Consider the following 225,334-nt stretch of genomic DNA (forward strand, 5'->3'; position numbering starts at 1 on the left):
CCGCAGCGTAACACCCGCTCCGGCGTGGTGCTGCCGACCTTGACCGAGGACGAGCGTTCCGCGCGCGCCAATGCGCTTGCCGACGCCCGGCAGCGCGATGTCGAGGAACGCCGCCAGGCCGAAGAGGAAGCCAAGCGCCGCGCCATCCGCGAGGCTGCCGAGAAGACGGAGCGCGAAGCCGCCGAGGCCCGCCGCAAGGCGGAAGAGGAGCGCCACCGCCACGAGGAAGAGGCCAAGCGCAAGGCCGAGGTTGAGGCCAAGCGCCGCTTCGGCGAGGGCGAGGCCAAGCCCGGCGCGGCACCAGCCGCAGCTCCGGCCCGGCCCGCCGCAGCCGCACCTGCGTCTTCTGCGCCGGCAGCCCGGACACCGGCAGGCCGCCCTGCGACCACGACGACCACGCGTACCCCTGCCTCCGCGCCGAGGCCCCCGGCGGTTGCCGCCGAGGCGGACGAAGACGAAGCTCCGCGCATGGTGCGCCGCCCCGGCGGTGCCGTGCGTCCGGTCGCCGCGCCGAAAACGACCCATAAACCCGCTCCGCAGAAGGAGCGCGGCCGCCTCACCTTGACCACCGCGCTCAGCGCCGACGACGTGCGCGAGCGCTCGATCGCCTCGTTCCGCCGCCGTACCCAGCGTCTGAAGGGGCACGCGTCCAACGAGCCGAAGGAAAAGCTGATCCGCGAAGTCATTATCCCGGAAGCCATCGCGATTCAGGAACTCGCCAACCGGATGTCGGAGCGCGCAGTCGACGTCATCCGCATGCTGATGAAGCAGGGCGCGATGCACAAGATCACCGACGTGATCGACGCCGACACCGCGCAGCTGATCGCCGAGGAGCTCGGCCACAGCGTCAAGCGCGTCGCTGCCTCCGACGTCGAGGAAGGCCTGTTCGACGTTGTCGACGATTCCAGCGACACCGAGCCGCGTTCGCCCGTGGTCACGGTCATGGGCCACGTCGACCACGGCAAGACCTCGCTGCTCGATGCGTTGCGCCACGCCAACGTGGTGTCCGGCGAAGCCGGCGGCATCACCCAGCATATCGGCGCCTATCAGGTGACTTCGCCGGAAAGCGGCAAGAAGATCACCTTCATCGATACGCCCGGCCACGCCGCGTTCACCGCGATGCGCGCCCGCGGCGCCAAGGTCACCGACATCGTCGTGCTGGTGGTCGCCGCCGATGACGGCGTGATGCCGCAGACGATCGAGGCGATCAACCACGCCAAGGCGGCCAAGGTGCCGATGATCGTGGCGATCAACAAGATCGACAAGCCCGATGCACGGCCCGAGCGCGTCCGCACCGAGTTGCTGCAATATGAAGTGCAGGTCGAATCGCTCGGCGGCGACGTCGTCGACGTCGAGGTCTCGGCCAAGAACAAGACCAATCTCGACCGTCTGCTCGAGATGATCGCGCTGCAGGCCGAAATCCTCGACCTGAAGACCAATTCGGAGCGTCCGGCGGAAGGCACCGTGATCGAAGCCAAGCTCGATCGCGGCCGTGGTCCGGTCGCAACCGTGCTGGTGCAGCGCGGCACGCTGCGCATCGGCGACATCATCGTGGCCGGCGCCGAAATGGGCCGCGTCCGCGCACTGATCTCCGACCAGGGCGAGAATCTCGACGAGGCCGGGCCGTCCGTGCCGGTCGAGGTGCTCGGCTTCAACGGGCCGCCGGAAGCCGGCGACCGTCTCGCCGTTGTCGAGAACGAAGCCCGCGCCCGCCAGGTCACGAGCTATCGCGCGCACCAGAAGCGCGAGAATGCGGCGGCCTCGATCTCCGGCATGCGCGGCTCGCTCGAGCAGATGATGTCGCAGCTCAAGACCGCGGGCCGCAAGGAGTTCCCGCTGATCGTCAAGGCCGACGTGCAGGGCTCGCTGGAAGCGATCCTGGGCTCGCTGGAAAAGCTCGGCACCGACGAAGTCGCCGCCCGCATCCTGCATGCCGGCGTCGGCGGCATCTCGGAGTCCGACGTCACGCTGGCGGAAGGCTTCAACGCCGCGATCATCGGCTTCTCGGTCCGCGCCAACAAGGAAGCGGCGGCCGCGGCCAAGCGCAACGGCATCGAGATCCGCTACTACAACATCATCTACGACCTCGTGGATGACATCAAAAAGGCGATGTCCGGCCTGCTCGCGCCCACGCTGCGCGAAACCATGCTGGGCAACGCGCAGATCCTGGAAGTGTTCAACATTTCCAAGGTCGGCAAGGTCGCAGGTTGCCGCGTCACCGACGGCACCGTGGAACGCGGCGCCAATGTGCGCCTGATCCGCGACAACGTCGTGGTGCACGAAGGCAAACTGTCGACGCTGAAGCGCTTCAAGGATGAAGTGAAGGAAGTGGTCGCCGGCCAGGAATGTGGCATGGCGTTCGAGAACTACGGCGACATGCGTGTCGGCGACGTGATCGAATGTTACCGCGTCGAGACGATCCAGCGCTCTCTGTAAGTCCAAATCTTACGAAGCGCAGATCTTACTAAGCGTTGGGTCCATTTAACTGAAAATGCGACGACGTGGCCGGACTTTAGTCCGGCCACCCGCGCATTGTCTGATTGAAAGCAAAGCTAAGACATTGATGCCCGCGGCCACGGCCTGCGGGCGCGACGGTTTTGGAAGAAGGTCATGCCCCGTCAAAAGAAGAGTTCCAGCCCCGGCGGCTCACAACGTCAACTGCGCGTCGGCGAAACGGTTCGCCATGCGGTTGCCGAGATTCTGTCGCAGGGTGAGGTTCACGATCCCGATCTCGAAGGCCACATCATCACCGTTCCCGAGGTGCGAATGTCGCCGGATCTGAAGCTCGCGACGATCTACGTGATGCCGCTCGGCGGCCGCGACACCGACACGGTGATCGCCGCGCTCGAGCGCAACAAGAAGTTCCTGCGCGGCGAGATCGCGCATCGCGTCAACCTGAAATTTTCACCCGACATTCGCTTCCGCGTCGATGAGCGGTTCGACGAGGCGGAACGCATCGAGAAACTATTGCGAACACCTGCGGTGCAGCGAGACCTTGCACCCGATTCGGACGACGAGTGATGACTGTGATGACGACCAACAGCGTTGCCGACGCGAAGGATTCCGACGCGCGCGACGCTGAGCGGGATGGTTTTGCCGGGCAGCGCAGCGACGAGCCGCGCCGCACCAACAACGACCCGCGCCAGAGGCAGGGCAAGCAGAACCAGCAGCCGCGCCGCGACAAGCGCGACGTCCATGGCTGGGTGGTGCTCGACAAGCCGATCGGCATGACCTCGACCCAGGCGGTCGCCGTGCTCAAGCGCCTGTTCCAGGCCAAGCGCGCCGGCCATGCCGGCACGCTCGACCCGCTCGCCTCCGGCGGGCTGCCGATCGCGCTCGGCGAGGCCACCAAGACCGTGCCGTTCGTGATGGACGGCCGCAAGCGCTACCGCTTCACGGTGTGCTGGGGCGAGGAACGCGACACCGACGACACCGAGGGACGAGCCGTCAGGACCAGCGAGAGCCGGCCGACTGCCGATTCGATCCGGAACCTGCTGCCGCGCTTCACCGGGGTGATCGAGCAGATCCCGCCGCAATATTCGGCGATCAAGGTGCAGGGCGAGCGCGCCTATGATCTGGCGCGCGACGGCGAGACCGTGGACCTGAAGCCCCGCCCGGTCGAGATTCACGAATTAACCCTTGTGGAACATGGAGATAACGGCCAGTCCGTGTTCGAGGCCGAGTGCGGCAAGGGAACCTATGTCCGGGCCCTGGCCCGCGATATGGGCCGGATTCTGGGCTGTTTCGGCCATATCTGCGCGCTGCGGCGGACCCTGGTCGGTCCGTTTACCGAAGCGGACATGATTCCGCTGGAACAGTTGGAGGCTTTGTGCAATAGAGCCGCGTCTGGCGAGGGCAGCCTCGCCGACGCGCTTTTGCCCGTTGAGACCGCGCTGGACGACATCCCGGCACTGGCCGTCACACGGGCTGATGCGGCAAGGCTCCACAGGGGCCAGGCCGTTTTGTTGCGCGGACGGGATGCGCCCAATACTAGCGGCACAGTCTATGTCACGGTGGCAGGCCGACTTCTCGCGCTTGCCGAAATTGGCAATGGCGAACTCATCCCCAAGCGCGTGTTCAACCTGAACGGACTGACCGCCAGTCCGGCTCGCAACAATGAAAGTAACTGACGATGTCGATTACCGCGGAACGCAAAGCGGAAGTCATCAAGACGAATGCCAACAAAGCCGGCGACACCGGCTCGCCCGAGGTTCAGGTCGCGATCCTGTCGGAACGCATCAATAACCTCACCGAGCACTTCAAGAGCCATGTGAAGGACAACCATTCACGCCGCGGCCTCCTGAAGCTCGTGTCGACGCGTCGCTCCCTGCTCGACTACATCAAGCGCAAGGACGAGGCGCGCTACAAGGCGCTGCTTGAGAAGCACAACATCCGTCGTTGATTTTGAGAAGCACGCGCGCGGGGTTCGCGCGCGTTTTCGCATGATCGTCCGTGAACTCGGGCTTTCGAATTGTCGAAAGATGATCATGCGCACCAGCATGGCAATCGCGCCATGCACACTAGCGTTCAGCAGCAATCCGGCCGCTGGACCGGGCAAGATGCCCAGATGACCGAAAGGATGGACGCCATCCGAAATCCAGGGACCATGGCAGGATCGCCGGATACTGGTCGCGACAGCGCATCAGTGTCTCGCCGTCTTGGCATGGTCTTTGTGTTTCAGGGCGCCGTGCTTTCGTGAAACCATGAAAGAAAACCGAAATGTTCAATTCGCATTCCGTCGAGATCGACTGGGGTGGACGTCCCCTTAAACTAGAAACCGGCAAGATCGCCCGCCAGGCCGACGGCGCCGTGTTGGCGACCTACGGCGAGACCGTGGTGCTCGCCACCGTCGTCGCGGCGAAGTCGCCGCGCGAAGGCGTCGACTTCCTGCCGCTCACCGTCGACTACCAGGAGAAGACCTACGCCGCAGGCCGCATTCCCGGCGGCTATTTCAAGCGCGAGGGCCGTCCGACCGAAAAGGAGACGCTGGTCTCCCGCCTGATCGACCGCCCGATCCGTCCGCTGTTCGTCGACGGCTGGCGCAACGAGACCCAGGTGATCGTCACCGTCCTGTCGCACGACATGGAGAACGATCCGGACATCGTATCGCTGGTGGCTGCCTCCGCCGCCCTGACGCTGTCGGGCGCGCCGTTCAAGGGCCCGATCGGCGCCGCACGCGTCGGCTTCGCCAATGACGAATACGTGCTCAACCCGACGCTCGACGAGATGACCGAGACCCAGCTCGACCTGGTCGTCGCCGGCACCGCCGACGCCGTGCTGATGGTGGAATCGGAAGCCAAGGAGCTCAACGAAGACGTGATGCTCGGCGCGGTCATGTTCGGCCACCGCCACTTCCAGCCGGTGATCAACGCGATCATCGAGCTCGCCGAGAAGGCCGCCAAGGAGCCGCGCGAAGTCACCACGATCGACAATTCGGAGATCGAGAAGGAAATGCTCGGCATTGCCGAGCAGGAGCTGCGCAAGGCCTATGCGATCCCGGTCAAGCAGGAACGCTATGCCGCGGTTGGCGCCGTCAAGGAGAAGGTGCTGGCGCACTTCTTCCCGGAAGGCCAGGAGCCGAAATACGACAAGCTCCGCGTCGCCGGCGTCTTCAAGGAACTGGAAGCCAAGATCGTCCGCTGGAACATCCTCGACACCGGCAAGCGCATCGACGGCCGCGACGCCAAGACCGTGCGCAACATCATCGCCGAAGCCGGCGTGCTGCCGCGCGCCCACGGCTCGGCGCTGTTCACCCGCGGTGAGACCCAGGCCGTGGTCGTGACCACGCTCGGCACCGGCGAGGACGAGCAGTACATCGACGCGCTGTCGGGGACCTACAAGGAAACGTTCCTGCTGCACTACAACTTCCCGCCCTACTCGGTCGGTGAAACCGGTCGCCTCGGCGGCACCAAGCGCCGCGAGATCGGCCACGGCAAGCTCGCCTGGCGCGCGATCCACCCGGTGCTGCCGCCGCACCACGAGTTCCCGTACACGATCCGCGTGGTCTCCGAGATCACCGAATCGAACGGCTCGTCCTCGATGGCTTCGGTCTGCGGCGCTTCGCTGTCGCTGATGGATGCCGGCGTGCCGCTGAAGCGGCCGACGGCCGGTATCGCCATGGGCCTGATCCTCGAAGGTCAGCGCTTCGCGGTGCTGTCGGACATCCTCGGTGACGAGGATCATCTCGGCGACATGGACTTCAAGGTCGCCGGCACCGACCAGGGCATCACCTCGCTGCAGATGGACATCAAGATCGAGGGCATCACCGAGGAGATCATGAAGGTTGCGCTTGGCCAGGCCAAGGAAGGGCGCATCCACATCCTCGGCGAGATGGCCAAGGCCTTGACCGCGGCGCGCGCCGAGCTCGGCGAATACGCACCGCGCATCGAGACCTTCAAGATCGCCACCGACAAGATCCGCGAAGTGATCGGCACCGGCGGCAAGGTGATCCGCGAGATCGTCGAGAAGACCGGCGCCAAGGTCAACATCGAGGACGACGGCACCGTGAAGGTCGCCTCCAACGACGGCGAGGCGATGAAGGCTGCGATCAAGTGGATCAAGTCGATCGCCTCCGATCCGGAGATCGGCCAGATCTACGAGGGCACCGTCGTCAAGGTGATGGAGTTCGGTGCGTTCGTGAACTTCTTCGGCGCCAAGGACGGCCTCGTCCACATCAGCCAGCTCGCGGCCAGCCGCGTGCAGAAGACCTCGGACGTCGTCAAGGAAGGCGACAAGGTCAAGGTCAAGCTGCTCGGCTTCGACGACCGCGGCAAGACCCGCCTGTCGATGAAGGCGGTCGACCAGGAGACCGGCGAGGACCTCGAAGCCAAGCAGAAGCCCGACGCACCGGCGCCGCGCGAAGCTGCCGGCGAGTAAGCCAAGGCAAATTGTTACCAAATCGACTGTGACGAAAAGGGCGGCCCGGTGGCCGCCCTTTTTAGTTTGTAGAGGTCGGACGCAAATCAATCTCCGCTGATCGCAATGCGCGGTTTTGACCCGGCATTGTGACCGGCATTGCTGGAACCCGTTCACAACTTGCGCCTAATATCAGGCGCCTTCCCAGCACGGAGAACCACGATGTCCTTGATGTCCCGACGCCATCTGATCATCGCAGCGACCGGCATCGCCGCGGCCGCCGCCTCGTCGCGCACAGCCTTCGCACAGGCCGCGGCGCAGGCGCCCAGCGGGCCGTTCAAGATCGATCCGCTGACCTACCCGACCAATGCGCTGGAGCCGCATATCGACGCCAGGACGATGGAAATCCATCACGACCGGCATCATCAGGCCTACGTCACCAACCTCAACAATTTCGCCAAGGACAATCCGCAGATCGCGGAGAAACCGCTCACCGACGTGCTCGCCAATCTCGGCAATGTGCCGGACGCGATCCGCACCGGTGTCCGCAACAACATGGGCGGCCACGCCAACCACACGATGTTCTGGCAGATCATGGGACCGAACGGCGGCAAGGCTGACGGCGAAGTGCTCGCCGCGATCGACCGCGACCTCGGCGGCATGGAGAAATTCCAGACCGATTTCAATGCCGCGGGTGGGCGCGTGTTCGGCTCCGGCTGGGTGTTCGTTACCGTGACCAGGGACGGCAAGCTCGCGATCGAGACGCGGCCGAACCAGGACAACCCGATCATAGACGGCAAGCGCGCGCTGCTCGGCAACGATGTCTGGGAGCACGCCTATTATCTGACCTATCAGAACCGCCGGCCCGATTACCTCAAGGCGTGGTGGAACACGGTGAATTGGAAGGCCGTGGCCGAGCGCTATGCGGCAGCAAAGGCCGGCACGCTCGGGGTATGAGCCGGTAAGGCTCGCTAGCCACAAGCGGCCGCGCTAGATTTGAAAGCCCCGCGAGACGCTCGCGGGGCTTTCTTGTGGGGCCTTCTTTCTTGGGAAGACCAGGCTATGCGCCCGGAGAAACCGACGATGACGCTGCCGACCATCCGGCCCGGCCGCCCCGGCGAATATGACGAGATCGCGCGCATCTGGATGGAGAGCTGGACCTCGACCGGGCTCACACCACGGAGCGATAGCCTGTTGAGCGATCTGCGCGCGCGCCTGCGCCGCGAGATCGACAATGGCTGGAGCCTGTTCGTCGCCGACGATCGCGGCGGGATCGCCGCGATGCTGGCACTGCATCTGCCGACCTTGCTGCTTGACCAGCTGATGGTCGCGCCAAGCCATCAAGGCTGCAGCCTGGGGCGCCATTTGCTCGCCTTCGCCCGTGAGCAATTGCCCGACGAGATCTGGCTGAAATGCGTCCGCGAGAACGACAAGGCCTGGCGCTGGTACGAGCGCGAGGGCTTTGTGTTCGAGAAGGAAGCACCCAATCCGGTGACCGGTTTCATGATGAAGCACTATCGGTGGAAGAAGCGATAGGCGCCCAAGGCAATCGATCCAGACTCACGCGCGTTTTGTCTCATGCGTCTTGCGTTGCCAATTTGCGCGAGGCGCGCGATGAACAGGCACTGCTCGTCCACGCCGAAGAAAGGGTTCGCACCATGATCAAGCTGTACTGGTCGCCGCGCTCGCGCTCATTCTCCGCCATCTGGCTGCTGGAGGAATCCGGCCTCGCTTACGAACGGGTGCTGACCGATATCAGCACGGGCGCGCAGAAGTCGCCGGACTTCCTCAAGATCAACCCGATGGGCAAGGTGCCGGCGCTGACCGACGGCGACGCGCAACTCGCCGAGGCGGCGGCGATCTGCGCCTATATCGCCGACCGCTATCCGGAGACAAAGCTCGCGCCGGCCGTGACGGATCCGAAGCGCGCACGCTATCTGCAGTGGCTGTTCTTCTCGCCGAGCTGCATCGAGCCGGCGCTGATCCAGCTCTTCACCAAGCTCGAGGTGCCGACCAGCACCGCATCCTGGGGCAGCGCACCCCAGGTGTTCGACGTGCTCGATGCCGAATTGCAGAAGGGACCGTGGATCCTTGGCGATCAGTTCTCGGCCGCCGACATCGCGATCGGCGCGGGCCTGAATTTTGCAGTTCGCGTGTTCAAGATGGTGCCGCCGCGGCCGTCCTTCGAGGCCTACATCGAGCGCTGCGTGGCGCGGCCGGCGTTCCAGCGCGCGGAGAAGATCGCGGCGGGGTGAAGACGTCGTCGCATAGCCCGGATGAACGAGATCATCGAATGTTCGAGTTGGGCTGCTCCAACCTCCCCTTGAAAAGGGGAGGTCGCTTTGCTCGCCAGAGCAAAGCGGGTGGGGATCTGCTCTCTCCGCTGACAGCCTCGCCTGCGGCTGGCCCCCATCCCAACCTTCCCCCTTTCAGGGGGAAGGAGAATAGCCGAATGAAGCAGTGGACTCCCAAACGGGCCTACGCTGGCACGACGCGGGGATCGACGTCCTGCGTGTAGTCGACGCCGTCGATGCCGAAGCCGAACAGGCGGAGGAACTGGCTCTTGTATTCTCCGAGATCGGCCAATTCGCCGAGCGTCTCGGTGGTGAGCAGCGGCCAGCACCGCGACACCTCGGTCTGCACCTCGGGCGAAAGCTCCCAGTCGTCGACCCTGATGCGCTGCTCGTTATCAAGCTCCACGCCCTTGCCTAGGCGGGTGCGGAACAGCCGGTCGATCTGCTCGATGCAGCCCTCATGGAGCCCGAGCTGCTTCATGACCTTGAACAGCACCGTGCCATAGAGCGGCACCACCGGAATGGCCGAGCTCGCCTGGGTGACGACAGCCTTCAGCGCGACGACGCGGGCCGCGTCCGGACCGAGCCGGCCCCGGATTGCTTCCGCCTTGCGGTCGAGGTCGACCTTGGCGCGGCCGAGCGTGCCGTTCCAGTAGATCGGCCAGGTCAGTTCGCTGCCGATATAGGTGTAGTTGAGCGTCCGGAAGCCCGGCGCCAGCACGCCGGCATCCGCGAGCTGGTCGATCCAGCGCTTCCAGTCGTCGCCGCCCATCACCGCGACCGTGGCCGCGGTTTGATCCTCGGTCGCCGGCTCGAGGGTGGCCTGGAAGACCTCGCCGGTCTCGGTGTCGAGCGTCTTAATCTCGACGGGGGCGCCGAGCGGCTTGATGACCGAGCGATAGGTCTTGCCGGTGTCGGGATCGGTCCTGGCGGGAGCCGCCATGCTGTAGACTAGCAGGTCGAGCTGGCCGAATTTTTCGCGCACACGCTCGATGAAGTTCTGCTTCAGCTCGTCGGAGAAGGCATCGCCCTCCAGCGTGAGCGGAGACCGTCCGATCTTCTCGGCCTCGATCTCGAAGGCGCGGTTGTTGTACCAGCCGGCGCTGGCGGTTCTCTTTTCCGAAGGCTCGCGCTCCAGCGACACGCCGATGGTGTCGGCGCCGCCAGCGAAGGTCGCGACGATGCGGCTCGCGAGACCGTAGCCGGTCGAACAGCCGAGCACGGCGACGCGCTTGGGGCAGTCCGCGACCGGGCCCTGACGGAGAACATAGGCGATCTGCTCGCGAACATTGGTGGCGCAGCCGACGGGATGTGCCGTCGTGCAGATGAAGCCTCGCACGCGCGGTTCGATAATCATTCCCACCCCATTCCGGATCGTTGCAATGTCCCCATTCGCTCCCTCAGCAAGCAAGGGGAGGCGAAATCACGCATCAAGCCGCCTGAACACCAGCGTGGCGTTGGTGCCGCCGAAGCCGAACGAATTCGACAGCACGGTCGTGAGCTTGGCGTTGTCGATGCGCTTGCGCACGATCGGCATGTCGGCGAACACCGGATCGAGCTCGGTGATGTGCGCGCTTTCGCAGATGAAGCCGTTGTTCAGCATCAGCAGCGAGTAGATCGCTTCCTGCACGCCGGTAGCTCCGAGCGAATGCCCGGTCAGCGCCTTGGTCGCCGAGATCGGCGGGCACTTGTCGCCGCTGCCGAACACCTTGCGGATCGCCTCGATCTCCGGCGGATCGCCGGCCGGCGTCGAGGTGGCGTGCGGATTGATGTAATCGACCGGCGTGTCCACCGTCGACATCGCCATGCGCATGCAGCGCTCGGCGCCCTCGCCCGACGGCGCGACCATGTCGTAACCATCCGAGGTCGCGCCGTAGCCGACGACCTCACCATAGATGCGCGCGCCGCGCGCCTTGGCGTGCTCGAGCTCTTCCAGCACCACGACGCCGGCGCCGCCAGCGATCACGAAACCGTCGCGGCTGATGTCGTAGGGACGCGACGCGGTGGCCGGCGTGTCGTTGTATTTCGAGGACATCGCGCCCATGGCGTCGAACAGCACCGACAGCGTCCAGTCGAGTTCCTCGCAGCCGCCGGCGAAGATGATGTCCTGCTTGCCGATCTGGATCGTCTCATAGGCGTTGCCGATGCAATGGTTCGACGTCGCGCAGGCCGAGGAGATCGAGTAGTTCACGCCCTTGATCTTGAACCAGGTCGCGAGCGTCGCCGACGCGGTCGAGGACATGCCCTTCGGCACCGCAAACGGACCGACGCGCTTCGGGCCCTTGGCGCGCGCGATATCGGCGGCTTCCACCAGCGTGCGCGTCGACGGCCCACCGGATCCCATGATGATGCCGGTGCGGATGTTGGAGACTTCGTTCTCCTCGAGGCCGGCGTCGCGGATCGCCTGTTCCATCGCGACGTGATTCCAGGCCGCACCTTCGGCAAGGAACCGCATTGCGCGGCGATCGATCACCTCTGCGGGATTAAGTGTCGGCGCACCGTGCACCTGCGAACGGAAGCCGAGCTCTGCGGCCTTCTCCGCTCGCGAAATGCCCGACTTTGCCTCGTAGAGGCTCGCAAGCACTTCCTGGGTGTTGTTACCGATGGATGAGACAATCCCCATCCCCGTGATGACAACCCGCCTCATGTTCGCCTCGCCCTGCCTTTATGTTGCCGCATGATGATCCTGCTCAAGACGGCGCCGTGCCCTGCTTGAACAACCCGACCTTCAAGTCCTTGGCGCGATAGATAATCTCGTCGTCCATGGAAAGCCACCCGTCGGCAATTCCAAGCACGAGCTTTGACCGCATCACGCGCTTGATGTCGATGTTGTACACAACCTTGCGCGCTTGCGGCAGCACCTGTCCGGAGAACTTCAGCTCGCCGAGGCCGAGCGCGCGGCCACGACCTTCGCCACCGATCCAGCCGAGGTAAAAGCCGACCATTTGCCACATGGCATCGAGGCCGAGGCAGCCCGGCATCACGGGATCGTTCTTGAAATGGCAGCCGAAGAACCAGAGATCCGGCTTCACGTCGAGCTCGGCGCGCACCAGCCCCTTGCCGTACTCGCCGCCGGTTTGCGAGATATCGCTGATGCGATCGAACATCAGCATCGGCGGCAGCGGCAACTGGGCGTTGCCGGGACCGAAAAGCTCACCCCGCCCGCAAGCGAGCAAATCCTCGTATTCGTAACCGCCGCGCCGATCCAGCATCCTCTTCCACCTCTCATGTCCCGATGAAGCGCTTTTGCCTGGTCGGACCTTAAATCTACCCACGGGAACCGGAAATATCCTGTCCCGTATCTTGGCGCTACCTGGGCACGCTTCCGGCCTGTTATCTCTGCCGAAAGCGCATATGTGGTCCGCGCGCTCTCTAACATAGGGCTAACTGGGCGGCAAAGCGGCATTCCTATGATAAATTACCGCTTCTCCTTCGGTTTCTACCGCAGCTTGGATTCGTTCTAGTTGCGAAAAACTTGCATCTGATAGGCATCCTTTTTATATTTATGAGGAATATTGCCTGAGTTGGGTGCATAGAGTGGATATGAACGAAGAAGTACCGGCTGTGAACGATGACGCCGTACACCCGGCTGCGCGGGGCACTGGGCACCACCCTGCCCTGACCGGCTGCCCGTGGCATGACGTCAACGAGATGTTGCAGTCTGCCGGTCTCCGGCCGACGCGCCAGCGTATGGCGCTGGGCTGGCTGCTGTTCGGCAAGGGTGCCCGCCACCTGACCGCTGAAATGCTGTACGAGGAAGCCACGCTGGCCAAGGTTCCGGTGTCGCTGGCGACCGTCTACAACACGCTCAACCAGCTCACCGATGCCGGCCTGCTGCGCCAGGTCAGCGTCGACGGCACCAAGACCTATTTCGACACCAACGTGTCGACGCACCACCACTTCTATCTCGAGCATAACCACGAGCTGGTCGACATTCCCGACCCGAATCTGATGCTCACGAAGATGCCGGACGTACCGGAAGGCTTCGAGATTTCCCGCGTCGATATGGTTGTGCGCCTGCGCAAGAAGCGCTGAGGCGTCCTACCGACGGATTTGAGTTGTGATGGCCGGGCTCGTCCCGGCCATTGTCATTTGGGGATGGGGAAGGTCAGTCCACCTTCTCGTCGGCATAGACGCCCCAGAGGCGCTGTTGCTCGATCCAGCCGTCGAACCCGTTGCCGGTGACCCGGCACCAGTTGTTGGCGCATTTCTTGACCTGCGCGACCACGCCGGCCTGCAGGCGGGCCGCGATCGCAGTGGTGGCGTCGGGACGGTCGTACAGCGAGGCCAAGTCGTCCTTGTTCTTCATCGTGACGACGGCGGTGCGGCGGCCGGACAGCAGGGAATGATAGACCCAGCCCTCGGCACCCTCGGAATCGCGGACCCGGCGCCAGTTCTCGAACTCGGCGGTGATTTCGACCGGCAGTCCCGACCTCGTGTAGACCCAGGCGACGTCATTGTCCTTGGTCGGGCCGGCCCTGACGTTCACATGATCGGATTTCAGGCTGACATAGCGCGGGATCGGCAATCCGCTGGTGGTCGGGTTGGTATCCTTGGCGGAATGTCCGGGCATGACCGACGCACTCAGCATGCTGCCGACCAGCGCCACCAACGAACCGAAACGCCAGAACGCCACCATCAACTCGTCTCCTGCCGAGATGCCCAACCCGCATTCGGCGAGTTGCAACCGATACAAACGCCCAAAAACTCGGGCCCCCTGCGCCGTTCGCTCCCGCACCCCACGTCCGAGGGGTTCTTGTCTTGGCCCGGCCTTCTGCTAGAGAGAACGGAAGGCCTTAAGAGCCAGAACACCCGAATTTCCCCTGACGAAAGCCGGGGCAAGTATCGGGGAACCCTAGGAAACGCGAAGGAAACGCCGGGACAGCGCGGCTATCAGCAGTGTCGAACAACCGGGTTAATGAGGCCTCAACGGTTTGTTTTTTGGCAAGCCGTGCGCCTCATGAAAGCAGGACATGTCGGTGAAGAAAAAGCCTCTCGTCGTCGTCACCCGCAAGCTGCCGGACTCGATCGAGACCCGGATGCGCGAGCTGTTCGACGCCAGATTGAATCTCGACGACACGCCGATGGCGCCGGAACAGATCGCCGAGGCGGCAAGGACCGCCGACGTGCTGGTGCCGACCGTGACCGACATGATCCGCGAGGACGTGATCAATCAGCCTGACTGCAAGCTGAAGCTGATCGCCAATTTCGGCAACGGCGTCGACAATATCGACGTCACGGCGGCGCATGCGCGCGGTATCACGGTGACCAACACCCCGAAGGTGCTGACCGAGGACACCGCCGACATGACCATGGCGCTGATCCTTGCGGTGCCGCGGCGCCTGATCGAGGGCGCCTCGATCCTGACCGAAGGCAAGCAGCATTGGGCGGGCTGGTCGCCGACCTGGATGCTCGGCCACCGCATCGGGGGCAAGAGGCTCGGCATCATCGGCATGGGCCGCATCGGCCAGGCGGTGGCGCGCCGTGCCCGGGCCTTCGGCCTGCAGATCCACTATCACAACCGCCGCCCGGTGGCGCCTATGATCGCCGAAGAGCTCGGGGCAACCTATTGGGAAAGCCTCGACCAGATGCTGGCCCGGATGGACATCATCTCGGTGAACTGCCCGCACACGCCGGCCACCTTCCATCTGCTCTCGGCGCGGCGGCTCAAGCTGATCCGGAAAGAGGCCTACATCGTCAACACCGCGCGCGGCGAGGTGATCGACGAGGACACGCTGATCAAGCTGATCGAAGCCGGCGATGTCGGCGGCGCGGGCCTCGACGTCTATGAGCACGAGCCCGCGGTGAACCCGAAGCTGGTGCGGCTTGCCAGGGCCGGCAAGGTGACGCTGCTGCCGCACATGGGCTCGGCCACGATCGAAGGGCGCGTCGAGATGGGCGAGAAGGTGATCATCAACATCCGAACCTTCCTCGACGCCCACAAGCCGCCGGATCGCGTGCTGCCGAGCATGCTGTGATTTCGTAGCCGGGACTACGCCGCGCTCCATCCAAGCCACGCAGCTCCAACCTCCCCTTGAAAAGGGGAGGTCGCTTTGCTCGTCAGGGCAAAGCGGGTGGGGATCTGCCCCCTCCACTTGCAGCGTCGCCTGTGGCCGGACCCGGATCCCGACCTTCCCCCTTTCAGGGGGAAGGAGAAGAGAGAATCCGTAGCCCGGATGAGGCGCGAGCTGCCAAAATATCGAAAACAACCCCATGCAAAGTAGCCGGTGCAGCCAGCGCTCGACCAGGCAACTTGAAACCAACGCTCGCTGTCGTCCCGGCGCAGGCCGGGACCCATAACCACCGATAGTCATTGTTTCACAGTGCTGGAACGACGAGTCCCGCTCCCAACTTCCGCTGCGGAGTATGGGTCCCGGCTCCCGTGCGCAATTGCGCACTAGGCCGGGACGACGATGTGGTGACGGCCCGTCCTATTTCTTCCGCCGCGCCTGCTTGCGCCAGTCGGCGACGAACGACACGAACGCGGCGAGCGCGGGCGGCGGCTGGCGCCGGCTGGGATAGTAGAGGAACGGTCCGTCAAATGGCGGACACCAGTCGTCGAGCACGCTGACCAGCGCGCCTGATTTGACGCCGTAGTGGACATAACCCTCGAACGTCGCCCAGTAACCGGCGCCGTCATGGACTGCGCGCAGCGCGAGGCCGAGATAGGTCGCGATCAGCCTGGCCGGCGGCGAGACCTTCACCACCCGGCCGTTCTTCTCGAACTCCCAGTCAAAGATCGCGCCGCTGCCGAAGCGGGTGCGGATGCAGGCGTGCTTCAGCAGATCTTTCGGATGCGTCGGCCGGCCATGTTTCGCGACATAGTCGCTGGAGGCCACGACCGCGTAGCGCTGTTGCGCACCGAGCGGGACCGCCACCATGTCCTGCGCCAGATGCTCGCCATAGCGCACGCCGGCATCGAAGCCCTGCGCGACGATGTCGACGAACGCACTCTCGGCGACGATATCGAGATCGATTTGCGGATGTTTGGCGAGGAACGGCGCAATCATCGGCGCCAGCACCAGATCGACCGCGGGCGGCGGCGCGTTGATGCGGAGCCGCCCCGACGGCTCGGCGCGCAGGCCGCGCACCTCTGTGATGGCGTCGCCGACATCGGCGATCGCCGGCGCGACACGGGCAAGCAGCAACTCGCCGGCCTCGGTCAGCGAGACGCTCCGCGTGGTGCGGTTCATCAGGCGGACGCCGAGCCGCTCCTCCATGTCGCGCAGGCGCTGGCTGATGCTGGAAACCGAGACGCGCTGCTCCAGCGCGGCGCGCCGGAAATTGCGCGTGCGCGCCACCGCCACGAAGGCGTCGAGGTCGCGGAGGTCGAAATCCTGCATTGTTCGATATAGTGAACAAGCCATTCGGGATTGTCCAGCTTATCGGCGGACTCGAGCCGGCCCATATCAGCCGCGGTATTGGCGGCGGATCACCCGCCGCGCTGTCTAGGGAGTTCCACCATGGACACACGCAAACTCGGTTCTACCGGCCCCGCCGTCTCGCCGATCGGCCTCGGCTGCATGGGCATGTCCGACTTCTACGGCCCCACCGATCGCAGCGAGAGCATCGCGACCATCCATGCCGCGCTCGAAGCCGGCATCACGCTGCTCGACACCGGCGACTTCTACGGCATGGGCCATAACGAGATGCTGATTGGCGAGGCCCTGAAGAGCGGCAGCCGTGACAATCTGCAGATCAGCGTCAAGTTCGGCGCGCTGCGCGATCGCAACTACGGCTTTCTCGGCTATGACAGCCGTCCCGCCGCGGTGAAGAATTTCGCCGCCTATTCGCTGCAGCGGCTCGGCATCGATCATATCGACATCTACCGTCCGGCGCGGCTCGATCCCAACGTGCCGATCGAGGACACGATCGGCGCGATGGCCGACATGATCAAGGCCGGCTGGATCAAACATATCGGGCTATCAGAGGTTGGCTCCGACACCATCCGCCGCGCCCACAAGGTGCATCCGGTCGCCGATCTGCAGATCGAATACTCGCTGGTGTCGCGCGGCATCGAGAGCGACATCCTGAACACCTGCCGCGAGCTCGGCATCGGCATATCAGCCTACGGCGTGCTGGCGCGCGGGCTGATCAGCGGGCACTGGTCGAAGGAGCGTACGGACGCGAAGGATTTCCGTTTGCTGAGCCCGCGCTTCCAGGCCGGCAACATCGACGCCAACCTCGCGCTCGCGGACCGGCTACGTGTCATTGCGGCCGAGATCGGCGCTTCTCCGGCGCAGGTCGCGATTGCCTGGGTCGCGGCGCAGGGTAACGACATCGTGCCGCTGGTCGGCGCACGGCGGCGCGAACGGTTGAGCGAAGCGCTCGGCGCGCTCGATGTGACGCTGACCGCGGCGCATCTTGCCGCATTGGCCGACGCATTTCCGCCCGGCGCTGCCGCCGGCGGACGCTATCCGGAGGAGCACCTCCGGCACATGGACAGCGAGAAGCCCGCAGCAGCGTCCTGAAGCATGATGAGATTAGGTTGAGCTGGGGCGGCATCGAAGGTTCACCTCTCCCTTGGGAGAGGTCGATTTGCGCAGCAAATCGGGTGAGGGGTTGCGGTCTATCGAGAGAGCAAGTGCCCTCACCCGGATTGTACCGGACGATGCTTCGCATCGCCGAGCGCAATCCGACCTCTCCCCGAAGGGGGAGAGGTGGACCGAAATCGCGGTAAGCCGATTCAACCCAATCGCATCACGCTCTAGATCAGCGATGCCCGCTCAGATCGGTGATGCCAGGCGCATCACCGTTGAGCGGGTTCTGCGGATCGCGCACATAGCGCAAGGTTTCGAACCGCATCGCACGCGCATCCACCATCAGGAGGCGGCCGACCAGGCCCTCGCCGAAGCCGACGATCTCGCGGATCGCCTCCAGCGCCATCATCGATCCCATCACGCCGGCGAGCGCGCCCATCACGCCGGCCTCGGCGCAGGCCGGCACCGTGCCCGGCGGCGGCGGCTCCGGAAACAGGCAGCGATAGGTCGGGTTGAACACGCCTTGCGCATTCTTCTCGTGCGCGCGGATCGTGGTCAGCGAACCGTCGAACTGCCCGAGCGCCGCCGTGATCAGCGGCCGCTTCGCGAGGAAGCAGGCGTCGGCGACGAGATAACGGGTCTCGAAATTGTCGGAGCCGTCGAGCACGAGATCGTAATTTCCGATCAGCGCCATCGCATTGTCGGCGGTAAGCCGCACCGGATGGGCCTCGAACGTCACATGCGGATTGAGCGCGTGGATCTGCGCCGCCGCGCTGTCGACCTTGCGCTTGCCGATGTCAGGCGTCGCATGGATGATCTGGCGCTGCAAATTGGAGAGCGAGACAATATCGTCGTCGATCACGCCGAGCCGGCCGATGCCGGCAGCCGCCAGATACATCAGCACCGGCGCGCCGAGACCGCCGGCGCCGATCACCAGCACGGACGCCTGCTTTAGCGCATTCTGGCCGGGGCCGCCCACCTCGCGGAGCACGATGTGGCGGGCATAGCGTTCGAGTTCGTCGGCACTCAGCATGATGACTTCCTGCGCGCTGCACCCTGAACCGGAGCGCGGTTGTTGCCGACCAAGCAGATGTGCTTAATTGCGTGGACGTCAATGGTTTCGGTCATTCCCGGCGGATTTGTCATGAGATCGGTGCTTTCGGCAACATTGATGGTCGCAGGCGTGATGCTCGCAGGCGTGGGTGCCGCGCAGGCCCAGTTGACACCGCCGTCAACCGCAGGCGCCAAGCCGAAGACCGTGACAACCGTGCCGATACGCCCTGCGTTGCAGAAGCCGGAGGATACCGCCAACGCGATGGCGCAGGCGGAGCGGCTGGCGCTGCAATCGGACCTCGCCTGGGTCGGCGAATATAACGGCGCGATATCAGGCGACGTCAGCGAGCGCATGGTCAATGCGATCAAGGAATTCCAGAAGAAAAGCGGCGGCAAGCCGACCGGCGTGCTGAACCCGCAGGAGCGCGGCGCGCTCGCCAACACCGCGCGGCGGAAGCAGGAGGGCGTCGGCTGGAAGATCGTCACCGAGCCTGCCACCGGCGCCCGGCTCGGCATTCCGACCAAGCTGGTGCCGCAGCTCACCAGCGACGCCTCCGGCGCCAAATGGACCTCGCCGACCGGCACCGTCCAGGTGCTGCTGACGCGGCGCAAGGAAGCAAGCCCGGCCACCGCCAAGCTTGCCGAACTGGAAAAGAAGGAGCCGGCCGGCCGTACCATCGACTACACCGTGGTGAAGCCGGATTTCTTCGTGCTGTCGGGCATGCAGGGGCTGAAGAAGTTCTATCTGCGCGGCACCTTCAAGGGCGACGAGGTCCGCATCCTCACCATTCTCTATGACCAGGCGACGCAAGCCACCGTCGAGCCGGTGGTGATCGCAATGTCGAGCGCCTTCAACGCATTTCCGTCGGGCGTGCAGGCCGGCCCGCCGCCGCGCAAGACCGTGGAGTATGGCACCGGCGTCGTGGTCAGCGACGACGGCGCTGTTGTCACCGACCGCGTGGCGACCGACGACTGCATCGCGCTGACGATCACGGGTTTCGGCAATGCCGATCGGGTCGCCGAGGACAAGGATCATGATCTCGCATTGCTGCGCCTCTATGGCGCGCGCGGGCTGAAGCCGCTCAACATCGCAGGCCCGGCGACGCAGACCGCGCTCGACATCACCGGCATCGCCGATCCGCAGAGCCAGGGCGGCGGCGCGGCCGCGAGCAGCGTGAAGGCCTCCGTCGCGCAACTCGGCGGCGGCGATGCCGCGCTGTCACCGCCGCCCGCGCTCGGGTTCTCCGGCGCGGCAGCGCTCGACAGCGGCGGCAAGTTTGCCGGCATCGCGGTGCTGAAGCCCGTCATCGTCGCGGGCCCCGCAAACGCGGCGCCGGCGCAGGCAGCACTGGTGCCGGCCGACACGGTGCGTAGTTTCCTGAAGTCGCACGGCGTCAACGCGTCGGGCGAATCGGCGGACGCCAAGGCCGCCGTCGTCCGCGTGATCTGCGTCAGGAAATAGTGGGCTGTCATCGCCCGCATGCACGGAGCATGACATCCACGGCTCTTCCCACATGTCGTCCTGGCGAAAGCCAGGACCCATAACCACCGCATTCGGCGATGAAATTGGATCGCGGCCCCGGCGCACAACAATGAGATTTGGGGTAATGGGTCCTGGCTTTCGCCAGGACGACGATAAGGATGGTTCTCGGTTCAACCTGTCAAACAGCGTAGTCGCTCTTACTCCAACGCAAACCGCACCCCTGGGCGGGCGAGGCCGCCGGCAATGCCGACCGGGGTGCCATCGGCGCGCCAGCAGGCCGCACCCGACATCGTGCCATCAGCGTGGAACTGGATCGCGTTCATGCCGCCGGCCACCGTCGGCACCACCTGCACCCTGTGGCCTTTCGCTGACAGCGCGGCGCGGACGGTCTCCGGCACCGCTCGCTCGACCTCCAGCGTATTGCCTTCGGTCCAGACCCGCGGCGCCTCGACCGCTTCCTGCAGGCTCATGCCGTGGTCGATCAGGTTGATCAGCGCCTGCATCGCGCTCGGGAAGATGCGCTTGCCGCCGGGCAGGCCGAGTGCGTAAGCGAGCTTGCGGTCGCGTAGCACCATCATCGGCGACATCGAGGTGGTGACGCGCTTGCCTGCGGCGAGCGACAGCGCGTGCCCCGGCCGCGGATCGAACAGGTTCATATAGTTGTTCGGCACGGTGCCGAGACCCGGGATCAGGATCTTGGCGCCGAACAGATTGTTGATGGTCTGGGTGGTCGCGACCACATTGCCCATCGCATCGGCCGCGGTCATGTGCGTGGTGTGTGCGCTTTCGAGCTGCGTGACGCCGGCGCTCCATGCCTGCGCGCAGTCGGGATCGATCGCGCGGCGGCGCTCCCCGGCATAGGCCTTCGAGGTCAGCCGCTCCACCGGGACGTTGATATAGGCGGGATCGCCGCTGGCGGCCGCGCGATCGGCAAAGGCGATCTTCAGCACCTCGGCGAGATAGTGGATGGTCTCGGTCGTGCCGAAACCAAGGCCTGCGATGTCGTAGCCTTCAAGGATATTGAGCATCTGCGTGATGTGCACGCCGGACGCCGCGGGCGGCGGCGGACCGAGGATTTCCCAGCCGCGGTAATCGCAGCGGATCGGCTGCCGCTCGACGGTTTTATACGCCGCGAGATCCTCCTGCGCGACGAAGCCGCCGTGCTTCTTCATGTAGTCGACCAGGATGTCGCCGAGTGGTCCCTGGTAGAGCGCGTTGTCGCCATGAACAGCGATGTATTTCAGCGTCTCGGCATACTCCGCCTGCACCACGCGCTCGCCCGGCTTCAACGGCGTGCCGCCCGGCAGATAGATCGCCGCTATCGGCTTGTCCTTCAGCATCTCCGCGGCGCCATCGGTGATGCATTCGTGCAAATAAGGCGTCGCCTCATAGCCGCGTTCGGCATGCTTGATCGCGGGCTGCATCACGTCGGCCAGGCTCATGGTGCCGAAGCGGCGCAGCGTTTCGCACCACGCCTTCAGCGAGCCCGGCACCGCCACCGCCTTCGGCCCGTTCAAATTCTCGTTGCCGACGGTGTCGAACACGTCATGCGCCGAACCGGGCTTCGAGGTGTAGGTGTCCGGCTGCACCGCCTGCGGCACCGTGCTCTGGCCGTCGATGAAGCGATGGCTGCCGTCGGCGAGACGAATATGCGCCATGCCGCCGCCGATGATGCCGACCATCATCGGCTCGACCACGGTCAGCGTGAACAGTGTGGCAATCGCCGCATCGATCGCATTGCCGCCGGCCGCGAGCATCTCGGCCCCCGCGCTCGATGCCAGCGGATGGTTGCTCACCACCATGCCGCGGCTGCCGGTGGCCGGCTGCTTCTGACATTGAAAACTCGTCGCGGCGCGATCGCGCCAGTTGCTGCCCATGATCCGCACTCCCATTGTTGTTATTTTTGACACTTCGGGCACCAGAACGTCGAACGGCCGTTCTGGGTGAAACGCTTGACGATGCCCTCGCAGCCCGAGGTGCGGCATGTCTCGCCTTCGCGGTCGTAGACCTGGAAGGAATGCTGGAAATAACCGAGATCGCCGTTGGTCAAGCGATGGTCGCTGATTGAGGAGCCGCCGGCCTTGATCGCCTGGTTGAGCACCGAATGGATCGCGCCGACCAGCCGCGTGGCGTGGTCGGTGGGCTCGGCCTTCTTCGTTGCAAGCGTCGCGGCCAATCGCCGCGGCGACAGATGCGAGCGAAACAGCGCCTCGCAGACATAGATGTTGCCAAGTCCCGCCACCACGCGCTGATCGAGCAGCGCCGCCTTCAGGCTGGTCTTCTTGTTGTGGCAGGAGCGCGCCAGCATCGCCGCGTCGAATTCATTGCCGAGCGGCTCGGGCCCGAGCCCCTTCAGCAGCGGTTCATCCTCGATCGCGTTGCGGGCGATGATCTTCATGTAACCGAAGCGCCGCGGATCGTTGAAGACGACGGCTGCGCCCGACGACATGTGGAACACGACGTGATCGTGCGCGCGATCCTCGCTGCGCGGATGGTGGAATTGCCCCGGCGTCGCAGTGCCCTCTTCCTTCAAGACGCGGAACGAGCCCGACATGCCCAGATGCATCAGCAGCACGTCGCCTGACGTCAGGTCTGCCATCAAATATTTGGCACGGCGGCCGAGCCCGGTGACGGTCTGGCCTTCGAGGCGGGCGATAAAGTCTTTTTGAAACGGAAACCGCAAATCCTTGCGGCGGGCCTCGGCTTTGAGGATCCGGGACCCCTCCATGGCCGGTTGCAGGCCGCGGCGGACGGTCTCGACTTCGGGTAATTCCGGCATGGCAGGCATTCACCTTTTGGAAGTGACGTGATAGCGCCATTGCGGCCGCCGCGCTATGGTCCGGCTGGAGCGTTTTCGAGCGAAGCCTGTCCCGCACTTGATGCGGGATGGGTATCGGTTCGCGTGAAGAAAACGCGACCCAAAATGGTAAGAGTATGAGTTGATGGATCGGCCGGATCAAACCACGCATTTTGGCTTCAGGGATGTACCCCTGGGCGAGAAGCAGACGCTGGTGAACGACGTGTTTCACAGCGTGGCATCGCGCTACGACCTGATGAACGACCTGATGTCGGCGGGCCTGCACCGGGCCTGGAAGGACGTCATGATCACGGCGCTCGATCCGCCAAAGGGCGACCGGCCGTTCGCGCTGCTCGACGTCGCCGGCGGCACCGGCGACATCGCGTTCCGCGCCGCCAAGACCGCGGGCTCTGGCTTCCATGCCACGGTCTGCGACATCAATACCGACATGCTGGCCGTCGGCCGCGAGCGCGCCGTCAAGCAGCATCTCGACGACCGCGTGTCGTTCGTCGAGGGCAATGCCGAGACGCTGGGCTTCGCCGACCGCGCGTTCGACGCCTACACCATCGCGTTCGGCATCCGCAACGTGCCGCAGATCGACCTCGCGCTGCGCGAGGCCTATCGGGTGCTCAAGCCCGGCAGCCGCTTCCTGTGCCTGGAATTCTCCACCGTCGACGTGCCCGGCCTCGACAAGATCTACGATCTGTTCTCCTTCAAGGTGATCCCACCGCTTGGCCGCGCCGTCACCGGTGACGCCGAGTCCTATCAATATCTCGTCGAGTCGATCCGCAAATTCCCGCGGCCGAACGCGTTCGCCGAAATGATCGGCGCCGCCGGCTTTGCCCGCGTGAAGTGGCAGAGCCTCTCCGGCGGCATCGTGGCGTTGCATTCGGGCTGGCGTTTGTGATCTCTGCACTGACCCACATTGCGCGCCTTGCCCGCGCCGGTTTCGTGTTTGCGCGCGAGGGCGTGTTCGGCGTCGTCGATCCGTCGCTGGTGCCGCCGCCCGGGCAGCTCGCGCTGAAGCTGGCGCGGCTGATCGAGCGTTCCGGCGCCAAATCCGGTCCGCGGCTGTCGCGCGCACTGACGCGGCTCGGCCCCGCCTATCTCAAGCTCGGGCAATTCCTCGCCACCCGTCCCGACGTGGTCGGCGTCGCGATGGCGCGCGATCTCGAAAGCCTGCAGGACCGGCTGCCGCCCTTCGCGCAGGAAGAGGCCGAGGCGGTGCTTACCCAATCGCTGGAACGGCCGCTGTCGCAGGCCTTTGTCCAGCTCGGTCCGGCGGTTGCCGCCGCCTCGATCGCGCAGGTGCATCGCGCCGAGGTCGAGCGCGATGGCGTGCGCCACCAGGTGGCGGTCAAGGTGCTCCGGCCCAATGTCGCCGCGCGCTTCCGCCGCGACCTCAGCGACTTCTTCTTTGTCGCGCACAAGGCCGAGGCGCATTCCGCCGAGGCGCGGCGCTTGCGGCTGATCGAGGTCATCAACACGATGTCGCGCTCGGTCGCGATGGAGATGGATCTGCGGCTCGAGGCGGCCGCACTATCCGAGATGGCCGAGAACACGCGCGACGATCCGGATTTCCGCGTGCCCTCGGTGGATTGGGATCGCACCGCGCACAGCGTGCTGACAATGGAGTGGATCGACGGCATCGCGCTGAACGATCACGCCCGGCTGAAGCAGGCCGAGGTCGATCTGCCGGATCTCGGCCGCAAGGTGATCCAGAGCTTTCTGCGTCACGCGCTGCGCGACGGCTTCTTCCATGCCGACATGCATCCGGGCAATCTGTTCCTCGACGAGGCCGGCCGGCTGGTCGCGGTCGATTTCGGCATCATGGGGCGGCTCGGGCTGAAGGAGCGGCGCTTCCTTGCCGAAATCCTGCTCGGTTTCATCACCCGCGACTATCGCCGCGTCGCCGAGGTGCATTTCGAGGCCGGCTATGTGCCGAGCCACCATTCGGTGGAGAATTTCGCGCAAGCCATCCGCGCCATCGGCGAGCCGATCCACAATCGCACCGCCGAGGAAATCTCGATGGCGAAGCTGCTGACGCTTCTGCTCGAGGTCACCGGCCTGTTCGACATGCAGACGCGGCCCGAGCTGATCCTGCTGCAGAAGACCATGGTGGTGGTCGAGGGCGTGGCGCGTGGTTTCGACCCGAAGCTCGACATCTGGAAGGTCGCCGATCCCGTCGTGCGCGAATGGATCACGCACAATCTCGGCCCGGCCGGACGGATCCAGGGGGCGATATCGGGCGCGGGCGAGCTCGGCCGCATCGTCGCCAACCTGCCGACAATCGCCAACCGCGCCATGACCGTGCTTGAGCAGCTCGAGACCATGACGCGGGAGGGCCACATGCTCTCGTCTGATACCATCGACGAAATGGCCCGCGCTGAGGCCCGCAAGGCGCGGCTGCAGACCGTCAGCCTTTGGGTCATTGCCGTCGCCTTGATCGGAATCTTCTTCGCCATCCGCGGGCATTGATTGCAATGCATGCATCGTGTGATAGCATCGCTATCATTGTTTGAGCATGATCTCTTCGGAAAATCGCTTCACACTTTTCCGGATCATGCCTGAGGGCATGCCATGGCCAGCCTGACCATCCGCAAACTCGACGACACCCTGAAGGCCTATCTGCGGCTGCGCTCCGCCAAAAACGGCCGCTCGGTCGAGGAGGAAATCCGGGTCATCCTCCGCGAGCTCGCGGAAGGCGGCACGGAGCCCGTACAGACGCCTGGCGCGGGTTCCACGACAGTCACAGCCCCTATTCCACGCGCCACCAGCGCAGTCGGCGAGCCCCGTGTCACCCTGATCATCGGCGGCGGGATTGCCGCCTACAAGGCGCTGGATCTGATCCGGCGGCTCAAGGAGCGGCACATCCAGGTCCGCTGCGTGCTGACCAAGGCGGCCCAGCAATTCGTCACGTCGCTCGCCGCCAGCGCGCTGTCGCATGAGCGCGTCTACACCGACCTGTTCGACGCCGAGAGCGAGTTCGACGCCGGCCATATCCGTCTGGCGCGGGACTGCGATCTGATCGTGGTGGCGCCGGCGACCGCGGATCTGATGGCCAAGATGGCGCAAGGCCATGCCGACGATCTCGCCACCGCCACGCTTCTCGCGGCCAACCGGCCGATCCTGCTGGCGCCGGCGATGAACCCGCTGATGTGGAACAACCCGGCCACCCGCCGCAACGTGCTGCAGCTCCGCCGCGACGGCGTCCACACCGTCGGCCCCAATGCGGGAGAGATGGCGGAGGCCGGCGAGGCCGGCGTCGGGCGGATGGCCGAGCCGACCGAGATCGCCGCCGCTGCCGACCGCATGCTGCGGCCGCCGCAGCCGCGCCCGCTCGCCGGCAAGCGCGTGCTGATCACGGCCGGCCCGACCCATGAGGCGATTGATCCGGTCCGCTACATCGCCAACCGCTCGTCCGGCAAGCAGGGTTTTGCCATTGCCGCCGCCGCCCGCGCCGCCGGCGCCGAGGTCGTGCTGGTGACCGGCCCGGTCGATCTCGACGATCCCTCCGGCATCTCGGTCATGCGCGTGGAGTCCGCGCGCGACATGCTGCACCGGGTCGAGGCCGCGCTGCCGGTCGATGTCGCGATCTTCGCCGCCGCGGTCGCCGACTGGCGGGTCGCCAACGAAGGCAGCCAGAAACTGAAAAAGACCTCGGCCGGGATGCCGCCGCTGCAGCTGGTCGAGAACCCCGACATCCTCGCGACAATCTCCAAGCTGAAGGAAAAGCGGCCGCCGCTGGTGATCGGCTTTGCCGCCGAGACCGAACATCTGATCGAGAACGCCAAGGCGAAGTTCGCGCGCAAGGGCTGCGACTGGATCGTCGCCAATGACGTCTCGCCGGCGACCGGCGTGATGGGCGGCGACCGCAACACCGTTCATTTGCTCTCGCGCGAGGGCAAGGACGTCACCGTCGACTCCTGGCCTGTTATGACCAAGGAGGAAGTCGCGACCGCGCTGGTGTCGCGCATCGCAAGAGCCGTAGGAACCGCATCGTGAGCGCCACCATCAAGGTTGAAGTCCACCAATTGCCGCACGGCGCAGATCTTCTGCTGCCGATCTATCAGACCAACGAGGCCGCCGGGCTCGACCTGCTGGCCGCGGTGCCGCGATCGGCGCCGCTGATTCTGCTGCCGGGACGCTACGAGATGGTTCCGACCGGGCTGACGATCGCGCTGCCGCCGGGCTATGAGGCGCAGGTGCGGCCGCGCTCCGGCCTGGCCGCGAAGTACGGCGTCACCGTGCTGAACTCGCCCGGCACGATCGACGCCGACTATCGCGGCGAGATCAACGTGCTCCTGATCAATCACGGCCACGAGCCGTTTTCGATCCGGCGCGGCGAGCGCATCGCGCAGCTGGTGATCGCGCCGGTCACCCGGGCCGAACTGGTTCCGGTCGACGTGCTGTCGTCAACCGAACGCGGCAGCGGCGGCTTCGGCTCGACCGGACGCTAGAAAACGATCGGAGAAGTGTGCGGACTACTCCGAAAGATCACGCTGCTCGCACGAGCCACCGCACGAATACGGAGTCAATTCGCGTAAAATCCACGCCGCCCGCGTGCATTTTTTCACAGCGGATTCTGCGTTCACGGTCTGGACTCTTACTCGCCGAGTCCCGTTAGGACTATTCTGGTTTGATTCGAGCACGACGGGGGGTCTTCGTCGGGCTATCTGGGTCCTGCTTGGGCATGATCCCCGGACGAACGTTATGCGTTTGCCGTGAGGGAACACCGGTCTCCTCTTTTCCGGATCATGCCTGGGGTTTGTGCGTTCTGGGGCAACATATGTCGGGCGTAGTCGCGGCAATGCGTCGAACCCTGCTGTCATGCACCTCACTGGCGCGCGACGGCATGCTTGGGCTCGCCATCACCGCACTGCTGCCGGCCCGCACGTCGTTTGCCGCCGAGAGCCTGGTGGCCCAGGCGATGTCGGATCATTTCGGCTTCAATCATCAGGAGGTCGCGGTCCTCGCGACGTCGTTTGCGCTGGTCGGCTTCTCCGCCGTCGCCGCGATCCTTTTGATGCGCACCCGCGTGCGCGCGACGAGGAACGAGGAGCAGTTGCAGTCCGAGATTTCGGACCTGCAAGCGCAGTCGGACCGGCTGCGCGCGCTGCTTTTCGTCGAGCCGCAGGTCCTGATCTCGTGGGCCGCCGGCGACAACCGGCCGCAGATCTCGGGCGATACCTCGCTGGTGATGTCGCAGGAAGGCTCGCCGCAGCGCGTCCTCGCCTTCGGAACCTGGTTGCCGCCCGAGCCGGCGCTGCAGATGGATCACGCAGTCGATGCGCTGCGCGAAAAGGGCGAGGCGTTCCTGCTCAACCTCTCGACATCAGCCGGCCGCGCCATCGAGGCGATGGGCCGCGCGATCGGCGGCCAGGCCATTGTGCGGATCCGCGAGCTCGGCGGCCTGCGTCGCGACCTCGCCGAATCCAACCTGCGCTACAAGACGCTGCAGGAGGAGACCGAGCTGCTGCGCGATTTCGCCGCCGCCGCGCCGTGGCCGATCTGGGCCAAGAGCCTCGAGGGCAATCTGCGCTACGCCAACGCAGCCTACGTCCGTGCCACCGAGGGCAAGAGCGTGTCCGATGCGCTGCAGCGCAATCTCGAGCTGCTCGAAAGCGACCAGCGCACCGAACTGACCCGCGCGCTGAACGACAACGCCAATTATGCCGCACGGCTGCCGATCGTGGTCAGCGGCGAGCGGCGGATCTACGACGTGCAGGCGCTCAAGCTCTCCGGCGGCAGCGCCGGGATCGCGATCGACGCCAGCGAGGCCGCGGCGCTGCGCGCGGCGATCGCGCGCATGGTCGAAGCACACCGGCGTACCCTCGACCAATTGTCCTCGGGCGTCGCGGTGTTCGATTCCGACCGGCGGCTGACCTTCTACAACGAGTCCTACCGCCGGCTGTGGGGCCTCGACCAGGCTTTCCTCGACAGCAATCCCGACGATTCCAGCGTGCTCGATCGGCTGCGCGCCAACCGCAAGCTGCCGGAGCAGCCGGATTTCCGCGCCTGGAAGGCGAAGCTGCACGAGGCCTACCGCGCGGTCGAATCCGAGACCTACACCTGGTTCCTGCCCGACGGCCGCGCCATCAGCGTCGTCACCACGCCGAACCTCGAGGGCGGCGTCACCTATCTGTTCGACAACGTCACCGAGAGCCTCGACCTCGCGCGCCGCTATGACCGCTTGACGCGGGTGCAGCGCGAAACCCTCGACAATCTCGGCGAAGCGGTCGCGGTGTTCGGCAGCAACGGCCGCGCCGAGCTGTTCAACCCGCCCTTCGCCAAGATGTGGAAGCTGCCGGCCGATGCGCTGCAGGGCGAGCCGCATATCGAGGCGGTGGAAGCGCTGTGCAGGCCGCTGTTCGACGATGCGCTGACCTGGCGGACGCTGCGCGAGCAGATCACCGCGATCGAGAACCGCGCCCAGGTCGCGCTGAAGCTGGAGCGCAGGGATGGCAGCGTGCTGAATTGCATGACCATCCCGCTGCCCGACGGCAAGACCTTGCTCGCCTTCCAGGACATCACCGACACCGAGAATGTCGAGCGCGCGCTGCGCGAGCGCAACGAGGCGCTGGAAACCGCCGACCAGATGAAGGTGGATTTCGTCCACCACGTCTCCTACGAGCTGCGCGCCCCGCTCACCACCATCATCGGCTTTGCACATTTCCTCAGCGATCCCTCGACCGGGCCGCTGACGGCGAAACAGGCCGAATATCTCGACTACGTCACCAAATCGACCAACGCGCTGCTGGCGCTGACCAACAACATTCTCGATCTCGCGACCATCGACGCCGGCGCGATGAAGCTCGAGCTTGGTCCGGTCAATATCGGCCAGGCGATCGAGGCCGCCGCCGAAGGCATCCAGGACCGGCTGGCGACCGACCGCATCACGCTAAAGGTCGATATCGCGCCCGATATCGGCGCTTTCGTCGGCGACGAGCGGCGCGTGGTGCAGGTGCTCTACAATCTGCTCGCCAACGCGGTCGGCTTCTCGCCGCATGACGCCACCGTCGCGATCACCGCGCACCGCACCGAGCACAGCGTGGTGTTTGCGGTGACCGATGCCGGTCCCGGCATTCCTGCCGAGATGCGCGACAAGGTGTTCAACTGGTTCGAGAGCCATTCCCACGGCTCGCGGCATCGCGGCGCCGGGCTCGGCCTGTCGCTAGTCCGCTCCTTCGTTGAACTGCATGGTGGACGGGTGCGGGTCGATTCGACCGTCGGTCGAGGCACGACCGTGACCTGCGACTTCCCGATCGACCAGACCGCCCATCGCAACGCCGCAGAATGACGGCGACCTCGACATTCTCGGTGGCGCTCGCGAACGAAACCGCGACAGCGGAGCTGATGGCCGATCTCGCGCTCCTGATCGGCGCCGGCGACGTCGTCACGCTGTCGGGCGACCTCGGCGCCGGCAAGACCGCGGCCGCCCGCGCGCTGATCCGCTACCTCGCCACCGACGACACGCTGGAAGTCCCGAGCCCGACCTTCACGCTGGCACAGAACTACGAGCTGCCGTCGTTCCCGCTGGTCCATGCAGACCTCTACCGCATTAGCGACGCGAGCGAGCTCGAGGAGATCGGGCTGGCGCCGCTGCCCGACGACACCGTGGCGCTGATCGAGTGGCCGGAGCGCGCGCCCGGCGCGATGCCCGCTGACCGCATCGACATTGCATTCACGCACCGCCCGGCGCTCGGATCGGCGGCACGCGCGGCCGAGATCACCGGCCATGGCACGGGCGCGGCCAAGGTCGCGCGGCTCAACGAGCTGCGCCAGTTCCTCGACCGCGCGGGCTTCCTCAATGCCCGGCGCGAACGCATGCCGGGCGATGCCTCGACGCGCTCCTATGCGCGGCTGCGCGCCGATGACGGCACTGTGATCCTGATGAACTCGCCGCGCCGCCCTGACGGCCCGGCGATCTACAACGGCAGGCCGTATAGCGCGGCGGTGCATCTTGCGGAAGACGTCCGGCCGTTCGTCGCGATCGGAAACGGCCTGCGCAAGCATGGTTTCTCCGCGCCCGCGATCCGGCATACCGACCTCGAATCCGGCTTCCTCATCACCGAGGATCTCGGCGCCGAAGGCGTGATCGAGGGCGACCCGCCACAGCCGATCACCGAGCGCTACGAGGCCGCCGTCGACATGCTGGCGGCGCTGCACCGCGAGGTGCTGCCCGACACGCTGCCGCTGACATCAGACGAAAGCTACGACATTCCCGTGTTCGATATCGACGCCTGGCTGATCGAGATCGGGCTGATGCTGGAATGGTACCTGCCCGACCGCGGTGTGCAGCCGAGCGAGGAGCTGCGCGCCGATTTTCTCGGGATGTGGCGGGGGCTGCTGGAAAAGCCCGCCGCGGCGCCGCAGACCTGGGTGATCCGCGACTTCCATTCGCCGAATATCATCTGGCTTGCCGAGCGCACCGGCATCCTGCGGGTCGGAATCATCGACTTCCAAGACGCGCTGCTCGGCCCGGCGTCCTATGACGTGGTGTCGCTGCTGCAGGATGCGCGGATCGACGTGCCCGAACAGCTCGAACTGTCGCTGCTGACCCGCTACATCAAGGCGCGGCGCGCGACCGACGAAAACTTCGATCCGGCCGCCTTTGCCGAGCTCTATGCGATCATGTCGGCGCAGCGCAACACCCGCCTGCTCGGCACCTTCGCGCGGCTCAACCGCCGCGATGGCAAGCCGCAATATCTCAAGCACCAGCCGCGGATCTGGACCTATCTCGAGCGGTCGCTGGCCCACCCTGCGCTGACCAGCTTCCGCATCTGGTACACGGCCAACGTCCCTCCCCCAGTACCGTAGTTTACGGGTTATTAGCCTCAGGTCCCCTAAGGTTGCCGAGGCCGCACCTCATCCATGGCGGGGCCGGATCGGGAGCGGGACTACACGATGGCGACGGAACGACGCAGGGGCGATCGTGTCACGTTTGAGCGCGGCATCGCCGCGCACATGATGGGCATTGACGGCACCTGGCGGCGCGACTGCACCATGGAAGACGTGTCCGAGACGGGTGCCAAGCTCACCGTCGAGGGCTCGGTCGAGGGCCTGAACCTGAAGGAGTTTTTTCTGCTGCTGTCGTCCACAGGATTGGCCTATCGCCGCTGCGAGCTGGCATGGGTCAATGGCGACCAGATCGGCGTCAACTTCCTCAAACAAGGCGACAAGAAGAAGAAAACTGCCAGACGCGGTGCACAGGCTGCCGACGTCTAGGTTGTTGCCGTCTTACGGCCGTCATGTCCGGTGACTATGGCGTCTGATCGATGTGCTTGCCGAATCGCCGTGATATGATCGGCGCCGAGAGATGATGACCGAGAATATACGGAAGATGCCCGTCACCCCCCACAAGGCCATGGTGCTCGCTGCGGGCCTCGGCGTGCGCATGCGCCCGCTGACCAACACGATGCCGAAGCCGCTGGTCAGCGTCGCCGGCCAGCCGCTGCTCGACCATGTGCTCGACAAGCTCGCCGGCGCCGGCGTCAGCGAAGCCGTCGTGAACGTGCACTATCTGCCCGACCAGATCATCGAGCACGTCAAGACCCGCAGCCGCCCGCGCGTGATCATCTCGGACGAGCGCGACGAGGTGCTCGGCACCGGCGGCGCGGTGGTGAAGGCGCTGCCGCTGCTCGGCGATGCGCCGTTCTTCCATCTCAATGCCGACACGATGTGGATCGACGGCGTGCGCTCCAATCTGGCGCGGCTGGCGGAAGCTTTCGATCCCGCGCGGATGGATATCCTGCTGCTGATGGCGCCGACCGCATCGAGCATCGGCTATAGCGGCCGCGGCGACTACTCGATGTTGCCGGACGGCGCGCTGCGCAAGCGGCGGGAGCACCAGGTGGTGCCGTTCGTCTATGCCGGCGCCGCGATCATGCAGCCTTCGCTGTTCGCCGACGCCCCGGCCGGCGAGTTCTCGCTGACCAAGGTGTTCGACCGTGTCAACGAACAGGAACGGCTGTTCGGCCTGCGCCTCGACGGCGTCTGGATGCATGTCGGAACCCCCGACGCGATCCAGGCCGCTGAAGATGCTTTCCTGGAAAGCGTCGCGTAAACGACGCCGCCGTTAGTCATCGGCTTCGATGGCGAGCACCGCAAAGCTCGCAAGCCAATGTTCGCCCATATAGTCGCTGGCGATATGCGGCAGGCCGGCGTCGAGCTGGCGCCGCGCAACATCCTGCAGAAGCGGGCGACGCGCATCGGCCTCCGGCAATGCGCCGGCCAGCGCCCGCCAACACCATGCGCGGCTGAGATTGAGCCCATCGAGATGCGCAAGCTTGCCGTCGGTCCGATCGGTGACAGTGGCGGGCCGGAACAAGGTTGCCGGCTCGTGTTGCAGGAGCCGCGGCAGGAAGCGGTCGAACCAGGGCAGGAAGTCGGCGGGCGAGAGCAGCCGGCGCATGCATTCGGCTTCGATCAGCGCGGAAGACTGGAAGTCGTCGCCGCTCGGCTCGCCCCAGGCGGGACAATCCTGATCGGCTCCGTACCAGCGCAGTGCGGTGTGGCGTAACAGCGCGCCGAACGCATCGTCGTGCATCGCGGTGGCGTAGTCAGCGGCCATGCGAAGCCCGAACGCGGTGTTGAAGTGCGTGCCGACCCGCACCGGATACGTGGAGATCGGCAGGAAATCGCGAAAGCGCTGTGCGAATATCTCGGCAAGCGGCGCGATCTGCTCGCGCCACCTGATGTCGTCGAGCGATGAGAGCTCCGCCGTGAGCTTCAACAGCCAGCCCCAGCCATAGGGACGCTTGAAGCCGCGCGCGGTCGGAGCCGCGAGATAGGCGCATTCGGCCGCGACCTTTTCCGCAACGAACTGCGCGTCGAACAGAGCGCGGATATCATCCGCGGCTTCGAATGCCGGATATCGCCGCAACAGCCGCGCGAGCATCCAGTAGCTGTGGACGCAGGAATGCCAGTCATAGCTGCCGAAGAACACCGGATGCAGTTCGCGCGGCGTGCGCGCGTCCTGCGGCCCGGCCAGCACATGATCCGGCTTGTTCGGGTATTCGCGCGTGACATGGCCGAGCGCGATGCGAGCGAATCGAACGGCGAGGTGTTCGGTCAGGATCGTCTCGCTCATGGTCAGGCATTCTCCTTTCGCTCGCGCCGGACAAACATCTCGATCAGGCGCGGCGTCATATAGATCGGAAACTGGGTGGCCGCGAAGAACAGTGCCGTCATCGGCGACACCGCCGCACCCATTGCCGACCAGACCAGTCCGACATTGCGGTTGCCGAGCACGAGACCGCTGGTCAACCGCGCGGCCAGAGGGCCCGGCGTGAGCAGCGCGCCAAGCCCTTGCAGGGCGAGATTGCAGCCGAAGGCAAGGCCGACGCAGGTGAGCGCGGCGAGCGGCTGCGCCTCGAACTGCGCACGTACCCCGGCCATGGTGGCAACCGCAAACAGCAACAGCGAGGCGAGCACGAGCGCGTCGATGACGCGCGCATGCCGTATCAATTGTCCAGCGGACTGATGGCGAAGCAGCAACGCCAGCGCGCCGGCGCCGCCGACCAGCAGCGCCAAGCGTGTGGCGAGCGCCAGCGGATCGAGCGCGAGATCAGCAAAACCTGCGGCAATCAACGGCACCGTGACCGGCGCCAGCGCCATCGACAGCAGCGTCACCACAAGCGGAACGGTCGCATCGAAGCCGAGCATATGCGCGACCGCCGCCGTGCCGCTCGACGGCGGCGCACACACCGACAGCACCAGCGCGACGACCAGTTCCGGCCGAAGTCCGGCGCCGCGCGCCGCGAAACCGACCGCAAGCGGACAGGCCAGCATCGCGAGCGCCGGCAACAGCAGCCAGACCAGCGGGCGCCGCAGCGCGCGCCGGAACGCGCGCCGTCGACCTGGAGAAAGGTGCCGAGCACCAGGACAAAAATCGCCGCCGCCATCAGCGGGCGCGCGGCGGCCGCCAAGCCAGGGAAAGCCAGCCCGGCCAGAACACCGATAATCAGCAGTGTCGGTCCGCGCGGCACGAGCTTCGCCAATGATCGCCCCAAATCCTTCCGCCTCATCGTCATGTCCGCGGCGACCATAGGCTCGAGCAGATCATTGTTGAAATCGATTATTTATATAAGCATTATTACTTCGATGAATTTAGCCGCCGTCGATCTCAACCTGCTGGTCGCCTTCGAGGCGCTAATGGAGGAGCGCCACGTCACCCGCGCGGCCGAGCGCATCGGGCTCGCCCAGCCGTCGATGAGCAGCGCGTTGCGGCGGCTGCGGGCGCTGTTTGCGGATGAGTTATTCCTGCGCGCCGGCGCGGGCATGCAGCCGACCGAAAAGGCGCTGGCGCTGGCCGGACCGATCGGCGAGGCGCTGCGGCAGGTCAGGAGCGCGCTGGCGCCCGAACTGGCCTTCGATCCGGCCACCGCGCGAAGGCGCATCACCATCGCTGCGACCGATTATGGCGATCTCGTTGTGGTGCCGGAGCTGACGCGTTTGCTGCGAATGGAAGCACCCAACATCGACCTCGCCGTGCGCCCGTTGACCGACGCGACGGCGGCCTTGGCGAAGCTGGAGCGCGGCGAACTCGATGCGCTGATCGGCGGCCACCTGCCGGACTCGCCGCGCTGTATCAGGCATCGGCTGTTCGAGGAGCGCTTCGTCTGCATCCGCGACGCGGCCCGCGCGAACCGATCGGAGCGCCTGAGCCTGGACGATTATGCGACCCTGCCGCACGCGCTGTTTTCGGCGGCCGGCGGCGACGGCCTGCCGAGCGTGATCGACGCGCTGCTGGCGCGCCGCGGCTTGAAGCGGCGGGTGGCGGTGACGCTTGCGCATGTGGTGGCCGTTCCCTTCGCTGTGGCAGGCACCGATCTCATCGCCACGCTGGCCGAGCGCGTCGCCCGGCGCTTCACGCATCTCGCCGAAATTGCCGTCGTCGCACCGCCGATCGACATCCCGGCCTTCGCAATCGACCTGATCCATACGACCCGCGCCGCCCAGGATCCGGCGTTGCGCTGGTTCCTGGATGCCGTCGATCGCAGCGGCAGCCGGCTGCGCTATTGAGCGGTGACGGTTGACCGACAGGGGTGGCTAACGACGGCCGCCGCTCCCTATATTGGCGCCTGATTCGAATCAGGCAGCTCATGCGCGTTTTCAGCGTTCCCGTCTCTGCGCCGTTCCTGCGCAACGTCATCTCGGCGCTGGTCGAGGGACGGTTGGTCGCGGGATTTGACGTGCGCAATGACCCGGCAAAGCTTGCCAACGCCACGCTCTATCTGCCGACCCGACGCGCCGGACGGCTGGCGCGCGAAATCTTCCTCGATGTGCTCGATTCCGACGCTGCGGTGCTGCCGCGCATCGTCGCGCTCGGCGAGATCGACGAGGACGAGCTCGCCTTCGCCGACCAAGGCGACGACGTCGGAGGCGCCGCGCCGCTGGAGATCCCGCCAAGGCTCGGCGAGCTCGAGCGCCGGCTGACATTGGCGCATCTGGTCGCGGCCTGGGCGAAGACGCCGGTGTCGGCGCCGCTCGTGGTCGGCGGTCCTGCCTCGACGCTGCAACTCGCCAGCGACCTGGCGCGGCTGATGGACGACATGGTGACGCGCGGCGTCGACTGGCGCGAGCTCGACCGCCTGGTGCCGGACCAGCTCGACAAATACTGGCAGCACTCGCTCGACTTCCTGCGCATCGCGCGCGACGCCTGGCCGAACTACCTCAAGGAAATCGGCCGGATCGAGCCGGCGGCGCGCCGCGATCTCCTAATCGAGGCAGAGGCTGCTCGGCTCACCGTGCATCACGCCGGCCCGGTGATCGCGGCCGGTTCGACCGGCTCGATGCCGGCCACGGCAAAATTCCTCCACGCGGTGGCCAAGCTTGCGAACGGCGCGGTGGTGCTGCCCGGTCTCGACACCGATCTCGACGAGGAGTCCTGGGACACGATCGGCGGCGAGCGCAACGACGAAGGCCGGTTCACGACGCCGCCCTCGTCGAACCACCCGCAATTCGCGATGCACGCGCTGCTCGACCGCTTCGGCATCAAGCGCCGCGATGTCGAGAGCCTTGCCGAGCCGGCGCCGCTCGGCCGCGAAGTGCTGGTGTCGGAGACGATGCGCCCGTCGACCGCGACCGCGCAGTGGCACGACCGGCTGGAGCGGCCTGAGATCGTCGCGCGGATTTCCGCCGGGATGACCAGCCTCACCGTGGTCGAGGCGCCCAATCCGGAGATGGAGGCGCTGGCGATCGCAGTCGCGATGCGCGAGGCGCGGCATCTCGGCAAATCAGCCGCCTTGGTGACGCCGGATCGCGCGCTGGCACGGCGCGTGATGGCCTCGCTGACGCGCTGGAAGCTCGAATTCGACGATTCCGGCGGCGATGCGCTGATGGAGACGCCGGCCGGCGTGTTCGCCCGCCTCACCGCCGAGGCCGCGGCCAAGGGGCTGGAGCCGCCGACATTGCTCGCGCTGCTCAAGCATCCGCTGTTCCGGCTCGGCGGCGCTCACGGTGCGCTGAAACGCGCGATCGAGGTGCTGGAGATCGCACTGTTGCGCGGCACACGGCCGCAAGCCGGAACCGGTGGCCTGGCGCGCGACTTCGCCCGCTTCCGCGCCGAGCTCGTCAAGCTGAATGGCGGCGAGACCTCGTCGCTGCACAAGATGGAGCCCCGCGCCCGGTTGCGGGACCGCGAGCTCGATCAGGCACAGGCCCTGATCGAGAAACTTCAGACCGCGCTGGCGCCGCTGGAAGGCGTGGCGTCGGCAAAGCCCTATGATTTCGCGGAGCTGGCATCGCGCCACCGCGAGGCGCTGATCGCGCTGTCGGCCGACCAGAACGCTGTTGCCGTCGTCTTCGAGGGGCGCGCCGGTGCGTCGCTGGCGTCCGCGTTCGACGAACTGCTCGCCAGGCAGCAGCCGAGCGGGCTGATGACGCCGCTCGCCGATTATCCCGAGGTGTTCCAGACCGCGTTTGCCGACCGCATGGTACGGCGGCCGGAATCGGCGCGGGCGCAGCTCAACATCTACGGCCAGCTCGAGGCCCGTCTCACGGAGTCTGATCGCATCATCCTCGGCGGCCTGGTCGAGGGCGTCTGGCCGCCGACGCCGCGGATTGATCCCTGGCTGAGCCGGCCGATGCGGCATGAGCTCGGGCTCGATCTCCCCGAGCGGCGCATCGGCCTCTCCGCGCACGACTTTGCCCAGCTGCTCGGCCATGACGAGGTGATCCTCACCCATGCCGCCAAGGTCGGCGGCGCGCCGGCGGTTGCTTCGCGCTTCCTGCATCGGCTCGAAGCTGTTGCAGGCGAAGCGCGCTGGAAGGCAGCGACCTCGGCCGGCGAAACCTACGTGCAATATGCGGCCGAGCTCGACCGGCCCGACAAGGTCGAGCCGATCCCGCAGCCGGAGCCGCGGCCACCACGCGAGGCGCGGCCGCTGAAAATGTCTGTTACCGCGATCGAGGACTGGCTGCGCGATCCCTACACGATCTACGCGCGTTACATCTTGAAGCTCGATCCGCTCGACCCCGTCGACATGCCGCTGTCGGCCGCCGATCGCGGCTCGGCGATCCACGAGGCGCTCGGCGAGTTTACGCAGGTCTATGCCGACGCGCTGCCCCCCGACACCATGCGCACGTTGCGCGAGATCGGCGGCAAATATTTTGCGCCACTGATGGAGCGGCCCGAGGCGCGCGCGCTGTGGTGGCCGCGCTTTCAGCGCATCGCGGCCTGGTTTGCCGAATGGGAGCAGGCCCGGCGCGGTGGTATCGACGCCATCAAAGCCGAGATCCGCGGCGAGATCGGCATTCCCCTCGACGATGCCAGGACGTTCACCCTCTCAGCGCGTGCCGACCGCATCGAGCGGCGCGACGACGGCAGCTTTGCGATCCTCGACTACAAGACCGGCCAGCCGCCGACCGGCAAGCAGGTGCGCATGGGCCTGTCGCCGCAGCTCACGCTGGAAGCCGCGATCCTGCGCGAGGGCGGCTTTGCCGAGATTCCGGCCGATTCCTCGGTCGGCGACCTCGTCTATGTCAGGCTGAGCGGCAACAACCCGCCGGGCGAGCAGCGTTCGCTGGAGCTGAAGATCAAGACCAGCGACACGCCGCAGCCGCCCGATGAAGCCGCCGACAGCGCGCGGCGCAAGCTGGAAGCCTTGATCCGCGCCTTCGACGACGAGCAGCAGGCCTACACCTCGCTAAATCTCTCGATGTGGGCGAACCGCTACGGCGCCTATGACGATCTCGCGCGCATCAAGGAATGGTCCGCGGCCGGCGGCCTGGGGATCGAGGAATGGTGAAGGCGCCCCGTCCCATTCCGCCCGCGGTGCGCGACGCGCAGGCGCGCGCGTCCGATCCGAAGGCGTCGACCTTCGTGTCGGCCAATGCCGGCTCGGGCAAGACGCATGTGCTGGTCCAGCGCGTGATCCGCCTGTTGCTGTCAGGCGTGCCGCCGGAAAAGATCCTCTGCATCACCTTCACCAAGGCCGCCGCGGCCAATATGGCCGAGCGCGTGTTCACGACGCTCGGCCATTGGGTGACGCTCGACGACGCCGCGCTCGACACCGCGATCCGCGAGGCCGGCATCGCGCATCCATCCGCCACGCTGCGGCGCGAGGCGCGCAAGCTGTTTGCCTGCGCGTTGGAGACGCCCGGCGGATTGAAGGTGCAGACCATCCACGCACTGTGCACCCGCCTGCTGCAACAGTTTCCGTTCGAGGCCAACGTGCCGGCGCGCTTTGCCGTGCTCGACGACCGCGACCAGAACGAGATGATGGAGCGCGCCAATCTGGCAGTGTTCCTGGAGGCCTCGCGCAATCCCGACAGCCCGATTGGTCGCGCGCTGATGACGGCGATGGCGAGTGCGGCCGACGTCACCTTCAAGGATGTAGTCCGCGAGGCCTGCCTCAGCCGCGACCATTTCATGGCCTGGACCGATGCCGCCGGCAGCGCCGCGGCCGCCGCCGCGCAGATGTCGACCGCGCTCGGCGTTTCTTCCGACGATCGTATCGAGGATGTCGAGCGCGAGATCGTCGACGGACCGAACCTGCCGCGGTCGAACTGGCGGGAGATGGCGACCCTCCTCGACACCAGCAGCAAGGCGGATCAGAAGCAGGCCGAGCGGCTGCGGAGCGCGCTGAATTTCACCGGGGCAGCCCAGGTCGACGAATATCTCGGCGTCTTCCTGACCGATGACCGCGCGCCGCGCGCATCCATGATCACCAACAACTTCATCAAGAAGAATGCTGTCGCAGGCCACCGGTTCGAGGCGGAGGTCGACCGCCTCGGTCCCCTGATCGAACAGCGCCGCGCCTTGGTCGCGCGCGACCGCACCGAGGCGCTGATCCACATCGCGACCTCAGCCGCCGCGCATTACCGGCGCGAGAAGCTGGAACGCGGCCTGCTCGACTATGACGATCTGATCGACAAGACGCTGGCGATGCTCGACCGCGTCTCCTCGGGCTGGGTGCATTACAAGCTCGACCGCGGCGTCGATCACGTGCTGATCGACGAGGCGCAGGACACAAGCCCGCGGCAATGGGACATCGTCGCCCACATCATCTCGGAGTTCACCTCCGGCGCCGGCGCGCGCGACGGCCTCGTGCGCACCGTGTTCGCGGTCGGCGACGAGAAGCAGTCGATCTTCTCGTTCCAGGGCGCCGCACCCCGCGAATTCGACCTGCGGCGCCGCGAGCTGAAGCGGCGGTTCGAGGAGGCCGGGCTGAAATTCGATCCGGTGTCGTTCACCTATTCGTTCCGCTCGGGACCGGTGATCCTGCATTCGGTCGATCATGTGTTCCGCGAGCAAGAGATCTTTCGCAGCATCCATGCGGTCGAGAACGGCTACCCGATCCACAATGCGATGGCCGATGCCGGCCCCAGCCTGATCGAGCTCTGGGATCTCGCTGTTGCCGATGACCGGCAGGACATCGAGGGCTGGCGCGCGCCGTTCGACGGCGTCTCGGTGACCAGCCCCGAAGTGAAGCTTGCGCGGCGCATCCAGGCGGAGATCAAGCGCCTGGTCACGAGCGGCACCATGACCGGCAGCGTCGGTGCGCGGCGGCCGTTGCGCTATGGCGACATGCTGATCCTGGTGCGGCGGCGTGGCAACGCGTTCGACGCGGTGATCCAGGCGCTGAAGCATGCCAACATCCCGGTCGCCGGCGCCGACCGGCTGAAGCTGACCGAGCACATCGCGATCATCGACCTGATGAACCTCGCCGACGCGCTGCTGCTGCCGCAGGACGATCTCGCGCTCGCGGTGGCGCTGAAGAGCCCGCTGTTCGGCCTCACCGACGACGACCTGTTCAAGCTAGCGTATCAGCGCCGCGGCTCGCTGCGTGACGCGCTGGCCGCGCAAGCCCCGGCCGACGAGCGATTGTCGTCCGCACTGCGCCGCCTCGAGCAATGCGAGCGCCGCTTCACCCAGGAGACACCGTTCGCGTTCTACGCCTGGCTGCTCGGCGGCGATGGCGGGCGGGCGCGCATCCTGCGCCGGCTCGGCCACGAAGCCAACGACGCGCTCGACGAATTCCTCGAACTCGCGCTGAACTATGAGCGCAAGGCCCCGGCCTCGCTGCAAGGCTTCATCGCCTGGCTGCGCGCCGCCGACACCGAGGTGAAGCGCGACATGGAGATTTCGCGCGACGAGGTCCGCGTCATGACCGTGCACGGCGCCAAGGGCCTCGAAGCTTCGGTGGTGTTCCTGGTCGACACCACGACCTCGCCGTCGGACACCCAGCGGCTGCGGTTGATCCATCTGCCACAGGGCAATGCCGCGCCGAATGCGCCCGGCGTCGTGGTGTGGGCCGGCAAGAAGGCCGAGGATCCCCCCAACGTCGCCGACGCGCGCAAGGCGATGCTCGGCGACACCGAGGACGAATATCGCCGCCTGCTCTATGTCGCGATGACACGTGCGGCCGACCGGCTGATCGTCGGCGGCTGCATGCCGGGCAACACGAACACGGTGCGGAAATCCTCCTGGTACGATCTGATCACCAAGGGGCTCGCCAATGCCGGGCTCGAGCTCGAGGAGATCGAGACGCCGGCCGGCAAGGTGATGCGCTATTCGCGGCCGGACGACGTCGCCGATGTCACGGGCGCTGCCGCGTCAACGGCCGCGGCGCCGGTCGCGCTGCCGTCCTGGCTGCGGGCTGCGGCCGCACCTGAGGCCTCCGCCGCAGGCGTGCTGCGCCCATCCGATCCCGCCGATGACGACAGCCATCAGATACGAACCGGCGAATCGGTGCTGCTGCGCGCCCGCGCCCTGCAGCGCGGCACGCTGGTGCATCGCCTGTTGCAGTCGCTGCCCGACGTCGCCAGCGAGCGGCGGCGCACGGCCGCGCTCGGCTATCTCGCGCGCAATGCCGATGGCTGGAACGAACAGGAGCAAGCTGCGCTTGCCGAGCAGGTACTCGGCGTGATCGCCGATCCGCGCTTTGCCGCCGTGTTCGCGCCCGGCAGCCGCGCGGAGGTCTCGATCGTCGGGCGGCTGGAGCGGCCGGGCCAGCCGAAGGCGCTGGTTTCGGGCCAGATCGACCGGTTGGTGGTGACGCCAAATGACGTCCTGATCGTCGATTTCAAGACCAACCACGCCCCGCCAAAGACCGCCGCCGAGGCCCCGCGGGGCTATGTCCGGCAGCTCGCCCTATACCGCGCGGTGCTCGCCAGGCTTTATCCCCAGAAGCCCATCCGGGCCGCGCTGCTTTGGACCGAAACGCCTGAAATCATGGAGATTTCGGCCCCCGCGCTGGACGCCGGGCTGGCATAAGATCATGTCGGCGTGAGCGAGCTTGACCCGGCAAGGGGGCGTTCATAGGTTTGGCCCATGCTCCCGGGCGCGATTCTCAACCGCCCCTTTGTCTCAACCGAACGAGGTATTCCGATGGCCGTTGGCAAGGTTTCTGACGCCGATTTCGAAGCCGAAGTGCTCAAGGCGACCGGGCCGGTGGTCGTCGACTTCTGGGCCGAGTGGTGCGGCCCCTGCCGCATGATTGCGCCCGCTCTCGATGAGATCTCCGGCGCGATGGGCGACAAGGTCAAGATCGTGAAGCTCAACGTCGACGAGAGCCCGAAGACCGCGTCGAAATATGGCGTGATGTCGATCCCGACCCTGATGATCTTCAAGGGCGGCGAGATGGCGTCCCGTCAGGTCGGCGCCGCTCCGAAGGCCAAGCTGCAGCAGTGGATCACCGCCGCGGTCTGATCCGTTTCGAATTAGCTGATTTGCGGAACGGCCGGCGTCATGCCGGCCGTTTTGTTTTGTGCGAGACCAAATCTCAATCCGTCATGGCCGGGCATAGCCGTCCAAAGGACGGCGTCGCTTCCGCTCGCCTACGCCCGGCCATCCATCCGCTTCGGAAAGTGCTCTTGCGAAGAACGATGGACACGCGGGTCAAGCCCGCGTGTGACGAATGTTCCACGTGGACAAGCGGACTACCTGATCCATCCCGTCGCCAGCGCCGAGGCGAGCTCGGCTTGGCCGTGCTGCCGCGCCAGCGCTGCCATCGCCGCGTGATCGTAGGGCACATGGCGGAACGTCACGGCCCAATCGCCATCAACCCGTTCAAGGATCGCATAACGCGCATCGGGCGAACCGGCCTCGACCACATGCGGATGCGGCTTGCCGGCGCGATAGCCGGGCGAACCGACGCTGCCAGGATTGACGATCAGCCGGCCGTCGCGCAACCGCACCGCGCGGGCGATATGGGTGTGTGCGCATAGGATCAGCGATTGCGTCACGCCGGCGGCCCTCGCTTCGATCGTCTCAAGCGTGGACATCAAAACTTCGCCGCCCGGCAGCACCGTCTCGAGCCAATAGGTCTCGTCATCTTGAGGCGTTGCGTGACAGAGGAAAACCTCGTCGCGATAGACCGCATTCGCCGGCAGCGTGCGCAGCCAGTCGAGATGCCGCGGCTCGAGCTGGGTATAGGTCAGCCGCTCCCATGAGCCCATTTTCTCGTGGGGACGGTCGATCAGATAGCGGTCGTGATTGCCGAGCAGATGGACGGCGTCGAGCGCCATCAGCATGTCGATGGTCGGCCGGGCGGCGAGCGGCCCGCTCACCATATCGCCGAGATCGACGATGTCCAGAATTCCCTGGGCGCGAATGTCCGACAGCACGGCTTCGAGCGCGAGGTGGTTGCCGTGGATGTCGGCGATCGCAGCAAAGCGCATGATGTCAGTCGTCCCCTTGCGTGCCCCGGACGCAGCGCAGCACGCAGTGGTGTGCTGCTGAGCCGGGGCCCATTGTGTCGAGATGGGTCCCGGCTCTGCGGAGCACCGCTGCGCGCTGCTCCGCGTCCGGGACACGAGATCGATTATGCAGGAGGCGTGCCGTTGGCGGCAAGCACCGGGCCGGCGAGGTACAGCGAACCGGTGATCAGGATGCGCGGCGGTACCTCGTAGGCGAGCGTGGCGAGCCGCTGCAAGGCAGCGTCGACGCCACCAGCGATCTCGACACGCATCCCGAGCGCACGCGCGGCGTCCGCCAGCTTGTCCGGCGCCATGCCGTTGTCGCGGCCGGGCACCGGGACCGCGATGATGTGGCGCGTCAGCCCGGCGAAATTGGCGAGGAAGGCATTGGCATCCTTGTTGGCCATCATGCCTGTTATCACGACCAGCGGCCGCGACACCCGCTCCTCGAGATCGCCGAGCGCTGCGGCCGCAACGCGGCCGCCCTCGGCATTGTGTCCGCCATCGAGCCAGACCTCGGAGCCCTGCGGCCCCTGGCAGACGAGCGTACCGGAGGCCAGCCGCTGCATCCGGGCCGGCCATTCCGCATTGACGATGCCGGCCTCATAGGCGGCGATGTTGAGCTTGAACGTGTCGATCGCGCGCAATGTCGCGATCGCAAGGCCGGCATTGTCGAACTGGTGCCGGCCGAACAGCTTTGGCGCGGCCAGATCCATCAAGCCGCGCTCGTCCTGATAGACCAGCCGGCCGCGCTCGACGCTGACATGCCATTGCTGGCCGGCCGCATGCAGCGGCGCGCGCATGCGGTTCGCCTCCGCCTCGATCACGGCCATCGCTTCCGGCGCCTGCTCGGCAGAGACCACCGGCACCTTGCGCTTGATGATCGCGGCCTTCTCGCCGGCGATCAAAGTCAGTGTGTCGCCGAGGAATTCCATGTGATCCATGCTGACCGGTGCGATCACCGAGGCGAGCGGCGTCTCGACCACATTGGTCGAATCTAGCCGGCCGCCGAGGCCGACCTCGAGCAACGCGACGTCGGCCGGATGCTTGGCGAACAGGCAGAACGCGACGGCGGTTTCCATCTCGAAGATGGTGATGGGGTTGCCGGCGTTGATGCGCTCGCAATCCTCGAACGTCGCGCGCAGCTCATCGTCGCCGACGAGCTTGCCGCCGCCGACGGCGCCGAGCCGGTAGCATTCGTTGAGCCGCACCAGGTAAGGCGAGGTGAAGACGTGCACGCGCAAGCCTGATGCCTCGAGGATCGCGCGCAGATAGGCGATCGTCGAGCCCTTGCCGTTGGTGCCGGCGACATGGATCACCGGCGGCAGCTTTCGCTCGGGATGATCGAGCCGCTCCATCAGGCCGCGCATGCGATCGAGGCTGAGATCGATGCGCTTCGGATGCAGCGCCGATATCCGCGCGATCAACGCCTCGAACGAGGCCTGCGATGGGGCGGCGCTTGCGGTCACGCGTGCGGCGCGGCCGGCACCGTCTCCGGCGCCGTGACGATCTGGGCCGGCTCGGTGACGGCGACAGTTGGCTTGGAGGCGGTTTCAGGCGCCGGCGACTTGGTCAGCAGGCGGCAAAGCCGCGCCAGCGTGGACTTCATCTCGTGGCGATGCACGACCATGTCGACCATGCCGTGCTCGCGCAGATATTCGGCGCGCTGAAAACCTTCCGGCAGCTTCTCGCGGATGGTCTGCTCGATCACGCGCGCGCCGGCAAAGCCGATCAGCGCGCCGGGCTCGGCGATCTGGATGTCGCCAAGCATCGCATAGGAGGCGGTGACGCCGCCGGTGGTCGGATTGGTCAGCACCACGATATAGGGCTGCTTCGCCTCGCGCAGCATCTGCACGCCGACCGTGGTGCGCGGCATCTGCATCAGCGACAGGATGCCTTCCTGCATCCGCGCGCCGCCGGATGCTGCGAACACGATGAAGGGCGACTTCTTCTCGACCGCGAGCTCAAGCCCGCGCACCATCGCCTCACCGGCGGCCATGCCGAGCGAGCCGCCCATGAAATCGAAATCCTGCACCGCGACCACGACGCCAGCGCCTTCGAGCTTGCCGTAGCCGACCTTGATCGCGTCGTTCAGCCCGGTCTTGGTGCGGGCGTCCTTGATGCGGTCGACATACTTTCGCTCATCGCGGAATTTCAGCGGGTCCGCCGTCACCTCGGGCAGCGCGACGTCGAACCAGGTCTCGTTGTCGAAGACCGACTTCAGCCGCGCCACCGCGCCCATGCGCATGTGGTAGTTGGAGCCGGGGATTACGAACTGGTTGGCCTCGACGTCCTTGTAGAACACGAGCTGTCCGGAATCCGGACATTTGATCCAGAGGTTTTCCGGCGTCTCGCGGCGCAGGATGTTGCGGATCTTCGGCCGGACGACGTTGGTGAGCCAATTCATGGTTCGCTCCGAAACGCGGGTCGGTCCCGCACCAGCTGGATATATGGCGGGCCGGGCGAACCCGGCAAGCCGCCGTCGGCGGCCTTGTTGCCGCAAAATGTGGCTTATTCAGCGGCCTGTTTGGCGCCCCGGACCCCCTGCGCCAGCGCGGACACCAGGTCCGCGACCGCGCTCACGGTCTTTGGCGTCGCGCGGCCCTCGGCATCGAGGCTCCCCCGCACCACGTCGACGATCGCGGTGCCGACCACGGCGCCGTTGGCGTTTTCGGCGATCGCGCGTGCCGTTTCCGGGGTGCGGATGCCGAAGCCGACGCAGACCGGCAGCCTGGTGTGGCGCTTGATGCGGGCGACGGCTTCCGAAACCGCGTTCGAATCGGCAGTCGCAGCGCCGGTGATGCCGGTGATCGAGACGTAGTAGACAAAGCCCGAGGTGTTGGCGAGCACCGCCGGCAGGCGCTTGTCGTCGGTGGTCGGCGTCGCCAGCCGGATGAAGTTCAGCCCGGCCTTCATCGCGGGGATGCAGAGCTCGGTGTCTTCCTCCGGCGGCAGGTCGACGATGATCAGGCCGTCGACGCCGGCTTCCTTGGCATCGGCCAGGAAGCTGTCGACGCCGTAGATGTAGATCGGATTGTAGTAGCCCATCAGCACGATCGGCGTGGCATTGTCGTCCTTGCGGAAGTCGCGGACCATCGCCAGCGTCTTGCGCAGCGTCATGCCGCCCTTGAGCGCACGCAGGCCGGCGGCCTGGATCGACGGGCCATCGGCCATCGGATCGGTGAAGGGCATGCCGATCTCGATGACGTCGGCGCCGGCCTTCGGCAGCGCCTTGAGGATGTCGAGCGAGGTCTTTGCGTCGGGATCGCCGGCCATCACGAAGGTGACGAAAGCGGAGCGGCCCTGCTGCTTCAGCGCGGCGAAACGTGCGTCGATACGGGTGCTCACTTCTTCCTGCCCTTCAAGATGTCGCCGACCTGCGGCACGTCCTTGTCGCCACGGCCCGAGAGGTTGACCACCATCAGGTGATCCTTCGGCCGCTGCGGCGCGAGTTCGGAAAGTTTCGCGATGGCGTGCGCGGATTCCAGCGCGGGGATGATGCCCTCCAGCCGCGACAGCAGCTGGAATGCGGCCAGCGCCTCCTCATCGGTGGCCGAGAGATATTTCACGCGGCCGGTCTCGTGCAACCAGGCGTGCTCGGGGCCAATGCCGGGATAATCGAGGCCCGCCGAGATCGAATGCGCTTCCTCGATCTGGCCGTCGGCGTCCATCAGCAGATAGGTGCGGTTGCCGTGCAGCACGCCGGGACGGCCGCCGGCGAGCGAAGCCGCATGCAGCTGCGTCAGTCCATGACCGGCCGCCTCAACGCCAAAAATCTCGACCGAGGGATCGTCCAGGAACGGATGGAACAGACCCATCGCATTGGAGCCGCCGCCGATGCAAGCGACCAGCGAGTCCGGCAGGCGGCCCTCGGCCTCCTGCATCTGCTTGCGCGTCTCGTGGCCGATGATCGACTGGAAGTCGCGCACCATCATCGGATAGGGGTGCGGACCCGCCACCGTGCCGATGCAATAGAAGGTGTTGTGAACGTTGGTGACCCAGTCGCGCAGCGCGTCGTTCATCGCATCCTTCAGCGTGCGCGCGCCCGACTGCACCGGGATCACCGTGGCGCCCAGCATCTCCATGCGGATCACGTTCGGCTGCTGCCGCTCGACGTCGACCGCGCCCATATAGACCACGCATTCGAGCCCGAAGCGCGCGCACAGCGTCGCCGTCGCCACGCCGTGCTGGCCGGCGCCGGTCTCGGCAATGATGCGCTTCTTGCCCATGCGGCGCGCGACCATGATCTGGCCGAGCACGTTGTTGACCTTGTGCGAACCGGTGTGGTTGAGTTCCTCGCGCTTCAGATAGATCTTCGCGCCGCCGAGATGCCCGGTGAGCCGTTCGGCGAAATACAGCGGCGACGGCCGGCCGACATAGTCCTTCAGATAGACGTTCATCTCGGCCTGGAATGCCGGATCGGCCTTGGCGTCGGCATAGGCCTTTTCGAGATCGAGGATCAGCGGCATCAGCGTTTCCGCGACGAAGCGTCCGCCGAAAATACCGAAATGCCCGCGCTCGTCGGGACCGCTGCGGAAGGAATTGAGCAGGTTAGGATTCATCGAACCATCAGTTCTTGGGTTGCGCGTGCGGCGCGGATGAAGGCGCGGATCAATTCGGGATCCTTGACGCCGGGCGTGCGCTCGACGCCCGACGAGACGTCGACCCCGCCGGCGCGGGTGACGCGGACAGCTTCAGTGACGTTCTCGGCATTGAGCCCGCCGGAGACCATGTAGGGCAGCGCGAGATCGAGATTTTCAAGCACGTGCCAATCGAAGGGCGCGCCGAGGCCGCCCGGCCGCGTGGCATCCTTCGGCGCGCGGGCGTCGAACAGAATGCGGTCGGCGACGCTGGCATAGCCCGGCAGCGGGGCGAGGTCGGCTGCGGTCTCGACCGGCAGCGCCTTCATCAACGGCAGGCCGAATTTCTGCTTGAGATCACGCAGCCGCGCCGTGGTCTCCTTGCCGTGCAGCTGCAGGACATCCGGACGCAGCGTCTCGACGATGTTCTCGATGGTGGCGTCGTCGGCATCGACAGTCAGCGCGACCTTGACGGCGCGGCCCTTGGCCTGCTTGCCGAGCTCGCGCGCGGTCTCGAGGCTGATATGGCGCGGCGATGGGGCAAAGAACACGAACCCGACCATGTCGGCGCCGCCCTCAAGCGCGACGTCGAGCGTCTCGCGCGTGGACAGGCCGCAGATTTTGACGAGCAGGGGCATGGTCTCGAAACGGGGCTTCAAAACGGGTTTTCGGGCGGCCGGAACCGGGGTGCACCCCGGTCCGACGGGGCGGGTTCTACAACGTCGCGCCCTGCTTGTCTCGCCCATTGGGCCCGTAAAACCCGAGCTGCCCCGGCGCCGGGCGGCGCTGCGCGTCATCCCGGGAGGCGGCGGCCCTGAGGTCGGCGAGCTCCGAGCGGACTTGGCGGGCGTCGGCCTCGTGCTGCCGGGCCGCGCGGCGCCAGCGCCCCTGCCTGAACCAGGTCGCGATGCCGCCCGCGAGCACGCCCAGGATCGCGGAGACAATGATCACGACGAACAGCGGCAATGTGACCGCAACCACAGGCGTCACAGAGTTGAAGGGATCGAACGACACCGTCACCCAGTGACGGTTGGCGACCGCAAAGATGATGAAGATCAGTCCGAGCGGAATGACGACCAATGCCGTGAAGAACTTTCGCATGACCATCTCTCGCAGCGATGGAGGCAGTGCGGGCAGATCGCCCGCAACACGGCAACGCGTGACGTCGCGCGTTAGGCGTCGGCCTTGTCAGGCGTCAGCTTTGGGCGCGTCGACCTTGGAGGCTTCCGCGTCGGCGTCGCGATTGAGGCGCTCGCGCATTTCCTTGCCGGTCTTGAAGAACGGCACGCTCTTCTGATCGACCGGCACATGCTCGCCGGTTCGCGGATTGCGGCCGGCACGCGCCGGGCGATGCTTCACCGAGAATGCGCCAAAACCGCGCAGCTCGACGCGGTCGCCACGCGCCAGCGCCGCAACGATTTCGTCGAGAATCGCATTCACAATGTTCTCGACGTCCCGCTGGTAGAGGTGCGGGTTGTGCTCGGCGATACGCTGAACAAGTTCGGATTTGATCATCGAAAATGGGATCCGGGCTCTTGCGGAAACCCATTTCCGTGAAAATGCCGTGCACTGTCAAGACGCTAAATCGATTTAGAGCGTCGGGAAATCACGTGACAAATAGCCCAATTAGGGCATGCGGCGATTCCCGCAGAGCGGGAATACCCTGATGAGTACGCGTTTGACAGCTGGCTAGTCGGTTCCCATCGGGCTCCACAATGCCAACATGCCGTCGAGCCCGAATCGATCGACCGCCTGGGCCACGCCGCCCTGCTCGATCCGCCGCGCGAAGCCGCCGAGGCCGAACGCATCGAGCGTCACGGACGCCGCCGTGCGCAGGAAGGTCAGGTCGCTGAATCGCGGATTAAGCTTGTAATTGCGCACCGGCAGGTCGCTTTTGACCTTCTTCTCCGCAACCAGCCAGGCGATCGCGGTCTTCTCGTCCCCGAGCTGATCGATCAGCTTGAGATCGACCGCCTGCCGGCCGGTGAAGACGCGGCCGTCGGCGACCTTCTCCAGCAGGGCGTCATCCATGCCGCGCCGCTCCTTCACCAATCCACGGAACCAGGCATAGGAGTCCTTGACCAGACCGTCGATCGCGGCGCGGGCCTCCGGGCTGGTCGGCTCGAAGCCGTTGGGCGCCGCCTTCAGCGGCGAGGATTTGATCTCCTCCATCTTCACGCCGACGGTCTTGAGCAATTCGGACACGTTCGGAAACTGGAAGAGCACGCCGATCGAGCCGACCAGCGAGGTCTGCTGGGCGACGATATGATCGGAGGCGATCGCCGTGATGTAGCCGCCCGAGGCCGCCAATCCCTCGACCACGACGACAAGCGGCTTCTTCGCCTTCAACTGCACCAGCGAGTCGTAAAGCTGCTCGGAGCCCGCGGTGGTACCGCCAGGCGAATTGATATGCACGACGACAGCCGCATAGCTCGACTTGCCGAGCCGCTCCAGCGCCTCGACGCGCTCCTGATCGCTGCGGATCAGTCCGTCGATACTGACGCGCGCGATCGCGTTCGAGGTCGCAAAGGTGCCGCGCCCGCCGGCGGCGATCACGCCCACGCCTACGATGGCCGCGATCGCAATGACCGCAGCGGCGACGCGCCAGAACGTCAGCTTGCGCCTGATCCGGCGGCGGTCGACGATCACGTCTGAATCCAGCGACATCCGATCTCTCCAGAAATGGTCAGCGCGCAATCGACGCCTTTTGCAGTCGCAGCGTCACTATCAGCTTAGCCAAATACATCAATTGCGACGCAATATGAAGAAAACAAGGCCCGCGACATTGCCCGCATTGTAGCCCGGAAGAAGCGAAGCGTAATCCTGGAAGGCCTTACCGCGGGTGCAGAGCCCCGGATTTCGCTGCGCTGCATCCGGGCTACAAGACAAAAAGGCCCCGGCTTTCGCCGGGGCCCCAATCGTCTCAATCGAACGAGCCTTACTTGTCGGTGCCGCGGTTCTTCAGCGCGGTGCCGAGGATGTCGCCGAGCGTCGCACCCGAATCGGAGGAGCCGTACTGCGCGATGGCTTCCTTCTCTTCTGCGACTTCCAGCGCCTTGATCGAGACCTGCACCTTGCGGGCCTTCTTGTCGAACTGGATGACGCGGGCATCGACCTTCTCGCCGACGGCGAAGCGCTCGGCGCGCTGGTCGTTGCGGTCGCGGGCCAGCTCGGACCGCTTGATGAAGGTGGTGAACTCGGTGCCCGAGATCCGGACCTCGATGCCGCTCTCCTTCACTTCGAGCACTTCGCAGGTCACGACCGCGCCCTTCTTGACGTCGCCCGGCTCGGCGAAGGGGTCGCCTTCGAGCTGCTTGACGCCGAGCGAGATCCGCTCCTTCTCGACATCGACATCGAGCACCACGGCCTTGACCATGTCGCCCTTCTTGAAGTTGTCGATGACCTGCTCGCCCGGAAGCTTCCAGTCGAGGTCGGAGAGATGGACCATGCCGTCTACATCGCCGTCGAGACCGAGGAACAGACCGAACTCGGTCTTGTTCTTGACCTCGCCTTCGACAGTCGAGCCGACCGGGAACTTCTCGACGAAGACTTCCCAGGGATTGCGCATGGTCTGCTTGAGACCGAGCGAGATACGGCGCTTGACCGAATCCACTTCCAGCACCTGCACTTCGACTTCCTGCGAGGTCGAAACGATCTTGCCGGGGTGCATGTTCTTCTTGGTCCACGACATCTCGGAGACGTGGATCAGGCCTTCGATGCCCGGCTCGAGCTCGACGAACGCGCCGTAGTCGGTGATGTTGGTGACGCGGCCGGTGAAGCGGGCACCCAGCGGGTACTTGGCTTCGATGCCCTGCCACGGATCGTCCAGCAGCTGCTTCATGCCGAGCGAGATGCGGTGCGTCTCGTGGTTGATCTTGATGATCTTGACCTTCACCGTCTGGCCGATGGTCAGCACCTCGGTCGGGTGGTTGACGCGGCGCCAGGCGATATCGGTGACGTGCAGCAGGCCGTCGATGCCGCCGAGATCAACGAACGCACCGTAATCGGTGATGTTCTTGACCACGCCGTCGATCACCTGACCCTCTTCGAGGTTCTGCACCAGCTCCTGGCGCTGCTCGGCGCGGGTCTCTTCGAGAACCGTGCGGCGCGACACCACGATGTTGCCGCGGCGGCGGTCCATCTTGAGGATCTGGAACGGCTGCGAGTTGTTCATCAGCGGCGCGACGTCGCGGATCGGACGAATGTCGACCTGCGAGCGCGGCAGGAACGCCACCGCACCGTCGAGGTCGACCGTGAAGCCGCCCTTGACCTGGTTGAAGATGACGCCGTTGACCTTTTCGTTGTTCTGGAACGCCTTCTCGAGCTTGCCCCAGCTCTCCTCGCGGCGCGCCTTGTCGCGCGACAGCACGGCTTCGCCGAGCGCATTCTCGATGCGGTCGAGGAACACCTCGACTTCGTCACCTACCTTCAGATCGCTTTCACGGCCGGGGCCGGCGAATTCGCGCAGCGCGACGCGGCCTTCGGTCTTCAGGCCGACGTCGATGACGGCCATGTCCTTCTCAATTGCAACCACCTTGCCCTTGATGACCGAGCTTTCCTGCAAATTGCCGCCGGCAAAGGACTCATCAAGCATCGCGGCGAAATCGTCGCGGGTCGGGGTATAGGAAGACACAGTATTCGAAGCCATTTGTTCTCCAGTGCGGGATCTTGCCGGCCGTTCGGGTTGATGGGCGCACCGCGCGTGAAGTGTCAGGGTTCCGCAAACCCTGACGACCGCTTGTTGCAGGAGGCGCAACAGCGGGCCGGCAGCATGACTGCACGTTCGGTACGTTTGAATTGTCCGGAGCCTGAAACGAAAATATCGACTTCAAGACCTGGGAGCGGGCGTTCCTCCAGATGCGGCGAGGGCTAAAACCCGGCGCCGGCCCGCTCAGACATGGCCTCGACATGGTCGATGGCGCTCCGAACGGCGCTGATATAGCCCCGGAGGTCATTTTGGGCAAGCTGGAAATGCCCGATTTACGGGCGCTTAAGGCTGATCGCGCCCGCGGCTGCGCCTCAACGCCTTGTTGACCGCATCGCGCGAAATGCGACGCAGGAGGGGCGCCCTGGAACCCGCCCTTAAGCAGCCCCCCACTACGATGGCACCGTTAAAAACAGGGGGACGACCAATGCAAAGCTTTGTGGTGCTGGCGGTGTTTGCCGTCCTGACGATTGGAAATGCCGTCGCCGCGCTGCCTGGAGCCGTACCGGCCGGGCACGCCGCGTCGGCCCAAAAAGTGCAGCCGCTTCTGACCATGGCCGAGCAGGAACTGCCGTTCGACCGCTACTGGTCCAAGAACTAAACCAAGAACTGATCCAAAACTGATCCAACTGGTCCTTGCCGGACCCGGAGCGCGATGATCCGTCATCGCGCTTTTTCTTGTCCGAGCCTCGCCGGATCAGCGCCTGGCGCGCGCCGCCTCGACGATCGCGATGGCGGCGCGGACGCCGGCCTCGATGTCGAGGTTGGAATTATCCAGCGTGTGGGCGTCCGCCGCCGGCCGCAATGGCGCAATCGCCCGGTTCTTGTCCCGATCGTCGCGCTTGAGAATGTCGGCGAGCACGGCTTCCTCGTCGGCGTCCTCGCCGCGGGCGCGCGCCTCCAGCGTGCGCCGCCGCGCCCGCACCCGGGGGTCGGCAACCACGAAGATCTTCACGTCGGCATTCGGACAGATCACGGTGCCGATGTCGCGCCCATCGAGCACCGCACCGGGCGGATCGGCGGCGAATTGGCGCTGGAAATTCACCAGCACCTCGCGCACCTCGGGAATGGCCGACACCACCGAGGCGGCATCGCCGACCTTCTGGGTCTTCAGGATCGGATTGCCGAATTTTTCGGGATCGAGCTCGAGCGCCGCGGCCACCGCCAGCACCTTGTCGCCGAGATCGGCACCGGCGGCGATCATGGCATAGGCCACCGCGCGGTAGATCACGCCGGTGTCGAGATGGCGATAGCCGTAGTGGTGGGCGAGCCGCTTGCCGAGCGTGCCCTTGCCCGAGGCGGCGGGTCCGTCGATGGCGATGATCATGCGAAGTCAGCTCCGAGCGCGCGCATCATCGGAATGAAATCCGGAAAACTGGTGGCGATGAAGCCGGTGTCGTCGATCTTGACCGGCCGATCGGACGCGCAGCCCATCACCAGCGCCGACATCGCGATGCGGTGGTCCATATGGGTCGCGACCAGGCCGCCGCCCGGAACATGGCCGCGGCCCTCGACGATCAGGTCGTCGCCGGAGACCTCGACCTTGACCCCATTGACCCGCAGCATGTCGGCGGTGGCTTCAAGCCGGTCAGATTCCTTGACGCGCAGCTCCTGCAGGCCGCGCATGATCGTGGTGCCCTCGGCGAAGGCGGCCGCAACCGCCAGCACCAGATATTCGTCGATCATCGACGGCGCGCGCTCCGGCGGCACCTCGACGCCCTTCAGCTTCGAGGCGCGCACGCGCAATTGCGCCATCGGCTCGCCGGCATCGCCGCGCACATCGCTCTCCTCGATCGAGGCGCCCATTTCGCGCAGCGTGGTGAACAGCCCGGTGCGCAGCGGATTGGTCATCACGTCGGAGAACACCACGTCGGATCCCTCAACGATCAGCGCCGCCACGATCGGGAACGACGCCGAGGACGGATCAGCGGGCACCACGACATCGGCCCCGTGCAGCTCGGGCTCGCCGTTCAGCGTGATCCTCCGGCCATGACTGCCTTCCGTCTCCGAGGAGATCTCGGCACCGAAATGCTTCAGCATCAGCTCGGTATGGTCGCGGCTCGCCTCCTGCTCGATCACGGTGGTAATGCCGGGCGCGGACAGCCCCGCCAGCAGCACCGCGGACTTGATCTGGGCCGAGGCGACCGGCGTCTTGTAGACGATCGGCACCGGATAGCGGGCGCCATGCAGGGTGAGCGGCAGCCGGCCGCCCTCCCTGATGTCGCTGGTCCGGGCGCCCATCAATTCCAGCGGGTCGAGGATGCGGCGCATCGGCCGCGTGCGCAGCGAGGCGTCGCCGTCGAAGATGGCCGCGATCGGACAGCCGGCCACCGCGCCCATCACCAGGCGGCAGCCGGTGCCGGAATTGCCAAAATCGAGCGCGGCTGTGGGCTGGGCGAAGCCGCCGACGCCGACGCCTGCGACCGACCAGGTAAACGGGGCCGTCCGCTCCACCTTGGCGCCCAATGCGCGCATGGATTTGGCGGTATTGAGGACGTCCTCGCCCTCCAGCAGGCCGGAAATGCGGGTTTCGCCCACCGAAAGCGCCCCCAGGATCAGCGCACGGTGGGAGATCGATTTATCGCCGGGAACGCGGACTTTGCCGGCCAGGGGGCCGCAGGCGCGCGATTCCAGCGGGGTCGGGGTGTCAGAATGGGCCAAGATTGTGTCCTCTCGCGCCGCGGCAGGTATCACATAGGCAACACCGCGTCACGCGCCCGTCACTTGCGCGCAAACCGCTATTGACAGCGGCGGCTCAACTAGCCAAGTGAAGCACCGTTTTTCAGCAAAATTCTGGGATGACCACGTTGGCCAAGTCCGAGCTCGGAACCAAGCGTATTTGCCCGACCACGGGCAAGAAGTTCTACGACCTCAACAAGAATCCGGTGATCTCGCCCTACACCGGCGAGGTCGTGCCGATCGCACCCGTGGCCCCGCCGCGAGGCCGTGGCGCCACCGTCAGTTCGCCTGCGACCGCCGCCGAGATGCCCGAGGCGGCCGAGACCGAGGAATTGGTCTCGCTCGAGGAGGCCGATGCCGAGGAGAACACCGGTAAGGTCAAGGCCGTGGTTCCCGAATCCGAGGACGATATCGAGGTCGATGAGACCATCGATGACGATGACGACGACGATTCGACCTTCATCGCCGACGAGGAAGAGGGCGATGAGGACGTGACCGATATCATTGGTGACGTCGGCGGTGATGAAGAGACTTGAGATCGGCGCCGATCTATGATCAACGGTGCTGCCGCGCGAGTCGCTTAGGCCGCGCGGGCCGGGATCGATCCCCCAGGGTCATCCCAACTGGATAAGGGGCCATAGCTCAGCTGGGAGAGCGCTTGCATGGCATGCAAGAGGTCGGCGGTTCGATCCCGCCTGGCTCCACCACGCTTCGCCCTTCGGGCTACGCGTGGCGCAGCCACGAGTTGCCTGAAGGGCGAAGCGTGGTGTCCGGCGTAGCCCGAAGGGCGAAGACGGACTGCCAAGGGTTCTATCCCCATCCGGCTCCAGCGGATGCGAATGTGGTACGTGTACATCATCCGCAGCACCAACTTCCCTGATCAGGAAGATGTTGGTGCCACCGAGGATCTGAAACGACGGATTCCCGAGCACAATGCCGGCAAATCCGCGCACACCTCAAAGTTCAGGCCCTGGCAACTCGTTTGGTACTGCGCATTCCCGGACAAGTACAAAGCCCTGGCATTCGAGAAATACCTTAAATCCCACAGCGGCCGCGCCTTCACCAATAAGCGCCTCTGACAGCTCCCCCTACTCCCCCAGCACTGCATTCAGCCGGTCGCGCAGCGCGACGATCTCATCCTTCATCGCCAGTAACTCGCCGACCGTGCAGTCCGAGGCCGCGAGGATCGACTGCGGAACGGCCTTGGCCTTTTCGCGCAGCGCGTGGCCCTGCGCCGTCAGCGCGATCAGGACCTGGCGCTCGTCCTCGGTGCTGCGGGTCCGCTTGATCAGTTCGGCCGCCTCGAGCCGCTTGAGCAGCGGCGTCAGCGTGCCGGAATCCAGGAACAGGCGCTCGCCGAGGTGCTTCACCGGCACGTCGTCGCGCTCCCACAGCGCCAGCATCACGAGATACTGCGGATAGGTCAGCCCAAGCCGGTCGAGCAGCGGCTTGTAGACGCGGTTGAAGGCGTGTGCGGTCGAATAGACCGCAAAGCAGATCTGGTTGTCGAGCCGCAGCGCCTGATCCGCCGCCGTTGGTTTCCTGACCATGATTCCCATCGAATCCATCTCGTTTCCGGGTCATTCTGGGCTCACGGGAGCCGGGATTCAATTGCGAACAATTAAATGTGAGGCCGCATATTTTATATTGTGTGCAATCTAATTGCGTGCAATATATGCCTCGTCGAACACGAACTCAAGTCCACCGAAGTCCAAACCCAAGGGAGACCACCATGTCTGTGAACGTGCTCTACAAGACCAGCGCCAAGGCAACCGGCGGCCGCGACGGCCATGCGGCGACGCTCGACGGCGCGCTCGACGTCAAGCTCACCACCCCGAAGGAGCTCGGCGGCGGCGGTGGCGCCGGCAACAATCCGGAGCAGCTATTCGCGGCCGGCTATGCCGCCTGCTTCATCGGCGCCATGAAGTTCGTGGCCTCGCAAGGCGGCCCGAAGGTTCCCGCGGATGCCTCGGTGACCTCGACGGTCGGTATCGGCCCGCGCTCGGCAGGCGGCTTCGGCCTCGCCGTCGAGCTCGCCGTCTCGCTGCCCGGCCTTCCCCGCAATGAGGCCGAAGCGCTGGTCGAAAAGGCCCACCAGGTGTGCCCCTATTCCAACGCGACCCGCGGCAATGTCGACGTCAAGCTGAGCGTCGTCTAATTCGCCTTCCGCCCAATGGTCCGCCACATCAGCGTGGCGGACCATTGCATTTGAGCGGACTTTTTCATTTGAGGGCATTGCATTTCGAATGCCAGTTCGCTTGGCGAACGCAGGCGCGGCCCGCTGCATGGGCCTGCGCAGACGGGAGCATTGCTGCCCCGCGCGAAGACCGTTAGCTCTGGGACCTCGTTTTTGAGTCCCAACTGAGCGAAGGTTGCTTCCATGAATACCCCAGCGGTGACGGGTGCGATGACCGGACTGCGCTTGATCGATCTGACGCGCGTGCTCGGCGGCCCGTATTGCACCCAGATCCTCGCCGACCACGGCGCCGACGTGATCAAGGTCGAGCCGCCCGCCGGCGACGAGGTGCGCGACTGGGGCCCTCCCTTCCACGACGAAGACGCGGCCTATTTCGTCGGCATCAACCGCAACAAGCGCTCGATCGGCGTCGACCTCGCCTCCGAGGGCGGACGCGTCGTGCTGATGAAGATGCTCGAGACCGCCGACGTGCTGATCGAGAATTTCAAGCCGGGCACGCTCGACAAATGGGGCATCGGCAACGAGGTGCTGCGCGCGAAATTTCCGCGCCTCGTGCATTGCCGGATCTCCGGCTTCGGCGCCGACGGCCCGCGCGGCGGCAATCCCGGCTATGACGCGATCATCCAGGCGATGACCGGCATGATCGCGGCGACCGGCTCAGCCGAGAGCGGCCCGATGCGCATCGGCGTGCCGCTGGTCGACATCACCACCGGTCTCTATGCCGCGATCGGCATCCTGATGGCGCTGTCGGAGCGGCAGCGCTCCGGGCTCGGCCAGTTCATCGAGACCACGCTGTACGAGACCGGGCTTGCGATCATGCATCCGCACACCGCGAACTATTTCATGCATGGCAAGCCGCCGTCGCTCACGGGCAACGAGCATCCCAACCTCGTGCCCTACGCGATCTTCCCGACCAAGACCGACAACATCTTCATCGGCGTCGGCAATGACGGCACCTTCCGCAAGCTCGCCAAGGAAATCGGCAAGCCCGAGCTCGGCACCGATCCGCGCTTTGCCCGCAACAAGGACCGCATCGCCAACCGCGATGCGCTGCGGGCGGAGCTTGCCGCGGTGTTCAGCCAGCACGAGGCCGAGCCACTGTGCAACCGGCTGCTCGCAGCCGGCCTGCCGGCAGGCCCGGTGCAGAAGATCGACCAGGCGTTGACCAACCCACACACGATCCACCGCGGCGACGTCATCGAGAAGGATTGGTACAAGGGCGTCGCCTCGCCAATCCGCCTCGAACGCACCAAGCCGAGCCTGCGCCGCACGCCGCCGAAGTTCAGCCAGCACGCCGCGGAAGTGCTCGGCGAGTTCGGCTACTCCAGGGACGAGATCAGCGGCCTGGTTGAGAAGGGCGTGGTCTGCGGTCCCCAGCGCAAACGTTAATCCTCACGCCTGCTCTGCGGTGCAACGTCGCGTCCGGCGTTGCACCGCACGGACGCGGTCGCAATCTCCGCCTTTTTTACCGCTTCCCTTTGCTTCGGCTTCCCCTCTACCATGACTTTCGTTTATACGGTCATTTGAACGTCATCCGGCGCTGTTAACGCGCGCAACGAAAGATGGCGTTCCAACCGGGAGGGGTTTTGATGATCTTTCGACGACTCGGCGCTGCTGCGGCAGCCGCTGCCGCGCTTGCATTCGCGTCGCCTGCATTTGCGGTGACCGAGATTCAGTGGTGGCACGCGATGACCGGCGCCAACAACGACGTCATCGTCAAGCTGGCCAACGACTTCAACGCCGCGCAATCCGATTACAAGGTCATCCCGACCTACAAGGGCGGCTACGCCGACACCATGAACGCCGGCATCGCCGCATTCCGCGCCGGCAACGCGCCGCATATCATGCAGGTGTTCGAGGTCGGCACCGCGACGATGATGGCCGCCACCGGCGCCGTCAAACCGGTCTACAAGCTGATGGCCGATGCCGGAGAAAAGTTCGACCCCAGCGTCTATCTGCCCGCGATCACCGGCTACTACTCGACCTCGAAGGGCGAGATGCTGTCATTCCCCTTCAACTCGTCGTCGACCGTGATGTGGGTCAATCTGGACGCGCTGAAGAAGGCCAACATCGCGGAGATCCCGAAGACCTGGCCGCAAGTGTTCGACGACGCCAAGAAGCTGAAGGCGGCCGGCTACGCCACCTGCGGCTTCTCCGGCTCCTGGGTCACCTGGGTCAATCTCGAGCAGCTCTCGGCCTGGCACAACGTGCCGCTCGCCAGCAAGGCCAACGGCCTCGACGGCTTCGACACCGTGCTCGAATTCAACGGCCCGCTGCAGGTCAAGCACCTCGAGAATCTGGTCGAGCTGCAGAAGGACAAGACCTACGACTATGCCGGCCGCACCAACACCGGCGAAGGCCGCTTCACCTCGGGCGAGTGCCCGATCTACCTGACCTCGTCGGCCTTCTTCGGCAACGTCAAGGCGCAGGCCAAGTTCAATTTCACCGCGGCGCCGATGCCGTACTATCCCGACGTCAAGGGCGCGCCGCAGAACTCGATCATCGGCGGCGCCTCGCTCTGGGTCATGGGTGGCAAATCGGCCGAGGAATACAAGGGCGTGGCCAAGTTCCTGACCTTCCTCTCGGACACCGACCGCCAGATCTGGATCCACAAGGCTTCGGGCTATCTGCCGATCACCAAGGCAGCCTATGCCAAGGCCAAGGAAGAGGGCTTCTACAAGGACCAGCCCTATCTCGAGACCCCGCTGCTCGAGCTCACCAACAAGGAGCCGACCGAGAATTCCCGCGGTCTGCGCCTCGGCAACATGGTGCAACTGCGCGACATGTGGTCGGAGGAGATCGAGCAGGCGCTGGCCGGCAAGAAGACCGCCAAGCAGGCGCTGGACGCCGCCGTCGAGCGCGGCAACCAGATGCTGCGGCAGTTTGAAAAGACCGCCGTCCGCTGACATGATGCCTTCGGCATGATCCGGAAAAGTGCGAAGCGGTTTTCCGGAAAGATCATGCCCAAACGACGAGCTAAAGCGCGACGACTTATTCAACCTAATCTCGTCGCGCTTTAGGGCCATCCCCCGGCAGGCCGCAACCTCGCGGCCTGCCCTTTTTGCCGAGACCATGCAAAAGCAAGCGGTTTTCCAATCAAAGCTGTTGCCTTACGCGCTGGTTGCTCCGCAACTCGCGATCGTCCTGATCTTTTTCTACTGGCCGGCCGTGCAGGCGGTGATCCAGTCCTTCCTGCTGCAGGACGCGTTCGGCCTGTCCACCAGCTTCGTCTGGTTCGAGAACTATCTCGAACTGTTCAAGGAGCCGGCCTATTTCGCCGCGATCGTCAGGACCTTCGCGTTCTCGTTCGCGATCGCGGTCTCTTCACTGTCGTTCGCACTGTTGCTTGCAGTGATGGCCGACAGGCCGCTGCGCGGCTCGACGCTCTACCGCACGCTGCTGATCTGGCCGTACGCGGTGGCTCCGCCGGTGGTCGGCGTGCTCTGGGTGTTCATGCTGCACCCCTCGCTCGGCGTGCTGTCGCGCTATCTGCGCGGCATGGGTGTCGACTGGAATCCGCTGCTCAACGGCGACCAGGCGGCGGCGCTGATCATCCTCGCCGCGGCCTGGAAGCAGATCTCCTACAATTTCCTGTTCTTCCTCGCCGGCCTGCAGAGCATCCCGAAGAGCGTGATCGAGGCCGCCGCGATCGACGGCGCCCGTCCGATGCGACGGTTCTGGACCGTGATCTTCCCGCTGCTGTCGCCGACCATCTTCTTCCTCCTGGTCATCAACATCGTCTACGCCTTCTTCGACACCTTCGGCATCATCGATACCATGACCCGCGGCGGTCCGGGCAAGGCGACCGAGACGCTGGTCTACAAGGTCTATACCGACGGCCTGCTCGGCGGCAATCTCGGCTCCTCGGCGGCGCAGTCGGTCATCCTGATGGCCATCGTCATCGTGCTGACCGGAATCCAGTTCCGCTTCGTCGAACGCAAGGTGACCTACTGATGGTCGAGGAGGAAGGTTTTCAGCGCTATCTGGCTCACGCCATCCTGTGGATCGGGATCGCGATCGTTGCCTTCCCGGTCTATCTCGCGATCGTCGCCTCGACCCAGGACAACGCGGTCATCGCCAACGGCCAGATGTCGCTGTTGCCCGGGGGCCATTTCCTCGAGACCTACTACCAGACGCTGTTTGTCGGCACGAGCGGCTCGACCCGCGAGCCGGTGCTCAACATGATGCTGAACTCGCTGATCATGGCGCTCCTGATCGCGGTCGGCAAAATCGCGATCTCGATCATCTCGGCCTACGCGATCGTGTATTTCCGATTTCCGTTCCGGATGGCGATCTTCTGGATCATCTTCATCACCCTGATGCTGCCGGTCGAGGTGCGCATCTATCCGACCTACAAGATCGTCGCCGATCTGCATCTGCTCGACAGCTATGCCGGCCTGTCGCTGCCGCTGATCGCTTCGGCGACCGCGACGCTGCTGTTCCGCCAGTTCTTCATGACCGTGCCGGATGAACTGCTCGAGGCCTCGCGGATCGACGGCGCGGGCCCGTTCCGCTTCTTCTGGGATACGCTATTGCCGCTGTCGCGCACCAACATGGCCGCGCTGTTCGTGATCCTGTTTATCCTCGGCTGGAATCAGTATCTCTGGCCGCTGTTGATCACCACGCGCGACGACATGCAGACCATCCAGGTCGGCATTCGCAAGATGATCACCACGACCGACGCGCTGACCGAATGGCCGGTGGTGATGGCGACCGCGCTGCTGGCGATGCTGCCGCCGGTGTTCGTCGTGGTCGCGATGCAGAAACTGTTCGTGCGCGGATTGGTGGAGACGGAAAAGTAATGGCTAACGTCACGCTGCGCAGCGTCCGCAAGACCTATCCCGGCGGCTTCGAGGCCATCAAGGGCGTCGATGTCGACGTCGGCGACGGCCAGTTCTGCGTGCTGGTCGGTCCCTCCGGCTGCGGCAAGTCCACGCTGCTGCGCATGGTCGCGGGGCTCGAGACCATCACCGGCGGCGAGATCGACATCGGCGGCCGCGTCGTCAACCAGATCGAGCCGGCCGATCGCGACATCGCGATGGTGTTCCAGAATTACGCGCTCTATCCGCATATGAGCGTCTACAACAACATGGCCTACGGCCTGCGCAACCGCGGCATGGCCGAGACCGAGATCAGGACCCGGGTCGAGGAAGCTGCCCGCGTCCTCGAGCTCTCGCCGATGCTGGAGCGCAAGCCGCGGCAGCTCTCCGGCGGCCAGCGCCAGCGCGTCGCGATGGGCCGCGCCATCGTGCGCCAGCCGAAGGTGTTCCTGTTCGACGAGCCGCTGTCGAACCTCGACGCCAAGCTGCGCATCGCGATGCGGGTCGAGATCCGCAAGCTGCAGCGCCGGCTCAACACCACCTCGATCTACGTCACCCACGACCAGCTCGAGGCGATGACGCTCGCCGACATCCTCGTGGTCATGAATGGCGGCCAGGTCGAGCAGATCGGCAATCCGCTCAACATCTATCAGAGGCCGGCGACCACCTTCGTCGCCTCGTTCATCGGCGCGCCGCCGATGAACCTGATGCCGCTGCGCTCGGACGAGCTGAAGTCCCAGATCACCGGCGCCGACGGCGCCGGCATTGCTGGGATCCGGCCGGAGGATTTCGTCATTACCAACGAGACGGTATCCGGCGGCGTCGCGCTTGGCCTGACCGTCGAGGCGATCGAGCATGTCGGCGCCGAGACCTTCGTCTATGGCAGCCGCCAGCGCGAGCAGCAAAGCGTGGCCGCCAATCCCGGCGAGCTGCCGCCGGGCGAGGTGATCGTCCGGGTTCCCGGTGCTACCGGCCCCGCCATCGGCGAGCAGATCCGGGCTGTCGCCCCGCGGGACAAACTGCATCTTTTTACCGCTGACGGCCGCCAACGGGTCGGACAATAACCAATCGGGAAGGATTGGGAGCCATGCTGCGCGGCATTTACGCTGGTTTCAGAGGCGCTTGAACGCTATCCAGATCACTCCCATATTGGCTAGTGACCGACGGGCAAGCGGCCCGCCGGTTGCATGGGGTGCCGCAAGGGCCCCTCAAAGTCGCTTCGAGAGGACTTTGTAATGTCTCGTGTTCCATCGTTGTCCAGTCCGTTCCTTCTGGGATTCGACGAGATCGAGCGTGCGCTCGACCGCGTCGTGAAGGGCGCCGACGGCTATCCTCCGTATAACATCGAGCGGTGCGACCGTACCAACGGCCAGCCTGAGCGGCTGCGCATCACGCTGGCGGTGGCGGGCTTCACCCGCGACCAACTCGATGTGACCATTGAGGAAAATCAGCTCGTCATCCGCGGCCGCCAGCAGGACGACAAGGCTCGGCAATACATCCATCGCGGCATCGCCGCGCGCCACTTCCAGCGCACTTTCGTGCTGGCGGAGGGGATGCAGGTGCTGGGCGCGGATCTGAAGAACGGGCTGTTGTCGATCGACCTGGCCAGGCCAGAACCTGAGCGGGTCGTTAAGACAATCGCTATCAGTGAACACGAATAATAGAAACCAGGAGCGGACTCGACCGCTTGTCTGACTGAGGAGTCGAGACCATGAGTGAAGCGAGTATCATCTACCAGTCCGACAGCGTCACGCCGGAAGCGCTGGCCCATCTGGGCGAAGGCCATATCGCCTATGTGAAGCAGGTCCGTTCCGAGGACGTGCCCGACCTCTTTCCGCAGGCGCCGAAGATCGCGCCGGGCCTCAAGCTGTTCGCACTGCATGCCGCCGACGGCACGCCGATCATGCTGACCGACAGCCGCGAAGCCGCGATTGCGAACGCTTGGAGCAACGAACTGCAGGCCGTCAGCGTCCACTGACGCTGCGCTGAATTCAGCATCCGCTGATACAATGCGCGGGCATGCCTCGACACCGGTCGAGGCGGCCCGCGCATTCTTATTTTTGGGCTCCGTCCTGCGGGTAGTTGCAGTTGTCACAACTTTAACGAAGCCCGCGGTAGGCTTCCCCGATATGACGCCATGGGTGCGCGGTGCCTATGATCAGTAGATCGTCTAACTGGGGTGTTCTGTTTGGCGGACTGGCCTCGCTTGTCGTCGCCTGCTGCCTCACTCTTGCTTGGTCGAGAGAACCCGGCAGCTTTGTCATGTTGCTGGTGCTGTTCGTGCCCGCTGTCACCATCATGGGCGGCATCGCCGGCGGATTTCTGTTCGGCATCGTCGGTTTGATCATTGCCCTCAACAGGCGTCGAATCGAGGCGTCACCGCTGAGTTATGCGCTGCTGGGAGGGCTTGTTTCCCTGGGAGTGCTGGTGCCATACGCGTCCTGGATAGCGGGCGGGATCCTTCCAGCGCTGCAAGGGCGGCAGGGTGTTTATGTGTTGCTTCCGACCGTGCTGCTACCGGTTATGATCGCGGGCCTCCTTGTTGGATCGAAAGTTGCCTCGGAGGAGAACGCGGACGCAAGGCGTGGCGCTCAGACAACTCCACCCCCGCTCGAAGGTGGGTCTCCTACTTGAGCCGCGGGCTGAGACTGGGCCGCGACAGGCGGCGGAACGCATCAATCATGTGACGATCCGCGTTGACGCGGCGAGCATCGGGCCCATGCACAGCTGCACCTCGCCCGGCACATTGTAGGTGCGCATGATCGCGCGGCTGTCGCGCGTGCCACAAGCCTCCCGCTGCACCACGAACATCCAGAGCGCGTGGCCGGCCTCCCGCACCAGAACGCGCCGCGCCTGCAGCCCGGATGCTGGCGCGCCCGTAGCCGGTTGCGCGGCATCGAACTCGCGCAATTTGGCTAGGGCTTGTTCCAGCGCACGCCCCATTCGTCCGAGTGCGGAAGCCTTCTCCTCGGCGAGCTCGTAAGTGAGGACGTCGAGGGGAGTACGAAAGCGAAAGTCGAGGGACATCGGTATTCCCTGGGGCCGCGTGCATGATGATGCGCCCCAGATTCTTCTGGCGTGATGGAACGGTTGTCAATAGGCGCTCACGCCGGTGCTTTAGGCAGCAGACCCATGCAGCGGCCTCATTTCGCTCGGCCCCATTCCATGCTGTAATCAGGCCTCGTGACCAACGCTCCGCGCAGTCCTGAGCCTCGAATGAGGCATCGCGATAAGGGGAATTTCCAGCAAGAGATTATTTGCCGCCAAATCGAATGAGGGAGATGCGACCATGCAGAAGAGCTCGCTGATGAGTCTCGTTGCTTCAGTGCCGATCGCCATCCTGGCAACCGGCATCGCGATTTCCGCGCAGGACAAATACACTCTGCAAGTGCCCGGTGGGCTCGCATTCTCCGAGTTCAGGGGATACGAGGACTGGTCCGTGATCGCGATCAGCGAGAACGAAGGCGTCATTGCCGTGATCATGGGCAATCCGGCGATGATCGGCGCCTACCGGGAGGGCGTGCCCGGCAACGGCAAGCCGTTCCCGGACGGCGCCAGGATGGCGAAGATTCACTGGATCCCGAAAAAGCAGGAAGCATATCCCGGCCAGCCGACGGTGCCTGGCGCCCAGCACGACGTCGACTTCATGGTGAAGGACAGCAAGAGATTCGCCGACAGCGGCGGATGGGGATACGGCGCGTTCGAGTATGACGCGGCGACCGATGTGTTCAGGCCCGCCACCACGGCGGACAATCCGCCGCAGGAAAACGACGCGAAGTGCGGCTATGCGTGCCACACGGTGGTGCAGAACCGCGACTACGTGTTCACCGAGTACGGAATGCGGTGAAAGGCCGGATTGCGCGAACCAACGCTCCGTCAGCCGTGCGCGGATATTCGGCTTCAGTTTCTCGCTGAACCGAAGTTTTCCGCGCTGATGGCGCGGTCCAGGGCTTCGATCAACGCTTGAACCTCGACGAACTTGCTGCGTGCCCGCTCCGCCTTGTCACGATCAAAGGGAGCGGCCAGCACTTTCGCATGTGTGTCCCTCTCCTCGATCATGCGATCGCGGGCCTTCTTCAGTGTTTCAAGTCGCTCGCTCATCCGGGTTTTCCCTTACATACCTTCTCGTTCGCAACCAGGGCTTCAGCCAAACGCAGCCGGAAGATCGCCCTTCCGGAAGAAGACCATGGGCTCATCATCATAGTCGCCCATTTCGGGATCGCCGGTGGACGAGAATGCAACGACGGCGAGCTTGCTCAAAGCCAGTCTCTCTGCTGTTCGCAGCGCGCCATTTGCCGTCTTGCAGACGATTGGAGAGTCGGGCTTCAGATGTCCGCCCTTGCCGGCGTTGAATGCCTGCACGACGTAGGTTGTTTCGCGGGCCATGATGGCTCCTTAAGCCGCCGAGAGACGCGGTTGATGCCAACGACTGCGAACGGCCGCGCTCAGCGTTTCATCGCTTCTATGAGCGCAGAAATCTTGATCGTGGCGAAACTGGAAAAGGTGTCGGACACGGCATATGGCAAAACGATCTGGTCATTGTGCCTCATCGCACCGCAGGTATAGACGACGTTGGGGACGTAGCCTTCGCGCTCGGACGGTTCAGGCCGCAACAACGGCTCACTTGAGCGCGCCAGCACCCTGGATGGGTCGCGCTTATCGAGCAGCGCCGCCCCGATCGAGTATTTGCGGACCGGGCCAACACCGTGCGTCAGCAGCAGCCAACCTTCATCAAGCTCGATCGGCGACCCGCAATTGCCGATCTGGACGAACTCCCAGGGAAATTGCGGCCGCAGAACGGCCTGACCGCCTTCCCATGTGTAGAGGTCGTCTGAATAGATCAGGTACAGGTTCTCGTTATCCTGTCGCGCGATCATGGCGTATCTGCCGTCGATCTTGCGCGGGAACAGCGCCATGCCCTTGTTGCGTGCCGCGGCGCCCCGCAAGGGCGTCAGTCGAAACGACATGAAATCGCTGGTCTCGATCAATTCGGAACGGATCGCCCGTCCGCTGTAGGCCGTATAGGTCGCGTAGTAGGTTTTTCGATCACCGTCGCTGAATTCAACAAAGCGCGCATCCTCGATGCCGTTGGATTGGGATTCGGTGATGGGAAAGATGACGCGCTCGCTGAGCTCTTCCTCACCCTTGAAAGTCAACTCGACACGCTCGCCATCCGGACCGGACATGCGATGGGAAATCCGAGGTAGCGAGGCGAGGCGAGCCGTCGGATCAACGGTCAGGCTGCCATCAGCAGCGATCGTTCCGGTTCGAAAAGTCAGTGACGACACGTGCCCTTCGCCGATCGCACGCAGACTGATGACGACGCATATGCCGCCGTTCGGCGCACTCGATTGATCGGGGTGCGGCACGATGCTGGGATTGAACAAGGCAGAGGCTTCGAACGAATACTCACTGAGAAAATAGGCGCCAACGAGCTGGCGCTGGGTCTTTGAAAAGACGCCATGCGTCGCGAACGCGTCTTCCATTTCATCCGCGCGGGCTTCGAAGGTCTCCAACAGGTTCCGATGGCGGCCCTGGAAATTGTCCAGGACGTCCGCGAGCTGAGCGGCAACGGCATCCGGATCGAGTGCGAGAACCCGATCGACGATATGATTTGCGCGTATTTTGTCGGTCGGATTCAGATCGCGCGGTTCGGTCGCCGGCTTGAACGGCCTCACGATGACCCGCGCGGGATCGGGGCGCAGATGAAGCGCCTGCCGATTCAGAAAAGTAGCTTGTGACACGGTATCCTCGGCTCGCTGGATTGGAGGGTGAAATTCAGGCGCCCACAGCCCGCAAGGCCGCAGGCTTGGTCAGGCTGGTGTTGACGCGCGCGAGCTGACGCATCTCTGCAAGTCCGAGGAGATAGCAAACAACCGATTCGCCACCGCGGTTTTCGTTGGCACGATCGGGGTGCAATCCATCGCGGCAACTTCCAGTTTGCGAATCGACCAACGCTACCGACAGATCGTTGCTGCCGAGAAACCAGCCGAAGGCGCGCGCTGCCATGGCCTTCCATTCGGCATCGCCGCTCGCACGCCAGGCCGCAAGGCAGGCTGCGATCGTCGCCGTTGCTTCCACGGGCTGCTGATCGAAGGCACGGGGATGTTGCCGCTGCTCGCCGAACCCGGCGGTGCCGACCGGCCGGAAATGACCTGCTGCTGTGGTTTGTTGCGTCATGAGCCAGCGCAGGGACCTCAATCCAGCATCGAAATATTCTGGCACTTTCGTCGCCACGCCCGTCAGCATCAAGGCCTGCGGCAGCCGCGCGTTGTCGTAAGCCAGCCCTTCTTCAAACCACACCCAGTCCGGCGTCTCGACACACGCCAGGCAAGACATCAAGCGGTCGGCAAGAGACAGCCGGATCTCCCTGGCGTGGAGATCGTCCGGCGTCACTGCGCAATAGGCGTCCAGGCCCAGAAGCATGAATGCCCACGCTCGCGGTGAACGAAAGCTCTCCGCAGTCGACAATGCCTCGGCGAACAAGGCAGCGGCCCATCGGCGCCGCGACGGGCTCAGATCACTGCGCGCGGCCTCGCCCAAGGCCCATAGCGTTCGCCCATGGCTGTCTTCGGAACCTTTGTCTTCAAGCCAGGTTCGATTGAAGCCCATGAAATTGCGAAACTGCCTGGTATCGGGGTTCCACGCGTGCTGCACGAAAGCCGCAAAGCGAGTCGTCAACAGCTCCGGCAGCGGCTGTTCGCCCGGATTGTTCAGCGCGCAGGCCAGCAGCAGTGCGCGGGCATTGTCGTCGACGCAATAGCCGTGCGCGCGATCGGGCACCGAATGGACCGCGTGCTGGAACAGGCCGGTATCGTCGCACATCGACAGGAAGTGGCCGATCTGCATGTCCGGCGGCGCGGGACTGCGGAGCTCCGGCGATCCTACATCGGAGCGCGCGAAGAGCTTCGGCCTGTGCGCTTGCCGTACGGTCTCGAAGACCGCGATGTAACGCTCGGCCGTGCGTTCCCATGTCATCGTTCGGCTCGCCGCGTAGGCGCGCCGCGACATCGCCTGCCGGCGAGCGTCATCGGTGAGCAACTTTGCGATTTCGTTGCCGATCGCCGAGGCGTTGCCGAAAGGCACCAGAACGCCGCATCCATCTGCCAGCAGCTCGCGCGCGTGCCAATAGGGCGTCGAAACGACCGGCCTCCCCAGTCCGAAGCTGTAGGCCAGGGTCCCCGACGTCATCTGGGCCTCGTTGAGATAGGGCGTGACGTAAACGTCGCACATCGAGATGAATTCGAGCAGCGTCGCCAGATCGACGAACCGGTCGAGGAACACCACCTGACCGTCTATTCCGAGTTCGCGCGCTCGCGCCATCAGGCCCTCGCGATACCCCTCGCCCTGGTTTCGAACCAGGTTGGGGTGTGTTGCGCCGAGCACGACGTACACCGCATCCGCGCAGCGTTTCAGGATCGACGGCATGGCGTCGATCATGACTTCGATGCCCTTGTTCGGTGACAACAGGCCGAATGTCAGGATGACCGACTTTTCCTCAAATCCGAGCCGCGCCTTCGCTGCGTCGGGCTCGACAAAGGCGACATCGGGAATGCCGTGGGCGATGATCTCGATCTTGTCCTCCGGCACCAGATAGATACCGCGCAACAGTTCGCGCCCCTTGTCGGCCATTACCACGACCTTCGACGACAAATCGACGATGCGCTCCATGACCATACGTTGCCTGGCCGTCGGATCGGCCAGCACGGTATGGAACGTCGTCACCACCGGCATGGTAAGGCGCGACAGCAGCACGAGGATATGAGCACCGGCTTCACCGCCGAAAACCCCGAATTCGTGCTGCAGGCACACGATGTCAAACTGACCGGCATTGAGGAAATCCGCGGCGCGCGTGTAATCTTCGAGATTGCCGTCCTTGATCTGAAAAGCGACCGCCAAGGGATAATCATAGACTTGACCGCGATCGGTCATCGCCACGATGCAGGCCTCAAGATCCGGGCGCGAAACCGATATCGCGTTTCGCAGGTCGGTCGTGAAGGTTGCAATTCCGCATCGGCGCGGCAACGAGTTGCCGATAAAGGCGATACGGCGGGGCGATGTCATGTCTGTACCTCGATGATCCGGCTTGATGTCGGAGCGTGCACGGCGCCGGATGCGGCGGCAGATTTGGCCGTTCGTTCTGCGCAATCCTGCAGCAGGGCTGCAATTGGATCAGGTCCCGGATAGGCGATCAAAATACTCATTCCCTCCGGGCCAACCTCGATGCCGGCGCTGTCGGCTTCGGCAAAAATTGCGTCCCCAACGGAGGTAGCGGTCGACCCGATGCGCCCGCTCCCTTCGATCACAAGGATCCAGGTTTCCCGATCGGTATCGAGCGCCCAATGCGAATTCGCCTGAAGATCGATCCGCTCAAGAATGAAATGCAAACTTGCGACGAGAACCTTTCGGACATCGGTGAGACGTCGTGGAGGCGATTGCGTTGGGGGTGGCCCGGCAACCGAGGCCGCCACGGCGCTATCCTCGTGCAGCTCGCGATTCCGGCCAAAGTCGAACAAACGGAATGTCGTATCGCTGCGCTGCTGGATCTCGGCGAGCACGATATCAGCTCCGAGAGCGTGGATTGTGCCGGCGGGGACGAAGATGACGTCGCCCTGCATGACAGGATGCCATTGCGCCAGGCCTGCAATCGAGCCGTCCCCGATCGCTGCGCGCAAAGCCTGCGGCGTAAGATATTGCTTTAGCCCCAGCGCAACCCGCGCCCCTGGCGCCGCCGAAAGGATGTACCAGGCCTCGGTTTTCCCGTTCGGCAGACCGAGGGCGTGCGCAAGCTCATCATTCGGATGAACCTGGATCGACAAGGGTTGGCTGGTAAACAGCAGTTTGAACAGGAGTGCCGGAACCGGCGCGCTGTCGCCCGTACGCTCAAGCCACAATTCTCCAACGGGATCGGCGGAAGCGTCGATGCGGCTCCAGGGACGCAGATCGACGCGCCCCCACGGCTTGCGGGTGATCTGTATCGAGGCTTGCTCGACGGTCATCTAATGTCCTGACCCAAAACGCGCACGTCGATACGACAGCCGTTGGTCGATTCCGCTCGGAAGATTTGGCGTGGCTAAGACGTCGCACTTCGCGACAGGCGCTGTCGCAACGATCCGGTGACGTCATCTATTCAATTGGCTACTCTGACGCCCGATAGCAACCTTTGGACTGGCTGCGCTCTCGTGCGGGCGGTGTCGCAGACCTCAGCAGCCGCGACAGATATTCTTTAGCTTTGCCGCGATTCGAGCGTCTTCCGTAAGCAGCGGATCCTTGTATTCAGCTCGCGGCGCGCGGCTATCGACCGCCGCAGGCTCCCTCGGCTTCGGAGGAAACGCCGCGTCGTAACAGCCGAGGCGCGCGCCCGTGCTTTCGATCGCGCGGCAGTTCGGTTCTGCGGCGAGCGCGCCTTGCGCAAACGTGCCAAGCGCCAAGGCGAGAACAAGCGTCTTCATGTTGGTGCCTTTCTGGGCAATGTTCAAACTGAACATCCCATCATCTTTCCTTTGCCCGCCGACTGCTGCCTCGCTCGCCTTCGGTCGAGCAGTGCTCCCGGCGAGGTATCGACGCAGCCGTTGACGAGCTGCCGGCGCTTCTTCACGTTTCGAGCTGATCGAACTCATCAGGCATCAGGACCTGGCCTCGCGGCGTGCATATCCGCACGTCCATATAGCCGTCCTGCAGAAGCTCCCTTGCCTTTGACAAAGCAGCAGCCATCGTGGCGCGGCCAAGGTTGACGCGACCGAATTGATGGTTTCCGCTGACCAGGTATTGGAGCTGCGTCGTCTTATCCATGCAAGGCGGCCGCAGCAGCCACCAGGAGCAGAAGAAATAACGGGACGATCACCGGCGGCACGATCCAATCGGCCAGGCGAAATTGAGACACGTATGCTCCTCGTCTTTTTGGCGGGAGCCCTACGTTACCCTCAGTCACCGGTGAATGCCGTGGATGGGCGGTGATGACGCGACTCTACGCTCAGGTCCGGCAAATAGCGAGCTTTTAAAACCTGGCGCGGCAACAGCGCCAGGTCCATGGCGCCCCGGACCATGCAAGCGCCCTAGCTGCCTGAACGCTCCGTCAACCGCGCGCGGATATCCGGCTTCAGCACCTTGCCGACCTTGGAGCGCGGAAGATCGTCCCAGACCTCGATCTGCTTCGGCGTCTTGATGCTGCCGATCTGTTGCTTGACGAAGGCGGCCAGCGCTGACGCGTCGACCTGGTGGCCGGCGCGCGGCTGCACCACCGCGACGATCCGCTCGCCCCATTTGTCATCGGCTAACCCGATCACCGCGCAGTCCTGCACCGCCTCGTGGGCGCGCAACGCGTTCTCGACCTCGATCGAGTAGACGTTGAAGCCGCCGGTGATGATCATGTCCTTGGCGCGATCGACGATGTAGAGATAGCCATCGCCGTCGATGTAGCCGATATCGCCAGTATGGTGCCAGCCATGCGCCGAGGCTTCCGCCGTAGCCTGCGGGTTCTTGTAGTAACCCTCCATCACCAGCGAACCGCGGACCACGATTTCGCCGCGCGATCCGGCCGGTACGAGCTTGCCGTCGCCATCCATGATGCCGGCCTGCACCAGCGGGCTGATCCGTCCGGCGGACGATAGCCGCTCCATCGCGATCGTGCCGTCCGGATTGTAGTGATCGGCCGGCGCCATCATCGAGATCATCATCGGCGCCTCGGTCTGGCCGAACAGCTGCGCCATCGGCCCGATCCGCCGCAAGGCTTCAGCGAGCCGCGCCGCCGAGATCGGCGCTGCGCCATACCAGAAGCATTGCAGCGAGCCGAGCTCGGCCGCATCGAGCTTGGGATGATCGAGCAGCATGTAGATCACGGTCGGCGGCAGGAAGGTGTGGGTGACGCTGTAACGGGCGATCAGCGCCAGGAACTCGCCAATGTCAGGGTGGTGCATGATCACGATGCGGCCGCCGAGCGTCATGATCGGAAAACACAGCACGCCCGCGGCATGCGTCAGCGGCGCCAGCGCGAGATAGACCGGACGGCCCTTGAACGGATAGCCCATCAAGGTCAGCGCGGTCATCGCCTCGATGTTGCGCCCCGACAGCATCACGCCCTTGGGCTTGCCGGTGGTGCCGCCGGTGCCCGGGATCATCGCGAGATCATCGATCGTCCCGCGTTCATAGTGATCGTCGGCGAGACCGCTCAGCCAGCGGTCGAACGACGGCGCGAACGGCAGCTCGGTATCGAGGCAGACCAGCGTGCGCAGCTTGGGCAGGTCCTGCCTGACCGCCTCGACCATCGGCGCAAAGCTCGAATGGAACAGCAGCAGGCTGCAATCGAACTGGTCGAGGATGAACTTGTTCTCGGCCGCCTCGTTGCGCGGGTTGATCGGGCACCACACGGCAGCGGCGCGCGAGATGCCGAACACGCAGGCGAAGGCGAGCGGATCGTTGCCGGACAGGATCGCGACCTTGTCGCCGGGCGCGACGCCGGATCGGTCGAGCCCGCGCGCGATCCGGTAACTCAGCCTTTGCACCTCGCCATAGCCGAGGTCGCCTCCGTCCATGGTGAGGCACGGCGCCTCGGCGCCGAGCGAGGCGCCCTTGTCGAGATAGTCGATGAAGCGCATGGCGGGCCTCGCGCGAGAGGCGGGTGGCGCGAACAACCGCGCCACCCGCGATTGACTCAGTCGTGCACAGTCAGGACCGGCTTGCCGACAAGCCCGAAACTGCGCAATTGCCCGAGCAGTTCGTGATGGCCGAACGCCTGGCAGCCCGACGCGAAGCCGACACGCTTGGGCGGCTGCTGCAGCAGGTGCGCAGCGGCATAGGCCTGCAGCATGCCGGTCTGCTTGTAGTTGCTGTTGCCGTAGATGACGCAGTGCGCGCGCCCGAGCGGGCCGGAGGCATACACCGAATCCATCGACTTGTTGACGCGCGGGTTCTCGCGCGGTGGCATGGTGTTCATCACGCCGGCAGCAGTCTGCGCCAACGCGGCGTAGCGGTCGTCGGGGTTCATGTTCTTGGTCGCCTCCAGCGCGGCGGCGACGATCTGCGGCACGCCCAGCATCAACGCGCGGTTGAACACGCCGCCCAGCACCTTCACGTTGGCCACGCGCGGATCGTGCTTGAACCACACCGGGTGCGAGGTGCCGCCCCAGGGCAGCGCCAGCGCCAGCTCGTGCTGGCCGGGGATGGCGAGGTTGTAGAGGCCGGCATCGGGCTGATGCTCGACATACTTGTTTTGCTCCAGGTAGTAGGCCTTGGCCATCGCGGCGTTGACCAGGATGGTCTGCGTCGAGGCGATGGTCGGGCTCCCGCCCCAGAACACGGCGATATCAAGCGTGTCGAGGCCGGGCGTCTCCAGGCACAGCTGCGCGGCGATCTCGCCGGTGGTGTACATCTGCGCGATGCCCGGCGCCAGCAGCAGGCCGGCATTGGCGAACCTCTTGCCAAACTCGTGCTCGAGCGTGATCAGCCAGTCCTGCTCGCCTGTCGTGTCGGTGTAGTGGCACTTGGCAGCCAGACAGGCCTGCACCACCTCGACGCCGAACTTGGCGAACGGGCCCACGGTGTTGAGCACCACCGAGGCGCCCTTGAACAATTCAGTCAGTGCGGCCGCGGTGTGCGGCACCGTCACCACCTCATAGTCGGCGGTCTCGATGCCGGCCACGTTCGACTTCATCGCGGCGTCGAGCTTCTCGGCGCTGCGGCCGGCAGCGATGAAGGGGATGTTGTACTCGCGCAGATATTCGCAGACCAGCCGGCCGGTGTAGCCGGAAGCGCCATAGACGATGACGGGCTTCTTCTCGCTCATTGCGATCCTCCGAAATGCTTGTTGTCGGCTTTGTTGCTACATGCCCATGCCGCCATCGACCGGCAGGCCGATGCCGGTGATGAAGCGGGCGTCGTTCGAGCACAGGAACACCGCGGCGTCGGCGATGTCGGAAACCTCGGCGAGCTTGCCGAGCGGCGTCTGCTCCACCACCGAGCCGACGGCGGCGTTGACGTCGGGCGCGAGACCGATCTTCACGATGTCATTGGCGAGCTGCAGGCCCATATCGGTCGGGATCAGGCCGGGATAGATGCAATTGACGCGCACGCCAAAGCCGAGCTTGCCGGCTTCCATCGCCGCGACCCGCGTCATGCGGTCGACCGCGGATTTGGTGCCGGAGTAGACGGCGATGCTCGGGAAGGCGATCGTCGCCGCAACGGAAGCGATGTTGACGATCGCGCCGCCCTTGCCGGCGGCGCCGCCCGGCCGCATCGCGCGGAAGGCGTGCTTCATGCCGAGCACGGTGCCGACGATGTTGACGTCGCACATGCGGCGCGCGTCCTCGGCCTTGATCTCGCTGACCAGCGAGGTGATCTCGATGCCGGCATTGTTGATCAGGATGTCGTAGCCGCCGAGGGTTTCGACCGTCGCGGCGGCGGCCCGCTCCCATTGCGCGTCGTCGGTGACGTCGAGCTTGACGAAGCCGGTCTTCACGCCGGTCTTGGCGATCTCGCCGGCGGTGTCTTTGCCGACGCTTTCGAGAATATCGCCGATCATGACCGCCGCGCCGGATCGCGCCAGCGCCTGCGCGATCGCCGCGCCAATCCCCCGGGCGCCGCCGGTGACCAGGGCTTTCCTGCCTTCAAGGCTCTTCGCACTCATGACGTAGTCCTCCCTTTGCTTGGTGATTGATCGGTGCTGTGGCGATCGGCGGGCCGGCGGCCTTGCGCATTCTCTGCGCATTGGTGGTCACGGCCGGCGTCGGCGGGCGCAGCGATGGCGCGCCCGGCGGTGCATTTCCTCCTGTTTGTCGTTTAGGTCAGCCGTCTTGACGGTTGTCCAAATTATTGCGCCAACCCTCGTCCAGGAACTTGACACTTGTCAAGCCTGAATTTGACAAGTGTCAAATAGGATGGTGTGAAGGGATGGAGCGTGCCGCGGTCCGCGCGGTATAGTCTCAGCAAGGAACAGTCAGACGGAAAGGCACGAGATGGCGCGGCAAGCGACGGGAGCGGCCCAACGCGTGGCGGTGGCGGCCGAGGCGCTGCGCGACGAGAAGTTCAATGCGCGGCGCATCGAGCTTGCGGAAGCCGCGCTGGAAACACTTGGCGAGCTCGGCTTCGCGCGCACCAGCCTGCGCGAGATCGCGCAGAACTCCGCCTTCACGCACGGCGTGTTTCACTACTACTTCAGCGACAAGCTCGACCTGATCTGCTGCTGCGTCCGTCACTACAAGGCGAAATGCGTGACGCGCTACGACGAGGTGGTGACGTCGGCGCAGAGCCGCGACGAATTGACCGAAGGTTTTCTCGCCAAGCTCGCGGCAACGTTGCGGGACGAAGCCCGCATGCACCGGCTCTGGTACGATATGCGCTCGCAGGCGATGTTCGAGCCGGCGTTTCGCAAGGACGTGCTCGAGATCGACAAGAGCCTGGAAGCGATGATCTGGCGCATCGCCACGCGCTACGCCGAGCTCGGCGGCAAGCGGCCGGCATCCTCTCCAGCCGCGCTCTACGCGTTGCTCGACGGCCTGTTCCAGAGCGCGCTGCTCAGGCACCTCGCCAGCGACGAGAAGGCCGTTCCGGATCTGCTCGACGAGGTTCGCCGCCTGCTGCCGACGATCTGCTGAAACGATTGCGAATGTTTCGTAGCCCGGATGAAGCGCAGCGAAAATCCGGGGCTACGCGGCAAAGATCGCAGAATGGCTCCAACCTCCCCTTGAAAAGGGGAGGTCGCTTTGCTCGTCAGAGCAAAGCGGGCGGGGATCTGCTCTCTCCGCAAACACCGTCGTCTGCGGCCGACCCCCATCCCGACCTTCCCCCTTTCAGGGGAAGGAGAAAACAGGACCTGTAGCCCCAGCTGAAGTGCAGATCCGGACCTGCGTTGGAGTGCGCCAGCGCGTGACGCATCGGCTATGCTCTGATGACAGTGGCGCGAAAACGAATTCGCGATTACGCCGCGCTCGCCGGCGGCAGCGCGAGCACCGAGTAGATCGCCTGCGCGTCGCGCGAGGCACGCAGCTTCTTGGCGACGTCCTGATCGCGCAGCAGGCGGGCGATCCGCGCGAGCGCCTTGAGGTGGTCGGCGCCGGCGCCTTCGGGCGCCAGCAACAGGAAGATCAGATCGACCGGCTGGCCGTCCATCGCCTCGAAATCGATCGGGCGCTCGAGGCGGGCGAAGAAGCCGAACAGCTTCTCCAGCTTGGGCAGCTTGCCGTGCGGAATGGCGACGCCATAGCCGACCGCCGTGGTGCCGAGCTTCTCGCGCTGCAGCAGCACCTCGAAGACGGCGCGCTCGTTCTGCCCGGTCAGAGCCGACGCACGCGCGGCAAGTTCCTGCAGCGCCTGCTTCTTGCTGATGACTTTTAAAGCCGGGAGTATCGCCTCGGGTGCGACCAAATCGGTAATCGGCATTGGGACGTTCCGAGGTGAATGAACCGTCAGGTTGCGAAATAGGCTTTACAGCGGCGGCGTCAAGAAGTTGAGGTGGGATGCGGGCTTAGCCCGGGTCCAGCTGGCAGGGCTTCTACTCCAACGTATCGGCGGTGCCAACACCTGCGAACCCTGTTCCGCCCCCTTATTGCTGGAGGCGGCGGACCATAAGCAGGGCCGGCTTCGGACGTCAATGCCATCTCTCGTATATCCTCAGGGGCTCACCGCCGGCGGATCGACCCAGCCGACATTGCCGTCCGTACGGCGGTAAATGATGTTCACCCGGCCGCTGCCGCCATGCTGGAACACCAGGCAGGAGGCGCCGGACAGGTCGAGCTCCATCACCGCTTCACTGACCGACAGCCGCTTCAGCGCGGTGGTTGCCTCGGCAATGATCACCGGGCTGTATTCGGTGACCTCGTCGTCGTTCTCGGGCGCCTCGATGACGTAGCTCGGCGCGTCGAGCCCGACGCCGTTCAATTCGGCAAGCGCTGCGTTGGCGGCATAGGTCTTGCGGTGGGAGCGATCCTTGAGCCGGCTCTTGTAACGGCGCAGGCGCTTCTCGATCATCAGGAGCGCAACATCCGCGCTGGCATAGGCGTCGACGGCGTTGGATTCGGCTTCCAGCGTGATGCCGGAATCCAGATGCAGCGAGCAATCGGTTCGGAAGCCGAAGCCATCCTTGCTCAGCGTGATGTGACCGGAATAGTTGCCATCAAAATACTTTCGCAGGACCTCGTCGGTGCGCTCGCTGACGCGCGCGCGAAGCGCCTCGCCGATGCTGATGCTCTTTCCCGAGATACGAAGGGTCATTTGATGCCTCAATTGCTGGATGCCTCGATCACTCTTGCAGGAGCGTGATGCTTGCTGGGATTCCGGTCACCTTCCTTCCTGGACGACGCTTCACCTGGAAAGGTTGAGACTATCGCGATTTGACGCGAACGCAACGAGCGCATGGTCCGGTCCGTACTTGGACGGGGTCATGCTCAAAGAGTAACCTAAACGGGGGCTGTATCGCGCGACCGGTCGGACGAGGAGGCGGGAGCCGAAAGGGCGTTGCCAAGCATGCTCTGTTTGTCACGGCGGCGCTGCACCGAAGATGGGATCCGCATCGCTTCGCGGTACTTCGCGACGGTGCGGCGGGCAATATCAATGCCCGAGGCGCGCAAACGTTCCACGATCGTGTCGTCGGACAGGATCGCCGACGGCGCCTCGCCGTCGATCAGTTGCTTGATGTGGTGACGCACCGCTTCGGCCGAATGCGCCTCGCCGCCGTCGGCGGACGCGATCGAGGCGGTGAAAAAATACTTCAATTCAAAACTGCCGCGATTGGTCGCCATGTATTTGTTGGCGGTGACGCGCGACACCGTCGATTCATGCATCTGGATCGCATCCGCCACCGCCTTCAGATTGAGCGGCCTCAAGTGCGCGACGCCATAGGTGAAGAACCCGTCCTGCTGGCGGACGATTTCGGTCGCGACCTTCAGGATGGTGCGGGCGCGCTGATCGAGCGCGCGCACCAGCCAGGTCGCGTTCTGCAGGCAGTCGGTGAAGTACGACTTGTCACCGTCCTTGCGGATCGTCTTCGACAGTTCAGCGTAATAGGTCTGATTGACCAGCACGCGTGGCAGAGTGTCGCTATTGAGCTCGACATGCCAGCCGCCGTCGGGGCCGGGACGGACATAGACGTCGGGCACCATGGTCTGCGTCCGCGCGGTGCCGAACTTCAGACCGGGCTTCGGATCGAGCCGGCGGATCTCCGCGATCATGTCGGTGATGTCTTCGTCGTCGACACCGCAGAGCTTTCGCAAGGCCGCGATGTCGCGCTTGGCGAGCAGGTCGAGATGCTCGACCAGCGCCTGCATCGCCGGATCGTAGCGATCGAGCTCACGCAGCTGGATCGCCAGGCACTCGCTCAGGTTTCGCGCGCACACGCCCGGCGGATCGAATTTCTGCAGCACCGCGACGACCTCGTCGACCACCTGCTGCGACGCACCGAGCCGCTCGGCGGCCTGGCCGAGATCTGCGGGCAAATAGCCGGCGTCGTCGACCAGGTCGATCAGATACTGCCCGATCATGCGCTGCGCCGGCGCCGAGAACGCCACCGCAAGCTGTTCGGCGAGATGGTCGGCGAGCGTCAGCTCGGCGGCCACGAAGGCTTCGAGATTGTACTCGTCGTCGCTGGAGGCGCCACCGCCCCATTCGGTATAGACCGACGGCGGCGCGTCCTGCGCGGCGCGCGCCGCAGCCTCCGCCGGCTCCTCGGAGAACACGTTGTCGAGACCGGTATCCAGCGTCTGCTCGATCTCGGCGCGGGTGCCGAGGTCGCGGTTCATCCATTCCTCCTGGCCGGGCTCGAAGGCGGTCTCGCCGCCCGAGCCTGCCGCCATGTCGGAATGGTCGCCGTCATCCCCGTAGCTGCTGGAACCTTCGGAATCGCCGTAATCGGACCGTTCCATGGCCGGCTCGCCCGCCACTGGCGGTTCCGGCCCGTCGGCGGCGCGATCGAGCAGCGGGTTGCGCTCCAGCTCTTCCTCGACAAAGGCCGACAGATCGAGGTTCGACAGTTGCAGCAGCTTGATCGCCTGCATCAGCTGCGGCGTCATCACCAGCGACTGCGACTGGCGGAACTCTAGTCTTTGCGTCAGCGCCATGGAGGCAAAATCGATCCCAAAAGTTGGCTCGATTCTTGCTTATCCTACTCTCGGACAGATGTATATGGCTTGACGGATCAGAATGTTGCGCTAGAGGCGGAACTCTTCGCCAAGGTAAAGGCGCCGTACGTCCGGATCGTTGACGATCTCCTCCGGGCTTCCCTCAGTCAAGATCTCACCGGCATAGACGATGTAGGCGCGGTCGGTCAGGCCGAGCGTCTCGCGGACATTGTGGTCGGTAATGAGCACGCCGATGCCGCGGTTGGTGAGATGGCGGACGAGGTCCTGGATGTCGCCGACCGCGATCGGGTCGATGCCGGCGAACGGCTCGTCGAGCAGCATGTAGTTCGGGCGTGTCGCCAGCGCGCGCGCGATCTCGACACGGCGGCGCTCGCCGCCGGACAGCGCGATCGACGGGCTTTTGCGCAGCCGCGTGATGTTGAATTCGTCGAGCAGCGAATCGAGCTCATGCTCGCGCTTCTTCTTCGAGGGCTCGACGACCTCGAGCACGGCACGGATGTTCTGCTCGACCGAGAGGCCGCGGAAAATCGAAGCTTCCTGCGGCAGATAGCCGATGCCGAGCCGCGCGCGCTGATACATCGGCAGCTTGGTGACGTCATGGCCGTCGAGCTCGATCGCGCCGCGATCGGCCTTGATCAGACCGGTGATCATGTAGAACACGGTGGTCTTGCCGGCGCCGTTGGGGCCGAGCAGGCCGACCGCTTCGCCGCGGCGCACATAGATGCTGACGCCGCGCACGACCTGGCGGCTGCCAAAACTCTTTTCCACGCTATGCACAGCCAGATAGCCTGGCCGCTTGATCAGCTGTGGCGCAGCCGGAGCGCTGTTCCTCGCGGGCCGCGTGCGCGCCGGCGCTGCAGCGGGCTGCGACCGCGGCAACTCGACGTCGGGAACGGGGGCGGCGCGCGCCATCGGCGGCGCGTCGCGCACCGGTGACGTCAGCATCTCGCCGAAGGAATCGCCGAGCGCCGTGATGTCGTCATGCGAGCGCGCAAATCCGGTGCTGCGTTTCGCAGGGCGCCGCCGGAACATGCCGAGAAAATCCACCATCCCCGCTTCGCTTCAGCCTTTCACGGTAATCCGGCGACTTTGCCTGCGGACCAATTGATTCGCACGCGAAGGCGCAAGCATGATCCGGAAATCTGGATTCCGGCCTCCCCTCGCGACAACAGCGGACGCGTTTGCGCGGAGATCATGCTCAAACAACACGGCAAGGCGCGATCACCCGCGCCTTGAATGAATGGATGCCCTGACCGGCCAACATGACTCCCCTCAAGGCGCATCGTTCGGCCGGGCCGCTGCAGTAGATACAGCCTCACCCCGCGCGCTTCAACCTCGCGGTCGCAAAATATTATCTAATGCATTGATTTATCTTGATTTTGGTGGTTTGGCGGAAGCTGACGGGGGGCTTACGGGTGCGGTCGGCGCCGACGCGCCGCTGCAGTCCTGTCCCTGAGCGACCATGGCCTGCACCCTGCCGGTGTCGGATTCCACGCGCGAGACGCCGGTCGTCATGTCCACAAGCAGGCGATCGCCGCGCACCACGTTCTGGCACTGGGTCAGCACCACCTGGCTGCCGCTGCCGCCGAGCATGCTGATCAAATTGTTCTTGGTGTCGAAGATCGCGGTCGTGCCGGTGACGACCTGATCCTTCTGGGTCACGACGACATCGCCCTTCGCTTCCAGCCGCTTGATCGAGGACGCGCCGGCGGGGCCGGGCGTCGCCGGTTGCACCGCAGTATCCTTGGGCGGGTCCTTGGATGCGGTGGCCCCCGGGGCAGCCGCCGGTGGCTGGGAAGATTTATCCTCGTAGAACACGACCAGGATCTTCGAGGTCATGGTGGTGTCGCCCTGCACGACCTTCACATTGCCGGAGAAAGTCGCCTCCTTCTTCTTGTCACGCATTTCGAGCACGGCCGCCTCGATCTTGACCGGCTGGTTGCGGTTCTGCGCGAAGCCCTGCATGGCATTGGGCACGGACGCAGTGCCCTGTCCGCGCGCGGTGTCGGACGCCATCAGAGCGAGGACGGCTGTGATTGCGGCGCGCGCAAGCAGCATCGGCATGACGATCCTCGCGCCACCGGCGCCTATTTTGGCTTGCCCGGGATGAGCTGAAGCGGCGACGGCGCCGCTGGGGCAGCAGGAGCGGCGGCAGGGGCTGCGCCAGGGGCGGGCGGCGTTGCGCAGCCTCCCTTGCCGCTCTGGCCGCCCTGGGACTGGATGAACAGGCCCTGCACCTTGCCGCTGCTGGATTCCACCCGCGAGACGCCGGTGGTCATGTCGACCAGCAGGCGGTCGCCGCGAAGCACGTTCTGGCACTGGGTCAGCACCACCTGGCCGCCGGCGCCGCCGAGCATGGTGATCAGATTGGCCTTGGTGTCGAAGATCGCGGTCTCGCCAGTGACGACCTGGTCCTTCTGGGTCACGACGACATCGCCCTTCGCCTCCAACCGCTTGATCGAGGACGCGCCGCCGGGGCCGGGCGTGGCCGACTGCATCGGCGCAGCACCCTTGGCGGCCGCGGCCTTGCCGGCCGGCGCAGGTGCCGGCGCCTGGGTCGACTTATCCTCGTAGAACACGACCAGGATCTTCGAGGTCATGGTGGTGTCGCCCTGCACGACCTTCACATTGCCGGCGAAGGTCGCCTCCTTCTTCTTGTCGCGCATTTCGAGCGACGCCGCCTCGATCTGGATCGGCTGGTCGCGGTTCTGCGAAAAGCCCTGCATGGCGTTGGGAACGCCGGTCATCGTGCCCTGCGCGGACGCATGGCTCACTGCGAACAGCGCGAGCAGAGAGGCCGCCATTGCGATGCCATGCGGAAAACGTCTCATCATCAAAATCATTTCGTGTTGGCGGATTTGCGCGCCTTCGGTGGCGGCGGAGGAGGCTGCGCGGGCTCGGCAGGCGGGTTGTTGTCGCCGAGCTTGTCCAGATTCATCACGACATTACCTTCGAACCGCACCAGCTCGCCGCTGTTGTAGATCCGCAGGCGATCGGAGGTCAGCGTGCCCTCGAGCAGCTTGACGTCGACATGCTCGTCCGACGACACATTGCCCTTGTTGATGTCGACGAAGGCCTGCGTCAGCTTCGCTTCATAGCCGGTGGACGATTGCAGGAAGATATCCTGGCGCAGGTCGAGCAATTGCTTCTTGTTGTCGAAGAAGCCGGTACGCGCATCCATCGTCACCGTCGACTGATCCTGCTGCGCCACCTTGGCGCGGATGGTCTTCAGCTCGACATGGTCGGGATCCGTGACGTCCTGGATCGCCGCCTTGGCCCACATTTCATAGGGCCGCCCATCGGCCGAGAAGCCGGCGATATGCGGCGATTCCATCGTGATTTTGGTGCCCGACACCACCAGGTTGTCCATCTCGAGCGGCAGCTTGGGGATCACGTCGTGGAATGGATTGAACACCGAGATGGAGATGATCGAGGCCATCGACAGCCCGACCACCGCGGGCACCGCAATGCGCAGGATCCGCACCATACGGCTGTGCCGCGCGGCAGCGGCAAAGCGCGCCTCGAGGCCCGTGACATAGGCTGGATTCTGAACCGAATTCACCTGAGCTCCAGAGGCGCGAAATCGCCCCTATTCTAGCCGGAGCCGCCCAAATATGCAGCCGGGACCCGGCGTCGCGCCCCCCAGCCGACTTCAACCCGGACCACGCGTGAACAGTTTGGCCGAAACGGGGCGGAATCGCCCCTGCTGCGACGAATTCGGCGCCCATTATGAATGGGCGAAAATGTCCTCGGCCTCCCAGCCGTCGAGATCGAGCCTGGCGCGCGTCGGCAGGAATTCGAAGCATGCCCTGGCAAGATCCGTCCGTCCCTCGCGCGCCAGCATGACATCGAGTCTGTCGCGTAGCGCGTGCAGGTGCAGCACGTCGGAGGCGGCGTAGGCGAGCTGGGCCTCGCTCAGGCTTTGCGCGCCCCAGTCGCTCGACTGCTGCTGCTTCGACAATTCGACGTTCAGCACCTCGCGCACCAGATCCTTCAGGCCGTGGCGGTCGGTGTACGTGCGCGACAGGCGCGAGGCGATCTTGGTGCAATAGACCGGCGCCGGCATCACGCCGAAAGTGTTGTAGAGCACCGCGACGTCGAACCGCGCGAAATGGAAGATCTTGGTGACTTTCGGATTGGCGAGCAGCGCCTTCAGGTTCGGCGAATCGGTGTGTCCCTTCGGAATCTGGATCACGTCGGCGGTGCCGTCGCCGTTCGACATCTGCACCACGCAGAGCCGGTCGCGATGCGGATGCAGTCCCATGGTCTCGGTGTCGATCGCCACCGAATCGGTGTAGCGGGACAGATCGGGCAGGTCGCCGCGATGCAGGCGGATGGTCATGCTGTCAAAAACCTCGTCGAATCGCTGTCGGGACAGGCTATCGCTGGCACAGTTGGTTCACGGTGTAGCGCCATTGTGCAGCGGAGACAATGGCTTGCTGCCCCACACCGTCCGACGCCAGCGCAGCGCTACTGCCAGCTGACGCGCAGCCCGAACCGGCCGGTGATGTCCTCGCGATGCGTCGAGTCCACCGAGGTGGTGTAGCCCGCGCTCGCATAGGCGCTGATCGTACGATTGAGCTGCGCGGAGACGCCGGCGCCGATCTCGACGGCGGTGCCGCGGCTTTGCACGCCGATCAGGTCGGTCGTCGCAAAGGCGATGCTGCGGTCGTTCGCGGCGGTGTGCCAGAGATTGACCTCGAGATAGGGACGCAGCTCGGCGGTGCCGACGACGAAGGTTGCCGGAATGCGGACGCCGAGCCGGCCGGTCAGCGTATCGGCGCTGCCGAGTGCGACGCTGGAGAACATGTCGTTGAAGCTGTCGAACGATTGGCGTTGCCAGATCAGCTGCGCCTGCGGCTCGATCGCGACAAATCGATTCAGCGGGATCGGTACCCCTGATTCCAGCGACGCCGCGACGCCGGTGCCCGATACACGCGCGCCGACCTGGCGATCCGACTGCGGACTGGCACCGTAGAAGCTGCCCATCAGCACGGCGTCGACATACCAGCCCGAGGGGCCGATATGGGTCCAGTAGCCGCCGACATTCTGGCTGTCGATCGAGAGCGTGCCGGTGCGCACATCATTCAAGCCGAGCGCAAAACCGTTAACGGTGCCGCTGGCCCAGCCATAGGCATAGAAGAACCCCGCGCGATCATGATGCTCGGGCGCGGACTGAAAGCGCAGGATGTCGACGCCGACCTGCACGCCGGCCATGGTGCCGTCGAACGAGGGGCTGACCGTGCCGGCCCAGCTCTGCGAGCTGCGCGAGCCATAGGCGCGCGCCCACGCTGCCGGCTGCTCGCCGCTGCCGGTCAGCAGGGCCTGATCGCCCTGGCGCTGATGGAAGGTGCCGAGCGTCGCAAGCCCGAGCTTCTGCGCGACCTGCGGCAGCGCCGAATAGACCGAGGCTTCCTCGCGATAGAGCTCGACTGGCGCTGCGCCCGCCGCCGGCGGCGTCAGCGCCGACACGTCGGGTGCGAGCGGCGTCGATGGCGGCGGGACCACATCGGGCGATGCCGGCGGCGGCGGCGGAGGCGCAAGCGGCGGCGCAGGCGCAGCCGTGCCGGGCAACAGCGTCGAGCGCAGATACCAGTTGTCGGCGCTGCCCGCGGACACGCCGCCACGGAACAGGAGATATTCGTGCGCGCCGGCCACGACGGCGTTGGTGAGACCGAATGCGCCTGCGGCCGTGGTGCCGCCATTAACGGCCTGCACCACCATGATTCCGTCGGCGGCGGTCAGCGCGCCCGCGCCGCCGGCATTGCTGACGGTGACGGCGGTCGAGCCCGACGCGTTGCCGCCGGAGATGACGAGACGATCCGACGGTGAGCCGTCGCCACCGAGCACGGTGCGCAGAAAGAGTCCGCCGCCATTACCGACATAGTTTCCCGCAATCGTGAGACTGTTCCCAGCGGTGGCGCCGCCATTGGCCAGGTTGATGACGCCAGCATTGGTGACGGTAACAGGCGGACCACCCGGAAACGGCGTGATCGACGGATTGGCGCCGTTACCCGCCAGCAGGCTGGTGCCTGATGCAATCGAGACATTGCCGGTCAGCGAGGTCTGCAGCGTCAGCGAGCCGCTGTTGACGAAGGTGTTGGCGAAGGTGCCGGTGCCGGCCCAGGTCCAGTCAGCGCCTTCCATCGTCAGCGTCTGGAACCGCGCGAACGGGTTGTTCGCCGTGCCGCTGCCCTGCAGCCGTACCTGGTTGTTGCCGCCACCGCCATCGGCAAGGCCTGATATCTGCGAGCCGGTTTGCAGGATCATCGTCACCGCACCGCCGCCGCCCGCGAGCGCCGTGCCGCTGTTGCCGGCGATCAGGCCGGCATTGACGATGGTGGTGGCGCCGTTGAGCGTGCGGATCGCGGGCCCTGACTGGCTGATGATCCGGCCGCCGGCGAAGTTCTCGATGCGGGCGGTGAATGACGATCCCGCGGTGTTGGAGAACACGCCGTCGGCATTGACGCCGCGCGCCTCGATGGTGCCGCTGTTCCGCAGCACGCCGGCATTGCCTTGCATGAACACGGTGTTGTTGGCGGTGCCGCCGGCATCGCCGCCGGTCGTCAGCAGCGTGCCGGTGTTGGTGATATTCGCGAACTGCCCGGCGGAGAAGATCGCGCGCGCCCCCGCCCCCGCCGTGGTGATGGTGCCGCTGTTGGTGAAGGTGTTGCTGTCGCCGGTCTGCACATAGAGGCCGTGCGACTGCGGGCCCTGGGTCGTGATCGTGCCGGTATTGATCAGCGTATTGTTGCTGTGTTGGGTGAGACCGGTGATGGCAAGCCCGCGCGCGGTGCCGTTCTGCGTCGTGATGGTGCCGTTGTTGATCAGCGTGTTGCCGTTGCTGCTGGCGGCGATCGCGTTGCTGCCGGCACCTGTGGTCGAGATCACGCCCGACGCACCGTTGGTGAAGACGTTGCCGTTGCCGCTGCCGAAGATTCCGGTGCCGCCGCCGCTGATCGTCAGCGTGCCGTTGTTGGTGGCGGTGCTGCCGGCGACAAGGCCGATCGCGGTCGCTCCGGCGCCCGGCGTGATGCCGGCGCCCTGCAGCAAGTTCACGGTGACGTTCGAGCTGCCGGCCGCGGCCTGCACGCCCGCCGGCGAGGGATTCGGCGCAGCGGTCGAGCAGGTCACCGTCTGACCGCTCACCGGCGCGAGACTGTCGCAGGCAGCGAACGCCTGCGACGCAGATAGAAGACAGCCGCCACCCAGAGTGCACGACAGGATCGCCGCGAGCCGCGATGAAACCATGCCCTTCTCCAACGTCGGCGCGAACCGAGCCCCCGGCCTCGCGCCCCCTGCTACCCCCTGCCCCGCTCTCAGCGTCGGCTGATCCGCTCCGTTCAAGCTTGAGACGATTTGCAGCGATCTGTTGCGTCATCGCCACAGACGGAACCAGGAGATGCATCGTTGCGATTCACATCCTTGACGTGCGTACACTTTCAAGGTTGCGAAGTATACCACTCAAACGTTGCAGTTGTCGCCCGACACAACCGGAAACAATTGCCGTTGCGTGCCGGACGTCCTGCTTCCCGCATTCTCGCGCCGATTTTGGCCTGGTGCGCACGGCCAAGCCATTCCCCAAGCTCCCGATTTCGATGGAACTGTTGCCCGCGCGCCCCATGAAATCCTCACGTGCCCTCCCTATCTGTGGCCAGCCCCACCCAGCCTCCCAGTGAAATGAGCCTCATGTCGGAACAGACCATCGCCGCGCCGATCGACGACGACCAGCAGGAGCGCGGCTTTACGCGCTATCAATCGTTCCTGATCGCGCTGCTTGCCTTCACGCAATTCACCCTGATTCTCGACTTCATCATCATGTCGCCGCTCGGCGCCATCCTGATGCCCTCGCTCAACATCACGGCCGGGCAGTTCGGCGTCGCGGTCTCCGCCTACGCTTTCGCCGCCGGATTTTCCGGCATCCTCGCTGCCGGCTTTGCCGATCGCTTCGACCGCAAGCGGCTGCTGCTGTTCTTCTATGTCGGCTTCATGCTCGGTACCGTGCTTTGCGCGGTGGCGCAGAATTTCCACGTGCTGCTGCTCGGCCGCATCGTCACCGGCCTGTTCGGCGGCGTGATCGGGTCCGTCGTGCTTGCGATCGTCACCGACCTGTATCCGCTGCAACAGCGCGGCCGCGCGATGGGCGTGCTGCAGACGGCGTTCGCCGCGAGCCAGGTGCTCGGCGTCCCGGCCGGACTTTTCCTGGCCAATCACTGGAACTGGCACATCTGCTTTGTCGCCATCGTCGGCCTGTCGATCGCGGCAATCGCCGTCATCGCGCTGGTGATGGAGCCGGTCGACGGGCATCTCAAGCTGCAGCATGACAGCAATCCGTTCCGCCATCTGGTCGCAACCGTCGGGCAGCCGCGCTACACGCTGGCCTTCCTGGTGACGACGCTGCTGGCGACCGGCGGCTTCATGCTGATGCCGTTCGGCAGCGCCTTCACCGTGCACAATCTCGGCATCGACATCGTCCATCTGCCGACGATCTATCTGGTCTCCGGCCTGTTCAGCATCCTCATCGGGCCGCTGGTCGGCCGCGCCAGCGACAAATTCGGCAAATATCCGACCTTCGCGTTCGGCTGCGTGGTGTCCGTCATCATGGTGCTGATCTACACCAATCTCGGCCACGTCTCGCTGCTGACCGCGATCGTCGTCAATGTGCTGATGTTCGTCGGCATCTTCTCGCGCATGATCCCGTCACAGGCGTTGATGTCGGCGATCCCCGATGCCAGCCAGCGCGGCTCGTTCAGCGCGGTCTCAGCATCCGTACAACAGTTGTCGGGCGGCTTGGGCTCGGTGTTCGCGGCGGCGATCATCGCCGAGAACCCGGACGGTTCGCTGCTGCACTTCGACCGTCTCGGCTACATCGTCGTTGCCACGACCCTGATCTCGCTGACTGCGATGTATTTCGTGCAGCGGCCGATCGCGCGCCGCGCCGGCCGGCGCATCGTCTGACGGGAGGTGCCGGGCGGTTGACGAAGTTCGACGGCTACATTTGAAGCAGGGAAACGAGAGGAATTGCGCAGAATGCCTTGTCAAGCAAGACCTTGCGAAGGTGCTGCGCAACGCCGCGGAGCTTCGGGTGGTGCTCCACCAACCGCTTGGTGCGATCGACCGCGGACATCACTCCGGCGGCTTGTCGGCCGAGCCTGGTGAGCGGAATGAAACTGTCGAAGAGCGGTTCGTCGTCCTTACAGAACAGCCGCTTGTATTCATGCGAGCCAAGGCCGAAGTCGAAGGCACGATAGTGCCGGCCGGCAAAATGATGGATGATTTCCTGCATCAAGAGCAGGCCGGGGCTGAATTTCGCATTGTCTGACAAAGTGTAGGTGTTGAACATCGTCGAGAAGCGGTGGCCGTCGGCAACCACGGCGAAGATCGCGATCACTTCCTCGTCGCTTTCGAGCGCGTGGATTTCGATGGCACGGCCGCCATGGGGCAGCTTTGTCATGCAGGCGGTGCGGATGAATGTCTCCACGGCGCGTTCGGCGAACACATTGGACAGCTTCCGCTCGGCCAGCCGCTCCGACTTCACGCGAAAGAACCAGTCGAGCAGACGGGCGATGTCGGCGTCGGCAGAGGCGACGTGATAGCGGTAGCCGGTCAGCTCCAGCAGCTTGCGCTGTTTGAGCTTCATGCGGCGGGAGGGATCGCCGATCAGGTTCGCGGTCGTTGCGCCCGGCTCGATTGTGCGCATCGGGCAGTTGAAGACCGGGGGTTCATGAGGCAGCAGCGCCAGCGGATTTTGCACGTCGCGCCACTGGGCCGGCTGTTGGCGCAGCACCAGCACGTCGGCCTCGTCGCGCTTGGCGAGCATCGCGATGACTGCGTTGAGATCGGCCTTCGTGACACCGGCGGCGAACTCGCGATCCCACAGGCCCATGTTGAAGGTTGCGTGCTCGCCGCCCATGAAGCTCGCGCGGCGCACGCCCAGCGCTGTTTGCTGGGCGAGCGGCAGCAAGCCCCGTGGTTGGCCGTCGCCGTCAAGCATAACAACGATGAAAGGCGACAGTCCCGCGCGCTCACCGACCTCACGCTGCCACGGGGCGAGGAAGTCGAACCGCTGAAACGGCGTGATGGAATGGTTCGAGTTCTCAAGACTCCGCCAGATCGTCTCGGCGGCGTCGAGATCGTGGACGATGTCAACGGCGGCGATGCGCGCTGGTTGAGCCCGCGCTGCGTGGCTTTCGATCGCGATCATCCCCTAGCCCTGTCGTAGTGCGTAGTCCCAGCGCAGCTGAGGCCGTCCGGTCGGCGCGCCATCTGAGCGTAATTCGATGTCTGGACAGAAATGGTAAAGTGTCGCAGGCCGAGAGAAGGGGGGTTACCTCCATCGTTTACCTGGTCATGAGGCTATCGGTTCCGTTTTGGCTACACCGACCGTCAGGCTCCTTGTTGACGACGGAACGACGTATTCGGCGGCCGCGTGGTTAACACACCTCACCGTCCATCTCGTGATATCATGGAGCGAAGGTGGACCGCTCGTGCAACCCGGCATTATCGAAATTGCGATCGAGCCTAAGTCGCAAGCCGACCATCAGAGGCTTAAGGCTGCGCTCGCCGAGCTGGCCGCGGAGGATCCCTCCTTCCGCGTGTCGACTGATCCTGAGTCCGGCCAGATCATCCTGAAGGGCATCAGCGAGCTGCAGCTCGACACCAAGATCGACCTCATGAAGCGCGTCCCTGCGCCGTGCCACGATTCAGAATCAAAGCGCGCACAGCGACAGCGTCGTCATCGCAGCAATGGTGCCGCTGATGAACATGTTCGGGTACACGAATGGCCTGCGCGTGGCAGGCCGGGGCCGCGCGACCTTCACCATGCAATTCGATCACTACGCGCCGGCGCCGCCGAACGATGATGACCCGCCGTTTGGTCCTGCGGTTGGAATGCGGGCCTAGACTCGTTTTGCTCGCCGCCGGAAGGCGTTGATAATGAAGATCGGGGACAGAGTTGAAGTCGTGGCTGTTCCGGAGGCGCTGCCGGAAGACAGGGAGACGCGGGCACTATTCATGAGGTGCCTCGGCCGCCATTTTCCAGTCGTCGATCTCAAAGGAGACCTGGTCGAACTCGAAGTCGGCGAGGTCTTGGAGTAGCCAAGCTACATGCACTCCGTTTGGATCGAACGAGACTGCGTCCATGTCGTCTAACGGCTCGGAAATGAGCAACCGACCACGGGTATAGCGCGGAGGGCCAACGGTATAATCGCCGTCTCGCCCCACCCTCGGCGGGCTACGGCTTCGCCGCACCCACCCCTGTGGATGCTGAGCGATTTCAATCGCTTAAAAAGGGGGTGGTGCCCAGGAAAGGACTCGAACCTTCACGGCCGTTAAGCCACTGGCACCTGAAGCCAGCGCGTCTACCAATTCCGCCACCTGGGCATGTGGAGCGGCTTAGTAAGGATCGGTTACGCGCTTGTCAAATTCGGGTTTGGAAATTCAAATAGCCTGTACAGGATTGGGCTGATGGCGTATCGCGAGAGGCGCTAAATGCGCTCAATCGCTCTCGAATCCGGCAGGAATTTACCTCATGGCATCGAACCTGGAAACGCTCGTCACGGTCTTCGGCGGATCGGGTTTTCTGGGACGGAACGTGGTCCGGGCGCTGTGCAAGCGCGATTACCGCGTGCGAGTCGCGGTGCGACGGCCTGAACTGGCCTTCCATCTGCAGCCGCTCGGCCGCGTCGGGCAGATTCATGCGGTCCAGGCCAACGTGCGCTACCCGGCTTCGGTCGAGGCGGCGATGCGTGATTCGCATATCGCCATCAATCTGGTCGGCATCCTGGCCGAGGGCGGCGGGCAGAGCTTTGACGCCGTGCAGGTGAAGGGCGCCGAGACCATCGCCAGGGCGGCGGCCACCGCCGGCGCCCGGATGGTCCACGTCTCGGCGATCGGGGCCGACGAGAATTCGCTGTCGGGCTATTACCGCGCCAAGGCGGCCGGCGAGACCGCGGTGCAGGCGGCCTTGCCACAGGCCACCATCATGCGGCCGTCGCTGCTGTTCGGGCCGGAGGATCAGTTCACCAACCGCTTTGCGGCGCTGGCGCGGATGTCGCCGGTCCTGCCGCTGGTCGGCGGCGGCACTGGCAAGCTGCAGCCGACCTATGTCGCCGACGTCGCCGACGCGGTGGCCGATGCCGTCGACGGCAAGGCGAAGCCGGGCGCGACCTACGAGCTCGGCGGCCCTGAGGTGCTGACCATGCGTGAGGTGATGGAGATCATCCTCCAGATCACCCAGCGCGACCGCATGCTGGCGCCGCTGCCGTTCGGCCTCGCCAAGCTGCAATCGTATGTCCTGCAATTCGCGCCGGGCCCCTTCACGCTGACGCCGGACCAGGTCGCGATGCTGCGTTCGGACAATGTGGTGTCGGATGCCGCCAAGGCCGCCGGGCTCACTTTCGCCGGCCTCGGCATCACGCCTGATTCGATGGAAGCGATCGCCCCGCAATATCTCTGGCGCTTCCGCGCGACCGGGCAGTTCCAGAAGAAGAGCGCGTAACCCTCTCTCCACACGTCGTCCCGGCCAAGCGAAGCGCGAGCCGGGACCCATAACCACGAATGTCCAAGGTGTACAGCGCTGAGGCCACAGCCCTGCGCCACTGAGCGAATGGTGGTTATGGGTGCCTGCTTTCGCAGGGACGACGAGCGGAGTTGTCCTTACCGCCCCATCGCCAGCGCGATCAGGCCGAGGGTGCCGACGATCACGCGCCACCAGGCAAAGAACGTGAAGCCGCGGCGGGTGACGAAGTTGAGGAACGCCCGCACCACGATCATCGCCGTGATGAACGACACCACGAAGCCGACCGCGATCACGCTGAGATTGTCCGACGTGAAGTCGGCGCGGTTCTTGTAGAAATCATAGGCGAACGCGCCGACCATGGTCGGGATCGCGAGGAAGAACGAGAACTCCGCCGCCGAGCGCTTGTCGGCGCCGAGCAGCATCGCGGCCACGATGCTGGCGCCGGAGCGCGACACGCCGGGGATCATCGCCAGGCACTGCGCGACGCCGATCCAGAAATACATCAACAGCGGGAACCGGGTCGCATCGTCCTCGTACACCTTGAGATCGAGCTGATCGACCCAGAGCAGGACGGCGCCGCCGACGATCAGCGTGAAGCAGACCACCCACGGATTGAACAGGAATTCCTTGATGTATTTGCCGGCGATCAGGCCGATCACGACGGCGGGCAGGAACGCCACCAGCACGCCGATCACGAAGCGGCGATCGTCGGGATTGGAGAACATGCCGAGCGCCACGCGCCACAGCTTGACGAAATACAGCGCGACGATCGCGAGGATCGCACCGAGCTGAATCAGGATCGCAAAACTCTTCCAGAAATTGCCTTCGCCGAGATTGAAGAAGCGTTCCGCGAGCAACAGGTGGCCTGTCGAGGAGACCGGCAGGAACTCTGTGACGCCCTCGACGATGCCGAGAATCACCGCTCGCAGCATATCCGTCATCATGATGTGGCCTGCCCTGTGTGGAAAACGGGATTCTTCTCGCTTATTCGCACATTGGCCGCAATCGCAAAAAATCGTCAAACAATGGGTTACCTGACCGATTTGCTGGGCTATAGCGTTTTTGTGACCCGCACCATCTGCGGGGGTGGCTACCGGTTTGCGTGCTGACGCGACATAGAGACGACCGGAGCAGGTCTGGCCAAATTGCAGGCTCAGGTCACACAGGTTGATGGTTTCTTAATCGCCGCGGAACTACCAAGGGCTTCATGTACACGCTGTATCACCATCCGTTCTGTCCGCATTCGCGATTCATTCGCCTCGTGCTCGGCGAGTACGGGCTCGATCTGCGGCTGGTGGAGGAGCGGGTGTGGGAGCGGCGCGAGGCGTATCTCGCGCTCAATCCGGCGGCAACCACGCCGGTGCTGATCGCCGAGGGCTTTCCGCCGGTTCCGGGCGCGCCTGTGATCGCCGAATATGTCGATGAGGCGCACGGCCTCGATGCCGGCGAGCGGCGGCTGCTGCCCACCTCGACCGCCGAGCGCGTCGAGGTGCGCCGGCTGATGGCGTGGTTCAACGAGAAATTCTTCGAGGAAGCCTCCAACCCGCTGGTGACCGAGCGGATCTACAAGCGCTTCATGAGCGAGGACAATGGCGGCGGCCCGCCGGCCCCCGACATCATGCGCGCCGCCAAGGTCAATGTGCGCTATCATCTGAGCTATATCGGCTGGCTCGCGAAGACCCGGAACTATCTCGCCGGCGACCGCCTCACCTACGCGGACCTCGCCGCCGCGGCGCACCTTTCGGCGATCGACTATCTGGGCGACGTGCCATGGAGCGAGGACGACGCAGCAAAGGCGTGGTACGCGCGGGTGAAATCCCGCCCGTCGTTCCGCCCGCTGCTCAGCGAATGGCTGGCGGGGGTGCCGGCGTCGCGGACCTATGTGGACCTCGACTTCTGAACCCGGCGGTCCGGCTCTCTCCTGCCGATCTCAAGGCGGCACTGACGCGCGAGGCGCTCGCGCTCGGCTTCGATGCCATCGGCTTCACCGGCCCTGACGCGACGGGCGAGGCCGGGAAATACTTCCACGAGTTCCTCAACTCCGGCGGCCATGGCGACATGGACTGGCTCGCCGCCAATCCGGAGCGGCGCGCCGATCCGCGCGTGCTGTGGGGCGGTGTGCGCTCGATCATCATGCTCGGCGTCAACTACGGGCCGGACGACAATCCGCTAAAAATTCTCGAGCGTCGATCGCATGGCGCGATCTCGGTTTACGCGCAGGGCGACGACTATCACGACGTGATCAAGAAGCGGCTGAAGACACTGGCGCGCTGGCTCGCTGCTGCGACCGGCGACGAGGTGAAAGTGTTCGTCGATACCGCCGCCGTGATGGAGAAGCCGCTGTCACAGGCCGCCGGCATCGGCTGGCAGGGCAAGCACACCAATCTGGTGTCGCGCGAGTTCGGCTCGTGGCTGTTTCTCGGCGCGATCTATTCCGCCACCGAACTGCCGAGCGACTCCAGCGAAGCCGATCATTGCGGCAGCTGCCGCGCCTGCCAGGACATCTGTCCGACCGCGGCGTTTCCGGCCCCCTACAAGCTCGATGCACGGCGCTGCATCTCGTATCTGACGATCGAGAACAAGGGCCCGATCCCGCACGAATTCCGCAAGAGCATCGGCAACCGCATCTATGGTTGCGACGATTGCCTCGCGGTGTGTCCGTGGAACAAGTTCGCGCAAGCGGGACGCGAGCAGAAGCTTGCCGCGCGTGACGCCTTGCGCGCGCCCGCGCTCGGCGAGCTGGCGCGGCTCGACGATGCCGCTTTTCGCGCGCTGTTCACGAAGTCGCCGGTCAAGCGCATCGGCCGCGACCGCTTCATCCGCAATGTGCTGATCGCGATCGGCAATTCGGGCGATGCAAACCTCGCCGGCGAGGCGCGACGCCTGCTCGACGATGCGAGCCCACTGGTGCGCGGCGCCGCAGTGTGGGCGCTGTCGCAATTGATCGCGCCCGATGCGTTCGCGGCGCTGTCGTCACGCGCCGGCGGCGAGCCCGACGTCAGCGTGCAGCAGGAGTGGCGCGCGGCAGCGGCCTCTTGATTTCATCGCGGCATTCCCATCATGGTCGACAACCATGACAAACCAGCCCTTCTTCACCAGGCACGGCGACGGCTTCATGCCGACGGCTGTTGCGAATGGACCTTGGAGCCCGGAATCGATGCATGGCCGCGTCGTGATCGGCCTGCTCGGCTTCGTCATCGAGGAGCGTCACGGCTCCGACGATTTCATCCCCGCGCGGCTCACGGTCGACATGTTCCGGCTGCCCAACATCACGACGCCGGTCGAGGTGACGACCAAACTTGTCCGCGATGGGCTCCGCATCAAGGTGATCGAGGCCGAGTTTGTCTCCGGCGGCACCAGCATGGCGCGCGCCTCCTGCCAATTGTTGCGCCGGACGGAAAATGCGCCGGGCAATGTGTGGTCGCCGCCGAACTGGACGGTGCCGGCGCCCGCGGAGATTCCGAAGCCGGCCGATCCCAGGCTCGGCATGAACGGCAAATGGGAGACGCGGCCAATTGTCGGCCATATGAGTTCACTCGGCGAGCGCCGGCTCTGGATGAGCGAGGTGCGCGAGCTCGTCGCCGGCGTGAAGATGACGCCGTTCGTCCACGTCGCGACCGGCGCGGATTTCGCGAGCCCGTTCGCCAATGCCGGCGACCAGGGGCTCGGCTACATCAACAGCGACGTCACGATCTATCTGCACCGTTTGCCGGTGACCAACTGGATCGGCTTCGAGGTCGTCAACCACCGCGCCACCGACGGCGTCGCGATCGGCGAATGCTGGCTCTATGACGAGAAGGGCCCGATCGGCACGTCGACCGTGGCGGCGCTGGCGCAGCGCAAGCCGATGACCAATCCGCCGCCGCCGTAAGCTCTCACCGCCGTCATTGCGAGCGAAGCGAAGCAATCCATGGCTCCGCTTGCTGAGGCATGGATTGCTTCGTCGCTTCGCTCCTCGCAATGACTGCTGATGGCCTGACTCAGGCCAAATGTAGCTTCATCTCCGGCCGCGCCCTCAGCGCGGCACCCTGCTTGCCGACGATCTTGGCGATACGTTCCGGCGCAAAATTCAGGTCGACGAAGGCCGGCGCGGTGTTGGCGACCTCGTGATATTCGGTGATCTTGCCGTCGTGCAGCCGCATGATCGCGACGCCCTCGAACATCGCCCGCGCCCCCTTGGCTTCCGGCAAGGTCGAGCGATAGCTGAACGTGTAGCGCGCATAGAGCGTCGCGCCGTCAGAGACGGGATCGTGCATGACCCAGCGGAAATCGGTCGCGGTCCGGTAGAACCAGTCATCGATCATCTCGGCGATTTTGGCGTGGCCCTTGAACGCGCCGTAGAACACGTCGTGATAGACGCCGTCCTCGGTGAAGAGGCTTGCAAACGCCTCGCCGTTGCGCTGCTCGACCGCGTCGCAGAACGCGCGCAGCATGTTCGTTGTGTCCATTGGCGTTTCTCCCAACCACATCTGTCATGCCCCGCGCAGGCGGGGCATCCAGTATTCCAGAGCAGTTGCCTTGAATCGAGGGGCCGCAGCGTACTGGATCATCCGCTTTCGCGGATGATGACATCGTACAAGACGCAAAACCTTAGCCGATCTCCGCCACCGCGGCGATGATCCGCGCGATGTCCTGCGGCCGCGACAGGCGGTGGTCGCCGTCCTGGATCATGGTCAGCACCACGTCCTCTGCCGGCAGGCGGTGCACGAGCGCGAAGGCGTGCTTCCACGGCACGTCGGGATCCTGCGCGCCCTGCAGGATGCGCACCGGACAGCCGACGTCGATCTTGCTGCCGAGCAGCAGATGATTGCGGCCCTCCTCGATCAGGTTGCGGGTGATCGGATAGGGCGAGCCGTCGCCATAGTCCGACGGCCGCAGCCACAGGCCCTTGGTCTCGATCTCGGCGCGAATCTCCGGCGGGAACGCCTTCCACATCAGCTCCTCGGTGAAGTCGGGCGCCGGCGCGATCAGCACGAGACCGGCGAGCGACGCACGGCCGCCGCCGCGCCTTGCAATCTCGCGGGCCAGCAGCAGCGCCATCCAGCCGCCCATCGAGGACCCGATCACGACCTGCGGCCCGCTGCAGAACTGCGAGAACACAGCAAAGCTCTCCTCGAGCCAGCGGCCGATCGTGCCGTCGGCGAAATCGCCGCCGGATTCGCCATGGCCGGAATAGTCGAACCTGGTGCAGCCGCGGCCGTGCTCGGCCGCCCATGCGTCGAGCGCGATCGCCTTGGTGCCGGTCATGTCGGACTTGAAGCCGCCGAGCCAGAACAGCCCGGGCGCGCCAATTGCGCCGCCGGGAGCGGCACCGGCACGGGCGCGGACCGCGATCCGGCGTGCTCCACTGCCCTCGCCGACCTCGATAAAGGCGGGTTCCTGCCCGGATGCGGCGGTTTGGCTCATGGTTCGGTCACTCGCGTGTCAGACATCTGCTTTTCAATCGTCGCGCGGCACCGGTCAACGGCGGCAAGCCCGCCTTGCGGAGCCGATGCACCCGCTATATCTGCCGGGCGTGGCGAAAATGCCTCGCAATTGACGGTTTTGCCGCTTAGAAAGCGAGTTCGCTTGCCCGTTGCAGCATCTTGCTTCAAAATATCCGCCTTCCCTTTCACAACTTTGGAGAGTTACCCATTCGCCGTCCCAATAGAGCCCCGCCCACAGTCGCCAAAGACGGGCCGCGCACCAATGATGAGATTCGCAACGCGCAGATCCAGCTGATCGATGCCGCCGGTGTCAACCAAGGCACCGTCGAAACCATGGTGGCCATCAAGATGGCCATGGAAGCCGGCATGGACCTCGTCGAGATTTCGCCGAATGTCAGTCCTCCGGTCTGCAAGATCATGGACTACGGCAAGTACAAATATTCCGCGCAGAAGAAGGCCGCCGAAGCCCGCAAGAAGCAGAAGGTCGTCGAGATCAAGGAGATCAAGCTCCGCCCGATGATCGACGATCACGACTATGACGTGAAGATGCGCGCCATGCAGCGCTTCTTCGAGGAAGGCGACAAGGTCAAGATCACCTTGCGCTACCGCGGTCGTGAGATGGCGCACCAGGAGATTGGCACCAAGCTTCTGGACAAGGTGAAGGCCGACGTGGCCGAGTTCGCCAAGGTCGAGCAGGACGCGAGGTTCGAGGGCCGCCAGGTCGTGATGGTGCTGGCGCCGCGCTAGTTCGAGTTAATCGATTTGTTGAAATGAAACGGCCCGTCGGGATCGCCCGGCGGGCTGTTTCGCATTTGACGGGCTTTCGTAGCCCGGATGCAGCGAAGCACAATCCGGGAGAAGTGCATCCGCGGGCGCACCGCCCCGGATTTCGCTCCGCTCCATCCGGGCTACGACGCTTTGCCCGATGGTGCCAACCTCCCCTTGAAAAGTGGAGGTCGCTTTGCTCGTCAGAGCAAAGCGGGTGGGGATCTGCTCTCTCCACGAGCGGCGGCGTCTGCGGCTGGACCCCCATCCCGGCCTTCCCCCTTTCAGGGGAAAGGAGACGATAGATTTGCCGCCAGTTCCCACCCGCCGGTTCCATCCCGCAAAACGTTGCAAAACCGCCGATCCTCTGGCATAAGCCGGGCCTTCGCCGCCCGGCTGATCAAGGGCTGCCGTGGCGACGTATCGTGCAGGTTCTTTCAATTCGGAAAAAACCATAGCACTTCCAACGCTCTAACGAGCATTTTAGCCGGCCGGACGCCTCTCGGGGCGATTTTCGTGCTGTGCAGTAGGAGAGCCAAATGCCCAAGTTGAAGACCAAGTCGGGCGCTAAAAAGCGCTTCAAGGTGACTGCCACTGGCAAAGTCATGCACGCCCAGCGCGGTAAGCGCCACGGCATGATCAAGCGGACGAAGAAGCAGATCCGTCAGCTCCGCGGCACCCGCGTGCTGTTCAAGACCGACGGCGACAACGTCAAGAAGTACTTCTTGCCGAACGCCTGATCGCTGATCCGCTTGAACCCCGCCGCAACTGTGCGGCGCCCCGTCACCTCTTCTTAGATCTCAAGGATTTCCGTCATGTCTCGCGTCAAACGCGGTGTGACCTCTCACGCCAAGCACAAGAAAGTCTTCAAGGCCGCCAAGGGCTATTACGGCCGCCGCAAGAACACGATCCGCACGGCCAAGCAGGCCGTCGAAAAGGCCGGCCAGTACGCCTTCCGCGACCGCAAGCGCAAGAAGCGCACCTTCCGCGCGCTCTGGATCCAGCGCATCAACGCCGCGGTCCGTCCGTTCGGCATGACCTACAGCGTGTTCATCAACGGCCTGTCCAAGTCGGGCGTCGTCGTCGACCGCAAGGTGCTGTCGGATCTCGCGATCCACGAGCCGGTTGCGTTCCAGGCGATCGCCGAGAAGGCCAAGGCCGCGCTGGCGGCCTGATCCGAGCATGATCCGGAAAAGTGGGTACCGGTTTTCCGATCAGATCATGCTCAAATGAAAGGCCTAGCGGGCTTTCGGGCCCGCGTTTAGCGCCTTGTGCGAATAGCGCTGGGCGACTTCCGCCCGGCAGAACGCTGTGAACGAGATGTACATGGTGCCGGATTGATTCCGGTACTTGCGGTCGCAGACCTGCATCTTGTGCTGGTACGCCCGCTTCGGCGCGCCCTTGAGGCCGGACAGGAAGTCCGCTTCGCATTTCTTCTCGACGGCGGCGCCGAGCAGGACGTGGCCGCTCGCCCCGAACTCGCAGACCCGAAACACCTTCATCGCGCCGTCACAGCTGCGCTGGGCGTTGATGGTGTCGACGATCTCGTCCTGGGTCATCGACTTGTCCATGCAAACCGCCGCCAGCACCGGTGTGGCTGATATCGACATGATGGCGGCCAAAGTGGCCATGGCAACTCGGGCAGCGGTCAGGCGGGGTCTCAAGGGCATCGGGCGGTCTCCTCACATCCCACTTGGGTAGCCTCCCCCGCGCGCGGGGTTCAACCCTGCCGGTCATATGCCCGAAATGACCGGCTTTTTGCTTGACGTTACGGCCTTCGGGCGGCGACAACCCAGCCGAATTTTTGGCGCATGGTCCGCAGTGGCGAGCACCGGTTCGGGTACCGGTTTGTCCCGCCAGATCATGCGCCGCTCAAGCGCAGGAATTGACCGTGTCCGACCTCGCAACGCTCGAAAAGTCCATTCTCGACCAGATCACCGCAGCCGGTGACGAAGCCGCCCTCGAGGCGGTGCGCGTCTCAGCCCTCGGCAAGAAGGGCTCGATCTCGGCCTTGCTCGCCACTCTTGGCAAGATGTCGCCGGAGGAGCGCAAGACCGAAGGCGCCAGGATCAACCTCGCCAAGGATGCGGTGACCCAGGCGCTCGCAGCCAGGCGCGACGTACTAAAAGCGGCCGCGCTCGATGCGCGCCTCGCCGCCGAGACCATCGACGTCACGCTGCCGCTGCGCGAGGCGCCGGCGGAGACCGGCCGTATCCATCCGCTGAGCCAGGTGTTCGAAGAGGTCAACACCATCTTCGCCGACATGGGATTCGCCATCGCCGACGGTCCCGACATCGAGACCGACGACTACAACTTCACCAAGCTGAACTTCCCGATCGGCCATCCGGCGCGCGAGATGCACGACACCTTCTTCTTCAATCCGAAGGAGGACGGCTCGCGCATGCTGCTGCGGACCCACACCTCGCCGGTGCAGGTGCGCACGATGCTGACCCAGAAGCCGCCGATCCGCGTGATCTGCCCCGGCCGCACCTATCGCATCGACTCGGACGCGACCCACACGCCGCAATTCCATCAGGTCGAGGGCCTCGTGATCGACAAGGGCTCGCATCTCGGCCACCTCAAATGGATCCTGCACGAGTTCTGCAAGGCGTTCTTCGAGGTCGACCACATCAACATGCGGTTCCGGCCGTCGTTCTTCCCGTTCACCGAGCCGTCGCTCGAGGTCGACATCCAGTGCCGCCGCGACAAGGGCGAGATCCGCTTCGGCGAGGGCGAGGACTGGATGGAGATTCTCGGCTGCGGCATGGTGCACCCGAACGTGCTGCGCGCCTGCGGCAGCGATCCCGACGTCTACCAGGGTTTTGCCTGGGGCATGGGCATCGACCGCATCACGATGCTGAAATACGGCATCGCCGATTTGCGCCAGCTGTTCGAGAACGACGTCCGCTGGCTCAACCACTACGGCTTCAAGCCGCTCGACATCCCGACGATTGCGGGGGGATTGAGTTCGTGAGTCTCGTTCTCTTTGGCCCAGCAACGGCTCTCTCCGTTCCCTCCCCCCTTGTGGGGGAGGGTCAGGGAGAGGGGTGGCCGCGGGCGCTGAACGGACTCGCTGACCTGGACATCTCCGCGAGCTCTTTTCGCTTCGCTGCTGCAGAGGCAACCCGCAGAACGACGTCTTTCCGAGCAAGCGGCTTACCCCTCTCCCCAACCCTCCCCCGTAAGGGGGGAGGGAGCTCTGGCGCCGGCGCTAGCATCACAGTCACCACCAACAAGAACCGAGGCATGCAGCCGTGAAGTTCACCCTCTCCTGGCTGAAGGAACATCTCGAGACCGACGAGCCGCTCGACAAGCTCGCCGACAAGCTCACCATGATCGGGCTCGAGGTCGAGAACATCGAGGACAAGGCGAAGGCGCTCGCTCCGTTCACCATCGCGCGCGTGATCTCGGCCGAGCAGCATCCGAATGCCGACCGGCTGCGGGTGTGCATGGTAGACACCGGCGACGGCGGTGCGCCGGTGCAGGTGGTGTGCGGCGCGCCGAATGCGCGGGCCGGGCTGATCAGCGTGTTCTCAGCCCCCGGCACCTATATCCCGGGCAAGAACATCACGCTCGGCGTCGGTACCATCCGAGGCGTCGAGAGCCGTGGCATGCTGTGCTCGGCGGCCGAGTTGCAGATCTCCGAGGATCACGACGGCATCATGGAGCTGCCGGCCGACGCACCGCTCGGCAAGGGCTATGCCGACTGGGCAGGGCTCGGCGATCCCACCATCGAGATCAACCTGACGCCGAACCGGCAGGACTGCGCCGGCGTGCACGGCATCGCGCGCGACCTGTCCGCCGCCGACATGGGCAAGTTCAAGGACCAGGGCATCAGGCAGATCAAGGGCGAATTCCCCTGCCCCGTCCAGGTGAAGGTGGAAGACACCACGCTGTGCCCGGGCTTCGCGCTGCGGCTGGTGCGCGGGGTGAAGAACGGCCCGTCGCCGGAATGGCTGCAGAAGCGGCTGACCTCGATCGGCCTGCGTCCGATCAACGCGCTGGTCGACATCACCAACTTCATGACCTACGACCGCGCCCGCCCGCTGCACGTATTCGACGCCAAGAAGGTGACGGGCAACCTCACCGTCCGCCGCGCCAAGGACGGCGAGACGCTGCTCGCGCTCGACGGCCGGACCTACACGCTCGACAACAATGTCTGCGTGATCGCGGACGAGCACGGCGTCGAATCGCTCGCCGGCATCATGGGCGGCGAGGCATCCGGCTGCGACGACAATACCACCGACGTGCTGATCGAATCGGCGCTGTGGAACGAGATCAACATCGCGCAGACCGGCCGCAAGCTCGGCATCAATTCGGATGCGCGCTATCGCTTCGAGCGCGGCGTCGATCCGGCCTTCATGGTGCCCGGGCTCGAGCTCGCCACCAAACTGGTGCTGGAGCTGTGCGGCGGCACGCCGTCCGAGAACGTCGTGGTCGGCAAGCAGTTCGGCGAGGACCGCGTCATCGACTTCCCGCTCAGCGAGGTGAAGCGCCTTGCCGGCATCGAGGTGCCGCTGGTCGAGGTGAAGCTGATCCTCACCCGGCTCGGCTTCATGCTGGCCGGCAACGGCCCCGTGGTGAAGGTCGCGGTTCCGTCCTGGCGCACCGATGTGCACGGCAAGGCCGACATCGTCGAGGAGATCGTGCGCATCGTCGGCGTCGACAAGGTGCCGATGACGCCGTTCGAGCGTGGCGAGGAGCCGCGCAAGCCGGTGCTGACGCCGATGCAGCTGCGCACCCGCCGCGCCAAGCGCGCGCTCGGCGCGCGCGGCATGGTGGAGGCCGTGACCTGGTCGTTCATCACCAATGACGCGGCAAAGCTGTTCGGCGGCGGCCAGAGCGAGCTCGTGCTCGCCAACCCGATCGCAGCCGATCTCTCCGACATGCGGCCGAGCCTGCTGCCCGGCCTCGTCGCCGCGGTTCAGGCCAACATCAACCGCGGCTATCCCGACGTCGCGCTGTTCGAGGTCGGCCAGGTGTTCCGCGGCGACCGGCCGGAAGACCAGCTGGTGGCCGCCTCCGGCGTGCGCCATGGCTATGCCTCGACAAAGGGAGCGGGCCGTTCCTGGACCGGCTCGGCGACAGCGGACGCAATGGACGGCAAGGCCGACGCCTTCGCCGTGCTGGCGGCCGCCGGCGCGCCGATGCAGGCGCTGCAGATCGTCCCCGGCGGCCCCGCCTGGCTGCATCCAGGACGCTCCGGCACCATCCAGATCGGCCCGCAGAACGTGCTCGGCACCTTCGGCGAGCTGCATCCGCGTGCGGCCGAGGCGCTTGGCGCCGATGGTCCGATGATCGTGTTCGAGGTGATCCTCGAGCGCATCCCGGAAGGCAAGCAGAGGGCAACGCGCGCCAAGCCGCTGCTGGAGTTCTCGGCCTTCCAGCCGGTGTCGCGCGACTTCGCCTTCATCGTCGACCGCAGCGTCAAGGCGGGCGACATCGTCCGCGCGGCGCAAAATGTCGACAAGAAGCTGATCACGGCCGTCACCGTGTTCGACGTCTATGAAGGCAAGGGCATCGATCCCGACAAGAAGTCGATCGCGATCGCAGTGACGATCCAGCCGCGCGAGAAGACCATGACCGACCAGGAGATCGACGCCGTCGCCGCCAAGGTCGTCGCCGAGGTGACCAAGAAGACCGGCGGCACGCTGCGGGCGTGATGCCGCAAGGCAGGCTGCGCGACCCCCTCTCCCGCTTGCGGGGGAGGTGGATCGGGAATGTACGCGGACCTATCACCGTCACCCTGAGGAGGCCGCGTAGCGGCCGTCTCGAAGGGTCGACGGCCCGACTGTGGCCGATTCATCCTTCGAGGCTCGCTCCGCTCGCACCTCCAGCGACAAAGGCGAAGCCTTTGCGCGGGGATGACGGTTCTCACAGAGCTGAAGCTGTATTTGTATCGCTCGATGCGCGCGCAAGCCAGGCAACCGATTGTACCCCTCACGTTCCACATGACCCCCTTCACCCTCCTCCCCTCCGACATCTCGACCAGCATCGCGCTCGCGATCTGCGCGATCGCGTTCGTGTCGGGCACGGCGCGCGGCTTCTCCGGGTTCGGCTCGGCGCTGATCTTCATGCCGCTCGCAAGCAGCGTCGCGGGGCCGCGGCTGGTGGCGGCGCTCCTGCTCATCATCGATTTCGTCGCTGCCGCGCCGCTGCTGCCGAATGCCTGGACCCATGCCGACCGCAAGGCAACCGCGGTGATGGTCGCCGGCGCGCTGGTCGGCGTTCCGATCGGTACGTACTTCCTGACGGTGCTCGAGCCCGTGACCACGCGCTGGATCATCTCCGGCTTCGTCGCGGCACTGCTCGCGCTGCTGCTGTCGGGCTGGCGCTACCACGGCAAGGATCACGCCGCGCTGTCGGTCGGCGTCGGCGGCCTCTCGGGCTTTTGCAGCGGACTTGCGCAGACCGGCGGCCCGCCGATCGTCGCCTACTGGCTGGGCCGCCCGATCTCGTCGGTGATCTCCCGCGCCAACATCGTGCTGTTCTTCGGCGCCTCGGATCTCTTCTCGCTGGTGAGCTACTGGTTCACCGGACTGATCACGATCGAGTCGATCAAATTCTCGCTGATCGTCGGTCCCGTTTACGGCATCGGCGTCTGGTTCGGCGCCTCGCTGTTCGGCAAGGCAAGCGAGCAGGTGTTTCGCGCCATCTGCTACGCGCTGATCGCGGCGGCCGTCATCGTCGGCCTGCCTGCGCTTGATGGCATCTTGCGCGGCGGCTAGGCTCGAATTCAGAAAAGACCGAGGAGGAAACGATGATCGATCGCCGCAATGCATTGAAACTGGCGCTCGGCAGCGCCGCCATGCTCGCGTCGCCCGTGCGCGCGCAGGGTACAAAGCCGCGCACCCGCATCGTGTTCCTCGGCACCAAGGGCGGCCCCCGCGTCGGCAACGGCGCCTCCAATCCGGCCAATCTGGTCGTCGTCAACGACACCCCGTTCGTGATCGATTGCGGCATGGGCGTCAGCCGTCAGATGGTCAGTGCCGGCGTGCCGATCCCGTCCGTGAAGTACATCTTCATCAGCCACCATCATTCCGATCACAATCTGGAATACGGCAATCTGTTCTACAACGCCTGGGCGGCCGGCCTCTCGACGCCGATCCATTCGTTCGGCCCCAAGGGCATCGAGGCGATGACCAGGCACTATTGGGAGCTGAACAAGTTCGACGTCGAGACCCGGATCGAGGACGAAGGCCGGCCCGATCCGCGAAAACTGCTGATCGCGAAAGACATCACCGACGATGGCGTGGTGCTGAAAACGCCTGATGTTACCGTCACCGCGTTCCGCACGCCGCATCCGCCGATCACGGACAATTTCGCCTACAAGTTCGAGACCCCGGACGGCACGATCGTGTTCTCCAGCGACACCGCCTACAATCCAAAGCTCGCCGAGTTCGCCAGGGGTGCCGACGTGCTGGTGCACGAATGCCTCTACATCCCCGCGGTCGATCGGCTGGTCGCCAAGACCAAAAACGGCGCGACGCTGAAGAAGCATCTGCTCGACAGCCACACCTCGACCGAAGACGTCGGCCGCATCGCAGCCGCCGCCGGCGTCAAGACGCTGGTGCTGAGCCACTTCGTCCCCGGCGACGATCCGCTCGTCACCGACGACGACTGGACGCGGGACGTGACGACGAATTTCAAGGGCCGGATCGTGGTGGCAAAGGATCTGATGGAGCTGAAGCTGCCGGTGTGAAGGGCGGCCGGTGTCTCCCCGCAAAACGCGAAGGCGCTTCTGCGGGGACGGTGACAAAAAGCCAAGTCTCGCCGGGGAGAGCACGAAGTAAGCCGTAGAACCATCGCGCAGGGGAAGCCGGGTCGTTTCCGGCTACACCTGTGGTCCTACCCCCGTGCTTTTTTTGTTGCGCGGGGAACATGGGTGCGATCGGCGCCCGGCTTTCCCTGCGCCCTCTGATCGAAGAGCGGCGAAACGAGCGGCAAAACTCGGGCAAATCATGTCGCGAGGATGCGGATGTATGCTCATTCAACACATTCGCTGTCGTCCTGGCGAAAGCCAGGACCCATTACTCCAAATGAGAATAGTTGCACGATGCTGGGGCAACGATCCCGTTCATCACCAAATTCGGTGGCTATGGGTCCTGGCTTTCGCCAGGACGACACTGGTTATTGCGGCAGCTCTCTCTACTTCAACTTCCGCTCGCGATGCCTGATCTCATCGAAAGATCAATTCATCGGCCCGGCGGAGCGATGCGGCGCGCGCTTCCGCTGCTTTGGCGCCGGCGCTGCTGGCTCCGGCGCCGCATCCTTCAGTGCGCCGATCCGGCGCAGCGCGGCATCGGCGGCGCGCTCGCCGCTGTCCCAGGCGCCATCGACGGTGCCCCACAGCGTCTCATGGGTGGCTTCGCCGGCGAGATACATCGCGCCGATCGGCTCGGTCAGGATCTTGCGGGAGAACTGTGCGCCGGGCACTGCTGCCGACATCGCGCCGAGGATGAAGGGCGATGCATTCCAGCGCGTCGCGCTGGTCTGCTTCACCGCAGCGCCGACCTCGCTGCCATAGAGCTTGGTCAGCCATTCCACCGCGAACGCGGACATTGCCTTCTCGCCCTGCGCCGACAGATCGCGGCCGAAGGACCCAGCGACGTCGATCGTGCACAGCGAGGAGCCGGCGATATTGCCGTAGAGCAGCGCCGTCCTGGTCGAATTGCTCTGCTCGATAATGACGTCGTCGCGCGACAGTCCGAGCGGATTGCCAGGGAGCTGCAACGCGATGCGGTCGTAGCTGCCGAGGCTGAGCTTAGCTGCGGCATCGAGCGCACGCTTCGGGAGCTCCGGCACGAACTTGATATTGCCGCTCGCGAGCACATTGCTCGAGACGGTGACGATGGCGGCGCGCGCGGTGATCTTGCCTGTGGGCGTCTCGACCATCACGTCGCGATTGCTCCACAGCATGCGCTGCGCCGGCGTCGAGAGCACCGTCGGCAGCTGCTCGGCAAGCTTGGCGATCAGCGTGCCGAGCCCCTGTCGGCAGGCGATCGCGGTGTTGCGATCCTGCGCGCGCACCTTGTCGACGGCGGAGAGGTCCTTCAGATCCTTGCCGCTGAAATTGGCGCCGAGCAGGAATTCCGCGGTTCCGGCCCAATCGCCGAGATCCTTCGGCATCGCCGCGGCGCAGGCGATATCGGCCTTGCGCGACGCGTCGTCGACGGCGCGGTTGGCGCGCACCAGCGCCGCCAGGAATTCCTCGGTCTCGCCCGGGCGGGCGTAGCGCCGGCCGATGCGAATCTTCTGGCCTGCGGGCGCCGTGACGATGTCGAGGCCCGCGGAGCGGGCCAGCCGGATCATCGGATTGGTCTCGGGATTGTGCATCCAGCGCGCGCCACGGTCGAACGGCACGCCGAATGTCGATGCATCGGTCTGGCAGCGGCCGCCGACCTGGCCCGCCGCCTCCACCACGATCACCTTGCGGTTGGCGGCGACGATCCTCCGCGCCGCGGCAATGCCCGCGGCACCCGCGCCGATCACGACGATGTCAGCCTCGCGCGGCGGCGGCGCGGCAAGCACCCGGCCGCCCAGCACAGGCGCCAGCGCGATACCTGCGGACGCCGACAGGAAATCGCGGCGGGTCACTGTCATGACATAGCTTCTGGCATGGTTTCCGGGGACTTGCAGAAAACGGGAACGCTTCGCGAACTGTGCCGCATCTCACCGACCGCAGCAACCATCATGGTAAATCAATCATGATTGATCCGCTGATGGCATGAACTAAATTGCAACGGCTTGCGATCATGATTAGGTCAACACAAGCGGTCGTAGAACCGCTGGGGGGAATCCATGGGCTTAATGCTCGATACCGTCGGTAAATGGATCGCGGGGTACCTGCAGAAGGAAGTCCCCGGTTACGAGCCGTTCACGCCGAGCGACCCGGACCATCTGCGGGGCATCATGCAGCCCGGCGATGTGCTGCTGGTCGAAGGCAACAACCGGATTTCCGGCATCATCAAATACCTCACGCAATCGACCTGGTCGCACGCTGCACTCTTTGTCGGACCGATCGACGGTGCGTTCGAGCCTGACGGCGAGCAGCATGTGCTGATCGAGGCCAATATCGGCGAGGGCGTGACCTCGGCGCCACTGTCGAAATATCTGTCCTATCACACCCGCCTCTGCCGTCCGGTCGGCCTGTCGTTCGAGGACCGCACCACGGTGTGCCGCTACGCCATCAACCGGATCGGCTTCGGCTACGACACAAAGAACATCGTCGATCTCGCGCGCTTCCTGTTTCCGCTGCCGATCCCGCAGCGCTGGCGCCGCCGCATGATCGCGTTCGGCTCCGGCGATCCGACCAAGATCATCTGCTCGGCGCTGATCGCGCAGGCGTTCGACGCCGTGCGCTATCCGATCCTGCCCAAGATCACGCGCGCCGCCAGCCGCAAGGCGCGCCGCGAGATCCTGCATATCCGCGATTCCTCGCTCTACATGCCCCGCGACTTCGACATCTCGCCCTATTTCGAAGTCGTCAAACCCACCATCGTGCACGGTTTCGACTACACGGCCCTGCACTGGGCCGACAAGCAGAAGCCGCTCCAGGAGGTAGCGGGCGAATTCAGTGTGTTTCCAGAATCTAAGTCGCCGCCGCTTGTTCCTGAAGCGATTGACGAAGAGACGGCGCTTCCGGCTGCGGAAGTGACTGCGGCAGAGGCCGCGCCGGGGTGAGCGTTCAAAACGTCGCCGCCGGCGTCAGCCTCACGGCAAGCGGTTCGGCGGGATGCACATGGCGGTCGGCGACGCCGTCGATCGGTTCGCCCGGCAGCCGCGACAGATAGTAATATTCGATCTGGTTGGTCTGTGCGTTGAAGAGATTGAGGACGTCGAGCTGCAGCCGCATCCCGTTGTCGAATTTGTAGCCGGCGCGGGCGTTGACGATGAACGACGACAGCGAGCGGACGCGATCATCCTCGATCAGCGGGCGCGGGCCGAAATAGCGGGCGCGCAGGCTGCCGAACCAGCCGCTCTCCCGGCCGAAAGTGACGCCGCCGCTGGCGACCCATGCTGGTGCGCCGGGAATGAAATTGCCGACCGGATCGAAATCGGTAAAAGGGGCGCGGGTATAGGCGAGGTCGAAATCGAGGCTCATCCACGGCGAGAGCTTGTACTGATTGGTCCACTCGACGCCGACCCGCCGGCTCGGCCGGCTCGGCTCGGTGGTGCCGGCATCGCCGACGAACAGCAGCTCGGAATCGAAGTCGAGCACGAACACCGCGAGCGACGAGGTCAGGCCTTCGATCGCCTTGGTGCGGATGCCGAGCTCGGCGCCCTTCGAGCGCACCAAAAGCGGCACGCGATCGAGCGGCGTGACCTTGTCGTTGGGATCGACCGTGATGGTCGCGCCCCTGATGTCATTGGAGTGCAGGCCGAAGCCGGCATTGCCGTAGAACTCGGTCTTGCCCCAGGGACCGAGCACGATGCCGGCCTTCGGGCTCGTCATCGCCGCCTGCGCGTTGCCGGAATTCTGCGGCGTGTCGCTCAGCACGTGGCCGGCGAAATAATCCTCGCGGATGCCGACGGTGGTGCGCAGCCAGTCGGTCCAGCGCGCGGTCGTATCGGCCCACAGCCCGACGCTGCCCTCCTGGACCTGGTCGTTGCGCACGGTGGAGAGGATCTCGCGCTGCGCGGTCTTGAACAGGCCGACATTGATGTCGTCGTAGCGGGTCTGCACCCCGACCCGCGTCTGGGTGTCGATGCCGGCGACACTGATATCAACGGCGTGGCTGGCGTCGATGCCATAGACGGTGCGCCTGTCGGTCTGGCTGAACTGGTCGCCATTGACGGGATCGTCGAGAAAATAGGTGAAGTCGTTGTAGAGCTGCAGCGAGGAGCGGATCACATAGGCGTTGAGTTTGGTCTGCCCGTACTCGCTCGCCTGCGCCCAATTGCCCGACAGGCTGAAGCGGCTGGAGGTGCCGCCGTCGGTCGGATTGAGCGAGCCGTAGCGGTCGATCAGGCCCTGGTCGATCGCGCGCTGCGCCACCTGGTCGGTCGAATTCCAGCCATTGGAATAGGCCATCGCGGTCAGCGAGAAGCCGTCGGTCGCGGTACCCCGGCTGTAGCGCAGCACGCCGTTCAGCTTGCGGATGTCGTCGGGCACGTCCCACGGGCCGTTATATTTGTTGGCCTCGAAGGCTGCGAGCATCGTGCCGTCACCGACCTTGGTCGAGCCCGCGGCCATCGCGCGCTGATAGCCGAAGCTGCCGGCGGTCAGCTCCACGATGTTCTTCGGCAGCCTGCTCAGATAGTTGATGTCGACGGCGCCGGCGGAGGCGAAGTCGCCTTTGTCGGCGTAGTACGGACCCTTGCGGACATCCATCGACTGGATCAGCTCCGGGATGAGGAAGTTGATGTCCGCGTAGCCCTGGCCGTGACCATGGGTCGGCATGTTGACCGGCATGCCGTCGACGGTGATGGCGAGATCGGTGCCGTGGTCGAGATTGAAGCCGCGCAGGAAATACTGGTTGGCTTTGCCTTCGCCGGAATGCTGGGTGACGATCAGGCCCGGCACCGCCTCCAGAACTTCGCCGACGCGCGAGACCGGCCGTGCATTCACTTCGTCGCCGCTGATCTGCCGCGCACTGGCTGCCGTCGGCTGCAGGCTGGAAGACACCGTTGCGGAGCCGCCGGTGATTCCGTTGGTCGCAGAGGTGGACTGGCTCGGTTGCGGCGCGGCTGGCACGCGGCCGCCGGCGGCGACATGGTGCGGACGCTGGGACGGCTTGGCGTGTTTGGGCTTCGCCTGATCGGGCGACGTCACCGTCACCGGTGGCAGCTGGCCGGGCGCGTCGACGGTTTGCGCTTCGGCAGCGGGCGCAAAGGCTGCAATGGATGCGGCGGCGGGAAATATCCGCCATACAGTCCGACGCAACGCCCGTGCCCCCGCATGATACCTGCTACAGTCACGCGACGACCGCACCAGCCCAACCAACCCGGCGACGCGACGCTAGCAAGCACGGTATGACGTTACAAGAAAAATGTCATACCGCCGCGGCGGCCTGCCAACACGGATAGTCCATGCAACGCATCACCATCACCATCGAGGATGATCTGCTCGCGGAGATCGACGCCGCCGCCGCGGCGCGCGGCTATCAGAACCGCTCCGAGATCATCCGCGACCTGGCGCGCGCCGGCCTGCAGCAGAGCGCGGAGGAAACGCCGTCAGGGCAATGCGTCGCGGCGCTGGTCTATGTCTATGATCACGCCGCGCGCGACCTGTCGAAGCGGCTGGTGCAGAATTTTCACGGCCATCACGACCTGTCGCTGGCGACGCTGCACGTCCATCTCGACGACGACAGCTGCCTGGAGGTGACGGCGCTGAAGGGCGCCAGCGGCGAGGTCCGGCATTTTCGCCGATCACATCATCGCCGAACGCGGCGTGCGTTACGGCCACGTCGTGATGATCCCGACCGCCCCGGACAAGAAGCCGCGCAAGCGCGGGCATCGGCATGATTGAACTTCGTAGCCCGGATGGAGCGCAGCGCAATCCGGGGCCTTGCGTCCGCGGATGGACCGTCCCGGATTTCGCTTCGCTCCATCCGGGCTACGCAATGAATTTGCTACGCCGCCCTCGCCTTGGTGCCGCTCGGCAGACCGGCGCGGGCGAGGCCGCCATAGAGCGCTTCGCCCGGCATCTCGGATTTCAGGATCGCGCGCACCGCGATCAGCCGGTCGAGATCGATGCCGGTCGAAAATCCCTTGCTCTCGCAGAGGAAGACGAGATCCTCGAACACGACATTGCCGGTGGCACCTGGTGCGAACGGGCAGCCGCCGAGGCCGCCGAGCGAACCGTCGAGCACGCGGGCGCCCTCGTCGAGCGCGGCGGAGGCGTTGGCGATGCCCATGCCGCGGGTGTCGTGCAGATGGACACAGACCGGCTTCGATCCGGCGATCTTGACCGCGCCCCGCGTCAGCTCGCCGACCTGCTTCGGCCCCGCATAGCCGACGGTATCGGCGATTGCGACCATGTCGACGCCGGCCTCGTACAGCTTCTCGGTGAGGCGCAGCACCTCCCTAGGATCGACGGCACCGACGATCGAGCAGCCCAGCGCCATCGAGATCGCGGCATTGACCACGGGCTTGTGCGCGCTGGCGTCGCGCAGCTCGCAGAGCCGCTTGATGTTCTCGATCGCGGACTCGCGCGAGCGGTTGGCATTGGCCTGGCTGTGCTCCTCGGTCGCCGACGCCACGGAGGCGATCTCGGCGACGCCGGAGGCCAGCGCCTCGTTGACGCCGCGCTCGTTCAGCGCCAGCGCGACGCCGTGCGCGCCAGGCAGCGCGGCAATGGTCGTGACGACGTCGCGGACATCGACGAACTGCGGAAAGGTTTTTGCCGGCAGGAACGAACCGACCTCGAAATGCCGGACGCCCGCGGCATATTCGTCGCGCACCCAGCGCTGCTTCGCCGCGGTCGACGGGAATGTCTTGACGAGCTGCAAGCCGTCGCGCAGGCCGACTTCCCGCAAGGTTACCTTGTCGTTGGGATAGATATCGTGGACGCGGGTCATGTCAGCCTCACGCAGCGTTTCCGGTTGATGAAATCTTTTGTTGTGCGAGCTCGGCGCGGACCGCGTCGGTATCGGCGCCAAGCACCGGCACTCTCAATCCTTCGCCGATATTGCTACCGTTCCATTCGACCGGCAGCGCGGGGACGCGGAACGGCTTGCCGTCGGCGTTCACGTTGTTGACGAGGCCGCCGGGCCGCAGCACATGCGGGTCCTGCAACAAATCTTCGGGCCGGTTGATCGGCGAGAAGCAGATGTTGAGCGCGTCGAGCCTCGCCGACAGATCGGCCACGTTCCAGCCTTTGATCACCTCGGCGACACGCGGAATGATCCGGTCGCGCGCCATGATGCGGTCCGTAGTGGAGCGCAGCGTCGGATCGTCGGCGAATTCCGTCAGGCCAAACTCGCGGCAGAAGCTCTGCCAATGACCTTCGGTGACGACCCCGATGAAGATGCGATCGCCGCCGGCGGCATCGAAGATGTCGTAGATCGGCCAGGCATGCTCGCGCTCCGGCATCGAGCGCGGCTTACGCCCGGTCATCTCGTACTCGACCATGTGCTGGGCGACCAAGAACAGGCAGTTCTCGAACAGGCCGATGCGAATATCCGCGCCGTTCCTGTTGCCGCCCCGCTTCTGGTAGAGCGCGGCCAGGATCGAGATCACACCGAACATGCCGCCCATGATGTCGTTGGCGGAGGAACCGACGCGCTGCGGTTTGTCGCGTGTGCCGGTCATCGCCGCGAGGCCCGACATCATCTGCACGACCTCGTCGAGCGCCGGGCGATGATCGTAAGGGCCGGACAGAAAGCCCTTGTGGCCGGCGATGATCAGCTGCGGATATTTCGCGCGCAGCTCCTCGGCGCCAAGACCCTGCTTGTCGAGCTGGCCGTCGCGAAAATTCTCCAGGAACACGTCGGCGCCGGCGAGCAGCCGGTGCATCGTGTCGCGGTCCTCGGGCTTTGCGAAATCCAGCACGACGCTGCGCTTGCCGCGGTTGAACAGCGGGAAGAACGACACGCCCATGCCGCCAAGCGAGCGGGTCTTGTCGCCGGCGGGGGGTTCGACCTTGATCACCTCGGCGCCGAGTTGCGCAAGGATCATCCCGCAGGTCGGCCCCATCACCATGTGGGTCATCTCGACGACCCTCACGCCCTCCAGCGGCAGTCCGCTCCTGGTCATCGGTTTCTCCGTGCTCGTTGCGCTCTTGTTCTGACGCGTTTTCTTCACGCGAACCGGTGTCCACTTCGCTCGAAAACGCTTTGCTATCGGCGCAGGTTAGGCTTCCGCACGCTATCTGAAAAATATAATCTGTCGAATAGTGTATTCGCGGTTCTAGAACGCTGAGCCCTCATGGATTCGCGCCAGCTTCGCTATTTCATCGCGGTTTACGAGCAGCGCAACCTGTCGCGGGCGGCGGATCAGGCCAATGTCGCGCAATCCGCGCTGAGCCATCACATCGCCAATCTCGAGGCGGAATTCGCCACGCCGCTGTTCGAGCGCAAGCCGCGCGGCATGGAACCAACCGCGGCGGGCGAGCGGCTCTATGAGCATGCCCGCATCATCCTGCGAGCGATGGCGGCGGCCGAGCGCGAGATCAAGGAAGGCGGCAGCGCGATTGCCGGTGAGATCTCGATCGGCATGGCCAATTCCGGGATGAAGGCGATCGGCGTGCCGTTGATGCGGACGGTGCTGACGAAGTATCCGAACCTGAAGCTGGCGCTGACCGAAAGTCTCTCGGGCGCGACACTGCTGCATTTGATGAGCTCGGAGGTCGACCTGGCGCTGGTCTACAATCCGCCCTCGGAAAAGGATCTGATCGCCGAGCCGGTGCTGGAGGAGCAGATGTTCTGCGTCGGTACCGAGAAATTGATCGGCAAGAAGGGACCGATCACGTTCGAGCAGGTGGCCCAGCTGCCGCTGATCCTGCTCCGGCATGGGCTGTCGGCCCGCGCCCTGCTGGACGACCCCGTGCCGCTGAAGCGGCTGGAGGCCAACGCCATCCTGCATCTCAATTCGACCAGCGGCATGATCGGCGCCTTGACCGCGGGCCTCGGCTGCACGATCGCGACGACGCACTTCGTGCGGGAGCCGTTGCAGGCGGGGGCGCTGGTCGCACGCGAGGTGATCGAACCCAAGCTGAGCCGCACGCTCTATCTGTGCCGCCTGCGCAACCGGCCGATGACCTATGTCATGGAGGAGATGTGCCGGCTGATCCGCTCCCTGATCGCCGAACAGGTCGGGCGCGGCGCCTGGGAGGCCACGCTCCTGATCTAAAGCGCTTTCGAGAGCAGTCGGCACCGGTTCGCGTGAGGAAAGCGCGTCAGAAACAGCGCTATCGAAAATATCGAACGATTCCTTCGATATGTTCGTCTGGATTTCTGGCTTCCGGCTGCCAAACATGCGGGACCGGCACGACCTCACAAGAAGGGCGGCCGTCGACCATACGGGAGGATCATCATTGAGCGCCGTCGAACTCGGCTCGGTTGCCGATCTCGCCAACACGACAGTCGGGCCCGACGAGATTTCGCGGCGGCTCGAGGTGCTGCCCACCTCCGCCTATGTCTGGCGGCTGGTGATCCTGCTCTCGCTCGGCGGCTGCTTCGAGATCTATGACCTGTTCTTCACCGGCTACATTGCGCCGGGCCTCGCCCGCAGCGGGCTGATGACCACAACGACGCAGGCCTTCTTCGGCTTCTCCGGCATCGGCGCGTTCGTCGCCGCGACCTTCGCCGGTCTCTTCATCGGCACCTTCTGCCTCGGCTTCCTCGCCGATCGTTACGGCCGCAAGGCCGTCTTCACCTATTCACTGCTGTTCTACAGCGCGGCCTCGATCATCATGGCGTGCCAGACCACGCCGGGCGGCCTGTTGCTGTGGCGCTTCGTCGCCGGAATCGGGATCGGCATCGAGATCATCACCATCGACGCCTACATCACCGAGCTGGTGCCGAGCTGGATGCGCGGCCGGGCCTTTGCGATCAACCAGGCGGTGATGCTGTCGGCGGTGCCGATCGTCGCCGCACTTGCATGGTGGCTGGTGCCGCTCACGCCTTATGGCATCGACGGCTGGCGCTGGGTCGTGCTGATCGGCGCGGCCGCCAGCATGGTGATCTGGGTGCTGCGGCTCTACGTGCCGGAAAGCCCGCTCTGGCTGGCCAGCCACGGCCGCGTTGCCGAGGCAGAGAGGATCATGCGGACGCTCGAGGCCTCATCGGGTGCGGCTGCTCCGCGCCCCGCCCCCACGGTCGCGATGGTGCCGGCACGTGCGCCGGGCAGGACCGGCTACGCCGACCTGTTCAGGCCGCCTTACGCCTCGCTCGTCGTGCTGTTCATGATCTTCAATTTCTGCCAGGCGTTCGGCGTCTACGGCTTTTCCAACTGGGTTCCGGCGCTGCTGGTCGAGAAGGGCATCAACGTCACCAAGAGCCTGCAATATTCCTTCATCATCGCCTTCGCCTATCCGCTGGCGCCGCTCTTGGCCGCGACCTTTGCCGACCGCTTCGAGCGCAAATGGATCATTTGCGGCGCGGCCGCCGCGATCTCGGTGTTCGGCCTTGCGTTCGCGCAGCTCACCGAGCCGGTGCTGCTGATCGCCAGCGGCGTGCTGGTGACGGGGGCCAACATGACGCTGTCCTACGCTTACCACGCCTATCAGACCGAGGTATTCCCGACCGCGATCCGGGCCCGCGCCGCGGGGCTGGTCTATTCGATGAGCCGGCTCAGCGCGACCTTCTCCGGCTTCATCGTGGCGTTCATGTTGAAGGAGGCCGGCGTCAGCGGGGTGTTCGGCCTGATCACCGCGGCGATGCTCATCGTGATCGTTGCTGTCGGTGTCTGGGGACCCAACGTCCGCGGCAAGCCGCTCGACGCCTGATCGCGACATAAACGGCACTTGCCGAAGCCATATTGGGTGTCTACCTCTGCGCTCGTCATTCTGCAGAGGTAACCCAGTCATGTTGGACGCCGCCGTCAAGGCGCTTTCGCAAATCCTGTCGCCGCCGATGCGCACGATCCTGTGGCGTTCGATCGGGCTTGCGCTGGTGCTGATCACCGTGCTGGCGATCGGCTTGCAGCGGCTGCTGAGCTGGTTTGCCGATACTGGCGAGCTCTGGGCCGAAGGCATACTCGGCCCCAACTTCCATTCCACGCTGCACGTGCTGTCCTGGATCATCTCGATCTCGGCAGGGCTCGGCGTCGTGCTCGGCGGCATCTTCCTGATGCCCGCGATCACCTCGCTGGTGGCGAGCCTGTTTGTCGACGGCGTCGCCGACCATGTCGAGCGCGAGCACTATCCGGCCGACCATCCCGGCACGGCGCTGCCGGTCACGGTCGCAACGATCGAGGGCGTCAAGACGGCGCTGCTGACGATTTTGGTCTACCTGGTCGCGCTGCCGTTCGTGCTGTTCGCGGGCGCGGGCTTCATCATCTTCTTCATCGCGACCGCTTGGCTGCTGGGTCGCGAATATTTCGAGCTTGCGGCGATGCGGTTCCGCTCGCCTGATGACGCCAAGGCGATGCGCAAGGAGAACGCGGCGACGGTGTTCACCGCCGGCCTGTTCATTGCGGCCTTCGTCTCGATCCCGATCGTCAATCTGGCGACACCGCTGTTCGGCATGGCGTTCATGGTGCACATGTACAAGCGGCTGTCAGGTCCCCGGCGCGAGGTGATCGAGCCGGCACGGCGAAGCAACGTGCCCTCCATCTAGGCCGCATCCGGAGGCACCTGCAGTGATGCGGGTGTCCGATCGCGCGCCAATGGCACCAGCAGCAGCCCCACGATCGCCACGCCGGCGAGCATCGCCCATGCCTCGTTGACGGTGAGCGCCAGCGATGCCCGCTCGACCAACGGCCGGATGAACGCGATTGTCGCTTCATCCGGCGGCCCCGGCAGACGGTCGATCAACAACTTCGGATCGAGCCCGATCGCCTGCGCCGCGCTGACATCGCCTGCCAGCAACCGCGCACGGAAGTCCTCGCCATAGATCGAGCTTCGCCCGTAGAGGATGGTGTCGATCAGGGCGATCCCGATCGCGCCACCCAGATTGCGCATCAGGTTGAACAGTCCGCTGGCGTCTGCGACTTCCGCCTCCGGCAGGGCGCCCAACGCAATACGCGTCGGCGGCAGCAGGCAGAACATGATCGCGACGCCGCGCACGATCTGCGGCCAGAACATCTCGTCGAAATCCGCCGTGCGGGGCTGAAACGCGCTGAGGCCGAGACCGAGCGCGAACAAGGCGAAGCCCGCGCCGGTCAACCACCGCGCGCCGATGCGGCTTTCGAGGATTGCCGCGAGCGGCGCTGCGATCAGCTGCGCAACTCCGGTGACCAGCATGATCGTGCCGATCTCGAAGGCATCATGGCGGCGGACGAAGCCGAGAAACACCGGCATCAGATAGGTCGATCCATAGAGGCCGATGCCGAGACAGAAGCTCAGGGCGCAACCGACCGCGAACGAACGCCGCTTGAATAGGGTCAATTGTGCAATCGGATACGCTGCGCGGAGCGTGCGTCGGATCAGCAGCGCCATCCCGGCAATGCTTCCGATCAGCAAGCTCACGCAAAGCATCGAGAGCCAGCCGCGTTGCGGCGCTTCCTTCAGACCGATCATGAAGCTTGCGAGCGCCGCCGCGAGCAGGACAAGCGCCCCTTCGTCCAGCCTGGAGAACGTGCGGAGCTGCATGCCCTGCTTCGGGAGCAGCAACGATGTGACCGAAGCCGCAATTATTCCGGGGACAACATTGATCAGGAACAGCCACGGCCACGACCAGGTCTGCGTGATCCAGCCGCCGACGACGGGCCCAATGGTCGGTGCAAGCACCGCGACGACGCCGCCGATCGTGGTGGCCACCGCATGAAGGCGCACCGGGAACAGCATGAACACGGCGGAGAACACCGCGGGGATCAGCACGCCGCCGGAAAATCCCTGCAGCACGCGAAATACCAGCAGCACGGCAAAGCCGCCGCTGAAGGCGCAGCCGACGGACGCGACGGTGAACAGGCTGACGGCGATGACGAACAGCCATCGCAACGACAGCGCATGCGTGAACAATCCGGTCAGCGGAATCGCGATCACCTCCGCGATCAGATAGGCGGTCTGGATCCAGCTCATCGCGGCCGGCGAGATCGCAAGCGCGCGCTGGATCGTCGGCAACGAGGTCGCGACGACCTGGATGTCGAGGATCGCCATGAACATGCCGAGGCACATCAGCAGAAAGCCGGCCCAGGTCGCAGCCGATGGGCTGTCGGTGCAGTGCTCCGCCCGGCCGCTCATGGCGTGCCTGGGCGCGGCCAGTCCGATACGAAGAGCGCGCGGCTCTCGGCGCGAATCCGGATGGCAAGCACCGCGAGATTGAGGGCGGTGAAAATCAACGCCACCACCGGCAGATGCAGCGCGAGTGGCAGCAGCGCGATTTCACCGACGACGACGGCATAGTTTGGATGCGGGAAAAGCCGATAAGGCCCGGACGCGACCAGCGGCGCGCCCGGCAGCACGATGATCCGCGTGGTCCATCGCGGCCCGAGCGCGGCTAGCACCCACAGCCGCAGACCTTGCAGCAGCAGAAAGGCCGCGAGCGCGGCCAGATTGACGTCCTGGTCGCGGCCCCAGATCCACAGCGCGATCAGCCAGCCGGCATGAAGCAGCACAATGAGCGGGTAGTGATTGGCGCCGACCTCGATCGCGCCTTGCGCCAGCAGCCGCGCCGTGTTGCGACGCGCCAGGACCAGCTCGCCGAGACGTTGCAAGGTGACCAGGACAAGGATGATCGAAGCGAAACTCACGCCGCGTGCCTGAGCGCAACGCAGCTGAGGGTGAAGCCCGGCCCGAGCGCCGTGAGCAGCGAGCGGGGCGGCAATCCCTTGGCGCGGGCGCGTTCGAGGACAAAGAGAGCCGTCGGGGCCGACATGTTGCCGCATGCGGCGATGACGTCGCGCTCGTGATCGAGGCACCCCTGATCGAGCTTCAGCGCCCGCTCCAGCGCGGCGATGACCTTGGTGCCGCCGGGATGGCAGAGGAAGCGATCGATATCGTCGGCCGTCAGCTGCATCCGCGCCAGAATTTCGGCAACGGCCGGCCCAAGGTTGTCGCGGACAAAATCCGGAATGGTGCGCTGAAAGACGACGCCGAATCCTTCCGGATCGACCGTCCAGCCCATGATGTCGAGCGTATCAGGCCACAGCTTTTCGCCGGTCGCCTCGATCCGCGTCGCCCCGCCGTCGCCGGCGCGCAGCACGATCGCGGCGGCGCCATCGCCGAACAGGCTGGCGGCCACGATATTCGCCTTGGTGAGTTCGTCGTGCCGAACCGCGAGCGTGCAGAGCTCGAGCGCGACCAGCAGCACGTTGGCACCCGGCCGCGCTTCCGCCAGCCTCGATGCGATCGACAGGCCCGACACGCCGCCGGCGCAGCCGAGGCCAAACACCGGCACGCGCGACACATCCGTTCGTAGCCCGAGCTTGCCGGCGACGCGCGCATCCAGCGTCGGCGTGGCGATGCCGGTCGAACACACCGTGACCACGATATCGATGTCGCTGCCGGTCAGGTCGGCGCGGGTGATCGCCTTGCGGGCGACGTCGACATACAGCGCCTCCGCCCCCTCGAGAAAGGCTTGCGTCCGCTCCGGCCAACTGCGCCGTTCGAGATACCATTCGATCGGCTTCACGCCATAGCGACGCTGAATGCCGGTGTTGGCGAACAGGCTGGAGAGCGTCTCGAATTCGGGATAGCGGTCGGCCAGAAGGTTTCGCGCGGCCTGCAGGACTTGTCCCTGGTGGAATCGATGTGGTGGAACCGCGGTCGCCATGGCAACAAGCGCGGCCGTCTGCAGTCTCTCGGTCATCGTGGCTCCAGTTCCCCCCGCTTGTGGAACCACGCGATTAGCAAAATATTTCATGCGCCTACGACACAGGTGGATGCACTGCATTCACTATAAATTGAACCCTGCGGCGCCATCCGCTGCGAGGTCTGCGCCGCGCTTTCGCAATCAAGACTGCGCCGACGTCGATCAGGAAGCGGCTGTGCCGAACTTGCGCATCACGTTCTTCACGAAGCCGAACGGCACCGGCGACAGCGGGCCAGGCGGTGCGCGCTTGATCAGGGCGACCAGGAACAGCGCCAGCATCGCGAGCCAGAAGCAGAGCCAGAAGCCGTCAATATAGGCGAGCGTGTTGGCCTCGCGCTGCACCAGCGCCGCGAGCGTGCCTACAGCGCGGCCCGTCGCCGCTCCGATGCCGTGGCCGGAAAATTCCTCGGTCAACCGCTGCAGCCGGTGCACGACGTCTGCATCGCCGCTCTGAACGTATTGCCCCAGATAGTTCGAGTGGATCTGCTCGCGAACCCGCAGCCAGGTGCCCATCAGCGCGATGCCGATCTCGGCGCCGCCGAGCCGGCAGATCTGGATATAGGCCGCGAACGCCGTCGCCCGTGACGGATCGGAGTTCGACAGCGCCATCATGATGATCGGCAGCAGCGTGAGCGCCTGCCCGACCGACAGCAACAGCACGATGCCGACAAAATCCTCCCGCGCCCAGACGTGGCTCAGCTGGGTGCCCCAGAGATTGGCGGCCGCGAACGCCGAGAAGCCGAGCACCACGACGACGCGCGGATCGAGGTGGCGAAGCAGGACAATCGAAACCGGCACCAGCACGAACATCGGCAGCGCGCCGTAGGTGAACAGCAGCACGCCCGACTGCTCCGGCCGCAGCGCCGTGATGGTGCCGAGAAAATTCGGCACCAGCGACGAGTTGGACAGGCTCGTCAGAGTGTACAAGATGATGACAATCAGTGAGAGCCCGATGTTGCGCGAGAATAGGATGTTGAAATGCGCCCAGGGCTGGCGTACCAATGTCTCGTTAATCATGAAGCCGACGATCAATAGCCCGCCGCCGATCAGGAGCGCCATCACGGTGCCGGACTCCAGCCAGTCCAGCCGGTTGCCCTGATCGAGCCCGGCATAGACCATCGAGACCCCGGCGCCGAGCAGCAGCATGCCGCCCCAATCGGCATCGCGCACCAGGTCACGATTGACGGGCTCGTTCGGCGTGCCGAGATAGACCATCAGGCCCATCAGCGGCGCGACCACCGCGCCCTGCCAATACAGCCATTGCCAGCCGAGGTGCTCGACATAATAGCCGACCAGCGAGCTCGACGAGTCCAGCGCGAAACCGACACGGATCGAATACATCGCGATCGCCGGCAGCCACCAGCGGATCGGCAGGTTGCGCAGGATGATCATCAGGGTCGCCGGCACGAAGGTGCCGAGCAACATGCCGTGCGCGACGCTGAGCGCGATCAACGTCGTGTAGTCGCGCACGAACGGAATGATCAGCGAGACCACGGCGTAGATCAGGCTCGGGATCCCGAGCACGCGCCGCAGCCCGAACGCGGTGGCGAGCCAGGCCACTGCGGGTGCGACGAAGATCTGCGAGCCGATCGCGGCGGTCGAGAGCCAGGCACCCTCGTCGAAGCTGAGCGAGAACGCGCCGCGCAGGTCGGGCAACCCGACTGTGGTCAGGCGGCTGTCGAAGTTCGCCAGGAACGCGCCGAGCAGCACCGCGACCACGGCGAACAGCGGATAGCGCGCGACGTCGCCCCGCGAGACCGGACCATGACCGCGGTCGTCACTTTCCGCCATTGGCGACCGCCTCGCCGGTGTTGATCCGCGTCACGACCGACATGCCCGGCAGCAGGCGCTCGAGCAATGGCTGGTTCTTCTCGAACTGGATACGCACCGGGATGCGCTGCACCACCTTGGTGAAGTTACCGGTGGCGTTGTCGGGCGGCAGCAGCGCGAATTGCGATCCGCTCGCCGGCGCGATCCGCTCGACGACGCCGCGCAACCTCTCACCGGCGAATGTATCCACGGTGACCTCGACCGGCTGCCCCGGTCTGACGTTGGTCAGCTGGGTTTCCTTGTAATTGGCGATCACGTAGACGTTCGGCAGCGGCACGACATTGATCAGATTGGTGCCGATGTTGACATAGTCGCCCGGCTGCACCTGGCGCTCGCCGGTGACGCCGTCGAACGGCGCGACGATCTTGGTGTATCCGAGCTTGAGCCTGGCCGACGCGAGCAGCGCCTTGGCGGCATCGAGATCGGCGGCGCGCTGCTTCTTGGTGCCCTGCAGGACCTCGAGCTGATGGCGCTGCGCCGCGATCACCGCGCGGCTGGCCTGCACGTCGGCCTCCGACTTGGCATAGGATGCGGTTGCCTGCTCGAGCCGCTGCCGCGTGCCGGCATCGGTTTGCGACAGCGACTGCTGACGCTCTTCCTCCTGGCGAGCCAGCGTCTGCTGCGCTTCCGCGGATAATCGCGAGGCCTCGGCCTGCGCGATGGTCGCGTATTGCAGCTCGACCTGATTGTTGAGGTTGTCGAGCGCGGCCTGCGCGCCGACCACGCCGGCCTCGGCCTGCGCTACCTGCGCCTGGTAGTCGGCGGGATCGATCTGCACCAGGAGATCGCCGGCCTTGACGCGCTGGAAATCGGAGATAGCGACGGTCAGGACTTCGCCGGACACGCGGCTGGAGAGCTGGGTCAACTCGGCCCGCACATAGGCATCATCGGTGGTCTGGATCGTGGCGCTGCCGACCCACGCGTCCCAGCGCGTGGTCGCCACCGCGACGAAGGTGAGCGCGGCGAGCACCGCAAACAGCGGAATGGCGAAGCGGCCCCAGAAACTGTTCGCCGCAGGCTGCGGCTTGGCTGGCGCCGGTACCGGTGCGGGCGCGGTCTGGCTGGCTTGCGACGGACCGCCCTGAACCTGCTCTGTCACACCTCACTCCCTCGGTTACGCCGGAACGCGAGACAACCGGTTAGCACATGATGACGATCATGGCTCAGACGGTCTTTTCCGGCCACCGGCAAAGATCATTGATCAGACATACATCGCAACGCGGCCCGCGCGCGAGGCAGGTATAGCGGCCATGCAGGATCAGCCAGTGATGGGCGTGCAGCAAGAACTCCGCCGGGATCACCTTCTCGAGTCCGAGCTCGACCTCGAGCGGCGTCTTGCCGGGCGCGAGCCCGGTGCGGTTGCCGACGCGAAACACATGGGTGTCGACCGCCATCGTGTGTTCGCCGAATGCCATGTTGAGCACGACATTCGCGGTCTTGCGACCGGCACCGGGCAATGACTCGATCTCGGCGCGCGTGCGCGGCACCTCGCTGCCGAATTCGGCGATCAACTTCTCAGAAAGCGCGATGACGTTCTTGGCCTTGTTGCGATAGAGCCCGATGGTCTTGATGTACTCGCGGACTTTGTCTTCGCCGAGCGCAAGCATCTTCTCCGGCGTGTCGGCGATCGCAAACAGCGCCCGTGTCGCCTTGTTGACGCCGGCGTCGGTCGCCTGTGCCGACAGCACCACCGCAACCAGCAGCGTGTAGGGGTTGAGATGCTCGAGCTCGCCCTTCGGCTCGGGATTGGCTTTGCGGAACCGGTCGAAGGCCTCGTAGACCTCCGCCGCCGTCCACGGCTTTGGTTTGGCGGCCTTCTTGGCCGCCGTCTTTGCCGCGCGGTTGGGCAGCGGCTTTGGCGTTTTCGCGGCCTTCTTCGGTGCGGACCGAACGCTTGATGAGCTGGCGCGTTGAGAGCGGATGATTTTGGCCATGAACGGGATATACTGATACGTCATGACCGCAGGCAACGACTTTGATCCGAGCGACGACCTCAGGGCCAGTAACGTTGAGACTGGTGACCTCGAGGCTGATGACGTCGGGGCCGAGCCAAAGCTGTTCTCGGCATTGCTGACGCCGCACCGCTCGCTGAACCGCACGGGCTTTATCGTGCTGATGTCGTTCGTCACCGTGGTCAGCTTCATCGCCGGCGTGGTGTTCTGGTGGCTGGGCGCCTGGCCGATCTTCGGCTTCTTCGGGCTCGACGTGCTGGTGATCTACTGGGCGTTCAAGGTCAATTTCCGTACCGCCAGAGCCAGCGAGGAGATCACGGTGACGCCGTCGGAACTGCGGGTCCGCCGGATCAGTCACCGCGGCCATGTGGCGGAATGGGTACTCAATCCGCTCTGGGTGCGGTTTGAGCAGATCTCGCACCAAGAATTCGGCATCGAGCGGCTTTATCTGGTGTCCCGGGGCCGCCGGGTCAGCATCGGCAGCTTCCTCAGCCCCGATGAAAAGGCTAGCTTTTCCAAAGCCTTGACGGCTGCGCTGAACACCGCGAAACGCGGCCCGACCTACAACCCCATCGCTTGAGTAAGCTCATTTGAGCATGATCCGGTCGGAAAACCGGTCCCCACTTTGCGCTAACGCGGCCGTACCGGTCCGGATCATGCTTGTCGGAAATCGGGTGGTTTGGATGCGCCATGGCTCCTAAATCAGACACCATGATGACACTCGCCATACATGACCAGCGCCTGGCCAAGCCGGGCCCCCAGAACGCCGCGCTGCGCGACTATGATTCGGTGCGGCGCGCCATCGCGTTCATCTCAGAGCACTGGCGCACACAGCCGACCATCGAAGCGATGGCCGATGCCGCCGCGGTCACGCCGGATGAATTGCACCATCTGTTCCGCCGCTGGGCCGGGCTGACGCCAAAGGCTTTCATGCAGGCGCTGACCCTGGATCACGCCAAGAACCTGCTGCGCGATTCCGCAAGCGTGCTCGACGCCGCGCTCGACTCGGGTTTGTCGGGACCGGGACGGCTGCACGATCTGTTCGTCACGCATGAGGCGATGTCGCCGGGTGAATGGAAGACCGGCGGCGGCGGCATGACGCTGCGCTACGGCTTCCATCCCTCGCCGTTCGGCACCGCGATCGTGATCGCAACGGACCGCGGGCTCGCGGGGCTTGCCTTCGCCGATCCCGGCGACGAGCAGACCTCCTTTGCCGACATGAAGCGGCGCTGGCCGAACGCGACCTTTGTCGAGGACACCGACGGCACCACCGCATTGGCGCAGCGCGTGTTCGATACAAGGTTGTGGCGGGCGGACCAGCCGCTGCGCGTCGTGCTGATCGGCACCGACTTCGAGGTGCGGGTGTGGGAAACGCTGCTCAAGGTGCCGATGGGGCGCGCGGTGAGCTATTCCGACATCGCCTGCAAGATCAGCAACCCGAAGGCCTCGCGCGCCGTCGGCGCCGCGGTCGGCCGCAACCCGGTGTCGTTCGTGGTGCCCTGCCATCGCGCACTCGGCAAGAGCGGCGCGCTGACCGGCTATCACTGGGGCATCACCCGCAAGCAGGCAATGCTCGGCTGGGAAGCCGGCCAGGTGGGGTTGCACTAAGGTAAGCCGTTCCCGGTCCCGTCACCCTGAGGAGCGCGAATCGCGTCTCGAAGGGTCGACGGCCCGACTGGTGGCCGTGCATCCTTCGCGACGCCGCTACGCGGCTCCTCAGGATGACGGGACGAGCGGATTGATCGCTTCAGCTACCCCGCCAGATCGACCTTGGATGCAACGGTGGAATCGGCGTTGAGCCGATAGACCACCGGAGCGCCGGTCGCGAGCTCGCGCTTGAGGATCTGCTCCGGCGAAAGCTTCTCCAGCACCATGATCAGCGCGCGCAGCGAATTGCCGTGGGCGGCGACCAGCGTGCGCTGGCCGCGCAGCACGCCGGGCAGGATCTCCTGCACGTAATAGGGCAGCGTGCGCGCCAGCGTATCCTTCAGGCTTTCGCCGCCGGGCGGCGGCACGTCGTAGGAACGGCGCCAGATCAGGACCTGATCCTCGCCCCACTTCTTGCGGGCATCATCCTTGTTGAGGCCAGAGAGATCGCCGTAATCGCGTTCATTGAGCGCCAGATTCTCCGTGGTCGGCAGGTCGGTCTGGCCGATCTCGGCGAGCATCAGCTTCAGCGTGTGCTGCGCGCGCGTCAGGTCGGAGGTGAAGGCGACATCGAACGACAGGTCCTGCGCCTTCAGCTTGCGTCCGGCGTCCTTGGCCTCGGCGATGCCCTGCTCGGTGAGATCAGGGTCCTTCCACCCGGTGAACAGGTTCTTCAGATTCCATTCGCTCTGACCGTGACGAACGAGCACAAGAAGACGATCACTCATTTCAGATTCCGTTTCGCTAAGCTGGATTTGATCTCGTCGGGCGATCTCAGTCGCTCAACCCGAGCACGTCGGCCATCGAGTACATGCCGGGCTTCTTGCCATGCGCCCACAGCGCTGCCTTCAGCGCGCCCTGTGCGAACAGCGCGCGGTCCTCGGCATGATGCGACAGTGTGATGCGCTCCGAGGGACCGGCAAAGATCACGCTGTGATCGCCGGCCACGGTGCCGCCGCGCAACGAGGCAAAGCCGATATCGCCCGCACGCCGCGCACCGGTCAGGCCATCGCGGCCGCGCGCCCAATGCTGATCGAGCGCGATCTTGCGTCCGGCAGCGGCGGCTTCGCCGAGCATCAGGGCGGTGCCCGACGGCGCGTCGATCTTGGACTTGTGGTGCATCTCGAGAATTTCGATGTCAAAACTCTGGTCGAGCGACTGCGCGACGCGCTTGACCAGCGCGGCGAGCAGATTGACGCCGAGGCTCATATTGCCCGACTTCACGACGATGGCGCGGTTCGTGACGCTCCGGATCACCGCATCGTCGGACTGCGACATGCCGGTGGTGCCGATGACATGGACAAGGCCGCGCTCGGCCGCGATCGCGACATTGGCGATGGTCGCGGCCGGTACGGTGAAATCCAGGATGCCGTCGGCGCCCGCCGACATCGACCACAGATCGGCCGACAGCGCGACGCCATTGGCGGGAAGGCCTGCGAGCACGCCGGCGTCCTTGCCGAGCAGCTCCGAGCCCGGCGCTTCCAGCGCGCCGACCAGCACCGCCCCCGGGGTTTCGGAAATCACCCGCGTCAGCGTGCGGCCCATCCGGCCGCCCGCTCCCGCAACAATCAGACGCATGTCAGCCATGGCTCACCTCTGCAGGCCGTATAAAGCATGATCCGGAAAAGGGGAAACCGCTTTTCCGAGCCGAAATCATGGCTCCAACGGACGAATCCCACGGCTGTTCCCGGCAATCGAACCGGCGGCTTGGTGTCCGGGCTACGGGCTGTCGTGCCCCTCGATGATGATGAGGTCGGCGATCGAATGCGGCTGCCGCACCTTGAGGTTGGCCTGGTATTCCGGCGAGTTGTAGCAGGCGAGCGCGGTCTGATAATCCGCGAATTCGATCACGACGTTGCGCGAGCGGCTCTGGCCCTCGACGCCGGTGAACTTGCCGCCGCGAACAATGAACTTGCCGCCGAATTTCTGGAAGATCGCCGGGTTGGCCGCCATATAGGGCTTGTAGCCCTCCTCATTGTGAACGTCGACGCGTCCAATCCAGTATCCCTTCGCCATCTCTGTTCTCCCTCGTTGTTGTTCAGGCGAGCGCCTCGGCGATTTCGGCGTGAATGGCTTCGGCGGCGGCCTTCGGATCGGCGGCTTCCATCACCGGACGCCCGACTACCAGATAGTCAGCGCCGGCGGCGATCGCACGGGCCGGCGTCATGATGCGCTTCTGGTCGCCTGTCGCGGAGCCGGCGGGGCGGATGCCCGGCGTCACCAGGTTCATCCGATCGCCGACGATCTTGCGCAAGGCTGCGGCTTCCTCGGGCGAGCTGACAAGGCCGTCGACACCGAGCGCCTGCGCCTGCCTGGCGCGCGCTTCGACGAGATCGGAGACGCTGAGGCCGTAGCCCGCGGCCTGAAGATCGTTGTCGTCGTAGGAGGTCAGCACCGTCACCGCGAGGATCTTCAGGGTAGAGCCGGCGCGTGCCTCGACTGCCGCCTTCATGGTCTGCGGATAGGCATGCACGGTGAGGAAGGTGGCGCCGAGACCGGCGACGCTTTCGACCCCGCGCGCGACCGTATTGCCGATGTCGTGCAGCTTGAGGTCGAGAAACACCTTCTTGCCGCCGCCTGCGAGCTGCTTCGCGAGCGTGAGGCCGCCGGCATAACCGAGCTGATAACCAATCTTGTAGAACGTGACGCTGTCGCCGAGCCTGTCGATCATCGCCTCGGCGCTAGCGACGGACGGCAGATCGAGCGCCGCAATCAACCGGTCTCTTGGAGCGATCTTGGCTGGCTGCATGTCACCTCACATCATGCGTTGGGAATGGTCGACCAGCTGCCGCACCAGCGCGCGCATCGCGTCGATGTCGGCCTGGTGCTTCAGATGATCCATATCGTCATAGGCCTGCTCGGCGAATGACAGCGCGAGCTGGCTCGGGATCACGGTCGCGTGGCATGCCGTCAGGATCAGGCGCAGCGCCGCCAGCGCGCGCGTGCCGCCGAGCCGGTTACCGGATGCCGCTGCGATCGCGAAGGCGCGGCCATGGAACACCTGGCCGCGGGCCTCGTGCGGATCCTGCACGCGGCTCACCCAGTCGATCGTGTTCTTCACCAGCGCCGGCACCGAGGAATTGTATTCCGGCGTCACGATCAAGACGCCATGATGGGCGCCGATCATCCGCTTCAAATTGACGGCGTGCTGCGGCACGCCCGATTTCGCCTGCAGGTCGCCGTCGTAGATCGGCAGCGGAAAATCGCCGAGCGAGATGCGCGTGACGTCGACCCCCAGCTGCGCGAGCTCCTGCGCCAGCACGGCAGCGAGCTTCGTATTGAGCGAGCCGGATCGAAGCGATCCCGGGATCACGAGGATTTTCAGCGCGGACATTTTCGAAATCGCGGTTAGGGCGCGCGCCGCCCGGCGCGACACCGCAGGGCGATCAGCCCTTGCGATACACCCAGACCCGCGCGGGCGGAAGGTTCATCCAGATCCGCTCGGACGCCTCTGTGGACACGCCGGGCAGCGACTTCGGAATCGGGGGCACCACCGAATAGGTGAACTGCACGAAGGGCGCACCGGGGGCAAGCGCCAGGAAGGCGTCGCGGACCAGCCTGAGGCGGGTCAGCATCGGCTTGGTGACCAGCGGCAGGCCGGAGACCATCGCGGAGGCAGGAGACTTCAGCACCTCCCACAGCGTATCGCGAAGCCTGTAGGCGTCACCCTGGACCACCCTGGCCTGCGGATAGCGTTCGCGCAGCAATGCGCAGAAACCGGGATTGTATTCGACCAGCACGAGCCGCTTTTGATCGACGCCATGCTCGATCAGCGCGTTGGTGATCGCCCCGGTGCCGGGTCCGAGTTCGACCACCGGCCCTTCCGCATCAGGATCGACATATTGCGCCATGGTGCGAGCAAGCAGCCGTCCTGACGGCATCACCGCGCCCATATGCAGCGGCTTCTCGATCCATGAACGGAGAAAACGAACCTCGTCGTCGAGACGGAGGGGCTTCTTCGACGCACGCACGGACGATTGCAGGGGCATGTCGCTACCAGGCGGGACCGCACAATCGAGCGGTTGTCAGAAAACGGTCATAAAGACGTATAGATCGAAGCCGTTACGGTCAAGCGCGACGACAACTACTGGGTGGTGCGGTTTCCGAAGAAGTCCTTGACCTTAGAGAAGAAACCCGCTGCCTCCGGCTGGGTTGCACCGGACGACAGCTTTTCGAACTCCATCAGCAATTCCTGCTGCTTCTTCGTCAGATTCTGCGGCGTTTCGACCACGACCTGGACATACATATCGCCGGTCTGGCGCGAGCGGAGCACCGGCATACCCTTTGATGCGATGCGGAATCGCCGACCCGACTGGGTGCCGGAGGGCACCTTCACCTTGGTCTTGCCCTTGTCGATGGTCGGCACCTCGAACTCGCCGCCGAGTGCTGCAGTGACCATCGAGATCGGCACGCGGCAGTGCAGGTCGGCGCCATCGCGCTGGAAGAACTGATGCGTGGTCAGCGACAGGAAGATGTAGAGGTCGCCGGGCGGGCCACCGCGGACACCGGCCTCGCCTTCGCCGGCGAGACGAATGCGGGTGCCATCCTCGACTCCCGGGGGAATGTTGACCGACAGCGCGCGGTCGCGCGTCACCCGGCCGGAACCGGCGCAGGAGGTGCAGGCGTCCTCGATCATCTGACCGCGGCCCTGGCAGCCGGGGCAGGTCCGCTCCAGCGTGAAGAAGCCCTGGGCCTGCCGGATACGGCCGGCGCCACCACAATGCGAGCAGGTCTTCGGCTTGGTGCCGGCCTTGGCGCCGGTGCCCGAGCAGGATTCGCAGGTGACCGAGACCGGGATCTCGATCTGCGCGGTCTTGCCCTGGAAAGCGTCCTCGAGCGTGATCTCCATGTTGTAGCGCAGGTCGGCGCCACGCTCGCGGCCGCCGCCGCCGCGGCGTTGCCCGGCCATGCCGAACAGGTCCTCGAAAATGTCGGAGAAGGACGAGGCGAAGCCGGCGCCGAAGCCGGGACCGCCGCCGCCCATGCCCTGCTCGAAGGCGGCATGGCCGAAGCGGTCATAGGCGGCGCGCTTGTCGCCGTCCTTCAACACCTCATAGGCTTCGTTGATTTCCTTGAACCGGACCTCGCTGCTGGAGTCGCCCGGATTCTTGTCCGGATGCCACTTCATCGCGAGCTTGCGGAAAGCCGTTTTCAGCTTGGTCTCGTCCGCGTTCCGCTCGACCTCGAGGGTCTCGTAATAGCAGCGCTTGGTCGACATCCTTCAATTCCGTCCGGAGTTCATCGCCATCGCCAAGGATTGCGCCTGCAAGGATTGCGCCTGTCTGGAAGATGCAGCGATCGCCTTAAAGAAAAATGACCCCCACTCCTCCGAGACGCATCGCGTGCTCTTTGGTGCGAGGGTCATCATCTCAAACCCGCTTAAGCAGATTTCTTGTTGTTCTTGTCGTCGTCGACCTCGGTGAACTCCGCGTCGACGACGTCATCCTTGGCAGCGTCCTTGGCCGCATCGGCCTCGGCCTGCTGCTTGTACATGGCCTCGCCGAGCTTCATCGAAGCCTGCGCCAGCGTGTTGGTCTTGGCCTTGATTGCCTCGGCGTCGTCGCCCTTCAGCGCTTCCTTGAGGTCGCTGACGGCGTCCTCGATTGCGCGGCGGTCGGTGTCCGGGATCTTCGAGCCGTGCTCGGCCAAAGCCTTCTCGGTCGAATGAACCAGGCCGTCGGCATGGTTCTTGGCGTCGACTGCCTCGCGGCGCTTCTTGTCCTCGGCCGCATTGGCCTCGGCGTCCTTGACCATCTTGTCGATGTCGGCTTCGGACAGACCGCCGGATGCCTGGATCCGGATCTGCTGTTCCTTGCCGGTCGCCTTGTCCTTGGCCGAGACGTTGACGATGCCGTTGGCGTCGATGTCGAAGGTCACCTCGATCTGCGGCATGCCGCGCGGAGCCGGCGGAATGCCCATCAGGTCGAACTGGCCGAGCATCTTGTTGTCGGCCGCCATTTCACGCTCGCCCTGGAAGACGCGGATGGTGACGGCGCCCTGATTGTCTTCGGCCGTCGAGAACACCTGGCTCTTCTTGGTCGGGATCGTGGTGTTGCGGTCGATGATGCGGGTGAACACGCCGCCCAGCGTCTCGATGCCCAGCGACAGCGGGGTCACGTCGAGCAGCAGCACGTCCTTGACGTCGCCCTGCAGCACGCCAGCCTGGATCGCAGCGCCGATCGCGACGACTTCGTCGGGGTTGACGCCCTTGTGCGGCTCCTTGCCGAAGAACTGCTTCACCACTTCCTGGATCTTCGGCATGCGGGTCATGCCGCCGACCAGCACCACTTCGCCGATCTCGCCGGCGGTCAGGCCGGCATCCTTCAGCGCCTTGCGGCACGGCTCGATGGTCTTCTCGACCAGGTCGGCCACCAGCGCCTCGAACTTGGCGCGGGTCAGCTTCATCGTCAGATGCTTCGGACCGGTCTGGTCAGCCGTGATGAACGGCAGGTTGATTTCGGTCTGCGTGGTCGACGACAGCTCGATCTTGGCCTTTTCAGCGGCCTCCTTCAGGCGCTGCAAAGCGAGCTTGTCGTTGCGCAGGTTGATGCCCTGCTCCTTCTGGAACTCGTCGGCCAGATAACCAACAAGGCGCATGTCGAAATCTTCACCGCCGAGGAAGGTGTCGCCGTTGGTCGACTTCACCTCGAACACGCCGTCGCCGATCTCGAGGATCGAGACGTCGAAGGTGCCGCCGCCGAGATCGTACACGGCGATCGTGCCGGTCTTCGACTTGTCGAGACCGTAGGCGAGCGCGGCAGCGGTCGGCTCGTTGATGATGCGCAGCACTTCAAGGCCGGCGATCTTGCCGGCGTCCTTGGTGGCCTGACGCTGCGCGTCGTTGAAATAAGCGGGCACCGTGATAACGGCCTGCTCGACCTTCTGGCCGAGATGCGCCTCAGCGGTCTCCTTCATCTTCTGCAGGATGAAGGCCGAGACCTGCGAGGGCGAATAGGTCTTGCCATCGGCTTCGACCCAAGCGTCGCCGTTCGATGCCTTGACGATCTTGTAGGGAACGAGCTTCTTGTCCTTCTCGACCATCGGGTCGTCATAGCGGCGGCCGATGAGGCGCTTCACCGCAAAGAACGTACGCTCGGGATTAGTCACCGCCTGGCGCTTCGCCGGCTGGCCGACGAGGCGCTCGCCATCGTCAGTGAAAGCAACGATTGACGGCGTCGTCCGCATGCCTTCCGCGTTCTCGATCACCTTGGCGTTTTTGCCATCCATAACGGCAACGCACGAATTCGTCGTGCCGAGGTCGATCCCAATGACCTTACCCATGGTTTTGATATCCTCATTTGTTGCGGCAGGTTGGTTGGGCCCTGACGGCGCTCCGTACCGAACCCCCAGACGTTCACATACTCGCGATATTGCGACGGTGAGCCTGATATAGGAGAGAGGGTCCTGCCCGCAAGGACTGGACGCAACGTTGAGGCCTGAAAAGACTGACGTTTGAAAGATTGTGTCAGCCCGACTGCGGCGCCGGTTCAGGCCCGAAGCAAGCCCCGAGACAGGCCCAAGCTACGCCCAAGCCAAGTTAACAAATCGGCAATGATTTAGGTCGCCAACGTCCGCCGCGCGACGTCACCGCTGTTGAGTGAACACTCACAAACGTCGTATGCGAGACCGGCGCACGGCCGAGGCGCGCTGTTTGGCCGCTGGCCCGCCGCAGGCGGTGGGCTCGCGGAAACGTCGGGAAGCTGAAAAGTGCCAGCCAATCAGGGCGAAAAGCCCATGGAATCGAGCCCGCGGGCCCTGAGCGGAGATTTGGTGGCCTGTTGCAGGGTCATCAAAACCGCTAAAAGCGGTCCGACTGAAAGAGGCCACCCAGCCCTGCACCGGGCCCGTTGCGCGGCCACCAAGCAAAACCGGTAGATCCCCCCATGACGCCTTTTCGAGTTCTCGTTGCGGTTGCCTTGCTGATTGCTGCCACCTGTCGTGGCTTCGCCGCCGACGTGGTGTTTCCGCCGGGCGCGCATGTCGGAATGAAGCCGCTGGTGGGCCTCAACCGGGCCAAGTCGTTCATCGGCTTCGAGACCGAGGACCAGGGCGTGAAGGTCCTGATCGCCGACCTGCCCGCGGACGCCTACGCCGAGGTCGTGAACGCGTTCAAGGCCAATCCCGCCGGCACCGGGAATATCAAGCCCGAGAGCCTCGATACGCCGGCCGGCCTCGCCTACTACACCGTGGAGAGTGCGCGCGACGGCGCCAGCAATGTGCGGCGCTATTCCATGATCCTGCCGGGGCCGACCTTCTCCGGCTATGTCGCGGTGCAGGTGCCAGAGAACGCGAGCAAGATCTACACCGACGACGCCGTGCGGCAGATGTTCGCCACCGCCCAGATCCGCAACGAGGTGCCGGTCGACGAGCAGCTCGGCATGATGCCGTTCAAGGTCACCGAGCTCAGTGGTTTCAAGAATATCCGCATGCTGGCGCCGGGCGCGGCACTGCTGATGGCCGACGGCGACGAGAAGGCCCTCGAGACCAAGCCCTTCTTGCTGCTTGGCATCATCGGCTCGGCCCCGGCCACACCCGATGATCGCGGCCGCTTCGCCCAGCAGATCGCGACCACCATCCCCGGCGTGCGCGACGGGCGGATCACCATGTCCGAGCCGATCCGGATCGACGGCCAGGCCGGCTTCGAGACCCGGATCGACGCCGTCAGCGGCAAGGACAACACCCCGGTGACCATCGTGCAGTGGCTGCGGTTCGGCGCGCAAACCTCGATGCGCATCATCGGCAGCTCGCCGCGTACCGATTGGGAGAAGGCCTTCCCGCGCTTCCGCGCGGTGCGCGACGGCATCCAGCCGCGCGGCTGATCTCTTTCGTAGAGCCCTCCGAAAAATCGGACTTTCGCAGCTCCACGAACGGAACTAGCCTCCTCGCGCGATATCACACAAAGCGAGGAGGGCGCGATGTTGGATCGACGACGGATTGTTGCAGGCTTTGGCACGATGGCGCTCGCGACGCTGGTTCCCAGGAATCTCTGGGCCGCCGCGATCAAGCCCGACGACGGCTCCGCGCTGCTCGTGATCGACGTGCAGAACTGCTTTCTGCCCGGCGGCAGCCTCGCGGTGAAGGACGGCGAGCAGGTGGTGCCGGTGATCAACAAGATCGCCAAGAGCTTTGCCAATGTGGTGATGACGCAGGACTGGCACACGCCCGGACACGTCTCCTTTGCCTCAACCCACTCCGGCAAGAAGCCGTTCGAGACCATCGACCTCGCTTATGGCAAGCAGGTGCTGTGGCCCGATCACTGCGTGCAGGGCACCGACGGCGCCTCGCTGTCGAAGGAACTCGCGATCCCGCAGGCCGGGCTGATCATCCGCAAGGGATTTCACAAGGACGTCGACAGCTACTCCGCCTTCACCGAGGCCGACGGCAAGACCACCACCGGGCTTGGCGCCTACCTGACGGCGCGCAAGATCAATCGCGTGTTCGTCGCCGGGCTCGCCACCGATTTCTGCGTGGCCTGGACCGCGCTCGATGCGCGCAAGGCCGACTTCGAAACTTATGTGGTGGAGGATGCCTGCCGCGGCATCGACACCCAGGGATCGTTGGCCAAGGCCTGGGCCGATATGGACAAGGCCGGCGTCAAGCGGATCCAGTCGTCGGATATCGCGTGAGACATTGGATCAGGCGGTGATGTCGGCGCCTGGGGCGGCCTTGGCGCCGCCCTTGGAGACACCGACCAGTGCCGGACGCAGGATGCGCTCGCCGATCATGTAGCCGGCCTGCACGACCTGCACCACGGTGCCCGACGGCACCGACGTGTCCGGCACTTCGAACATCGCCTGCTGGAAGTTCGGATCGAACTTCTCGCCGATCGGGTCGAACTTCTTGACGCCGTTCTTTTCCAGCGTGTTGAGCAGCGAGCGCTCGGTCAGCTCGACGCCTTCGAGCAGCGCCTTCAGGCCGGGATCGGCCGCTTCCTTGGTCTCGGCCGGCACTGCGTCGAGCGCGCGCTGCAGATTGTCGGCGATGTCGAGCACGTCACGGGCGAAGCCGGTGATGCCATAGGTCTTGGCGTCGGCAACCTCGCGGCGGGTGCGCTGACGGAGGTTCTCCATCTCGGCCAGCGTGCGTAGCGTCCGGTCGCGCGCCTCGGCGAGTTCCTTGGTCAGCGCCTCGACCGATCCCACCTCGGGATCGTCAGGCATGATGTAGGGCTTCGAGACCACGGGCTCACCCGTCGGCGCCGAATTCTCGGTGTTGTCATTGGCCCGGTTCGGATCGGTCATGGCTTGCCTTCTCGAAAACTCGCGTCGGTTCAAATCTTGGGGATTGCTGCCCGGGATATCGTGCTTTGAGCGGCGAAAATCAAGCGCAACATACCGGTTAGGGCCAGCGCACCTCCACTTCGCGTCAAGAAACCCGTCAAATAAAACCGAATTTCGCTCCGATCAGCCGCCCAGCATCTTGCTGACGATGCGCGCGGCATAGTCGACGGTCGGGATCACCCGAGCATAGTTCAGCCGCGTCGGTCCGATCACGCCGAGCACGCCGACGATCCGACCCTGGGCGTCGCCGTATGGCGCGATGATGGTCGAGGAACCCGACAGTGAGAACAGCTTGTTCTCCGAACCGATGAAAATCCGCACGCCCTCGCCGCGTTCGGCGCGGCCGAGCAGATCGATCACGCCGCGCTTGGTCTCGAGATCGTCGAACAGCGACTTGATGCGCTCGAGATCGTCGAGCGCGTGCAGATCCTCGAGCAGATTGGCGTGGCCGCGCACGATCAGCTGGCGATCCTCGTTCGCGCCGCCGGACCAGCTTGCGATGCCGGCCGCGACCACCTTTTGTGTGAGCTGATCGAGCTCGGCGCGGTTTTGCGTCAACGCCGTCTCGAGCTCGAGCCGCGCTTCGGCCAGCGTCCGGCCGCGGATCCGTGCATTGAGGAAATTGGTCGCTTCGGTCAGCGCCGAAGATGGAACGCCCGGCGGCAGCGCCAGCACCCGGTTCTCGACCTGGCCGTCTTCGCCGACCAGCACGACCAGCGCCTTCTCCGGCTCCAGCCGCACGAATTCGATGTGCTTCAGCCGTGCATTCGACTTTTGCGTCAGCACCACCGCCGCGGCGCGAGTCAGCCCCGACAGCTGCGTCAGCGCTTCGCCAAGCGCCGCCTCGACGGATTGCGCACGGCCGACGGCAGCCAGCTGGGTCTGGATCGACTGACGCTCGGCCTCGGTGAGGTCGCCGACCTGCATCAGGGCGTCGACGAAGAAACGCAGGCCGAGTTCGGTCGGCAGCCGGCCCGCCGAGGTGTGCGGCGCATAGATCAGGCCGAGCTGCTCGAGGTCCGACATCACGTTGCGGACCGAGGCCGGCGACAACGGTAATGCGATCAGACGCGAAATGTTGCGCGAGCCGACCGGCTCACCGGTCGCAAGGTAGCTCTCGACGATTTGACGAAAAATATCGCGCGATCGCTCGTTGAGCTGGGCGAGCCCCGCATGCGGTGCGATCAGGCCAATCGGATCGTGATGAGTCACACTCCAGTCCCTCACAATTACTGCCTAATCTGTCGCTCCGGGAGGCCGGTGACAAGCATGCATTCAGCCCCCCGGTACCGGGCCAACCCGGGGCCGAAAACCCTTGCCGCTGCCCGTTCCCCCTCCTACAAGCACGCCCAGCCATATATCTCGGATTTTTGGAGGATTTCATGCGGCCAAGCCGCCGTGCGCCCGATGAACTGCGTCCCGTGTCGCTGGAACGCGGCGTCGTAAAATATGCCGAGGGTTCCTGCATGGTGAAATTCGGCGACACCCATGTGCTGGTGACCGCCACGCTGGAAGAGCGGCTGCCGCCCTGGCTGAAGGGTCAGGGCCGCGGCTGGGTGACCGCCGAATACGGCATGCTGCCGCGCGCCACCCTGGAACGCACCCGCCGCGAGGCCTCCGCCGGCAAGCAGGGCGGCCGCACGGTCGAGATCCAGCGGCTGATCGGCCGCTCGCTGCGCGCGGCCGTCGATCTGGAGGCGCTCGGCGAGCGCCAGATCACGGTCGATTGCGACGTCATCCAGGCCGATGGCGGCACCCGCACCGCTTCGATCACCGGTGCCTGGGTGGCACTGGCCGACTGCATCAACTGGATGAAGACCCGCAACATGCTGAAGACCAACGTGTTGCGCGATAATGTGGCGGCGATCTCCTGCGGCATCTACCAGGGCACGCCGGTGCTCGATCTCGACTATGCCGAGGACTCCGAGGCCGACACCGACGCCAATTTCGTCATGACCGGCGACGGCCGCATCATCGAGGTGCAGGGCACCGCCGAGAAGACGCCGTTCTCGCAGGACGAGTTTCTGGCGCTGATGGCGCTGGCGCGCAAAGGTGTCGCGCGTCTGGTCGACTTGCAAAAGATCGCGGTGGCGTAGTCAGATTGGTCATGCATCGCCGAATCACCGGAAGGCTCGTCATCGCCACCCATAATCCCGGCAAGCTCGCCGAGATGCGGGAACTGCTGGCGCCGCATGGCGTGGAGGCGGTGTCGGCCGGCGAGCTTGGCCTCGCCGAACCCGAGGAGACCGGCGACAGTTTTCGCACCAACGCGGCGATCAAGGCGATCGCCGCGGCGAAGGTGACCGGACTGCCGGCTTTCGCCGACGATTCCGGCCTCGTGGTCGACGCGCTCGACGGCGCACCCGGGATCTACTCGGCGCGCTGGGCCGGCGAAGGCAAGGATTTCATGGCGGCGATGACGCGGATCGAGCGCCTGCTGCAGGAGCGCGGCGCCACCGCGCCGGACCGGCGAAGTGCGCATTTCGTCTCCGCCCTGTGCGTGGCCTGGCCGGACGATCACCTCGAAGAGGTCGAGGCCCGGGTCGATGGAACCCTGGTCTGGCCGCCGCGCGGCACCGCCGGCTTCGGCTACGATCCGGCCTTCCTGCCCGACGGCTACGCGCGGACCTTTGGCGAGATGACCAGCATCGAGAAGCACGGCCTGCCGCCGCTCGGACTCGGACTGTCGCATCGCGCCCGCGCCTTCGTGAAGCTCGCGGAGATCTGCCTTGAGCCACGCTGAACGAGCAGCCCCTCAACGAAAGGCGTTTGGCGTCTACGTGCACTGGCCGTTCTGCCTGTCGAAATGCCCGTATTGCGATTTCAACAGCCACGTGCGGCATGCGCCCGTCGACGAGGAGCGCTTCGTGCGCGCCTTCGCCCGCGAGATCGAGACCACGGCCGCGCGGGCGCCGGGGCGCGAGGTCACTTCGATCTTCCTCGGCGGCGGCACGCCTTCGCTGATGCAGCCGCAGACCGTCGGCGCCGTGCTCGATGCGATCGGCAAGCACTGGTCGGTGGCGCGCGATGTCGAGGTCACGCTCGAGGCCAATCCGACCAGCGTCGAGGCGACGCGCTTTCGCGGCTATCGCGCAGCCGGCGTCAATCGCGTCTCGCTCGGCGTGCAGGCACTGGATGACGCATCGCTGAAGGCATTGGGCCGCCTGCACACCGCGCGGGAAGCGCTCGACGCGGTTGCGATCGCGCGAAGCGCGTTCGACCGTTACTCGTTCGACCTGATCTATGCGCGGCCCGACCAGACGCCGCAGATGTGGGCTGATGAGTTGAAGCAGGCGATCTCGGAAGCGGCCGAACATCTGTCGCTCTATCAGCTCACGATCGAGGAAGGCACGCCATTCTTCGGGCTGCACGCCGCCGGCAAATTGCAGACGCCGGATGAAGCGACCGCGCGCGCTCTCTACGACGTGACGCAGGAGGTCTGCGCCCGCGAGGGATTGCCGGCCTACGAGATCTCCAATCACGCCCGCGCTGGCGCGGAGTGCAAGCACAACCTCGTCTACTGGCGCGGCGAGGAATATGCCGGCATCGGCCCCGGCGCGCATGGCCGGCTCGACATCGACGGTGTCAGGCACGCGACCGCGACCGAGCGGCGCCCCGAGGCGTGGCTGTTGAATGTCGAGGAACGCGGTCACGGCGTCGTCACCGATGACGGCCTCAACAGCGAAGAGCGCGCCGACGAATTTCTGCTGATGGGGCTGCGGCTTGCCGAGGGCATCGATCCCAAGCGCTATGCGGCACTGTCCGGACGCCAGCTCGATCCGCACCGGATCGCGATGCTGCGCGAGGAAGGCGCGATCGACGTCGATGCCGACGGACGGTTGCGCGTCACGAAGTCGGGATTCCCGGTGCTCGACGCGGTCGTCGCGGATCTCGCCGCCTAGAGCCTATCCCGTTCCGATGAATCGGAACGGGGCTCTAGATTCTTGTTTTGACGCGTTTTCTTCACGCGAACCGGCATCCACTTCGCTCGAAAACGCTCTGCGTGCACGCTGCCAAAATATCGAAAACAACCCCATGCAAAGTAGCTGGCGGGTGCCGGCGCTCGACAAGGCAGCTTGGCCGCCTGACGAAAACTAAGCCCCAAAACTCTTCGGCGAGCCCGCAACCGGCGTGCCGCCGCCGGACGCCACTTTCATGACCGCAAGGCCGCGTTCATTGGTGCCGTCGGAGCGGAAGCGGAACAGGCCGTCGATGCCGGCAAAGCCGGATGGATTGGTGAGCGTCTCCGGCGCGAAGCGCTGCGCGCCTTGGGTGCGCGCCAGCGCCGCCATCAGCGCGACGGCATCATAGGCCAGCGTCGCGGTACGCACCGGCTCGCCGCCATATTTGGCACGATAACGGCCGGCGAAGCTGCGGAAGCCGGACGGATCGGGCGCGGCGTAGAGGCCGCCCTGCAGCACGGGGCTCGCGAACACCCGCGGATTGTCCCACAGTCCGGTGCCGAGCAGCTGGATGTTGCGCAGGTTGGCGCCGGCCGCGGTCAGCGCATCGGCGGTCGCGACGACCGAATCGCCATCGTCGGCGATCAGCAGCGCATCGGCCTGGCCGAGCGCCTGCGCCACGGTCCGCGTCGGCGTTGCGCGATCGGCGCCGTATTTCTCGAATGCGACGACGCGGCCGTTCTTGCGGCCGACCGCCTGCTTGAACGCGGCCTCGACCACATTGCCATAGGCGTTGTCGGGTACCATCGCAGCGAACGAGCGCTTACCGATCCCGGCGGAATAATCGACGATGCGATTGATGTCGGACTCCGGCAGGAAGCTCAGCAGATAGACGCCGCGCCCGGCCACGCTTGAATCGGTGGAGAATGCAATCACTGAGGTTCCGCGCGGCCGCGTCAGTTGCGCGACGGCTGGCACCGAGCCCGCGAACAGTGGTCCCAGAATGATCTCGGCGCCTTCGGACAGCGCCTGCTGGGCACCCTGCGCCGCGCCTTGCGAACTGCCGCCATCGTCCTTGATCAGAAGCTGAATGTTCGGGTTCTGGAATTCCGCCAGCGCCATTTCGGCGGCGTTCCGCATCGACTGGGCGGCGAGCCCGGCATTGCCGGACGCCGACAGCGGCAGGATCAGCCCGATCTTGACTTGCCCGGTACCGACGGCTTGCGGCTGTTGCTGCGGGCCGGCGGGCCCTGCATCCTGGCCGCCGCCGAACGGGCTGGAAAACTGGCTCAGGCTTTGCTGGATTCCGGAGCAGGCCGACAGCAGCGGCGCGCCCAGGATGAGGCCAAGCGCAGTCCGCCGGGTCGTGCCCGACGGCGGGGACTTGGGGTGGTGCGGGCCTTCCATCGTCTCTCTTCTCTTGACCGACCATGATCGGCCAGGACTCCATCCAGCTCTGATGAGGCGGGTGGATTCAGGCATATTGTCGGCGAATAGTTAACCGGAACAAAAGGATTATGGCCCCGCGGCGCCGTTGCCGCGACCCACATTTCCGGAGCAGCGACCTTCAAGCAACACCCCTGCGGGTGTGGCGCAAGCGCTGCCATCCCTCTAGATTGGCATTATGCGCGCAAAAGCCAGTTCCCTCCACAGTCCGGACGCCACGGCGGGCACAGCGGCCAAAACCTTTTCGATCGGCGGCCAGCTGCTGGCCGCGCCAAGCGCTACGCCCGGGCTCCATCTGGTCGCGACCCCGATCGGAAATCTCTCCGACATCACCCTGCGCGCGCTGGAGACGCTGGCGGGCGTCGACGTCATCGCCTGCGAGGACACCCGAATTACGCGCCGGCTGACCGAGCGTTACGCGATCGCGGCCGAGCTTGCGCCCTATCACGAGCACAACGCCGCGCAGGCGCGGCCGAAGATCCTGGAGCGGCTGGCGCAGGGCGCCTCGATTGCGCTGGTCTCGGACGCCGGCACGCCGCTGATCTCAGATCCCGGCTTCAAGCTGGTGCGTGAGGTCTGCGCCGCCGGGCATGCCGTCATCGCCGTGCCGGGGCCGTCGTCGGTGTTGACGGCACTGTCGGTCGCGGCGCTGCCGACCGACCGGTTCTTCTTCGAGGGATTTTTGCCAACGAAGGAGCACGCGCGCCGCGCGCGGCTCACCGAGCTGGCGCGGATCGATGCGACGCTCGTGATGTTCGAATCGGGCAATCGCGTGCAGGACACGCTGCGTGATCTCGCCGCGATCATGGGCGGGCGCGATGCCGCAATCTGCCGCGAGCTGACCAAGCTGCATGAAGAGGTCAAGCGCGCCCCCGTCGCCGAGCTTGCGGCAGGCGCCGATGCGTTGGAGACACGCGGCGAGTTCGTGCTGGTCGTCGGACCGCCGGCCGATGATGCCGGAGTGATGGACCAGGACGCGCTCGACGATCTGCTGCGCGCCCAGCTCGCCCGCGGCAGCGTCAAGGATGCGGTCGCGCACGCGGTCGAACTGTCGGGCCGGCCGCGCCGCGAGGTCTATGCCCGCGCCCTCGAGCTTTCGAAAACCGCCGGGGGCGGCGATGGCGAAGAGTGACAGCGCCTCGCCCGAGCGCGTCGCGGCGTTCCGCACCGGCATATCGGCCGAAAGCCGCGCCGCAGCCCTTTTGATCGCCAAAGGCTATCGCATCCTGGCAAGACGCTTCCGCACCCCCTATGGCGAGATCGACCTGGTGGTGCGGCGGCGCAATCTCCTCGCGTTCGTCGAGGTCAAGGCTCGCGCCAGCCTCGATGACGCCGCCTATGCGGTGACGCCGCGCCAGCAGCAGCGCATCGTCAATGCCGCCCAGGCCTGGCTGATGGCGCATCCCGAGCATGCCGAATTTGATCTCAGATTCGACGCCGTGCTGATTGCGCCGAAGAGCTTACCGCGCCATCTGTTAGCGGCATTCGACGCCAGCCCTTAAAGTTACCTCCAGACCTCGCGGGATACGCTTATGAAATTGAAGATCGCCGTCCAGATGGATCCCATCGCGCGCATCAACATCCGCGGCGATTCCACGTTTGCGCTGCTGCTCGAAGCCCAGAAGCGCGGCCACGGCATTTCCTATTACACGCCAGATAAGCTGTCGCTGCGCGGCGAGGAGCTGGTGGCGCCGGTGCAGTCTCTCGCCGTGCGCGACGAGGTCGGCAATCACTTCACGCTGGGCGAGCCGAAGCGCGAGGCGCTCAATGGCTTCGACGTCGTGCTGCTGCGGCAGGACCCGCCGTTCGACCTCGCCTATATCACCTCGACCCATTTCCTCGAGCGCATTCATCCGAAGACGCTGGTGGTCAACGACCCGGCCAGCGTGCGCAACGCGCCGGAAAAGCTGTTCGTGATGAATTTCCCGCAGCTGATGCCGCCGACCCTGATCTCGCGCGATCTCGACGAGATCAACGCATTCCGCGATCAGCATGGCGCCGTCGTCATGAAACCGTTGCACGGCCATGGCGGCGCCGCGGTGTTCCGCGTGATGCCGCAGGACATGAATTTCGGCTCGCTGTTCGACATGTTCTCGGTCACCTTCAAGGAGCCCTGGGTGATCCAGCGCTTCCTCCCCGAGGTGAAGCATGGCGACAAGCGCATCATCCTGGTCGACGGTGAGTTCGCCGGCGCCGTCAACCGCGTGCCGGCGCCGGATGACCTCCGCTCCAATATGGTGCGTGGCGGCGCGGCCGCGGCGACCGAGCTCTCGGATCGCGAGCGCGAAATCTGCGCCACCGTCGGGCCCGCGCTGCGCGAACTTGGCCTGCTGTTCGTCGGCATCGACGTGATCGACGGCAACCTCACCGAGATCAACGTCACCTCGCCGACCGGCATCCGCGCCATTCAGCGGCTCAACGGCCCCGATGTCGCGGCCAAGGTCTGGGATGCCATCGAGAAGAAGCGCGCCGCCAAGTAACCCTCCCTTGTGCGCCGCACATGCCGGCTGAATTCTAAAGCGCGATGAGATTGAGTTGAATCATCATCGCGCTTTAGCTTCTTGTTTGAGCATGATCTTTTCGGAAAACCGCGTCACACTTTTCCGGATCATGCCTTAGCCAGCGTTCGCCCCGTAGCGTTCGCCTTATTCTTCTTGCCAGCTTGCGCGGGCGAGGGCAGCATTCTCTTGCCTGCGTCAGGTCAAGCGGCGGGTCAACGCGCGGGCAACAACGCGAAAATCTCAAAAAAATGTGGAGGAAGACGTATGACGCTCAATGTCTCACGACGATCCTTACTCGCACTCGGTGCCGGTCTCGGCGCCAGCACTCTCCTCGGCGGCACGGCAAAGGCGCGCGCTCCCAAACTCGGCACGCAGACACCCTATTGGCATCGTTTCATGCTCGGTGAAGTCGAAGTGACGGTCGTATCCGACGGCCCGCTGCCGCTCGGCGACCCCTCCGGCACCTTCACCGGCGTGCCGAAGGAAGAAGTGAAGAAGATGCTGTCCGACAACTTCCTCTCGCCCGACAATGTCGTGCTCGAGCAGAACTCGCCGATCGTCAACACCGGTGACAAGCTGATCCTGTTCGATACCGGCATGGGCACGTCGCAACTGTTCGGCAAGACCACCGGCCGGCAGCAGAAGAGCATGAAGGAAGCCGGCATCAAGCCGGAAGACATCGACGCCGTGGTGCTGTCGCACGCGCATATCGATCATATCGGCGGCATCGTCGATGCCGACAACAAGCCGCTATTCCCGAACGCGCAGTATTACATCGCTCAGAGCGATCTCGAGTTCTGGACCGACGAAGGCAAGATGGGCAGTCCGTTGAAGGACTTTATCGTGCACGCCCGCAAGAACCTGCTGCCGGTGCGCGACCGCATCGTATTCTTCAAGGATGGCCAGGAATTCCTGCCCGGCGTGCAGGCGATCGCGGCGCCCGGCCACACCGTCGGCCACACCATCTTCATGGTGAGCTCGGGCGGCAAATCCTTCGCCTTCCTCGGCGACCTCTCGCATCACGCGGTGCTGCTCCTGGAGCGACCGCGGATGGAATTCTCCTACGACACCGATCCGAAGCAGGCGGCGGCCTCGCGGGTCAAGCTGCTGGAGATGCTGGCCGCGAACAAGACCGCGGTGATGTCCTATCACTTCGCCTGGCCGGGCTACGGCCATGTCGCCAAGGTCGGCGAGGGCTTCCACTACTATCCGGAGCCGATGCAGATGATGCTGTGACGGCGGCGCATCCGGGGCGGCGCGCGTCGCCCCGGACGTTCTCTTAATGTTCTTGCGTTGGGCGGCGGAATTGTGCACTTTGCACACCCATCCCGTAGATAAGCGTGGATTTCCAGTGGCTTGAGTCAGATTCAGTTTTGCGAATTTCCGGTCCGGATCATGAGTCCCATAGGTTGTTACAACCGAATCGGCTCAACCGGAGATTCGTAGATGGCTGGCTCAGCCCACCCTCATGACATCGTCAACCCGATAATCATCGACGACATCACGCCGTCGTCGGTCGCGGCGCTATCCGATCCTCATGCACCCGACAAAATCGTCGTCAAGTTTCAGGCCCTACCGCCGGGCGAGACCAATCTACGAACGTTTCTATTCTACGTGGATCCATTCGACGCGACGGTATTACTTGAATCACTGTCGAAGCGCCTGAAGGGGCCAGCCAGTTAGCTGCTCGGCAACAGCCGACTGCAAGACGATGGAAGGTCGCCCTTATCAGCAAAGTCATTTGCCGCGCCTTGCCTTTTTAGGCGAAGGCTTCTGCTTCGCGATCTTGCCCAGCCTCTCGTTGAATCGCTTTTCGCTGTCGTCCGATTCGAGGTCGCGGGCGGCTTGCTTAAACTTCTCGATCTGAGACTTTTTGACAGCCATGCCTAAAGTTTCCTACGTGGCGTACATTGACGAATCCGGCGACGATGGAGTCGCTAGCGTTCGTCCGATTGACCCCAATGGTGCGAGCGAATGGTTCGTTCTCTCCGCCTTAGTCGTCCGCGCGGAAGCCCAGCGCGAGACCGTTTGGGTGCGCGACATTCTAAAGCAGATTCGCCTAGAACAGCGCCGGACCCTGCATTTTCAGCCCCTAGACGATTGGCGGCGCGCAATGGTTTGCGCCAGCATCGCCAAGTTGCCAGTTCGCTGCTTTGCGGTCATCTCGAACAAAGCCAATATGCACGGCTACCGGAACAAGAAGGCGGAAGCTGCTTCGGTGCTTGCTGGCCGAACCTGGTTCTACTGGTGGATTACACGGCTCCTACTGGAGCGCGTAACCGACTTCTGCGAGCAGCGCTCCTACCGCGACTATGGAGAGTCGCGCACTGTACGCCTTGAATTTGCGCGCCGTAAGGGCCTGAGATACGGGCACCTACAAGCGTATCTATGTTGGCTAAGAATGCAGAGCAAAGCCAACGCGTTGTTTTTGCGGCGGGGTGATCTAAAATGGTCTGTGGTGGACCCAATTCACCAGATCGCCGCCATCGATAATTCCGAACGTGCTGGCCTTCAATTGAGCGATTCAATCGCCTCGTCGTTCTATCAGTCGGTCACTAGCGCTGATGTCTCTCCAGCTATCGCACTTGAGCCCCGAATGGCGCGAGGTCGCAACGGTCAGGTTTTTGAGTACGGACTCAAGCTAATGCCCGACAACTTTCTCAGCCGCGCGACTCCTGAGCAGAGACGCATTTTCGATCACTACAAGGCGGCCACGAAATGAATAAATCAATTTGGGGCCGTTTGATCGCCTTAGCCGTGATTGAGTTGGTAATAGGCGCTATGTGGCTGTTCGGTACTGTCAACCCGGCGGTTTTCGCTGTGCTGACGATTGGCCTGCCCGTACTGGCTCTGACTGTGGCTCTGCCAATAGTGTTGTTGATCCGGTCCAATCGTTCTTCAACTCAAAACAGGCCGCCCTCAAATTTGAACTAGCCACTATTGCCCGAAACAGGCCAGTACCAAAAAGTGAGGCAGGCCCCCGGACCCTGAGGACACCGCTGGTTTGTAGTCCCACCCTCAAGGTGAGGCATCCATACGGCTGTCACGCAAAGCGTGACTCGGGTTACTTCCGGCGTTGCCTGCCTCGTGATTTTGTACCAGATTCCGGCTTTTGAATCAAGTAGTTAGATAACCTATTGACCGCGAATCACTTTTCGCGCCGCGAGAAATCGAACGCTAGCTGTACGCCCTTAGCGCGCATTCGATTTCGCCCGCCTCTCCAGCTTACCGGGCCGGTGAGCGATCAGCGGCACGATACGTGAGTCGCTTGCCGGTCGCACGCCATCGGTCCCTCAATCGGGTGCCACGTCCCTCCGGCAGGATCAGCGAGAGATTGCGTGTCCTAGCGGAGCCGGATTTCGGCTCGGCGGCGCATCTGGGGACGGCGCGCGTCGCCCCCGGATGTTCCCTTAATGTTCTTGCGCTGGGCGGCCCGCTCCGCTACCTTGGGTGGCGGAAGATAGGGGCAGCATGGTCCAGCGGGTTTCTACCGTCGCTTTCGAGGGGATCGAGGCTCGCGCGGTCGACGTGCAGGTGCAGGTCGCGCCCGGACTGCCGGCCTTTGCGATCGTAGGCCTCCCCGACAAGGCGGTGTCGGAGGCGAGGGAGCGGGTGCGCTCGGCGCTGATCGCCTCTGGCCTCGCACTTCCAGCCCGCCGCATCACCGTCAACCTAGCGCCCGCCGACCTGCCCAAGGAAGGCAGCCATTACGACCTGCCGATCGCGCTCGGCCTGATGGCGGCGATCGGAGCGATCCCGCCGGATGCGCTCGGTGGCTTCACCGTGCTCGGCGAGCTCGGGCTCGACGGCTCGATCGCGCCGGTGGCGGGCGTGCTGCCTGCTGCGATCGGCGCCAATTCGCGCGACGAGGGATTGATCTGCCCGGCCGCCTGCGGCTCGGAAGCCGCCTGGGCGAGCCCGGACATCCAGATCATCGCAGCTCACTCGCTGATCCAGATCGCCAATCACTTCAAGGGCACGCAGCTGCTGTCACGCCCGCAGCCGAAGGTGCATGAGCGCGAGGAGACGCTTCTGGACCTGCGCGACATCAAGGGCCAGGAGAGTGCCAAGCGCGCGCTCGAGATCGCGGCCGCCGGCGGGCATCATCTGCTGATGATCGGCTCGCCCGGCGCCGGCAAATCGATGCTGGCGGCGCGGCTGCCCTCGATCCTGCCGCCGCTGTCGCCGTCGGAGCTGCTCGAAGTCTCGATGATAGCCTCCGTCGCCGGCGAGATCCGCGACGGCGCCCTGACCGCGCGGCGCCCGTTCCGCAGTCCGCATCACTCGGCCAGCATGGCGGCGCTGACCAGCGGCGGCATGCGCGCCAAGCCCGGCGAGATCTCGCTCGCCCATCAGGGCGTGCTGTTCCTCGACGAGTTGCCGGAGTTCGATCCGCGCGTGCTGGATTCGCTGCGGCAGCCGCTGGAGAACGGCGAGGTCTCGGTGAGCAGGGCCAACCATCGCGTCACCTATCCGGCGCGCTTCATGCTGGTCGCGGCCATGAACCCGTGCCGCTGCGGCCACGCCTATGAGCCCGGCTATTCCTGCAAGCGCGGCCGGCTCGACCGCTGCACCGCCGACTACCAGATGCGGATTTCCGGCCCGCTGATGGATCGCATCGATCTGCGGATCGAGGTGCCGGCGGTGACTGCGGCGGATCTGATCCTGCCGCCGCCTGCGGAGGGTTCGGCCGAGGTCGCCCGGCGCGTCGCGGCCGCACGCGACATCCAGCTCGCGCGTTACGCGGCGGCCGGCATGCCGAATGTCCGCACCAATGCGGAAGCGCCGAGCTCGCTGCTCGAGACCATCGCGCAGCCCGACGCGCATGGACAGAAGCTGCTCCGCGAGGCGGCCGACACCATGCACCTCACCGCGCGAGGCTATCACCGCGTGCTGCGGGTGGCGCGCACGCTCGCCGATCTCGACGGCGCCGAGACGATCGGCCGGCTGCACCTCGCCGAGGCGCTGTCCTATCGTGCATTGGCCGACGATTTGCGCCGCGCGGCGTAGCGTTTTCCGGCGAAGCCTGTCCCGCACTTGATGCGGGATGGGCACCGGTTCGCATGAAGAAAACGCGTCAGAACCGAAGCTCTCTCCCGTTTTCCGCCCGATGCCCGCCGCGTCAACGCGGCAGTAACCACTCTCATTTACGCTCCGCAAACCATAAGCACCGCGATCCGCGGCGCGCTTGGGTCGAGCGAGTTGTGTCATGTTGCGTTTGAAGATTCTGGCCTCGGTGGTCCCGCTTGCCGTGGCCGCGGTATTTGCCCGCGCGGAATTGCTGCCGGGTCCCCGGCCCTGCATCGAGGTCGGCGGCGCAACGATGCAGATCGCATCGATCTCCTGGCTGGCCCAGCTTCACGTCGGCTTCACCGACGATCCCGGCCTTGCCACGGTCCGAGTCCAGATCGCCGACAGCGCCGAGGCCGCCGACTTCACCGTAATCGACGACATCGACGATGCCGAGGCCGGCGCCTGCGAAAGCAACGCCGTGCCGCAGCTGATCGGGATTTCCGGCAATCCCTCGGCGAGCGATCCGGTAATCTACCTTTCGCATGACGGTCCGTCGGACTATCGCGTCTTCGTGCAGTCGAAGACGTTTTCGGCCCGCGATGCCGCGGCCCTGATCGTCAGCGCCCGCGGCGAACACCGCCGCCTCGAATCCGCGTCGCTTGCACCTCGCGCGCCCTCCGCCGCTCGGGTCCTGGCAGAGTTAACCCTCCGCTAACCCTGTTCCGAGGGCACCGCGAAACGGCCACCAACTTCAAGCACTTTGCAATGTGACCGACGCATCGTCATCGGCAGTTCAAGCACTCTCAGGGCCACCATTGATGGGGCGTTTCTTCCGGATCAAGTTGCGCCTTCGCCGCTTCCTGCGGCGCCATTCCTGGGTCGCGACGATCGTCCGGTCCTTCACGATCTTCTCCATCGCATTCGGCAGCGCCTTCGGGTTCATCTCGGGCGCCCTCTCGCAGCAAAGCGGCTATGACCCCAATGCATTCGCGATCGGGGTCAGCTTCCTGTTCGCGCTGGCCTGCCTCTGGATCGTGACGCTCGGCATCCGCCTGCGGCTGATGCGGCGGAGGTTGCGCACCATCGCCATGCACAATGAGGCGATGGCCGACCGCAACTGGGAACTGCAGGAAGCCGAACAGCGCGCCTCTACCCTGTTCGAGGCGCAGGACGATTTGATCGTGCTGCGCGACCTCGACGGCCTCATCACCTACGCCAACGACGCCTATTGCGAACTGGCGCAGTCCTCCCGCAGCGAATTGATCGGCAGCACCGCCACGCTCAAGCTGCTCGAACAGGGCGACACCGCGCTCGAAGCCAACGGTACGCGGGTCTACGACCAGAAGATCGAAGGCCCGTTTGGGCCGCGCTGGATCGCCTGGCGCGAGGGTCTTGTGCGCAACGATGCCGGCGCGCCCGCGGAGATGCAGAGCGTCGGTCGCGACGTCACCGACCGCACCGAGAGCGAGCGGGCACTGGCCGAAGCGCGCGATCAGGCTGACGCCGCCAACCGCGCCAAGTCGCGCTTCCTGGCGATGGCGAGCCACGAGATCCGCACCCCGCTGAACGGCATCATCGGCATGAGCGGATTGCTGATGGACACGCAGCTGACGCCGGAGCAGACGACCTACGTCAAGGCGGTCAAGACCTCCGGCGACGCGCTGCTGGCGCTGATCGAGGAGCTGCTCGACTATTCCAAGATCGAAGCCGGCAAGATCGATCTCGAGCACCGCGCCTTTGCGCTCTCCGGCCTGATCGAGGACATCACCGAGCTGCTGGCGCCGCGCGCGCAGGCCAAGGGCATCGAGATCGCCGCCTATGTCGACGAGCGGCTGCCGATGCAGGTGGCCGGCGACGCCGCACGGCTGCGTCAGGTGCTGCTCAATCTCGCCGGCAACGCCATCAAGTTCACCGCGAGCGGCGGCGTGGCGCTGATCGTCGAGCCCGGCATCTGGCCGAACGAGATCAGCTTCCTGGTCCGCGACACCGGCATCGGCATCGCACCGGAAGCGCAGCAGCGCATCTTCCGGGAGTTCGAGCAGGCCGACGACCGCATCGCGCGCAGCTATGGCGGCACCGGCCTCGGACTTTCGATCAGCGACCGCATCGTCAAGCGAATGGGCGGCCGCATCACGCTCGCGAGCACGCCGGGCTCGGGCTCGACCTTCGAGGTATCGATCCCGCTCGCCGCCGCCGACACCGGCGAGGCCAACAGCTTCGCCGCGCCCGACCTCGCTGGCCAGTCGATCATGCTGGTCGCGCCGCACAGCATCGAGGTCTCGCTGATCTCGCGGCGCTTGCAGCGCTGGGGTGCGCAGACCTGCATCGTGTCGGACACCGGTGTCGCCGAGGCGCTGTTGCCGGAACGAAGCTGGCACGCCGTCCTGATCGACCACACGCTCGGCGCGCCGGCGATGGAGGCGTTTGCCCGCGCGGCGCGCCTGCATGCGACCCACTGCATCGTGATGTTCACGCCGGCGACGCGGCAGGAGCTTTCGGCCTCCGAGACGGCCATGTTCACCGGCTATCTGGTCAAGCCGCTGCGCGCGGCCTCGCTCGCCACACGCTTGATCGCGTCGCCCGAGATCGCGGCACCGAGCCTTGTCGGAGATCAAAGCCTTGCGATCGAGGCGATGGCCGAGCCCGCACCCGCGGCGGCCGCACCGCCGGACAAGGGGCTCTCGATCCTGGTCGCCGAGGACAATGAGATCAACGCGCTTTTGATGCGCTCGCTGCTCACGAGGCTCGGCCACAACGTGGTCATCACCACCAATGGCGAGCAGGCGATGGAATCCTGGCTCTCGGCGACATCAGCCGGCACGCCCTATGATCTCGTGCTGATGGACATCCAGATGCCCCGCCTCAACGGCATCGAGACCACCAAGCAGATCCGCGGCCATGAGGCCGGCCAGTCCGGCCGCCGGACCCCGATCCTGGCGCTGACCGCCAACACACTGGTGGAGGACCGCTATGCCTGCTTTGAAGCCGGCATGGACGGTTTTCTGATCAAGCCGCTCGACCGCGAGAAGCTGCAAGAAGCGCTGGCGGGCCTCGCCGCCACGCGGCATATCGCGGCGTAGTCCACAAACTCCGCGTCGTCCCTGCGAAAGCAGGGACCCATAGTCACAGGTGTCTGTAATCTACAAGGCTGTGGCCGCAGCGGGTCGCAAAACCAAATTCGGTGGTAATGGGTCCCTGCTCCCGTGCGCAATTGCGCACTAGGCAGGGATGACGGCTGTGATGTGACCTGCTTACTCCGAAACACTATAGCCGGCGCAGCGCGACCGACTGCACCACGTGGTCGGCGCCCTTCTTGAGGATCAGCGTCGCGCGCGGGCGGGTCGGCAGGATGTTGTCCTCGAGATTGGCGAGGTTGGTGCGCTCCCAGATCGCGATCGCAGTCGCGGTCGCTTCCTCGTCCGACAGCGGCGCATAGCGGTGGAAATAAGACCTTGGATCGGTGAACGCGGTATCGCGCAGCGCCAGGAAGCGCTTGATGTACCACTGCCGCAGCGCGGCCTCGTCGGCGTCGATATAGACCGAGAAGTCGAAGAAGTCGGAGACGAACGGCACCGCCTTGCCGTCGCGCGGCAGCCGCCCGGTCTGCAGCACGTTGACGCCCTCGACGATCAGGATGTCCGGCTGGTCGATCTCGACCCATTTGTTCGGCACGATGTCATAGGTCAGATGCGAATAGACCGGCGCGCGCACGCGGCGCCGGCCCGCCTTGATGTCGCTGAGGAACGACAGCAGCGTCGGCAGGTCGTAGCTTTCCGGAAAGCCCTTCTTCTGCATGATGCCCTGCCGCTCGAGCACGGCATTCGGAAACAGGAAACCGTCTGTCGTGATCAGATCGACCTTCGGCCGCGGCGACCAGCGCGCCAGCAGCGCCTGCAGCACGCGGGCGGTGGTCGACTTGCCGACGGCGACCGATCCGGCGACGCCCACGATGTAGGGCATCTTGCGGTCGCGGATGTTGAGGAACTGGCGCTGCGAATAATACAGCCGCTGGGTCGCATCGACATAGATCGACAGCAATCGCGACAACGGCAGATAGATGTCCTCGACCTCCTGCAAATCGAGACGGTCGTGCATCGAACGCAGACGGTCGAATTCGCCGGGCTCGAGCGTCATCGGCGTATCGTCGCGCAGATGCGACCATTGCTGGCGCGTGAAGGTGCGATAGGGGTTGTATTGCTGATCTGGTGCCCGGATGTCCATGAGGCTGCCCCTCTCAATGCGCTCGGTCATGTGCGCTAGTCGCGCTTGCGCGACGCTTTCTCTTCCAGTCCCGACATCGAGGTGCGCTTCTCCAGCGCGGCCTCGACATCCTCCAGCTTCACGCCGCGTGATTTCAACAGAACCAGCAGGTGAAATACGAGATCGGCACTTTCCGCGATGAGATGATCGCGGTCATTCTCGACCGCGGCGATCACGGTCTCGACCGCTTCCTCGCCCAACTTCTTGGCGCAGTGCTCCGCGCCCTTGTCGAGCAGCTTGCGGGTGTAGGACGCCTCGCCGCCCGCTGCAGCGCGGGCGTCGATGGTGGCGGCCAGATCGTGGACCGTGAAACGCGACATCAACTCAACTCAAGCAAGAGCGCCGGCACCGCTTTTGTGCCATCCCTAGGTGAGGACTTAGCATTTTTGTGACAAGGAGTCCCAGATCACTCTGTTTCCGGACCACGCTCTACGGATCGAGGCGCATCGGCAGGCCGGCGCGCACCATGTGATCCTTGGCTTGGCGGATGGTAAATTCCCCGAAGTGGAAGATCGACGCGGCCAGCACGCCGGTGGCATGACCCTCGCGGACGCCATCAACCAGGTGATCGAGATTGCCGACGCCACCGGACGCGATGACCGGTACGGGAACACTGTCCGCGATCGCCCGGGTCAGCGGCAGGTCAAAGCCCTGCCTGGTGCCGTCGCGGTCCATCGAGGTCAGCAGGATTTCGCCGGCGCCGAGCGAGACGACCTCCTGGGCATATTCGATAGCCTCGATCCCGGTGGCATTACGCCCACCATGGGTGAAGATCTCCCAGCGGTCGGAGCCGCCGGCGCGCTTGACCCGCTTGGCGTCGATCGCGACCACGATGCATTGCTCGCCGTACTTCTCGGCCGCTTCCTTGACGAATTCGCGCCGGCTGACCGCCGCCGAATTGATCGAGACCTTGTCGGCGCCGGAGCGCAGCAGGGTCTTGATGTCGTCGACGGTGCGGACCCCGCCGCCGACGGTCAGCGGCATGAAGCAGGCCTCCGCCGTCCGCCGCACCACATCCAGCATGATGCCGCGGTTTTCATGGGTGGCGGTGATGTCGAGGAAGGTGAGCTCGTCGGCGCCGGCGGCGTCATAGGCGATCGCTGCCTCCACCGGATCGCCGGCGTCGCGCAAATCGACGAAGTTGACGCCCTTGACCACGCGCCCGTCCTTGACGTCGAGGCAGGGGATCACGCGAACCTTGAACATATCTCTGTCTCCTAGGCGGCCGCGCGGATCAGCTTGAGCGCGGCAGCGGGATCAAGCCGCCCGTCATAGAGCGCGCGGCCGACGATGGCGCCGGCGAGCTTTTTCGCGCGCGGCTCCAGCAGTGCCTTGACATCATCGATTGAGGCAAAGCCGCCGGAAGCAATCACCGGAATGGAAATGCGATCGGCAAGCGCGATGGTCGCCTCGAGGTTGAGGCCCTTGAGCAGGCCGTCGCGGGCGATGTCGGTGAAGATGATCGCCGCGACCCCGGCATCCTCGAAGCGCTGCGCGATCTCGAGCGCCGTCACATGCGAGGTCTCGGCCCAGCCTTCGACCGCGACCTTGCCGTCGCGTGCATCGAGGCCCACCGCGACCCGGCCGGGGAATGTCTTCGCCGCACCCTTCACGAGCTCGGGATCGCGCACCGCGGCGGTGCCGATGATAACGCGGGTGATGCCCTTGTCGAGCCAGGCCTCGATGGTCTTGAGGTCGCGGATACCGCCGCCGAGCTGCACCGGCATGGTGACGGCCTTCAGCATCGCCTCCACCGCATTCGCATTCATCGGCTTGCCGGCGAAGGCGCCGTCGAGATCGACGACGTGGAGATATTCGAAGCCCTGCGCAGCGAAGCTCGCCGCCTGCGCCGCCGGATCGAGATTGAACACGGTGGCGCGCGCCATGTCGCCCTGCTCCAGGCGCACGCACTGGCCGTTCTTCAGATCAACCGCTGGAAAAAGAATCACGGCTTCCACTTCAAGAAATTCGAGATCAAAGCGAGGCCGAAGCGCTGGCTCTTCTCGGGGTGAAACTGGGTGCCGATCGCGGTGTCCTTGCCGACGATCGCGGTCACCGGCCCGCCATAGTCGGCGCGCGCCAGCACGTCCGCCTCGCTGGCGGCGTTGAGGTGATAGGAGTGCACGAAATAGGCGTGACGCCCCTTCGGCCCGAGCGGCAGCCGCTCCAGCACCGGATGCTCGCGCACCATGTCGAGCGTATTCCAGCCCATATGCGGGACCTTCAGGCTCTCGTCGCGCGGCGCGATCTTCTCGACATCGCCTGCGATCCAGTTGAAGCCCTCGGTGATCACATGCTCCTTGCCGCGTGTCGCCATCAGCTGCATGCCGACGCAGATGCCGAAGAACGGCCGCGCCTTGACCCGCACCGCTTCGGTGAGCGCTTCCAGCATGCCGTCGACCGCGTCGACGCCGCGGCGGCAATCGGCGAACGCGCCGACACCGGGCAGCACGATACGATCGGCGCGATACACCGCATCGGGATCGCGCGTCACCTTGATGGCTTGCGGATCCTCCATGCTGCGCGCGGCGCGCTCAAACGCCTTGGCCGCCGAATGCAGATTGCCGGAGCCGTAATCGATGATTGCAACCGTCATCGCGATCCCCCTGGCTCTGGAAACAATCCGATAATGCCGCCCTGCGGCATCGGCGGCGGTTTTGAGAATGACTGGCCGGGAACGTCCCGGGTCGGCGGCGGCGCGCCGCGATCCACCGACCGCTGATCATTGACGACGCCGCGATGCCGCGCGCTCCAGCGCTCGAAGAAGCGGTGCTCGGCGGCCAACACATTGTCGGCCACGACGATGTCAAGCTGGCGCCATTTGCGCCGCGACAGGGTCCAGCGTTGCACGGTCGCGGCCTCCAGCCCGAGCAACAGCATCAGCACCAGGTCGACGAAGAAGATCGCGCCGCGGCCGACGCCAAGCTTGGCCAGGGCGAAATCGATCGCAAAGGTCAGCACGAGCCAGCCGATCAGCGCCAACCAGAGCCTGTTCCAGGCCAGCCAGATCACGCCCGCAACCGCGGCCCAGAAATGGAAGCCGTCGCGCACGAAGACGATTTTATCGGCCGCCGAAAGATCGGCGCCGTTGGCCACGGGGGCATGCACTGTATAGACCGGCATCGAACGCTCCGCCGAGGATGGACTCTACTTAACGGCATGATCTTCCGGAAAACCGGCACCACCTTTTCCGGATCATGCACCCGGAGATCAGCCGCCGAGCTGACCCTTGGTCGAGGGCACTTCGCCCTGGGCACGCGGATCGATCGCGACCGCCGTCCGGAGCGCCCTCGCCAAACCCTTGAAACAGGATTCGGCGATATGGTGGCTGTTCTCGCCATATAGGGTCTCGACGTGGAGAGTCACGCCGGCGTTCATCGCGAAGGCGTTGAACCATTCGCGCACCAACTCGGTGTCGAACTCGCCGATCTTGTCGCGGGGGAATTCGGCCTTGAACACCAGTACCGGACGGCCGGAAATGTCGATCACGACGCGCGACAGCGTCTCGTCCATCGGCATGTGGATCGAGGCGTAGCGGGTGATGCCGGCCATGTTGCCGAGCGCCTGCTTCACGGCCTGCCCGAGCGCGATCCCGACGTCTTCGGTGGTGTGGTGGTAATCGACATGGAGATCGCCGTCCGCCTTCACCGTGATGTCGATGCGCGAATGGCGGGCCAGGAGGTCGAGCATATGGTCGAAGAAGCCGATCCCGGTCGAAACCGTGGATACGCCTGCTCCGTCGAGGTTGACCGTCACCTCGATGTCGGTCTCCTTGGTCTTGCGCTTGATGGTTGCGGTGCGCATGAAGATTAAGCTTTCCCGTGCCGAAAACGCCGGTCTTTTAACAGGCTGATGTCACCTTCGCTACTGCGGGATGACCTCGAAATGCCCCAACTTCGGACCATGGTGACCCAAATTCCTTGTCGATTTAGTTCTGACGCGTTTTCTTCACGCGAACCGGGGCCCACTTCGCTCGAAAACGCTCCGATTTCGCCCGATTGTAACCCCCTGCCCGACCGCCTAAATCTGCCCGGAAGAGAGGTAACCTATGCAAGCATCCCAAAATGAGCTGCCGGTCTGGCATGGCACCACGATCTGCACGGTCCGCAAGGGCGGCAAGGTGGTGATCGGCGGCGACGGGCAGGTCTCGATCGGCCAGACCGTGATCAAGGCCAACGCCAAGAAGGTTCGCCGGATTGGCAAGGGCGACGTGATCGGCGGCTTTGCCGGCGCCACCGCCGACGCCTTTACCCTGTTCGAGCGGCTGGAAAGCAAGCTGGAGCAATATCCGGGGCAGCTGACCCGGGCGGCCGTCGAGCTCGCCAAGGACTGGCGGACCGACCGCTATCTGCGCCGGCTGGAGGCCATGATGATCGTGGCCGACAAGGACGTCTCCCTGGTGCTGACCGGTACCGGCGACGTGCTGGAGCCCGAGTCGGGCGTCATGGCGATCGGTTCCGGCGGCAATTATGCCCTCGCCGCCGCCCGCGCCCTGGTCGACACCGACAAGGATGCCGAAACCATCGTCCGCCGCGCGCTCGATATCGCCGCCGATATCTGCGTCTACACCAACCGGAACGTGACGATCGAGACGATCGGCGGCTGAGCATGGCCGGCTCCTTCAGCTTCCGACCAATGACGCGGGACGACCTGCCGCAGATCAGGCGGTGGCTGGCGTTGCCGCATGTCCGGGAATGGTGGGGCGATCCGGCCGAGCAATATGCGCTGGTCAGCGGCGACCTCGACGAGCCGGCAATGGACCAGTTCATCGTCGCGACCGAGGAGGGCGATATCGGCTACATCCAGTGCTATGATCTGACGGCGTGGAATTCCGGCTTCGGCACGCATCCGGCCGGCACGCGCGGCATCGATCTCTTCATCGGCGAGCCGACGATGATGGTGGGCGGCCGCGGCTCGGCGCTGATCCGCGCCTTTGTCGACGAGCGACTGGCGCAAGGCGCGCCACGCATCGTCACCGATCCCGATCCGGAGAACCCGCGCGCGATCCGCGCCTATGAGAAGGCCGGCTTTCAGAAGCTGCGCATGGTCGAGACGCCTGACGGTCCGGCGCTTCTGATGGCGCGCGACGCATGACGCTCGCGCGCAACCCCGTCACCGGCATTTCAGCTTGGCAATGGCTGGCGATCGCGGCCGCGGTGCTCGCGCTGCAGGCGGCGCTGCTCCATGCGATGGGCCGCTTGCCGATCTGCGCCTGCGGCTATGTCAAACTCTGGCACGGCACGGTGCAGAGCTCGGAGAATTCGCAGCACATCGCCGATTGGTACACGCTGTCGCATGTACTGCACGGCCTGCTGTTCTACGGCCTGACCTTCCTCCTGCTGCCGCGCCTCACCTGGCCGGGGCGGCTGATTGTCGCGATGCTGATCGAGGGCAGCTGGGAGCTCGTCGAAAACTCCAACTGGATCATCGAGCGCTACCCCGCCGGCACCATCTCGCTGGACTATTATGGCGATACCATCGTCAATTCGGTATCGGACACGCTTGCGATGGTTTTAGGCTTCCTGCTGGCGCGCAAGCTGCCGATCGCCGTAACCGTCGCGCTCGGCGTCCTGTTCGAAATCGTGATGCTGCTCCACATTCGCGACAATTTGACACTGAACATCACCATGCTGATCCACCCGTTCGAGGCGATCAGGCAGTGGCAGGCAGGGCCGCCCATCCTTTAGCGGATCATGCCTTGGCAGACCGCCGCTTGCCGAGACCGCGATTTCAACCTAGCTAGAGCCAATGACCGACTTCTCCCCCCGCGAAATCGTTTCTGAACTAGACCGCTTCATCGTCGGCCAGACCGACGCCAAGCGCGCAGTGTCGATTGCGCTGCGCAACCGCTGGCGGCGTCTGCAGCTTGCCGGTTCCCTGCGCGAGGAGGTTCTGCCCAAGAACATCCTGATGATCGGGCCGACCGGCGTCGGCAAGACCGAAATCGCGCGGCGGCTGGCCAAGCTTGCCGGCGCGCCGTTCCTCAAGGTCGAGGCGACCAAGTTCACCGAGGTCGGCTATGTCGGCCGCGACGTCGAGCAGATCGTCCGCGACCTCGTCGAGGTGGCGATCGCGCAGACCCGCGAGCGCAAGCGCAAGGACGTCCAGGCCCGTGCCCAGCTGGCCGCCGAGGAGCGTGTGCTGGATGCGCTGGTCGGCCCGGGATCGAGCCCGGCGACGCGGGAGTCGTTCCGCAAGAAGCTGCGCGCCGGCGAGCTCAACGACAAGGAAATCGAGATCGAGACGCAGTCGGGTGGCAGCGGCATGCCGATGTTCGAGATCCCCGGCATGCCCGGCGCCCAGATGGGTGCAATTTCGCTCGGCGACATCTTCGGCAAGATGGGCGGCCGCAGCAAGACCCGCCGCCTGACGGTGGAAGGCTCGCACGAGATCCTCGTCAACGAAGAATCCGACAAGTTGCTCGACACCGATCAGCTGGTGCAGGAGGCGATCAGCGCGGTCGAGAACAACGGCATCGTCTTCCTCGACGAGATCGACAAGATCTGCGTGCGCGAGAACCGCCAGGGCGGCGACGTCTCGCGCGAGGGTGTGCAGCGCGACCTGTTGCCGCTGATCGAGGGCACCACGGTCTCGACCAAGCACGGCGCGGTCAAGACCGACCACATCCTGTTCATCGCCTCGGGCGCGTTCCACATCGCCAAGCCTTCGGACCTCTTGCCCGAATTGCAGGGCCGCCTGCCGATCCGCGTCGAGCTGCAGGCGCTGTCGCGCGACGACATGCGCCGGATCCTGACCGAGCCGGAAGCGTCGCTGATCAAGCAATATGTCGCGCTGTTGAAGACCGAGGGCGTCACGCTCGACATCACCGACAGCGCGATCGACGCGCTGGCCGACGTCGCGGTCGCGGTCAATTCCACGGTCGAGAACATTGGCGCGCGGCGGCTGCAGACCGTGATGGAACGGGTGCTGGACGAGATTTCCTTCACCGCGCCCGATCGCCACGGCGAGACCATCCAGGTCGACGCCGACTACGTCACCAAGCATGTCGGCGACCTCGCCAAGAACGCCGATCTGAGCCGGTTTATTTTGTAGGCAGTACAGCTAAAATCGTCGTCCCTCCGAAAGCAGGGACCCATAACCACCGGCGCCCGTTGTTGAAGCAAGCTGCAGCCCCAGCGTTCCTCAAACGCAGACTTGTGGTTATGGGTCCCGGCTCGCGCTTCGCTTGGCCGGGACGACAATGAGTTTGAACGTGGGACGGTGGCAAAACCCCTGGCGCTTGATGCTGGCCGTCAACGCGGCTGTGCTGGTCGGGGTGTTCCTGCACAAGATCGCGCTGCCGCCCTTCGTCCCCTACATCCATCTGCTGGTCGATTATCATTACGGCTTCACCAAACGCGCGCTGGTCGGCGCGATCGTCTCGCTGTTCACCGACAAGGTGCCGGTGTGGCTGGTGTTCGCGCTGGCCGGCGCGATCTGGCTGATCACGCTTGGCCTGTTCATCAGGCTGTTTCAGCGGACATTCGGCTTCGACGACGCGCATTGGCCGCTGTTCGTCTTCATTGCGGGATCGCCGTTCTTCCTGAAGAATTTCATGCACACGCTCGGCCATTTCGACATCTATGGCTGCGCGCTCGCGATCGTGCTGCTGCTGATCCCGGCACGCTCGGTCGTGTACGTGGTGATCGCGGCGCTGTTCTCGATCCTGCTGATCCTGGTCCATCACATCTTCGTCCTGATGTATGTGCCGACGATTGCCGCCATCGTTGTGCTGCGCTTCTACCTGATGCAACGCGTGACGCCGCGGAACGCCGCCATCGGACTCGTGGCGCTTGCCGCGGTCGGCATCCTGTTCCTGGTTGCGCAGTTCGCCGGCACGATCGACGTGCCCTATGACGAGTTCATCCGCCATCTGCAAAGCCGGATGGCCGATCCGTCGCGGACCGACCTGCTGGAGTTCGGCTATATCTGGTACCAGCCGCTGTCGAAAGAGTTCGCCGACACCTGGGCGCGCATGCCCTCGAACATCCTCGGCGTTCCGGTCTTTGCCCTCTTGATCGGGCTGCACGCACCGCTGTGGCGCTATTTCGCACGGCTGATCGAAGCGCTCGCGAGCGAACTGCATCGTCGGATCGTGATGTCAGCGCTCGCCGCGATCAGCGCCGGCTATTTCGTGATGTTCGTGACCGTGTTCGACTATTCGCGCTGGATCTCGAATTGGGCGGTCTGCATGTTCCTGATGCTGCACGCCGTGAAGATGCTGCCGACGGCGAAGGACGTGCCGCTGATCTCCTCAGACGATCGCAAGACGACGATGTCAGGCTGGATCGTCACGCTGATCCCGCGCGTTGGGATCGTCCGGCCGTTCTGATCTTTCCGTCGATCGTGCTCAGCGCGCGCGCCGGACGCGCACATAAAGCGCGCCTTCGCCGCCATGGCCGATATGCGCTTCCTCGAAGCCGACCACCAGCGAGCGGAATTCCGGCAGGCTGAGCCATTCCGGCACCTGGCGGCGCAGCACGCCGCGTTCGGAATCGAGCCCGCCGACCTTGCCCTTGCCGGTGATGACGAGCACGAAGGTGAGCCCGTCGCTGTGCGCGCGTTGCAGGAAAGTGAACAGCACGCGATGCGCGCGGATCTGCGTCATGCCGTGGAGATCGAGCCGGGCATCGATCTCCTGCCGGCCACGCGACAGCTTTGCCCGCTCGCGGCGGCCGATCGGTGCCAGCGGCGGCGCTTGCGGGCGCGGCGGCGGCGCAGCCTTGACTGAATTGACCGGCTTGACCGGAATGGGTTTCGCCGCGGCGTGATGGGTGGCCGGGTCAGAGGCAGCGGCATGTGCCTTGGCAGCGGCCGGTCGCTTGCGCAGCGGCTTGACCTGTTTCGCCACGCTCTCCCAGAGCGCACGCTCCTCTTCGCTCAGCGCACGCTTGCGCCGCGACGGAGCGGACAGATCGGGGATCGGCGCGGGTCGTTTCATTGATCGCGGTGATGGCGAGTGCGCCGATAGCGCCGCTTCTCCGGTTGCGGAATGTCAGGCCGGGCTACCGGCAACGGCACCGGTTCTGCCACAGGCGCCGCCTGTGCAACAGAGGTCGTTGCAGCCGGCGCCGGAGACACGGCATCTTTCGCGGCCGAGGTCTGGGCGGCATGATTGGCCGCGTCTTTCGTCGGCCCCTTGGCGAGGCCTGCCGTCGGCACATCCGCAGCCTTCGCCGCCGGCTGGTCCTTCTGCGGATCGGTCTGCGGAAACAGTTTTGCGATCCTGGCCGAGGGCCGTTCGTCCGGGATCGGCAGCTTGTGGCCGCGCGCGACGGGGTCGAGACCCCTGGGCACCAGCATGACGAACTGCATGTTGTGCCGCAGCCGGCCCGAGACCTTGCCGGCGTCGGCGCCGGCGCCGAAATAGAGATCGGCGCGCGCCGGGCCGACGATCGCCGATCCGGTGTCCTGCGCGATCATCAGCCGGTGGAACGGCGTCTTCGATTGCTCGGAATCGATCGGCAACTCGCCGGCGATGAAGAACGGCGTACCGTAGACATGCAGCGCCTTGTCGACTGCGATCGAGCGGCCCGGCGTCAGCGGCACGCCCTGCGCGCCGACGGCCTCGTCCTTGTCGGACAGCGGGACCTGCCGGAAGAACACGTAGGAGCGGTTCGACCGCCGCAGCTCGTTGGCACCGTCAGGGTTCTGCTCCATCCACTCCCTGATTTTCTGCATTGACATCTGGTCCTTCGGGATGATGCCACGATCGATCAGGGCGCGGCCGACCGCCGTATAGGGAAAGCCGTTATGCGCGTCGTAATTGATGCGCAGCGTGGTGCCGTCCTCGAACTTGATCCGCGCCGAGCCCTGGATCTGCGCGAACAGGAGATCGGTCTGGCTCTTCAGCCAGGCGAGCTCGAGCCCGCGGCCGGCGATCGCGCCATCCTCGATCTGGGCGCGGTCGTAATAGGGCACGAGCTTGCGGCGGCCGATCTTGCGGTACACCGCGCCGCCATTGGGCAGGCCAACGGAGTCCTGCGTCTTGCCGCGCACGAACAGGTTGGAGGGGCGGCGATAGACCGGAACGTTGTAGACGTCGGTCCGGGTCCGCGATCCCTCGAGCACCGGCTCGTAGTAGCCGGTGACGAAGCCGGCGTCCTCGCCGAGCCGCGAGATGCGCAGCGGGACGAAATTCTGCTCGAAGAACTCCTTGGCCTTGACGCCGTCGCCGAGCTCGAGCCCCTTGGCGATCCGGCAGGGATCGCGCAGCGAGCTGCCGAGCGCCTTGGAGTCCGCCGGCGCGCCCTGCTGGGCCGCGATCGGCTTGCAGCTGGTGCGAAACGCCTTGTAGGCGGCAAGATGGTCGTCGTCGCTCCAGCCGGAGACATTGGCCCAGGCGAGCGGCTCATACTGGCTGCCGCTGACCTGCAGCGGCAATTCCAGATTGGGATAGGGGATCGGGTGAGAATGCTCGTGCCGCGGCGGCGGGTGCCGGCTCGACCGGTAACGCGCGGCGATCGCCGCGGTAGAGCACAGCACCGCGAGCGCGCAGCACGCGACGGCGAGGCGCCCGTAGCTGAGATGTTTAGTGAGCGCTTCCAGTGCCAACCAGCTTCCAATTCGGATCGCGGGAAGTCGAGTCGCGGGCGAATGTCCAGATGTCGGTGATGTCGGCGACCTTGTCCGGGCTGCCGTCGACGATGGTGCCCGCCTTGTCGCGCGTCACCGAGATCATCTGCGACACGAAACGGACGGTGAGCTGGGTCGAGCGATCGCGCGCCTCGGCGCTGACGATCTCGGCCTTGTCGATCGAAACGAACCGCGTCTCGGTCTTCTGCTCGTGCTTCTCGCGATCCTTGATCGCGGTCTCGAAGCTTTCATAGACCTCGGTCGACAGCAGGTCGCGCAGCGCGCGGCGATCGCCATTGGCGAAGGCCAGCACGATCATTTCATAGGCCGAGCGGGCGCCTGAGAGGAAATGCTGCGGATCGAACGAGGGGTCCTGGACAGCAACAGCGTCGAGACCCTGCGCGAGCGGCGTGCCCGGTTCGGCAGTGCCCTTCCAGCGGTCGGAAGGTTCCGCCGGCTCGGCTGACGGCACCGGCGGTGGCTGGTCGATGACCGATCCCGGCATCGGCACGACGTTGTTATCCTGGCCACGCTGCAAGACGTTGGGAGCGGCGCGATCATAGGGCGGCCGCTCGCTTCCTGTGCGCTGTCCGAGAACGCTGCGCAGGCGCAGGAAGATGAACACGGCGAGCGCCAGGAAGATGATGGTGTAGATATCCACGTCGAATTCGCTTTCTGGTCTCTGCCGGCAACCGGCCGGGGGTCAAAGCGTTCCCGGTCGGGAACGGCAGAGATTACATCACCGTTTGAGTCCGCAGCATGTAGGCACGAAACTATGCCCGGCCAATGGCGCTTTTTGGCACGGGCAAGTGTAGCGCGTTTTAACCCCGGGGGGAAACCCGTTCCTTTCAGGAAATCGCGCATCTTCAATAATTTAGGAAGCTGTTAAGAGATTGGGCGGAGTTGCGCCGGCAGCGCTTTGCCAAGGAATTTGGCCGCACCCCCGCCCCGGCGCGCTCGCTCGTCCTGCTTGTGGACCGAGCCGGGCCTATGATAGCCACTCGCCCGGCATCGGCATTCCCAACACCTTAACGCGTGCCGTCGGACACTCTGTCCATCGAGCGCTGCTCCAGGAGACATTTCATGACCAATGGCAACGGCGCCCCCGTCGAACAGGCCCCTCCCCAGCTCAACGTGCTGGCGCAGTACACCAAGGACCTGTCGTTCGAGAACCCGAATGCGCCCGCCTCGCTCGGCCAGCAGCAGCAGCAGCCGGCGATCAACATTCAGATCAACGTCTCCGCCAACAACCTGTCGGAAAACGAGTACGAGGTGATCCTTTCAGTCGAGGGCAAAGCCGAGACGGCGGGCAAGGTGATGTTCAGCTTCGATCTCGCCTATGCCGGTGTGTTCCGGATCGTGAATGTGCCGAAGGAGAACCTGCACCCGCTGGTCATGATCGAGTGCCCGCGGCTGCTGTTCCCGTTCGCCCGCGAAATCGTCGCGACCTCGGTCCGCGACGGCGGCTTCCCGCCCCTTTTGCTCGACCCCGTCGATTTCCTCGGTCTCTACCGTCAGAACATGGAGCGCCAGGCCGCCGCCCAGGCCGCCTCGGGCGTCAAGCCGAGCTGATCCGGAAAGTTCGAGAGACTTACCCCGTCATCCTGAGGAGCGCGAAGCGCGTCTCGAAGGATCGACGGGCCACCGGCTGGGCCGTTCATCCTTCGAGACGCCGCTTCGCGGCTCCTCAGGATGACGGAAATCGCAGTACTGTCTGATCAAGCCGCCGGGGCTTCAGCTGGCGCTGGCGGCGGCAGATAATCATTCCAGAGCGGCTTGTCGCCGAGCGTGGCAACGAAGGCCCGATGGGCTTCCCGATCCGCGTTAGTGACGCGCGCCAGCAGCGGGGTCTCGCGCTGCCGCCGCGGCGAATCACCATGGCTGCCCGCGCGCGCATCGGAGGTTTCCGACGCCAGGATGAGCTGCGACTGCCGCGCCCCGATCAGGTCGATATAGACCTCGGCCAGCAACTCGGAGTCGAGCAACGCGCCGTGCTTGGTGCGGCGGGAATTGTCGATCTGATAGCGCGAGCAGAGGTCGTCGAGCCGGTTCGACACGCCGGGATGCTTGCGGCGCGCCAGCAGCAGCGTGTCGACCAGCCGGTCCTTCGGGATCACCTTCCGCTTGATGCGATCGAGCTCGGCATTGATGAAGCTGATGTCGAACGACGCGTTGTGGATCACCAGCGGCGTATCGCCGATGAAGGCCAGGAAATCGTCGACCACTTCGTTGAACAGCGGCTTGGAGGCCAGGAACTCGGTCGACAGCCCGTGCACGGCGAACGCTTCCGCCGGCATGTCGCGCTCGGGATTGATGTAGACGTGGTAGGTCTGACCGGTCGGCATGCGGTTGAAGATCTCGACGCAGCCGATCTCGACCAGCCGGTCGCCGCGCAGCGGATCGAGGCCGGTGGTTTCGGTATCGAGAACGATTTCGCGCATGATTTGAAGCAATCCGAAAAGCGGCGAATCAGGTGCGCCGCTTCGGCATCTTAGCAACCTCGGCCAGAATGTCGCGGATACGCGCCCGCACCGGATCAAGTCCGTGCGAGGTATCCACGATGAAATCCGCGCGCTTGCGCTTCTCAGCGTCCGGCATCTGCTTGGCGATGATGGCGTCGAGCTTGGCGGCATCCATGGTGCCGCGGGCCAGCACGCGCTCGCGCTGCAATTCCGGCGAGGTCGTCACGACCACGACGGCATCGACGCGCTTCTCGCCGCCGGTCTCGAACAGCAACGGTATGTCGACGACGACGATGGGTGCACCTGCCGCCTCAGCATCGGCAAAGAATTTCTGCCGCGACGCGCCGAGCATCGGATGCACGATCTGCTCGAGCTGCTTTATCGCTGCAGCGTCGTGCACCACGCGCGCCGACAGCTTGGCGCGGTCGACCTTGCCATTGGTGGTGGTGCCGGGAAAAGCGGCTTCGATCGCCGGCGCGGCTTCGCCTTCGTAGAGTTGATGCACGGCCGCATCGGCGTCGTAGACCGGCACGCCGGCCTCGATGAATAATTTGGCCGTGGTGGATTTCCCCATCCCGATCGAGCCGGTCAGTCCAAGAATCAGCATCGTATCAACATCGGTTCAGCATCTCTCCGTCACCATGCGCCTCACACCGCGAGCAGCTTCTCGCGGCGCAGGAACGCAAGCAGCGACAATAGCGGCAGGCCGAGAATGGTGAAATGGTCGCCATCGATCCGCTCGAACAGATGCACGCCCAGACGCTCAAGCTGGTAGGCGCCGACGCTGGTCGTCACCGACGCCCCGGCCTCGTCGAGATAGGCCTCGATTTCGCCGGCCGCGAGCCGCCGCATCGTCATGCGGGCCACGCTCACATCGTCGAACAGGGCCCTTCCGTCACGCGCCACCGCGACGGCCGAATGTAGCTCGTGGGTCTGCCCGGCGAGCAGGCCGAGCTGCTCGGCGGCCTGCGCGCGGCCGGCAGGCTTGCTGAACATCCGCTGCCCCAGTGCCAGGGTCTGATCGGCGCCGACGACATATTGGCCCGGCTTCTGCCTTGAAATGAACAGCGCCTTCTCGCGCGCGAGCAGCGATGCGATCTCGCCCGGCGCGGAAAGGCCGGAATCCTTCTGCACCGCGCGTTCGTCGATGTCGGCAGGCAGCGCCTCGAAATCGAGCCCGGCGTTTTCGAGCAGCATCTTTCGCGCGCGGCTTTGCGACGCGAGGATCAGCTGCTGGGGGCCGCGCCAAATGCTCATCGTGCTTTGATCACTCCGACGGCCGCGCGCGCTGGCGGTCGTTATAGAGTTTCATGATCGCGGCCGCCGTCTCCTCGATCGAACGCCGCGTCACGTCGAGCAGCGCCCAGTTGAATTTCGCGCTCAGCCGGCGGGCAAAGGCGACCTCGTCGGCCACCGCCTGCTTGTCGATATAGGTGTCGTTGTCACGGTCGCCCATGGTCAGCAAGCGGTTCTGCCGGACCTGGATCAGGCGCTCCGGCGTCGCATGCAGGCTGACCACCAGGGGCTTCTTCAGGGTCTCGAGCTGGTGCGGCAACGGGATGCCCGGCACCAGCGGCACATTCGCGGTGCGGATGCCGCGGTTGGCGAGATAGATCGAGGTCGGCGTCTTCGAGGTACGGGACACGCCGACCAGGACAACGTCGGCGTCCTCGAGGCCTTCGACATGCTGACCGTCGTCATGGATCATCGTGTAGTTCAGCGCGTCGATCCGGGCGAAATACTCCGCGTTGAGCACGTGCTGCGCGCCGACGCGGCCGGTCGTCGCGGCCCCCAGATACGCCTCGAACAACTGCATCACCGGCCCGATGATCGACAGGCTCGGAACGTTGATTTCCTTGCACTTGCCCTCGAGCCGGCCGACCAGGTCCTTCTCCAGCAGCGTGAACAGGACGATGCCGGGCGATTCCTCGATCTCGTCGAGCACGCGATCGAGCTGCTTCTGGCTCCGCACCAGCGGATAGACATGCTCGACCGCAGTGACGTTGGCGTATTGCGCGGCAACCGCGCGCGCCACCGTGATCAGCGTCTCGCCGGTCGAATCAGACACCAGATGCAGGTGGAAATAGTTGGAGGTCGTCGGCACCAGAGCCCCTGTCTATCCTGTGAATCCCTGTGGAGGTCGAGGAGAAGAATCCGGGTCCGCCGCCCGGCCCCTGTATATCTCGCCCCTTTCTTCACAGCACTGCCGAAAAGGACAACTTGACGTCATGGCAAGGATGATAGTGAACCGGTGTGGATTTGTCTCTTGATAAGCTGGCCACCGAGGTGCGCAACCGATTGAGGAGAGGAACAGATTCCGGATACCAGTCTCCACCGGCCGCAATGTTGAGGGATGTGAACAAGCCCGCAAGAACCGCTGGATCGCGTTGCATGAGTCAAATTCACCGCTACTTAGACTCAAACCTTAGATTCTAAACTTAATTAGTTTTAGGAAAGCCGTGTGAGCGGATATGTATCCGTTCCTCGCTTGCAGCGCATTGCTTGCAACGCTGAGCCCGCCTGAGCCCCGCCCGAGTTGTTCCCCGAAAGGCATCCCTGCGATGTACGACTGGATCAAGGCCCTGCACATCGTTGCCGTGATCTCGTGGATGGCGGGAATGCTCTATCTGCCGCGGCTGTTCGTCTATCATTGCGAAGCCGAAGCTGGCTCGAAGCAGTCCGAGACCTTCAAGGTCATGGAGCGGCGGCTTTTGAAGGCAATCATCAACCCGGCGATGATCGTGACCTGGCTGGCCGGGCTTTATCTGGCCTGGGCCGGACACTGGTACCTATCGGGCTGGTTTCACGTCAAGTTTACGCTGGTGCTCGTCATGTCGGGTATCCACGGCTTTTTGTCCCGCTGCGTGAAGGATTTCGCCGTCGACCGGAATCGACGTAGCCAGAAATTCTACCGCATTATCAACGAGGTGCCGACGCTTCTGATGATCCTGATCGTGATCATGGTGGTCGTGAAGCCGTTCTAGACATTGCGATGCCTGGGAAGCATGCTTCAGTTCTTCTTGCGAAGGACGGATCGATTTTCTATATAGGTTTTATCCCACCCCACGCAGGCGGATGTGGTCGCGTTTCGGTTCTTTTCGGGCCGGCGCCGCATCAGGTTTGAAGCCCAAACGGCACTTTCCTGGCTGAGACCTGCGGACCTTCCTTTGGCGTCCGCTTTTTCCAAGCCACCTCGCACCCCTTCCCTACCTACTTCCTCACAGGACGACCCCAATGCGGGAAATCAAACTCCAGGACCTCAAATCGAAAACGCCGGCCGAGCTCGTCTCGTTTGCGGAAGAGAACGGGGTCGAGAATGCCAGCACCATGCGCAAGCAGGAGCTGATGTTCGCAATTCTCAAGCAGCTGGCGATCGCCGAGACCGACATCATCGGTGAAGGCGTTGTCGAGGTGCTGTCCGACGGCTTCGGCTTTCTTCGTTCGCCCGATGCGAACTATCTGCCCGGCCCCGACGACATCTACGTTTCGCCGTCGCAGATCCGCCGTTTCGGCCTGCGTACCGGCGACACGATCGAAGGTCACATTCGCAGCCCGAAGGAAGGCGAACGCTATTTCGCGCTGCTGAAAGTCAACACGCTCAATTTCGAAGATCCGGAAAAGTCGAAGCACAAGGTCAATTTCGACAACCTCACGCCGCTGTTTCCCAATCAGCGTTTTCGCATGGAGCTTGAGGATTCCACCAAGAAAGACCTTTCTGCTCGCGTGATCGATATCGTCGCGCCGATCGGCAAGGGCCAGCGCGCGCTGATCGTGGCGCCGCCGCGCACCGGCAAGACGGTGCTGATGCAGAACATCGCGCACTCCATCACCGCCAATCATCCCGACTGCTATCTGATCGTGCTTCTGATCGACGAGCGTCCGGAAGAAGTCACGGACATGCAGCGCTCGGTGAAGGGCGAGGTGGTGTCGTCGACCTTCGACGAACCCGCCGTGCGTCACGTCCAGGTCGCGGAGATGGTGATCGAGAAGGCGAAGCGCCTCGTCGAGCACGGCCGCGACGTCGTGATCCTGCTCGATTCGATCACGCGCCTCGGCCGCGCCTACAACACCGTGGTGCCGTCATCCGGCAAGGTGTTGACCGGCGGTGTCGACGCCAACGCGTTGCAGCGCCCGAAGCGCTTCTTCGGTGCCGCGCGCAACATCGAGGAGGGCGGTTCGCTGACCATCATCGCGACCGCGCTGGTCGATACCGGCAGCCGCATGGACGAAGTCATTTTCGAAGAGTTCAAGGGCACCGGTAACTCCGAGCTGATCCTCGACCGCAAGGTCTCGGACAAGCGGACCTTCCCGGCGATCGATATTGCCCGCTCCGGCACCCGCAAGGAGGAACTCATCACCGATCCGCAGGTGCTGAAGAAGATGTACGTCCTGCGCCGCATCCTCAATCCGATGGGCACCATGGACGCGATCGACTTCCTGCTCGACAAGCTCCGGAACACCAAGAGCAACTCGGAATTCTTCGATTCCATGAACACCTGAGGCCGCGGCCGAAAAGGATAGGGCGCTCCGCACAAGCGGGGCGCCCTTTTTCATGCTGCGGACTTGCTGCAGCAGGGTGCAGCATAAATTGGGCCATCTTGGCGCATTCAATTTTCATGCAAATGTCTGATACAATTAATTATTTATATCATTGAGGTGTAATCTGGGCTGGCGGTTTCTGCAGCATAATTGTTGCGTGGATGCTGCAACGCAGCATTCTGCGGTATGGCGTGCGGAATCGAAGCGGCATTGCCTTTGCCGATTTGCTGGAAGAAATAGGCGATGCATCCACGCGACCAAACCATCTTCGCGTTGTCCTCGGGACGGCCACCGAGCGCGATCGCCATCGTCAGGCTGTCTGGGCCAATGGCCGAGTCGGTCATTGCTGGCCTGGCCGAGAAGAAGCCGGTTCCGCGGATGGCGACCCGGGCGTTGCTTCGCGATTCGAAGCGCCAACCGATCGATGACGCGATCGTCTTGTGGTTTCCAGGCCCGGCAAGTGCCACCGGCGAGGATGTCGCCGAATTCCATGTCCATGGAGGACGCGCGGTTTTGTCGGCGATGTTCGACGCGATCGCGGCATTCGAGAATGTGCGGCCGGCCGAGCCCGGCGAGTTCACGCGGCGGGCGTTCGAGAACGGCAAGCTCGACCTGACCGAAGCCGAAGGCCTCGACGATCTGATCCACGCCGACACCGACCGCCAGCGGCGCCAGGCACTGCGCCAGCTGAAAGGGCTGCTCGGCGATCGCGCGCGGGACTGGCGCGAGCGGATCATCGCAGCGTCGGCGCTGATCGAGGCCGGGATCGATTTCTCCGATGAAGGCGACGTGCCGGCGGAGCTGATCGCACCGGCGCTCGAGCGGATCCGGACGCTGCATGATGAAATCAAGGAAGTCCTTGCGGGGCAGGGGCAAAGCGAGCGGCTGCGCGACGGCTTGGTGGTCGCGATCACAGGCCCGCCGAACGTCGGCAAATCGACCCTGATCAATCAGCTCGCCCGGCGCGAGGTCGCGATCGTCTCGCCGCATGCCGGCACGACGCGTGATGTGATCGAGGTGCAACTCGATCTCGACGGCTATCCGGTCACGGTGATCGACACCGCAGGGATCCGCGAGACCAATGACCCGGTCGAGCAGGAGGGCGTCCGCCGTGCCCGTGCGCGGGCCGCGGAAGCGGACCTCGTGCTGTGGCTGGCCGACAGCGGCGGCGCAAAGGTCGGGCATGGCGGCACGACGCCAACCTGGCTGGTGCGAAACAAGATCGACTTCGTCAGGGCTCCGTCGGGCGAGGGAGGCAATCACCCTGAATTCAGGATCTCGGCTGCCCGCGGCGACGGCCTCTCCGAGCTCATCGCCGCACTGGTCGGTTTCGCTCACGACTATTTTGCGACCAGCGAAGGCGGTTTGATCAGCCGGACCCGGCAGCGCGGATTGCTCCAGGAGACCGTCGAATCTCTCCAGCGCAGCATCGACGTGGTCGGGCAGGGCGAGGAACTCGCGGCCGAGGAACTCCGAAGGGCGGCCTATTCGCTGGGCCGTCTGCTCGGTCGGGTTGATGTCGAGGACATCCTGGACGTCATCTTCCGCGAATTCTGCGTAGGGAAGTAGCGACACCCGTCTGTTTCACGTGAAGCATGGTTTCGATCTGGTTAACGAACCCCCGTCCCGTTTCACGTGAAACAATCGCATGGCGTGATCGTGCTGTTTCACGTGAAACACCACCGTCCGTCATTGAGCGCGAAGCGAGTTGCCCCGCCGAAGCCTAGCGAAGGCGGAAGCAGTCCATATCTGCCCCAGCGTGGGTCTCGGCCTGACGACTCCAACTTCGTTCTTCCGGCTTTCATCACTCCGCGATAGAAGTCCCGCCATGACTCCCAGGGCAGACACATTCGACGTCATCGTCATCGGCGGCGGCCATGCCGGCTGCGAGGCCGCGAGCGCGTCTGCCCGGATGGGCGCGAAGACCGCCCTGGTGACCCATCATTTTGCGACGATCGGCGCGATGTCCTGCAATCCGGCCATCGGCGGGCTCGGCAAGGGCCATCTGGTCCGCGAGGTCGATGCTTTGGACGGCCTGATGGGCCGGGTTGCCGACGCCGGCGGCATCCAGTTCCGCATGCTCAATCGCCGGAAGGGTCCGGCAGTCCGCGGCCCCCGGGCCCAGGCCGACCGCAAGCTCTATGCCGCCGCGATGCAGGCGGCGATCACCGAGACCGCGAACCTGGGCGTCATCGAGGGCGAGGCGGACGAACTGATCGTCGTCGATGGCCGCGTGACCGGTATCCGCCTGGGCGACGGCCGGCAGCTTTCCGCGGGTGCGGTTGTCATCACGACCGGCACCTTCCTGCGTGGCCTGATCCATCTCGGCGAGAAGAACTGGCCGGCGGGTCGGGTCGGCGAGGCGCCGGCCATGGGCCTGTCTGCCTCGTTCGAACGGGCAGGATTTGTGCTCGGCCGGCTCAAGACCGGGACGCCTCCGCGCCTCGACGGCACCACGATCGACTGGTCCGCGGTCGAAATGCAGCCCGGGGACGACCCGCCGGAGCCGTTTTCGGTGATGACGGACCGGATCACGACGGCACAGATCCAGTGCGGCATCACCCGGACCACGCCGGCGACGCATGAGGTGATCCGGGCCAATGTGCATCGTTCGCCGATGCATTCCGGCCAGATCAAGAGCTCCGGACCGCGCTATTGCCCCTCGATCGAGGACAAGATCGTCCGGTTCGGCGATCGCGACGGCCATCAGATCTTCCTGGAGCCGGAAGGGCTCGACGACACCACGGTCTATCCCAACGGCATCTCGACCTCGCTGCCGGAGGAAGTCCAGCTCGCGATCCTCGCCAGCATCCCCGGCCTCGAGCGGGTGAGGATGGTCCGGCCGGGCTATGCGATCGAGTACGACCACGTCGACCCCAGGGAGCTCGATCCGACCCTGCAGACCAAGCGTCTGCGCGGGCTTTTCTTGGCCGGCCAGATCAATGGCACCACCGGTTACGAGGAGGCGGCGGGGCAGGGCATCGTCGCCGGGCTTAATGCCGCGCAGGCGGCCGGCGGTGCCGACCCGATCGTGTTCGACCGCGCCGACGGCTATCTCGGGGTGATGATCGACGACCTCGTCACCCGCGGGATCACCGAACCCTATCGCATGTTCACCTCGCGCGCCGAATACCGGCTGACGCTGCGCGCCGACAATGCCGACCAGCGGCTGACCGACAAGGGTATCGCACTCGGATGCGTCGGAACGGCGCGCGCGGAGCGTCACCGGACCAAGATGGCGGCGCTGGAGGGCGCCAAGACCTTGGCGAAGTCGCTCGCGATCACCCCCAACGAAGCGGCCAAGCACGGGCTGTCGCTCAACCGCGACGGACACCGACGCTCGGCGTTTGAGCTGCTGGCTTATCCCGACATTGAATGGCCCGCGGTCCAGGCGATCTGGCCGGAGCTGTCGGCCATTGACCCTGTTATCGCGGTGCATCTCGAGATCGATGCCAAATACGATGTCTATCTGAAGCGCCAGACCGCCGACGTCGACGCCTTCCGGCGCGACGAGGGCCTGGTCCTGACCGATGTCGACTATGCCGACGTTCCCGGGCTCTCGAACGAAGCGCGCGCCAAGCTGCAGAAGGCGCAGCCGCGGACGGTCGGGCAGGCGGGCCGGATCGACGGCATGACGCCTGCGGCGCTCGGTATATTGGCCGCCTATCTGCGGCGCGAAGCGCGACGGAAATCAGCCAAGAGCCTCGGCCTGACGTTTCACGTGAAACGTGGGCGCTGAGCGCTTATCTTTGCAGGGCGGAGGCGATTCCATCGCCTCCGAGCCCGCGGTCTACTTCCCTTTCGTTCAGACAGCCCGACCTACGCCCAGAATGGCCCCAGCCTCGCAACCCGCAGAACTCACCGTCTCCGCCAACGACAAGGCGGCAGCGCTCGCGCTCACCCCTGTTTCACGTGAAACAGAGGCGCGGCTCGACCGCTACATCGCCCTTCTCCTTGAATGGCAGGCGAAGACCAATCTCGTCGCGCCCTCCACCCTGCCAAACCTCTGGACCCGTCATATCTCCGACTCGCTGCAGCTTCTCAGCCTCGCGCCAACGGCAAAGTCCTGGGTCGATCTCGGCAGCGGCGGCGGTTTTCCCGGCGTCGTGCTGGCCTGTGCTTTGGCCGAGACATCAGGCGCTTCGATCCATCTGGTTGAGCGAATCGCCAAGAAGGCCGCATTCTTGCGCGAGGCTGTCAGAGTGACGGTGTCACCGGGGACGGTGCATCTGGCTGATATCGGGGATACTGTGGATAGAATCGCAGGGCCCATCGATTGCGTCACCGCGCGGGCGCTGGCTCCGTTACATCAACTGATCGGCTTTGCGGAGCCGTGGGTCAAAAAGGGCGCCAAGGCGCTGTTTTTGAAGGGTCAAGATGTAGAGGCCGAATTGACCGAGGCCACTAAATATTGGATTATTGAGCCAAAGCTACACGCCAGCCGTACCGGCGGACAGGGCTGGATCGTCGAACTCGGGTCAATCGAGCGGCGCTAGGGGACTCCGCAAGAGCAAATGGTATTTTGGTATGACTGTGATGGACGAGGTTTATCAAGAGGATAGGGCGACCCAGCCGTCCGGCCATCCGCGCATCCTGTCGCTCGCCAATCAGAAGGGCGGCGTCGGCAAGACAACCACGGCGATCAACCTTGGCACAGCACTCGCAGCGATTGGCGAACGGGTCCTGATCGTCGATCTCGACCCCCAGGGCAATGCCTCGACCGGCCTCGGCATCGATCGCCGCAACCGCAGCTGCTCGACCTACGACGTCCTAATCGGCGAGGCGCCGCTGCGCGATGCCGTGGTCGCGACCGCGGTGCCGCGGCTGCACATCGCCGCCTCCACCATGGATCTCTCCGGCCTCGAGCTCGAACTCGGCACCACGCCGGGCCGCGCGTTCCGGCTGCGCGATGCGATCGCCGGGCTCAACAACAACGTCTCGCCGGAAGCCGACTACACCTACGTGCTGATCGACTGCCCGCCCTCGCTCAACCTGCTCACCGTAAATGCAATGGCGGCGTCGGATGCGATCCTGGTGCCGCTGCAATGCGAGTTCTTCGCGCTCGAAGGTCTGTCGCAATTGCTGCAGACCGTGGAGCAGGTGCGCTCGACGCTCAATCCGAGCCTGTCGATCCACGGCATCGTGCTGACCATGTTCGACTCGCGCAACAACCTCTCCAACCAGGTCGTTGCCGACGTGCGCCAGTTCATGGGCGACAAGGTCTACGACACCATGATCCCGCGCAACGTGCGCATCTCGGAAGCACCGTCCTACGGCAAGCCCGTGCTGGTCTACGATCTCAAATGCGCCGGCAGCGATGCGTATCTCAAGCTCGCCACCGAAGTGATCCAGCGCGAGCGCGAGCTGCGCGCGCATTGACGGTGCGCCGGATGGGTGGAGCGCAGCGAACCCGATCTCGGCACATGACGGCAGCGATGGGCTTCGCTGCGCTCGACCCATCCACCGATTCTGAAATTCAAGTCTGGAGTACTGCGCGTGAATCCAAGGGAGCTCGCAACAATGGCCGATGAAGCGCGTTCGCGACTGGGGCGCGGGCTGGCAAGCCTGATCGGAGATGTCGGCGGCGAGGCCGCGCATGTCGAGCGGCCGCGCAACCAGCGCAAGGTGCCGATCGAATTTCTCAAGGCCAACCCGCGCAACCCGCGGCGCAGCTTCGCCGACGCCGAGCTCGGCGAGCTTGCCGATTCGATCAAGGCGCGCGGCGTGATCCAGCCGATCGTGGTGCGCGCCATCAAGGGCGTGCAGGACCGCTACGAGATCATCGCCGGCGAACGCCGCTGGCGCGCCTCGCAGCTCGCCGGGCTGCACGAAGTGCCGATCGTGCCGGTCGAGGTCTCTGATGCCGACGCGCTCGAGATCATGATCATCGAGAACGTCCAGCGCGAAGACTTGAATGCGATGGAAGAGGCGCAGGGCTATCACGCGCTCGCCGACGAGTTCAAACGCAACCAGGAAGACATCGCCAAGATCGTCGGCAAGAGCCGCAGCCACGTCGCCAACATGATGCGGCTGACCAAGCTGCCCGCCGAGGTGCAGGCGCTGATCTCCAAGGGCGATCTCTCCGCCGGCCACGCCCGCGCACTGATCGGGGTGCCGGATCCGCTCGCTGCCGCGAAGCGCATCGTCGCCGAGGGCCTCAACGTCCGCCAGGCCGAGGCGCTGGCGCATGAGGAGGGCGTCCCGGAGCGCAAGCCGCAGAAGGCGCGCAGTGGCAGTGCGGCCAAGGTCGACAAGGATGCCGACACGCTGGCGCTCGAGAAGCGCGTCAGCGATGCGCTCGGCCTTGCCGTCACCGTCAGCCACCGCGATCCCGGCGGCACCGTCCAGATCAGCTACCGCAACCTCGAGCAGCTCGACGAGGTGGTGCGGCGGCTGGAGGGCGGTTAGTCCGGCGGCATCCGTCTCCGTCATTGCGAGGAGCGATAGCGACGAAGCAATCCATCCCTCTGCACGTGCGGAGCGATGGATTGCTTCGCTTCGCTCGCAATGACGTCTTCCCAATAGCGTGCTTCACCCCCGCCGCTTCGCATTGGCCGCGATCGACAGCAGCGCGCGCTGTGCGATCACGGCGGCGAGCGCGGCCTGCTTGCGCATGTCGAGCGCTGCGTTCGCGAGCTGATCGATCACATTCACCAGCCGCGGCGGAGTGAAATTGCGCAACGCGATCTCGACCATGGGCTTGCGCGAGAAGTGCAGCCGCGGAAATCCGCCTTCGAGCACGGTTGATGCCGGCGCGCCGTCCGCGATTGCGAGCGCCGATTTGTGCAGCCACGCCGCCTGGCGCTGCGCGGCCGAGATGATCACGCCGGGATAGGTGCCGGCGACCATCGCCTTGGTGAACTCGGTCTCGACCAGCGCGGCGTTGCCGGCGAAGGCGCCATCGACGATCGGATCGAGTTTCAGCTCGGAGGCGTCGGAGACCACGGTCATGACGTCGTCGAGCGTGATCTCGCCCTTGCCATGCGCGAACAGCGCAAGCTTGCGCAGCTCGTTGCGCGAGGCCATGCGGTCGCCACCGAGCAGCGACATCAGCACCGCGCGCGCATCGCCCGCGAGCCGCAGATTGGAGACGCGCAGCTCGTCCTCGATCAGCTTGGTGAGGTCGCGTTCGGTGTCGGGATAGCAGCCGATCGCAACCGCATTCTTGGCGCGCTCGCAGATCTTGCGCAGTGGCGATTCCGGCCGCAGTTCGCCGGCCTCGATCACGATGCGGCAATCCTTCAGCGCGGGGGTCTCGGTCAGCGTCTCGACGCCGCTCGAAAAATTGCGCGAGCCGGCGCGGACGCGGATGGCGCGACGGCCGCCGAATAGCGGCACGGTCATGGCTTCATCGACCAGCCGCGACGGCTCGGCGGCGAGCTCGTCGCCATCGAGCCGCACCAGCGAGAACGGATCGTTGGGATCGTCGACGGCGGAGGCCATCAGCGCGTCGGCGCGCTCGCGCACCAAGCCTAAGTCCGGACCGTAAAGCAGGATGATCGGACGGCCGGCGTCAGGCCGGGCGAGGAAGCTGTCGATCTCTTTTCCGCGAAGTGCTGCCAATGCGGCGATCAGGTTCCGGTGGCGAAGAAGGAGGCGAGCCGGGTCTGGATGTTGTCGGCGATCTCCTGCGCGGCGCGGTCCTCGGCGTCGCGGAAGGCGCGGGCGCGGGAGTAGCGCTGGTAGGAGCCCGGCATGTCATAGGACACGCGCGAGAACGTGGTGCCGGTCATCACCGACTTGTTCGACGCGATCTCGACCAGGTTGAACTGGGCGTCGATGCCGTAGTTCTCGCTGGTCGGCAGCGCGGTGGTCGGGTCGAGCATCAGCGAGGCGCGGTTGGTGGTGAAGCGCAGCACCAGCCGGTGCGTCGGCGGCACGCCGGTGGCGGTGCCGTAGAGCTTGAAGGCGAGCGCGTTGCGGACCTCGACGCCGACCCGGGCCTCGCGCGAGGCATTCGGCTTGTCGACCGGCGGAACCTCGACGGCCATCAGCTTTTCGCGCAGCGCGGACGACGACCCGTCGAGGGTGCGCTCGGCATACATCGGCTGGAAGCATCCGGCCGTCAGCGCGGCCAAGGCGGCCACGGCCACCAGCCGGGCGGCGATCCCAATCCTAGCCGACAACATTGACGATCCTCATGGGCACCACGATCACCTTGCGGACGGATTTGCCGCCCAAGGCGGCTTTTACCGCATCGAGCGCCAAAACGGCAGCCTCTATATCCGCATTTTGCGCCGCCCGTGGCACGGTAACATCACCTCGTTTTTTACCGTTGACCTGGACGACCAGAGTCACGCTGTCTTCGACCAGCAAATCGCGTTCGATTTGCGGCCAATCGGCCTCGGAAACCAGCCCTTGCTGGCCCAAAACCACCCAGCACTCCTCGGCCAGATGCGGCATCATCGGCGAGAACAGCTGGACCAGGATGGTCGCGGCCTCTTTCACCGCCCAAGAAACATCTGGAACCACGTCCGGGGCCGGCTTGTCGCCCTTCGCCAGTACCTCGGCCAGCGCATTGGCGAACTCGCGGATATGGGCGAGACACACGTTGAAATGCAGCCGTTCGATCCCGGACGACACCTTGTCGAGCGCGCCATGGGCGGCCTTGCGTAAGCCGAGAGCCTCGGGTCCGAACGTCGTCGGCCGGCTCGCCGGCGCCGTCTTGGCGATCTCGGCCGATTCGTTCACCAGCCGCCACAGCCGCTGCACGAAGCGGGCGGCGCCCTGGACGCGTTCGTCGCTCCAGATCACGTCGCGATCCGGCGGCGAGTCCGACAGCATGAACCAGCGCGCCACGTCGGCACCGTAGCTCGCGATGATGTCGTCGGGGTCGACGGTGTTCTTCTTCGACTTCGACATCTTCTCGATCGGGCCGATCTCGACGTCTTCGCCTGTCGCCAGCAGCACCGCGCGGCGGCCGTTGCCGCCAACCTCGATCTTCACCTCGGCCGGCGTCACCCAGCTGCCGTCGGCCTTCTGGTAGGTCTCGTGCACCACCATGCCCTGGGTGAACATGCCGGCGAACGGCTCGGTCATGTCGATATGGCCGGTCGCCTTCATCGCGCGGGTGAAGAAGCGGCTGTAGAGCAGGTGCAGGATCGCGTGCTCGACGCCGCCGATATACTGGTCGACCGGCATCATCCGGTTGGCGACCGCGGGCGTGGTCGGCGCCATCTCGTTCCAGGGATCGGTGAAGCGCGCGAAGTACCAGGACGAGTCCACGAAGGTATCCATCGTGTCGGTCTCGCGCACCGCCTTGCCGCCGCACTTGGGACAAGTGACGTGCTTCCAGGTCGGATGATGGTCGAGCGCGTTGCCCGGTTTGTCGAAGCTGACATCCTCCGGCAGCGTCACCGGCAGCTGGTCGTCCGGCACCGGCACCACGTCGCAGGTCGCACAGTGGATCACCGGGATCGGGCAGCCCCAATAGCGCTGGCGCGAAATGCCCCAGTCGCGCAGGCGGAAATTGACCTGCCGCTCGCCGACCGGCGCGTTGCTGCGCAGCTCGCTCTCCAGACGCTTCGCAACCTCTTCCTTGGCCTGCTCGATGGTCATGCCGTCGAGGAAGCGGGAATTGATCATGCGGCCGTCGCCGTCATAGGCGGTGTCGGTAATGAAAAACGTCTTCGGGTCCTGGCCCTCGGGGCAGACCACCGGCACATTGCCGAGGCCGTATTTATTGACGAAGTCGAGGTCGCGCTGGTCGTGCGCCGGGCAGCCGAAGATCGCGCCGGTGCCGTATTCCATCAGCACGAAGTTCGCGACATAGACCGGCAGCTTCCAGTTCGGGTCGAACGGATGCACCGCCTTGATCCCGGTGTCGAAGCCCTGCTTCTCGGCGGTGTCGATGATCGACTGCGCGGTGCCGATCTTCTTGATGTCGGCGATGAACTCGGCGAGCCTGGGATTCTTCGCGGCAGCGGCCACCGCCAGCGGATGATCCGCCGAGATCGCCATGAATTTTGCGCCGAACAGCGTGTCCGGCCGCGTGGTGAAGATCTTCAGCTCGCTCTCGCCGGCCGGCGTCGTCGCGGAATCCAGCGCAAAGCGGATCAACAGGCCCTCGGAGCGGCCGATCCAGTTGCGCTGCATCAGCCGCACCTTGTCGGGCCAGCGGTCCAGACCGTCCAGCGCCTCCAGCAGCTCCTGCGAGTATTTCGTGATCTTGAAGACCCACTGGCTCATTTCCCGTTGCTCAACAACGGCGCCCGAGCGCCAGCCGCGGCCGTCGATCACCTGCTCGTTGGCGAGCACGGTCATGTCGACCGGATCCCAGTTCAGCTTGCGCTTCTCGCGCTCGGCGAGGCCGGCGCGCAGCATGTCCAGGAACATCTTCTGCTGATGTTTGTAATAGCTGGGGTCGCAGGTCGCGAATTCCCTGCTCCAGTCGAGCGACAGCCCGATCGACCGCAGCTGCTTCTTCATCGCGGCGATGTTGTCGTAGGTCCAGGCCTTCGGCGCCACCTTGCGCTCGATCGCGGCGTTCTCCGCCGGCAGGCCGAACGCGTCCCAGCCCATCGGATGCAGCACGTTGAAGCCCTTGGAGCGCATGAAGCGCGCCAGCACGTCGCCGAGCGTGTAGTTGCGGACATGGCCGATATGGATGCGCCCCGACGGGTACGGGAACATCTCGAGCACGTAGTATTTCGGCCGCTTATCGTCGTTCTTGGAGGCGAAGATCGCCTTTTCGTCCCAGGTGGCTTGCCAGCGGGGTTCGGATTCACGGGCGTTGTAGCGTTCGGCGGTCATGAAATCGCAAGGCTTTTGGTGGCTTTGGGTGATTTTCGGGTCCCATCCGGGGACGGCGGACTAGGCCATAAAATCGCCCATGGGGTCAACGGCTTGGGCCCCGCCAAATGCTGATTGTGAGGGGTGCGGAATGCGCGTCTTGATGATGCCGGCCTGGGCGGGTGAGGGAGCTCCCGGATCCCCATCCGGTGTCGTCACCCGGCTTGACCGGGTGACCCAGTACGCCGTGGCCCATCGGCTCAGTTACGAGTGCCTCTGGAATACTGGATCGCCCGGTCGAGCCGGGCGATGACAGCGCCATAGGAGGCACGATTTCGTATCCTCGCGACACGTTTTGCCCGAGTTTTGCCGTTCGTTCCACCCTCTCCGTCAGCAGAGGGCGCAGGGAAAGTCGGGCGCCGATCGCACCCATGGGTCCGGCGCAACAAGAAGCACCGGGGTAGGGCCACAGGTGAAACCGGAAGCATCCCGGCTTTCCCTGCGCGATGGGTTACGGCTTATACGTGCTCTCCCCGGCGAGACTGGGCTTGCTTGTCACCGCCATCGCAAAACGCGTTCGCATCTTGCGAGAGGACACCTGCCTCTAGGTGTCAGGACCACACTATTTCACCGTCCGCCTTGGCCCACGTTCGTCGCGTGCACCTCGGCGTCCACCGCATCCCACCGCAACGTTCGTGACGATCGCGAGCGCCCCTCAATCGGGTGAGACGGAGGATTCATACCACTGAGCCCTTACGATAAACCGAAATATTTTTGCTGCGGGGGCTTGCGCCGTCGGGCAACTCAGCGCTAGGGGGCTGTCCCATCCATCCGCATTCCGGGGCGTGCGAGGCACGAAGCTGGCATCCGTTGGGCCGCAGAACTAGGACACGTACTCGCAAATGAGGCGTCTGCCTTACCCATCAAGAGGCGACACAGAACCGATCTGGATGCGTGTCGGCCTTGGGTCAATTGCGATCATCAAGCAAACATTAATTTGCGCGGCCGCCATGCCCCCTTGACCTAGGTCAATACTTTCCGCCCGGGTTTACCTTGCAGGTAGCAACCAACAGTCGGAGCGACTGCACTCTTGGCCTTGTGTGCAACACCGATGAGGGAGCTGTAGATGGGTATCCTTGACGAGCTAATTGGCGGTGGGCAACGCCAGAAGGAGTACCGGGATTTCGTTGATCGATACGAACAAGGAGACCCGTCCCAAGGCTACTCCGATCAAGAGGTTCTCAAGCGGTATGGTGATGTGTCACACGCCGTGCCGCCTGACCAGTACGCGCAGGCAGCGATAGTAGCGTTGGGCAAGCTTTCGCCGGAAGAGCGGGCGGCGTTCGTGAAGATGCTGCAGGAGCGAGCCACGGCGCGCGGCGTGGCGCTACCGGGACAAGTGGCGCCTGAACCGAAGGAACTGGGCGAGGTGCTCACCGATCTGCATGGGAAGCCCGGTCAGCTCCGGGATATTCTCGTCAGTGGCGACGCCCAGCCTCAAGAGCAAGCGCAACCGTCGAACCCGATCATCGACATGCTCGCGTCCCCGCAGGCAAAGGCCGTGCTCGCGGGCATCGCGGCCATGCTGGTCAAGCGTGTCATGCAAGGTTCATCTCGAACCGCGTAGCGCACGCGTGAGGCCCACAAGAGACCCGCAGCATCTGCGTTGGGCGGAGATTGGGCCAAGGTCCGGTTGGGGTCAAAAGCCGCCCTTGGTACTAAACCGGACAGCGTTCGCTCTTCTCCAATGAGCCGACGCCACGAAGGCTAACGGGACCTTCGGCTATGGGCCATCAACGGGAGTGCACATGGGTAAGCCATACCGTCCTGCTTTCGCGCCCTGTTCCTGCTCTGGGGCCGCCAGGCCGCGATCCGTTCGTCGTGTATTCACGGCGGACAGGTTCCATTGATTTAGATCAATCGTGGCCGACACCCTCAGGGTGCACATGCGCCCCGGGGCAGGACACGGAGATGATGGCGCGGCAGCGACGCTAATCAATCTGGTGTCGACGTCCTGGTGACGACGTTCGACCCAGGTTCGCTCCTGCGCGATCTGCCTGACGCAATAGGTGCGGAGGAACGACCGGAGATTAAGCCTCAGTCCCGACTCACTTCACAACACACCTCACAATCAAAATGGAGAGAATGCCATGGCCGCAAATCTCGTTTCTGTTGTGATGCAATTCCTGGCCCCTGACATGATCGCAAAGATCGCTTCTGTCTTGGGCATCGACCGCAATGTCGCGCAAAAGGCGATTGGCGGCGCCATCCCCGCACTGCTTGCCGGCTTGGCGGACGTTACCGCCACTCCCCAGGGAGCCCGCCAACTCAGCAGCTCGTTGGCCCAGCAACAACCCGGATCGCTCGACCTTCTCAAAAGCCTGATCGGTGGTTCGGGCCAGAACAACCTCGCGGAAACCGGATCCAACATGCTCTCCGGTCTATTCGGCGGAGGAGCGCTGGACACAATCGCACAATCGATTGGCAAGTTCGCGGGAATCGACGGCCAAGCCAGCAAGTCATTGCTCGGCATGCTTGGCCCGGTGGTCCTCGGGACGTTGGGCCAGCAGCAGCGCAGCGCCGGCCTGGATACGAACGGTCTCGCCTCGCTTCTCGGCTCGCAAAAAGATCAGATCGTCGCGGCGATTCCGTCCGGCCTCGCCGACCATCTGGCCTCTGCCGGCCTCATCGACAGAGCAGCGGGAGTTGCGCGTAGCGGTGCTGCGGCAGCTTCAGCCGCCGGGAGCGGAATTGCCGGAGCCTCGGAGCGGACCATTGCCTCGGCCAGCCGGGCAGCTCAGGCCACGACAAGCGCAGCGTCGTCGCAATTGCCCTACTGGTTAGTGGCGGTGGCCATACTGGGTGCTCTCGCCTGGTATGTCTTCCAGCCAAGAACTGAAACGGTTGCCGAGTTGCCGCGTCCCGCCGCAGTGCAGCCTGGGACTGCAACCGTGGGCCTCGCTCCATCAGACCTGACGATTGGAGGCGTGAGTCTGACGAACAAGGTCAACTCGTCCGTCGGCACCTTGAGATCCGTGCTGCCCACGATCACGGACGTTGCTTCCGCCCAGGCGGCCATCCCCAAGCTCCGGGAAGCAACAGCCCAATTGAATGAAGTCAGCGACCTTGCGGGAAAGCTCAGCCCGGAAGGAAAAAGTGCTCTTGCCAAGTTGATCGCAACAGCAAAGCCGACCATCAACCAGATGTGTGACAACGTGCTGGCAGTGCCGGGTGTTGGTGACGTTGCCAAACCCACGATCGACGAGCTTCGCCGAAAGATCGAAACACTGTCGCGATCCTGATTTCGCTGATGTTGAGCCGTGTGCCCAGAAGCGTGCGCTCAACGGCGAAGGATGATTCACACATACGCATCAGGAGATGACCAATGGCAGACAAGACGAGCTTCACCAAGGATGAATGGACGCTGCTTCTGAAGAGCCCAATGATTGCGGGAATGGCCATCACGGCCGCCGAACCCAGCGGGCTGTGGGGCCTGCTCAAGGAATCATTCGCTGGCGGCGCCGCATTGAGCAAGGCTGCGACCGACTCCAACGCCAACGGCCTCGTGAAAGCGGTGGTCGCCGATTTCTCGACCAGCGAGGGGCGAAGCGCCGCTCGCGATGGCCTGCAGGCGGAATTCGCCGGCAGCAAGCCCCCGGAGATGAAGACTAAATCAATCGATTCATTGCGCCAGGTCTCGGCATTACTCGGGGCCAAGGCGCCGGGTGATGCAGCTGCGTTCAAGGATTGGCTACGTCAGATCAGCCAAAGCACCGCCGAAGCCTCGAGCGAGGGCGGCAGCCTGTTCGGTGGAGGCGTTCAGGTGAGCGACGCCGAAAAGGCAACCCTGGCCGAGATATCGAGCGCGCTCGGCGTCTAACGACAGGTCCCAATGTACCAGAAGCAAATCCCCGACACCGCGCGCTGAAGGGAAAGGGACGTCAGCCGCCTGGCGCCTTCATGTTGACGATGAATTCAACGGGCGCGTCGGGGGCCATGCCCGCGACGCCTTTGAAGGATGCGTGCAAATCCTTCCAACGGACCGGGCCGTTGGCTGCCTGCAGCGCAAAAACAACGCGCTTCCTTGAGCGTTCAACGCGCACTTCGACGAAGCTTTGGTAGAAGGGCGCATGATTGAAATCGAAGATGCCTGACAGGGTTTCGGTTGAGACGGGCCATGCGCCAAAGCGCTTGATCCAGGCCCAGACCGGTTGTTTCCATGCCGGAGTTTCGGTGTCGAGTTTGGCGCGGACGGCATCCGGACCTGGATAGAAAGCCCAGGTCTCTACCGGCAAGACATCCGGCCACCCAAGTGCGCCGCCGATGCTGAGATACGCTCCGCCGCCGCCGTTGACGAAGTGATAGATCGGGCGCACGCCGCCCGCGACGTCTTTATTCTGGACATAGAACTCGAAGGCGTGGGTGTCGCCGGCCATCACGACATCGACGGCGGCGTTCTCAAGCGTTGCAAAAAGGGCAGAGAAGGCGTCGTCGCCGGTGCTGGTATCCGTACCTCCTGCATATTTTGGGTGACCTGGAATAACCATGGTGAATTTTCCGCGCGCACGCGCCAGTGCGTCGGTCAACCACGCGCGTTGCCGATCGTCTATCGTACGCAGAATGCCCGTATCGATCGCAATCAAGGCAAAGTCCGCGGTCTGAATCTCGAAGAACGGACCCCGCTGCAGGCCGTTCTGAATACCGTAGAGTTCGCGAAGTCGCTGTGCCCGATCAACCAGCCGATCGATACGATTGGTGCCGGTACTGGTGAGATTGAGGTCAGTGTCGGCACGCGCCGCCAGCGCTGCGCGCGCGGCTTGCGGCTCCAGGAAGTTGGCGTTGAAGCCTTCCAGCGCATCGAACCAGTCATGGTTGCCCGGGATCGCATAAATGGGCTTCTTGAATCCCTTGAACGGAAGGTGAAAATTCTTCTCGTAATCCGCCATGGCGCCGGCCGGATAGATGACGTCGGAAGCAATGATGAGGAACTTGACATCGTCCCGCCGTCCGATCTCCAGGTAACGCTCGATCAGTGCGTATTGCGACGCATCGCCTTCGCCGGGATCGCCGATGACGATGAAGCTGAAATCCTGATCGTCGATTCCTGGCGGAGTCACCCGAAACAGCTTGTCGATTTTCCCGCCATAGGCCGACATGACGCCGTCGACCATGCCGGCACGCCAAGTGTCGACGCGCAGTTCGGCCATCTTCTGATAGAAAGCGCTCGCCCAGCTTTCCGTGTTGAAGTACCAGGTGAATCCCCAGATCGTGTTGACGGCAACAAACAACACAGTGAGCGGCAAGCCAAGGCGGATCGTCAAACCCACGGCTGAGGAAAGTGAACTTCGGGCGTCGCGCAGCGATGCTGCGAACGACAGTCGTGCATCGGTCCACCCCCGAACCAGACGCCGCGGCAAAGCTTGCAGCTTGACATCCTGTCCGGAGAACCGCAGCCGCCATGCTATTCGCTCGAAGGGACGGGTCAGGAGCCGCCAGCCCAGGCGCAGCGGTAGTACCAACAGCGCTCCAAACAATATGGCCATCAGGACATCCCCGACGGTGGCCACGACCGGAGAGATCAGACCGAGCCAGGTATCGCTGGATTCCATGCGGGCGAGGTGCACGACAAACAGCACCGCGCCCACGACCATCAGCCACTGCAATTCGGTGCGTCCCACGATGGGCGCGCTCGATGCACGGGATGCGAGCCCTGCGGCAAACAGTTCATGGCTGCCGAGGTTAAGCCTGTTATCGGGGTGCTTATTGGTCGCATCGGATGTTTGGTCACGCTCTCGCTGCTCCGTCGGCGCCACAAGCAGGCGCCATCCCGCCGAGGCGGCATATCCGGCGACCGCTACGCCGAGCGCGATCTGCAGACCAAGTGTTTTCCATACCCAAAAGCCGATCAGAGCCAGCATGAAGCTGGACAGACCGTTTACGATCGCGACCGTTCGCGACGTGCCCGATGGAGGCCCGAAGACCGCTTGACTGGCTTTTACGACGCCGTCGACCACCAGAAACGTCAGAAATATCGTGACAACACCAGAAGCAACCAGGGACGGACTGAGATACAGGACAAGGGCGGCAGCGGTCGCAAGAATGCTGGTGACATACGAAGCCGGATGGGTCCGAAGCTGCGGACTGGCAAGCGTCTGGTAAAGGTCGGCCATCGCAACCGCCAGCATGGGAAGGCCGAGGAATTGCAGGGACCAGGTGCCAACCGCGAACGGCGCCGCCAGCGCCAGCACGCCGATTACGACGAGCCCGATGCCGGCCGTCACGCGAGTAAGATGCGCGGACCAGTGCCGCATCAGCGAATGCCCATTTGCAGCATTTTCTCGCTCGCAAGCCCACCGGATGCACCGAAAAGTCTAGTCTGAGCGACCGTTGCGCGCGGCAATCTGTCCGCAAAGGAGACCCACTAACTCGCGTCGTCTGATTGCCGTGCCCACGGCCTTCGGGCCGAGCCTAGCATATTTCTCTGCCGAGATTCCGGCCGAATCTGCTTAAACACCTCGTCGCCAGATCGGATGAAAAAACGACGGTGGTTGCAGAAGCCAACAAGATTCGACTTCCGCTTCGGGTCAAAAGGCCGGCAACGACGACCGATCCAGGCAACTACCGCTTCGGCGTCAGAAATGGACCTTCACGAGTACGTGCCCAAGCGGTGGAATGGATTCGGTTGATCCGCCCTGCGCGGCGACACAGTCAACTCGCCAGCGCCATCCCGGCTTTATCCAGCGGCTGCACGATCCCGTGCTCGATCACGGCGTTGCGGCCGCGGCGCTTGGCGTAGCCGAGCACGGCGGTGCGCGCGGTCTCGCTGATCACTCTATCGGTCCGCGCGCTGCGCCGTCGGGAGTGTCGAACCTATTCGCTTCAAATTGCGCGGATCTCTGTTCGGTACTTTGTGAACGACGTCACATATCCGGCCGGCGATCGAATGTAACATCGGTGCCAGGGGCGCAGGATGAATTCGATCGACAACGCTAACGGCACCGAGCGTCCCGACGGCACACCCTCAGCGGTCCGTGCAATGGAGCGGGGCATGGTCGATCCATCAGTAGCTAAGCAGCTCGTCGAGGTCATCATCAAGAACTTGCCGGCTCCGGTCCCCGGGCAGCGGCCGGTTCACACGCTCGGCATCGGCGTGAAGGGCAAATTCGTGGCGTCGAATGTGGCGCGCACCTATTGCACCGCGGAGCATTTCAACGGAAAGCCCGTCGACGCGTCGGTGCGATTCTCCAACGGATTGGGGGGGCCGGAGCGGCATGATGGATGGTCCGATGTCCGGGGAATGGCGACACGTTTTCACCTGTCGGACGGGACGGCGAGCGACCTGATCGCCACGACGCTTGCCGAATTCTTCGTGCGCAATGTCGAGGAATTTTTCGGATTCTCGGAGGTCGCGACGCTCGCGCCGTATCAAAGAGAGACCTGGTGGAGCAAGCTTGGCGACCTTTTGCAGCTTAAGGTGCCTCGGCGCAACCCGTACCCGAGCGAGAAAAAGAGCGTCGATGCGGGAGCACTGCATTACGCCGACCAGCACCGGTTTGCACAGCTGGGAATATTTCAGGTCGGCCTGATCGGCGCGCCGGTGAGCTATGCCCGCGCGGCCTATCACGCCGTCCACACCTTCTGGGTGACGGCACCCAATGGCGTTCGCCGCCCCGTTCGCTTTTCCTGGCAGCCGGTCGCAGGCGTTTGCAACACCGATCCCCTCGCCGCGCCGCGCGACGACTATCTGCGCGCGGAGCTGCGAGACCGCCTGCGGCGGTGGCCGGCCCGATTCATGTTGATGATGACGATCGGCGAGGCGGGCGATGAGCTCAACGATCCCACAAAGCCCTGGCCGGGGACACGAATCCGGATCGCCATGGGGACCCTGACCCTGATCGAGGTGGCCGAAGATCAGGAAAAGGCCGGCGAACGCATCAGCTTCAATCCCAACCGTCTCGCGCCCGGCATCGAACCCTCCGAGGATCCGATCCTCAAGGCCCGCCTGGGCGCCTATGAAGCCTCGCGTGAAATGCGCGGCGGGTGTCCCTTCAAGTGGAGGCCGGATGATGCCAAGTGATGCAGGTGTGCTCGATCGTTTTGTGGACTGGTTGCCCACGACCCTCTTCTTCAAGCGCGCGGCGTCATGGATCCTGGTGCCCTACTGGGCGCGAAAAACGCCGGTGAAGCCCCTGCCCGGTGGTCCCCACGCGTCGTTCCAGCACGGTGACAATGTCCAGTGCATGATGAATCTGATCATGCCGCTCAAGGTCAAGTCGCCGATCGGACGAGCGGAAGCCGCGCTGGCGATCGCGCAAAACAAGGATGCGATCTATGCCGGATTGAACAATGTCGGCACGGTGCACTTTGCCCGTTTCGTCATCGTCGGCGACAACATTTGCATGTTCTCCGTCTATGACGGGGATTTCACCAATTACATTCGTGACTTCATCGCCACGATCGGCAGCGTGTTCGATGCCGTGGTCGGGCTCGTCGAAGGCGGAGATGATGTGATCCCTTGCGAGAAGAATGTCGACGCGTTCATCCAATGGGTGCACGAGCGCGACCTGTACCAGGTGCCGGACACCGCCACCGATTTTCTGAGGGATCAGGAAGCCTTGAATGGAGACAGGGCCGTATCACCCGTCAATGACGATCTGACCCTGCTGCCGCGCAAACTGGTGCTGCAGCTTCGCGCCAATCCGAACGTTTCGCTCGGCAGCGGCTACCGGGCCTATCCCGGATTTTCGGCGGCTCAGGTCCGCGAACGATTGGAGCTAGGCTGGTGAGCGCCATGATCAACTTGGCTGATCTGCAGGGCAACATCTTGCGTGGCTACACCAAGAAGCCGTACGTGCGCTACCTCATCCTGGAAGTCGCCGATCGCGTGGCGGCCAGGCGCTGGCTCGCCGCCTCGACGTCCGGGCGCAGCGATGGTGTTCCGCAGATCACGAGCGGAGACTGGGGGGCAAGCAAGCCGGACACCTGTTTCAACATCGGTCTGACCTACGAGGGATTGCGCGCCCTCGGCACGCCGAGCGCTTCGCTTGAAATGTTCCCGAACGAGTTCATCGAGGGCATGACCGCCCGCGCCTTGAAGCTCGGCGATGTCGGACCGAGCGCGCCGGAAACCTGGCCGAAACCCTTCAACGAGCCCAAGCGGATCCATCTCATCGCGACGATCTACGCCGAGAAGGCCGAGCAGCTGGACGACGTCCAGAAGCGCGCCCTCGCCGACACAAGCGCCGTCACGCTGGTCGGCACCCGCGAGGGCTGCAGCTTCCCCGATGACCGCGTTCACTTCGGCTACCGCGACAACATCATGCAACCAAGGTTCGAGGGCATTCATGACTCGGATCGCTATGACGACGGACAACCCAGGGCTCCGCTCGGCACCGTATTGCTGGGGCATCGGACCAACCTGGAAGGTTTGATGTGGCGGGTTCCTCAGCCCGAAGAGTTGGGACACAACGGCACCTTCAACGCCTTTCGCGTGCTGAAGCAGGACGTCGCAGGCTTCGAGGAATATCTCGATCAGGCCGCCGACGAATTGCTCAAGGACACGCGGGCCGTCGGCGAATTGCTGCCGCCCGGCGCTGAAGCGAAAATCGGCCAAATCCTCTCGATCGAAGGCCTGACGCCTCACGGTGCCTTGCGCGAGATCGTCGCCGCCAACCTGTGCGGCCGATGGCGCGATGGCACGCCGCTGGCCCTCTCGGCGGACTTGCCTGATCCCAAACTGGTCAAGGAGAAGTTCGACTACGTGGGCGAGTCCCGTTGCCCCTACGGAGCCCATATCCGCCGGAGCAACCCGCGGGGCGGACAAATCGTGCAACGGGTGGCGAACAACAGCCGGCGCCTTGTCCGGCGAGGCGTGCCTTACGGGCCAGCCTATGATCGGACGCAGCCGCGCAAACCCGAACCGGAGCGAGGCCTGCTGGGCAACTTCATAGGGGCAAACCTCGGCGCCCAGTTCGAGGCCATGTCCTGCGATTGGCTCAACCTCGGCCTGCAGGATCCGCGCATCACCGGATCCAACGATCCGGTCACGGGCGCGAACGATCCGGCCGCCAGCTGGTTCGACTTGCCGCTCAAATCCGGCAGCACGATCCGGCTGCGGGGTTTGCCGCGATTCGTCAGTACCCAGGGCGGCGCCTACGCGTTTCTGCCGAGCCTCCGGGCGATCCGCCATTTGGGATCGCTGACGACGTAAGTCGCCCAAACAGGCCGAAGGCCATTCGGCTGCCTGTCCGCAGCAGAGTGTCGACGCATGACTTCGTCAGCGAGGGATTGGCTAGCTCAGCGTTCTCACCAGGTCATCAGCCTCACGCAGATCGCGGGACTTCTCCGCGGATGCAAATTTCGCTCGGGTCGAGATCAGCAGGTCTCGTGCCTCGGCGCGTCTGGATGCGCTCTCGCTGGCGCCGAGCAAGCGCGCGATGCTGATCGCCGTGCGCAATTCCCAGCCGACAGCCCCGAGCTTCCTGGCAGAGGTAAGCGAGCGTTTGAACAGGCGCATGGCAGCCCGGTCGTCTCGCAATGGTTCCTGGCACAACAGCGAGCCGTGGATCCGATCGATCTCGGGAGCAGCCCAGCGCTCGCCGGTTTGCTTCACCAGGGACGCAGCCGAAGCCGCGAAGCTTCGAGCCCTTTCGATCTGCCCGATCCGTCCGAATTCGGTGGCGAGCAGAATCCGATAGAGCGGCATCTGAATGCACCGATCCTCGACGGGTAGTTTTTCCAGCAGGCCGCACAGTTGCTCGAGCACAACAGGCGCAGAGCCTCGTGCAGCCAGCGCAGAGGTCGCCCATAAGGGACCGATGACCCGGTACATTGGATAGCCAAACTCATCAGCGACCTTCAGGCCGCGTTCGACGCTGGCAAGGTTGGCTGCAAGATCGCCTTCATACCAGTGATCGGACACGCCAAGAATGGAGGCGAATGCCAGCATGAAAGGATGCCCGATCTCATTGGCGAGCTGCCGCGCCGTCTCACAGCACTCTCTGGCGCGACCGGGCCGGCCCAACAGCCATTCGATGTGTCCGGAATAGACCAGCGACACGATCAATGGATCATGCTGATAGATCTGGACCAGCTTGCCGTGATCACGAGAATTGTAACGGGCGCTGATCAGAGCGGCGAGCTTGCTCGCCTGCTCCAGACGACCGAGAAAGAAATTGGCGATCAGGGCGGCGGTGTACGCCATGAGGGCGGCCTCGTCGTCGCGCCACTCCTCGGCCCTCCGGACAAAATCCTCCGCGTGCTCGAGGCCCTTGGTGAGCTCGCAGTTGACCAGCTTCGCTATGGCACTTCCCCACAGCACCGTCGCCTTCTCACGCGTGGTGCCATGGCTCGCGCAAAGCTTGAGTGCGCGACTGTAGGATCCATAGACGTGCGGATCGGACCACCCTGCGTTCGCGGTGTAGGCCATCGCCAGGTTGGATTGCAGCGCGATTTCAGCTTCGAAGCGCTGCTGTGAAGCAGGCAGCCGCGGAATCAGCGAGAGGCCTTCGCGCAGATGGGCCACGGCCTCCTTGGTGGCTGATCGGCGGAGCGCCGATTTGCCGGCCTGAAGCCAGGCCTCGATCGCTTCCGGAATATTGCCTGCGCGCGCATAGTGATAGCCGAGCACGGCGGGCTGACTGCTCTCCCGGATCGCGGCCTCCTGAAGCATCCATGACGCGACGCGCGCATGGAGCTCGCGGCGCTCCTCCTTGAGCAGCGAGGAGTAGGCGGCCTCCTGTATCATCGCGTGCCTGAACGCGAAGATGGCGCCTTGGGACTGCTCGACGCGATACACGATCTCTGCGCTCTCCAGCGCCCGCAACGCGAATTGCAGCGTTTGGTCTCTGCCTGGAAGGACGTTGAAAATACCTTCATAACTGAATTGCCTCCCGAACACGGAGGCGATCTGGGCGACACGCTTGGCCGGACCAAGGCGATCAAGGCGCTCCATCAGCGAGTCCTGAATACTCGACGGCACCAACGTTTCGGGCAATTTCCTGCTCAGCGTCAAACCGTCAGCAGTGCGCTCGACCGTGCGGGCATCGATCACGGCCCGCGTAAACTCCTCGATGAAAAGTGGCACGCCATCCGTTCTTGCAACGATCTGGCTGGTGATCCGGCGTGAGACGACATCGCCGCCTGCAACGGCTGCCACCATTTGCTCGCATTCGTGCGGTGCCAGCTTTTGCAGGGCAATCCGTCGAACTGCCGAGCCCGGCAACCAGTCTGCCTGGTAGTCATCGCGATGTGTGATCAGGATCATCACCCGCTCGCCGGAACAGCGAGCTGTTATTCGTCCCACCAGTTCGATGGTGGTTGGGTCGATCCACTGGACGTCCTCCGCGACAATCAGGATGGGCCGCTTGCGCGAGGCCGCGATGAGAACATCGATGAACGCCTGAAAAGCCCGGTCGCGCTCAAAGGGAGACCCGAGATCCACGGGTTCGTATTCCGAGCAGGCGGGTATCGACAGGACAGCCCCGTAGTAGCTCAGCGCGTTCGTGACGTTGGGGGCTTCTCTTGCCAAAAACGAGCGTAATTTTGCCAATGCGAGTTCTGCGTCGTCGGCCTCCTGGATGCCGGTCACGCGCCTGAGCCGCTCGATTTCCGGGGCAAGCGGCGTGTTGATGTGGAACGGCGAGCATTGCAGCGACACAACACCGCGGCGCGACGCATCAAGGGAGCTGCGGAACTGGCGGATCAGGCGCGACTTGCCGATACCGGGCTCGCCGGAAATGAGGCCGACGCGTCCTGCGCCCGCGACCGTCTGCTGCCACATCTCGGCAAGCAGCGCGCTTTCGCTGGCTCGGCTGATCATCGGAGCAAGAGGCAACCTCTGCGCCCTGTCGAACCGGCTCTCGCTGGGCGCAAGAGCTTCCGCACTCCAGGCGTCGACCGGCTCCTCCACGCCCTTGAGCGGTCGTCTGCCAAGCGGCACGTAGTTGAATGTTCCGCGGGTCAGCTCGTAAGTGCTCGCCCCGACCACGACACCATTCTCGCCGGCGAGCCCTTGCAGGCGGGCCGCGACATGTGCGGAGCTGCCGAACACTTCCCGCCGTTCGGGGGGCTCGCCGGGCACGCTGCCGACGACGACCACCCCGGTATTCACCCCGATCCGCACACCAAGGCGGACGAAGCTGCCATCCGACAGCGGAAACTGGTGGTCCTTGATCGCCGCGGCGACCGCCAGCGAAGCGCGCACCGCGCGTTCGGGATCGTTTTCATGGGCTTGTGGCACGCCAAAATAGGCCAGCAATCCGTCGCCAATCAGTCTGGCGATGTGACCGCCATAGCGCTTGATCTCCTCGTCGCAGATATCGCGGTAGGTTTTGATAATCGCAAAGAATTCTTCGGGATCGATGCGCTCACTCAGGGGTGTCGAGCCGACGATGTCGACAAATGCCACAGTCAGCTGCCGGCGCTCGGCATGCGCAGCCTCGCTCCCGACATTCGTCGGCAACCGGGTCCACTGAAGGTCGCCCGCCTGATCCGGATTCGGCAGGCTGTTCATGACGCCACCATGTTCTGTTTCCGCCGTACCTGCCGCAAGGCCAGATAGACGGCAAGTCCCCGTTGTCGCTGCCAATCCTGCGCCCAGGCAGCCGGTTCCACGGATAGAACACCATGTGCTCGCAGTCGTACAGCTGATTTTGCGCCGGAAAACGCTGCTTTGGAACGGCGATGCTTCCGCTTCTCTTGAGGGCGGGTCCATCACCGCTGCACGGCGATACAGTCAGCTCGCCAGCGCCATGCCGGCTTCGTCCAGCGTCTGCAAGAATCCGTGCTCGATCACGGCGTTGCGGCCGCGGCGCTTGGCGGCGTAGAGGGCGGCGTCGGCGGCTTCGATCAGGTCGCCGGGGCGCTGGGTGTCGTTCGGTTTTGTGGTCGCGACGCCGACGCTGACCGTCACAACGCAGTAGCTGGACGGTGCATGCGGCACGGCGAGGCCGAGCACGGCGGTGCGCACGGTCTCGCCGATCGCGAGGGCATGCGCGGCGTCGGTATTCGGCAGCAGCAGGCAGAATTCCTCGCCGCCATAGCGGCCGGCAAAGCCCATGGTGTCGGCGGCGATCCCGGCCAGCGTTTCGCCGATCCTGGTCAGGCAGACGTCGCCCTCGGGATGGCCGTAGGTGTCGTTGTAGAGCTTGAAGTGATCGACATCGATCATCAGGAGCGACAGCTCGCAATCATATTGCTGCGCCCGCATCCATTCGAAATCCAGCCGGCTCTGGAAGCCGCGGCGATTGGCGAGGCCGGACAGCGCGTCGATCGAGGCCATCACGGTGAGACGGTCATTGGACGCCACGAGCTCGCGCTCGCGCTGGCTGAGCTGCGCCGCCATCGCGTTGAAAGCGCGCGCCAGCGGGACGAATTCCGCCGGCAGCCTGTGCTTGGCGACGCGCGCCGACCAGTCACCCTCGCCGAATCGCCGCGCCATGCTGGTCATCAATTCGATCGGATGGATCACGAGCCGTTCCGCGCCGACGAGGGCACCCAACAAAACGAAAAGACAGACGAAGCCGAGCTGCAGATAGGCGGTGCGGATCTCGCGGCTGATCGCCGCCGTGACCTTGGCCTCGTCCATGCTGACGATCAGCCGCGACTGCGTTCCGGTGATGCGGGCGAAGCTCAGCGTGCGCTGGCCGCCGTCGGCTGCGGTGAACGACACCGAGCCTGATGGATCGTCATAGCTCAGCGCCTTCTCGGCAATCGCCGCCATCAACGGGATGGTGTCGAGCGAGCGGCCGATCAGGCTCGCATGATCCGCCGGTGCCGCGATCACGACGCCGGTCGAGTCGACCAGCACCGCCGACATGCCGGGCTGGCCGCCGAGATTGGCCATGATCTGGGACAGCCAGTCGATGTTGATGCCGGCGACCACGACGGCATCCTGCTCGGGATTGATCGCGGCCACCGGATAGGCCGCCATCATCATCGCCCGGCCATTGGTCCTGCCGCGCAGATAGTCGCTGAACACGAAGCCGCGGTTGTCTTGCGCCTTCTTGAAATACTCGCGGTCGCCGATATTCATCCCGACCTGGCTGTTGAGGGTCGAGCACTGCACCAGCCCGTCCCTGGAGACGAACATGATGCTGCGGATCCAGGGCAGCACCGTCGGCAGGCTGGCGCGCAGCACCTCGCAGCTCTGTGCGATGCCGCCGGAGGCACGGATATAGGCGGCGGATTTCAGCATGGTCTCGACCGAGGAGACCACCTCGCGCTGGGTTTCGGCGGCGTGCGCGGTCAAATTGGCATAGCCGGCGGCGGCCTGCGCGATCTGCGTTGTGCGGAAATTCTCCAGCGTGCGGACGCGATCGAGCATCAAGGGCGCGACCAGCATCAGCGCAAGCAAGGCCAGCCGGGTGCGAATTCCCAGAACCTTCTTGAGTTTGACGCGGTTGCGGTTGAAATTGACGCCCGACATTCTATTCCCTTGCCCGTGCGCAAGGTAAAATGAAGGGCTTCAAAAGCCTTTCCCGAATTTGGTAAAATTCGAGCCAACCCCCGCATCCTGTCAGAGAACGGCACAAGCATGACGCAAAGCCCGACCACGCCGTTATCGGCCGATTCACCACACGGCCTCGCCGCCGTGGAGCGGGAGATCGCGCATGCCTGCAAGGAAGCGCGGCGCGACCGCGCATCGGTGACGCTGATCGCGGTGTCGAAGACCTTTGCTGCCGACGCAATTTTGCCGATTATCGGCGCGGGTCAGCGCGCATTTGGCGAAAATCGCGTGCAGGAAGCCAAGGGCAAGTGGCCGGAGTTAATCCAGGTTAGTCCAGGATTGAAGCTGCATCTGATCGGGCCGCTGCAGTCGAACAAGGCCAAGGAGGCGGTCGCGCTGTTCGACGCGATCCATTCGGTGGATCGCACCAGCATTTGCGAAGCGTTAGCCAAGGAAATCAAAAATCAGCAGAAGCACCCGGACCTGTTCGTCCAGATCAATACCGGGGAGGAGCCGCAGAAGGCCGGCGTCGCGCCGCAGGACGCCGATAGCTTCATCGCCGCGTGCCGCGACAAATATGGCCTGCCGATCTCGGGGCTGATGTGCATCCCCCCTGTCGACCAGGCGCCGGCGCCGCACTTCGCGCTGTGCGCCAAGATCGCCGCGCGCAACGGGCTGAAGAATTTGTCGATGGGGATGAGCGCGGATTTTGCCGTGGCGATCCAGATGGGCGCCACCCATGTGCGGGTGGGCTCGGCGATTTTTGGGACGCGGACGGTGGCGCACGCGTAGTGTTGCAGGGCGGTTCGCTGGGATCACACCGAGATTAAACCCGTCATCCTGAGGAGCCGCGAAGCGGCGTCTCGAAGGATCGACGGCCACCAGCCGGGCCGTGCACCCTTCGAGGCTCGCTCCGCTCGCACCTCAGGATGACGGTGTTGGCTCGGCTGTTGGAAGAATGTCTGATGGCCGCGGTCCCGGCCTTCGCAGGGACGACGGCGGAGTGTGTGGCGCGTGCGCCGCCTACGCGAACTTCACCGACACTTTTCCGATCGCGCCGAAATCCGCCTGGAAATGATCGCCGGCTGCGATCGGCAGCGGCGGGTGGCAGGTGCCTGTGGTGACGACCTGCCCTGCCCGCAAGGTCAGCCCGAGCGCGCACAGCTCGTTGGCGCACCAGGTAAGTGCTATCAGGGGATCGCCGAGCACGTTCTTGCCGTGGCCGGTGTAGCGCTCGCCGCGCAGTGTAATGAGCGGGCGTTCTTCGACAAGATCGATCGCACGCCAGTCCGCTGACGTCGCAGGTCCGAGCACGAACAGATGCGCGCAGGCATTGTCGGCGATCAGCTGCGCTTCGCCGGCGGAGACGAAATCCGCGAAGCGCGAATCCGGAATCTCGATCGCCGGATGCAGCGTGCCGACTGCCTCCAACACCTCCTGCACGCTGTAGGGCGTCGTGCGCGGCACGAGATCGCGCGCCATGCGGAAGGCGTATTCCGGTTCGCCGACGCGCATCTCGTTGCCCTTCATCGACGCCGTGCCGCCATCAGCGATCAGCGTCTCGGCGAGGATGCGTCCGGCGAGCGGTCCCGCGACATTGATGTGCTTCTGGCCGGCCTCGCTGGTCGCCGCGATCTTCCAGCCGAACAGTTTTTCGCGCGACGTCTTTTCTAGCTGAGCCTGCACCGCATAGCCCTCGGCGCGATCGCGCGGCCGCATCGCGCCGTCGAGCGCGCCGAGTTTTGTTCCGGCGTGCCAGTGATCGTGCAGGACTTTTGCGGCGGCCGCGATCTCGTTGTTGTCGAGCATGGTTCTTCGCTCCCGCGGGAATATTTTTGTGTTGCGCGCAATCTCACCACAAACGCGTCGCGCTTGTCGCGTGGGAAAACCGATGCTCAGCTATTGCAACACCCTACCCGATGACGATCCTGGTCTGCGAAGACATCCGTCGCAACAGCCGCAGCATCGAGGTCTTCGTCATCGAGACGCAGCCCGCGGTCGGCGCAAAATTCGGCCGCGCCAGATGCAGGAATACGGCGCTGCCGCGACCGGCGACGCGGGGTGCGGCGTTGTGATCGATCTCGACAATAAAGTCGTAGAGATGATCCGCGCGGGTCAGGCGGTCGCCGCCCTGCTCCCGATCGAGCCTGATCGGCCGGTTGTAGTGGCGATCTCTGGGGTCCTCGCACCAGGCATCCTCGCGGCGGATCGGCCGGGCCGGCAGCAAGGTCTTTGGCTGCCGGTGCCGGTCGGCGCGCCACCAGAGTTGCCTCGGATGGAAGATGCCGCGCGGGGTGCCGCCGTCGCCTTCGCGCTTGTTGGCGAGAATTCCGCCGCGCCCGAGCGCCACCGGCACGGTCCAACCGTCGGCCGAAAGCCAGCCGCGGCGCGGGTCGCCGGCGGCACGCCGGACTTCGATGAGCGAGAGCGGATGATCACGTTTATCTGTCATATAAGTGATTGAAATAGCTGATGTTCCTTTAAGAATCGTTCCAAACTAAACTTGCCTTGGACGAGCAGATCATTCTATCTCCCGGCATTACAGGACATTCACGTCCTGCCCCGCCGGATTTGAGGTAAGCTGCGTTGCCTTGTGAATCGGTAATGATCGCCTACCTGAGAGCGTATGTAGCCTACCTACGGCCGTAAGCGCTGCCCGCTTCTGACCGCCCCGCCCCCGAAGGATGACCATATGGCCAATGCCCGCAAGATCTTGATCGTGGATGACGATACCGATCTGCGCGATACGCTGGTCGAGCAGCTGTCACTGCACGAGGAATTCGAAGCCTCCGCAGTCGACACCGGCGCCAAGGGCGCCACTGCCGCCAAAGCCAATTCCCCCGATCTGGTCTTGATGGATGTCGGCCTGCCCGACACCGACGGCCGCGAAGTGGTCCGCAGCTTGCGCAAGGGCGGCTTCAAGGCTCCGATCATCATGCTGACCGGCCACGACACCGATTCCGACACCATCCTCGGCCTGGAAAGCGGCGCCAACGACTATGTGGCCAAGCCGTTCCGCTTCGCGGTGCTGCTGGCCCGGATCAGGGCGCAGCTGCGCCAGCACGAGGCCAGCGAGGACGCGGTATTCTCGGTCGGCCCCTACTCGTTCCGCCCCGGCTCGAAGATGCTGACCGGCGCCAATGCCAGGAAGGTGCGGCTGACCGAGAAGGAAACCGCGATCCTGCGCTTCCTCTACCGCGCCGGCCAGATGCCGGTGTCGCGCGAGACTCTGCTCCAGGAAGTCTGGGGCTACAATTCCGGTGTCACCACCCACACGCTGGAAACCCACATCTACCGCCTCCGCCAGAAGATCGAGAAGGACGCCGCCAACCCGGAAATCCTGGTGACGGAAGCCGGTGGCTACAAGCTGGTGCCGTGATACGCTTCGCGCTCGACGATTCGTGAAATCGAGGCGCACCGCGGTTACCGGCCCTGAATGTCGATCGATGATGACGTAGCCCTGCTTGAGCGGGTCCCGACGATGCGTCTGTTGGGCGAGAGTTCCTTGCGCATGCTAGCGATCGGCTCCGAGCAACGTGATTTCAATGCAGGCGAGGTGCTGTTCAAGGTCGGCGACGCCGCCGATGCCGGCTATGTCGTGCAGCGCGGCACCTTTCGGGTCGAGGAAGGTGGCGCCGAAATCATCGCCGGCCCCGGCGCGCTGATCGGCGAGCTCGCATTGATCGTCGCGATGAAGCGGCCGTCGACCGCCACCGCACTGGAGCGCGGCTCCGTGATCCGCATCGCGCGCAGCCTGTTCCAGCGCGTGTTGGAAAGCGACCCCGGCGCGGCCCGCCGGCTGCGCGACGAACTCGCGCTGCGCACCAGCCAGCTCGCGAGCGATATTCTGATCGCAGGCGGGAAGCTGAGCACGTAACCGTCGTCGTTCTACAATCCGTCATCTGAGGAGGCCGCAGCGCGGCCGTCTCGAAGGATGAACGGCCCCGCTGGTGGCCGTCGACCCTTCGAGACGCGCGCAAGAGCGCGCTCCTTAGGGTGACGGGTCAGGGTTTGACGTCAGCCTTAAACCTCCATCACCGCCGTCACCGGCACGTGGTCCGACGGGCGCTCCCAGCCGCGGGCGTCGCGGGTGATCTTGAAGTCGCTGACGTGATCCTTCAGCGCGCGCGAGACCCAGATGTGATCGAGCCGGCGGCCGCGGTCGCCGGCGGTCCAATCGGCGGCGCGGTAGCTCCACCAGGTGTAGACCTTTTCCGACATCGGGATCCGCTCGCGCGCGATGTCGAACCATTCGCCATGCGCCTGCGCCGCGAGCAGTTTCTCGGTCTCGATAGGCGTGTGCGAGACCACCTTCAACAGCTGCTTGTGCGACCAGACGTCGTGCTCATGCGGCGCGACGTTGAGGTCGCCGACCAGGATGTGGCGGGCGTCACCGCGCGGATGCAGCGGCTCGCACGCCTTCATCTCGTCGAGGAATTGCAGCTTGTGCTCGAACTTCGGATTAAGCGCGGGATCGGGAATGTCGCCACCGGCCGGCACGTAGAAATTATGCAGCACCACAGGCTTTGCGAGCTGCGCCTTTTCTCCGAAGGACACCGAAATGTGCCGCGAATCGATCTTGTCGCAGAACGTCCGGATGTCGGTCGTCTCGAACGGCAGGCGCGAGACGATGGCGACGCCGTGATAGCCCTTCTGTCCGTTCAGGGCGACGTGCTCATAGCCGAGCCGCTTGAAGCGCTTCAGCGGAAACGCATCGTCGATGCATTTGGTCTCCTGCAGGCACAGCACATCCGGCCGCGCGCTCTTCAGGAATTTGGCGACGATGTCGATGCGCAGGCGCACCGAGTTGATGTTCCAGGTGGTGACGGAGAACCGCATGAGAGCTGCGTCTTAGCACGGTTCTCGCGGCGGATTGGCGCGTTGTCCACAAGCAAGGATCGTAGGGCGGGTTAGCCGTAGGCGTAACCCGCCGTCCATCCGCGCAAGTGCGGCGGGTTACGCTGCGCTAACCCGCCCTACGCATCTCGCCTAGCCCGGCGACGAGCCCGGATAGGTCGTGAAGTCGATCTTGAACAGCCCCGGATCGGGCTTCTGCGTCGCGTCGAGATTGTAGACCGCAACTGTGGTGTCGTAGCCTTGCGGGTCGGTGACGGTCCACTGCTTGAGCTTGCCGTCCTTGGCGCCGACCATCAGCAGGAAGCGGCTGGTGCCGACCAGCGCCTGCTTCTCCTCGATGGTGATGCTGACGAACACGTCATCGGCGGTGACGCTGATGACGTTGGTGTCCTTCATCAGGTCGATGCGGTCCGACAGCAGATAGCGCAGCGGGGTCTGCGACAGTGGATAGACGTCCTGGGTAGCGAGCCTGCGGTCGCGCACCGCGACCGACGAGCCGTCGGCGATCACCTCGATCGGGCTCGGATCGTCATATTCGAAGCGCAGCTTGCCGGGCTTCTGGATGTAGAAGTCGCCCTTGGTCTTGCTGCCGTCGGGGCCGACCTGGACGAAATTCCCGACCAGCGTCTGCAGCGACGACAGATAGGCCGAGACCTTGGCGGCCTGCGCCTTCTGATTGGCGTCGAAGGTCTGGAAGATGTTGGCGGGGACGTTGCGGCGCGGATCGGGAATCACCGGGTTCGGCGGTGCCTGGGTGGCGCCGGTGGTGGTCGGGCCCTTGTCCGCATTGGTCTGCGCGCCGGCATCCTTCGCAGCGTCCCTGGCCTTCGGCGCAGCCTTCGGTGCCGCGTTGGGTGCGGGCTTCGGCGCCGGCGTGTTCTGCGCGGTTGCGGCGCCGGCGATCGCGGCGGCGGCGAGAACAGCCAGCGCGGTGCGCATGCCGCGGTCAATGAGGTGATTTGCCATCAGATATGTCAGGTCTCTGTTCGACGCTCGTCCCGCTTGGTCGGATTTTATCCCGCCTCTTCCGAGGGAGATATGGTTTTTCCGTGATGATCGCCCCCGATCAGAACTGGCCTTCTTCTTCCCCGACCAGGATTTCGCGCTTTCCGGCGTGATTCGCCGGGCCGACAATGCCCTCAAGTTCCATCCGCTCCATCAGCGAGGCGGCGCGGTTATAGCCGATCTGCAGGCGGCGCTGGATGTAGGAGGTCGACGCCTTGCGGTCGCGCTTGACGATCGCAACCGCCTGCGTGAACAGATCGCCGCCGCCGTCGCCACCCATGCCGGTGGCGTCGAACACGGCGCCGTCCTCGTCGGTCGGCTCTTCCGCGGTAACGGCTTCGAGGTATTCGGGTTGGCCTTGCGTCTTGAGGTGACGCACCACCTTCTCGACTTCCTCGTCGGATGCGAACGGGCCATGGACGCGGCTGATGCGGCCGCCGCCTGCCATATAGAGCATGTCGCCCTGGCCGAGCAGCTGCTCGGCGCCCATCTCGCCCAGGATGGTGCGGCTGTCGATCTTCGACGTCACCTGGAAGGCGATGCGGGTCGGGAAGTTCGCCTTGATCGTGCCGGTAATGACGTCGACCGACGGACGCTGCGTGGCGAGGATCACATGCAACCCGGCGGCGCGCGCCATCTGCGCGAGGCGCTGCACCGCGCCTTCGATGTCCTTGCCGGCGACCATCATCAGGTCGGCCATTTCGTCGACGATGATGACGATGTAGGGCAGCGGCTCGAGGTCGAGCTTCTCTTCCTCGTAGATCGCCTTACCGCTCTCCTTGTCGAAGCCGGTGTGCACGGTGCGGGTCAGCTCCTCGCCCTTGCCCTTGGCTTCGACGAGACGCTGGTTGTAGCCGTCGATGTTGCGCACGCCGAGCTTGGCCATGCGCTTGTAGCGCTCTTCCATCTCGCGCACGGCCCATTTCAGCGCCACCACCGCCTTCTTCGGATCGGTGACGACGGGCGTCAACAGATGCGGGATGCCGTCATAGACGGAGAGTTCGAGCATCTTCGGGTCGACCATGATCAGGCGGCACTGATCCGGGCGCAGCCGGTAGACCAGGCTGAGGATCATGGTGTTGATCGCGACCGATTTGCCCGAGCCGGTGGTGCCGGCGATCAGCATGTGCGGTGTGCGCGCAAGGTCGATGATGACGGGATCGCCGCCGATCGTCTTGCCGAGGCACAGCGGCAGTTTTGCCACCGAATCGACGCTCTCCTTGGCGACCAGCAGTTCGCGCAGATAGACCTTCTCGCGATGCGCGTTCGGCAGCTCGATGCCGATCGCATTGCGGCCGGCGACGACGGCGACGCGAGCCGACAGCGCGCTCATCGAACGCGCGATGTCGTCGGACAGCCCGATCACGCGCGACGACTTGATGCCAGGCGCGGGCTCGAGCTCGTACAGCGTGACGACCGGGCCAGGATTGGCCTTGACGATCTCGCCGCGCACGCCGAAGTCCTGCAGCACGCCTTCGAGCGCACGCGAATTGGTTTCCAGCTCGGCCTTGCTCAGTGGCTGGCGGTCGCTCGCCTTCGGCGCACTGAGCACGGAGACCGACGGCAGCTCGAACTTGTCGGAATTCTTCTTCTTCGGCTTCGGCTCGGCCTTCTTGCGCGGGGCGCGGGCGGCGGGAGCTTCCTCCTCGTCGTCTTCTTCCTCGTCGTCGAAGGCTTCGTCCTCGTCATGATCGTCGTCTTCGGCGGCGGGCGCGATCGACGGCGCGGTGCGGCCGGCGCCGATATTGGGCTCCTGGCGCTCGAACGCCGCCGTGCGACCCTGCGCTCCGCTCGACACCAGCGATCTGTAGGCGGTGGTGAACAACCAGCCGAGCCGGGCCTTGGTACTCATCACCGCGTGAAACAGCCAGCCCAGCGAGACCGAGCTGCGGTCGCTGTCTTCCTCCTCGACGAACGGCTCGTCGTCATCGGTGATCGGCGTCAGCTCGTCGTCTTGCTCCTGGGCGCCCCAGCCGCAGGCGAACAGGAAGGCCGCCGCCATCGCGACGAACAACACCAGGCCGAGCACGACGCGATAGATGAAGCCGGGCGGGCCGAACACCACGGCGGGTGCGCGCAGCAGCGCGTCGCCGACGACGCCGCCGAGCCCTGTCGGCAGCGGCCATGAAGTGTTGTGTGGCCAGCAGCTGGCAAAGCCGGCCGCGATCACCGTGCACAGGATCCAGCAGCCGAGCCGCAAGGCCTCGCGGTCGAACGGACGGTGCGTCAGCATCCGCCAGCCCCAGACAGCCACCGGCAGCAGCAGCATGATCGCGCCGAGCCCGAGGATCTGCATCAGGAGGTCGGCGCCGATCGCGCCGGGATAGCCGAGCACGTTGCGGATCGCGCGCGAGGTGGCGTGGCTCAGCGACGGATCCTGCACCGACCAGGTCATCAGCGCGGCAGTGATGGCGCCGGACAGCGCGATCAGGCCGAGCCCGGTCAGTTCGCGCAGCCGTCGCGCCAGCGCCTCGCGCAACGAGAGCGGCAGATGGCCGACCAGGGGGATGACACGTTCGATCGCTGGCATACTCAATCTTCGCGCTTCGCGATTAACCCAGGGTTTCGACCAGGCGATGCATCGCCTCGGCCGTCGATTCACTGTCGGAGACCAGCGCAAGGCGGATATAGCCCGCGCCCGGATTGGAACCGTCGTTCTGTTCGCGCGCCAGATAACTGCCGGGAATCACGCGGACGCCGGCGTCGCGATAGAGCCTGACCGCCGCGGCCTCGTCGCCGCCGCGTTCCGAGACGTCGAGCCAGACGCAGAAGCCGCCGGCGGGACGCTTGTACCCGTAGCGGTTGCCGAGGATCTGGTCGGCGAAATCGAACTTGATGCGATAGAGCCTGCGATTCTCTTCGACATGCGCCTCGTCGCTATAGGCGGCGACCGCGACATGCTGCAGCGGCACCGGCACCTGCGGTGCGGCGACATTGCGCAGCTCGTGGAACGCGGCCAGGAACTTTCGATCGCCGGCGGCGAAGCCGACGCGCATGCCCGGCAGGTTCGAGCGCTTCGACAGCGACTGGAACGCGACGACATTGGTAAAGTCGGGACCGCCACATTCCAGAATGCTGCCCGGCGCCTCGCGGGTGTAGATCTCCGAATAGCACTCGTCGCTCAGGATGATGAAGCCATGGCGATCGGCGAGCTGCTTCAGCCGCGTGAAATAGGCGCGCGAGGCGACCGAGCCTTGCGGATTGGCGGGCGAGGCGATGAAGAACGCCACGGTGCGCGCCAGCGTCGCCTCATCGATCGAATCGAGGTCGGGCAGAAAACCGTTGGCGAGCGTGGTCGGCAGATAGATCTGCTCGCAGTCGGCGGCGCGGGCGCCGGCGCCATAGGCCGGATAGAACGGGTTCGGCATCAGGATCGCCGGCCGGCCCTTGCGCTGTGAGACGTAGCGCGACGCAGTGATTGCGGCGAAGAACAGCCCCTCGCGGCTGCCGTTCAGCACCATCACCTCGCTCTCCGGATCGACCGGCCGCGCCAGTTGGAACCGGCTTCCCAGCCAGGTCGCGACTGCGCGGCGGAACGGCTCGATGCCCTTGGCGATCGGGTAGCGGCCGAACTCGGCGGTGTGCTTGGCGAGCACCGGCCCGACGAATTCCGGCACCGGGTGCTGCGGTTCGCCTAATGACAGCGTAATCAAGGGCTTGGCGGGTTGATACGGCGCCAGCAACTCGGTCGTACGCAAGAACGGGGAACGCTCGGCCTGGCCGGCGGAGGCGACATCGCCGGCGCCCTGCGCCAGGCCGGATGAGGCGGTCATTGCCATGGTTGAAATGCCAGCACTTTCACTGCGGTCGGGGGTGAGGGGGACCCGACCGTAAACCGATCAAATCACCATAGATAGGGCGAGGTTAAGACGCGATTAACCATCGGCGCCGCGGCACGATGTGCCGGCGCGTGATATCAGCGCTGGCCGCGCAGAACCGCACCGAAATTGCACCGAGACATGATTCACCGCCGCGCCATCAGGGCCCTCATCATCACGGGCGAACGCGAGGTCCTGCTGATGCGGATTCGCCCGCCGCACGGCGGCGACAGTTTTTGGATCGCACCGGGCGGCGGCATCGAGGGCGACGAGACGCCGGAAGCGACCTTGAAGCGGGAACTGGCCGAGGAATTGGGGCTGACCGAATTCGCGCCAGGCCCCGCCGTCTGGCGGCGTCACCACACCTTCAATTGGGGCGGCCGTCGGATATCCCAGAAGGAAGAATACCGGATTGTTCACGCTGACAGATTCGCGCCTGTGATGGCCGACAAGGTCGAGGCGAAAGTGCTGGATTGCTTTCGCTGGTGGCCGATCGCTGATCTGTCCGAAGCGCGTGAGCGGCTCACACCGCTTTCACTCGCCGGTATCCTTGAAAGATATCTGCGCGATGGAGCACCCGGCGAGCTGCCGGCCGAAGAAGTCCTGATCGACTGAAACGCCCGCCGGATACTGTCGCGGCTTCGAGCTATCCACGGTCCTTCGCGCCGGCGAGTCACGGTCCGTCCTCTCCTTCCCCCTGCAAGGGGGAAGGTCGGGATGGGGTCAGCCGCAGGCGACCGTGTAGGTGGAGAGAGCAGATCCCCACCCGCTTTGCTCTGACGAGCAAAGCGACCTCCCCTTTTCAAAGGGAGGTTAGCTGCGGGCGCTCGTCATGCCCGGGCTTGACCGGGCATCCATCAATTAGGCAAGAGTCTTGGGAAGCGGGATGGATGGCCGGGTCAAGCCCGGCCATGACGACCGCAGGAACATCGGCACAGCGCGCGCCTTAGCGCGCCGGCAGCTTCTCGAATGACGGCTTGCCGTCGGGCACATGGTGGAAGGTCTGCTTGTCGCAGGTGTAGATCGTCATCTGCGGCGTGAACACACTGGGGTCGTCGAAGGTGCCGACCTTCAGGATCGTGGCGGGCAGTCCGGGCACCTTGGTCACGAGATGCGTGCCGCATTCGGGACAGAACTCGCGCGTCACGGCGCGCTCGAGGTCCTTGCGGGTAAACTGCTTGGGCTCGCTGGCGGTGTATTTGAAGCCGGTGGTCGGCATCGCCAAGAACATGTTCGGTCCGCCACCGGTGATGTACTGGCATTCGCGGCACAGGCATTGCGCCGCCATCATCGGTTCGCCCTCGGCCTCATAGCGCACGTTGCCGCAATAACACCTGCCTTGCACCTTCATGACGTCCTCCGGTCTTTGTTGTCTGTTTTGTTGTCCGTAGCCTGTCTTTCCACAATGGCAGGCAATTCCGACATTATTTTCTCAATGGACGTAAAAAGAAAGGGGCTCCAACTTGCGCTGGAGCCCCTCAACGGTCCGGACATTGCCGGGTATGTGCCCGAACCGTAGTTCTGGGAACGACCGCTTGGGGAGGTCGCGCCCCGGGAGAACTCACATGTTGTAGGCGCGCTCCGTGTGCTCGGTGATGTCGAGGCCTTCACGCTCGGTCTCGACGTTGGCGCGCAGGCCGACGATCACGTCGACGATCTTGTAGAGGACCGCCGAGCCGATGCCCGACCACACCAGCGTGGTGGAGACGCCCCAAACCTGGGAGATCATCTGCGCCGCGAAGTCGTAATCGGCAACCTTCGGCGGGATCGCGGTGTAGTCGATGATCCCTGCACCGCCGAGCGCCGGGTTGACCAGGATGCCGGTGCCGAGCGCGCCGATGATGCCGCCGACGCAGTGGACGCCGAACACATCGAGCGAGTCGTCATAGCCGAGCGCGTTCTTCACGACCGTGCAGAAGAACAGGCAGACCACGCCGACCACGAGGCCGAGCACGATGGCACCCATCGGACCGGCGTAACCGGCCGCCGGGGTCACCGCGACGAGGCCCGCGACCGCGCCCGAGAGCGCGCCGAGCAGCGAGGGATGGCCCTTGATGATCCATTCCGCGAACATCCAGGCCAGCGCCGCCGCGGCAGTCGCCACGAAGGAGTTGGTCATGGCGAGCGCAGCACCACCATTGGCTTCGAGGTTCGAACCGGCGTTGAAGCCGAACCAGCCGACCCAGAGCAGCGAGGCGCCGATCATGGTCATGGTCAGCGAGTGCGGAGCCATCAGCTCCTTGCCGTAGCCGGTGCGCTTGCCGATCAGCAGCGCGCCGACGAGACCGGCGATGCCGGCGTTGATGTGCACGACGGTTCCGCCCGCGAAGTCGATCGCACCCTTCTTGAAGATCCAGCCGGCATCGGCGTTGACCGCGTCGAGCTTGGCCTGCGCCGCGGTCTTGGCCGCACCGTCAGCCGCAGCGGCGAGCGCCTTGGCGGCATCCTGGATCGCGTCCGGGCCAGCCCAGTACCAGACCATGTGCGCGATCGGGAAGTAGATCACGGTGACCCAGATCGGGATGAACAACGCGATCGCCGCGAACTTCATGCGCTCGGCAAAGGCGCCGACGATGAGGGCCGGCGTGATCGCCGCGAAGGTCATCTGGAAGCAAACGTAGACCAGCTCCGAGATGTTGGCGTCGACCGAGAAGGTCGCAGCCTTGGAGTCCGGAGTGACGCCCATCAGGAAGGCCTTGGAGAAGCCGCCGATGAAGTCGGATCCGCCGGTGAAGGCGAGGCTGTAGCCGTAGAGGGCCCAGAGCACGGTGACGATGCAGACGGTGTAGAACACCTGGGCCAGCACCGAGAGCATGTTCTTGGAGCGGACCAGACCGCCATAGAACAGCGCGAGGCCGGGGATGGTCATCAACAGCACGAGCACCGTCGAGGTCAGCATCCAGGCGTTGTCGCCCTTGTTGACGGTTGGCTCGGCGTAGGCGGCGGTCGCGGCGAAGAGGCCGACTGCGAGGGCCGCCAGTCCCGCGCCATAGGGACGCTTGAACGTCATGTTATTTCACTCCTGAGGTCTTAAGGTTTGAGCGCGAAATCAGAGGGCCGCGGCATCGGCCTCGCCGGTGCGGATGCGCACGGCGTGCTCGAGGCTGATGACGAAGATCTTGCCGTCACCGATCTGTCCGGTCTTGGCGGCGGAGGTGATGGCGTCGATGGTCTTGTCGACCTGATCGGAGGCGACTGCGACCTCGATCTTGATCTTGGGCAGGAAGCTCACGGCATATTCGGCGCCCCGATATATTTCCGTGTGCCCCTTCTGGCGGCCGTAGCCTTTGACTTCCGTCACCGTGAGACCGTGAACGCCAATGGCGGTCAGGGCGTCACGGACCTCTTCCAGCTTGAATGGCTTAATGATCGCCATAACAATTTTCATGAGTCCTATCCCCGCTTGGGCCCGGCGCGAACGAACGCCGGGAGTTTCGACTGAGGTTCACCACGCGGAGGACATTCACTACGCGGGCACAGCCAGGACCCTTAGAATCAAATGCCGTGCCAAACGGCGGGGGTTCGCTAATGGATTATGAATCAGGACCTTTTCCCGCTTTGCCGGGGGAATGTGCCCCTGCGCTATTCCGTCGCGCCTAAAATATAATCAGGTCTGTCTAATTCGGAAGCAGGTCAGGGTCTGGACACAATTCTGCCCAGCGGCGGGGCAGGGTTAGGTATTTAAATAAGGTATTGCCGGGCCATTAGGCGGCGTCCCGCGCTGCAAAGACCTTGTCGATCAGCCCCCATTCGAGCGCCTGCTCCGCCGACATGAAGTGATCGCGGTCCAGCGTTCGTTCCACATCGGCCTCGGAGCGCCCGCAATGCTGCGCATAAAGCCGGATGATGCGCCGCTTGGTCGCCTGCATCTCGGTGGCATGGATCAGGATGTCGGACGCCTGACCCTGGAAGCCGCGAGCGGCTGATGGACGTGGAGGCTGGCGTTCGGCAGCGCCGCGCGGTGACCGGGTTCGCCGGACATCAGCAGGAACGATCCCATGGAACGCGCGGTGCCCATGCACAGCGTGTGCACCGGCGCCTTGATGAACTGCATGGTGTCGTACATCGCAAGGCCGCTGGTGACCACACCGCCATACGAGTTGATGTAGAGGTTGATCGGCTTGTTCGGGTTGTCGGCCTCGAGGAACAGAAGCTGGGCGCAGACCAGTCCGGACATCGCATCATTGACCTCGCCGTTGAGGAAGATGATGCGTTCGCGCAGGAGCCTGGAATAGATGTCGAAGGACCGTTCGCCGCGCGCCGACTGCTCGACGACCATAGGGACGAGTTGCATCATGTCGCGCATCGGCGACCTCCCATGTCAGTAGATGATGAAGCTTGTGATCAGGCCGCGCGCATCAGGCAGCGGCCGTTGCTGTTGGCTGCGCGCGGCCGCCTATCGCTGACGTCGCAGGCTTCCTGAATGATGCGAAACCGGGTGCCGCCGGCCTCGTTCGGCTCGATCCGGAAGGTGACATGGCTTTCGCGAAACGGCGGCCTGGAATCGCGCAGGCGATAGCGCACTTCTTCACCTGCCACCGACGATTCGGGTTCGGCTCCTGACAGATCGCAATCGGGCAGCCAGCGTTCGCGCAGCGCTGGAATGGTTACCGCGCGCCATACCTTTTCGGGCGGCGCATCGAGTTGGTATTCGAGGACAAGGGCGGCGTCGGCGTGCTCAGGCTCAGCTGTGTCGCTCATTGATCCATGTCCTTCAACAGGTCGGAGAGCGCTTCGATGCGCTTCGGCCAATAGGCGCGGTAGCGGGCAAGCCAGGTCCCGATGCTGGCGATCCCGTCCGGGTCGACTTCATAATTCACGAAGCGGCCCTGCCGCTGTTCACGCACCAACCCCGCCGCGCGCAGCACCGCCAGGTGCTGCGACATCGCCGGCTGGCTGATCTGAAGTCCGTCGCGCAAGGCGCTGGCATTCAGACTGCCGCCTGCCAGCTTCTCGAAGACCTTGCGGCGGGTCGGATCGGCCAGCGCCTTGAAGATATCGGTGTCGACCATGACAACACATAAGCACATACTTATGTGTCGTGCAAGCCTGAACTGGCTGAACCGGGCGCCGGACGCCTACTGCAGCGCCTCGCCGTGCTGCGAGATGTCGAGGCCCTCGAGCTCCTGCTGCATCGAGACCCGCAAGGGGACGAAGGCGCTGACCAGTTTGAGCAGCACGAAGGTGACGCCGCCGCACCAGACCAGCGTGGCGACGACTCCGTAGAGCTGGATCAGGAGCTGGTTCGGATTGCCCTCGAGCAGGCCGGCCGTGCCGCCGATCGCCGACGCTGCGAAAACGCCGGCGAGTAGGGTGCCGGTCAGGCCACCGATGCCGTGGACGCCGAACACGTCGAGCGAATCGTCATACTGGAAGCGATGCTTCAGCCAGGTGCAGGCCCAGAAGCAGACCAGGCCGGCGATGATGCCGATGATGATGCCGTGCCACGGCGCGACGAAACCGGATGCCGGGGTGATGGTGCCGAGCCCTGCGACCGCACCCGAGATCATGCCGAGCACCGAGGGCTTGCGACGCGTCGCCCATTCGATCGCGCCCCAGGTCAGCGCGCCCGCACAGGCCGCAAGGTGGGTGGCGGTGATCGCCATCACCGCGCGCGAATTGGCGGCGAGTGCCGAGCCGCCATTGAAGCCGAACCAGCCGACCCAGAGCAGGCCGGTGCCCATCACAGCGAGCGAGAGATCGAACGGCGACAGATTATCGCTGCCATAGCCGTGCCGCTTGCCCATCACCTTGGCCGCGACCAGGCCGCTGATTCCAGCGGACAGATGCACGACGAGGCCGCCGGCAAAATCCAGCACGCCGATCTGCGCGAGGACGCCGCCGCCCCACACCCAATGCGCCAGCGGCACATAGGCGAAGACGAACCAGCCGATCGAGAACAGCACATAGGCGGAGAACCGCATGCGGTCGGCGACCGAGCCTGCGACCAGCGCCACGGTGATGATCGCAAACGTCATCTGGTACAGCATGAACAGCGCTTCGGGGATGGTCTTCGCCGCCGGATTGACGCTGTCGATGGTGATGCCGGCCATAAACCAGCGGTCGAGCGAGCCGAGCCATGGACCGTCGCCGACGAAGCTCAGCGAATAGCCGAAGGTGACCCAGAGGATCGAGACGATCGCAACGGCCGTGAGGCTCTGCGCCATCGTCGCCAGCACGTTCTTCTTGCGCACCATGCCGGAATAGAACAGCGCAAGCCCCGGGATCGTCATCATCAGCACCAGCGCGGTGGCGACGATCATCCAGGCGGTGTCGGCGCGGTTGATGCCGGAGGCGTTGGCGCCGGGATCCTGCGCGAAGGCCGGCGTGGCCCATGCGAACAGGATTGCAGCATTGATCGGCGCAGCGGATATCGCTGCACGAAGAGCTCGTGCCCCCATCATCATTCCCCGGCGTGTCGTGGTTTCTTGACGTGATTTATTGGCGTGTGGATTTGGCGCGCGCCGGCATCGTTGCCGGCGGCGATCTCGATTGAGCTTCAGAGCGCGTCGTTGTCGGTCTCGCCGGTGCGGATGCGCAGAGCGTGGTCGATCGGCGTCACGAAGATCTTGCCGTCGCCGATCTGGCCGGTGCGGGCGTTCTGGGTGATGACGCTGACCGCCTTTTCGGCGAGCTCGGTATCGACGGCGATCTCGATCCGGAGCTTTGGCAGGAAATTCACGACATATTCGGCGCCGCGATAGATCTCGGTATGGCCCTTCTGGCGGCCATAGCCCTTCACCTCGGTCACCGTCATGCCATGCACGCCGATCGCGGTCAGCGCCTGGCGTACCTCATCGAGCTTGAACGGTTTGATGATCGCGACGACGAGTTTCATGGCTCAGGCCTTCATTCCCTTGAGGTTTTCCGTGCGCGCCCGTCCCCGAGCCGGCGCGTGCCGTACCCGTGGGCTTGCACGTGCCGCCGCCCGGAGCGGCAAATTGCCATCCCGGGCCGGCATTTCGCGTCCGCCAAATCTGGCAGCTTTCTGGGCAAATGGCATAAAAAAGTTGCAGGTTGAAGCGGAAAACATGCGCAGCGGGTGAGCGCCGTCACTGTACGGAATGGAAACGCTCGGCCACAATGTGGCTTTCCCGCCCCGGCCAGCGGTCCTTGCTGGCCCGTTCTCGCCACAGCGCGTGCACTCGCGCCCCGAGGAAACAGAAAATGTCGAACCGAAACTGGTTTTATGCATCCGAAGGCCAGCAGAAGGGCCCTTTGCCTGAAGCTCAGCTCCGCGACCTGATCACCCGTGGCATGGTGGGGGCCGATACCCTGGTGTGGACCGAGGGCATGGCCGGCTGGCAGAAGGCCGGAGAGATCCCGGGCCTGGTTCCGAGCGTGGCGGGCGCGCCGCCGGCGTTTCCGCAGGCCGGACCGCCGCCGGTGGTGGCATCCGGAAGCTACAGCGGAGGCGCGCTGTCGGCCGACTTCCCGATCTGGGGCCTGTTCGGACGCAGCCTCCTGATGTTCATCGGCCAGATTTTCGTGATCCCCGCGCCGTGGACCGCGACCGCCCTGTATCGCTGGTCCATTCCCCACATCCGCGTGCCGGGCCGGCCGAATCTCGGCTTCACCGGGCAGCCGCTCGATATTTGGTACGTCTTTATCATCCTCGGCTTGCTGACCTACTCCAGCGCGGCCAACAGCACGATCGTTTCGCTGCTTTCCCTGGCGGTGCAGGGCTTCCTGAGCTGGATGATCGTCCGCTGGATCACAGGCCGTCTCAGCTCGAACGGCCAGGAGCTGCCGATCTCTTTCAAGGGCAGCCCGGCCGTCTATGTTGGCTGGTATGTGCTGATGGTGATCTCGGCCATCACCATCATCGGCTGGGCCTGGGTGATGACCGCCTGGATGCGCTGGATCTGCCGCAACATCGAAGGCACCCGCCGCGAGGTCACCTTCAATGCGACCGGGCTCGAGGTGCTGTGGCGAACCATCGTGTTCGCGGTCGGCTGCAGCTTCCTGATCCCGATTCCGTGGGTGCTGCGCTGGTACGCGAACTGGATCATCTCGCAATTCGCGCTGACCGAGCGCGGCGCCTACGCCAACACGTAAGCTCGCAGGGCGCTCCCTCTCTTCGTCCTTGCGGGGAGAGGGGCGCTCGCGAAATGCCGACTTTCTCACCCCCGCCAACGGTCCCGCTGGCCTGTTTCCGCTGGTGCGCCGCCTCGAGGAAACGAAATGTCGAACCGATCCTGGTTTTATGCATCCGAAGGCCAGCAAAAGGGCCCGTGTTCGGACGCCGAACTCCGCAACCTCTTCGCCAGGCGAAAGGTGAGCGCGGATACGCTGGTCTGGAGCGAAGGGATGTCGAGCTGGACCAAAGCCGGTGACGTCCCCGGCCTCCTGAACAACGCGCCACAGCCAACGAAGGCCTTCGGTCAAGGCGCGGCCCGGCTGGATCCATCATTCGGCAATGGCGACGCCCCGCTCGGCCAAACCCTGGGAACGGGGAAAATCCAGGAACTGGACATCACCCTCGGGAGATTGCTGAAGTTCTACTGGCTGTTTCTTTGGCGGTCGTTTCTCGGATCAGTCGTGATCGGCTTTGTGCTCGGATTCTTCATCGGCTTTGGGTTGAGGCTGTTCGGTGCGCCGCCATCCCTGACAAAAACCATGAGCAGCCTGGCCGGCGCCGTCGTTGGCGTGGTCTGGTCGATTGTCTGCCTGCGGATGGCGTTCGAAAAGAAATACAGCGACTTTCGAATCGCATTTGTGCCGCGCGACACCGGGCACGATTGATCGCGCGGACGAGGCGGCGTGGCGCAATCTCTATTTGCGTTCGCGCACCGAGCCCTCTTGCGCGACGGACGCCACCAGCGTGCCGTCGGGCTTGAAGATCAAGCCGCGGGTCAGGCCGCGGCCTGACTGCGCGCTCGGCGAATCCTGCGCGTAGAGCAGCCATTCGTCGGCGCGGAACGGGCGGTGAAACCACATCGCGTGGTCGAGGCTTGCCGGCATCATGCGCCGGTCGAACAGCGTGCGGCCGTAGCGCGCCATCACGGCATCAAGCAGCGAGAAATCCGACGCATAGGCCAGCGCGCATAGATGCAGCGCCGGATCGTCGGGCAGTTTCGCCGCGGTGCGGATCCAGACATGGATGCGGCCGTCGTCGATCTGCTGGCCGAAATAGCGGCCGAGCTCGACCGGGCGCAGCTCGATCGGCCGGTCGCTCTCGTAGTAGCGGCGGATGAACTCCGGCATCTCCTTGAACATCGGCTGCTTCGAGACTTCCTCCGCGGTCAGCTTCTCCGGCGGCGGCACGTCGGGCATCTTCTCCTGATGATTGAAGTTGCTCTCCTCGTCGGCATGGAACGACACCATGATGGAGAAGATCGCGTTGCCGTGCTGGATCGCGGTGACGCGGCGCGTGGTGTAGCTCTTGCCGTCGCGCAGCCGCTCGACCTGGTAGATGATCGGGATCTGCGGATCGCCGGGCAGGATGAAATAGCAATGGATCGAATGCGGCAGGCGCCCCTCAACGGTGCGGCAGGCCGCCACCATCGCCTGGCCGATCACCTGGCCGCCGAACACGCGCTGCCAGCTCGTCTTCGGGCTGTTGCCGCGGAACAAATTCACCTCGAGCTGCTCGAGATCGAGGATGGACAATAGGTCGATCAGGCTCTTGGACATGGGGGCTTTCGTTGTCGTCTCGGCGTCATTCCGGGGCGATGCGCCAGCATCGAACCCGGAATCCCGAGATTCCGGGTTCTCGCTTCGCGAGCCCCGGAATGACCGTCGGGCTTGTTTCTGCCCCCTGTTTCGCCCAGCTATTATCAGGTAGCAAGCACAGTCTGAGAGCGCAGCGCGCGTAAAGGAACGGCATGCCGGCACAACGTAGTATTGTCATCTGCGGGGGCGCATTTGCTGGGTTGGCGCTGGCCGTGGCGTTGCGCCAGGGACTTGGGCCGGACATCCCGGTCGTTGTGGCCGATCCGGCGCTCAGCCAGCGCCCGAGCCGCGATCCGCGCGCGACCGCGATCGTGGCGGCCTGCCGGCGGCTGTTCGAGACCCTTGGCGTCTGGGGGCAGGTCGCGCCCACCGCGCAGCCGATCACGGACATGGTCGTGACCGACTCCAAGCTGGAGGATGCGACGCGTCCGGTGTTCTTGACCTTTGCCGGCAATGTCGAGCCCGGCGAGCCGTTCGCCCATATGGTCGAGAACCGCTATCTGATCGATGCGCTGGCGACCCGCGCCGAGGCCGAGGGCGTCGAGCTGCGTGCCACCGCGGTGTCGTCGTTCGAATCACGGCCCGATGGCGTCACCGTGACACTGGCCGATGGCACCGTGATCGATGCGAGCCTGCTGGTTGCAGCCGACGGCGCGCGGTCGAAGCTGCGTGAGCGCGCCGGGATTGCGACCCATGGCTGGGACTATGATCAATCCGGCATCGTCGTCACCGTCGGGCATGAGCGCGCGCATCACGGCCGCGCCGAGGAGCATTTCCTGCCCGCCGGCCCGTTCGCGATCCTGCCGCTGACCGGCAATCGCTCGTCGCTGGTGTGGACCGAGACCCGCAAGGACGCCGCGCGGATCATTGCGTTGAACGACGAGGAATTCCACGCCGAGCTCGAGCAGCGCTTCGGCCTGCATCTCGGCGAGATCAAGGCGCTCGACAAGCCGCGTGCGTTCCCGCTCGGCTATTTCGTCGCGCGTTCCTTCATCGGCGAACGGCTGGCGCTGATCGGCGACGCCGCGCATGTGATCCACCCGATCGCGGGGCAGGGGCTCAACATGGGCCTGAAGGACGTCGCGGCGCTGGCCGAGGTCGTGGTCGATGCGGCGCGGCTCGGCATCGATCTCGGACAGGCCGACGTGCTCGAGCGCTATCAGCGCTGGCGGCGCTTCGACACGATGGCGATGGGCGTCGCCACCAATTCGCTGAACTTCCTGTTCTCCAACGAATCGACCCTGCTGCGCACCGTCCGCGACATCGGATTGGGCCTCGTCGACCGTGCGCCGCCGTTGAAGGAGATGTTCATCCGTCAGGCGGCGGGGCTGTCCGGCGAGGTGCCGCGGCTGTTGAAGGGCGAGGCGCTGTAGCGCCTGAGGCAATCATTTCTGTGAAATGAATCCCGCCACCGCGTCGATCAGGTCGGGGTCGAGCGGCCGCTCCGGCTGATTGTAGCTCGCCACATCGTCGGTCGCGTCGGTGACGTCGACCAGCACGTGATTCATATCCGGCAGCCACAATGATTTGGCCGCGACGTCGGCGGTGGTGAGCGCGAGGAAGTCGAGCCGCGCCAGCTGATGATCGCGGCCGCCGGCGATGATCAGTGTCGGCCCGGTGATCTTTCGCATCGGATCGATCGGATCCTCGGTGAAGCCGGATGCGATCGCGGGCTGCATCGCGGGCGCGATCGCAAGCCCCGCCGGCGGCGGGTCGACGATCCGCCCGGCCATGATGTCATCGATGGCCTTTCCGATCGGCGCGAATTTGTCCGGCGGCAGCCGCTTCTCGAGCTGCGCCTTCAACAGGTCGCCCTGCTTGCGCGCCGCCGTTGCCAGCAGCACCAGCCGGTCGACCGGCCCGCGCTGTGCGGCGAGGATCGCGACCATGCCGCCTTCGCTGTGCCCGACCACCGCAACACGAGAGAATCGGCCGCTGCCGCGCAGATAGTCGATCAGCGCCGCCGCGTCGCCGACGAAGTCCTTGAAGCGAAAGTCCTCGGGACGACCGAATTCCTTCTTCCACTCGCTGGCGCCACGCTTGTCGTAGCGCAGTGTCGCGATGCCGCGCGCGACCAGCTGCTCGGAGAGTTTTTTCAGCGTTGCCGGCTTGAGCTGCGGCCCGTTGCCGTCGTGATCAGTCGAGCCGGAGCCGGCGATCAATAACGCCACCGGCGGCTTTGCGATGTCAGGCGGGACCGTCAGCACCGCGTCAATGGGGCCGATGCGCAGCCTGCTCTCGTCAGCTGCGGCGCTCGCCAGCGAGACGAGCAGCAGCAGCCATGTGACGAGGATGCGCATTTGGTCCTCTTATCGGAGCATGATCTTTTCGGAAAACCGCTTCACACTTTTCCGGATCATGCTCTAGTCGATCTTGCGCGCCTCTTCCGGCAGCATGATCGGGATGCCGTCGCGGATCGGATAGGCGAGTTTTGCGGACCGCGAGATCAGTTCCTGCCGCGCGGCGTCGAATTCCAGCGGCCCCTTGGTGATCGGGCACACCAGGATTTCGAGCAGCTTCGGGTCGGCGGTGCTGTCGAGATGGTCGGTCGTGGAATTCATTGCGGTCTCCGACTGGAGCGTTTTCGAGCGAAGTGGGCACCGGTTCGCGTGAAGAAAACGCGTCAGAATAAACTAGCCATCGTGTAGCACAGGCAAATACCGGCTGTCAGCGCTTGGCCATGCGCAACAGCTCGTCGATCGCGGCCTGCTGCCGCGCCTTCGGCAGCGCCTGCTCGGACAGCGCATAGCCGATGAATGCCCAGTAGAAGATCTGCGCGCGGCCGCGCGCCACGTCGTCGGGGAAGCCGGCCTGCCGGAGCAGGGTTTCGATGTAGCCGATCCGGCGCTGGTCGACCTCCAGCACGGCGGCGCGCGCTTCGCCATCGACGGTGGCCCAGCTGCGGACCGCGCGTTCCAGCGCCAGCCGCGCCGAGAAGGCGCGGCGCAGCAACAGCGCCAGCGCCTCGTCGCCTTTCGGGATGGTCTCCAACTCGGCGATCACCTGCTCGGCGGCGACCTCACGCCAATGGTTGAGGATCGCGCTGCGGTAGGCGGCGATGTCGGCGAAATGCCAGTAGAAGCTGCCGCGCGAGACGCCCATGACCTTGGCCAGCGGCTCGGCCTTCAGCGCCGTGAAGCCGGTCCTTGCCAATGTCTTCAGGCCCTGATCGAGCCAGTCCTTGGCTGAAAGCTGTTCCGTCATGGTTCCCCGTCCGCCCCGTCGACCATACACAACTGTATTGACAGGCGCCAGCGGCCGGTGTCATATCCATACAGTTCTGTATGGAGACATCCGATGCGTGATCTCTTGCTTCAGGGTGCCGGCGTCGTCGCCATTGTGGTCAGCCTGATCCATGGCGTGCTCGGCGAGACCAAGGTGTTCGCGCGCGCCACGATCGAGCCGCCGCGGCTGCGCTTCCTGCTCCGCCTGGTCTATCAGGCCGGCACTGTGGCCTGGATCGGCGGCGGCGTGCTGCTGGTCGTAGCGCCTACGATGGCGTCGGATGCCGCGCGGCACTGGATCGTGGCGACGCTCGCCGTCGTGTTCGGCTTCGCCGCGCTGGCAAATGCGCTGGCGACGCGCGGCCGGCATTTCGGCTGGATGGCGATGAGCGCGGTCGTCGCGCTCGCGGCCGCCGGCTATTAGAGCGTTTTCGAGCGAAGTGGACCCCGGTTCGCGTGAAGAAAACGCGTCAAAACAAAAAGCTAGAGCTTCGGTTCTGATTCAATCAGAACCGAAAATGCTCTAGCGAGCGCAATGGAGCTTTGCGTGACCACTGGTCCGGGATTCGATCTCGAACGTCTCATTGCGACCAATGCATCGGCGGCCTTCAACCGGCTGGCCGGTTTCGAAGTGGTCTCCGCCGGTGCCGGCGCGGTGGAACTGCGCATGTCCTGGCGCGACGATCTCACCCAATATGCCGGACATCTGCACGCAGGCATGATCGCGGCCCTGCTTGACACCGCCTGCGGCTTTGCCGCGGCGTCGATCGCGGGTTCCGTCACCGCATCGCATTTCTCGATGAATTGTCTCAAACCTGCCGTGGGCCGCCGCTTCATCGCCAAGGGCACCACGCTACGCGCGGGACGCAGGCAGGTCTTTGCGCGCGCGGAACTGCTTGCGGAGAACGAGCTGGGCGAGATGTCGCTGGTCGCAACCGGTGAAACCGTGTTGGTTCCGCTGGACGGTTGAGGTGTCCGGTTGCCGTATGGGTGCGAAATTGATGGAGCTATCAATTTCGGTGGGGAATCGGCTTACGCGCGGATAACCATGCTACCGAAAGTTGAGAAAAATTATCGAGATAGACATTCAATCGGCCTAGCGTGTCTGCGCGGACAACCATGGACCGATGCATGTTTCGTGTTCTTACGTGTCTTTCAGGTGAGCATGACTGGGGGCTCGTCCTGCTCGCCGGACTGGTCTGTTTCGTTGCCAGCATCGTTGCGGTCAACATCTTCCATCGTGCAATCGCCACGCAGGCGAGGACGCGCCTGATCTGGATTGCGATCGCAGGTGCTGCGATCGGCTATGGCATCTGGGCAACGCATTTCATCGCGATGCTCGCCTACGAGCCGGGCGTGCCGACCGGCTACGGTATCGTCCTGACCGCACTGTCACTCGCTGCGGCGATGATGCTGACGTCGTGCGGCCTTGGCCTTGCCGCCAGCGACCCCAGCCGGTGGCGTGCGCCGGTCGGCGGCGCGGTGATCGGCGCCGGCATCGCCAGCATGCACTATCTGGGAATGTGGGCGCTCGAAGTGCCGGGCCATGTGGTCTGGTCGCTCGACCTCGTGGCGGCCTCCGTCGTGCTCGGCATGCTGTTCGGCTATGCCGCGCTGGCGATCGCGGTCCGCCATCAGGACCGCTGGATGTCGCTCGCTGCGGCGCTGTTGCTGACGCTTGCGATCGTGTCGCATCATTTCACCGCGATGGGCGCGGTCGAGATCGTTCCGGATCCGCTGCAGGCCCCCGCCGGGCTGTCGCTCTCTCCCGCTTTCCTCTCCATCGTGATCGCGGGCGTGGCGCTTTCGGTGCTCGGGATGAGCCTGGTCGGCGTGCTCGCGGATCGCCGCCTGGCGCTGCGCACCCGCCGCTTCGAGGAGATCATCAGCCAGCTTTCGCTGGCGCGGCAGCAGGTCGAGGCGTCGCAGAAGGAGCTGGAGGAACACAGGTTCCGGCTGGATACGGCGATCAACCACATGGGCGAAGGTCTCTGCATGTTCGATGCGGAGAAACGCCTCGTCGTCTGCAATGACCGTTACGCCAAGATGTACCGGCTGCCGCCGGAACTGCTGCTGCCCGGCACGGCGCATCGCGAGATCATCACGCATCGGATCGCCAACGGCATCCTCAAGGGCGAGACCAGCGACAGCGCCGCGACGCAGGTGCTCGCGACATTGAATGCCCTGCCGGCGGGCGAGATCAGCAGCCGGGTCGACGAGCTTGCCGACGGCCGGCTGATCTGCGTGACGCGGCAGCCGATGACCGGCGGCGGCTGGGTGGCGACGCATCGCGACGTCACCGAGCAACGGCGCTCCGAGGCCAAGATCACCCACATGGCGCAGCACGACGCATTGACCGATCTGCCGAATCGCGTGCTGCTCAAGGAATGGATGGAACAGGCGCTCTCCGGCGCCCGGTGCGGCGGACCGAGCCTCGCGGTGCTGATGCTCGATCTCGACCGCTTCAAGGACGTCAACGACACGCTCGGGCATCCGGCGGGCGACGCGCTGCTCAAATCGGTGGCCGCGCGGCTGCACAGATGCGTCAGCGAAACCACACTGATCGCGCGGCTCGGCGGCGACGAGTTCGCAGTGATCGACTACGTCACCGATCCGGTCGCGGAAGCGGGCTTGCTCGCCGAGAAGATCAGAAAGGCGCTCAGCGAGCCGATCGATCTCGGCGATCATCGGGTCACCACCACGACCAGCATCGGCATTGCAATCGCACCGCGCGACGGTACCGATTCCGACGAGGTCCTGCGCAGCGCCGATCTTGCGCTCTACTCGGCCAAGAGTGGCGGCCGCGGCTCATTCCGCTTCTTCGAGCCGGAGCTCGATCGGCTGTTGCAGGCACGGCGCAGCCTCGAGCGCGACATGCGCAGCGCGCTCGTCAACGGCGAGTTCGAGTTGCACTATCAGCCGTTCATCAATGTCGCGAGCGGGGAGACCTGCGGCTTCGAAGCGCTGTTGCGGTGGCATCACCCGCAGCGCGGCATGATATCCCCGATGCAGTTCATTCCGCTGGCGGAAGAGACCGGCCTGATCGTGCCGCTCGGCGAATGGGTGCTGCGGGCCGCTTGCGCCGAGGCCGCCAAATGGCCCGAAGATCTCAAGATCGCGATCAATCTGTCGCCGGTGCAGTTCAGGAGCCCGGACCTCGTTCCGGTGATCGTGCGCGCGCTGGCGAACGCGGGAGTTTCGCCTGACAGGCTCGAGCTCGAAGTCACCGAAACGGCGATCATCCAGGACAGCGAGGCGGTGTTCGCGGCACTCAGCCAGCTGCACGATCTCGGGGTGCGGATTGCGCTCGATGATTTCGGCACCGGTTACTCGTCGCTGAGCTTTCTGCAGAAGTTTCCGTTCGACAAGGTCAAGATCGACCGCAGCTTCGTGTCCGAACTCGCCGGCGCAACCGACGAGTCGCGCAGGATCGCGCGCGCGATCGTTCGATTTGCCGTCAGCCTCGGCAAGACCACGACGGCCGAAGGCGTCGAGACCAGGGAGCAGTTCGACATCCTCCGCGCGGACGCCTGCGTGGAAGTGCAGGGCTTCCACTTCAGCCCGCCAGTGCAAAGCGAGAAGGTCGCGCAAATGATCGGTGGGCGGATCATGGCATCCGCGCAACGCCCGGCAGTTCGATTGGCAATGGCGGGCGCCGCCTCCTGACTGCCGGACCGCGGCAGCGAACCGGGTCCGTGAGGCGTAAGGCCGCAGCAGGCGATCAAAACCGGATTGCGCGTGGAGACCAAAGCGGTTTTCGCGACCGTTAGAATACCTCTAAAGCCAGCCCGCAAACGCGCTTGCTTGACTTGGCAATCACCTCAGTTTTGTTCACGCATGTGCTCCGCGCGAGGGCGTTGCGGGCATGATCGAAAACGGAGGGGAGATGCGCGTGAAAGTGATTTTGAGTGCGGTGCTCGCAGCTTGTGTTCTGGGGCTGATGGG

The 225,334-nt window shown here is 64.6% G+C and carries 211 protein-coding genes, 2 tRNA genes and 3 pseudogenes (2 of these 216 only partly in view); 105 read left to right on the forward strand and 111 right to left on the reverse strand.

Annotated features, from left to right (window positions below; all coding sequences use genetic code 11):
• The 8 genes from infB to G6P99_RS00295 all read left to right on the forward strand — a co-directional run.
• On the forward strand, positions 1-2,436 hold the 3' portion of the coding sequence (infB, locus tag G6P99_RS00260; RefSeq protein ID WP_165126980.1) for a translation initiation factor IF-2. 258 nt of this gene lie to the left of the window's left edge; 2,436 of the gene's 2,694 nt are visible here — the last part of the coding sequence; its start codon lies off the left edge, out of view; its stop codon occupies positions 2,434-2,436.
• Between the two features lie 174 nt (positions 2,437-2,610).
• Positions 2,611-3,021, forward strand: coding sequence for a 30S ribosome-binding factor RbfA (rbfA, locus tag G6P99_RS00265; protein WP_029082439.1), 411 nt, complete (start codon positions 2,611-2,613; stop codon positions 3,019-3,021).
• Complete coding sequence (truB, locus tag G6P99_RS00270; RefSeq protein WP_029082440.1) at positions 3,021-4,130, forward strand: tRNA pseudouridine(55) synthase TruB; 1,110 nt, start codon at positions 3,021-3,023, stop codon at positions 4,128-4,130. Before rbfA ends, truB begins: the two co-directional genes overlap by 1 nt.
• Positions 4,131-4,132: 2 nt before the next feature.
• The gene (rpsO, locus tag G6P99_RS00275; RefSeq protein WP_016844725.1) at positions 4,133-4,402 is read left to right on the forward strand and encodes a 30S ribosomal protein S15; all 270 of its coding nucleotides are present in this window, start codon (positions 4,133-4,135) and stop codon (positions 4,400-4,402) included.
• A 317-nt stretch (positions 4,403-4,719) separates the two neighbouring features.
• The gene (gene pnp, locus G6P99_RS00280; RefSeq protein WP_029082441.1) at positions 4,720-6,876 is read left to right on the forward strand and encodes a polyribonucleotide nucleotidyltransferase; all 2,157 of its coding nucleotides are present in this window, start codon (positions 4,720-4,722) and stop codon (positions 6,874-6,876) included.
• Positions 6,877-7,077: 201 nt separating this feature from the next.
• On the forward strand, positions 7,078-7,812 hold the full coding sequence (locus G6P99_RS00285; RefSeq protein ID WP_029082442.1) for a superoxide dismutase: 735 nt from the start codon (positions 7,078-7,080) through the stop codon (positions 7,810-7,812).
• Between the two features lie 126 nt (positions 7,813-7,938).
• A complete protein-coding gene (locus tag G6P99_RS00290) occupies positions 7,939-8,391 on the forward strand; it encodes a GNAT family N-acetyltransferase (RefSeq protein ID WP_029082443.1) in 453 nt (150 codons plus the stop codon).
• Positions 8,392-8,513: 122 nt separating this feature from the next.
• Positions 8,514-9,110 carry a glutathione S-transferase family protein gene (locus G6P99_RS00295; protein WP_029082444.1) on the forward strand — a complete coding sequence of 199 codons (597 nt, stop codon included), beginning with the start codon at positions 8,514-8,516 and terminating at the stop codon, positions 9,108-9,110.
• Between the two features lie 223 nt (positions 9,111-9,333).
• On the opposite strand, the gene fabV is transcribed toward G6P99_RS00295, so the two are convergent.
• The 3 genes from fabV to fabA form a co-directional block, all read right to left on the reverse strand.
• Positions 9,334-10,506 (reverse strand): enoyl-ACP reductase FabV, encoded by a 1,173-nt coding sequence (gene fabV, locus G6P99_RS00300; RefSeq protein ID WP_029082445.1) that lies wholly within the window; start codon positions 10,504-10,506, stop codon positions 9,334-9,336.
• Positions 10,507-10,572: 66 nt separating this feature from the next.
• On the reverse strand, positions 10,573-11,796 hold the full coding sequence (gene fabB / locus G6P99_RS00305) for a beta-ketoacyl-ACP synthase I (RefSeq protein WP_029082446.1): 1,224 nt from the start codon (positions 11,794-11,796) through the stop codon (positions 10,573-10,575).
• Between the two features lie 43 nt (positions 11,797-11,839).
• Positions 11,840-12,361, reverse strand: coding sequence for a bifunctional 3-hydroxydecanoyl-ACP dehydratase/trans-2-decenoyl-ACP isomerase (gene fabA, locus G6P99_RS00310; RefSeq protein WP_029082447.1), 522 nt, complete (start codon positions 12,359-12,361; stop codon positions 11,840-11,842).
• Positions 12,362-12,692: 331 nt separating this feature from the next.
• Between fabA and irrA the strand changes: the two genes are divergently transcribed.
• Positions 12,693-13,184, forward strand: coding sequence for an iron response transcriptional regulator IrrA (irrA, locus tag G6P99_RS00315; RefSeq protein WP_029082448.1), 492 nt, complete (start codon positions 12,693-12,695; stop codon positions 13,182-13,184).
• A 73-nt stretch (positions 13,185-13,257) separates the two neighbouring features.
• Here the strand turns inward: irrA and G6P99_RS00320 are convergent, their stop codons facing one another.
• A complete protein-coding gene (locus G6P99_RS00320) occupies positions 13,258-13,785 on the reverse strand; it encodes an SH3 domain-containing protein (RefSeq protein WP_029082449.1) in 528 nt (175 codons plus the stop codon).
• Positions 13,786-14,122: 337 nt separating this feature from the next.
• Between G6P99_RS00320 and G6P99_RS00325 the strand changes: the two genes are divergently transcribed.
• A complete protein-coding gene (locus G6P99_RS00325) occupies positions 14,123-15,127 on the forward strand; it encodes a 2-hydroxyacid dehydrogenase (protein WP_029082450.1) in 1,005 nt (334 codons plus the stop codon).
• A gap of 453 nt (positions 15,128-15,580) precedes the next feature.
• On the opposite strand, the gene G6P99_RS00330 is transcribed toward G6P99_RS00325, so the two are convergent.
• Positions 15,581-16,492, reverse strand: a complete 912-nt coding sequence (locus G6P99_RS00330; protein WP_029082451.1) for a LysR family transcriptional regulator — start codon at positions 16,490-16,492, stop codon at positions 15,581-15,583.
• A gap of 120 nt (positions 16,493-16,612) precedes the next feature.
• Here G6P99_RS00330 and G6P99_RS00335 point away from each other — a divergent pair, with 120 nt between their 5' ends.
• The gene (locus tag G6P99_RS00335; RefSeq protein WP_165126982.1) at positions 16,613-17,620 is read left to right on the forward strand and encodes an aldo/keto reductase; all 1,008 of its coding nucleotides are present in this window, start codon (positions 16,613-16,615) and stop codon (positions 17,618-17,620) included.
• A gap of 241 nt (positions 17,621-17,861) precedes the next feature.
• On the opposite strand, the gene G6P99_RS00340 is transcribed toward G6P99_RS00335, so the two are convergent.
• Positions 17,862-18,662, reverse strand: a complete 801-nt coding sequence (locus G6P99_RS00340) for a HesA/MoeB/ThiF family protein (RefSeq protein WP_029082453.1) — start codon at positions 18,660-18,662, stop codon at positions 17,862-17,864.
• Between the two features lie 111 nt (positions 18,663-18,773).
• Here G6P99_RS00340 and G6P99_RS00345 point away from each other — a divergent pair, with 111 nt between their 5' ends.
• On the forward strand, positions 18,774-20,144 hold the full coding sequence (locus G6P99_RS00345) for a serine protease (RefSeq protein WP_165126984.1): 1,371 nt from the start codon (positions 18,774-18,776) through the stop codon (positions 20,142-20,144).
• A gap of 218 nt (positions 20,145-20,362) precedes the next feature.
• Here the strand turns inward: G6P99_RS00345 and ggt are convergent, their stop codons facing one another.
• Positions 20,363-22,042 carry a gamma-glutamyltransferase gene (gene ggt, locus G6P99_RS00350; protein WP_029082455.1) on the reverse strand — a complete coding sequence of 560 codons (1,680 nt, stop codon included), beginning with the start codon at positions 22,040-22,042 and terminating at the stop codon, positions 20,363-20,365.
• Positions 22,043-22,062: 20 nt separating this feature from the next.
• Positions 22,063-22,944 carry a bifunctional DNA-formamidopyrimidine glycosylase/DNA-(apurinic or apyrimidinic site) lyase gene (gene mutM, locus G6P99_RS00355; protein ID WP_029082456.1) on the reverse strand — a complete coding sequence of 294 codons (882 nt, stop codon included), beginning with the start codon at positions 22,942-22,944 and terminating at the stop codon, positions 22,063-22,065.
• Between the two features lie 163 nt (positions 22,945-23,107).
• On the opposite strand from mutM, the gene ubiE reads away from it, so the two are divergent.
• The 8 genes from ubiE to G6P99_RS00395 all read left to right on the forward strand — a co-directional run bounded on the left by ubiE (position 23,108) and on the right by G6P99_RS00395 (position 33,028).
• A complete protein-coding gene (ubiE, locus tag G6P99_RS00360; protein ID WP_029082457.1) occupies positions 23,108-23,869 on the forward strand; it encodes a bifunctional demethylmenaquinone methyltransferase/2-methoxy-6-polyprenyl-1,4-benzoquinol methylase UbiE in 762 nt (253 codons plus the stop codon).
• Positions 23,866-25,440 carry a 2-polyprenylphenol 6-hydroxylase gene (gene ubiB, locus G6P99_RS00365; RefSeq protein WP_029082458.1) on the forward strand — a complete coding sequence of 525 codons (1,575 nt, stop codon included), beginning with the start codon at positions 23,866-23,868 and terminating at the stop codon, positions 25,438-25,440. The genes ubiE and ubiB overlap by 4 nt, the downstream gene beginning before the upstream one ends.
• A gap of 102 nt (positions 25,441-25,542) precedes the next feature.
• The gene (gene coaBC / locus G6P99_RS00370; protein WP_029082459.1) at positions 25,543-26,967 is read left to right on the forward strand and encodes a bifunctional phosphopantothenoylcysteine decarboxylase/phosphopantothenate--cysteine ligase CoaBC; all 1,425 of its coding nucleotides are present in this window, start codon (positions 25,543-25,545) and stop codon (positions 26,965-26,967) included.
• A complete protein-coding gene (gene dut, locus G6P99_RS00375) occupies positions 26,964-27,422 on the forward strand; it encodes a dUTP diphosphatase (RefSeq protein WP_029082460.1) in 459 nt (152 codons plus the stop codon). Before coaBC ends, dut begins: the two co-directional genes overlap by 4 nt.
• A gap of 329 nt (positions 27,423-27,751) precedes the next feature.
• The gene (locus G6P99_RS00380; RefSeq protein ID WP_029082461.1) at positions 27,752-30,262 is read left to right on the forward strand and encodes a sensor histidine kinase; all 2,511 of its coding nucleotides are present in this window, start codon (positions 27,752-27,754) and stop codon (positions 30,260-30,262) included.
• Positions 30,259-31,782 (forward strand): tRNA (adenosine(37)-N6)-threonylcarbamoyltransferase complex ATPase subunit type 1 TsaE, encoded by a 1,524-nt coding sequence (gene tsaE, locus G6P99_RS00385; protein ID WP_029082462.1) that lies wholly within the window; start codon positions 30,259-30,261, stop codon positions 31,780-31,782. Before G6P99_RS00380 ends, tsaE begins: the two co-directional genes overlap by 4 nt.
• Before the next feature lie 87 nt (positions 31,783-31,869).
• Complete coding sequence (locus G6P99_RS00390; protein ID WP_029082463.1) at positions 31,870-32,190, forward strand: PilZ domain-containing protein; 321 nt, start codon at positions 31,870-31,872, stop codon at positions 32,188-32,190.
• A gap of 115 nt (positions 32,191-32,305) precedes the next feature.
• Entirely contained in the window at positions 32,306-33,028 is a 723-nt protein-coding gene (locus G6P99_RS00395; RefSeq protein ID WP_029082464.1) for a nucleotidyltransferase family protein, read from the forward strand.
• A 12-nt stretch (positions 33,029-33,040) separates the two neighbouring features.
• On the opposite strand, the gene G6P99_RS00400 is transcribed toward G6P99_RS00395, so the two are convergent.
• Both G6P99_RS00400 and G6P99_RS00405 read right to left on the reverse strand, forming a co-directional pair.
• The gene (locus G6P99_RS00400; RefSeq protein ID WP_029082465.1) at positions 33,041-34,054 is read right to left on the reverse strand and encodes a DUF2891 domain-containing protein; all 1,014 of its coding nucleotides are present in this window, start codon (positions 34,052-34,054) and stop codon (positions 33,041-33,043) included.
• A 2-nt stretch (positions 34,055-34,056) separates the two neighbouring features.
• On the reverse strand, positions 34,057-34,629 hold the full coding sequence (locus G6P99_RS00405; RefSeq protein ID WP_245284748.1) for a hypothetical protein: 573 nt from the start codon (positions 34,627-34,629) through the stop codon (positions 34,057-34,059).
• On the opposite strand from G6P99_RS00405, the gene G6P99_RS00410 reads away from it, so the two are divergent.
• The 4 genes from G6P99_RS00410 to trxA all read left to right on the forward strand — a co-directional run bounded on the left by G6P99_RS00410 (position 34,630) and on the right by trxA (position 43,120).
• Positions 34,630-35,988: a LysR family transcriptional regulator gene (locus G6P99_RS00410; RefSeq protein ID WP_245284749.1), complete on the forward strand. Its 1,359-nt coding sequence runs from the start codon at positions 34,630-34,632 to the stop codon at positions 35,986-35,988. It begins immediately after the preceding gene.
• A gap of 80 nt (positions 35,989-36,068) precedes the next feature.
• A complete protein-coding gene (gene addB / locus G6P99_RS00415) occupies positions 36,069-39,215 on the forward strand; it encodes a double-strand break repair protein AddB (RefSeq protein ID WP_029082467.1) in 3,147 nt (1,048 codons plus the stop codon).
• Positions 39,209-42,685 (forward strand): double-strand break repair helicase AddA, encoded by a 3,477-nt coding sequence (gene addA / locus G6P99_RS00420; protein ID WP_029082468.1) that lies wholly within the window; start codon positions 39,209-39,211, stop codon positions 42,683-42,685. The genes addB and addA overlap by 7 nt, the downstream gene beginning before the upstream one ends.
• Positions 42,686-42,799: 114 nt before the next feature.
• Entirely contained in the window at positions 42,800-43,120 is a 321-nt protein-coding gene (gene trxA, locus G6P99_RS00425; RefSeq protein WP_016847387.1) for a thioredoxin, read from the forward strand.
• Positions 43,121-43,350: 230 nt separating this feature from the next.
• Here the strand turns inward: trxA and G6P99_RS00430 are convergent, their stop codons facing one another.
• The 10 genes from G6P99_RS00430 to rpsA all read right to left on the reverse strand — a co-directional run bounded on the left by G6P99_RS00430 (position 43,351) and on the right by rpsA (position 53,337).
• Complete coding sequence (locus tag G6P99_RS00430; RefSeq protein ID WP_029082469.1) at positions 43,351-44,091, reverse strand: metallophosphoesterase family protein; 741 nt, start codon at positions 44,089-44,091, stop codon at positions 43,351-43,353.
• Positions 44,092-44,234: 143 nt separating this feature from the next.
• On the reverse strand, positions 44,235-45,479 hold the full coding sequence (locus G6P99_RS00435) for a bifunctional folylpolyglutamate synthase/dihydrofolate synthase (protein WP_245284751.1): 1,245 nt from the start codon (positions 45,477-45,479) through the stop codon (positions 44,235-44,237).
• Positions 45,480-45,574: 95 nt separating this feature from the next.
• Positions 45,575-46,516 carry an acetyl-CoA carboxylase, carboxyltransferase subunit beta gene (gene accD, locus G6P99_RS00440; RefSeq protein ID WP_029082471.1) on the reverse strand — a complete coding sequence of 314 codons (942 nt, stop codon included), beginning with the start codon at positions 46,514-46,516 and terminating at the stop codon, positions 45,575-45,577.
• Positions 46,517-46,620: 104 nt separating this feature from the next.
• Entirely contained in the window at positions 46,621-47,457 is an 837-nt protein-coding gene (trpA, locus tag G6P99_RS00445) for a tryptophan synthase subunit alpha (RefSeq protein WP_029082472.1), read from the reverse strand.
• The gene (gene trpB / locus G6P99_RS00450) at positions 47,454-48,671 is read right to left on the reverse strand and encodes a tryptophan synthase subunit beta (RefSeq protein ID WP_165126986.1); all 1,218 of its coding nucleotides are present in this window, start codon (positions 48,669-48,671) and stop codon (positions 47,454-47,456) included. Before trpB ends, trpA begins: the two co-directional genes overlap by 4 nt.
• Entirely contained in the window at positions 48,668-49,327 is a 660-nt protein-coding gene (locus tag G6P99_RS00455; protein ID WP_029082474.1) for a phosphoribosylanthranilate isomerase, read from the reverse strand. The genes trpB and G6P99_RS00455 overlap by 4 nt, the downstream gene beginning before the upstream one ends.
• Positions 49,328-49,403: 76 nt before the next feature.
• Positions 49,404-49,790 (reverse strand): LapA family protein, encoded by a 387-nt coding sequence (locus tag G6P99_RS00460; protein WP_029082475.1) that lies wholly within the window; start codon positions 49,788-49,790, stop codon positions 49,404-49,406.
• Positions 49,791-49,877: 87 nt separating this feature from the next.
• The gene (locus tag G6P99_RS00465; RefSeq protein WP_029082476.1) at positions 49,878-50,204 is read right to left on the reverse strand and encodes an integration host factor subunit beta; all 327 of its coding nucleotides are present in this window, start codon (positions 50,202-50,204) and stop codon (positions 49,878-49,880) included.
• 174 nt (positions 50,205-50,378) lie between these two features.
• Positions 50,379-51,356, reverse strand: coding sequence for a signal peptide peptidase SppA (gene sppA / locus G6P99_RS00470; RefSeq protein WP_029082477.1), 978 nt, complete (start codon positions 51,354-51,356; stop codon positions 50,379-50,381).
• 271 nt (positions 51,357-51,627) lie between these two features.
• Positions 51,628-53,337 (reverse strand): 30S ribosomal protein S1, encoded by a 1,710-nt coding sequence (gene rpsA, locus G6P99_RS00475; RefSeq protein WP_029082478.1) that lies wholly within the window; start codon positions 53,335-53,337, stop codon positions 51,628-51,630.
• A 484-nt stretch (positions 53,338-53,821) separates the two neighbouring features.
• Between rpsA and G6P99_RS00480 the strand changes: the two genes are divergently transcribed.
• Complete coding sequence (locus tag G6P99_RS00480) at positions 53,822-53,995, forward strand: hypothetical protein (RefSeq protein WP_165126988.1); 174 nt, start codon at positions 53,822-53,824, stop codon at positions 53,993-53,995.
• 96 nt (positions 53,996-54,091) lie between these two features.
• Here G6P99_RS00480 and cmk read toward each other — a convergent pair whose 3' ends face one another.
• Positions 54,092-54,721: a (d)CMP kinase gene (cmk, locus tag G6P99_RS00485; RefSeq protein ID WP_029082479.1), complete on the reverse strand. Its 630-nt coding sequence runs from the start codon at positions 54,719-54,721 to the stop codon at positions 54,092-54,094.
• On the reverse strand, positions 54,718-56,055 hold the full coding sequence (gene aroA, locus G6P99_RS00490; RefSeq protein WP_029082480.1) for a 3-phosphoshikimate 1-carboxyvinyltransferase: 1,338 nt from the start codon (positions 56,053-56,055) through the stop codon (positions 54,718-54,720). The genes cmk and aroA overlap by 4 nt, the downstream gene beginning before the upstream one ends.
• Positions 56,056-56,201: 146 nt before the next feature.
• Between aroA and G6P99_RS00495 the strand changes: the two genes are divergently transcribed.
• The 3 genes from G6P99_RS00495 to G6P99_RS00505 all read left to right on the forward strand — a co-directional run bounded on the left by G6P99_RS00495 (position 56,202) and on the right by G6P99_RS00505 (position 57,152).
• Positions 56,202-56,609: a TIGR02300 family protein gene (locus G6P99_RS00495; protein WP_029082481.1), complete on the forward strand. Its 408-nt coding sequence runs from the start codon at positions 56,202-56,204 to the stop codon at positions 56,607-56,609.
• 95 nt (positions 56,610-56,704) lie between these two features.
• A tRNA-Ala gene (locus G6P99_RS00500) sits at positions 56,705-56,780 on the forward strand.
• A 132-nt stretch (positions 56,781-56,912) separates the two neighbouring features.
• A complete protein-coding gene (locus G6P99_RS00505) occupies positions 56,913-57,152 on the forward strand; it encodes a GIY-YIG nuclease family protein (protein WP_029082482.1) in 240 nt (79 codons plus the stop codon).
• A gap of 9 nt (positions 57,153-57,161) precedes the next feature.
• On the opposite strand, the gene G6P99_RS00510 is transcribed toward G6P99_RS00505, so the two are convergent.
• Positions 57,162-57,623: a MarR family winged helix-turn-helix transcriptional regulator gene (locus tag G6P99_RS00510; RefSeq protein WP_029082483.1), complete on the reverse strand. Its 462-nt coding sequence runs from the start codon at positions 57,621-57,623 to the stop codon at positions 57,162-57,164.
• A 182-nt stretch (positions 57,624-57,805) separates the two neighbouring features.
• Between G6P99_RS00510 and G6P99_RS00515 the strand changes: the two genes are divergently transcribed.
• From G6P99_RS00515 to G6P99_RS00555, 9 genes are all read left to right on the forward strand, one after another.
• Positions 57,806-58,231, forward strand: coding sequence for an organic hydroperoxide resistance protein (locus tag G6P99_RS00515; RefSeq protein WP_029082484.1), 426 nt, complete (start codon positions 57,806-57,808; stop codon positions 58,229-58,231).
• Positions 58,232-58,453: 222 nt separating this feature from the next.
• Positions 58,454-59,659 (forward strand): CaiB/BaiF CoA transferase family protein, encoded by a 1,206-nt coding sequence (locus G6P99_RS00520; protein ID WP_029082485.1) that lies wholly within the window; start codon positions 58,454-58,456, stop codon positions 59,657-59,659.
• 200 nt (positions 59,660-59,859) lie between these two features.
• Positions 59,860-61,176: a sn-glycerol-3-phosphate ABC transporter substrate-binding protein UgpB gene (gene ugpB, locus G6P99_RS00525; protein ID WP_029082486.1), complete on the forward strand. Its 1,317-nt coding sequence runs from the start codon at positions 59,860-59,862 to the stop codon at positions 61,174-61,176.
• A gap of 166 nt (positions 61,177-61,342) precedes the next feature.
• Positions 61,343-62,224, forward strand: coding sequence for a sn-glycerol-3-phosphate ABC transporter permease UgpA (gene ugpA, locus G6P99_RS00530; protein WP_029082487.1), 882 nt, complete (start codon positions 61,343-61,345; stop codon positions 62,222-62,224).
• Positions 62,224-63,072: a sn-glycerol-3-phosphate ABC transporter permease UgpE gene (gene ugpE / locus G6P99_RS00535; protein ID WP_029082488.1), complete on the forward strand. Its 849-nt coding sequence runs from the start codon at positions 62,224-62,226 to the stop codon at positions 63,070-63,072. Before ugpA ends, ugpE begins: the two co-directional genes overlap by 1 nt.
• Complete coding sequence (locus G6P99_RS00540; protein ID WP_029082489.1) at positions 63,072-64,154, forward strand: sn-glycerol-3-phosphate import ATP-binding protein UgpC; 1,083 nt, start codon at positions 63,072-63,074, stop codon at positions 64,152-64,154. Before ugpE ends, G6P99_RS00540 begins: the two co-directional genes overlap by 1 nt.
• 171 nt (positions 64,155-64,325) lie before the next feature.
• Positions 64,326-64,751 (forward strand): Hsp20 family protein, encoded by a 426-nt coding sequence (locus G6P99_RS00545; RefSeq protein WP_029082490.1) that lies wholly within the window; start codon positions 64,326-64,328, stop codon positions 64,749-64,751.
• A 50-nt stretch (positions 64,752-64,801) separates the two neighbouring features.
• Positions 64,802-65,068 carry a DUF1150 family protein gene (locus tag G6P99_RS00550; RefSeq protein ID WP_029082491.1) on the forward strand — a complete coding sequence of 89 codons (267 nt, stop codon included), beginning with the start codon at positions 64,802-64,804 and terminating at the stop codon, positions 65,066-65,068.
• Between the two features lie 284 nt (positions 65,069-65,352).
• Positions 65,353-65,724: a hypothetical protein gene (locus tag G6P99_RS00555; RefSeq protein ID WP_029082492.1), complete on the forward strand. Its 372-nt coding sequence runs from the start codon at positions 65,353-65,355 to the stop codon at positions 65,722-65,724.
• A 45-nt stretch (positions 65,725-65,769) separates the two neighbouring features.
• Here G6P99_RS00555 and G6P99_RS00560 read toward each other — a convergent pair whose 3' ends face one another.
• A complete protein-coding gene (locus G6P99_RS00560; protein WP_029082493.1) occupies positions 65,770-66,117 on the reverse strand; it encodes a DUF6665 family protein in 348 nt (115 codons plus the stop codon).
• 262 nt (positions 66,118-66,379) lie between these two features.
• Between G6P99_RS00560 and G6P99_RS00565 the strand changes: the two genes are divergently transcribed.
• Positions 66,380-66,937, forward strand: a complete 558-nt coding sequence (locus G6P99_RS00565; RefSeq protein WP_029082494.1) for a cytochrome P460 family protein — start codon at positions 66,380-66,382, stop codon at positions 66,935-66,937.
• A 53-nt stretch (positions 66,938-66,990) separates the two neighbouring features.
• On the opposite strand, the gene G6P99_RS00570 is transcribed toward G6P99_RS00565, so the two are convergent.
• The 10 genes from G6P99_RS00570 to G6P99_RS00615 form a co-directional block, all read right to left on the reverse strand.
• Positions 66,991-67,191, reverse strand: coding sequence for a hypothetical protein (locus G6P99_RS00570; RefSeq protein ID WP_029082495.1), 201 nt, complete (start codon positions 67,189-67,191; stop codon positions 66,991-66,993).
• A 42-nt stretch (positions 67,192-67,233) separates the two neighbouring features.
• Positions 67,234-67,476, reverse strand: a complete 243-nt coding sequence (locus G6P99_RS00575; protein WP_029082496.1) for a hypothetical protein — start codon at positions 67,474-67,476, stop codon at positions 67,234-67,236.
• Positions 67,477-67,535: 59 nt separating this feature from the next.
• On the reverse strand, positions 67,536-68,834 hold the full coding sequence (locus G6P99_RS00580; protein ID WP_029082497.1) for a glycoside hydrolase family 130 protein: 1,299 nt from the start codon (positions 68,832-68,834) through the stop codon (positions 67,536-67,538).
• Positions 68,835-68,868: 34 nt separating this feature from the next.
• The gene (locus G6P99_RS00585; protein WP_165129222.1) at positions 68,869-71,154 is read right to left on the reverse strand and encodes a glycosyltransferase family 4 protein; all 2,286 of its coding nucleotides are present in this window, start codon (positions 71,152-71,154) and stop codon (positions 68,869-68,871) included.
• On the reverse strand, positions 71,151-72,089 hold the full coding sequence (locus tag G6P99_RS00590) for a type I phosphomannose isomerase catalytic subunit (RefSeq protein ID WP_029082499.1): 939 nt from the start codon (positions 72,087-72,089) through the stop codon (positions 71,151-71,153). The genes G6P99_RS00585 and G6P99_RS00590 overlap by 4 nt, the downstream gene beginning before the upstream one ends.
• A gap of 204 nt (positions 72,090-72,293) precedes the next feature.
• Positions 72,294-72,710, reverse strand: a complete 417-nt coding sequence (locus G6P99_RS00595; RefSeq protein ID WP_245284750.1) for a type VI secretion protein — start codon at positions 72,708-72,710, stop codon at positions 72,294-72,296.
• Positions 72,685-72,882, reverse strand: a complete 198-nt coding sequence (locus G6P99_RS00600; RefSeq protein WP_029082501.1) for a hypothetical protein — start codon at positions 72,880-72,882, stop codon at positions 72,685-72,687. Before G6P99_RS00600 ends, G6P99_RS00595 begins: the two co-directional genes overlap by 26 nt.
• Before the next feature lie 263 nt (positions 72,883-73,145).
• Positions 73,146-74,684: an AMP-binding protein gene (locus G6P99_RS00605; protein ID WP_029082502.1), complete on the reverse strand. Its 1,539-nt coding sequence runs from the start codon at positions 74,682-74,684 to the stop codon at positions 73,146-73,148.
• Between the two features lie 56 nt (positions 74,685-74,740).
• On the reverse strand, positions 74,741-75,871 hold the full coding sequence (locus tag G6P99_RS00610) for a DUF5938 domain-containing protein (protein WP_029082503.1): 1,131 nt from the start codon (positions 75,869-75,871) through the stop codon (positions 74,741-74,743).
• 36 nt (positions 75,872-75,907) lie between these two features.
• The gene (locus tag G6P99_RS00615; protein ID WP_029082504.1) at positions 75,908-76,711 is read right to left on the reverse strand and encodes an SDR family NAD(P)-dependent oxidoreductase; all 804 of its coding nucleotides are present in this window, start codon (positions 76,709-76,711) and stop codon (positions 75,908-75,910) included.
• 328 nt (positions 76,712-77,039) lie between these two features.
• On the opposite strand from G6P99_RS00615, the gene G6P99_RS00620 reads away from it, so the two are divergent.
• The gene (locus G6P99_RS00620; RefSeq protein ID WP_051346469.1) at positions 77,040-77,678 is read left to right on the forward strand and encodes a TetR/AcrR family transcriptional regulator; all 639 of its coding nucleotides are present in this window, start codon (positions 77,040-77,042) and stop codon (positions 77,676-77,678) included.
• Between the two features lie 322 nt (positions 77,679-78,000).
• Here the strand turns inward: G6P99_RS00620 and ptsN are convergent, their stop codons facing one another.
• The 9 genes from ptsN to G6P99_RS00665 form a co-directional block, all read right to left on the reverse strand.
• On the reverse strand, positions 78,001-78,462 hold the full coding sequence (gene ptsN / locus G6P99_RS00625; RefSeq protein WP_029082506.1) for a PTS IIA-like nitrogen regulatory protein PtsN: 462 nt from the start codon (positions 78,460-78,462) through the stop codon (positions 78,001-78,003).
• A gap of 231 nt (positions 78,463-78,693) precedes the next feature.
• Positions 78,694-79,293, reverse strand: coding sequence for a ribosome hibernation-promoting factor, HPF/YfiA family (hpf, locus tag G6P99_RS00630; RefSeq protein ID WP_029082507.1), 600 nt, complete (start codon positions 79,291-79,293; stop codon positions 78,694-78,696).
• Between the two features lie 185 nt (positions 79,294-79,478).
• Positions 79,479-81,134 (reverse strand): RNA polymerase factor sigma-54, encoded by a 1,656-nt coding sequence (gene rpoN, locus G6P99_RS00635; RefSeq protein ID WP_029082508.1) that lies wholly within the window; start codon positions 81,132-81,134, stop codon positions 79,479-79,481.
• A 90-nt stretch (positions 81,135-81,224) separates the two neighbouring features.
• Positions 81,225-82,205, reverse strand: coding sequence for an LPS export ABC transporter ATP-binding protein (lptB, locus tag G6P99_RS00640; RefSeq protein WP_029082509.1), 981 nt, complete (start codon positions 82,203-82,205; stop codon positions 81,225-81,227).
• Positions 82,206-82,523: 318 nt separating this feature from the next.
• A complete protein-coding gene (locus G6P99_RS00645) occupies positions 82,524-83,219 on the reverse strand; it encodes an LptA/OstA family protein (protein ID WP_035977303.1) in 696 nt (231 codons plus the stop codon).
• Between the two features lie 23 nt (positions 83,220-83,242).
• Positions 83,243-83,989, reverse strand: a complete 747-nt coding sequence (locus G6P99_RS00650) for an LptA/OstA family protein (protein WP_035977304.1) — start codon at positions 83,987-83,989, stop codon at positions 83,243-83,245.
• A 5-nt stretch (positions 83,990-83,994) separates the two neighbouring features.
• The gene (gene lptC, locus G6P99_RS00655; protein WP_029082512.1) at positions 83,995-84,717 is read right to left on the reverse strand and encodes an LPS export ABC transporter periplasmic protein LptC; all 723 of its coding nucleotides are present in this window, start codon (positions 84,715-84,717) and stop codon (positions 83,995-83,997) included.
• Between the two features lie 165 nt (positions 84,718-84,882).
• Positions 84,883-85,497, reverse strand: coding sequence for a ribonuclease D (locus G6P99_RS00660; protein WP_029082513.1), 615 nt, complete (start codon positions 85,495-85,497; stop codon positions 84,883-84,885).
• Positions 85,498-85,625: 128 nt separating this feature from the next.
• Entirely contained in the window at positions 85,626-88,406 is a 2,781-nt protein-coding gene (locus G6P99_RS00665) for an autotransporter outer membrane beta-barrel domain-containing protein (protein ID WP_051346470.1), read from the reverse strand.
• Between the two features lie 438 nt (positions 88,407-88,844).
• Here G6P99_RS00665 and G6P99_RS00670 point away from each other — a divergent pair, with 438 nt between their 5' ends.
• On the forward strand, positions 88,845-90,113 hold the full coding sequence (locus G6P99_RS00670) for an MFS transporter (RefSeq protein ID WP_165126990.1): 1,269 nt from the start codon (positions 88,845-88,847) through the stop codon (positions 90,111-90,113).
• A gap of 34 nt (positions 90,114-90,147) precedes the next feature.
• Here G6P99_RS00670 and G6P99_RS00675 read toward each other — a convergent pair whose 3' ends face one another.
• A complete protein-coding gene (locus tag G6P99_RS00675) occupies positions 90,148-91,359 on the reverse strand; it encodes a GNAT family N-acetyltransferase (RefSeq protein WP_051346471.1) in 1,212 nt (403 codons plus the stop codon).
• Between the two features lie 295 nt (positions 91,360-91,654).
• Here G6P99_RS00675 and G6P99_RS47405 point away from each other — a divergent pair.
• The 3 genes and pseudogenes from G6P99_RS47405 to G6P99_RS00685 all read left to right on the forward strand — a co-directional run.
• Positions 91,655-91,837: pseudogene (locus G6P99_RS47405) on the forward strand (hypothetical protein); the annotation flags it as partial.
• A gap of 64 nt (positions 91,838-91,901) precedes the next feature.
• Positions 91,902-92,057, forward strand: a complete 156-nt coding sequence (locus G6P99_RS47410; protein WP_371261198.1) for a hypothetical protein — start codon at positions 91,902-91,904, stop codon at positions 92,055-92,057.
• 33 nt (positions 92,058-92,090) lie between these two features.
• Positions 92,091-92,252, forward strand: a complete 162-nt coding sequence (locus G6P99_RS00685; protein ID WP_156928712.1) for a hypothetical protein — start codon at positions 92,091-92,093, stop codon at positions 92,250-92,252.
• Positions 92,253-92,450: 198 nt separating this feature from the next.
• Here the strand turns inward: G6P99_RS00685 and G6P99_RS00690 are convergent.
• Positions 92,451-92,537, reverse strand: a tRNA-Leu gene (locus G6P99_RS00690).
• A gap of 148 nt (positions 92,538-92,685) precedes the next feature.
• Between G6P99_RS00690 and G6P99_RS00695 the strand changes: the two genes are divergently transcribed.
• Positions 92,686-93,654: a complex I NDUFA9 subunit family protein gene (locus G6P99_RS00695; protein ID WP_165126992.1), complete on the forward strand. Its 969-nt coding sequence runs from the start codon at positions 92,686-92,688 to the stop codon at positions 93,652-93,654.
• Positions 93,655-93,812: 158 nt separating this feature from the next.
• On the opposite strand, the gene G6P99_RS00700 is transcribed toward G6P99_RS00695, so the two are convergent.
• Positions 93,813-94,619, reverse strand: coding sequence for an undecaprenyl-diphosphate phosphatase (locus G6P99_RS00700; RefSeq protein ID WP_029081040.1), 807 nt, complete (start codon positions 94,617-94,619; stop codon positions 93,813-93,815).
• A 263-nt stretch (positions 94,620-94,882) separates the two neighbouring features.
• Here G6P99_RS00700 and G6P99_RS00705 point away from each other — a divergent pair, with 263 nt between their 5' ends.
• The 3 genes from G6P99_RS00705 to G6P99_RS00715 are packed head-to-tail and all read left to right on the forward strand — an operon-like array spanning position 94,883 to position 97,546.
• Positions 94,883-95,575, forward strand: a complete 693-nt coding sequence (locus G6P99_RS00705) for a glutathione S-transferase family protein (protein ID WP_029081039.1) — start codon at positions 94,883-94,885, stop codon at positions 95,573-95,575.
• Complete coding sequence (gene queG, locus G6P99_RS00710; protein WP_029081038.1) at positions 95,524-96,714, forward strand: tRNA epoxyqueuosine(34) reductase QueG; 1,191 nt, start codon at positions 95,524-95,526, stop codon at positions 96,712-96,714. The genes G6P99_RS00705 and queG overlap by 52 nt, the downstream gene beginning before the upstream one ends.
• Before the next feature lie 34 nt (positions 96,715-96,748).
• Positions 96,749-97,546, forward strand: coding sequence for an acyl-CoA thioesterase domain-containing protein (locus G6P99_RS00715; protein WP_029081037.1), 798 nt, complete (start codon positions 96,749-96,751; stop codon positions 97,544-97,546).
• 109 nt (positions 97,547-97,655) lie between these two features.
• Here G6P99_RS00715 and G6P99_RS00720 read toward each other — a convergent pair whose 3' ends face one another.
• Positions 97,656-98,123 (reverse strand): nuclear transport factor 2 family protein, encoded by a 468-nt coding sequence (locus G6P99_RS00720; RefSeq protein ID WP_029081036.1) that lies wholly within the window; start codon positions 98,121-98,123, stop codon positions 97,656-97,658.
• 142 nt (positions 98,124-98,265) lie between these two features.
• On the reverse strand, positions 98,266-99,081 hold the full coding sequence (locus G6P99_RS00725; RefSeq protein WP_029081035.1) for an alpha/beta hydrolase: 816 nt from the start codon (positions 99,079-99,081) through the stop codon (positions 98,266-98,268).
• 227 nt (positions 99,082-99,308) lie between these two features.
• On the opposite strand from G6P99_RS00725, the gene infC reads away from it, so the two are divergent.
• From infC to rplT, 3 genes are all read left to right on the forward strand, one after another.
• Positions 99,309-99,848, forward strand: a complete 540-nt coding sequence (infC, locus tag G6P99_RS00730) for a translation initiation factor IF-3 (RefSeq protein ID WP_029081034.1) — start codon at positions 99,309-99,311, stop codon at positions 99,846-99,848.
• Between the two features lie 557 nt (positions 99,849-100,405).
• Positions 100,406-100,606 (forward strand): 50S ribosomal protein L35, encoded by a 201-nt coding sequence (gene rpmI / locus G6P99_RS00735; protein WP_008539890.1) that lies wholly within the window; start codon positions 100,406-100,408, stop codon positions 100,604-100,606.
• Positions 100,607-100,681: 75 nt separating this feature from the next.
• On the forward strand, positions 100,682-101,041 hold the full coding sequence (gene rplT / locus G6P99_RS00740; protein ID WP_029081033.1) for a 50S ribosomal protein L20: 360 nt from the start codon (positions 100,682-100,684) through the stop codon (positions 101,039-101,041).
• Positions 101,042-101,104: 63 nt separating this feature from the next.
• Here rplT and G6P99_RS00745 read toward each other — a convergent pair whose 3' ends face one another.
• Positions 101,105-101,497, reverse strand: a complete 393-nt coding sequence (locus G6P99_RS00745) for a hypothetical protein (RefSeq protein WP_205751468.1) — start codon at positions 101,495-101,497, stop codon at positions 101,105-101,107.
• 260 nt (positions 101,498-101,757) lie between these two features.
• Here G6P99_RS00745 and pheS point away from each other — a divergent pair, with 260 nt between their 5' ends.
• The 4 genes from pheS (at position 101,758) to G6P99_RS00765 (ending at position 107,568) form a co-directional block, all read left to right on the forward strand.
• Positions 101,758-102,840: a phenylalanine--tRNA ligase subunit alpha gene (pheS, locus tag G6P99_RS00750; RefSeq protein ID WP_165126996.1), complete on the forward strand. Its 1,083-nt coding sequence runs from the start codon at positions 101,758-101,760 to the stop codon at positions 102,838-102,840.
• A gap of 280 nt (positions 102,841-103,120) precedes the next feature.
• Positions 103,121-105,529, forward strand: coding sequence for a phenylalanine--tRNA ligase subunit beta (gene pheT / locus G6P99_RS00755; RefSeq protein ID WP_029081030.1), 2,409 nt, complete (start codon positions 103,121-103,123; stop codon positions 105,527-105,529).
• 288 nt (positions 105,530-105,817) lie between these two features.
• A complete protein-coding gene (locus G6P99_RS00760; protein ID WP_029081029.1) occupies positions 105,818-106,594 on the forward strand; it encodes a sulfite exporter TauE/SafE family protein in 777 nt (258 codons plus the stop codon).
• Positions 106,595-106,626: 32 nt separating this feature from the next.
• The gene (locus G6P99_RS00765) at positions 106,627-107,568 is read left to right on the forward strand and encodes an MBL fold metallo-hydrolase (protein ID WP_165126998.1); all 942 of its coding nucleotides are present in this window, start codon (positions 106,627-106,629) and stop codon (positions 107,566-107,568) included.
• Positions 107,569-108,056: 488 nt separating this feature from the next.
• Here G6P99_RS00765 and G6P99_RS00770 read toward each other — a convergent pair whose 3' ends face one another.
• A complete protein-coding gene (locus G6P99_RS00770; RefSeq protein ID WP_029081028.1) occupies positions 108,057-109,469 on the reverse strand; it encodes a flavin monoamine oxidase family protein in 1,413 nt (470 codons plus the stop codon).
• A gap of 198 nt (positions 109,470-109,667) precedes the next feature.
• Here G6P99_RS00770 and G6P99_RS00775 point away from each other — a divergent pair, with 198 nt between their 5' ends.
• Complete coding sequence (locus G6P99_RS00775) at positions 109,668-110,549, forward strand: YiiX/YebB-like N1pC/P60 family cysteine hydrolase (protein ID WP_245284671.1); 882 nt, start codon at positions 109,668-109,670, stop codon at positions 110,547-110,549.
• Positions 110,550-110,553: 4 nt separating this feature from the next.
• On the opposite strand, the gene G6P99_RS00780 is transcribed toward G6P99_RS00775, so the two are convergent.
• On the reverse strand, positions 110,554-112,752 hold the full coding sequence (locus tag G6P99_RS00780) for a TonB-dependent receptor (RefSeq protein WP_414645515.1): 2,199 nt from the start codon (positions 112,750-112,752) through the stop codon (positions 110,554-110,556).
• A 146-nt stretch (positions 112,753-112,898) separates the two neighbouring features.
• Here G6P99_RS00780 and nikR point away from each other — a divergent pair.
• A pseudogene (nikR, locus tag G6P99_RS00785) lies at positions 112,899-113,337 on the forward strand (nickel-responsive transcriptional regulator NikR).
• Between the two features lie 103 nt (positions 113,338-113,440).
• On the opposite strand, the gene G6P99_RS00790 reads toward nikR, so the two are convergent.
• Both G6P99_RS00790 and G6P99_RS00795 read right to left on the reverse strand, forming a co-directional pair.
• A complete protein-coding gene (locus tag G6P99_RS00790; protein WP_029081025.1) occupies positions 113,441-114,388 on the reverse strand; it encodes a hydroxymethylglutaryl-CoA lyase in 948 nt (315 codons plus the stop codon).
• A gap of 7 nt (positions 114,389-114,395) precedes the next feature.
• A complete protein-coding gene (locus tag G6P99_RS00795) occupies positions 114,396-115,565 on the reverse strand; it encodes a CaiB/BaiF CoA transferase family protein (protein WP_165127000.1) in 1,170 nt (389 codons plus the stop codon).
• Between the two features lie 171 nt (positions 115,566-115,736).
• Between G6P99_RS00795 and G6P99_RS00800 the strand changes: the two genes are divergently transcribed.
• The 3 genes from G6P99_RS00800 (at position 115,737) to G6P99_RS00810 (ending at position 119,089) form a co-directional block, all read left to right on the forward strand.
• On the forward strand, positions 115,737-116,660 hold the full coding sequence (locus tag G6P99_RS00800; protein WP_029081024.1) for a LysR family transcriptional regulator: 924 nt from the start codon (positions 115,737-115,739) through the stop codon (positions 116,658-116,660).
• Between the two features lie 184 nt (positions 116,661-116,844).
• Positions 116,845-118,257 (forward strand): MFS transporter, encoded by a 1,413-nt coding sequence (locus tag G6P99_RS00805; protein WP_029081023.1) that lies wholly within the window; start codon positions 116,845-116,847, stop codon positions 118,255-118,257.
• A gap of 79 nt (positions 118,258-118,336) precedes the next feature.
• Positions 118,337-119,089: a sulfate transporter family protein gene (locus G6P99_RS00810; protein ID WP_029081022.1), complete on the forward strand. Its 753-nt coding sequence runs from the start codon at positions 118,337-118,339 to the stop codon at positions 119,087-119,089.
• Here the strand turns inward: G6P99_RS00810 and G6P99_RS00815 are convergent.
• The 6 genes from G6P99_RS00815 to nth form a co-directional block, all read right to left on the reverse strand.
• Positions 119,086-120,654: a DHA2 family efflux MFS transporter permease subunit gene (locus G6P99_RS00815; protein WP_371261172.1), complete on the reverse strand. Its 1,569-nt coding sequence runs from the start codon at positions 120,652-120,654 to the stop codon at positions 119,086-119,088. The genes G6P99_RS00810 and G6P99_RS00815 overlap by 4 nt on opposite strands.
• The gene (locus G6P99_RS00820) at positions 120,651-121,163 is read right to left on the reverse strand and encodes an isoprenylcysteine carboxyl methyltransferase family protein (RefSeq protein ID WP_029081020.1); all 513 of its coding nucleotides are present in this window, start codon (positions 121,161-121,163) and stop codon (positions 120,651-120,653) included. Before G6P99_RS00820 ends, G6P99_RS00815 begins: the two co-directional genes overlap by 4 nt.
• Positions 121,160-122,221 (reverse strand): type III polyketide synthase, encoded by a 1,062-nt coding sequence (locus tag G6P99_RS00825; RefSeq protein WP_029081019.1) that lies wholly within the window; start codon positions 122,219-122,221, stop codon positions 121,160-121,162. Before G6P99_RS00825 ends, G6P99_RS00820 begins: the two co-directional genes overlap by 4 nt.
• A 165-nt stretch (positions 122,222-122,386) precedes the next feature.
• Positions 122,387-124,015, reverse strand: a complete 1,629-nt coding sequence (locus G6P99_RS00830) for an MFS transporter (RefSeq protein WP_029081018.1) — start codon at positions 124,013-124,015, stop codon at positions 122,387-122,389.
• A complete protein-coding gene (locus tag G6P99_RS00835; RefSeq protein ID WP_029081017.1) occupies positions 124,002-125,153 on the reverse strand; it encodes an HlyD family secretion protein in 1,152 nt (383 codons plus the stop codon). The genes G6P99_RS00830 and G6P99_RS00835 overlap by 14 nt, the downstream gene beginning before the upstream one ends.
• Before the next feature lie 64 nt (positions 125,154-125,217).
• On the reverse strand, positions 125,218-125,988 hold the full coding sequence (gene nth / locus G6P99_RS00840) for an endonuclease III (protein ID WP_029081016.1): 771 nt from the start codon (positions 125,986-125,988) through the stop codon (positions 125,218-125,220).
• Between the two features lie 22 nt (positions 125,989-126,010).
• Here nth and G6P99_RS00845 point away from each other — a divergent pair, with 22 nt between their 5' ends.
• Both G6P99_RS00845 and G6P99_RS00850 read left to right on the forward strand, forming a co-directional pair.
• A complete protein-coding gene (locus G6P99_RS00845; protein ID WP_246709441.1) occupies positions 126,011-126,586 on the forward strand; it encodes a DUF2244 domain-containing protein in 576 nt (191 codons plus the stop codon).
• A gap of 131 nt (positions 126,587-126,717) precedes the next feature.
• Positions 126,718-127,614, forward strand: coding sequence for a methylated-DNA--[protein]-cysteine S-methyltransferase (locus G6P99_RS00850; protein ID WP_029081014.1), 897 nt, complete (start codon positions 126,718-126,720; stop codon positions 127,612-127,614).
• A gap of 143 nt (positions 127,615-127,757) precedes the next feature.
• Here the strand turns inward: G6P99_RS00850 and G6P99_RS00855 are convergent, their stop codons facing one another.
• The 8 genes from G6P99_RS00855 to dnaK all read right to left on the reverse strand — a co-directional run bounded on the left by G6P99_RS00855 (position 127,758) and on the right by dnaK (position 134,934).
• Positions 127,758-128,381: a 2,3-bisphosphoglycerate-dependent phosphoglycerate mutase gene (locus tag G6P99_RS00855; protein WP_165127002.1), complete on the reverse strand. Its 624-nt coding sequence runs from the start codon at positions 128,379-128,381 to the stop codon at positions 127,758-127,760.
• 46 nt (positions 128,382-128,427) lie between these two features.
• Entirely contained in the window at positions 128,428-129,240 is an 813-nt protein-coding gene (gene dapB / locus G6P99_RS00860) for a 4-hydroxy-tetrahydrodipicolinate reductase (RefSeq protein ID WP_029081012.1), read from the reverse strand.
• Positions 129,241-129,372: 132 nt separating this feature from the next.
• Positions 129,373-129,669 (reverse strand): DUF1330 domain-containing protein, encoded by a 297-nt coding sequence (locus tag G6P99_RS00865; RefSeq protein WP_029081011.1) that lies wholly within the window; start codon positions 129,667-129,669, stop codon positions 129,373-129,375.
• A gap of 22 nt (positions 129,670-129,691) precedes the next feature.
• On the reverse strand, positions 129,692-130,402 hold the full coding sequence (gene pyrF, locus G6P99_RS00870) for an orotidine-5'-phosphate decarboxylase (protein ID WP_029081010.1): 711 nt from the start codon (positions 130,400-130,402) through the stop codon (positions 129,692-129,694).
• 6 nt (positions 130,403-130,408) lie between these two features.
• Positions 130,409-130,987, reverse strand: a complete 579-nt coding sequence (locus tag G6P99_RS00875; RefSeq protein ID WP_029081009.1) for an NADPH-dependent FMN reductase — start codon at positions 130,985-130,987, stop codon at positions 130,409-130,411.
• 52 nt (positions 130,988-131,039) lie between these two features.
• Positions 131,040-131,642, reverse strand: coding sequence for a class I SAM-dependent methyltransferase (locus tag G6P99_RS00880; protein WP_029081008.1), 603 nt, complete (start codon positions 131,640-131,642; stop codon positions 131,040-131,042).
• A gap of 95 nt (positions 131,643-131,737) precedes the next feature.
• A complete protein-coding gene (dnaJ, locus tag G6P99_RS00885; RefSeq protein ID WP_029081007.1) occupies positions 131,738-132,871 on the reverse strand; it encodes a molecular chaperone DnaJ in 1,134 nt (377 codons plus the stop codon).
• 161 nt (positions 132,872-133,032) lie between these two features.
• Positions 133,033-134,934, reverse strand: a complete 1,902-nt coding sequence (dnaK, locus tag G6P99_RS00890) for a molecular chaperone DnaK (RefSeq protein WP_029081006.1) — start codon at positions 134,932-134,934, stop codon at positions 133,033-133,035.
• A 602-nt stretch (positions 134,935-135,536) separates the two neighbouring features.
• Here dnaK and G6P99_RS00895 point away from each other — a divergent pair.
• Together G6P99_RS00895 and pncA are read left to right on the forward strand one after the other, a co-directional pair.
• Entirely contained in the window at positions 135,537-136,472 is a 936-nt protein-coding gene (locus G6P99_RS00895) for a hypothetical protein (RefSeq protein ID WP_029081005.1), read from the forward strand.
• Between the two features lie 96 nt (positions 136,473-136,568).
• The gene (gene pncA, locus G6P99_RS00900; protein ID WP_029081004.1) at positions 136,569-137,279 is read left to right on the forward strand and encodes a bifunctional nicotinamidase/pyrazinamidase; all 711 of its coding nucleotides are present in this window, start codon (positions 136,569-136,571) and stop codon (positions 137,277-137,279) included.
• A gap of 9 nt (positions 137,280-137,288) precedes the next feature.
• Here pncA and grpE read toward each other — a convergent pair whose 3' ends face one another.
• Entirely contained in the window at positions 137,289-137,894 is a 606-nt protein-coding gene (grpE, locus tag G6P99_RS00905) for a nucleotide exchange factor GrpE (RefSeq protein WP_029081003.1), read from the reverse strand.
• Between the two features lie 162 nt (positions 137,895-138,056).
• Positions 138,057-139,145 (reverse strand): heat-inducible transcriptional repressor HrcA, encoded by a 1,089-nt coding sequence (gene hrcA / locus G6P99_RS00910; RefSeq protein ID WP_029081002.1) that lies wholly within the window; start codon positions 139,143-139,145, stop codon positions 138,057-138,059.
• Between the two features lie 170 nt (positions 139,146-139,315).
• Between hrcA and rph the strand changes: the two genes are divergently transcribed.
• The 3 genes from rph to hemW are packed head-to-tail and all read left to right on the forward strand — an operon-like array spanning position 139,316 to position 141,835.
• Positions 139,316-140,029 (forward strand): ribonuclease PH, encoded by a 714-nt coding sequence (gene rph, locus G6P99_RS00915; RefSeq protein WP_021078183.1) that lies wholly within the window; start codon positions 139,316-139,318, stop codon positions 140,027-140,029.
• Positions 140,030-140,040: 11 nt separating this feature from the next.
• On the forward strand, positions 140,041-140,676 hold the full coding sequence (rdgB, locus tag G6P99_RS00920) for an RdgB/HAM1 family non-canonical purine NTP pyrophosphatase (protein ID WP_029081001.1): 636 nt from the start codon (positions 140,041-140,043) through the stop codon (positions 140,674-140,676).
• Positions 140,663-141,835 (forward strand): radical SAM family heme chaperone HemW, encoded by a 1,173-nt coding sequence (gene hemW / locus G6P99_RS00925; RefSeq protein WP_029081000.1) that lies wholly within the window; start codon positions 140,663-140,665, stop codon positions 141,833-141,835. The genes rdgB and hemW overlap by 14 nt, the downstream gene beginning before the upstream one ends.
• 192 nt (positions 141,836-142,027) lie before the next feature.
• On the opposite strand, the gene G6P99_RS00930 is transcribed toward hemW, so the two are convergent.
• The gene (locus G6P99_RS00930) at positions 142,028-143,242 is read right to left on the reverse strand and encodes a penicillin-binding protein activator (protein ID WP_029080999.1); all 1,215 of its coding nucleotides are present in this window, start codon (positions 143,240-143,242) and stop codon (positions 142,028-142,030) included.
• A gap of 217 nt (positions 143,243-143,459) precedes the next feature.
• Here G6P99_RS00930 and rsmI point away from each other — a divergent pair, with 217 nt between their 5' ends.
• From rsmI to G6P99_RS00955, 5 genes are all read left to right on the forward strand, one after another.
• Positions 143,460-144,413 (forward strand): 16S rRNA (cytidine(1402)-2'-O)-methyltransferase, encoded by a 954-nt coding sequence (gene rsmI, locus G6P99_RS00935; protein WP_029080998.1) that lies wholly within the window; start codon positions 143,460-143,462, stop codon positions 144,411-144,413.
• Positions 144,400-144,783, forward strand: coding sequence for a YraN family protein (locus G6P99_RS00940; RefSeq protein ID WP_029080997.1), 384 nt, complete (start codon positions 144,400-144,402; stop codon positions 144,781-144,783). The genes rsmI and G6P99_RS00940 overlap by 14 nt, the downstream gene beginning before the upstream one ends.
• Positions 144,784-144,813: 30 nt before the next feature.
• Positions 144,814-145,761: a glutathione synthase gene (gene gshB, locus G6P99_RS00945; protein WP_029080996.1), complete on the forward strand. Its 948-nt coding sequence runs from the start codon at positions 144,814-144,816 to the stop codon at positions 145,759-145,761.
• A gap of 285 nt (positions 145,762-146,046) precedes the next feature.
• Positions 146,047-147,018, forward strand: a complete 972-nt coding sequence (locus tag G6P99_RS00950; RefSeq protein WP_029080995.1) for an MBL fold metallo-hydrolase — start codon at positions 146,047-146,049, stop codon at positions 147,016-147,018.
• Positions 147,019-147,228: 210 nt separating this feature from the next.
• A complete protein-coding gene (locus G6P99_RS00955; RefSeq protein ID WP_029080994.1) occupies positions 147,229-147,465 on the forward strand; it encodes a hypothetical protein in 237 nt (78 codons plus the stop codon).
• A 54-nt stretch (positions 147,466-147,519) separates the two neighbouring features.
• Here G6P99_RS00955 and G6P99_RS00960 read toward each other — a convergent pair whose 3' ends face one another.
• A complete protein-coding gene (locus G6P99_RS00960) occupies positions 147,520-147,666 on the reverse strand; it encodes a hypothetical protein (RefSeq protein ID WP_165127004.1) in 147 nt (48 codons plus the stop codon).
• Between the two features lie 16 nt (positions 147,667-147,682).
• Between G6P99_RS00960 and G6P99_RS00965 the strand changes: the two genes are divergently transcribed.
• The 4 genes from G6P99_RS00965 to G6P99_RS00980 all read left to right on the forward strand — a co-directional run bounded on the left by G6P99_RS00965 (position 147,683) and on the right by G6P99_RS00980 (position 153,875).
• Positions 147,683-148,504 (forward strand): DUF3800 domain-containing protein, encoded by an 822-nt coding sequence (locus tag G6P99_RS00965; protein WP_165127006.1) that lies wholly within the window; start codon positions 147,683-147,685, stop codon positions 148,502-148,504.
• A 749-nt stretch (positions 148,505-149,253) separates the two neighbouring features.
• Entirely contained in the window at positions 149,254-150,792 is a 1,539-nt protein-coding gene (locus G6P99_RS00970) for a YifB family Mg chelatase-like AAA ATPase (RefSeq protein ID WP_165127008.1), read from the forward strand.
• 199 nt (positions 150,793-150,991) lie between these two features.
• Positions 150,992-151,510: a hypothetical protein gene (locus G6P99_RS00975; RefSeq protein WP_051346221.1), complete on the forward strand. Its 519-nt coding sequence runs from the start codon at positions 150,992-150,994 to the stop codon at positions 151,508-151,510.
• Between the two features lie 103 nt (positions 151,511-151,613).
• Complete coding sequence (locus tag G6P99_RS00980) at positions 151,614-153,875, forward strand: PAS domain-containing hybrid sensor histidine kinase/response regulator (protein ID WP_029080992.1); 2,262 nt, start codon at positions 151,614-151,616, stop codon at positions 153,873-153,875.
• Positions 153,876-154,059: 184 nt separating this feature from the next.
• Here G6P99_RS00980 and coaA read toward each other — a convergent pair whose 3' ends face one another.
• The 7 genes from coaA to hisB form a co-directional block, all read right to left on the reverse strand.
• Positions 154,060-155,016 (reverse strand): type I pantothenate kinase, encoded by a 957-nt coding sequence (gene coaA / locus G6P99_RS00985; RefSeq protein ID WP_029080991.1) that lies wholly within the window; start codon positions 155,014-155,016, stop codon positions 154,060-154,062.
• Between the two features lie 35 nt (positions 155,017-155,051).
• Positions 155,052-155,375: a phosphoribosyl-ATP diphosphatase gene (locus G6P99_RS00990; RefSeq protein WP_029080990.1), complete on the reverse strand. Its 324-nt coding sequence runs from the start codon at positions 155,373-155,375 to the stop codon at positions 155,052-155,054.
• A 109-nt stretch (positions 155,376-155,484) separates the two neighbouring features.
• On the reverse strand, positions 155,485-156,261 hold the full coding sequence (gene hisF / locus G6P99_RS00995; protein WP_029080989.1) for an imidazole glycerol phosphate synthase subunit HisF: 777 nt from the start codon (positions 156,259-156,261) through the stop codon (positions 155,485-155,487).
• 11 nt (positions 156,262-156,272) lie between these two features.
• Positions 156,273-157,004, reverse strand: coding sequence for a 1-(5-phosphoribosyl)-5-[(5-phosphoribosylamino)methylideneamino]imidazole-4-carboxamide isomerase (hisA, locus tag G6P99_RS01000; protein ID WP_029080988.1), 732 nt, complete (start codon positions 157,002-157,004; stop codon positions 156,273-156,275).
• Positions 157,001-157,651 (reverse strand): imidazole glycerol phosphate synthase subunit HisH, encoded by a 651-nt coding sequence (gene hisH / locus G6P99_RS01005; protein WP_029080987.1) that lies wholly within the window; start codon positions 157,649-157,651, stop codon positions 157,001-157,003. The genes hisA and hisH overlap by 4 nt, the downstream gene beginning before the upstream one ends.
• The gene (locus G6P99_RS01010) at positions 157,648-158,178 is read right to left on the reverse strand and encodes a DUF2628 domain-containing protein (RefSeq protein WP_029080986.1); all 531 of its coding nucleotides are present in this window, start codon (positions 158,176-158,178) and stop codon (positions 157,648-157,650) included. Before G6P99_RS01010 ends, hisH begins: the two co-directional genes overlap by 4 nt.
• Positions 158,179-158,265: 87 nt before the next feature.
• Complete coding sequence (gene hisB, locus G6P99_RS01015) at positions 158,266-158,859, reverse strand: imidazoleglycerol-phosphate dehydratase HisB (protein WP_029080985.1); 594 nt, start codon at positions 158,857-158,859, stop codon at positions 158,266-158,268.
• 244 nt (positions 158,860-159,103) lie between these two features.
• On the opposite strand from hisB, the gene hslV reads away from it, so the two are divergent.
• The 5 genes from hslV to G6P99_RS01040 all read left to right on the forward strand — a co-directional run bounded on the left by hslV (position 159,104) and on the right by G6P99_RS01040 (position 163,387).
• Positions 159,104-159,661 carry an ATP-dependent protease subunit HslV gene (hslV, locus tag G6P99_RS01020; protein ID WP_024583062.1) on the forward strand — a complete coding sequence of 186 codons (558 nt, stop codon included), beginning with the start codon at positions 159,104-159,106 and terminating at the stop codon, positions 159,659-159,661.
• Positions 159,662-159,663: 2 nt separating this feature from the next.
• A complete protein-coding gene (locus G6P99_RS01025) occupies positions 159,664-160,149 on the forward strand; it encodes a GNAT family N-acetyltransferase (RefSeq protein ID WP_165127010.1) in 486 nt (161 codons plus the stop codon).
• Positions 160,146-160,742, forward strand: coding sequence for a DUF2585 domain-containing protein (locus G6P99_RS01030; RefSeq protein WP_165127012.1), 597 nt, complete (start codon positions 160,146-160,148; stop codon positions 160,740-160,742). The genes G6P99_RS01025 and G6P99_RS01030 overlap by 4 nt, the downstream gene beginning before the upstream one ends.
• Positions 160,743-160,803: 61 nt before the next feature.
• Positions 160,804-162,108 (forward strand): ATP-dependent protease ATPase subunit HslU, encoded by a 1,305-nt coding sequence (hslU, locus tag G6P99_RS01035; protein ID WP_029080983.1) that lies wholly within the window; start codon positions 160,804-160,806, stop codon positions 162,106-162,108.
• Positions 162,109-162,256: 148 nt separating this feature from the next.
• Positions 162,257-163,387: a hypothetical protein gene (locus G6P99_RS01040; protein WP_035976805.1), complete on the forward strand. Its 1,131-nt coding sequence runs from the start codon at positions 162,257-162,259 to the stop codon at positions 163,385-163,387.
• A gap of 18 nt (positions 163,388-163,405) precedes the next feature.
• Here G6P99_RS01040 and G6P99_RS01045 read toward each other — a convergent pair whose 3' ends face one another.
• From G6P99_RS01045 to G6P99_RS01055, 3 genes are read right to left on the reverse strand one after another with little or no spacing between them, the layout of a single operon-like run.
• A complete protein-coding gene (locus tag G6P99_RS01045; RefSeq protein ID WP_029080981.1) occupies positions 163,406-163,996 on the reverse strand; it encodes a Smr/MutS family protein in 591 nt (196 codons plus the stop codon).
• Entirely contained in the window at positions 163,993-165,609 is a 1,617-nt protein-coding gene (locus tag G6P99_RS01050; RefSeq protein WP_371261171.1) for a murein transglycosylase A, read from the reverse strand. The genes G6P99_RS01045 and G6P99_RS01050 overlap by 4 nt, the downstream gene beginning before the upstream one ends.
• Complete coding sequence (locus G6P99_RS01055) at positions 165,587-166,291, reverse strand: Tim44/TimA family putative adaptor protein (RefSeq protein WP_029080979.1); 705 nt, start codon at positions 166,289-166,291, stop codon at positions 165,587-165,589. Before G6P99_RS01055 ends, G6P99_RS01050 begins: the two co-directional genes overlap by 23 nt.
• Before the next feature lie 422 nt (positions 166,292-166,713).
• Between G6P99_RS01055 and secB the strand changes: the two genes are divergently transcribed.
• Positions 166,714-167,202 (forward strand): protein-export chaperone SecB, encoded by a 489-nt coding sequence (gene secB, locus G6P99_RS01060; protein WP_029080978.1) that lies wholly within the window; start codon positions 166,714-166,716, stop codon positions 167,200-167,202.
• A gap of 146 nt (positions 167,203-167,348) precedes the next feature.
• On the opposite strand, the gene dnaQ is transcribed toward secB, so the two are convergent.
• From dnaQ to G6P99_RS01080, 4 genes are read right to left on the reverse strand one after another with little or no spacing between them, the layout of a single operon-like run.
• Positions 167,349-168,071, reverse strand: coding sequence for a DNA polymerase III subunit epsilon (dnaQ, locus tag G6P99_RS01065; protein ID WP_165127014.1), 723 nt, complete (start codon positions 168,069-168,071; stop codon positions 167,349-167,351).
• Between the two features lie 28 nt (positions 168,072-168,099).
• Positions 168,100-168,699, reverse strand: a complete 600-nt coding sequence (gene coaE, locus G6P99_RS01070; protein ID WP_029080976.1) for a dephospho-CoA kinase — start codon at positions 168,697-168,699, stop codon at positions 168,100-168,102.
• A 41-nt stretch (positions 168,700-168,740) separates the two neighbouring features.
• Positions 168,741-169,349: a Maf family protein gene (locus G6P99_RS01075; protein WP_029080975.1), complete on the reverse strand. Its 609-nt coding sequence runs from the start codon at positions 169,347-169,349 to the stop codon at positions 168,741-168,743.
• A 10-nt stretch (positions 169,350-169,359) separates the two neighbouring features.
• Positions 169,360-170,196, reverse strand: a complete 837-nt coding sequence (locus G6P99_RS01080) for a pyruvate, water dikinase regulatory protein (RefSeq protein WP_029080974.1) — start codon at positions 170,194-170,196, stop codon at positions 169,360-169,362.
• A gap of 457 nt (positions 170,197-170,653) precedes the next feature.
• On the opposite strand from G6P99_RS01080, the gene hemJ reads away from it, so the two are divergent.
• Together hemJ and rho are read left to right on the forward strand one after the other, a co-directional pair.
• Entirely contained in the window at positions 170,654-171,076 is a 423-nt protein-coding gene (hemJ, locus tag G6P99_RS01085) for a protoporphyrinogen oxidase HemJ (protein ID WP_029080973.1), read from the forward strand.
• A 250-nt stretch (positions 171,077-171,326) separates the two neighbouring features.
• Positions 171,327-172,592: a transcription termination factor Rho gene (gene rho / locus G6P99_RS01090; RefSeq protein ID WP_021078151.1), complete on the forward strand. Its 1,266-nt coding sequence runs from the start codon at positions 171,327-171,329 to the stop codon at positions 172,590-172,592.
• A gap of 143 nt (positions 172,593-172,735) precedes the next feature.
• Here the strand turns inward: rho and G6P99_RS01095 are convergent, their stop codons facing one another.
• Positions 172,736-172,975: a hypothetical protein gene (locus tag G6P99_RS01095; RefSeq protein WP_245284669.1), complete on the reverse strand. Its 240-nt coding sequence runs from the start codon at positions 172,973-172,975 to the stop codon at positions 172,736-172,738.
• On the opposite strand from G6P99_RS01095, the gene mnmE reads away from it, so the two are divergent.
• The 5 genes from mnmE to G6P99_RS01120 all read left to right on the forward strand — a co-directional run bounded on the left by mnmE (position 172,875) and on the right by G6P99_RS01120 (position 179,039).
• The gene (gene mnmE / locus G6P99_RS01100; protein WP_165127016.1) at positions 172,875-174,200 is read left to right on the forward strand and encodes a tRNA uridine-5-carboxymethylaminomethyl(34) synthesis GTPase MnmE; all 1,326 of its coding nucleotides are present in this window, start codon (positions 172,875-172,877) and stop codon (positions 174,198-174,200) included. The genes G6P99_RS01095 and mnmE overlap by 101 nt on opposite strands.
• A gap of 259 nt (positions 174,201-174,459) precedes the next feature.
• Complete coding sequence (gene mnmG / locus G6P99_RS01105) at positions 174,460-176,370, forward strand: tRNA uridine-5-carboxymethylaminomethyl(34) synthesis enzyme MnmG (protein ID WP_165127018.1); 1,911 nt, start codon at positions 174,460-174,462, stop codon at positions 176,368-176,370.
• Positions 176,371-176,461: 91 nt separating this feature from the next.
• The gene (rsmG, locus tag G6P99_RS01110) at positions 176,462-177,127 is read left to right on the forward strand and encodes a 16S rRNA (guanine(527)-N(7))-methyltransferase RsmG (RefSeq protein WP_029080969.1); all 666 of its coding nucleotides are present in this window, start codon (positions 176,462-176,464) and stop codon (positions 177,125-177,127) included.
• Positions 177,128-177,158: 31 nt separating this feature from the next.
• Positions 177,159-178,010: a ParA family protein gene (locus tag G6P99_RS01115; protein ID WP_029080968.1), complete on the forward strand. Its 852-nt coding sequence runs from the start codon at positions 177,159-177,161 to the stop codon at positions 178,008-178,010.
• 141 nt (positions 178,011-178,151) lie between these two features.
• Positions 178,152-179,039: a ParB/RepB/Spo0J family partition protein gene (locus G6P99_RS01120; RefSeq protein WP_029080967.1), complete on the forward strand. Its 888-nt coding sequence runs from the start codon at positions 178,152-178,154 to the stop codon at positions 179,037-179,039.
• 123 nt (positions 179,040-179,162) lie between these two features.
• On the opposite strand, the gene holA is transcribed toward G6P99_RS01120, so the two are convergent.
• The 3 genes from holA to leuS are packed head-to-tail and all read right to left on the reverse strand — an operon-like array spanning position 179,163 to position 183,383.
• Positions 179,163-180,194 carry a DNA polymerase III subunit delta gene (holA, locus tag G6P99_RS01125; protein ID WP_029080966.1) on the reverse strand — a complete coding sequence of 344 codons (1,032 nt, stop codon included), beginning with the start codon at positions 180,192-180,194 and terminating at the stop codon, positions 179,163-179,165.
• Between the two features lie 8 nt (positions 180,195-180,202).
• Positions 180,203-180,760 (reverse strand): LPS assembly lipoprotein LptE, encoded by a 558-nt coding sequence (gene lptE / locus G6P99_RS01130; RefSeq protein ID WP_029080965.1) that lies wholly within the window; start codon positions 180,758-180,760, stop codon positions 180,203-180,205.
• A complete protein-coding gene (gene leuS / locus G6P99_RS01135) occupies positions 180,747-183,383 on the reverse strand; it encodes a leucine--tRNA ligase (RefSeq protein ID WP_029080964.1) in 2,637 nt (878 codons plus the stop codon). The genes lptE and leuS overlap by 14 nt, the downstream gene beginning before the upstream one ends.
• Before the next feature lie 1,105 nt (positions 183,384-184,488).
• Here leuS and G6P99_RS01140 point away from each other — a divergent pair.
• The 3 genes from G6P99_RS01140 (at position 184,489) to G6P99_RS01150 (ending at position 187,242) form a co-directional block, all read left to right on the forward strand.
• Positions 184,489-184,989 carry a hypothetical protein gene (locus G6P99_RS01140; protein ID WP_029080963.1) on the forward strand — a complete coding sequence of 167 codons (501 nt, stop codon included), beginning with the start codon at positions 184,489-184,491 and terminating at the stop codon, positions 184,987-184,989.
• 523 nt (positions 184,990-185,512) lie between these two features.
• The gene (locus G6P99_RS01145) at positions 185,513-186,664 is read left to right on the forward strand and encodes a DUF937 domain-containing protein (RefSeq protein ID WP_165127020.1); all 1,152 of its coding nucleotides are present in this window, start codon (positions 185,513-185,515) and stop codon (positions 186,662-186,664) included.
• An 83-nt stretch (positions 186,665-186,747) separates the two neighbouring features.
• A complete protein-coding gene (locus G6P99_RS01150) occupies positions 186,748-187,242 on the forward strand; it encodes a hypothetical protein (protein ID WP_029080961.1) in 495 nt (164 codons plus the stop codon).
• 61 nt (positions 187,243-187,303) lie between these two features.
• Here the strand turns inward: G6P99_RS01150 and G6P99_RS01155 are convergent, their stop codons facing one another.
• Entirely contained in the window at positions 187,304-189,673 is a 2,370-nt protein-coding gene (locus G6P99_RS01155; RefSeq protein ID WP_165127022.1) for a metallophosphoesterase, read from the reverse strand.
• 397 nt (positions 189,674-190,070) lie between these two features.
• On the reverse strand, positions 190,071-190,193 hold the full coding sequence (locus tag G6P99_RS01160; protein WP_256375168.1) for a hypothetical protein: 123 nt from the start codon (positions 190,191-190,193) through the stop codon (positions 190,071-190,073).
• A gap of 139 nt (positions 190,194-190,332) precedes the next feature.
• Here G6P99_RS01160 and G6P99_RS01165 point away from each other — a divergent pair, with 139 nt between their 5' ends.
• Genes G6P99_RS01165 through G6P99_RS01175 form a run of 3 tightly spaced genes read left to right on the forward strand, consistent with a single transcriptional unit; the run spans position 190,333 to position 193,572 of the window.
• Positions 190,333-191,439 (forward strand): catalase, encoded by a 1,107-nt coding sequence (locus G6P99_RS01165; protein WP_165127024.1) that lies wholly within the window; start codon positions 190,333-190,335, stop codon positions 191,437-191,439.
• Positions 191,387-192,148, forward strand: a complete 762-nt coding sequence (locus G6P99_RS01170; protein WP_156928575.1) for a hypothetical protein — start codon at positions 191,387-191,389, stop codon at positions 192,146-192,148. The genes G6P99_RS01165 and G6P99_RS01170 overlap by 53 nt, the downstream gene beginning before the upstream one ends.
• Entirely contained in the window at positions 192,145-193,572 is a 1,428-nt protein-coding gene (locus G6P99_RS01175; RefSeq protein WP_156928574.1) for a Dyp-type peroxidase, read from the forward strand. Before G6P99_RS01170 ends, G6P99_RS01175 begins: the two co-directional genes overlap by 4 nt.
• 81 nt (positions 193,573-193,653) lie before the next feature.
• On the opposite strand, the gene G6P99_RS01180 is transcribed toward G6P99_RS01175, so the two are convergent.
• Together G6P99_RS01180 and G6P99_RS01185 are read right to left on the reverse strand one after the other, a co-directional pair.
• On the reverse strand, positions 193,654-196,875 hold the full coding sequence (locus G6P99_RS01180) for an AAA family ATPase (protein WP_165127026.1): 3,222 nt from the start codon (positions 196,873-196,875) through the stop codon (positions 193,654-193,656).
• Positions 196,876-197,097: 222 nt separating this feature from the next.
• A complete protein-coding gene (locus G6P99_RS01185) occupies positions 197,098-198,789 on the reverse strand; it encodes a sensor domain-containing diguanylate cyclase (protein ID WP_029080956.1) in 1,692 nt (563 codons plus the stop codon).
• A gap of 108 nt (positions 198,790-198,897) precedes the next feature.
• Between G6P99_RS01185 and G6P99_RS01190 the strand changes: the two genes are divergently transcribed.
• Positions 198,898-199,602, forward strand: coding sequence for a YggS family pyridoxal phosphate-dependent enzyme (locus G6P99_RS01190; protein ID WP_029080955.1), 705 nt, complete (start codon positions 198,898-198,900; stop codon positions 199,600-199,602).
• A 231-nt stretch (positions 199,603-199,833) separates the two neighbouring features.
• On the opposite strand, the gene G6P99_RS01195 is transcribed toward G6P99_RS01190, so the two are convergent.
• Both G6P99_RS01195 and G6P99_RS01200 read right to left on the reverse strand, forming a co-directional pair.
• Positions 199,834-200,619 carry a 2-keto-4-pentenoate hydratase gene (locus tag G6P99_RS01195; protein ID WP_165127028.1) on the reverse strand — a complete coding sequence of 262 codons (786 nt, stop codon included), beginning with the start codon at positions 200,617-200,619 and terminating at the stop codon, positions 199,834-199,836.
• 103 nt (positions 200,620-200,722) lie between these two features.
• Complete coding sequence (locus G6P99_RS01200) at positions 200,723-201,262, reverse strand: L,D-transpeptidase family protein (RefSeq protein WP_029080954.1); 540 nt, start codon at positions 201,260-201,262, stop codon at positions 200,723-200,725.
• Positions 201,263-201,502: 240 nt separating this feature from the next.
• Here G6P99_RS01200 and G6P99_RS01205 point away from each other — a divergent pair, with 240 nt between their 5' ends.
• Positions 201,503-202,189 carry a response regulator transcription factor gene (locus tag G6P99_RS01205; RefSeq protein WP_016841446.1) on the forward strand — a complete coding sequence of 229 codons (687 nt, stop codon included), beginning with the start codon at positions 201,503-201,505 and terminating at the stop codon, positions 202,187-202,189.
• A 57-nt stretch (positions 202,190-202,246) separates the two neighbouring features.
• Complete coding sequence (locus tag G6P99_RS01210; RefSeq protein WP_029080953.1) at positions 202,247-202,687, forward strand: Crp/Fnr family transcriptional regulator; 441 nt, start codon at positions 202,247-202,249, stop codon at positions 202,685-202,687.
• Between the two features lie 146 nt (positions 202,688-202,833).
• Here the strand turns inward: G6P99_RS01210 and G6P99_RS01215 are convergent, their stop codons facing one another.
• The 4 genes from G6P99_RS01215 to G6P99_RS01230 all read right to left on the reverse strand — a co-directional run bounded on the left by G6P99_RS01215 (position 202,834) and on the right by G6P99_RS01230 (position 208,451).
• Positions 202,834-203,649 (reverse strand): exodeoxyribonuclease III, encoded by an 816-nt coding sequence (locus tag G6P99_RS01215; protein ID WP_029080952.1) that lies wholly within the window; start codon positions 203,647-203,649, stop codon positions 202,834-202,836.
• 150 nt (positions 203,650-203,799) lie between these two features.
• Positions 203,800-204,606: an outer membrane lipoprotein carrier protein LolA gene (locus G6P99_RS01220; protein ID WP_035976813.1), complete on the reverse strand. Its 807-nt coding sequence runs from the start codon at positions 204,604-204,606 to the stop codon at positions 203,800-203,802.
• Positions 204,607-204,733: 127 nt separating this feature from the next.
• Positions 204,734-207,208: a DNA translocase FtsK gene (locus G6P99_RS01225; RefSeq protein WP_029080950.1), complete on the reverse strand. Its 2,475-nt coding sequence runs from the start codon at positions 207,206-207,208 to the stop codon at positions 204,734-204,736.
• Between the two features lie 16 nt (positions 207,209-207,224).
• Positions 207,225-208,451, reverse strand: coding sequence for an aminotransferase class I/II-fold pyridoxal phosphate-dependent enzyme (locus G6P99_RS01230; protein WP_029080949.1), 1,227 nt, complete (start codon positions 208,449-208,451; stop codon positions 207,225-207,227).
• Between the two features lie 180 nt (positions 208,452-208,631).
• On the opposite strand from G6P99_RS01230, the gene G6P99_RS01235 reads away from it, so the two are divergent.
• Positions 208,632-209,105 carry an NUDIX hydrolase gene (locus G6P99_RS01235; RefSeq protein ID WP_029080948.1) on the forward strand — a complete coding sequence of 158 codons (474 nt, stop codon included), beginning with the start codon at positions 208,632-208,634 and terminating at the stop codon, positions 209,103-209,105.
• 331 nt (positions 209,106-209,436) lie between these two features.
• Here G6P99_RS01235 and G6P99_RS01240 read toward each other — a convergent pair whose 3' ends face one another.
• From G6P99_RS01240 to G6P99_RS01275, 8 genes and pseudogenes are all read right to left on the reverse strand, one after another.
• Positions 209,437-209,841 (reverse strand): GFA family protein, encoded by a 405-nt coding sequence (locus G6P99_RS01240; protein WP_029080947.1) that lies wholly within the window; start codon positions 209,839-209,841, stop codon positions 209,437-209,439.
• Positions 209,842-210,051: 210 nt separating this feature from the next.
• Entirely contained in the window at positions 210,052-211,500 is a 1,449-nt protein-coding gene (locus tag G6P99_RS01245; RefSeq protein ID WP_029080946.1) for an ammonium transporter, read from the reverse strand.
• A 39-nt stretch (positions 211,501-211,539) separates the two neighbouring features.
• Complete coding sequence (locus G6P99_RS01250; RefSeq protein ID WP_029080945.1) at positions 211,540-211,878, reverse strand: P-II family nitrogen regulator; 339 nt, start codon at positions 211,876-211,878, stop codon at positions 211,540-211,542.
• Between the two features lie 316 nt (positions 211,879-212,194).
• Positions 212,195-212,796 (reverse strand): annotated as a pseudogene (locus G6P99_RS01255) (ATP-dependent Clp protease proteolytic subunit).
• A 38-nt stretch (positions 212,797-212,834) separates the two neighbouring features.
• The gene (locus tag G6P99_RS01260) at positions 212,835-213,191 is read right to left on the reverse strand and encodes an SRPBCC family protein (protein WP_029080944.1); all 357 of its coding nucleotides are present in this window, start codon (positions 213,189-213,191) and stop codon (positions 212,835-212,837) included.
• The gene (locus G6P99_RS01265) at positions 213,188-213,502 is read right to left on the reverse strand and encodes an ArsR/SmtB family transcription factor (protein ID WP_029080943.1); all 315 of its coding nucleotides are present in this window, start codon (positions 213,500-213,502) and stop codon (positions 213,188-213,190) included. Before G6P99_RS01265 ends, G6P99_RS01260 begins: the two co-directional genes overlap by 4 nt.
• A gap of 66 nt (positions 213,503-213,568) precedes the next feature.
• Positions 213,569-214,891, reverse strand: coding sequence for an ammonium transporter (locus G6P99_RS01270; RefSeq protein WP_029080942.1), 1,323 nt, complete (start codon positions 214,889-214,891; stop codon positions 213,569-213,571).
• Positions 214,892-214,989: 98 nt separating this feature from the next.
• Positions 214,990-215,328, reverse strand: coding sequence for a P-II family nitrogen regulator (locus tag G6P99_RS01275; protein ID WP_029080941.1), 339 nt, complete (start codon positions 215,326-215,328; stop codon positions 214,990-214,992).
• 329 nt (positions 215,329-215,657) lie between these two features.
• Between G6P99_RS01275 and G6P99_RS01280 the strand changes: the two genes are divergently transcribed.
• A complete protein-coding gene (locus G6P99_RS01280) occupies positions 215,658-216,548 on the forward strand; it encodes a DUF4339 domain-containing protein (RefSeq protein ID WP_029080940.1) in 891 nt (296 codons plus the stop codon).
• A 126-nt stretch (positions 216,549-216,674) separates the two neighbouring features.
• The gene (locus tag G6P99_RS01285) at positions 216,675-217,235 is read left to right on the forward strand and encodes a GYF domain-containing protein (protein WP_029080939.1); all 561 of its coding nucleotides are present in this window, start codon (positions 216,675-216,677) and stop codon (positions 217,233-217,235) included.
• 30 nt (positions 217,236-217,265) lie between these two features.
• Here the strand turns inward: G6P99_RS01285 and tesB are convergent, their stop codons facing one another.
• Entirely contained in the window at positions 217,266-218,126 is an 861-nt protein-coding gene (gene tesB, locus G6P99_RS01290; RefSeq protein ID WP_029080938.1) for an acyl-CoA thioesterase II, read from the reverse strand.
• 191 nt (positions 218,127-218,317) lie between these two features.
• Between tesB and G6P99_RS01295 the strand changes: the two genes are divergently transcribed.
• Entirely contained in the window at positions 218,318-219,538 is a 1,221-nt protein-coding gene (locus G6P99_RS01295; protein WP_029080937.1) for a ubiquinone biosynthesis hydroxylase, read from the forward strand.
• Positions 219,539-219,550: 12 nt separating this feature from the next.
• Here the strand turns inward: G6P99_RS01295 and G6P99_RS01300 are convergent, their stop codons facing one another.
• The 3 genes from G6P99_RS01300 to G6P99_RS01310 all read right to left on the reverse strand — a co-directional run bounded on the left by G6P99_RS01300 (position 219,551) and on the right by G6P99_RS01310 (position 221,369).
• Positions 219,551-220,465, reverse strand: coding sequence for an alpha/beta hydrolase family protein (locus G6P99_RS01300; protein WP_029080936.1), 915 nt, complete (start codon positions 220,463-220,465; stop codon positions 219,551-219,553).
• Positions 220,466-220,528: 63 nt separating this feature from the next.
• On the reverse strand, positions 220,529-220,726 hold the full coding sequence (locus G6P99_RS01305) for a Trm112 family protein (protein WP_029080935.1): 198 nt from the start codon (positions 220,724-220,726) through the stop codon (positions 220,529-220,531).
• 106 nt (positions 220,727-220,832) lie between these two features.
• The gene (locus G6P99_RS01310) at positions 220,833-221,369 is read right to left on the reverse strand and encodes a TetR/AcrR family transcriptional regulator (protein WP_029080934.1); all 537 of its coding nucleotides are present in this window, start codon (positions 221,367-221,369) and stop codon (positions 220,833-220,835) included.
• Between the two features lie 93 nt (positions 221,370-221,462).
• Here G6P99_RS01310 and G6P99_RS01315 point away from each other — a divergent pair, with 93 nt between their 5' ends.
• The 4 genes from G6P99_RS01315 to G6P99_RS01330 form a co-directional block, all read left to right on the forward strand.
• Complete coding sequence (locus G6P99_RS01315; protein ID WP_029080933.1) at positions 221,463-221,813, forward strand: hypothetical protein; 351 nt, start codon at positions 221,463-221,465, stop codon at positions 221,811-221,813.
• 123 nt (positions 221,814-221,936) lie between these two features.
• Positions 221,937-222,359: a PaaI family thioesterase gene (locus G6P99_RS01320; RefSeq protein ID WP_205751469.1), complete on the forward strand. Its 423-nt coding sequence runs from the start codon at positions 221,937-221,939 to the stop codon at positions 222,357-222,359.
• A 161-nt stretch (positions 222,360-222,520) separates the two neighbouring features.
• A complete protein-coding gene (locus G6P99_RS01325) occupies positions 222,521-225,055 on the forward strand; it encodes a bifunctional diguanylate cyclase/phosphodiesterase (protein ID WP_165127031.1) in 2,535 nt (844 codons plus the stop codon).
• Between the two features lie 274 nt (positions 225,056-225,329).
• Positions 225,330-225,334 carry the 5' portion of a PepSY domain-containing protein gene (locus tag G6P99_RS01330; RefSeq protein WP_414645612.1) on the forward strand. 226 nt of this gene lie beyond the right edge of the window, so 5 of the gene's 231 nt are visible here — the first part of the coding sequence; the start codon lies at positions 225,330-225,332; its stop codon lies beyond the right edge, outside the window.

It is taken from the genome of Bradyrhizobium sp. 6(2017), assembly GCF_011058295.2.
GTDB lineage: Bacteria > Pseudomonadota > Alphaproteobacteria > Rhizobiales > Xanthobacteraceae > Bradyrhizobium > Bradyrhizobium septentrionale.

What these genes read in the sequence shown, in the direction of transcription:
- rbfA (WP_029082439.1), top strand. Translation starts at nt 2,611, where the DNA reads ATGCCCCGTCAAAAGAAGAGTTCCAGCCCCGGCGGCTCACAACGTCAA.
- truB (WP_029082440.1), top strand. Translation starts at nt 3,021, where the DNA reads ATGACTGTGATGACGACCAACAGCGTTGCCGACGCGAAGGATTCCGAC.
- rpsO (WP_016844725.1), top strand. Translation starts at nt 4,133, where the DNA reads ATGTCGATTACCGCGGAACGCAAAGCGGAAGTCATCAAGACGAATGCC.
- pnp (WP_029082441.1), top strand. Translation starts at nt 4,720, where the DNA reads ATGTTCAATTCGCATTCCGTCGAGATCGACTGGGGTGGACGTCCCCTT.
- G6P99_RS00285 (WP_029082442.1), top strand. Translation starts at nt 7,078, where the DNA reads ATGTCCTTGATGTCCCGACGCCATCTGATCATCGCAGCGACCGGCATC.
- G6P99_RS00290 (WP_029082443.1), top strand. Translation starts at nt 7,939, where the DNA reads ATGACGCTGCCGACCATCCGGCCCGGCCGCCCCGGCGAATATGACGAG.
- G6P99_RS00295 (WP_029082444.1), top strand. Translation starts at nt 8,514, where the DNA reads ATGATCAAGCTGTACTGGTCGCCGCGCTCGCGCTCATTCTCCGCCATC.
- fabV (WP_029082445.1), bottom strand. Translation starts at nt 10,506, where the DNA reads ATGATTATCGAACCGCGCGTGCGAGGCTTCATCTGCACGACGGCACAT.
- fabB (WP_029082446.1), bottom strand. Translation starts at nt 11,796, where the DNA reads ATGAGGCGGGTTGTCATCACGGGGATGGGGATTGTCTCATCCATCGGT.
- fabA (WP_029082447.1), bottom strand. Translation starts at nt 12,361, where the DNA reads ATGCTGGATCGGCGCGGCGGTTACGAATACGAGGATTTGCTCGCTTGC.
- irrA (WP_029082448.1), top strand. Translation starts at nt 12,693, where the DNA reads ATGAACGAAGAAGTACCGGCTGTGAACGATGACGCCGTACACCCGGCT.
- G6P99_RS00325 (WP_029082450.1), top strand. Translation starts at nt 14,123, where the DNA reads ATGTCGGTGAAGAAAAAGCCTCTCGTCGTCGTCACCCGCAAGCTGCCG.
- G6P99_RS00330 (WP_029082451.1), bottom strand. Translation starts at nt 16,492, where the DNA reads ATGCAGGATTTCGACCTCCGCGACCTCGACGCCTTCGTGGCGGTGGCG.
- G6P99_RS00335 (WP_165126982.1), top strand. Translation starts at nt 16,613, where the DNA reads ATGGACACACGCAAACTCGGTTCTACCGGCCCCGCCGTCTCGCCGATC.
- G6P99_RS00340 (WP_029082453.1), bottom strand. Translation starts at nt 18,662, where the DNA reads ATGCTGAGTGCCGACGAACTCGAACGCTATGCCCGCCACATCGTGCTC.
- G6P99_RS00345 (WP_165126984.1), top strand. Translation starts at nt 18,774, where the DNA reads ATGAGATCGGTGCTTTCGGCAACATTGATGGTCGCAGGCGTGATGCTC.
- ggt (WP_029082455.1), bottom strand. Translation starts at nt 22,042, where the DNA reads ATGGGCAGCAACTGGCGCGATCGCGCCGCGACGAGTTTTCAATGTCAG.
- mutM (WP_029082456.1), bottom strand. Translation starts at nt 22,944, where the DNA reads ATGCCGGAATTACCCGAAGTCGAGACCGTCCGCCGCGGCCTGCAACCG.
- ubiE (WP_029082457.1), top strand. Translation starts at nt 23,108, where the DNA reads ATGGATCGGCCGGATCAAACCACGCATTTTGGCTTCAGGGATGTACCC.
- coaBC (WP_029082459.1), top strand. Translation starts at nt 25,543, where the DNA reads ATGGCCAGCCTGACCATCCGCAAACTCGACGACACCCTGAAGGCCTAT.
- G6P99_RS00380 (WP_029082461.1), top strand. Translation starts at nt 27,752, where the DNA reads ATGTCGGGCGTAGTCGCGGCAATGCGTCGAACCCTGCTGTCATGCACC.
- tsaE (WP_029082462.1), top strand. Translation starts at nt 30,259, where the DNA reads ATGACGGCGACCTCGACATTCTCGGTGGCGCTCGCGAACGAAACCGCG.
- G6P99_RS00390 (WP_029082463.1), top strand. Translation starts at nt 31,870, where the DNA reads ATGGCGACGGAACGACGCAGGGGCGATCGTGTCACGTTTGAGCGCGGC.
- G6P99_RS00395 (WP_029082464.1), top strand. Translation starts at nt 32,306, where the DNA reads ATGCCCGTCACCCCCCACAAGGCCATGGTGCTCGCTGCGGGCCTCGGC.
- G6P99_RS00400 (WP_029082465.1), bottom strand. Translation starts at nt 34,054, where the DNA reads ATGAGCGAGACGATCCTGACCGAACACCTCGCCGTTCGATTCGCTCGC.
- G6P99_RS00405 (WP_245284748.1), bottom strand. Translation starts at nt 34,629, where the DNA reads ATGCTCGGCTTCGATGCGACCGTTCCGCTTGTGGTGACGCTGCTGTCG.
- G6P99_RS00410 (WP_245284749.1), top strand. Translation starts at nt 34,630, where the DNA reads ATGCGCGACCGCCGCCGTGCCGCTCGACGGCGGCGCACACACCGACAG.
- addB (WP_029082467.1), top strand. Translation starts at nt 36,069, where the DNA reads ATGCGCGTTTTCAGCGTTCCCGTCTCTGCGCCGTTCCTGCGCAACGTC.
- addA (WP_029082468.1), top strand. Translation starts at nt 39,209, where the DNA reads ATGGTGAAGGCGCCCCGTCCCATTCCGCCCGCGGTGCGCGACGCGCAG.
- trxA (WP_016847387.1), top strand. Translation starts at nt 42,800, where the DNA reads ATGGCCGTTGGCAAGGTTTCTGACGCCGATTTCGAAGCCGAAGTGCTC.
- G6P99_RS00430 (WP_029082469.1), bottom strand. Translation starts at nt 44,091, where the DNA reads ATGCGCTTTGCTGCGATCGCCGACATCCACGGCAACCACCTCGCGCTC.
- G6P99_RS00435 (WP_245284751.1), bottom strand. Translation starts at nt 45,479, where the DNA reads ATGCGCGGCCTGATGGAGCGGCTCGATCATCCCGAGCGAAAGCTGCCG.
- accD (WP_029082471.1), bottom strand. Translation starts at nt 46,516, where the DNA reads ATGAATTGGCTCACCAACGTCGTCCGGCCGAAGATCCGCAACATCCTG.
- trpB (WP_165126986.1), bottom strand. Translation starts at nt 48,671, where the DNA reads ATGAATCCTAACCTGCTCAATTCCTTCCGCAGCGGTCCCGACGAGCGC.
- G6P99_RS00455 (WP_029082474.1), bottom strand. Translation starts at nt 49,327, where the DNA reads ATGCCCCTGCTCGTCAAAATCTGCGGCCTGTCCACGCGCGAGACGCTC.
- G6P99_RS00460 (WP_029082475.1), bottom strand. Translation starts at nt 49,790, where the DNA reads ATGCGAAAGTTCTTCACGGCATTGGTCGTCATTCCGCTCGGACTGATC.
- G6P99_RS00465 (WP_029082476.1), bottom strand. Translation starts at nt 50,204, where the DNA reads ATGATCAAATCCGAACTTGTTCAGCGTATCGCCGAGCACAACCCGCAC.
- sppA (WP_029082477.1), bottom strand. Translation starts at nt 51,356, where the DNA reads ATGTCGCTGGATTCAGACGTGATCGTCGACCGCCGCCGGATCAGGCGC.
- rpsA (WP_029082478.1), bottom strand. Translation starts at nt 53,337, where the DNA reads ATGGCTTCGAATACTGTGTCTTCCTATACCCCGACCCGCGACGATTTC.
- G6P99_RS00480 (WP_165126988.1), top strand. Translation starts at nt 53,822, where the DNA reads ATGCAAAGCTTTGTGGTGCTGGCGGTGTTTGCCGTCCTGACGATTGGA.
- cmk (WP_029082479.1), bottom strand. Translation starts at nt 54,721, where the DNA reads ATGATCATCGCCATCGACGGACCCGCCGCCTCGGGCAAGGGCACGCTC.
- G6P99_RS00505 (WP_029082482.1), top strand. Translation starts at nt 56,913, where the DNA reads ATGTGGTACGTGTACATCATCCGCAGCACCAACTTCCCTGATCAGGAA.
- G6P99_RS00510 (WP_029082483.1), bottom strand. Translation starts at nt 57,623, where the DNA reads ATGGTCAGGAAACCAACGGCGGCGGATCAGGCGCTGCGGCTCGACAAC.
- G6P99_RS00515 (WP_029082484.1), top strand. Translation starts at nt 57,806, where the DNA reads ATGTCTGTGAACGTGCTCTACAAGACCAGCGCCAAGGCAACCGGCGGC.
- G6P99_RS00520 (WP_029082485.1), top strand. Translation starts at nt 58,454, where the DNA reads ATGAATACCCCAGCGGTGACGGGTGCGATGACCGGACTGCGCTTGATC.
- ugpB (WP_029082486.1), top strand. Translation starts at nt 59,860, where the DNA reads ATGATCTTTCGACGACTCGGCGCTGCTGCGGCAGCCGCTGCCGCGCTT.
- ugpA (WP_029082487.1), top strand. Translation starts at nt 61,343, where the DNA reads ATGCAAAAGCAAGCGGTTTTCCAATCAAAGCTGTTGCCTTACGCGCTG.
- ugpE (WP_029082488.1), top strand. Translation starts at nt 62,224, where the DNA reads ATGGTCGAGGAGGAAGGTTTTCAGCGCTATCTGGCTCACGCCATCCTG.
- G6P99_RS00540 (WP_029082489.1), top strand. Translation starts at nt 63,072, where the DNA reads ATGGCTAACGTCACGCTGCGCAGCGTCCGCAAGACCTATCCCGGCGGC.
- G6P99_RS00545 (WP_029082490.1), top strand. Translation starts at nt 64,326, where the DNA reads ATGTCTCGTGTTCCATCGTTGTCCAGTCCGTTCCTTCTGGGATTCGAC.
- G6P99_RS00550 (WP_029082491.1), top strand. Translation starts at nt 64,802, where the DNA reads ATGAGTGAAGCGAGTATCATCTACCAGTCCGACAGCGTCACGCCGGAA.
- G6P99_RS00555 (WP_029082492.1), top strand. Translation starts at nt 65,353, where the DNA reads ATGTTGCTGGTGCTGTTCGTGCCCGCTGTCACCATCATGGGCGGCATC.
- G6P99_RS00560 (WP_029082493.1), bottom strand. Translation starts at nt 66,117, where the DNA reads ATGTCCCTCGACTTTCGCTTTCGTACTCCCCTCGACGTCCTCACTTAC.
- G6P99_RS00565 (WP_029082494.1), top strand. Translation starts at nt 66,380, where the DNA reads ATGCAGAAGAGCTCGCTGATGAGTCTCGTTGCTTCAGTGCCGATCGCC.
- G6P99_RS00570 (WP_029082495.1), bottom strand. Translation starts at nt 67,191, where the DNA reads ATGAGCGAGCGACTTGAAACACTGAAGAAGGCCCGCGATCGCATGATC.
- G6P99_RS00575 (WP_029082496.1), bottom strand. Translation starts at nt 67,476, where the DNA reads ATGGCCCGCGAAACAACCTACGTCGTGCAGGCATTCAACGCCGGCAAG.
- G6P99_RS00585 (WP_165129222.1), bottom strand. Translation starts at nt 71,154, where the DNA reads ATGACATCGCCCCGCCGTATCGCCTTTATCGGCAACTCGTTGCCGCGC.
- G6P99_RS00590 (WP_029082499.1), bottom strand. Translation starts at nt 72,089, where the DNA reads ATGACCGTCGAGCAAGCCTCGATACAGATCACCCGCAAGCCGTGGGGG.
- G6P99_RS00595 (WP_245284750.1), bottom strand. Translation starts at nt 72,710, where the DNA reads ATGAGTTCGATCAGCTCGAAACGTGAAGAAGCGCCGGCAGCTCGTCAA.
- G6P99_RS00600 (WP_029082501.1), bottom strand. Translation starts at nt 72,882, where the DNA reads ATGGATAAGACGACGCAGCTCCAATACCTGGTCAGCGGAAACCATCAA.
- G6P99_RS00605 (WP_029082502.1), bottom strand. Translation starts at nt 74,684, where the DNA reads ATGCGCTTCATCGACTATCTCGACAAGGGCGCCTCGCTCGGCGCCGAG.
- G6P99_RS00610 (WP_029082503.1), bottom strand. Translation starts at nt 75,871, where the DNA reads ATGAGCGAGAAGAAGCCCGTCATCGTCTATGGCGCTTCCGGCTACACC.
- G6P99_RS00615 (WP_029082504.1), bottom strand. Translation starts at nt 76,711, where the DNA reads ATGAGTGCGAAGAGCCTTGAAGGCAGGAAAGCCCTGGTCACCGGCGGC.
- G6P99_RS00620 (WP_051346469.1), top strand. Translation starts at nt 77,040, where the DNA reads ATGGCGCGGCAAGCGACGGGAGCGGCCCAACGCGTGGCGGTGGCGGCC.
- ptsN (WP_029082506.1), bottom strand. Translation starts at nt 78,462, where the DNA reads ATGCCGATTACCGATTTGGTCGCACCCGAGGCGATACTCCCGGCTTTA.
- hpf (WP_029082507.1), bottom strand. Translation starts at nt 79,293, where the DNA reads ATGACCCTTCGTATCTCGGGAAAGAGCATCAGCATCGGCGAGGCGCTT.
- rpoN (WP_029082508.1), bottom strand. Translation starts at nt 81,134, where the DNA reads ATGGCGCTGACGCAAAGACTAGAGTTCCGCCAGTCGCAGTCGCTGGTG.
- lptB (WP_029082509.1), bottom strand. Translation starts at nt 82,205, where the DNA reads ATGGTGGATTTTCTCGGCATGTTCCGGCGGCGCCCTGCGAAACGCAGC.
- G6P99_RS00645 (WP_035977303.1), bottom strand. Translation starts at nt 83,219, where the DNA reads ATGCCGATGCTGCTTGCGCGCGCCGCAATCACAGCCGTCCTCGCTCTG.
- G6P99_RS00650 (WP_035977304.1), bottom strand. Translation starts at nt 83,989, where the DNA reads ATGATGAGACGTTTTCCGCATGGCATCGCAATGGCGGCCTCTCTGCTC.
- G6P99_RS00660 (WP_029082513.1), bottom strand. Translation starts at nt 85,497, where the DNA reads ATGACCATCCGCCTGCATCGCGGCGACCTGCCCGATCTGTCCCGCTAC.
- G6P99_RS00665 (WP_051346470.1), bottom strand. Translation starts at nt 88,406, where the DNA reads ATGGTTTCATCGCGGCTCGCGGCGATCCTGTCGTGCACTCTGGGTGGC.
- G6P99_RS00670 (WP_165126990.1), top strand. Translation starts at nt 88,845, where the DNA reads ATGTCGGAACAGACCATCGCCGCGCCGATCGACGACGACCAGCAGGAG.
- G6P99_RS00675 (WP_051346471.1), bottom strand. Translation starts at nt 91,359, where the DNA reads ATGATCGCGATCGAAAGCCACGCAGCGCGGGCTCAACCAGCGCGCATC.
- G6P99_RS47410 (WP_371261198.1), top strand. Translation starts at nt 91,902, where the DNA reads ATGGTGCCGCTGATGAACATGTTCGGGTACACGAATGGCCTGCGCGTG.
- G6P99_RS00685 (WP_156928712.1), top strand. Translation starts at nt 92,091, where the DNA reads ATGAAGATCGGGGACAGAGTTGAAGTCGTGGCTGTTCCGGAGGCGCTG.
- G6P99_RS00695 (WP_165126992.1), top strand. Translation starts at nt 92,686, where the DNA reads ATGGCATCGAACCTGGAAACGCTCGTCACGGTCTTCGGCGGATCGGGT.
- G6P99_RS00700 (WP_029081040.1), bottom strand. Translation starts at nt 94,619, where the DNA reads ATGATGACGGATATGCTGCGAGCGGTGATTCTCGGCATCGTCGAGGGC.
- G6P99_RS00705 (WP_029081039.1), top strand. Translation starts at nt 94,883, where the DNA reads ATGTACACGCTGTATCACCATCCGTTCTGTCCGCATTCGCGATTCATT.
- queG (WP_029081038.1), top strand. Translation starts at nt 95,524, where the DNA reads ATGGCTGGCGGGGGTGCCGGCGTCGCGGACCTATGTGGACCTCGACTT.
- G6P99_RS00715 (WP_029081037.1), top strand. Translation starts at nt 96,749, where the DNA reads ATGACAAACCAGCCCTTCTTCACCAGGCACGGCGACGGCTTCATGCCG.
- G6P99_RS00720 (WP_029081036.1), bottom strand. Translation starts at nt 98,123, where the DNA reads ATGGACACAACGAACATGCTGCGCGCGTTCTGCGACGCGGTCGAGCAG.
- G6P99_RS00725 (WP_029081035.1), bottom strand. Translation starts at nt 99,081, where the DNA reads ATGAGCCAAACCGCCGCATCCGGGCAGGAACCCGCCTTTATCGAGGTC.
- rpmI (WP_008539890.1), top strand. Translation starts at nt 100,406, where the DNA reads ATGCCCAAGTTGAAGACCAAGTCGGGCGCTAAAAAGCGCTTCAAGGTG.
- rplT (WP_029081033.1), top strand. Translation starts at nt 100,682, where the DNA reads ATGTCTCGCGTCAAACGCGGTGTGACCTCTCACGCCAAGCACAAGAAA.
- G6P99_RS00745 (WP_205751468.1), bottom strand. Translation starts at nt 101,497, where the DNA reads ATGGCCACTTTGGCCGCCATCATGTCGATATCAGCCACACCGGTGCTG.
- G6P99_RS00760 (WP_029081029.1), top strand. Translation starts at nt 105,818, where the DNA reads ATGACCCCCTTCACCCTCCTCCCCTCCGACATCTCGACCAGCATCGCG.
- G6P99_RS00765 (WP_165126998.1), top strand. Translation starts at nt 106,627, where the DNA reads ATGATCGATCGCCGCAATGCATTGAAACTGGCGCTCGGCAGCGCCGCC.
- G6P99_RS00770 (WP_029081028.1), bottom strand. Translation starts at nt 109,469, where the DNA reads ATGACAGTGACCCGCCGCGATTTCCTGTCGGCGTCCGCAGGTATCGCG.
- G6P99_RS00775 (WP_245284671.1), top strand. Translation starts at nt 109,668, where the DNA reads ATGGGCTTAATGCTCGATACCGTCGGTAAATGGATCGCGGGGTACCTG.
- G6P99_RS00790 (WP_029081025.1), bottom strand. Translation starts at nt 114,388, where the DNA reads ATGACCCGCGTCCACGATATCTATCCCAACGACAAGGTAACCTTGCGG.
- G6P99_RS00795 (WP_165127000.1), bottom strand. Translation starts at nt 115,565, where the DNA reads ATGACCAGGAGCGGACTGCCGCTGGAGGGCGTGAGGGTCGTCGAGATG.
- G6P99_RS00800 (WP_029081024.1), top strand. Translation starts at nt 115,737, where the DNA reads ATGGATTCGCGCCAGCTTCGCTATTTCATCGCGGTTTACGAGCAGCGC.
- G6P99_RS00810 (WP_029081022.1), top strand. Translation starts at nt 118,337, where the DNA reads ATGTTGGACGCCGCCGTCAAGGCGCTTTCGCAAATCCTGTCGCCGCCG.
- G6P99_RS00815 (WP_371261172.1), bottom strand. Translation starts at nt 120,654, where the DNA reads ATGAGCGGCCGGGCGGAGCACTGCACCGACAGCCCATCGGCTGCGACC.
- G6P99_RS00825 (WP_029081019.1), bottom strand. Translation starts at nt 122,221, where the DNA reads ATGACCGAGAGACTGCAGACGGCCGCGCTTGTTGCCATGGCGACCGCG.
- G6P99_RS00830 (WP_029081018.1), bottom strand. Translation starts at nt 124,015, where the DNA reads ATGGCGGAAAGTGACGACCGCGGTCATGGTCCGGTCTCGCGGGGCGAC.
- nth (WP_029081016.1), bottom strand. Translation starts at nt 125,988, where the DNA reads ATGGCCAAAATCATCCGCTCTCAACGCGCCAGCTCATCAAGCGTTCGG.
- G6P99_RS00845 (WP_246709441.1), top strand. Translation starts at nt 126,011, where the DNA reads ATGACCGCAGGCAACGACTTTGATCCGAGCGACGACCTCAGGGCCAGT.
- G6P99_RS00850 (WP_029081014.1), top strand. Translation starts at nt 126,718, where the DNA reads ATGATGACACTCGCCATACATGACCAGCGCCTGGCCAAGCCGGGCCCC.
- G6P99_RS00855 (WP_165127002.1), bottom strand. Translation starts at nt 128,381, where the DNA reads ATGAGTGATCGTCTTCTTGTGCTCGTTCGTCACGGTCAGAGCGAATGG.
- dapB (WP_029081012.1), bottom strand. Translation starts at nt 129,240, where the DNA reads ATGGCTGACATGCGTCTGATTGTTGCGGGAGCGGGCGGCCGGATGGGC.
- G6P99_RS00865 (WP_029081011.1), bottom strand. Translation starts at nt 129,669, where the DNA reads ATGGCGAAGGGATACTGGATTGGACGCGTCGACGTTCACAATGAGGAG.
- pyrF (WP_029081010.1), bottom strand. Translation starts at nt 130,402, where the DNA reads ATGCAGCCAGCCAAGATCGCTCCAAGAGACCGGTTGATTGCGGCGCTC.
- G6P99_RS00875 (WP_029081009.1), bottom strand. Translation starts at nt 130,987, where the DNA reads ATGTCCGCGCTGAAAATCCTCGTGATCCCGGGATCGCTTCGATCCGGC.
- G6P99_RS00880 (WP_029081008.1), bottom strand. Translation starts at nt 131,642, where the DNA reads ATGCCCCTGCAATCGTCCGTGCGTGCGTCGAAGAAGCCCCTCCGTCTC.
- dnaJ (WP_029081007.1), bottom strand. Translation starts at nt 132,871, where the DNA reads ATGTCGACCAAGCGCTGCTATTACGAGACCCTCGAGGTCGAGCGGAAC.
- dnaK (WP_029081006.1), bottom strand. Translation starts at nt 134,934, where the DNA reads ATGGGTAAGGTCATTGGGATCGACCTCGGCACGACGAATTCGTGCGTT.
- G6P99_RS00895 (WP_029081005.1), top strand. Translation starts at nt 135,537, where the DNA reads ATGACGCCTTTTCGAGTTCTCGTTGCGGTTGCCTTGCTGATTGCTGCC.
- pncA (WP_029081004.1), top strand. Translation starts at nt 136,569, where the DNA reads ATGTTGGATCGACGACGGATTGTTGCAGGCTTTGGCACGATGGCGCTC.
- grpE (WP_029081003.1), bottom strand. Translation starts at nt 137,894, where the DNA reads ATGACCGATCCGAACCGGGCCAATGACAACACCGAGAATTCGGCGCCG.
- rph (WP_021078183.1), top strand. Translation starts at nt 139,316, where the DNA reads ATGCGGCCAAGCCGCCGTGCGCCCGATGAACTGCGTCCCGTGTCGCTG.
- rdgB (WP_029081001.1), top strand. Translation starts at nt 140,041, where the DNA reads ATGCATCGCCGAATCACCGGAAGGCTCGTCATCGCCACCCATAATCCC.
- G6P99_RS00930 (WP_029080999.1), bottom strand. Translation starts at nt 143,242, where the DNA reads ATGGAAGGCCCGCACCACCCCAAGTCCCCGCCGTCGGGCACGACCCGG.
- rsmI (WP_029080998.1), top strand. Translation starts at nt 143,460, where the DNA reads ATGCGCGCAAAAGCCAGTTCCCTCCACAGTCCGGACGCCACGGCGGGC.
- G6P99_RS00940 (WP_029080997.1), top strand. Translation starts at nt 144,400, where the DNA reads ATGGCGAAGAGTGACAGCGCCTCGCCCGAGCGCGTCGCGGCGTTCCGC.
- gshB (WP_029080996.1), top strand. Translation starts at nt 144,814, where the DNA reads ATGAAATTGAAGATCGCCGTCCAGATGGATCCCATCGCGCGCATCAAC.
- G6P99_RS00950 (WP_029080995.1), top strand. Translation starts at nt 146,047, where the DNA reads ATGACGCTCAATGTCTCACGACGATCCTTACTCGCACTCGGTGCCGGT.
- G6P99_RS00955 (WP_029080994.1), top strand. Translation starts at nt 147,229, where the DNA reads ATGGCTGGCTCAGCCCACCCTCATGACATCGTCAACCCGATAATCATC.
- G6P99_RS00960 (WP_165127004.1), bottom strand. Translation starts at nt 147,666, where the DNA reads ATGGCTGTCAAAAAGTCTCAGATCGAGAAGTTTAAGCAAGCCGCCCGC.
- G6P99_RS00970 (WP_165127008.1), top strand. Translation starts at nt 149,254, where the DNA reads ATGGTCCAGCGGGTTTCTACCGTCGCTTTCGAGGGGATCGAGGCTCGC.
- G6P99_RS00975 (WP_051346221.1), top strand. Translation starts at nt 150,992, where the DNA reads ATGTTGCGTTTGAAGATTCTGGCCTCGGTGGTCCCGCTTGCCGTGGCC.
- G6P99_RS00980 (WP_029080992.1), top strand. Translation starts at nt 151,614, where the DNA reads ATGGGGCGTTTCTTCCGGATCAAGTTGCGCCTTCGCCGCTTCCTGCGG.
- coaA (WP_029080991.1), bottom strand. Translation starts at nt 155,016, where the DNA reads ATGGACATCCGGGCACCAGATCAGCAATACAACCCCTATCGCACCTTC.
- G6P99_RS00990 (WP_029080990.1), bottom strand. Translation starts at nt 155,375, where the DNA reads ATGTCGCGTTTCACGGTCCACGATCTGGCCGCCACCATCGACGCCCGC.
- hisF (WP_029080989.1), bottom strand. Translation starts at nt 156,261, where the DNA reads ATGTTCAAGGTTCGCGTGATCCCCTGCCTCGACGTCAAGGACGGGCGC.
- hisH (WP_029080987.1), bottom strand. Translation starts at nt 157,651, where the DNA reads ATGACGGTTGCAATCATCGATTACGGCTCCGGCAATCTGCATTCGGCG.
- G6P99_RS01010 (WP_029080986.1), bottom strand. Translation starts at nt 158,178, where the DNA reads ATGCCGGTCTATACAGTGCATGCCCCCGTGGCCAACGGCGCCGATCTT.
- hisB (WP_029080985.1), bottom strand. Translation starts at nt 158,859, where the DNA reads ATGCGCACCGCAACCATCAAGCGCAAGACCAAGGAGACCGACATCGAG.
- hslV (WP_024583062.1), top strand. Translation starts at nt 159,104, where the DNA reads ATGCAAGCATCCCAAAATGAGCTGCCGGTCTGGCATGGCACCACGATC.
- G6P99_RS01025 (WP_165127010.1), top strand. Translation starts at nt 159,664, where the DNA reads ATGGCCGGCTCCTTCAGCTTCCGACCAATGACGCGGGACGACCTGCCG.
- G6P99_RS01030 (WP_165127012.1), top strand. Translation starts at nt 160,146, where the DNA reads ATGACGCTCGCGCGCAACCCCGTCACCGGCATTTCAGCTTGGCAATGG.
- hslU (WP_029080983.1), top strand. Translation starts at nt 160,804, where the DNA reads ATGACCGACTTCTCCCCCCGCGAAATCGTTTCTGAACTAGACCGCTTC.
- G6P99_RS01040 (WP_035976805.1), top strand. Translation starts at nt 162,257, where the DNA reads ATGAGTTTGAACGTGGGACGGTGGCAAAACCCCTGGCGCTTGATGCTG.
- G6P99_RS01045 (WP_029080981.1), bottom strand. Translation starts at nt 163,996, where the DNA reads ATGAAACGACCCGCGCCGATCCCCGATCTGTCCGCTCCGTCGCGGCGC.
- secB (WP_029080978.1), top strand. Translation starts at nt 166,714, where the DNA reads ATGACCAATGGCAACGGCGCCCCCGTCGAACAGGCCCCTCCCCAGCTC.
- dnaQ (WP_165127014.1), bottom strand. Translation starts at nt 168,071, where the DNA reads ATGCGCGAAATCGTTCTCGATACCGAAACCACCGGCCTCGATCCGCTG.
- coaE (WP_029080976.1), bottom strand. Translation starts at nt 168,699, where the DNA reads ATGCTGATTCTTGGACTGACCGGCTCGATCGGGATGGGGAAATCCACC.
- G6P99_RS01075 (WP_029080975.1), bottom strand. Translation starts at nt 169,349, where the DNA reads ATGAGCATTTGGCGCGGCCCCCAGCAGCTGATCCTCGCGTCGCAAAGC.
- hemJ (WP_029080973.1), top strand. Translation starts at nt 170,654, where the DNA reads ATGTACGACTGGATCAAGGCCCTGCACATCGTTGCCGTGATCTCGTGG.
- rho (WP_021078151.1), top strand. Translation starts at nt 171,327, where the DNA reads ATGCGGGAAATCAAACTCCAGGACCTCAAATCGAAAACGCCGGCCGAG.
- mnmE (WP_165127016.1), top strand. Translation starts at nt 172,875, where the DNA reads ATGCATCCACGCGACCAAACCATCTTCGCGTTGTCCTCGGGACGGCCA.
- G6P99_RS01095 (WP_245284669.1), bottom strand. Translation starts at nt 172,975, where the DNA reads ATGACCGACTCGGCCATTGGCCCAGACAGCCTGACGATGGCGATCGCG.
- mnmG (WP_165127018.1), top strand. Translation starts at nt 174,460, where the DNA reads ATGACTCCCAGGGCAGACACATTCGACGTCATCGTCATCGGCGGCGGC.
- rsmG (WP_029080969.1), top strand. Translation starts at nt 176,462, where the DNA reads ATGGCCCCAGCCTCGCAACCCGCAGAACTCACCGTCTCCGCCAACGAC.
- G6P99_RS01115 (WP_029080968.1), top strand. Translation starts at nt 177,159, where the DNA reads ATGACTGTGATGGACGAGGTTTATCAAGAGGATAGGGCGACCCAGCCG.
- G6P99_RS01120 (WP_029080967.1), top strand. Translation starts at nt 178,152, where the DNA reads ATGGCCGATGAAGCGCGTTCGCGACTGGGGCGCGGGCTGGCAAGCCTG.
- lptE (WP_029080965.1), bottom strand. Translation starts at nt 180,760, where the DNA reads ATGTTGTCGGCTAGGATTGGGATCGCCGCCCGGCTGGTGGCCGTGGCC.
- leuS (WP_029080964.1), bottom strand. Translation starts at nt 183,383, where the DNA reads ATGACCGCCGAACGCTACAACGCCCGTGAATCCGAACCCCGCTGGCAA.
- G6P99_RS01140 (WP_029080963.1), top strand. Translation starts at nt 184,489, where the DNA reads ATGGGTATCCTTGACGAGCTAATTGGCGGTGGGCAACGCCAGAAGGAG.
- G6P99_RS01145 (WP_165127020.1), top strand. Translation starts at nt 185,513, where the DNA reads ATGGCCGCAAATCTCGTTTCTGTTGTGATGCAATTCCTGGCCCCTGAC.
- G6P99_RS01150 (WP_029080961.1), top strand. Translation starts at nt 186,748, where the DNA reads ATGGCAGACAAGACGAGCTTCACCAAGGATGAATGGACGCTGCTTCTG.
- G6P99_RS01155 (WP_165127022.1), bottom strand. Translation starts at nt 189,673, where the DNA reads ATGCGGCACTGGTCCGCGCATCTTACTCGCGTGACGGCCGGCATCGGG.
- G6P99_RS01165 (WP_165127024.1), top strand. Translation starts at nt 190,333, where the DNA reads ATGAATTCGATCGACAACGCTAACGGCACCGAGCGTCCCGACGGCACA.
- G6P99_RS01180 (WP_165127026.1), bottom strand. Translation starts at nt 196,875, where the DNA reads ATGAACAGCCTGCCGAATCCGGATCAGGCGGGCGACCTTCAGTGGACC.
- G6P99_RS01185 (WP_029080956.1), bottom strand. Translation starts at nt 198,789, where the DNA reads ATGTCGGGCGTCAATTTCAACCGCAACCGCGTCAAACTCAAGAAGGTT.
- G6P99_RS01190 (WP_029080955.1), top strand. Translation starts at nt 198,898, where the DNA reads ATGACGCAAAGCCCGACCACGCCGTTATCGGCCGATTCACCACACGGC.
- G6P99_RS01195 (WP_165127028.1), bottom strand. Translation starts at nt 200,619, where the DNA reads ATGCTCGACAACAACGAGATCGCGGCCGCCGCAAAAGTCCTGCACGAT.
- G6P99_RS01200 (WP_029080954.1), bottom strand. Translation starts at nt 201,262, where the DNA reads ATGACAGATAAACGTGATCATCCGCTCTCGCTCATCGAAGTCCGGCGT.
- G6P99_RS01205 (WP_016841446.1), top strand. Translation starts at nt 201,503, where the DNA reads ATGGCCAATGCCCGCAAGATCTTGATCGTGGATGACGATACCGATCTG.
- G6P99_RS01210 (WP_029080953.1), top strand. Translation starts at nt 202,247, where the DNA reads ATGTCGATCGATGATGACGTAGCCCTGCTTGAGCGGGTCCCGACGATG.
- G6P99_RS01215 (WP_029080952.1), bottom strand. Translation starts at nt 203,649, where the DNA reads ATGCGGTTCTCCGTCACCACCTGGAACATCAACTCGGTGCGCCTGCGC.
- G6P99_RS01220 (WP_035976813.1), bottom strand. Translation starts at nt 204,606, where the DNA reads ATGCGCACCGCGCTGGCTGTTCTCGCCGCCGCCGCGATCGCCGGCGCC.
- G6P99_RS01230 (WP_029080949.1), bottom strand. Translation starts at nt 208,451, where the DNA reads ATGGCAATGACCGCCTCATCCGGCCTGGCGCAGGGCGCCGGCGATGTC.
- G6P99_RS01235 (WP_029080948.1), top strand. Translation starts at nt 208,632, where the DNA reads ATGATTCACCGCCGCGCCATCAGGGCCCTCATCATCACGGGCGAACGC.
- G6P99_RS01240 (WP_029080947.1), bottom strand. Translation starts at nt 209,841, where the DNA reads ATGAAGGTGCAAGGCAGGTGTTATTGCGGCAACGTGCGCTATGAGGCC.
- G6P99_RS01245 (WP_029080946.1), bottom strand. Translation starts at nt 211,500, where the DNA reads ATGACGTTCAAGCGTCCCTATGGCGCGGGACTGGCGGCCCTCGCAGTC.
- G6P99_RS01250 (WP_029080945.1), bottom strand. Translation starts at nt 211,878, where the DNA reads ATGAAAATTGTTATGGCGATCATTAAGCCATTCAAGCTGGAAGAGGTC.
- G6P99_RS01260 (WP_029080944.1), bottom strand. Translation starts at nt 213,191, where the DNA reads ATGAGCGACACAGCTGAGCCTGAGCACGCCGACGCCGCCCTTGTCCTC.
- G6P99_RS01265 (WP_029080943.1), bottom strand. Translation starts at nt 213,502, where the DNA reads ATGGTCGACACCGATATCTTCAAGGCGCTGGCCGATCCGACCCGCCGC.
- G6P99_RS01270 (WP_029080942.1), bottom strand. Translation starts at nt 214,891, where the DNA reads ATGGGGGCACGAGCTCTTCGTGCAGCGATATCCGCTGCGCCGATCAAT.
- G6P99_RS01275 (WP_029080941.1), bottom strand. Translation starts at nt 215,328, where the DNA reads ATGAAACTCGTCGTCGCGATCATCAAACCGTTCAAGCTCGATGAGGTA.
- G6P99_RS01280 (WP_029080940.1), top strand. Translation starts at nt 215,658, where the DNA reads ATGTCGAACCGAAACTGGTTTTATGCATCCGAAGGCCAGCAGAAGGGC.
- G6P99_RS01285 (WP_029080939.1), top strand. Translation starts at nt 216,675, where the DNA reads ATGTCGAACCGATCCTGGTTTTATGCATCCGAAGGCCAGCAAAAGGGC.
- tesB (WP_029080938.1), bottom strand. Translation starts at nt 218,126, where the DNA reads ATGTCCAAGAGCCTGATCGACCTATTGTCCATCCTCGATCTCGAGCAG.
- G6P99_RS01295 (WP_029080937.1), top strand. Translation starts at nt 218,318, where the DNA reads ATGCCGGCACAACGTAGTATTGTCATCTGCGGGGGCGCATTTGCTGGG.
- G6P99_RS01300 (WP_029080936.1), bottom strand. Translation starts at nt 220,465, where the DNA reads ATGCGCATCCTCGTCACATGGCTGCTGCTGCTCGTCTCGCTGGCGAGC.
- G6P99_RS01305 (WP_029080935.1), bottom strand. Translation starts at nt 220,726, where the DNA reads ATGAATTCCACGACCGACCATCTCGACAGCACCGCCGACCCGAAGCTG.
- G6P99_RS01310 (WP_029080934.1), bottom strand. Translation starts at nt 221,369, where the DNA reads ATGACGGAACAGCTTTCAGCCAAGGACTGGCTCGATCAGGGCCTGAAG.
- G6P99_RS01315 (WP_029080933.1), top strand. Translation starts at nt 221,463, where the DNA reads ATGCGTGATCTCTTGCTTCAGGGTGCCGGCGTCGTCGCCATTGTGGTC.
- G6P99_RS01325 (WP_165127031.1), top strand. Translation starts at nt 222,521, where the DNA reads ATGTTTCGTGTTCTTACGTGTCTTTCAGGTGAGCATGACTGGGGGCTC.